Origin of the sequence: Streptomyces sp. SN-593 (assembly GCF_016756395.1) — a bacterium.
GTDB classification, from domain to species: domain Bacteria; phylum Actinomycetota; class Actinomycetes; order Streptomycetales; family Streptomycetaceae; genus Actinacidiphila; species Actinacidiphila reveromycinica.
In genome coordinates, this window is sequence record NZ_AP018365.1 from 2,016,318 (window position 1) to 2,247,003 (window position 230,686).

Annotated in this window: 145 protein-coding genes and 18 pseudogenes (2 of these 163 only partly in view); 84 read left to right on the forward strand and 79 right to left on the reverse strand. The window is 71.9% G+C overall.

Annotation, left to right across the window (positions count from 1 at the left end):
- The 4 pseudogenes from RVR_RS39080 to RVR_RS08480 form a co-directional block, all read left to right on the forward strand.
- Positions 1-147: pseudogene (locus RVR_RS39080) on the forward strand (helix-turn-helix domain-containing protein); its annotated part reaches 39 nt to the left of the window's first position; the annotation flags it as partial.
- Between the two features lie 286 nt (positions 148-433).
- Positions 434-826: pseudogene (locus RVR_RS08470) on the forward strand (AAA family ATPase); the annotation flags it as partial.
- Positions 823-2,625: pseudogene (locus tag RVR_RS08475) on the forward strand (vWA domain-containing protein). The pseudogenes RVR_RS08470 and RVR_RS08475, both read left to right, overlap by 4 nt.
- Before the next feature lie 536 nt (positions 2,626-3,161).
- Positions 3,162-3,479, forward strand: a pseudogene (locus tag RVR_RS08480) (transposase family protein); the annotation flags it as partial.
- A gap of 114 nt (positions 3,480-3,593) precedes the next feature.
- Here RVR_RS08480 and RVR_RS08485 read toward each other — a convergent pair.
- Genes RVR_RS08485 through RVR_RS08495 form a run of 3 tightly spaced genes read right to left on the reverse strand, consistent with a single transcriptional unit; the run spans position 3,594 to position 7,215 of the window.
- Positions 3,594-5,930: an ABC transporter permease gene (locus RVR_RS08485; RefSeq protein ID WP_202233262.1), complete on the reverse strand. Its 2,337-nt coding sequence runs from the start codon at positions 5,928-5,930 to the stop codon at positions 3,594-3,596.
- A 5-nt stretch (positions 5,931-5,935) separates the two neighbouring features.
- Positions 5,936-6,712: an ABC transporter ATP-binding protein gene (locus RVR_RS08490; protein ID WP_202233263.1), complete on the reverse strand. Its 777-nt coding sequence runs from the start codon at positions 6,710-6,712 to the stop codon at positions 5,936-5,938.
- Complete coding sequence (locus RVR_RS08495) at positions 6,709-7,215, reverse strand: PadR family transcriptional regulator (protein WP_202233264.1); 507 nt, start codon at positions 7,213-7,215, stop codon at positions 6,709-6,711. The genes RVR_RS08490 and RVR_RS08495 overlap by 4 nt, the downstream gene beginning before the upstream one ends.
- A gap of 173 nt (positions 7,216-7,388) precedes the next feature.
- On the opposite strand from RVR_RS08495, the gene RVR_RS08500 reads away from it, so the two are divergent.
- From RVR_RS08500 to RVR_RS08535, 10 genes and pseudogenes are all read left to right on the forward strand, one after another.
- The gene (locus RVR_RS08500) at positions 7,389-8,660 is read left to right on the forward strand and encodes an ABC transporter substrate-binding protein (RefSeq protein ID WP_202233265.1); all 1,272 of its coding nucleotides are present in this window, start codon (positions 7,389-7,391) and stop codon (positions 8,658-8,660) included.
- Positions 8,661-9,453: 793 nt separating this feature from the next.
- The gene (locus RVR_RS08505; RefSeq protein ID WP_237404640.1) at positions 9,454-11,052 is read left to right on the forward strand and encodes a glycoside hydrolase family 13 protein; all 1,599 of its coding nucleotides are present in this window, start codon (positions 9,454-9,456) and stop codon (positions 11,050-11,052) included.
- Positions 11,053-11,319: 267 nt separating this feature from the next.
- Complete coding sequence (locus RVR_RS08510) at positions 11,320-12,651, forward strand: ABC transporter substrate-binding protein (protein ID WP_430393224.1); 1,332 nt, start codon at positions 11,320-11,322, stop codon at positions 12,649-12,651.
- A 9-nt stretch (positions 12,652-12,660) separates the two neighbouring features.
- Entirely contained in the window at positions 12,661-14,022 is a 1,362-nt protein-coding gene (locus tag RVR_RS08515; RefSeq protein ID WP_202233267.1) for an ABC transporter permease, read from the forward strand.
- On the forward strand, positions 14,019-14,945 hold the full coding sequence (locus tag RVR_RS08520) for a carbohydrate ABC transporter permease (protein ID WP_202233268.1): 927 nt from the start codon (positions 14,019-14,021) through the stop codon (positions 14,943-14,945). Before RVR_RS08515 ends, RVR_RS08520 begins: the two co-directional genes overlap by 4 nt.
- A 792-nt stretch (positions 14,946-15,737) precedes the next feature.
- Positions 15,738-17,183, forward strand: a complete 1,446-nt coding sequence (locus tag RVR_RS08525; RefSeq protein ID WP_202233269.1) for an aldehyde dehydrogenase — start codon at positions 15,738-15,740, stop codon at positions 17,181-17,183.
- A gap of 174 nt (positions 17,184-17,357) precedes the next feature.
- Positions 17,358-17,568 (forward strand): annotated as a pseudogene (locus RVR_RS39085) (IS630 family transposase); the annotation flags it as partial.
- A 59-nt stretch (positions 17,569-17,627) separates the two neighbouring features.
- Positions 17,628-17,770 (forward strand): annotated as a pseudogene (locus RVR_RS39090) (IS701 family transposase); the annotation flags it as partial.
- A gap of 466 nt (positions 17,771-18,236) precedes the next feature.
- Positions 18,237-19,391, forward strand: a complete 1,155-nt coding sequence (locus RVR_RS08530) for an IS110 family RNA-guided transposase (protein WP_202233270.1) — start codon at positions 18,237-18,239, stop codon at positions 19,389-19,391.
- 107 nt (positions 19,392-19,498) lie between these two features.
- Positions 19,499-20,266 carry an IS5 family transposase gene (locus tag RVR_RS08535; protein WP_202233271.1) on the forward strand — a complete coding sequence of 256 codons (768 nt, stop codon included), beginning with the start codon at positions 19,499-19,501 and terminating at the stop codon, positions 20,264-20,266.
- A 61-nt stretch (positions 20,267-20,327) separates the two neighbouring features.
- Here the strand turns inward: RVR_RS08535 and RVR_RS08540 are convergent.
- Positions 20,328-20,801: pseudogene (locus RVR_RS08540) on the reverse strand (transposase); the annotation flags it as partial.
- A 7-nt stretch (positions 20,802-20,808) separates the two neighbouring features.
- Positions 20,809-21,958 (reverse strand): annotated as a pseudogene (locus tag RVR_RS08545) (ISAzo13-like element transposase-related protein); the annotation flags it as partial.
- A 2,469-nt stretch (positions 21,959-24,427) separates the two neighbouring features.
- On the opposite strand from RVR_RS08545, the gene RVR_RS08550 reads away from it, so the two are divergent.
- Both RVR_RS08550 and RVR_RS08555 read left to right on the forward strand, forming a co-directional pair.
- Positions 24,428-24,658 (forward strand): hypothetical protein, encoded by a 231-nt coding sequence (locus tag RVR_RS08550; RefSeq protein WP_202233272.1) that lies wholly within the window; start codon positions 24,428-24,430, stop codon positions 24,656-24,658.
- 325 nt (positions 24,659-24,983) lie between these two features.
- The gene (locus tag RVR_RS08555; protein ID WP_202233273.1) at positions 24,984-25,367 is read left to right on the forward strand and encodes a DUF6188 family protein; all 384 of its coding nucleotides are present in this window, start codon (positions 24,984-24,986) and stop codon (positions 25,365-25,367) included.
- 330 nt (positions 25,368-25,697) lie between these two features.
- Here RVR_RS08555 and RVR_RS39095 read toward each other — a convergent pair.
- Together RVR_RS39095 and RVR_RS39100 are read right to left on the reverse strand one after the other, a co-directional pair.
- Positions 25,698-25,967, reverse strand: a pseudogene (locus RVR_RS39095) (transposase); the annotation flags it as partial.
- Positions 25,912-26,250, reverse strand: coding sequence for a transposase (locus RVR_RS39100; RefSeq protein WP_430393111.1), 339 nt, complete (start codon positions 26,248-26,250; stop codon positions 25,912-25,914). The gene RVR_RS39100 and the pseudogene RVR_RS39095, both read right to left, overlap by 56 nt.
- On the opposite strand from RVR_RS39100, the gene RVR_RS08565 reads away from it, so the two are divergent.
- On the forward strand, positions 26,174-26,395 hold the full coding sequence (locus RVR_RS08565; RefSeq protein ID WP_202239693.1) for a hypothetical protein: 222 nt from the start codon (positions 26,174-26,176) through the stop codon (positions 26,393-26,395). The genes RVR_RS39100 and RVR_RS08565 overlap by 77 nt on opposite strands.
- A gap of 288 nt (positions 26,396-26,683) precedes the next feature.
- On the opposite strand, the gene RVR_RS08570 is transcribed toward RVR_RS08565, so the two are convergent.
- Both RVR_RS08570 and RVR_RS08575 read right to left on the reverse strand, forming a co-directional pair.
- Positions 26,684-26,950: a hypothetical protein gene (locus RVR_RS08570; protein WP_202233274.1), complete on the reverse strand. Its 267-nt coding sequence runs from the start codon at positions 26,948-26,950 to the stop codon at positions 26,684-26,686.
- Between the two features lie 238 nt (positions 26,951-27,188).
- On the reverse strand, positions 27,189-37,637 hold the full coding sequence (locus tag RVR_RS08575; protein WP_202233275.1) for a hypothetical protein: 10,449 nt from the start codon (positions 37,635-37,637) through the stop codon (positions 27,189-27,191).
- Positions 37,638-38,070: 433 nt separating this feature from the next.
- On the opposite strand from RVR_RS08575, the gene RVR_RS08580 reads away from it, so the two are divergent.
- Positions 38,071-38,220: a hypothetical protein gene (locus RVR_RS08580; RefSeq protein WP_202233276.1), complete on the forward strand. Its 150-nt coding sequence runs from the start codon at positions 38,071-38,073 to the stop codon at positions 38,218-38,220.
- An 8-nt stretch (positions 38,221-38,228) separates the two neighbouring features.
- Here RVR_RS08580 and RVR_RS39295 read toward each other — a convergent pair.
- The 7 genes and pseudogenes from RVR_RS39295 to RVR_RS08610 form a co-directional block, all read right to left on the reverse strand.
- Positions 38,229-38,765, reverse strand: a pseudogene (locus RVR_RS39295) (WXG100 family type VII secretion target); the annotation flags it as partial.
- A 260-nt stretch (positions 38,766-39,025) separates the two neighbouring features.
- Positions 39,026-40,168 carry a PLP-dependent cysteine synthase family protein gene (locus tag RVR_RS08585; protein WP_202233277.1) on the reverse strand — a complete coding sequence of 381 codons (1,143 nt, stop codon included), beginning with the start codon at positions 40,166-40,168 and terminating at the stop codon, positions 39,026-39,028.
- The gene (locus tag RVR_RS08590) at positions 40,161-40,913 is read right to left on the reverse strand and encodes a class II glutamine amidotransferase (RefSeq protein ID WP_202233278.1); all 753 of its coding nucleotides are present in this window, start codon (positions 40,911-40,913) and stop codon (positions 40,161-40,163) included. The genes RVR_RS08585 and RVR_RS08590 overlap by 8 nt, the downstream gene beginning before the upstream one ends.
- A 184-nt stretch (positions 40,914-41,097) precedes the next feature.
- Complete coding sequence (locus RVR_RS08595; protein WP_202233279.1) at positions 41,098-42,075, reverse strand: amino acid ABC transporter permease; 978 nt, start codon at positions 42,073-42,075, stop codon at positions 41,098-41,100.
- The gene (locus RVR_RS08600; protein WP_202233280.1) at positions 42,072-42,719 is read right to left on the reverse strand and encodes an amino acid ABC transporter permease; all 648 of its coding nucleotides are present in this window, start codon (positions 42,717-42,719) and stop codon (positions 42,072-42,074) included. Before RVR_RS08600 ends, RVR_RS08595 begins: the two co-directional genes overlap by 4 nt.
- Positions 42,720-42,725: 6 nt before the next feature.
- The gene (locus RVR_RS08605) at positions 42,726-43,685 is read right to left on the reverse strand and encodes a glutamate ABC transporter substrate-binding protein (protein ID WP_202233281.1); all 960 of its coding nucleotides are present in this window, start codon (positions 43,683-43,685) and stop codon (positions 42,726-42,728) included.
- 276 nt (positions 43,686-43,961) lie between these two features.
- Positions 43,962-44,720, reverse strand: a complete 759-nt coding sequence (locus RVR_RS08610; protein ID WP_272933139.1) for an amino acid ABC transporter ATP-binding protein — start codon at positions 44,718-44,720, stop codon at positions 43,962-43,964.
- A 155-nt stretch (positions 44,721-44,875) separates the two neighbouring features.
- Between RVR_RS08610 and RVR_RS08615 the strand changes: the two genes are divergently transcribed.
- The 12 genes from RVR_RS08615 to RVR_RS08670 all read left to right on the forward strand — a co-directional run bounded on the left by RVR_RS08615 (position 44,876) and on the right by RVR_RS08670 (position 66,603).
- Complete coding sequence (locus RVR_RS08615) at positions 44,876-45,811, forward strand: LysR family transcriptional regulator (RefSeq protein ID WP_202233282.1); 936 nt, start codon at positions 44,876-44,878, stop codon at positions 45,809-45,811.
- Positions 45,812-46,510: 699 nt separating this feature from the next.
- Positions 46,511-47,176: a response regulator transcription factor gene (locus RVR_RS08620; protein WP_237404642.1), complete on the forward strand. Its 666-nt coding sequence runs from the start codon at positions 46,511-46,513 to the stop codon at positions 47,174-47,176.
- A 157-nt stretch (positions 47,177-47,333) separates the two neighbouring features.
- Positions 47,334-51,257 (forward strand): type VII secretion protein EccCa, encoded by a 3,924-nt coding sequence (gene eccCa / locus RVR_RS08625; protein ID WP_202233284.1) that lies wholly within the window; start codon positions 47,334-47,336, stop codon positions 51,255-51,257.
- A 108-nt stretch (positions 51,258-51,365) separates the two neighbouring features.
- Positions 51,366-52,754, forward strand: coding sequence for a type VII secretion integral membrane protein EccD (gene eccD / locus RVR_RS08630; RefSeq protein ID WP_202233285.1), 1,389 nt, complete (start codon positions 51,366-51,368; stop codon positions 52,752-52,754).
- 11 nt (positions 52,755-52,765) lie between these two features.
- Positions 52,766-54,367, forward strand: coding sequence for a type VII secretion protein EccB (gene eccB, locus RVR_RS08635; protein ID WP_202233286.1), 1,602 nt, complete (start codon positions 52,766-52,768; stop codon positions 54,365-54,367).
- On the forward strand, positions 54,364-57,618 hold the full coding sequence (locus RVR_RS08640; protein WP_202233287.1) for a hypothetical protein: 3,255 nt from the start codon (positions 54,364-54,366) through the stop codon (positions 57,616-57,618). Before eccB ends, RVR_RS08640 begins: the two co-directional genes overlap by 4 nt.
- Entirely contained in the window at positions 57,615-60,926 is a 3,312-nt protein-coding gene (locus RVR_RS08645; protein ID WP_202233288.1) for a right-handed parallel beta-helix repeat-containing protein, read from the forward strand. The genes RVR_RS08640 and RVR_RS08645 overlap by 4 nt, the downstream gene beginning before the upstream one ends.
- A gap of 228 nt (positions 60,927-61,154) precedes the next feature.
- Positions 61,155-61,484, forward strand: a complete 330-nt coding sequence (locus RVR_RS08650) for a WXG100 family type VII secretion target (protein ID WP_272933065.1) — start codon at positions 61,155-61,157, stop codon at positions 61,482-61,484.
- A gap of 48 nt (positions 61,485-61,532) precedes the next feature.
- The gene (locus RVR_RS08655) at positions 61,533-61,823 is read left to right on the forward strand and encodes a WXG100 family type VII secretion target (protein WP_202233290.1); all 291 of its coding nucleotides are present in this window, start codon (positions 61,533-61,535) and stop codon (positions 61,821-61,823) included.
- A 7-nt stretch (positions 61,824-61,830) separates the two neighbouring features.
- Positions 61,831-62,418: a hypothetical protein gene (locus RVR_RS08660; RefSeq protein WP_202233291.1), complete on the forward strand. Its 588-nt coding sequence runs from the start codon at positions 61,831-61,833 to the stop codon at positions 62,416-62,418.
- A 152-nt stretch (positions 62,419-62,570) separates the two neighbouring features.
- Positions 62,571-65,885, forward strand: coding sequence for a hypothetical protein (locus RVR_RS08665; protein WP_202233292.1), 3,315 nt, complete (start codon positions 62,571-62,573; stop codon positions 65,883-65,885).
- A gap of 283 nt (positions 65,886-66,168) precedes the next feature.
- Positions 66,169-66,603 carry a YbaB/EbfC family nucleoid-associated protein gene (locus tag RVR_RS08670; protein ID WP_237404643.1) on the forward strand — a complete coding sequence of 145 codons (435 nt, stop codon included), beginning with the start codon at positions 66,169-66,171 and terminating at the stop codon, positions 66,601-66,603.
- A 105-nt stretch (positions 66,604-66,708) separates the two neighbouring features.
- Here the strand turns inward: RVR_RS08670 and RVR_RS08675 are convergent, their stop codons facing one another.
- Both RVR_RS08675 and RVR_RS08680 read right to left on the reverse strand, forming a co-directional pair.
- Entirely contained in the window at positions 66,709-68,523 is a 1,815-nt protein-coding gene (locus RVR_RS08675; protein WP_202233293.1) for a hypothetical protein, read from the reverse strand.
- A 97-nt stretch (positions 68,524-68,620) separates the two neighbouring features.
- Positions 68,621-70,780 carry a hypothetical protein gene (locus tag RVR_RS08680; protein WP_202233294.1) on the reverse strand — a complete coding sequence of 720 codons (2,160 nt, stop codon included), beginning with the start codon at positions 70,778-70,780 and terminating at the stop codon, positions 68,621-68,623.
- Between the two features lie 496 nt (positions 70,781-71,276).
- Here RVR_RS08680 and RVR_RS08685 point away from each other — a divergent pair, with 496 nt between their 5' ends.
- Positions 71,277-71,636, forward strand: coding sequence for a hypothetical protein (locus RVR_RS08685; protein ID WP_202233295.1), 360 nt, complete (start codon positions 71,277-71,279; stop codon positions 71,634-71,636).
- A 60-nt stretch (positions 71,637-71,696) separates the two neighbouring features.
- Here RVR_RS08685 and RVR_RS08690 read toward each other — a convergent pair.
- Positions 71,697-72,116 (reverse strand): annotated as a pseudogene (locus RVR_RS08690) (transposase family protein); the annotation flags it as partial.
- A 26-nt stretch (positions 72,117-72,142) separates the two neighbouring features.
- Between RVR_RS08690 and RVR_RS08695 the strand changes: the two are divergent.
- Entirely contained in the window at positions 72,143-72,460 is a 318-nt protein-coding gene (locus RVR_RS08695; RefSeq protein ID WP_237404644.1) for a hypothetical protein, read from the forward strand.
- A gap of 6 nt (positions 72,461-72,466) precedes the next feature.
- On the opposite strand, the pseudogene RVR_RS08700 reads toward RVR_RS08695, so the two are convergent.
- Positions 72,467-72,637, reverse strand: a pseudogene (locus RVR_RS08700) (IS5/IS1182 family transposase); the annotation flags it as partial.
- Between the two features lie 343 nt (positions 72,638-72,980).
- On the reverse strand, positions 72,981-73,154 hold the full coding sequence (locus tag RVR_RS39105; protein WP_430393225.1) for an IS3 family transposase: 174 nt from the start codon (positions 73,152-73,154) through the stop codon (positions 72,981-72,983).
- On the opposite strand from RVR_RS39105, the gene RVR_RS37435 reads away from it, so the two are divergent.
- The gene (locus RVR_RS37435) at positions 73,131-73,391 is read left to right on the forward strand and encodes a hypothetical protein (protein ID WP_237404645.1); all 261 of its coding nucleotides are present in this window, start codon (positions 73,131-73,133) and stop codon (positions 73,389-73,391) included. The genes RVR_RS39105 and RVR_RS37435 overlap by 24 nt on opposite strands.
- Here RVR_RS37435 and RVR_RS39110 read toward each other — a convergent pair.
- From RVR_RS39110 to RVR_RS08745, 8 genes are all read right to left on the reverse strand, one after another.
- Positions 73,385-73,558, reverse strand: coding sequence for a transposase (locus RVR_RS39110; protein ID WP_202233297.1), 174 nt, complete (start codon positions 73,556-73,558; stop codon positions 73,385-73,387). The two genes, RVR_RS37435 and RVR_RS39110, sit on opposite strands and share 7 nt — an antisense overlap.
- A 915-nt stretch (positions 73,559-74,473) precedes the next feature.
- Positions 74,474-75,490 carry a hypothetical protein gene (locus RVR_RS08715; protein WP_202233298.1) on the reverse strand — a complete coding sequence of 339 codons (1,017 nt, stop codon included), beginning with the start codon at positions 75,488-75,490 and terminating at the stop codon, positions 74,474-74,476.
- A 650-nt stretch (positions 75,491-76,140) separates the two neighbouring features.
- Positions 76,141-78,540 carry a hypothetical protein gene (locus tag RVR_RS08720; protein WP_202233299.1) on the reverse strand — a complete coding sequence of 800 codons (2,400 nt, stop codon included), beginning with the start codon at positions 78,538-78,540 and terminating at the stop codon, positions 76,141-76,143.
- Positions 78,541-79,200: 660 nt separating this feature from the next.
- Positions 79,201-83,274 carry a type VII secretion protein EccCa gene (eccCa, locus tag RVR_RS08725; RefSeq protein ID WP_202233300.1) on the reverse strand — a complete coding sequence of 1,358 codons (4,074 nt, stop codon included), beginning with the start codon at positions 83,272-83,274 and terminating at the stop codon, positions 79,201-79,203.
- Positions 83,275-83,421: 147 nt separating this feature from the next.
- Positions 83,422-83,919 (reverse strand): YbaB/EbfC family nucleoid-associated protein, encoded by a 498-nt coding sequence (locus tag RVR_RS08730; RefSeq protein ID WP_202233301.1) that lies wholly within the window; start codon positions 83,917-83,919, stop codon positions 83,422-83,424.
- 47 nt (positions 83,920-83,966) lie between these two features.
- A complete protein-coding gene (locus RVR_RS08735) occupies positions 83,967-112,952 on the reverse strand; it encodes a hypothetical protein (protein ID WP_202233302.1) in 28,986 nt (9,661 codons plus the stop codon).
- Between the two features lie 47 nt (positions 112,953-112,999).
- A complete protein-coding gene (locus RVR_RS08740) occupies positions 113,000-113,557 on the reverse strand; it encodes a WXG100 family type VII secretion target (RefSeq protein WP_202233303.1) in 558 nt (185 codons plus the stop codon).
- A gap of 12 nt (positions 113,558-113,569) precedes the next feature.
- Entirely contained in the window at positions 113,570-115,462 is a 1,893-nt protein-coding gene (locus RVR_RS08745; protein WP_202233304.1) for a WXG100 family type VII secretion target, read from the reverse strand.
- 224 nt (positions 115,463-115,686) lie between these two features.
- On the opposite strand from RVR_RS08745, the gene RVR_RS08750 reads away from it, so the two are divergent.
- Positions 115,687-116,352 carry a hypothetical protein gene (locus tag RVR_RS08750; protein WP_202233305.1) on the forward strand — a complete coding sequence of 222 codons (666 nt, stop codon included), beginning with the start codon at positions 115,687-115,689 and terminating at the stop codon, positions 116,350-116,352.
- A gap of 46 nt (positions 116,353-116,398) precedes the next feature.
- Here RVR_RS08750 and RVR_RS08755 read toward each other — a convergent pair whose 3' ends face one another.
- Both RVR_RS08755 and RVR_RS08760 read right to left on the reverse strand, forming a co-directional pair.
- Complete coding sequence (locus RVR_RS08755) at positions 116,399-119,125, reverse strand: right-handed parallel beta-helix repeat-containing protein (RefSeq protein ID WP_202233306.1); 2,727 nt, start codon at positions 119,123-119,125, stop codon at positions 116,399-116,401.
- An 82-nt stretch (positions 119,126-119,207) separates the two neighbouring features.
- Positions 119,208-119,996 (reverse strand): hypothetical protein, encoded by a 789-nt coding sequence (locus RVR_RS08760; RefSeq protein ID WP_202233307.1) that lies wholly within the window; start codon positions 119,994-119,996, stop codon positions 119,208-119,210.
- 355 nt (positions 119,997-120,351) lie between these two features.
- Between RVR_RS08760 and RVR_RS08765 the strand changes: the two genes are divergently transcribed.
- Positions 120,352-121,062, forward strand: coding sequence for a response regulator transcription factor (locus RVR_RS08765; RefSeq protein ID WP_237404646.1), 711 nt, complete (start codon positions 120,352-120,354; stop codon positions 121,060-121,062).
- A gap of 38 nt (positions 121,063-121,100) precedes the next feature.
- Here the strand turns inward: RVR_RS08765 and RVR_RS08770 are convergent, their stop codons facing one another.
- Both RVR_RS08770 and RVR_RS08775 read right to left on the reverse strand, forming a co-directional pair.
- Complete coding sequence (locus RVR_RS08770) at positions 121,101-122,504, reverse strand: EsaB/YukD family protein (RefSeq protein WP_202233309.1); 1,404 nt, start codon at positions 122,502-122,504, stop codon at positions 121,101-121,103.
- 153 nt (positions 122,505-122,657) lie between these two features.
- Positions 122,658-123,593, reverse strand: a complete 936-nt coding sequence (locus RVR_RS08775) for a LamG domain-containing protein (RefSeq protein WP_202233310.1) — start codon at positions 123,591-123,593, stop codon at positions 122,658-122,660.
- 611 nt (positions 123,594-124,204) lie between these two features.
- Between RVR_RS08775 and RVR_RS08780 the strand changes: the two genes are divergently transcribed.
- From RVR_RS08780 to RVR_RS38570, 9 genes and pseudogenes are all read left to right on the forward strand, one after another.
- Positions 124,205-124,579 carry a WXG100 family type VII secretion target gene (locus RVR_RS08780; RefSeq protein WP_202233311.1) on the forward strand — a complete coding sequence of 125 codons (375 nt, stop codon included), beginning with the start codon at positions 124,205-124,207 and terminating at the stop codon, positions 124,577-124,579.
- Positions 124,580-124,590: 11 nt separating this feature from the next.
- Positions 124,591-124,914 (forward strand): WXG100 family type VII secretion target, encoded by a 324-nt coding sequence (locus RVR_RS08785; RefSeq protein ID WP_202233312.1) that lies wholly within the window; start codon positions 124,591-124,593, stop codon positions 124,912-124,914.
- A gap of 175 nt (positions 124,915-125,089) precedes the next feature.
- Positions 125,090-125,801 (forward strand): annotated as a pseudogene (locus RVR_RS08790) (transposase); the annotation flags it as partial.
- 1,181 nt (positions 125,802-126,982) lie between these two features.
- Positions 126,983-127,993: a glutamate ABC transporter substrate-binding protein gene (locus RVR_RS08795; protein WP_202233313.1), complete on the forward strand. Its 1,011-nt coding sequence runs from the start codon at positions 126,983-126,985 to the stop codon at positions 127,991-127,993.
- A 115-nt stretch (positions 127,994-128,108) separates the two neighbouring features.
- The gene (locus tag RVR_RS08800; protein WP_346731505.1) at positions 128,109-128,840 is read left to right on the forward strand and encodes an ABC transporter permease subunit; all 732 of its coding nucleotides are present in this window, start codon (positions 128,109-128,111) and stop codon (positions 128,838-128,840) included.
- Positions 128,795-129,340 carry a class II glutamine amidotransferase gene (locus RVR_RS08805; protein WP_202233315.1) on the forward strand — a complete coding sequence of 182 codons (546 nt, stop codon included), beginning with the start codon at positions 128,795-128,797 and terminating at the stop codon, positions 129,338-129,340. Before RVR_RS08800 ends, RVR_RS08805 begins: the two co-directional genes overlap by 46 nt.
- Before the next feature lie 236 nt (positions 129,341-129,576).
- Positions 129,577-129,934: pseudogene (locus RVR_RS37440) on the forward strand (transposase family protein); the annotation flags it as partial.
- Between the two features lie 121 nt (positions 129,935-130,055).
- The gene (locus RVR_RS08810; protein WP_237404647.1) at positions 130,056-130,679 is read left to right on the forward strand and encodes a DUF6461 domain-containing protein; all 624 of its coding nucleotides are present in this window, start codon (positions 130,056-130,058) and stop codon (positions 130,677-130,679) included.
- Between the two features lie 121 nt (positions 130,680-130,800).
- Positions 130,801-130,923 (forward strand): hypothetical protein, encoded by a 123-nt coding sequence (locus tag RVR_RS38570; RefSeq protein ID WP_272933066.1) that lies wholly within the window; start codon positions 130,801-130,803, stop codon positions 130,921-130,923.
- Between the two features lie 5 nt (positions 130,924-130,928).
- Here RVR_RS38570 and RVR_RS08815 read toward each other — a convergent pair.
- Positions 130,929-131,096: pseudogene (locus RVR_RS08815) on the reverse strand (transposase); the annotation flags it as partial.
- Between the two features lie 116 nt (positions 131,097-131,212).
- On the opposite strand from RVR_RS08815, the pseudogene RVR_RS08820 reads away from it, so the two are divergent.
- From RVR_RS08820 to RVR_RS08830, 3 genes and pseudogenes are all read left to right on the forward strand, one after another.
- Positions 131,213-132,055: pseudogene (locus RVR_RS08820) on the forward strand (ISL3 family transposase); the annotation flags it as partial.
- Between the two features lie 6 nt (positions 132,056-132,061).
- The gene (locus RVR_RS08825) at positions 132,062-132,382 is read left to right on the forward strand and encodes a transposase (RefSeq protein ID WP_237405265.1); all 321 of its coding nucleotides are present in this window, start codon (positions 132,062-132,064) and stop codon (positions 132,380-132,382) included.
- 9 nt (positions 132,383-132,391) lie between these two features.
- Positions 132,392-132,541, forward strand: a complete 150-nt coding sequence (locus RVR_RS08830; RefSeq protein WP_202233316.1) for a transposase — start codon at positions 132,392-132,394, stop codon at positions 132,539-132,541.
- Here the strand turns inward: RVR_RS08830 and RVR_RS08835 are convergent.
- From RVR_RS08835 to RVR_RS08845, 3 genes are all read right to left on the reverse strand, one after another.
- Positions 132,498-133,031, reverse strand: coding sequence for a hypothetical protein (locus RVR_RS08835; protein ID WP_202233317.1), 534 nt, complete (start codon positions 133,029-133,031; stop codon positions 132,498-132,500). The two genes, RVR_RS08830 and RVR_RS08835, sit on opposite strands and share 44 nt — an antisense overlap.
- A 539-nt stretch (positions 133,032-133,570) precedes the next feature.
- On the reverse strand, positions 133,571-134,476 hold the full coding sequence (locus tag RVR_RS08840) for an NADP-dependent oxidoreductase (protein ID WP_202233318.1): 906 nt from the start codon (positions 134,474-134,476) through the stop codon (positions 133,571-133,573).
- Positions 134,477-134,928: 452 nt separating this feature from the next.
- Positions 134,929-136,398 (reverse strand): MFS transporter, encoded by a 1,470-nt coding sequence (locus RVR_RS08845; protein WP_202233319.1) that lies wholly within the window; start codon positions 136,396-136,398, stop codon positions 134,929-134,931.
- An 84-nt stretch (positions 136,399-136,482) separates the two neighbouring features.
- Between RVR_RS08845 and RVR_RS37445 the strand changes: the two genes are divergently transcribed.
- Together RVR_RS37445 and RVR_RS08855 are read left to right on the forward strand one after the other, a co-directional pair.
- Positions 136,483-137,121 (forward strand): TetR/AcrR family transcriptional regulator, encoded by a 639-nt coding sequence (locus RVR_RS37445; protein ID WP_237404648.1) that lies wholly within the window; start codon positions 136,483-136,485, stop codon positions 137,119-137,121.
- Between the two features lie 146 nt (positions 137,122-137,267).
- Entirely contained in the window at positions 137,268-138,134 is an 867-nt protein-coding gene (locus tag RVR_RS08855; protein WP_202233320.1) for an Fpg/Nei family DNA glycosylase, read from the forward strand.
- Between the two features lie 103 nt (positions 138,135-138,237).
- On the opposite strand, the gene RVR_RS08860 is transcribed toward RVR_RS08855, so the two are convergent.
- The 3 genes from RVR_RS08860 to rpmG form a co-directional block, all read right to left on the reverse strand.
- Positions 138,238-140,895: a hypothetical protein gene (locus RVR_RS08860; RefSeq protein WP_202233321.1), complete on the reverse strand. Its 2,658-nt coding sequence runs from the start codon at positions 140,893-140,895 to the stop codon at positions 138,238-138,240.
- A gap of 296 nt (positions 140,896-141,191) precedes the next feature.
- On the reverse strand, positions 141,192-141,452 hold the full coding sequence (locus tag RVR_RS08865; RefSeq protein ID WP_202233322.1) for a type B 50S ribosomal protein L31: 261 nt from the start codon (positions 141,450-141,452) through the stop codon (positions 141,192-141,194).
- A 5-nt stretch (positions 141,453-141,457) separates the two neighbouring features.
- Entirely contained in the window at positions 141,458-141,622 is a 165-nt protein-coding gene (gene rpmG / locus RVR_RS08870) for a 50S ribosomal protein L33 (RefSeq protein ID WP_202233323.1), read from the reverse strand.
- A 182-nt stretch (positions 141,623-141,804) separates the two neighbouring features.
- Here rpmG and RVR_RS08875 point away from each other — a divergent pair, with 182 nt between their 5' ends.
- Positions 141,805-143,769, forward strand: coding sequence for an ABC transporter transmembrane domain-containing protein (locus RVR_RS08875; RefSeq protein ID WP_202233324.1), 1,965 nt, complete (start codon positions 141,805-141,807; stop codon positions 143,767-143,769).
- A complete protein-coding gene (locus RVR_RS08880) occupies positions 143,766-145,712 on the forward strand; it encodes an ABC transporter ATP-binding protein (protein WP_202233325.1) in 1,947 nt (648 codons plus the stop codon). Before RVR_RS08875 ends, RVR_RS08880 begins: the two co-directional genes overlap by 4 nt.
- 192 nt (positions 145,713-145,904) lie before the next feature.
- Here the strand turns inward: RVR_RS08880 and RVR_RS08885 are convergent, their stop codons facing one another.
- The gene (locus tag RVR_RS08885; protein ID WP_202233326.1) at positions 145,905-146,603 is read right to left on the reverse strand and encodes an SDR family NAD(P)-dependent oxidoreductase; all 699 of its coding nucleotides are present in this window, start codon (positions 146,601-146,603) and stop codon (positions 145,905-145,907) included.
- Between the two features lie 315 nt (positions 146,604-146,918).
- Here RVR_RS08885 and RVR_RS08890 point away from each other — a divergent pair, with 315 nt between their 5' ends.
- Both RVR_RS08890 and RVR_RS08895 read left to right on the forward strand, forming a co-directional pair.
- Positions 146,919-147,749, forward strand: coding sequence for a helix-turn-helix transcriptional regulator (locus RVR_RS08890; protein ID WP_202238488.1), 831 nt, complete (start codon positions 146,919-146,921; stop codon positions 147,747-147,749).
- Positions 147,750-148,496: 747 nt separating this feature from the next.
- Complete coding sequence (locus tag RVR_RS08895; RefSeq protein ID WP_237404649.1) at positions 148,497-149,738, forward strand: serine hydrolase; 1,242 nt, start codon at positions 148,497-148,499, stop codon at positions 149,736-149,738.
- Positions 149,739-149,756: 18 nt separating this feature from the next.
- Here RVR_RS08895 and RVR_RS08900 read toward each other — a convergent pair whose 3' ends face one another.
- From RVR_RS08900 to RVR_RS08915, 4 genes are all read right to left on the reverse strand, one after another.
- Positions 149,757-150,764 (reverse strand): NADPH:quinone reductase, encoded by a 1,008-nt coding sequence (locus RVR_RS08900; RefSeq protein WP_202233327.1) that lies wholly within the window; start codon positions 150,762-150,764, stop codon positions 149,757-149,759.
- A 135-nt stretch (positions 150,765-150,899) separates the two neighbouring features.
- A complete protein-coding gene (locus tag RVR_RS08905) occupies positions 150,900-151,277 on the reverse strand; it encodes a hypothetical protein (protein WP_202233328.1) in 378 nt (125 codons plus the stop codon).
- 168 nt (positions 151,278-151,445) lie between these two features.
- A complete protein-coding gene (locus RVR_RS08910) occupies positions 151,446-152,315 on the reverse strand; it encodes a Gfo/Idh/MocA family protein (protein WP_202238490.1) in 870 nt (289 codons plus the stop codon).
- A 2-nt stretch (positions 152,316-152,317) separates the two neighbouring features.
- The gene (locus RVR_RS08915) at positions 152,318-152,695 is read right to left on the reverse strand and encodes a 5-carboxymethyl-2-hydroxymuconate Delta-isomerase (protein ID WP_202233329.1); all 378 of its coding nucleotides are present in this window, start codon (positions 152,693-152,695) and stop codon (positions 152,318-152,320) included.
- Between the two features lie 265 nt (positions 152,696-152,960).
- Between RVR_RS08915 and glnII the strand changes: the two genes are divergently transcribed.
- Together glnII and RVR_RS08925 are read left to right on the forward strand one after the other, a co-directional pair.
- A complete protein-coding gene (gene glnII / locus RVR_RS08920; protein WP_202233330.1) occupies positions 152,961-153,980 on the forward strand; it encodes a glutamine synthetase in 1,020 nt (339 codons plus the stop codon).
- A gap of 222 nt (positions 153,981-154,202) precedes the next feature.
- On the forward strand, positions 154,203-156,245 hold the full coding sequence (locus tag RVR_RS08925) for a hypothetical protein (RefSeq protein WP_237404650.1): 2,043 nt from the start codon (positions 154,203-154,205) through the stop codon (positions 156,243-156,245).
- Between the two features lie 79 nt (positions 156,246-156,324).
- Here the strand turns inward: RVR_RS08925 and RVR_RS08930 are convergent, their stop codons facing one another.
- Together RVR_RS08930 and RVR_RS08935 are read right to left on the reverse strand one after the other, a co-directional pair.
- Positions 156,325-157,677: an IS4 family transposase gene (locus RVR_RS08930; protein ID WP_237404605.1), complete on the reverse strand. Its 1,353-nt coding sequence runs from the start codon at positions 157,675-157,677 to the stop codon at positions 156,325-156,327.
- A gap of 117 nt (positions 157,678-157,794) precedes the next feature.
- Positions 157,795-158,331: a GNAT family N-acetyltransferase gene (locus tag RVR_RS08935; RefSeq protein ID WP_202233332.1), complete on the reverse strand. Its 537-nt coding sequence runs from the start codon at positions 158,329-158,331 to the stop codon at positions 157,795-157,797.
- Between the two features lie 387 nt (positions 158,332-158,718).
- On the opposite strand from RVR_RS08935, the gene RVR_RS08940 reads away from it, so the two are divergent.
- The 6 genes from RVR_RS08940 (at position 158,719) to RVR_RS08965 (ending at position 166,201) form a co-directional block, all read left to right on the forward strand.
- Entirely contained in the window at positions 158,719-160,008 is a 1,290-nt protein-coding gene (locus RVR_RS08940; RefSeq protein WP_202233333.1) for an extracellular solute-binding protein, read from the forward strand.
- A gap of 201 nt (positions 160,009-160,209) precedes the next feature.
- A complete protein-coding gene (locus RVR_RS08945) occupies positions 160,210-161,208 on the forward strand; it encodes a carbohydrate ABC transporter permease (RefSeq protein ID WP_202233334.1) in 999 nt (332 codons plus the stop codon).
- Between the two features lie 13 nt (positions 161,209-161,221).
- Positions 161,222-162,067, forward strand: coding sequence for a sugar ABC transporter permease (locus tag RVR_RS08950; protein ID WP_202233335.1), 846 nt, complete (start codon positions 161,222-161,224; stop codon positions 162,065-162,067).
- Positions 162,068-162,233: 166 nt separating this feature from the next.
- The gene (locus RVR_RS08955) at positions 162,234-164,114 is read left to right on the forward strand and encodes a glycoside hydrolase family 13 protein (RefSeq protein ID WP_202233336.1); all 1,881 of its coding nucleotides are present in this window, start codon (positions 162,234-162,236) and stop codon (positions 164,112-164,114) included.
- A 34-nt stretch (positions 164,115-164,148) separates the two neighbouring features.
- Positions 164,149-165,189: a LacI family DNA-binding transcriptional regulator gene (locus tag RVR_RS08960; RefSeq protein WP_272933067.1), complete on the forward strand. Its 1,041-nt coding sequence runs from the start codon at positions 164,149-164,151 to the stop codon at positions 165,187-165,189.
- 88 nt (positions 165,190-165,277) lie between these two features.
- Positions 165,278-166,201, forward strand: a complete 924-nt coding sequence (locus RVR_RS08965; protein WP_202233338.1) for a phosphatase PAP2 family protein — start codon at positions 165,278-165,280, stop codon at positions 166,199-166,201.
- Here RVR_RS08965 and RVR_RS08970 read toward each other — a convergent pair.
- Complete coding sequence (locus tag RVR_RS08970; RefSeq protein ID WP_202233339.1) at positions 166,189-169,203, reverse strand: bifunctional [glutamine synthetase] adenylyltransferase/[glutamine synthetase]-adenylyl-L-tyrosine phosphorylase; 3,015 nt, start codon at positions 169,201-169,203, stop codon at positions 166,189-166,191. The genes RVR_RS08965 and RVR_RS08970 overlap by 13 nt on opposite strands.
- A 310-nt stretch (positions 169,204-169,513) precedes the next feature.
- Positions 169,514-170,104 (reverse strand): annotated as a pseudogene (locus tag RVR_RS08975) (histone deacetylase); the annotation flags it as partial.
- Positions 170,105-170,227: 123 nt separating this feature from the next.
- On the opposite strand from RVR_RS08975, the gene RVR_RS08980 reads away from it, so the two are divergent.
- Positions 170,228-170,662, forward strand: a complete 435-nt coding sequence (locus RVR_RS08980; protein WP_202233340.1) for an Asp23/Gls24 family envelope stress response protein — start codon at positions 170,228-170,230, stop codon at positions 170,660-170,662.
- 67 nt (positions 170,663-170,729) lie between these two features.
- Here RVR_RS08980 and glnA read toward each other — a convergent pair whose 3' ends face one another.
- From glnA to RVR_RS09060, 16 genes and pseudogenes are all read right to left on the reverse strand, one after another.
- The gene (glnA, locus tag RVR_RS08985; RefSeq protein ID WP_202233341.1) at positions 170,730-172,091 is read right to left on the reverse strand and encodes a type I glutamate--ammonia ligase; all 1,362 of its coding nucleotides are present in this window, start codon (positions 172,089-172,091) and stop codon (positions 170,730-170,732) included.
- Positions 172,092-172,234: 143 nt separating this feature from the next.
- The gene (locus RVR_RS08990; RefSeq protein ID WP_202233342.1) at positions 172,235-173,086 is read right to left on the reverse strand and encodes a nuclear transport factor 2 family protein; all 852 of its coding nucleotides are present in this window, start codon (positions 173,084-173,086) and stop codon (positions 172,235-172,237) included.
- A gap of 149 nt (positions 173,087-173,235) precedes the next feature.
- Positions 173,236-173,727, reverse strand: a pseudogene (locus tag RVR_RS08995) (hypothetical protein); the annotation flags it as partial.
- 572 nt (positions 173,728-174,299) lie between these two features.
- Positions 174,300-174,995 carry a nuclear transport factor 2 family protein gene (locus RVR_RS09000; RefSeq protein WP_202233343.1) on the reverse strand — a complete coding sequence of 232 codons (696 nt, stop codon included), beginning with the start codon at positions 174,993-174,995 and terminating at the stop codon, positions 174,300-174,302.
- A 22-nt stretch (positions 174,996-175,017) separates the two neighbouring features.
- Complete coding sequence (locus tag RVR_RS39115) at positions 175,018-175,839, reverse strand: hypothetical protein (protein ID WP_430393112.1); 822 nt, start codon at positions 175,837-175,839, stop codon at positions 175,018-175,020.
- Positions 175,836-177,152 carry an MCE family protein gene (locus RVR_RS09010; RefSeq protein WP_202233344.1) on the reverse strand — a complete coding sequence of 439 codons (1,317 nt, stop codon included), beginning with the start codon at positions 177,150-177,152 and terminating at the stop codon, positions 175,836-175,838. The genes RVR_RS39115 and RVR_RS09010 overlap by 4 nt, the downstream gene beginning before the upstream one ends.
- Positions 177,152-178,384, reverse strand: a complete 1,233-nt coding sequence (locus tag RVR_RS09015; RefSeq protein WP_202233345.1) for an MCE family protein — start codon at positions 178,382-178,384, stop codon at positions 177,152-177,154. The genes RVR_RS09010 and RVR_RS09015 overlap by 1 nt, the downstream gene beginning before the upstream one ends.
- Positions 178,381-179,568, reverse strand: coding sequence for an MCE family protein (locus RVR_RS09020; RefSeq protein WP_237405268.1), 1,188 nt, complete (start codon positions 179,566-179,568; stop codon positions 178,381-178,383). The genes RVR_RS09015 and RVR_RS09020 overlap by 4 nt, the downstream gene beginning before the upstream one ends.
- A gap of 188 nt (positions 179,569-179,756) precedes the next feature.
- Complete coding sequence (locus tag RVR_RS09025; protein ID WP_202233346.1) at positions 179,757-180,830, reverse strand: MCE family protein; 1,074 nt, start codon at positions 180,828-180,830, stop codon at positions 179,757-179,759.
- Positions 180,827-181,858: an MCE family protein gene (locus RVR_RS09030; RefSeq protein WP_202233347.1), complete on the reverse strand. Its 1,032-nt coding sequence runs from the start codon at positions 181,856-181,858 to the stop codon at positions 180,827-180,829. Before RVR_RS09030 ends, RVR_RS09025 begins: the two co-directional genes overlap by 4 nt.
- Complete coding sequence (locus RVR_RS09035) at positions 181,855-183,075, reverse strand: MCE family protein (RefSeq protein ID WP_237405269.1); 1,221 nt, start codon at positions 183,073-183,075, stop codon at positions 181,855-181,857. The genes RVR_RS09030 and RVR_RS09035 overlap by 4 nt, the downstream gene beginning before the upstream one ends.
- 62 nt (positions 183,076-183,137) lie before the next feature.
- Positions 183,138-184,022, reverse strand: coding sequence for an MlaE family ABC transporter permease (locus RVR_RS09040; protein ID WP_202233349.1), 885 nt, complete (start codon positions 184,020-184,022; stop codon positions 183,138-183,140).
- A gap of 3 nt (positions 184,023-184,025) precedes the next feature.
- The gene (locus tag RVR_RS09045; protein WP_430393113.1) at positions 184,026-184,865 is read right to left on the reverse strand and encodes an MlaE family ABC transporter permease; all 840 of its coding nucleotides are present in this window, start codon (positions 184,863-184,865) and stop codon (positions 184,026-184,028) included.
- Between the two features lie 25 nt (positions 184,866-184,890).
- The gene (locus RVR_RS09050) at positions 184,891-185,877 is read right to left on the reverse strand and encodes an ABC transporter ATP-binding protein (protein ID WP_202233350.1); all 987 of its coding nucleotides are present in this window, start codon (positions 185,875-185,877) and stop codon (positions 184,891-184,893) included.
- A 124-nt stretch (positions 185,878-186,001) separates the two neighbouring features.
- Complete coding sequence (locus RVR_RS09055; protein WP_202233351.1) at positions 186,002-187,774, reverse strand: DUF6801 domain-containing protein; 1,773 nt, start codon at positions 187,772-187,774, stop codon at positions 186,002-186,004.
- Between the two features lie 299 nt (positions 187,775-188,073).
- On the reverse strand, positions 188,074-188,706 hold the full coding sequence (locus RVR_RS09060) for a hypothetical protein (protein WP_237404651.1): 633 nt from the start codon (positions 188,704-188,706) through the stop codon (positions 188,074-188,076).
- Between the two features lie 474 nt (positions 188,707-189,180).
- Between RVR_RS09060 and RVR_RS09065 the strand changes: the two genes are divergently transcribed.
- The 11 genes from RVR_RS09065 (at position 189,181) to RVR_RS09115 (ending at position 203,592) form a co-directional block, all read left to right on the forward strand.
- Positions 189,181-190,419 carry a PucR-like N-terminal domain-containing protein gene (locus RVR_RS09065; protein ID WP_202233352.1) on the forward strand — a complete coding sequence of 413 codons (1,239 nt, stop codon included), beginning with the start codon at positions 189,181-189,183 and terminating at the stop codon, positions 190,417-190,419.
- Between the two features lie 215 nt (positions 190,420-190,634).
- On the forward strand, positions 190,635-191,660 hold the full coding sequence (locus RVR_RS09070; protein WP_202233353.1) for a LacI family DNA-binding transcriptional regulator: 1,026 nt from the start codon (positions 190,635-190,637) through the stop codon (positions 191,658-191,660).
- A gap of 314 nt (positions 191,661-191,974) precedes the next feature.
- Entirely contained in the window at positions 191,975-193,375 is a 1,401-nt protein-coding gene (locus RVR_RS09075; protein ID WP_202233354.1) for an ABC transporter substrate-binding protein, read from the forward strand.
- A gap of 90 nt (positions 193,376-193,465) precedes the next feature.
- On the forward strand, positions 193,466-194,428 hold the full coding sequence (locus tag RVR_RS09080) for a carbohydrate ABC transporter permease (protein ID WP_202233355.1): 963 nt from the start codon (positions 193,466-193,468) through the stop codon (positions 194,426-194,428).
- A gap of 5 nt (positions 194,429-194,433) precedes the next feature.
- On the forward strand, positions 194,434-195,327 hold the full coding sequence (locus tag RVR_RS09085; RefSeq protein ID WP_202233356.1) for a carbohydrate ABC transporter permease: 894 nt from the start codon (positions 194,434-194,436) through the stop codon (positions 195,325-195,327).
- A 160-nt stretch (positions 195,328-195,487) separates the two neighbouring features.
- The gene (locus RVR_RS09090; RefSeq protein WP_202233357.1) at positions 195,488-197,149 is read left to right on the forward strand and encodes a glycoside hydrolase family 13 protein; all 1,662 of its coding nucleotides are present in this window, start codon (positions 195,488-195,490) and stop codon (positions 197,147-197,149) included.
- A gap of 146 nt (positions 197,150-197,295) precedes the next feature.
- Positions 197,296-199,050: an NAD+ synthase gene (locus RVR_RS09095; RefSeq protein ID WP_202233358.1), complete on the forward strand. Its 1,755-nt coding sequence runs from the start codon at positions 197,296-197,298 to the stop codon at positions 199,048-199,050.
- A gap of 121 nt (positions 199,051-199,171) precedes the next feature.
- The gene (locus RVR_RS09100) at positions 199,172-199,717 is read left to right on the forward strand and encodes a cysteine hydrolase family protein (protein ID WP_202233359.1); all 546 of its coding nucleotides are present in this window, start codon (positions 199,172-199,174) and stop codon (positions 199,715-199,717) included.
- Between the two features lie 98 nt (positions 199,718-199,815).
- Entirely contained in the window at positions 199,816-201,411 is a 1,596-nt protein-coding gene (locus tag RVR_RS09105) for an MFS transporter (RefSeq protein ID WP_202233360.1), read from the forward strand.
- Positions 201,408-202,172 (forward strand): TetR/AcrR family transcriptional regulator, encoded by a 765-nt coding sequence (locus RVR_RS09110; protein ID WP_237404652.1) that lies wholly within the window; start codon positions 201,408-201,410, stop codon positions 202,170-202,172. The genes RVR_RS09105 and RVR_RS09110 overlap by 4 nt, the downstream gene beginning before the upstream one ends.
- A gap of 499 nt (positions 202,173-202,671) precedes the next feature.
- A complete protein-coding gene (locus RVR_RS09115) occupies positions 202,672-203,592 on the forward strand; it encodes an endonuclease/exonuclease/phosphatase family protein (RefSeq protein WP_430393226.1) in 921 nt (306 codons plus the stop codon).
- Positions 203,593-203,627: 35 nt separating this feature from the next.
- On the opposite strand, the gene RVR_RS09120 is transcribed toward RVR_RS09115, so the two are convergent.
- A complete protein-coding gene (locus RVR_RS09120; RefSeq protein ID WP_202233362.1) occupies positions 203,628-204,677 on the reverse strand; it encodes a helix-turn-helix transcriptional regulator in 1,050 nt (349 codons plus the stop codon).
- Between the two features lie 63 nt (positions 204,678-204,740).
- Between RVR_RS09120 and RVR_RS09125 the strand changes: the two genes are divergently transcribed.
- From RVR_RS09125 to RVR_RS09155, 7 genes are all read left to right on the forward strand, one after another.
- On the forward strand, positions 204,741-205,127 hold the full coding sequence (locus RVR_RS09125; protein ID WP_202233363.1) for a VOC family protein: 387 nt from the start codon (positions 204,741-204,743) through the stop codon (positions 205,125-205,127).
- 23 nt (positions 205,128-205,150) lie between these two features.
- Positions 205,151-205,447 (forward strand): putative quinol monooxygenase, encoded by a 297-nt coding sequence (locus tag RVR_RS09130; RefSeq protein WP_237404653.1) that lies wholly within the window; start codon positions 205,151-205,153, stop codon positions 205,445-205,447.
- A gap of 167 nt (positions 205,448-205,614) precedes the next feature.
- Positions 205,615-206,481 carry a 3-methyl-2-oxobutanoate hydroxymethyltransferase gene (panB, locus tag RVR_RS09135; protein ID WP_202233364.1) on the forward strand — a complete coding sequence of 289 codons (867 nt, stop codon included), beginning with the start codon at positions 205,615-205,617 and terminating at the stop codon, positions 206,479-206,481.
- Positions 206,482-206,860: 379 nt separating this feature from the next.
- The gene (locus tag RVR_RS09140; RefSeq protein WP_430393114.1) at positions 206,861-207,475 is read left to right on the forward strand and encodes a sigma-70 family RNA polymerase sigma factor; all 615 of its coding nucleotides are present in this window, start codon (positions 206,861-206,863) and stop codon (positions 207,473-207,475) included.
- A 5-nt stretch (positions 207,476-207,480) separates the two neighbouring features.
- Positions 207,481-208,200 carry an anti-sigma factor family protein gene (locus RVR_RS09145; protein WP_202233366.1) on the forward strand — a complete coding sequence of 240 codons (720 nt, stop codon included), beginning with the start codon at positions 207,481-207,483 and terminating at the stop codon, positions 208,198-208,200.
- Between the two features lie 170 nt (positions 208,201-208,370).
- Positions 208,371-209,429, forward strand: coding sequence for an ATP-binding cassette domain-containing protein (locus RVR_RS09150; protein WP_202233367.1), 1,059 nt, complete (start codon positions 208,371-208,373; stop codon positions 209,427-209,429).
- Positions 209,426-210,256 (forward strand): ABC transporter permease, encoded by an 831-nt coding sequence (locus RVR_RS09155; RefSeq protein WP_202233368.1) that lies wholly within the window; start codon positions 209,426-209,428, stop codon positions 210,254-210,256. The genes RVR_RS09150 and RVR_RS09155 overlap by 4 nt, the downstream gene beginning before the upstream one ends.
- Before the next feature lie 54 nt (positions 210,257-210,310).
- On the opposite strand, the gene RVR_RS09160 is transcribed toward RVR_RS09155, so the two are convergent.
- Positions 210,311-213,970, reverse strand: coding sequence for an AfsR/SARP family transcriptional regulator (locus RVR_RS09160; RefSeq protein WP_202233369.1), 3,660 nt, complete (start codon positions 213,968-213,970; stop codon positions 210,311-210,313).
- Positions 213,971-214,235: 265 nt separating this feature from the next.
- Between RVR_RS09160 and RVR_RS09165 the strand changes: the two genes are divergently transcribed.
- Positions 214,236-215,021: a site-2 protease family protein gene (locus RVR_RS09165; protein WP_237404654.1), complete on the forward strand. Its 786-nt coding sequence runs from the start codon at positions 214,236-214,238 to the stop codon at positions 215,019-215,021.
- Between the two features lie 22 nt (positions 215,022-215,043).
- On the opposite strand, the gene RVR_RS09170 is transcribed toward RVR_RS09165, so the two are convergent.
- The 4 genes from RVR_RS09170 to RVR_RS09185 form a co-directional block, all read right to left on the reverse strand.
- Complete coding sequence (locus RVR_RS09170; protein WP_202233370.1) at positions 215,044-215,238, reverse strand: hypothetical protein; 195 nt, start codon at positions 215,236-215,238, stop codon at positions 215,044-215,046.
- Positions 215,239-215,417: 179 nt separating this feature from the next.
- Positions 215,418-216,137 (reverse strand): NADPH-dependent F420 reductase, encoded by a 720-nt coding sequence (gene npdG / locus RVR_RS09175; RefSeq protein ID WP_202233371.1) that lies wholly within the window; start codon positions 216,135-216,137, stop codon positions 215,418-215,420.
- A 150-nt stretch (positions 216,138-216,287) separates the two neighbouring features.
- On the reverse strand, positions 216,288-217,553 hold the full coding sequence (locus RVR_RS09180; RefSeq protein ID WP_272933142.1) for an MFS transporter: 1,266 nt from the start codon (positions 217,551-217,553) through the stop codon (positions 216,288-216,290).
- A gap of 148 nt (positions 217,554-217,701) precedes the next feature.
- The gene (locus RVR_RS09185; protein ID WP_202233373.1) at positions 217,702-217,896 is read right to left on the reverse strand and encodes a hypothetical protein; all 195 of its coding nucleotides are present in this window, start codon (positions 217,894-217,896) and stop codon (positions 217,702-217,704) included.
- 164 nt (positions 217,897-218,060) lie between these two features.
- Between RVR_RS09185 and map the strand changes: the two genes are divergently transcribed.
- Entirely contained in the window at positions 218,061-218,918 is an 858-nt protein-coding gene (map, locus tag RVR_RS09190) for a type I methionyl aminopeptidase (RefSeq protein ID WP_202233374.1), read from the forward strand.
- A 61-nt stretch (positions 218,919-218,979) separates the two neighbouring features.
- Positions 218,980-219,984: an SCO2278 family lipoprotein gene (locus RVR_RS09195; protein WP_202233375.1), complete on the forward strand. Its 1,005-nt coding sequence runs from the start codon at positions 218,980-218,982 to the stop codon at positions 219,982-219,984.
- A gap of 13 nt (positions 219,985-219,997) precedes the next feature.
- Here RVR_RS09195 and RVR_RS09200 read toward each other — a convergent pair whose 3' ends face one another.
- The gene (locus RVR_RS09200; RefSeq protein WP_202233376.1) at positions 219,998-220,768 is read right to left on the reverse strand and encodes a bifunctional DNA primase/polymerase; all 771 of its coding nucleotides are present in this window, start codon (positions 220,766-220,768) and stop codon (positions 219,998-220,000) included.
- Positions 220,769-220,982: 214 nt separating this feature from the next.
- On the opposite strand from RVR_RS09200, the gene RVR_RS09205 reads away from it, so the two are divergent.
- A complete protein-coding gene (locus RVR_RS09205; RefSeq protein WP_202233377.1) occupies positions 220,983-221,633 on the forward strand; it encodes a biliverdin-producing heme oxygenase in 651 nt (216 codons plus the stop codon).
- A 153-nt stretch (positions 221,634-221,786) separates the two neighbouring features.
- Here the strand turns inward: RVR_RS09205 and RVR_RS09210 are convergent, their stop codons facing one another.
- The 7 genes from RVR_RS09210 to RVR_RS09240 form a co-directional block, all read right to left on the reverse strand.
- Positions 221,787-222,947 (reverse strand): WxL protein peptidoglycan domain-containing protein, encoded by a 1,161-nt coding sequence (locus RVR_RS09210; RefSeq protein ID WP_202233378.1) that lies wholly within the window; start codon positions 222,945-222,947, stop codon positions 221,787-221,789.
- A gap of 294 nt (positions 222,948-223,241) precedes the next feature.
- A complete protein-coding gene (locus RVR_RS09215; RefSeq protein WP_202233379.1) occupies positions 223,242-225,086 on the reverse strand; it encodes a hypothetical protein in 1,845 nt (614 codons plus the stop codon).
- A 144-nt stretch (positions 225,087-225,230) separates the two neighbouring features.
- Positions 225,231-227,135 carry an HtaA domain-containing protein gene (locus tag RVR_RS09220; protein ID WP_202233380.1) on the reverse strand — a complete coding sequence of 635 codons (1,905 nt, stop codon included), beginning with the start codon at positions 227,133-227,135 and terminating at the stop codon, positions 225,231-225,233.
- A gap of 117 nt (positions 227,136-227,252) precedes the next feature.
- Positions 227,253-228,167: a hypothetical protein gene (locus RVR_RS09225; RefSeq protein ID WP_202233381.1), complete on the reverse strand. Its 915-nt coding sequence runs from the start codon at positions 228,165-228,167 to the stop codon at positions 227,253-227,255.
- Entirely contained in the window at positions 228,164-229,315 is a 1,152-nt protein-coding gene (locus RVR_RS09230) for a heme ABC transporter ATP-binding protein (RefSeq protein WP_430393115.1), read from the reverse strand. Before RVR_RS09230 ends, RVR_RS09225 begins: the two co-directional genes overlap by 4 nt.
- Positions 229,312-230,487, reverse strand: a complete 1,176-nt coding sequence (locus RVR_RS09235) for a FecCD family ABC transporter permease (RefSeq protein ID WP_430393116.1) — start codon at positions 230,485-230,487, stop codon at positions 229,312-229,314. The genes RVR_RS09230 and RVR_RS09235 overlap by 4 nt, the downstream gene beginning before the upstream one ends.
- A protein-coding gene (locus RVR_RS09240; protein WP_202233382.1) for a heme/hemin ABC transporter substrate-binding protein crosses the window boundary here: on the reverse strand, positions 230,484-230,686 show its 3' end. 1,066 nt of this gene lie beyond the right edge of the window; the window shows 203 of its 1,269 coding nt (coding positions 1,067-1,269); its start codon lies off the right edge, out of view; its stop codon occupies positions 230,484-230,486. Before RVR_RS09240 ends, RVR_RS09235 begins: the two co-directional genes overlap by 4 nt.

Sequence of the window (230,686 nt, forward strand, 5' to 3'; positions counted from 1 at the left end):
GACCGACTCAAAGCCGCCCGCCTCCGCCGCGGTCTCACCCAAGAAGCACTCGCCGAACGGGCCGGCCTGAGCCTGGGCGTCATCAAGAAGCTGGAACGTGGCGGAATCGGCCGCCTGGAGACTTACCACGCGCTCGCCCGAGCCCTCCACGTGCGCACCTCCGCGCTCTTCGACTCGCCCGGGCCGCACGAGTCGCGCCGCAACGACGGCGACAACATCGGGCTCATGGCCTTGCGTCAAGCCATCACGCCGCCGATCACCCTGACCGGACGTCTCCGACCACCTGCCAGTGGCGACACCGAGCCCGACGTCGACCAGCTCGCCGCGACAGCCCGCACCGTCGCCGCCGCCTACCACCGGGACGACTACCGAACCGTCGCAGAACTCCTCCCGCCTCTCGTGCTGTCCGCGCACGAGGTCGTCGACCACGTAGGCGCTCGCGAGCCGGTTCAGCGTGCAGATCCAGGTCGGCACGGACTACGACCTCGCCCTGGCTTTGAAGATCGATGCCCGGGTCGTCCGGATCGCCCGACACCTCGCCGCCCAAGTCGAACTCGGCGAGCTGGGCTGGGCCCCGCAGCTGCGGGAACTGCTCAGTTACCAGAAGGCCGAGGCCGTCCTCGGCACCAGGGCCGCGCTCGCGAACCTGATCGGAATCGCTCCTGTGGAGGACCGCGACGCCGTCGCCGCCGCCGCCGGCAAGATCGCCGGCGTCAGGCAGGTCGCGCCTCTCACCCTGGGCCGACAGCTCCCCGCTGCGAGCACGTCGGCCGCCCGGCAACCCCCGGGCAGCACCGGCCCTGCGCCCTGGGGCCGCTCGCGATGAGCGCCCATCACCACGTCCAGTCCTCCGCCACCGCGCCCGACGACGACGCCGACCTCGCACGTTGGGACGACGACGGCGCCCCGCCCGCACGGCCCCGTTCCTCCCCGGCCGCGTGGCTGCGTGTGGGAGCCGAACTCGGCGACCGGCTGGTCGCCCTGTCCGGCCGCCAGGACCTGCTTGTCACCTGCCGCCCCGGCACCCGCAGCGGCGCACCGGCCGCCTACTTCCCCCGCCTGGCGGAGATCGAGTTCGACGCCCGCCTGTTCGCACCTCTGCAACCCCACGAGGTCCGCCCGCGGATCGTGGGCGACGAGGAACGCTATCCCGCCGCCTGGGGAGTGCTCGTCCACGAAGCCGCCCACGCCGCCCACTCCGTGTGGGAGCAGCCAGCCGACGCGGACCCGCGCGTCGTCGAGGCCGCGCTCCTGCTGGAGGAGAGCCGCGTCGAGGGCGCCCATCTGATCAGGCGGCCCACCGACCGCACGTACCTGCGCACCAGCGCCCGGACCCTGGTCATGCCCGACATCGCCCACCCCGCCCTCCAGGGCGTCGAGCACGCCGCCGGCGTGGCGGCCCTGATACTCGGCCGCCGGGACGCCGGCATCCTGGACGCCGGCGAGACCAAAGCCGTCGCCGATCTGTGCGAAAAAGTCCTGGGCGCCGACCTGCTGGCCACCCTCACCGGCATCTGGACCAAAGCCCACCGGTGCGCCGACCACGACGCCACCACCATGCTCGCGCACGCCCGGGACTGGTGCGACGCCCTGGACACCGCCGGCCCCGCCCTGCCCGCCGCGCCGGAAGACCTCACCGATCTGCTGGCCGGCGCCGTGGCCGTCGTCATGGACACCATGGCCGCCAACGACACGGCCGACCTCGCGGCACAGGCTGCCTCGAACAACGCCCTGGCAGCGCAGTCCCGGGACAAGGCCCAGGACCGCGCCCAACAAGCCGGCCAACGGCGCAAGGCCGCCGCCACCGCCAAGTCGGTCTTCAACCCGCGCGGCACCACCGTCAGCCCCGACGGCGCACCGAGGCCCTCCAGCAACCCGATCACCGGTACCCGCCGACCCACCGCCGCCGAGCAGAGCGCCGCCGCGCGCCTGAGCCGCGCGCTTCGCGCAGCCGCCTACCGAGAACGGACCGAGGAACAGGCCACCAGCCCGACCCCGCCCGGCCGCCTCAACATGCGCCAAGCCCTCGCCCGCGACGCCCAGCGCGCCGCCGGCTCGATACCCACCGCGGAACCGTTCACCCACACCCGCCGCCGCAACTCCCCCACCCCGCCGCTGCGCGTGGGCATCGCCGTCGATGTCTCCGGCTCCATGTCGGCCGCCTGCGGCCCCGTCGCGTCCGCCGCCTGGATCGTGGCCCGCGCAGCGGCCCTGACCGACCCCGACTCCCGCACCGCCACCATCGCCTACGACATGCATCTGACCGCACTGACCCGACCCACCCACCGGGCACCAGACCGCGTGACGACGTTCAACGCCAAGGGCGGCAAACACAACCTCGGCGACGCCATCGACGCACTCGACCGCGGTCTCGACCTCAGCCGCCCCGGCACCGGCCGCCTCCTCGTGATCGTCACCGACGCCAAGTACACCAGCGACGAAACCGCTCAGGCCCTCACCCGCGTCAAACGCCTCACCACCGCCGGCTGCGCCGTACTTCAGCTCACCCTCACCGCATAATCCCTCCACCTGCCGGGCACCACCCTGCTCCACCTGCCCCAGCCCTCCAGCGCCCCCGCCGCCATCGCCAAGGCCGCCACCGACGCCATCCGCAGAACACGCTGAAGCGCCGTCACACGACCACCACACCCGTCCGCGCCACCCGCTGACCGCGTACCGCCGCCAGACGGGCCTGCGCCGCGCACGAGAGGCATCATCTGCACCATCTCACCCCTACTGGGGCCCGTATTCTTGCCGCACACGACAACGGCACGGTCACCGGACACCCCGCCGCCCTGGCCTGGCTCCACGCCGACCAGCTGATCACGGACCGCCAACCCGGCAGCGGCGCACGTCAGATAACGGACGCCGGCCGAGCGGCGTACGAACAGTGGAAGGCCGACTACGGACCGCCCGCGTCGCCGTCCTCATCCGGCGTGCCGCCCAGGCTCCCCGCCCGGCAGCACGACGCGGTCCTCGCCGCTGCCCGCCGCCCCGACCACCTGGTTCCGGGCATCGACGACCACGTACCCGGCTTCTTCAACCGGCGGACCCTGGCAGCCGTCCACGGAGTCGGCTACGCCGACATCCGGGTCTGTCAAACGAGCGGCCCTGTCTCACTTTCGGTGGTGACGGAGAGTCGTGAGGGTCGTTGACTAGGTGTGGAGGACGTCAACGAGCTTGTGCGGGTGGTGTTTTCGGGTCTGTTGCCGCTGGTGGTCGAGGATGTGGCCGACGAGGGTGAGCGGATCGTGATGAGGGCGCGGACTCCGCAGGAGGCTGTGGTCTGTCCGGTGTGCGGGGCGTTGACGGGGCGGGTGCACGGCTACTACTGGCGGACCGTCGCTGACGTGCCGGTCGACGGTCGCCGAGTGGTGGTCCGTGTGCGGGTGCGGCGTCTGGTGTGTCCCACGCTCGGCTGCCGGCAGACCTTCCGTGCTTTCTCACGCACCAGGCGGCATCGCTGCCGGACGGTCCGCGCGTGGCCGGTGGCGCGTCACGTGGCTGGTGTTCCCCTTCCTCTGACACATGATTCGAGCCCGGTGTAGCGGCCCTGGAGGTGATGCACGATCTCCGGGCGCGGCCTCCTGGTCTCACAACTCGGCGGGTCTGGTGGCCGCGTGGCGCACCGCCCGGATCGACGCTGGCACGCAGGCGAGCGCAGCCACCAAACTGGTGGCGCCCACAAGCAGGAGCAGTACCACGGGCGAGGCGGAGTGAGCGATACCAGCGCCGATACCGCTGCTAGCGCCTTCGAGGTCAACGAGTCGGTGTGAGGCGAGGACACCGAGCGCAGCCCCGGCGAACGCCGCCGCAAGGGCGGGAAGCGTCGTGCTGATGCTCATGGCCGCGACGATCTGCCGCGGGGTGAGCCCGGCGGCGCGGTAGGCCCGCAGGTCGACCGCGTGGTCGCGTACGACAGAGGCAGTGGTGGTGGAAAGCTCTGTCAAGACCACCAAGCCCAGTAGGAGGATCAAGCCGACGATCACCCGGCGCATCGGTGAGAACTCTGCCGTCAGGGGGTCGTTGACCCTGTCGATCTCAACGGCGCCCCGGCTCGCTGCGGCCAGCGCCACACGCTCGGCGTCCGGGTTGACCCCAGGACGCAGTTGCAGGTTGTAGGATGCCGGCCGCAGTGAGGGTGCCTGGTCCTGGAGGATGTCAAATCCTGTGGACACGACCAGGCCGCTGTTGGCCGTCTCGATGTTCCGTCCGACGAGGTGCAGGATGTAGGGGGTGCTGCCGACGGTCAGACGGATCCACTGCCCGACCGAGACGTCGAGTGCGGTGAACAGGCCTTGACCAGCAACGGCCTCGTCCAGTCCGGCGGGTGCCCGGCCCTGGACCACGGCGAACGGGTACGGGTGCGCCGCAGTGCCGATGCCGCGCAGCGCGACGGTCCCGGTCTGTCCTGGGGCGAGTGCGGCGAGTTCGATCTCAGGACGTGCCTGAACCACGCCGGGGGCGCCGATCAGCAACTTCTGCACTGCGCCGGGATCGGTACTCGCGCGAGCGCTGAGCTGTCCGGTCAGGCCGTAGTGCGACGGGTGGTGTTGAACGGCGTCCAGGGTCGCCCAGGTGCCCAGCACCGTACTGATAAGCAGCAGAGGGATGGTGATGCGCAGAACTGCCATCGCGGTGCGGCCCGGACGAATGGCGGTAGCGCGCCATCCGAGCACCAGGGGCGGTGGCACCCGCCACCGCAGGAGCGTGCGGGCACCCCAGGAAAGACGGCCACTGGGCGGAACCGCCCTGCGGGCCATGGGGATGGCCGGCAGTCGTGCCGCGCGCCACCCGGCCATAGCCGCGCCGGAGCAGATCACCAGCAGCGTAGCCGCGCAGATCAGCGACACCGACCAGCCTTGGGACGGGAGCTCCCGCCAAACCGTCATGGCCTGGCCGATAGAGCCGGGCATGCGAGTGCCCAGCGTCTCGATGGCCGTGACACCCGTGAGGACCCCGCCGCCCACGAGGACGAGGTGCTGGAGCAGGAAGGTGCCTGCCACCTGGCGGGGCGCCATGCCGATTGCCTTGAGGATGGAGACATCCCGTGCGTGGGCGCGTACCCGCACGCCTATGCCACCGGTCGCGGCGACCGCTGCGGCAAGCAGCGCGCCCAGCCCGAACAACCCGGTGAACACCCCCAACAGGTGACTGTCGTCCTCCGCGTCAGCCCGCGCATCGCGCCAGGTGGAAACTGAGATCACGGTGTCCGGGCCGACGGCGGCGACCGCCTGCTGCACAAGATAGCGGGTGTCGCCGGGGGCAGAGGTGACCAGGCCGACAGTCTGTGTGCCGCCACCCGTGCGCGAGGCCGTGGCGTCCACAAATGCCTTGGGCGCCCAGCCGATGCCCGGGTAGCTTCCCGGCGAGTAGTGCGGCTCGGCGGTGTCCGCGAGCGCGGCGACCGTCAACCTTACTGTTGTGCCGTCTACGCGGGCGGTGATGTCGTCGCCGGGCTCGGCCCACAGCGCGGCGGCGACCGACCGCTCTAGGACCACTGGCACACCGGAGCCGGCCGAGGCTCCGGTGGGAGCCGCCGTGCCGAAGTCGGCGGCCGGCCACCTGCCCGCGACGATCTCGGGCCGACCTACCGTCGGCGGCTTGGAGGTGGAAGCGCGCAGGCCCACCGTTGCCTTGTTCGCTCCGTGCTGCACGCTGACGGAGATGGTGCGGTAGGGGCCCGCGATGTCCGTGACGGTGTCCAGCCGTCGCAGCGCGGAGGTGTCTGCCCCGGGGTGCACGCGCATCCACACGTGGGCCCCGTGTGTGGCGGTGAACAAGCGCTGCCAGGGGTGGGCAGCGACGACCAGGAAGGCGACGGATATCAGGAGCGCCATCGTGACGCCGGCACCGGCCAGCACGATGGTGACCGCCTGGCCGAGGTGAGTGCGCAGGTCGGCCAGCGCCCAGCGCAGTACGGCACGCACGGCGGTCAGCCGGTGAGCCGCACGACCGCGCTGACAGCACCGGGACGCGTCGGCGGGTCGGGGAAGCGTACGTCGTCGGCCACACGGCCGTCGAAGAGGCTCACGACGCGGTCGGCGGCGCTGGCAACCCCGGCGTCGTGGGTGACCAGTACGATGGTCTGCCCTCGCTGGTGGCAGCGCGAAAGCAGGCCCAGCACCTCTCGGGTGCCTCTGCTGTCGAGGCTGCCGGTCGGCTCGTCAGCGAGCAGCAAGTTCGGACGGTTGATCAACGCGCGGGCGAGGGCGACACGCTGCTGTTGGCCGCCGGACAGGTCTGAGGGAGTGCTGTCCTCCTTGCCGGTGAGCCCCAGTTCGTCGAGCAACCCGGCCCGCTCTGAGCGGACGTCCCGCCCGGGACGGCCGGCGAGAAGGCCGGGCAATTCCACGTTGTCCGCCACGGTGAGGGTGGACACCAGATTGAAGAACTGGAAGACGATGCCGACGCGGCGACGGCGCAGGGCGGCCCACCGCGCTTCGCTCAACTGGTCGACGCGCCGTCCGCCCAACAGAATGCGGCCGCTGTCGGGACGCTGCAAGCCGCCCAAGAGGTGGAGCAGCGTGGACTTGCCGGCTCCGGACGGACCGGTCACGGCCACGAACTCACCGGTCTCGACGACCAGGTCGATGCCGCGGACAGCCTTGACCGCCGCCCCGTTGACCCGGTGGCTCTTGACAAGCTCCTCGGCAACAAGTAGATGTCCGCCTTGTGGGGCGTCCTGCCGCGACGCGCCGTTGCGTCTCACTCGAGTTCCTCCTGACACTTCTCCAGCCAGTCCAGGTCCGCCTGGAGATGCAGCACCGCGCCGTCGACGAGCAGGCGCGGGTAGGGGTTGCCGGGTTCGTCGACACCGGCCAGACGGGACATGGCCCGCATCAGGTTCAGGTAGTGCCTGCGCTGCTTGTTGATCAAACCGATAGGGTCCGCCATGCCAGTGTCCCTTGCAAGGGCAAGTTTCATGAAGAACTCGTCACGTACCCGTGGTTCCTCGGACGGCTCTTCCAGCCAGGCGGCCACGGCCTCATGGCCGGCGGGAGTCAGCTCGTAAGTCCGCTTGTTGGGACGTCCCGACTGCTCGACGTCTTGTCCGCGGATCAGCCCGGCCTTCTCCAGCCTGGTGAGGGTGACGTAGACCTGGCCGATGTTCAGTTGGGGATAGGCGGCGCCGAGACGGGCCTCGAACGCCTGCTTCAGCTCGTAGCCGTGCGCCGGGCCCTTGGCGAGGAGCGCGAGAAGCGCGAAGCGCACCTCGGATCGGCCTCCTCCCGACCTGCCGGTCCGTCCAGCACCAAGGGTGATCGGTTCTGCGGGACGGCCGCGGAGAATGTACGAATGGACCGTAGCATCGCAGGCCGCCCGCCGATATACATGACGCGTAGGTGGCGCCGTTCGGCGACTCGAACGGCAAGGGGAGGCACGGGATGGCGCAGTCAGGACTCGCCTGCCGGACCGGCCGGGCGATCGCAGCCGCCCTGCTGACACTTCTCGCCGGCTGCGCCGGCGGCCGGGGCGGCGGAGACTCCGGCCTCGGTCCGATCACCTTGGCCACCGGCCGGGACCTGACCGGATACCTCCAGCATGTGCTGGACGGTTGGAACCGGTTGCACCCCGGTCAGCGGGTGACGCTGATTCAGTTGCCGGAGGCGGCCGACGAGACTTACGTGCAGATGGCCGACAGTCTGCGGGCGGGAAGCTCCCGTTTCGATGTCCTGAACCTCGATGTCGCCTGGACTTCGGAGTTTGCCGCCGCGGGTTGGATCGAGCCGCTGGACCGTGGCAGGCTTCCGCTGTCCCACCTCCTTCCGTCGGTCACCAGCACCGCTACCTTTCACGGTCAGCTATACGCGATGCCCTACGTCACCAACGCAGGCCTGCTCTACTATCGCAAGGACATCCTCGCCAAGGCCGGTGTGTCTCCGCCGCGCACCTGGGCACAGCTGTCGGACGACGCGCGGACGATCGCACCGCGTTACGGACTGCAGGGTTACGCAGGGCAGTTGCTTCCCTACGAGGGACTGACGGTCAACGTCACCGAGGCAGTCCAGTCCGCAGGCGGCACCATCCTGGGCGACGAAGGCCGCACGGTCGACGTCGACTCCCCGGCCGCGCGGGCCGGCCTTGCCTTTCTGGTCGACGGCGTACGGCAGGGCTGGATTCCCAAGGCCGCGCTGAACTTCAAGGAGGAGGAGTCCCGGCGCGACTTCCAGGCCGGTCACCTGCTGTTCCTCCGTAACTGGCCCTATGTCTACGACGAGGCGAACGCGGCCGGTTCGGCGGTCGCGGGCAACGTCGGTGTGGTCCCGCTGCCTGGTGAGAACGGACCCGGCACCGGCGTGCTCGGCGGGTCCGACCTGGCGGTGAACGTGCACTCCCGACACCCGCAGACCGCCAGGGACCTTCTGGCGTACCTGTCCAGCGAGGGAGTGCAGCGGCAAGTGCTCACCGAGGGGTCGCTGGCGCCGGTATGGGCTTCCCTCTACAGCGACCCAGCCCTCGTGCGCCGTTACCCGTACCTGCCAGTGCTCAAGCAGAGTGTGGACTCGGCCGTTCCGCGGCCGAAGAGCGCGCACTACGACCAGGTGAGCCTTGCGGTGGCCGGGATCACCAGCGAGGCGCTGCGCGGGCATCTCACAGTTGACGAGGCATCGGCGCGGCTGGCGCGCGAGCTGACGGCCATCGTCCACTCCGGCTGACTGACGCGGGGGCGCGATGGCACCCAACGATCGCCAGGGTGCCGGGTCACGCGGAGTGCCTGCTGGGCCCCAAAATGCTCTAGTAGGGCCTATGTCGGGCGGATCCATCCCCGAGCGGGGTCCAGCGTGACGTGCACGCATGCATAGCGGGCTTCCGCACCCCGGGCCGCTGGCCGCGCAGGCGTCCGCATGCGGCCTCCGAAGAGTTCGGGCGCCGGCCCGCGCTTACTTCTTCTCCCTACCTCCGGGAGCGTTGCCCACCCCCGCCCCGCCCGTGGCCGCGATGGCGCCAGGCGCGGCGGCTGCGCGGACGTTGCCAACTTATCTGGGCGACAGCCGATAGCTGCATATGTGTTAGGTAGTGCGTGCAGTGGTTCCTTCGAGGCCGCCGGAAGTGCCCTTTCGTGCCATCAGAGGGCCAACTGCCGCAACATCGTTGACATGTGTTCGCCCTCGCTAGCTAACGTGTAACTATCACGAGCGACCGGTGAGCTTCCCTCCGGTGTCGCATCCCGCGACGTGCTCGTCATGTGTTCGTGAGCAGGCCCTCTGTCTTCGGGGGCCTGCTCACGCCCCGCCCCGCCTCGCGGTGTGGGCGGGCCGGCACTTTGGACGGTGTTGGGTGTTCGCAATACCAGGCGCGATCGAGCCGGGCGGTCCGGTCGCTTCGGAGGCCTCGTTTCCGTCCCCGGCGGCTCCGGCGTCATCGGCAGCAGTTGTCCCCACTGCCTCCGCGAAGCCGTCCACGGTCGCGGCCCCTGCACGCCAACAGCGGCCCTGGTGGCGCAGTGCCGTGGTCTACCAGGTCTACATTCGCAGCTTCCTGGACAGCACCGGCGACGGTATCGGCGATCTCGCCGGAGTCCGCGCCGGGCTGCCCTACCTGAGCAGGCTGGGTGTGGACGGGATCTGGCTGAGCCCCTTCTACCCCTCGCCGCAGCGCGACCACGGCTACGACGTCGCCGACTACCGCATGGTGGATCCGGTGTACGGGGACATGGCGGAGTTCGACGGACTGGTCGCCGACGCCCACCGGCTCGGCCTGCGGGTGGTGATCGACATCGTTCCCAACCACTGCTCGACCGAGCACCCCTGGTTTCGGAGCGCGCTGGCGGGTGGCCCGGACAGCCCGTACCGTCGGTTCTTCCACTTCCGCGAAGGGCGCGGCGACGATGGGGAACTGCCGCCGAACAACTGGCGGGCGATGTTCGGCGGCCCGGCGTGGAGCCGGGTCACCGAGCCTGACGGCAGCGCCGGGCAGTGGTACCTGCACCTGTTCACCCCAGACCAGGCGGACTTGAACTGGCGAGACCCGCGGGTGGGGGACGAGTTCGAGGACATCCTGCGCTTCTGGCTGGACCGGGACGTCGACGGCTTCCGGATCGACGTTGCCGCGGGGCTCTTCCGCCACCCCGATCTGCCGGACTCCCCGGATCCTGACGCCGATGAGCGGACTCGTGACTCGGTGAATCCGCTGGCGTGGAACCGGCCCGAAGTTCACGAGGTGTGGCGGCGATGGCGGGCGGTCTGCGAGGAGTACACGTCCCGGGACGGTCGCGAGCGACTGCTCGTCGGCGAGGTCTCGGTCCCGACGGCTGCCGATCAGGCCCGCTATGTGCGGCCGGACGAACTGCACCAGGCGTTTTTCTTCCACCTGCTGAGTGCGCCCTGGAACGCGAGGGCGTTTCGGACGGTGATCAGCGATGCGCTGGTCGACATCGCCGGCACCGGTTCGACGGTCACCTGGGTGCTGAACAACCATGATCAGGTCCGGACGGTGACGCGCTACGGCTCCGACGAGGCAACGCCGTTGGTCGGAACCGCGAGGGCGCGCGCGGCGGCGCTGCTGATGCTGGCCCTTCCCGGCGCGGCGTACATCTATCAGGGCGAGGAGTTGGGGTTGCCCGAAGTCATCGACCTGCCGGACGACGTGCTGACCGATCCGATCTTCCTGCGCACCGGCAGCCGCCGCTACGTCAGGGACGGATGCCGGGTGCCTCTGCCGTGGTCCGGGCACGCCTCGCCGTTCGGATTCACCGCGGCGGAGGGCTCGGCCCGGCCGTGGCTTCCGCAACCCGACTGGTTCGCCGGGTACACCACCGACAGGGCTCAGTTGGACACCACTTCGTCGTGGCACCTCTACCGCGAGGCCCTCGCGTTGCGGAACCGGCTGCCTCAGTTCCAGGACGAGGGGTTGCGCTGGCTGGACAGCGCGCCCCATGTGCTGGTCTTCGTCCGCGGGGAGGGTCTGGTCTGCGCGGTCAACTTCGGTGACGAGCCGGTCCCCGCGCCAGCCTCGGGTACTCCGCTGCTGGCCAGCGCGCCGTGCCCGGAGGGACGGCTGCCCGGCAACACCGCCGCCTGGTGGATCGACCCCACCGTACTGCGGTAATCCTCCCCCTGCCCCGCCCCGGTGCCCTTTCCCCGTGGGCTCGGGTAGCCCCTGATCGGCGCGGACCGCTGCCGTCCCTTGTCCCAGCCCAGGGGACAGGACTCCCCGCGGCCGTGGTCCGCGCCTTCCTCTCTTGCGCCTTCCTCCGGGCTTGTTCCGACGCGTCCCTGACGCGCAGTTCCCTTCGGCCCGGGCGAGTTCCCGGCTCCCGGAGCCGCCTTTCGAGTCGTGCCCGCACCTCGTGGGCACGCACGGACAACGGAGTTCATCATGAGAGTGCGACGTATCCTCCCCGCCGTGGCCGCGACGGCCGGCCTGGCCCTGACCGCGACCGCCTGCGGCGGTTCCTCGGGCGACGGCCCAGCGGCGGCCGGGAGCGGGCAGAGTCTCAAGGGCCACACGGTGACGGTGGCCGGTGTGTGGACCGGCGAGGAGCAGGCCAACTTCAAGAAGGTGCTGCAGGGCTTCACCGACTCCACCGGAGCCAAGACAGAGTTCGTCTCCACCGGAGACAACGTCTCCACCGTCATCGGCAGCAAGATCGCCGGCGGTGACGCCCCCGACGTGGTGATGGTCCCACAGGTCGGGGTGGTGCAGCAGTTCGCCGCCAGCGGCTGGCTGCAGCCCCTTTCCGCCGAGGTGGACTCGGCCGTGACGCGGAATTACGCACCCGTGTGGAAGAACTACGGGAGCGTCAAGGGCACCTTGTACGCGCTGTACTTCAAGGCCTCGGACAAGTCGACCGTCTGGTACAGCCCCACCGCGTTCACCAACGCCGGCGTCACGGTCCCGTCGACCTACGCGCAGATGATGACCGACGCCAAGACCATCTCCGACTCGGGCCTGGCGGCGTTCTCCATTGGCGGGCAGGACGGCTGGCCGCTGACCGACTGGTTCGAGAACATCTACCTCTCCCAGGCGGGGCCGGCGAACTATGACAAGCTCGCCCAGCACCAGATCAAGTGGACCGATCCCACCGTGGTCAAGGCGCTCACCACCCTTGGCTCGTTCTTCAAGCAGGACGACCTCATCGCCGGTGGCCGCAAGGGTGCCCTGGCCACGGACTTCCCCACCTCGGTGGAGCAGGTCTTCGGCGACTCGCCCAAGGCCGGCATGACATACGAGGGCGACTTCGTCAGCGGCAACGTCGAGTCGCTGCACAAGAAGGTCGGTACCGACGCCAAGTTCTTCCCCTTCCCTTCGGTCGACGGCGGCCAGGAACCGGTGGTCGGCGGCGGTGACGCGGCCGTGGTGCTGAACAAAGGCAAGGACAAGGCCGCCGGCATGGCGCTGGTGAAGTACCTGGCCAGTCCGCAGGCGGCTGCGATCTGGGCGAAGGCGGGCGGATACATCTCGCCCAACAAGGGTGTCCCGCTGAGCGACTACACCGACCCGACGCTGCGTGAGACGGCCAAGTCGATCGTGGACGCCGGCAACGGAGTCAGGTTCGACATGTCCGACCAGGCGCCGGCGGCGTTCGGCGGCACGGCGGGCACCGGCGAGTGGAAGATCCTCCAGGACTTCCTGCGCGACCCGTCCGACCCCAAGAAGACCGCGGCGACGCTGGAAACCGCCGCCGCCAAGGCCTACAAGGACTGAGGCAGAGTCGTGGCCACAGCCCAGACCGCTCCACCGCCCGTCGGATGCGCGGGCGGCGTCGTCCCTGGCGGCTCCCGCCGCCGGACCCGCCAGGCGAAGATCACCGCCGTGGTGTTCGCCATCCCCGCCCTCGTGCTGCTCGGCGCCCTCGTCGGCTACCCGATCATCTACTCGGTGGTTCGCAGTTTCTTCGATGCCAAAGGTCACCGGTTCGTCGGGTTCGACAACTACCAGACCCTGTTCACCGACCACGCCACGCTGCTGGCACTACGCAACACCATGCTGTGGGTGCTCGTCGTGCCGGCGCTGCTGACCGGGGTCGGTCTCGTCCTGGCGGTACTGACGGACCGGGTGCGCTGGAAGACCGCCTTCAAGCTGGTGGTCTTCATGCCGATGGCAGTCTCCTTCCTCGCAGCCGGCATCACTTTCCGCCTGGTCTACGACCAGGACCCGCACCGCGGCGTGCTGAACGCCGCCGCCGTGTCGATCCATGACGCCTTCCACGACTCGGCGAACTACCCCGGTGCCCGCGCCCGACAGGGCCAGGGAGCAACGCTCGCGGGAGACGGCCATGGTGGGTACACCACCGTGAAGAGCACCGCTCCCGGGCAGAGCGTGGACCTCGGACTGGTTGGCATTTTGCCGACCAAGCTTCCGTCCTCCTCCGTCCAGGCGGCTGTCCCGGCGGCCCGGCCCGGCACCGTCGGCGGGACAGTCTTCCTCGACTTCCGACTCGGCGGGGGAGGCCGGCCCGGACAGGTCGACCCGGGCGAACGAGGGCTGCCCAGTGTCCACGTGCAACTCCAGAAGGACGGGCACACCGTCGCCACAGCCACCACCGGACCGAACGGGGCGTTCCAGTTCGCGAAGGTGCCGGACGGCTCCTACCGAGTGGTCCTGCCGAAGTCGAACTTCGCCACCGCCTACACCGGGATCTCCTGGCTCGGCCCCGGCCTTGTGACCCCGGCGATCATGGCGGCCTACCTCTGGGTGTGGACCGGGTTCGCCCTCGTCCTGATCGGAGCCGGCCTCGCCGCGCTGCCCCGCGAGGTTCTTGAGGCGGCGCGCATGGATGGCGCCGGTGAGTGGCAGACCTTCCGCCGGGTCACGGTGCCGCTGCTCGCACCCGTCCTGAGTGTCGTGTTCGTGACGCTCATCATCAACGTGATGAAGGTCTTCGACCTCGTCTACATCATCGCCCCAGGACCGGTGCAGCAGAACGCGAACGTGCTGGCGCTGCAGATGTGGCTCGTCTCCTTCGGCGGCGGCAACAACCAGGGCCTTGGCAGCGCCATCGGAGTCGTCCTGCTGCTGCTGGTGGTGCCGGCGATGATCCTCAATATCCGACGCTTCCGCAGGAGCGGCTCATGACACTCGCCGGCAACGCCGCCTCCGCCGCGGCATCCGCACCAGAACGCCATACGGCCGTCCGTACCACACCGACTTCCGGATTCGGGCACAAGGTCGGCTCCCTCCTGCGCAACGGGATCGTCCAGGCGGTTCTCGTCGCGGTCGGGCTGGTCTGGCTCACCCCAACGGTCGGGCTCCTCGTCTCCTCCTTGCGGCCCGGAACCGAGGAAGACTCCTCCGGCTGGTGGACCGCCTTCATACACCCCTCCACGCTCACCTTTTCCAACTACTCACACCTGCTCGACAACGGCGACATCACCCAGGCGTTCTGGAACACCGTGCTCATCTCGGTGCCGGCCACCGCCGCGGTCGTGGTGATTGCTGCGCTCGCGGGGTACGCCTTCGCGTGGCTGCGGTTCCCCGGCCGGGACGCGGTCTTCCTCGTGGTGGTCGGGATGCTCGTCGTCCCCGTCCAGATCGGCCTGCTGCCGGTGGCGAAGCTGTTCGGCGCGGTGGGCATCTTCGGCTCGATCTACGGTGTGATCCTCTTCCATGTGGCGTATGGGCTTCCGTTCGCGATCTTCCTCCTGCGCAACTACTTCGCGGAGATCCCCAAGGAGATGCTCGAGGCCGCGCGGATGGACGGCGGCACAGAGTGGACGATCTTCACCCGGCTGATCCTTCCGGTGGGTAAGCCCGCACTGGCCAGCCTGACCATCTTCCAGTTCCTGTGGGTGTGGAACGACATGCTGGTCTCGCTGATCTTCGCCGACAGCCAGTCCCAGCCGCTGACGGTCGCCCTCCAGTCCCAGATGCGGCAGTTCGGCGCGAACATCGACGTGCTCGCGCCCGGCGCCTTCCTGTCCCTCATCGTGCCTCTGCTCGTTTTCTTTGCCTTCCAACGGCATTTCGTGGAAGGAGTGATGGCCGGCTCCGTCAAATAGGGGCGGTGTCGGAGCGGTTCCGGAACGCGACCGGTCGCTTGACCAGGACGCGTTGCCCGCGGAGATGCAACCTCGAGGGGATGCGGCGTGAAGAGAGATCGCACGGTGCCGTCTCATCCGAAGCGATGGCGCCGAGCGGTCTGATGGTCACCTGCCCTTACGCCGCCGAGCGTCGTACACAGTGCTTGTCTTGCCGAAAGGTTCCCTGCATGGCCGTGGTTGACGAGCGAGAAGCACGGCGGCAGGCCAGGCGTCTCAGCCGTACCGGGGCAGTCCGGAACAGAGGCCAGGCGCGGGACGTCGGGGGCGGTCTGCTGTGCTCCGCCCGCCCTGACGACCGTGTTCCGCACGACGTGGCGAGCGTTTTGGGCCTCACCCGCAGGAGGCATGCACCATCCGTCCGACTGGTGGAGCGTGAAACCCGTAATGGCGGGCCCGATCACGGAGGCGGCTTCGACCGCTGGGTGCACTGGAGATCCGTTCGCAGCCGAGCTCAGTGAGCTACCACCCAACGTGCTGCGATCGACAACATCAGGCCGTAGCGGCTGAAGGCGGTCCGGAGCGGAGGAAAAGGACGGCGGCTGATGAGGAGGTCGCCGTCCTTTTGTGTCCCTTTCCGGGACTGCGGCACCGTTGCAGGGGAATGGACGCGTGCCATGTCATAAGGCCGAACGACGCGGGAAGAGGGCCATTGGAAGGTTCCGAACCCTGCTGATTCGGTGATCGAGCAAAGAAGTATCGCCCGAGCGTCAGCGTGTCACCAAGGAGAATGAGAAAGAGGGAAATATAACGATGACATCCGATTTCGTCGAACATCAGAATCTTTTTATCGGCGGAAAGTGGCGGAGGCCGCACTCCACGAAGCGCATCAGGGTCGTGTCCGCCAACACGGAACGGATCATCGGTTCCGTGCCCCACGCTAATGGGACCGACGTCGATACTGCGGTGACAGCTGCGCGAGCGGCTTTCTGCGACCCCTCAGGCTGGGCTTCTCATAAGCCCGAAGACCGAGCACAGGTTCTGCGTCGTTTCGCCGACGCACTTGACAGAAGGGCAAGCCGAATCGCTCCGCTGGTCAGCGACCAGAGCGGCATGCCTATTCACCTGGCGCGGGAGAGCGAAGCGGTGTGGCCCGGCTATCTACTGCGCTACTACGCCGACCTGCTGGACGGAGAAGTCGGCGACCAGGACGAAGAACGTGCCGTTTCCTTGCTGCGACGCGTGCCAGTGGGGGTGGTGGCCGCGGTCGTGCCGTGGAACTCCCCCATCTTCATGGCCGTGCTCAAGCTGGCGCCGGCCCTTGCCGCAGGTTGCACTGTCGTGTTGAAGCCTGCGCCCGAGACGGTGCTCGATTCGGTCCTCCTGGTCGAAGCGGCGCTTGAGGCGGGTCTGCCCGACGGCGCTCTGAACGTCGTCTGGGGCGAGCGGGGAACTGGCGCCTACCTGATCAGTCATCCGGAGGTCGACAAAGTGTCGTTCACCGGCTCGACCGCAAGCGGGCGGTGGATCGGCGAAGTGTGCGGCCGGCTTCTGCGCCCTGTCTCAATGGAGTTGAGCGGCAAGTCTGCTGCTCTGGTCCTCGAGGACGCCGACCTCGACCTCGTCCGTCTGGGCGACGACCTTGCCGCGGCCTTCTACGGGAACAGTGGGCAGACGTGCTTCCTCACCGCCAGAGTGCTGGCCCCGCGGCGCCGCTACGACGAAGTCGTCGAGTTGGTGACGACCCTCGCCCGGTCCATTCCGGTCGGCAACTCCCTCGAACCTGGCATGATCGTGGGGCCGTTGGTCAGTGCACGGCAGCGCGACCGGGTTGAGGGCTACATCGCCAAGGGTCGAGAGGAAGGTGCGCGTCTGGTGACGGGCGGTGGCCGCCCCATGGGCCTGCAACAGGGCTGGTTCGTCGAGCCCACGGTGTTCGCCGACGTCGACAACGACTCGGTGATCGCCAGCGAGGAGATATTAGGACCCGTCGTGACCATTACCCCGCACGACGGCGACGAGGACGCTGTACGTCTGGCCAACGACTCCGCATACGGTCTCGCCGCAACAATCTGGACCGGCGATATCGGGCGGGGGCTGCAAGTCGCACGCAAACTGGAGACCGGAAGCGTCGGTATCAACGGTTACTATCCGGACTTCACCTCGCCGACCACGATGATCAAGGCCAGCGGTGTCGGACTAAGGTTCGGCCCGGAGGCGTTGCTCAGCTACTGGAGGTACCAGGCAGTATACTACTGACGGCACCCGGCCACCTGGTCGCAGGGTGGAGCCCCTTGGACGATGGCGCGGAGGATCCTCCGACCCGTTGTGACGGGGGACCGGTCTGCTGTGCTCGCTTGCTACCGAACATGATTGGGTGACGTCGGTGCCGTTCGCCTGACAGCTGGCCGTCGGCACCGATAGCCGTTGGGTGTGAGGTATGCGCAGGGCGGCGGGCTGACCGAGGCCGAGAGGACCATGCGGGAGCGGCTAGGGCTTCCAGGTCGTGGAGCGTTTCGAGGGCGGGCAGAAGAACGCGGAGATTGCCGCTGCCCTGCGGATCAGCTTGTGGTCGGTCGAGCGGTGGCCCTGGGCCTGGCATGAGGGGGGGTCCGTCAAACGAGCGGCTCCGTTCCGTAGTCGGTGGTGACGGCAGGTGACGGGTGTCGCTGACTTTGCATGCGAGATGTCAACTCCCTGGGGCGGGCCGCCGGGGCACGCTGGGCGATCGAGGAGTGCTTCCGGGCCGCGAAGAACGAGTGCGGCCTCGACCAGTACGATGTCGCCGCTATGTCGGCTGGTACCGGCATCTCACTCTGGCCATGCCCGCCCACGCCTTCCTGGCCGCCATGGCACACCAGCCCTGTGAAAAGGGGGCGGAACAGGTGAGACATCCGGGCCATCGGGCTCACAGTGGCGGAGGTTCGGCGACGGCGCGCCGCAAGCGCAAGACCTTCGTGGCGGCTCTGAACTACGCGGTGGACCGGGGGGGCTTCGCGGAGAACCCGGTGCACAGCGGTCATGTCCGCTGGAGTGGTGTATCGACGGCCACTCGGTGATCTTGTTCTGAGGTTATGCGGTCCTACCTTTTTCGTGGGTTGGACGGGCCATCGTAAGGTCCAGAGGCCCAGAGACACCGGGCATGGCTTCTATGCGGTTGCCCTCGATGGTTCCACTCACCTGGCCGCCCGGTGTCTCACGACGACTCGGCCGCTGATTAGGAGCTGCGAACGCCTCCGAGCGGATCGCTGAGTAGGACCGCGCCGGCGAGGTCGTCCGGGAGAACAGCACATCGAACGACCGGAGGAACGGGTGGCCCAGATTTGGGCAGGTACGGACATCGGAAAGACCCATCACCATTGCGTGGTTCTGAACGCGGAGGGCGAACGACTGCTGTCGCGGCGCGTCCTGAACGACGAGCCAGAGCTGCTGGCCCTGCTCACCGACGTACTTGCCCTTGATGAGGATGTGGTCTGGGCGGTCGACGTCGCTGATGGCATGGGCGCCCTGTGGATCAGCGTGCTGCTCAACCACGGCCAGCACCTCGTCTACATACCCGGCCTGGCCGTCAATCGGGCCTCGGCCGGCTACCGGGGCATGGGCAAGACCGACGCCAAGGACGCCACCGTCATCGCTGATCAGGCCCGGATGCGTCGCGACCTGACAGTTCTGCGGTCGGACGACGCACAAGCCGTCGAGCTGCGGGTCCTTACCAGCCGCCGGGCAGACCTGAACGCGGACCGCACCCGCAGGATCAACCGCCTGCGCGGTCAACTCACGAGCATCTTCCCTGCCTTGGAACGGGTCCTTGACCTGACCAATCTCGGACCACTGATCCTTCTGGCCGGCTACCAGACCCCCGCCGCCCTTCGCCGGACCGGCGCAAAGCGGCTGGTGACCTGGCTGCGCAACCGCAGCGTGCGCAGTCCCGAGGCCCTCGCCGAGGCCGCCTTGGAAGCAGCCGAACGCCAGCACACCGCCGTCCCCGGCCAGAAGATCATCGCCCAGGTGATCCACACCCTGGCCAAGGAGGTGATGAGCCTCAACGAGCAGATCAGCGAGATCGACAAGATCATTGCAGCCCGGTTTCGCGACCACGAACTTGCCGAAGTGATCTCCAGCATGCCTGGCATCGGCCCGCTGTTGGGCGCCGAGTTCCTCGCGGTCACCGCTGGCGACATGAGCCGCTACGGCACCGCCGACCGCCTGGCCAGCCTCGCCGGAGTCGCTCCGGTCCCCCGGGACTCGGGCAACATCAGCGGTAACCTGCACCGGCCCAGGCGCTACCACCGCGGCCTGCAACGTGTCTTCTACACCTCCGCGCTCATCAGCATCCGCAGCTGCGACGACTCGCGCCGTTTCTACGAACGCAAGCGGGCTGAAGGCAAGAGGCATACCCAGGCAGTTCTCGCTCTGGCCCGTCGGCGCGTAAATGTCCTGTGGGCTCTCATCCGTGACGGACAGTGAGCCTTTTCCAACCTGCCGGTGGGAGCGGGCAGTTGGGGTGACAACACGGCGAAGCCCCTGGTAGATGGGTTTTCGACCAAGAAATCCGTCTCCACCAGAGGCTTCGTGTGCTTGTCTACCCGTCGGGCGTCGACGTGTCCAGTTCTGCCCTGCGCTTCCTATCCGCCAAGCTCCGTCAGCGCCGCCGGGAGCACGGCACCCGCTGGCGCCGCCTGAGCGCTGGCCGCCAGGGCCTGCTCACTCTCGTCCACCTCCGCAACGGCCACCCGTACGCCCAGCTCGCCGCCGGGTTCGGCATCGGGACCACGACGGCATACCGCTACGTCACCGAGGCCGTGGACATCCTGGCAGCCCTCGCACCCACCCTGGCCGATGCCGTCCGCACCGCTTCGATGAAGGCGTTCGTCCTCCTTGACGGCACGCTGCTGCCCATCGACCGCATCGCCGCGGACCGGCCCTTCTACTCGGGGAAGCACAAGAGACACGGCATGAACGTGCAGGTCCTCACCGATCCGTTCGGCCGGCTGCTGTGGGCCTCACCGGCCCTGCCCGGCGCCTTCCACGACATCCGGGCGGCCCGCGAACACGGCATCATCGACGCCCTCGCCCAGGCGGACATCCCCTGCTGGGCCGACAAGGGCTACCGAGGCGCCGGCGGAACCGTCCGCATCCCCTGCTGGGGGCGATGGGAGTCCCTCTCCGCCGGTCAGCAGGCGGTGAACCGGTCCCACGCGAAGATCCGTGCCCTCGTCGAGCAGGCCATGGCGACCCTCAAGAACTGGCGCCTCCTGCGCAAACTCCGGTGCTCCACCACCCGCATCACAGCCCTCGTCCAAGCCGTCCTCACCCTGCATCTGGCCAGCTCAGACCGATGATGGAAAAGGCTCAGTGCTACCAAGCCAGCCTCCCCGTCACCGATACGGCTTGACAACATCATTAGGAGGTGAGTTGGGTGGGCAGGGTGGTCTCGTTGTCTTCTGACTCGATCGGGTGGCTGGTCTTGGCCAGTAGTTCGCGGCTCATGTAGCGGCGGGCTTCGGTCCATTCGTCGTTCTGCTCGGCCAGGACTGCGCCGATCAGGCGGATGACGGCGGTGCGGTCGGGGAAGATCCCGACGACGTCGGTGCGGCGGCGGATCTCCTTGTTCAGGCGTTCTTGGGGGTTGTTGGACCAGATCTGCCGCCAGATCAAACGCGGGAACGCAGTGAACGCCAGCAGATCGGCCTGGGCTGTGTCGAGGTGCTCGGCGGCCTTGGGGAACTTGGCTTCCAGGGCGTCCAGGACGTGCCGCATCTGGGCCTGGACCGCGTCGCTGTCGGGCTGCTCGAAGACCGTCCGCAGGAGGGTGGCCACCCGGGGCTGGGCGGATTTCGGGACCTGGGACAGCAGATTCCTCGCGTAGTGAAGCCGTCAAGAATCAACCTGTCGGTGTGTTGTCCTCGTTGTGGGCGGCGGCAAGGAGATCAGCGGCGCTTCGGTAGCGGGTGGTTGCCCGTGGCGGGAGGTGCCTACCTTCCATGAGCAGGGGCCGGATCTCGTGGACGACGTTGCCGATCGAGGATCGGCTGACGTCGCCCAGCGTGTCGGCGAGGACATCGAGGGTGCAGAGTTTGCGCAGGTAGAGCACGGCGAGGATGACGCGGTCCTTGTCGCCGATCTTCTGGGGGAAGACGCCGCCGCGGCTGCCCGGCTGCCGGTCGGCTCCCCGGCGCTGATAGGAGGTGTGTTCGGTCTGAGCGGCCTGGCGCGGGGCGAGTCGGCGGGCGAGTGAGTCGAGGTCCTCGTGGGACATGCCAGTCAGGCGTGGATGGGACAAGCTCTCCATGATCCGGGTGCGCGGCGGGATCGCTGCCGTGTCGAGAAAGGCCAGCAGATCGGGCGTCGTGGTGAATCGGGTGGGGGCGTATCCGGGCTGGTGGCCCTGGTTCTCCAGGACCCGGCGGGTCTCGGTGACGAGGTGACCGATGCACTCGGGAGTGACCTCCAGCATGTCGCTCAGCAGCTTCATCGAGCACACCTGCCGTTGGTAGAGGAGGGTGAGCATGACCCGGGCCGCGTCGTCGAACAGCGGCTTGCTTCCGCGAAGTTTGCCGGTGGCCCGCCGGGCGCGTCCGCCGCGCTGTTGGCTGTAGCGCTCTTGGGACCGGGCCGCCTGCAGCGGTGCCAACTCGATGCATGACTTGGCGAGTTGTGTGCTGGTAAGGCCGGTCAGGCGCGGGTCGGCCAGGCGGGCCAGGAGCACACGTCGGCGTTCGGCGATGCCGTGTGCCTCGCCGGTGGCCTGCGGGGTCCGCGCCGTGGCGGGCTCGTGCAACAGGGTGTAGTTCCACTGGCCGTGAACGTCGTGCTCGACCGGGGGCAGGGGCAGCAAAGCGGTCCTTGCTGATCGCGATGCCGGTGGGGTAGTCGCCGCGGTCCAGATGGCCCTCGACCCGCAGTCCAGCCCGGGTGCGGGTGGCAGCGATCGTCTCGATGACGACATCGTGGCTGGTCAGGGGGCGTCCACGCCAGTTATGGGTGATGTGGGAGAACAGCCGGTGCTCGATCTTGTTCCACTTCGAAGTGCCCGAAGATCAGCCGGTGCCCGTCTTTCTATGCAGGCACCAACCCGGACGCCGGGACAAACCCCCGGATCGGGCCCCACCCGCTACACCACCTCCAGGGACGCAACCGGCCTGGCTGGCGCGCACCACTCATACACAGGCTCGTTCTTCCTCGTCCCGCCAAGGCGATCTCGCATACATGTTCGATTCGACGCTCGAAGATGTGGCCCCCGCATCGCGCCGACTGCAACGCGCGGCCCGACCGGGGGCGCCGACGCGTCGTAGTGGTCCTGCCCGTTGACGGACAGGTCCACGGTCGGCGCGCCGCGCGATCCGACCACTGCTCGGGCGGCGGAACCGCCCGCCAGCGGCTGCACGATGCGGAATCGTACGCCCAGTGTGTGGGCGACCGGGCCCGGCAGCATCTCTCCCGTCCCCTGAGCCCAGGCCGCGTTTCCGGGCACCCAGTGGTCCACGACTTCGACCAGGCTCTCCAGTTCCGACTCCGTCAGCGGTGCGTGGGCGGCGGCTTGCGTCGCCGCGGCGCGCAGCCCGTCGTCCGGCAGCGACGCCAGGGAGAGTGGCCCGAGGCGCTTCTCCAGGTATGCGAACTGCGCACTCGGCGACAGCGCTCCGGCGCGAGCTGCGGCTCGCCGCCGGTCCGTTCGGTCCGGACCGGCACCTCGCTCTCCGCCGCCGCCACTGCGGTTGCCGGCTCCATGTCCTGCTCACGCGCCGACGCATCGACGCGTGCTTCGAGGTACATCCGCCGCAGATCCATCGGCCGTATCCAGTGGGGTGACAGCACCACCGCGATCCCACGGGCGTTCAGCGACTCGATCGGCGCACCGCGCTGGAGGTGGGCGTGTCCCGCTGCGATCTCGGCCTGCCGGCCTCGTGGAAAGGCACGACGACGTCCGCGGGCAGGTCTTCCCAGGGACCGGCCCGCGGTCCTTCCAGTACGAGGGACCGCAGGGCCTCCGCGCTCCTGTCGAGCGGTCGCCCCCGGGACGACGGGTCCGCCTGCCACCGCCTCGGCGACGAGGCTTCTGTGCACGGTGGTTGCGTCACCTGCTCCGGACGCCTCCGGCCGGGAGGTCAGCGTGCGCGGCCACAGGGCAGGGGGCGTACTGGCCAACGCCGAGTACAGCAGGCAGCGCCCGTCGCCCGCGACGGGCAGCCGCTCCGTGAATCCACCGGCCGCTCCCCGTACCGGCGTCTCGGGCGGGTGAACGGCGCGGGAGCGCCCGAAACGGCGCCGCTCACGCCGTTCATGGAGCCCGTACGGCGCACGCCGCCCCTCGCTCCCGGCCCCACGACGAGCGTCCTCGTCTCCGCCGCGTGCCTTGCCCCTCGTCGCGAGTCCCACCGCTTCCCGGCGGTGACACGGCCGAACTCACCGCCGGCACATACCCAACCGTCAAGTAGCGGTTGTGCTGTTCCTCGGGACGACGGTGGCCCCAGCGGCGCAGCGGTGGCTGGCCGCTCGGCCACCGCGGCCAGGTGGCTGTCGTACGCGCTGAGGTAGTGGCTCCAAGCGTCGTCACGCGTGGCGGGGAACCCCGGGCGGGAACGCCGAGGTGTCGGGGTCGAATGACGCGTCCTGTTCCAGAACCTCACCCCAGCCCCCGGGAGCAGGGTCCTGCGCGTCGGCCGGGACCGGGTGCACCTCGGCCAGCGATCAGGACCCGTCCGTGCACGGCGATCGGTGGCAGCACATGCGTACGCGTACCGTCGGAGGCCGTGAGCACGGTCTCCGCGTTCCCGCCGAAGAAGGCATAGGGGCGGGCGAATTTTTCCAGTGCGGGCTGATCATGCCGCGCAGACCGCCCTCGATGGCGCGCATCGGCTGTCGGGTGCGGGTCTGGGTCACCTCGTTGAGTACGTTCGTGCTGCCCCGTCGCGCTCGGTGACACGGTAGTCCAGTGAGCGGACCGCGGCCCGGCTTGTGGTGCTCAGGGCACCGAAGCGGAAGGGTTCCACCTCCTGGCCCCGTGTCATCTCCGGCAGTGACCGTGTCAACCGAGCCGGCGAGTCCCCGCACCCACATCGCTGTCTTCCCCACCTGATTGCTCGCCCTCACCACCCAACCGTCAACTCGGGCACCACCACAGCCACACAAGGACCTGCCGACATGCCACCACCAACGGGAACGAGAAGCTCGACTCGCTCCATCTTGACGACCTCTGACCTGCTACGTCACTGAACACCAAGATCCCCGACAGAGGCCCTAACTGTCCTTCGGTACTGGGGAAATTCAAAGCCCGCCCCATACCGTCAGCCGAGGGAACGGCACACCCGCCCTCAAAGGCCCGGCCAGGCACAATCACCCGCACGAACGGGCACGTTTCGCATCCAGGGGATGCTGCTGCGGTGTTCCTGCGCAAGGCTCACCACACGCACCGTGCCGGGCCTCCGGTCCCGGCCGATGTCTCATGGCTGCGGGTGGCTGCTCACACTGCCCCGGCCCGCACTTCGAACCGAAGGAACCACATGCGCATTCGCCGTTTGTCCAAGAGGCTGACCACAGCCGCAGTGACCGCCGCCGCGGCAGCCGCCATAGTGGCGGGCGCCGGGACCAGCGCGTCCGCCGCCACCATCGACGACTGGTACCCGACCTACTACGACTGCCTCTACGCGGGCAACGTCCTCGCGCAGCAGGGCATCCTCCACACCTTCAGCTGCACGGCGAGCAACGGCGGATACGTGCTCCACGGCTCATGACGTGCCCGACGACCTGACCCGCCACAGGGCGGCGTAGTCACGACCTCCGCCGTTCCGTAGCTGCGGGTCACCGCCGTCGACCGATCGGCACACGGTTGACCGGCCCCCATGGAAGGGGCCGGTCAACCCGCCAGATCCGAGTCCAGTGCAACCGCCGGATGATTCAGAGGCAGTTGTCGTTACGGCGATCAGGCGCGTGCTTGAACCCGAGTTGTCGATCCGGTGCTCACGACTGATCCGGGGTGCATAGAGCTCGTCACACGATCTTGCGCGGGCGTGGCGGCCAGGTCCGTAGTCTTGCGGCACGGAGAACGGGATCAACCGGGTGGAGGACGGCTGGGACATCCGCTCGATGCCTGGGATCGGCATCGGCGGGGTGATCATCGGCCGTGCCCTGCGACTGGACACCGGCTCGAACGGGATTGAGGTTCACAGCCCCGCCGAACTGACGACGGACAGCGAAGCCCTGCTCGTTCGCGCCTCCGCCCGGATCAACCTTGACCGGCTCCCTCAGTTGCTCGATCAGCCAGTTGCCGAGGTCCACGCAGCGGATTCGGGCAGTCTGCGCGTGCGCTTCGCCAACGGGTGGCGCTTGAACGTGCCCGTTTCTCCCAGCGCCTTCGGCTGGATCGGCAGTGCGCGGGGAAGCTACTTCACCAGTTCGCGCCCAGGTGGCGGAGTGAAGATGCGCGAACGACCACAGGCTTGAGCGCCGGCTCAGGCGGACAGCAAGCTCTTGAGGCTCCTCCAGCAGATGAGCGAGCGGGCGATCGAGACGAAGGCGTCGCGGAGGTCGAGCTGACGCTCCCACCGGATGGCGAGCGCTTGAACTGATGAAGCAGGGTGAAGGCCTGTTCCACGACGTAGCGCCGTCTGCCCAGTCCCTGGATCTCGGGCTGGCCCTTGCGGGAGATGACCGGCAAGATCCCGGGTCGGCGCAGCTCCTCGCGGTTGGGGTTTCTGTCGTAGCCCTTGTCGCCGAGCAGGGCGTCGGGGCGTTTGCGAGGGCGCCCGACCCAACCGGCGGCCGGGGGACACCGTCGGCCAAGGCAAGGGTCTGGGTGACGTCGTTGACGCTGGCCGCAGTGGTGATGACCCTGAGCGGGACACCACCGCCGTCGCTGACCAGGTGGTGCTTGCTGCCGGTCTTGCGGCGGTGGACCGGCGACGGGCCCTTCGCGGCACCCCCTTTTTTCGCGCGCCCGTGGCAAGCATCCACGCACGCGCGGCCAAGTCCACTGCACCGGCCGCGTTCAGCTCGGCGAGGAGTATCCGGTGCAGCCGGTCGAAGACACCGGCGTCCTGCCATCGCTCCAGGCGTCGCCAGCAGGTCTGACCAGAGCCAAAGCCCAGCTCCAACGGAGCTGCTGCCACGGGATCCCGGTGTAGAGCACGAACAAGATGCCCTGCAGACACAGCCGGTCCGGCACGGGTCTGGGTCCAGGGGCGCACGAGGGACAGGGCGGCAGGACCGACCCGATCATCGCCCACAAGTCGTCGTCCACGACCCACAGCTTGACGCTCACGCCCTCACGCATCTGGCCGACTCGGAGACTTCGCTCTGACGATCTGCCGCTGCTCGGTATCAACATCTATTTGTACGACGACGAGGACGTTAAACGTGAGGCACCGTTCCGCGTTCCGGCCATGCACGTGGCCAACGTCGAAATCACCCACGAATTGGGAAATCTTCCCTTCGCTGAATTCCGCGACATCGGCTGGTCGGGCCTGGAATAACACGCCACAGGGCCCGGGACGGTGATGTACGAGAAGTTCCGCCAGATGGATCAGGCGAAGGCGGACAGCATCTGACCATGCCCCGCGCCGGGTGACCTGGGGGTAGAGCCAGTCCCACGCGGCAGCAGTCGCAATGCCGTGGCTCGAAGCCGGGCAGTCCCACAGACAGCGGCCGTTCCCCTCACTTCGTTGGTCGACGCCTCGGAGCGCGGAGAACGACCGTCCCTGTTGCCTCGGAAGGAACCGCGGATCAGCGGTTCGGGTGGCTCGCCAGGCCGAACAAGAAACTCAGACGTACACCCACAACTCGGTCTGACCGGTCTCGATGGAGATTCCGTAGCTGCAGCTCACCCAGCGATGCTCGATGATGCCTTCCTCGCACGCCAACTGCGCTTCAGTCAACGACGGGTAGACGCCTCCGAACGCCTTCGTGAGATCGGGGGAAGCGGCGGAGGGGACTGCCGAGGGGGACGAAGAGGCGGCGGAGGCGAGCGGCGCTCCCACACCCACGAGAGCCCCAGCAAGGACGGCGCTGAGGACGATCTTGCGAAACATCACACCTCACATGAGTCCGACGGAATGAACAGTGAACCGATCGGCCCACCAGCCTGGCTGAGGATTAGGAGACAACAGCCGTATGCAAGATGATCGCCTGTCGGAATTACGATGGGAACCCTTTCCGTGAATGGCTGCCCGTCCCTACCCGGTGTGCCGTTCACATGTGCACCCACGGTCGATGGCTCCATTGGGCAGTTCGCCCTCACGGTGGGCCGGCTCTCCTATAGCGCTGCGGTCAGCCGCGCGCCGCGCCCACGCGTGCCGCGACGGTCGATTCCGACGCCTGGGCCGACTGTGCGGGTGCCACGTCGCCGACCGTCGATGCACCGAGCGGCTCTCCGTCGCGCTGGCCCCCAGGCGGGGCGCTGCCGACGGGTGCGCGGGGCCCGCCGAAGGCATCCGTGATCGCCTCGGCCATCCGGGCTTCCGCATCCCCGAGCGGGCCGGCTCCTCCCTGGGCACGCAGTTCCCAGATCGAGGGTGCGTCCGGCATCGGCTGTCCCGCGTGGAAGATCTCGTCCGCGTTGACCAGCAAGACGTTGTTCTCGCCGGCCCACTCCACGAGGTCGCGGACCGGGGCGGGCACACCCGCGGCGACCGGGTCCTCGCGAAACAGCGCCACGTCCACTGCCGCTCTCGGCACGTCCGTCCACACCACCACTGGGTTCCCGGTGGACCGCGCCAGATCCGCCAGTCGGTCGAGGCGGGGACCGGTGGGAACGGCACCGCTCGGCCCTCCCAGCACCACAGCGTGCGTCATCAGCGGGACGCGGCCCTGCGGCGTCTGCATGCTGCCCAGACCGGGCAGCGTCTCCAGCGTCCACGGGTCGACCGGCTCGGGCTCCCCCGGGGCCATCATGTCAGCGCGCCGCAGGAACTCGACTGACTGATCCGCATTCAACTGCTGGTATCGGCTAGATCCGTCTCCGGTGGCCCGCAAGTATCCGGGCGTCTGCGGTGGCCGGGACGGTTCGACCGCGGCCAGCTCGCCGTACCGCAAAGCCGGCGTCGCACCGGCCGCCGGGGCGGGGACACCCACGGTTCCCACGGCAAGCGATTGATCCGAAGGTGTCGACCGGGACACGACTGCCCTGTCCAGCGGGCCGGTCACCGTCGCCGACGCCTCGGACCCGGACGCTGAGGCCGCGTCCTCGCGGGAGGCGGACGTCACCGTCGGCACGGTCTCGGGCGTGGACGCCTCCTCCGGCGCCCCGGGCACCCCGTACGGAACGGCCGGCGCTGGGGAGCGCGTTGGCCGGTCCCCCGTCGGAACGGCCCCCTCCTCGGAGCTCTTGGCAGGCGGCACGCTCAGCTCCTGCCCCGCGGTCGACCCCGTCGCCTCCTGCAGGCCCTTCAGCGGCGGCGCGGACAGCTCCCGCTCCTCGGTGCCCCCCTCACCCGCGGCCCCTTCCCCCCGCTCGGAGCGGGCGGGAGCGGACGTGCCCGGCTTGACTGGGGAAGCCGGCGCCGCCTCGGAGGACCCGCTCTCACCGGGGAGAGCCGAGGCCGGCTTCGTGAAGCCCGACGCGGGCTTGCCCACGGTGAGTGCCTCGGGGATCGAGGCTGTCGACGAGGCCGCACCGGAGACTCCGATGGGTGAAGTGACGTTCTTCACCAGCGGCTTGACCTCGGCCGCCGGCGCCAGAGCGGGTACAACTGCTGGGGTGCGTACGGCAGCCGGAGCCGGAGCAGGTGCGGAGACAGGAGCAGGAGCGAATGGCAGTTCTCCCACCGTGCCGTCCGGGGCGATCCACCGCTCCTGAACGGCTTCCTCGCCGCCGGCGGCGGCGTGGGGGACGTAGCGGACGTACGCGTCGAGATGGTGCGCCATGTCCCGCGCCAGCGCCAGCGGGTGGATGTCGACGAAGGACACGGAGGGCGGAGGGGCGACCGGCTCGCGCAAGGGGTTGTCCGGGCGCTCCATGTGGTAGGCGCCGACGGTGGCCACGATGTCGTGGATGGCCTGCCGCCGTAGGGCGAAACTGCCGTTCGCCGCGACGCGCGGCAGGTTGGTCCTGTAGCGCTGGAAGCGATTCAGCGCCTCGGGCGGCGGCGCTGCCGCGTCGGTGGTGCGCACTGCGGCGTGGCCCGCCTCCAAGGTCTGCTCCGCCCATGTCAACGTCAACCGATGCGCTTCCAAGGCGAGTTGGTCGGTGTTGACGGTCAGGGACAGGCCATGGGCGCCAGCCGGGGTGCGGTCCTGGAGCGTGTTTCCCACCGCCAGGTCGGCTCGGGAGGCATCGGCGCCCCTGAGTCCGGCGGCCTGGGCGAGCAGCGGGGCGAGATCCGTCGGCTGCGAGGCGCGCGCCTGCCGCCAGGCCGCGAGCTCCCGGCTTCCGTCGGGCAGCGCGGCGGTGAGCCGGGCGCGTACCTGGGCCACCTCGTCCCGGGACAGTTCCGCGTACATCTCACCGTTGATCGGTTCACTGACGTAGTCGCTAACGTGTTCCGGTTCCCGGAAGGTGTGCATCCGGTAGCCTTCGGCCTCGACCCGCAGCCGGACCCGCATACGCACCAACTGGGTGTCGCCCTGCTGCTTGGCGTGCTGCTCGCGGCGGTAGTTGTTGGTGCCGGCGTCGGCCAGCGACTCCGAGGTGGATCGGTTGGCACTGGAGGAGGCCGATGCGGAGTCGGCAGGATGGTGGGCGAACGGACCGCTTCCGCTACCGCTCGCCGCCAAGTTGGGCTGCCAGCGGTCGTAGCTCGCCGACGCGGTCGTACCGCTCTGGTGCTTGTTGTAGCGGCCGGTTCCGGTACCGGGCAGGTCGTTGAGGACGCGCATGTCATAGGCGCTTGAGCGCACGTACAGTTTCAAACCCAGCGGGGAGCTGCCCGGCTGGAAGAGGTGGTGGGAGATCTGGACGCGGTCCTCGGGGCCCATCCGGCCGATCAGGTTGGACAGGTGGGTACGGGAGAACAGCACGGACAGCGAAGGACTATCGCGGTAGCGCGAGGGGTCCGCGCTGGGCCCGAACGCCTGTACGAGCATACGGCGGGTCGCGGGCAGCACCCGGTCGGCAGTGACGCCCACCACGTAGGCGTCACCGGGGAGTCTCGGCAGCAGCCGCAGGTCACGCAGCGGGTCGGCCGGCACCGGCTCGGTGTGCGGGCGGGCCTCCACCAAGCCACGCGGCAGTTGCAGCCTGGTGACGCCGTTCACGGTCACCTGCTGGAGGGCTCCCAGGTTGGCCAGCTTGCGGAAGATGTTCACGCCGAGTTCGTTGAGCGGGCGATGGGGCATGTCCAGGCGGACGGCCTCCACGACGAAGCGGTGGCTGACGTTCACCCCGTACAGACCGTCCCAGGAGTAGACGGTCTGCTCCTGCACCCCCGCCTCGCTATGGGAGGTTCCGCGGTGGCTGCCAGAGGACAGTGGCGCCGAGCCGCCCCCGCCGCCGTGCCCGTGGGAGGCGCTGGCCTTGGCCGGTGTGAACGTCTGGCCGTCGTCCCGGGAGGTGCCCTTGGACGTGTTGGTGTAGTGGTGGCTGTAGTTCTCCAGACCTGCGTCGGGACGTTCCCCTACGACGGTTGCGTCGTCGTGCAGCTCCGCCCTGATGGTCACCCGTACGCCGTCGCTGAGGAACCAGCCGACCTGGTTGGTCAGGTAGAACTCCAGGCCGTTCGCGGAGAGCATGTCCTCATACGCCGCGTCCTCGCGTCCGCGGCCGAAGAGCCCGACGATCGTGTCGAGGGAGCCCTGGAGCCGTCCGATGTGGCGGCCGCTCTCGGTCCACAGTTCCGGCTTGTGGGTCAGTAGGCCGGGGGCCGCCCGCTCGACCGCCTCGCGGAACAGGTCCGCTGTGGACCTGCCGTTCTCGTGGTCGATGCTGAGGACGTTGCTGTGGCCGAGGATGGCACCGCCGGGGTCCTGTCGGGTGAGGTACTCCGGAAGCCTCAGCGAGGCTAGCGGGTTTCGGCGCTCGTCGAGGTGGAGATCCTCATCGCCGAACACCTCGTGGAAGTGGTCGCGGACCGCCGGGTCCCACACCACGTCCTCGCCGTCGTCGTGCCGGTTCTGCAACTCCCTGGCGGCCTCCAGCGCCGGTGCCGCGCCGCCGGGAGTCTGGCGCCAGCGGGCGAGGACGCCGGCCATGGTGTTCGGGTGGAGCTTGAGCTCGGGCTCGGGCTCGGCTCCCGTCTTGCTCCACCGCCGCATCACACTGGTGAGCTGCTGGTCCGAGACCGGCAGGACGCCGTCGGCGTAGTGCAACAGCGCCTCGGGCTCAGGAAGCAGGTAGTGGACCTCACGGTTGGCGATCTGTCCGGAGGTTGCCAGGCGTGAGCGGATTGCGAACTTGCCGTGCTTCTCGCGCAGTACGTTGATCGCGAAGTCCGCGCGCGTGCGGTAGAGGTACACCCGGGAGAAGCTGAGGGCGATCAGCTCCTTCGCCCCGGCCACACCCAGGCTCTCAGACCGGTTGAACTGCCAGTGGCGGCTGGCGTCCGCTCCGCCGGACACGTTGACGGCACCGGATGCGCTCGGGCCGCCCGCCGTGACGTCGGCCTGTGTCCAGCTCAGTCCGCGCGAGTTGGTGGTGGTCGTGGTGGACTGGGCCAGCCACAGCTTGATGATGCCCTGTACGAAGGGGTTGTCGGTGGCTCCCATGAAGTCCGAACTGCCCAAATTCGCCTCGACGTTCACTGCCAGGTGAGTATCCCGCCACAGCCCGTGGTCGAAGACCTGGTCGGTGATGAGAGCGCCGAACGCGGATTCCTTCAGGTGGGCGCGCAGCGAGGCGGCCATGGAGTCCAGGGTCCGGGCGGCCGGACCCTGCGGCCCGTCCATGCCCTGGCCCATCAGTTGGGACAAGGTACTGCGGAACCCCGTGCCGTCCAGGTGGAAGATCACCGCGTGGTCCAGCACCCTGGGCGGCGTCGGGCCGCGGCCCGCCGCGAAACCCTGCGAGCCGTCCCCGAGTGGCAGGACCCGCGCGATCACCGGCTCGTTGGGGAACACCAGCGGCACCGGATCCCGCCGGCCCCGCAGGACACGGCCGGACAGGCCGCTGTGCTGGAACTGGATCTTCGCGGTGTAGTCGCTGGTCACCTTCACTTGGAGGAAGTCACCACTGCCGTATTCCAGCAGTTCCGGACGATTGTTCATATAGAAGACGGAGTCCGAGGCGCCGCGCCCGTAGTTCACCCCGAATCCCTCGGCACCGCCGAGCAGCTGCTGCGCGACGGCCTTGGCCCGGACCGACGCCGACAGATTCCGTGAACCGCCGACGCCCATAGAAGCGCTGTCCATGCCCATCGCGAGGTTGACCAGGTGGTGGTCACTGGCCGTGTGCATGTACTCGGTCGGCACCGCGCGCTTGGCGCTGATGGTGATCCGCGCCGCGTCCACGTCGAAAGTCACGCCGCCGAATCCGCGGGAGCGGTGCAGCACCAGCGGCAACCCGTCCTGGTGGATGCGGTCGTGGTGGGACGCCAGGCCGTCCTCCAGGAACTTGCGGAGCTGGTCCTCGTTGTCGATGCGGCTGTCCATACTCGCACCGTGCTCCCACCACGTCACACTGATCGGGTTGTCCTTGTCCGGCAGCAGGAAGCCGTGCTCGTTGAGCTGAGCCGCGATCCCGTCGTAGAGCCGCTGCGCGGTGCCCTCGTGGACCTCCACCAGGCCCATGCCGATTCCGGAGTAGTCGGTGGGGTGCGCCAGGTGGCCCGGCAGCGGGCGTGGCGCCCGTTGCTCGGCGGTGGGAGCGTCCTTCAGCGCGTCCGGAGAGTACGCGACGGCTTCAGGGGCCGGGGGTTCGTCGCGCTTCACGCCGGCCCCGTCGTGGCCGACGTTCGCGGTGTCTGCGGTGTGGAGGGCAGGCGGCATGGCGGTGTGCGACCCGGTCGGCGCCTCCTCGCCGCGAGCCGCGGAGGAGCCGCGTCCTGGATCGTGCTCCTCGACCGCTCCCTTGTCCGGGCCCTTGGTGGCATCGCCGGTCCTCGTCGCCCCGACGGTTTTCGTCTCCCCGACGGCTTCCTCGGCCGACGTGTGCGGAGGGTCGTTGAGGGCGTCCCTGTCCACCGGGTAACCGTGGCGGAACGCCTCCTGGCGAGGCATCCGCACCAGTGCCGCGCCATCCACATCGTGGGTGGTCCGGATTTCGTCCTCGCCACCGTGGCGCAGTGTGATGTTCGCGTGGTGCGTGAACTCACTGACGTAGGCGGAGGTGACACCGGAGAACCGCGGCACCATCACCCACAGACCGGTCCGGGTGGCACCGATCGACTCCGAAGTGTTCCAGGAGGCGGACAAGCTCGCGTTGAACCCGAGCCCCATGTCGGGGTGCCCCGTCGGGTTGGGCAGCAGATCGATCTCCGCGATGACCGGGGTCAGCGTCGAACTCTGGGAGAGGGTGTGCCCACCGCTGATGCCGTCGATGGCTGTGCGGACGTTCTCCAGGTGGGCGGTGTCGCTGTCGGCGCCGACCGGCTGTTCGAAGCCCTGATTGCGCCGCGCGCTGTGGACGTTCACCGTCGCCACCACCCGCCCGTACCGGTCGTGCAGCCGGAAGGTGTAGCCATGGGGATGGTTGACCGCGTTGTCGAGGAACGTCTGGAGGTTCCATAGTCGGTGTACCAGTTCACTGCGCGTGCGCGGATCATCGGAGAGATGCAGACCGTTGTCCCCCAGCACACGGTCGATCTCGTCTAGGAGGCGAGGCAGACCTGTCATGCCCGAGGCGAAGTAGTGGCTCGGCAGACCGTCCCGACGCACCTCGGGCCCGGTGGCCACCACCAGATGGTCGGCAGCCGGGTCCAGATAGGGCCGTGCGACGTACAGCAGCAGGGACTGCTCGGCCGACTCGTCCACAGGACGGGCCGCAGGCCACTTCGGGTCCCGGCCCACCGGGCGCATGCGGACGTGCCAGTTGGCCTTGTATGACAGCAGAAGCGGGCCGCGTGGATCGCGGTTGTCCTCCACGTGTCCGCGCTCGGAGTCCGCCAGGTGCGTCTGGGAGCGGCTGGAGGCATTCGCCGTACCGGACACGCTCGCGCCGACGGACACCAGGTGTGCGACGCCCGGAACTCCGATGCCGTACGTCATCGCCGCTCCCGTCCGGGTCGCCGATGTGCCGCTGGACCTGGCCTGTGTGTGGCCGCCGGTGGCGAACGAGGAGTTGACGGAGGCGGTGGCGTGAAAGGGGTCGGCCTTCACGAGAGCGCCGTCGTCCTCCTCGGTGACGGTGTCGTCCCCGATGTCCTTTCCGCCCTTCAGCCCCCTGCTTGCTCCGGCTGCCGAACTCTCGGCAAGCGGAATGTCCTCTTCCTCGGGCTTCTCCTTGATGGTCGGCAAGCGCCCGCCATCTGCCGGATCACTGCCGTGGGCCAACGTGGGGTCGCTCGGGTCCAGGCCGATCAGGGCCTCGGCCGGCCCCAACGGTACGAGCAGGCCCTCGGGGCGGTCGCCTCGCTCGGCCACGAGAAAGGAGTAGTTGGACAACAGCCGCTGCGGCAGCCGGTCCCAGTCGCCCTCCGGAACTGTGAGTCCCAGTTCACCCGCCCAGGTACGCAGCGCTTCGACCACGGCGGGGATGTGTGGGAGTCCGGCTCGCGGGACACCGATCGGCCGAGCCCATGGCCGCGACCGCGCGGCCTCCGCGGCCTCCTCGTCGCTCGGCGGCTCCTTGGCGGGTTCCTCGGCCGTGAGGCCGCCGTCGTGAGACGGCTCCACTCTCCCGGACGTTCCGGCGGCGGAGCCCTTGTCCGGCTCTTCGGACAGCGGCTTGCCCGACTCGGCCTCCTCGACAGCCCGATCCTTGCCTCTCGACGTCTTCAGAGGAGCGGCGGGATCGGGATCTCGGCCTCCTGACGGCTCCGGCTTCGTTACGGGGTGCGAGGCGGTGGCCGTCTCGACGTGTGCGGACAGGTCAGGTTTCGCATTGGGTCCGGATTCGGAGGAGCGTCCAGGTTCGGCCGTCTTCACTGGCGGGTGGTCCGCATTGCGCGCCGGCGCCATGCCGACCGGGGCGCCATCCGTCCGCATACCAGCCGTACCGCCCCCACGCCCGCCGTCCTCCGGCTCACCCGTCGCAGTCTCCGGCACGGGCCTCCCGGCGGCCGGAGCTTCGGCGGCGAGCGTCTCGGGGCCGGTCCGTCGCTCCGGCACGGGTGTCTCCGGCGCGTGCGTGTGTGGGTTCGGGTTGAGGATGCCCATCAGAGAAGCCGTGCGGGGGCCTGGCGGCCGTGGTTCCCCTAGCTGGATCGCCGCGGGGCTGTCCGTGTCCTGGGGGACGGGCGACGGGTCGTGCTCTCCGCCGAAGTAGTGAGTGCCCGGCGGGCGGGGGAAGGGGGACGGCGCGTCGCTGATCGGGCGGGGGGAGGGTGTGGTCAGGGCGCTCTGCTCCCCGTGCCGGTCCTGCGCACTGTCAGCGGCGCCCCTGCCGCCGGTGGCATCCGTGCTGGTGGTGGCGACGCGGGTTGCGAGGGCGGGGGCGCTTCGGCCGGCGCCGGTGCTCTCGCCCCGGGTCGGGTAGGGCTCGGCGCCGGTGTCCTCGCGGGGCCGGGGGGCGCCACCGGGCAGACCCAGCGGACGCCCGTCGTTGACCACGGTGCCCGCGATCCACTCCCCGACCGCCCGCTGCTGAAGCCGGGCGATGTGCGACGGCAGCCCCTCCAGCCGCCCGCGCACCTCACCGTCCGATAACCGATGCGGCGCACCCAGACCCCGCAACGCACGGTTCACCTCATGCGTGACCGAGCCGACCACCTCACGCGAAGCCCCCGGGTACCCACCCGCACCCACGCCCCCCGTCTCCGTACGCACCACCCCCGCGGAACCGTTGTCGCCACCGCTCAGTTGGGCGCTCAGGGCGGCGCGCTCGCCGATCCATGTCCCGGTGGCGCGGTCGAGCGACTCCGTCATGTTCCCGGTCTGCCTTGACGCGAGGTCGTGGTCGGCCGCAGGCCGGCTGGGGAGGACGACACCGGTCTCGGTGTCCGGCCGCTGAGTTGGGAAGACCCGGTCGAAGAGTGCGCTGACCCGTTGGGTGTGGGTCTCAACCGCCTGGCGGACGCTCTCTGGCGAGCTGTGGGGCTGCTGCTGGGCGAATGAACGGGCTTCCCGCGCGGCGTCGTCGAGCGCGCCGGCACGCGCCACGGCCAAGGCGGTGTGTCTGCCGACCGCATGGGGGGTGATCACGGCGGCGGCCACATCACGGGGCTGCGGAACCGCGTCGCCCGGCGGGTACGGACCGCGCGACACCAAGCCGTCGATGTGCGAGTTGGCGGTGCGCGCCACAGACAGGGCCGCTGCCTGCTGCGCCTCGACAGTGACACCACGTCTGTCCAGGTCGAACGTGTCGCGGAACCGCGTGCCCAGGTCGGGAAGAGCGCTCCTCCACGAGCCTGCTGCCGCTTCACGGACGCCGTCCACCGCTTGGCGGGCCGCGGCTTCCCTGGCCAGGCTCACATGCACTTGGTGCGGCAGCGACTCGGTCCGTGTGGCCAGGAGATCCTGCCACCGGCGCTCAGGGGCGCGGGGGCCGATGGCGTCGGAGTTGCGCGGCGTGCCCGGCCCTCCGCCGGTAGGTGCCGAACTGTCGAGGTGTCCCGTGGCGGTGCCTACCGCGCTTCCGCCGGTCGCCATCAGCGGGGGGGTGTCCGCGCCGTGCCCGCCCGGAACCGGGCTCCCTTCAGTCGCTGTAGGGCCGTCAGTACCGATCGGCGTGGTCGCGGTGATCACGGCGCTAGGCGCGACCGGCGCCGGCGCGCCGGTCGTACCCACGGCGTCTGCGCCAGTCCGTCCAGCGTCCACCGTGCCGGCGGTGTCGGTGGCGGCTGCCCGCGACCCGTCGGCGGTGGCACCGGTGCTCACCGTGGGCACCGTCTCCGCGGTGGGGTGCGGAGCGCCAGCCGCCGCCACGGTGTCGACCCCGGTGGTGCGTCCGGTGGCGGTGAGGTCGCCGAACACGGTGCGGTGGTCGGCGGTGGTCTGGCGTACCCAGTCCTGGCGGAGCTGTTCGCGGCCGGTCGCGGACAGCCGACCGTCCGAGCCGAGCGGTTGGGTACCGGGCGCTGCCTTGGGCACGGTCTGCTCGAAGGTACGGACGGCGTCGACCTGGCGGGCGTCCTCGACGGCGGCGCGGTCCAGCAGGAGGTGGACGGCTGGTTCGCTGGCACCGAAGAAGCGGTCGGCCCGCGCGAGGACCTGCTCGGTGGGAGCGTCCAGGGCACTCACCGGCAGGCGGTCGGCGCTCGCGCGCACGCTGCTCTCCACCGCCTGCCACACCGCCCGGTGCACCCGCACCGCCGCACCGGGGACCGTCGCGACGTGGGCGGGGCCGTCGGTCCCCTCGGCCTCGGTGGTGTGCGCCGTCCCTGGAGAACGGGTGCCGGTGGCCCAGGCGGTGTAGGCGACGTCGAAGCGCTGCTGGGCATATAGGACGACCTGCTCCACAACAGCCTGCCGGTCCAGGTCCCGCCTCAGCGCCTCGGCACGACCACCCCCCTCAACATCCCTGGCCCCCGCACCACTGACCTCATGGACCGCCGCGTTCCGCGCGGCCACCACCGCGACCGCACGCGCACGCACCCCCGACGACAGATCACCAGACCCATCCGCCCACCCACGAAACACCTCCGCGTCCGGTCCCGACACCACCTCCCCCAAACCCGACACCAGCCCGTCCCCATCCCCGTCCCACTGACCGCGCACCCACTGCCCATCCACCGCCTCGAAGGGATCCACCCGCACATCCGACCCGAACGACCCATCACCCACCCCCCCGAAACCCCCACCGAAATCCACCCCCTCCGGCAGATCGAACACCGGCACATCCACCTTCGCCCCCGTCTCCCCCCCACCCCTACGCCCCCCATGCAACCCACCCAACGCCCCCGAACCCACCGCAAGCCCATCCGACAGCGCATCCCCATGCACCCCATTGATGCCGTCCAACGCCAACGTTGTCCCCAACCCCGTCAACGCACCCACCCCCATCTGCCCCACCAGCCCCCCCACGAACTTCGGAGCAACCAACCGCCCCACCTCCGTCAACGCCCCCGCCAACGCACCACCGATCACGCCCCCCTCCAACGCCTGCACCGTATTACCCCAACTCCACGACGTCCGATCCCCCTTCAAGAACTGCACCACCTGCACCGCCACATCCGTCCCCACCATGAACCCCGCACCCATCGCCACATTCCGCACCAGCCCCGCCAGAACCCGACGACACACCACCTGCACCCCCGCCACCACCGCCGACTCCAACTCCGGCAACCCCACCGCGAACAACTCCACCAACGTAGACGCCAACCACACCAACTGAATCAGCAACGACAACTTCGCATACTCCAACTGCACCGCCGTCTGCCGAGTCAACTCACCCAAACCCGCTGCCGACTCCGCGATATTCGGCACCACCACCGACAACTGACGCCGAAACTCCTCAAACTCCTGTGCCACCGCACCCCCCACCGCACCCAACACACCCGCCGTCGCCGGATCAATCTCCCCCACGAGACCCCGCAACTCCGACGCAGCCAACCGCCACGCCCCACCCAACTCCTCAAGCCTGTCCTCATCACCCTTCGGAAACCCCTGCCCCACCGCCAGCCGAGCCACCCAATCCAACTCAGGCGGCAACCTGATCGTCATGAGCGGGGGCGGCGAGCAGCCGCGGTCTCGGGGAGAGAGGATCGCGTTGGGGGGCGGACGGGCGTCACGCGCCCGTATCCGACACCGCCGCGCGCATGACGGAGGCGAATCCCGCGGCCGAACAACACCATCGTTGCTTCCCCTTTCCGGCCGCGCGCACGGCCGGCTTCTCCGGCACAGCGAGTCCCAGCAATGTGAACGAGGCACCAACGCCATGTAACACCGCCGTTAACATCTCTGTCACCAAGCCCTGCTGCGCAATGGCCGTTCGCGCCTCCGCTCTGCCTGTTCGGACCATGGGGAATGGTCGGACACGTGACATCAGCGGTGTTCCCTCACCGAGCCAGCCGGAAAAGCCGCGACCGCGACCGCCGCAACTGGCGGCGGACGCGGTCGGGGGCCCTGCTGTCTCATGTCGTCGCGGCGGCACGGACGCCGGCCCGGAACAACTCGGGGCTGATGGGCTGCGGCGTGGGCTACGCTGGAACGGCGCCGGTAGTCATGAGGCGCTCGAGTGCTTCGGAGTAGGGCGTGATGTCCAGGCCCTCCTCGACGAGCCAGGAGTCGTTGTAGTAGGTGTCCAGGTAGCGATCGCCCGGATCGCACAGCAGAGCGGCGATGCTGCCCTCCTGTCCCACACTGCGCATCTCAGCGGCGATGCGCAGCGCCGCCCACAGGCCGGTGCCGGTGGAGCCGCCGGCCCGGCGGCCGGTGTGGCGGTGCAGCAGGCGCACGGCAGCCAAGGCGGCGGCGTCGGGAACGCGCATCATCCGGTCCACGATCCCGGGCAGGAAGCTGGCTTCCATGCGAGGGCGGCCGATGCCCTCGATACGCGAGCGGCCCGCGCGCACGGTACCTGGGTCGCCGCTGAGCCAGCCGTCGAAGAAGGCCGAGTTCTCCGGGTCTGCCACGCACACACGGGTGCTGCGCATGGTGTACCGGACGTAGCGAGCCAGTGTGGAGGAGGTGCCGCCGGTACCGGCGGTGGCGACGATCCAGTCGGGGTCGGGGTGGCGCTCGTGGCCGAGTTGGTTGAAGAGGGACTCCGCGATGTTGTTGTTGCCACGCCAGTCGGTGGCGCGTTCGGCGTAGGTGAACTGGTCCATGTAGTGGCCGCCGCTGGCGGCGGCCAGCCGGGCCGCGGCGTCGTAGACCTCTGCGGCGGAGTCCACGAGGTGGCAGCGGCCCCCTTGGTCCTCGATGAGGCGTTGCTTGACACGGCTGGTGGAGCGCGGGACGACTGCGATGAACGGCACACCGATGAGAGCGGCGAAGTACGCCTCAGAGACGGCGGTGGACCCGCTTGACGCCTCGATCACCGGGCGGTCGGCGGTGATCCACCCGTTGCACAGGGCGTACAGGAACAGCGAGCGGGCCAGCCGGTGCTTGAGCGAACCGGTTGGGTGGGTGGACTCGTCCTTCAGGTAGAGGTCGACGCACCACTCCTCGGGCAGGGGGAAGCGCAGCAGGTGGGTGTCGGCGGATCGGCAGGCGTCGGCGTGGATGCGACGCACCGCCTCCCTCGTCCAGGTCCGGGCCGCGGTGTCCGAGCGGTCGACGTCGAGTGTGGTGGCGGCGAGCCCTGCCGTCTGGCGGACGCCGGCGGTCAGGTCAGGCATCGTAGAACTCGGGGTCACGGCTGCCTGCGGTGACCTTGAGGACGTACCGGGGGGGGAGCCTGCGCCACCCCGGGGCAGGCTGTGGCCAGCCGACGGAAGCAACGAGGGTGACACCGCCGGCCTCCCGGTAGCGCAGGTCGAAGTAGTCCGCGCCGCGCCGCTCGACGACCTCGGAGCCGGGATCGTTCTCCTGGTAGGCGTACAGGGCATCCGGAGTGAGCAGCAGGCAGTTCAGGGCGACGCAACTGGTCGCGAGCATGCGCACGTCGGCGGCCGTCTGACTGATCGCCTTGGCGGGCTGCACCCCGGCGTCCATCCGGGTGCGGACAGCCAGGTAGTAGCGCTCGCTGTCGGTCTGTCCCTCGGCTGCGGCCAGCAGGCTGGGATCGGTGGCGCCGATCAGGCAGTCAAGGGGCCGGTAGTCGCCGTTGTGGACGAACGCGGATCGTGCGTCGCCGAAGGGGTGGGTGTTGCCCGGGACGGCGGGCAGGCCCGGGCTGGCCAGACGCAGGTGCACGATGGCCATGTCAGTCACGCAGGTGCCCAGCCAGCGGCTTAGCCGGGGGCTCGTGTCCCCGCGTTCGGGAGCCTTCACGATGCCGACCGATCCGTCCGGGTCGCGGTGGGCTACGCCCCAACCGTGGCCGTGCTCGCAGGCCAGGTCGAGGAACGGTGCGAGGTCGTCGCCGATCAACTCATCGATGGGTGCGGGTTCGTCGGCAACAACGCCGATGAAACGACACATACGCAGATCACTTTCTGTACAGGCCGCCGTAACGGACCGCGGTTTGGCGCCCCTATGGGCGCGCCGGTTGTGCGGTTTCGGGCGCTCCTCCCCTGGCTCGGACCCGGCATGCCGGCCTCCGGAAGCAGGGTTCGGAGGCCGGCATGGGTGTCGGCCGGCGTCGGAGGCGGGCGGTGGCGGCGCGTCAGGCCGTCGGCCGGCGGCGGGTCGGCGACGGGCCATCGCCCATGCACCGCTCCAGCCATCCGGCGGCTGCGGCCAGCGCGGTGTTGACCGCGACGTACACCAGCGCCACGACCAGGTACGCCTGCACGACCGTGTGGTCGAACTCGCCCAGCACCTTGGCCGCGTTGAGCAGTTCGAGGAAGCTCACCACGTAACCCAGTGTGCTGTCCTTCAGCAGCCGGACGAGCTGGCTGACCAGGGCGGGCGCGGTCTGCCGGACCGCCTGTGGCAAGACCACCAGCCGCATGGCCGTCCAGTGGTTGAGCCCGAGCGCGTAGGCGGCCTCGCTCTGCCCACGCGGCAGGGCGCGTACGCCGGACCGGAAGATCTCCGCGAAAACCGCCGCGTTTGTCAGCACGATCGGCCATACCAGCTGCCAGAACAACCCCAGGTGCACCCCGGCGCCGGGCAGGCCGAACAGGCAGGCGTAGATGAGCAGCAGCAGCGGTACCGCGCGCAGCACCTCGACGTAGACGGTGGCGGGCAGGCGCAGCAGCGGGGTGCGTGCGAGCCTCCCCAGGGCCAGCAGGGCGCCCAAGGGCAGAGCAATGACCCCGCTGACCAGGGTGACGCGTACGGTCGCCCACAGCGCGGTGAGCAGGTAGTGGATGATCGGCCACTGGCCGAAGATCCGCCACTGCGCGGCCTGGAGTTGCCCGTGCGCGGCGAATCGGTCGACAACCGCCCATGCCAGACCGGCCAGGGCCAGCAGGGAGAGCGCGCTCGCCACCGCGATACGGCGGCGGCCCACCGGTCCAGGCGGATCGAACAGCCCGTCGTCCTCGCCGCCGAGGCGTTCCAGCACGGTCGTGATTCGGCTGGGCGGCGGCGGTGCGGAGGCAGAGCCGGGGGTGGTCGGCCCGGCGGTAGCCGACGACGCACCACGGTGGGGGTTGGTGTGGCTGCGGGAGTCGCCCTTGTGCAGGACCGGGCTCATCGGGCCACCGCCATCCTCCGGTCCAAGAACCCGGCCAGTCGGCCCACGGACAGCGCGATGGCGACGTAGAGGACCGCGGCGGCCCCGAAGGTCAGCAGCGGCTGAGCATAGCGCTGGTCGAGGAGTTCGGTCTGCCCGGTCAGCTCCTGGGTGACGCCGACGGCCGCGGCCAGTGAGGAGTTGAGTGTCACCGCGATGAGTAGGGAAGCAACGGGCTGGATGACGGTCCGGACGGCCTGCGGAAGGACCACCAGCCGCAGCACCTGCCCGAAGCCCAACCCCAGGGCCCGGGCGGCCTCGATCTGGCCGCGGGGCACGGCCCGCACACCCGCCCGCAGCACCTCGCAGAAGAAAGCCGCCCAGTACAGGCTCATCGCCGTCACAGCGGTCCACTGCAGCGAGTAGACGACGCCCACCTCCGGCAGGCCGAAGACGAAGAGGGTGAGCAGCACCAACAGCGGGATGCTGCGCAGTACGGCGACGTACAACCGCCCGAAGACCCGCAACGGCAGCACGGGACTGATCCGACACACCGCCAGGAGGGCGCCTAGCAGGGTGGCCAGCAGGAAGGTGCAGGCGCTGATCTCCGCAGACACCCGCAGTCCGCTCCCGAAGACCCCGATGTGGTCGGCGATGAATCCCACCGCCGATCAGTCCACGGCCGGCGGGGTCGGGACCGGGCCGGGTACCTCGGTGCCCACGGTGGCCTTCCACACCTTCGCCCAGGTGCCGTCCGCCTCAACCTTAGTCAGCCAGGCGTCCACGAACGCCTTGAAGTCCGGCTGGTCCAGCGGGACGCCGATGCCGTACGGCTCCTTGGTGAACGTGCCCGGCAGGACCTGGACGTCCTTGTTGGTGACCGCGTTTCCGGCGAGGATGCCCTGATCCAGAACGTAGGCGTCGGCGCGATGCTGGCTGAGCGCCTGGAGGCACTCGGTGTTCGTGTCGAACAGCTGGATCCTCGTCTTCGGCGCGGCCGCCTTGACCGCCGTGGGCACCGTGGACCCGGATTCCGTCACCACGGTCTTGCCGTTCAGATCGGCGAACGAGGAGATGCCGGTGGTGCCCTTGCGGACCTCGATGGCCAGGCCGTCCTCGTAGTACGGACCGGCGAAAGCGACCTGCTTTGCCCGCTCGGGCGTGATCGTGTACGTGGCGAACACAGCGTCGACCTGATGCGCCTTCAACAGCGCCTCACGGGTCTGCGAGGTGACGTTCGTCAGATGGGTCGACGGCTTGCCGATGATGTACTTGGCCAGCAGCTGCGACATCGCCGCGTCGAAGCCCTCCGTCTTACCCGTCGTGGGGTCGAGCAGGGAAAACAGGGCAGCGGTCTGGGTACCGCCCACCCGCAGTGTGCCGCTCGCCTTGATCTTCGCAGCGGTGGAACCGGGCTTGATGCCGGTGGCCGGCTGCTCGTCGGCGATGAGGTTCGCGACCGTGTCGGAGTCGCTCTTGACCGCGGCCTTGGCTCCGCCACCGCCTGGCACCGACGAACTGGAGGAACCGTTGGAGGAGCAGCCGGTGGCCAGCAGGGCCGCGGTTGCGAGGGCACCGGCGGCCAGCGCTCTGCGGCGGAAGGGGAACGAAGGGGACGAGAGGGCGTGCATACGCGGATTCCTTGTCTGATGTGCTGCGTCGGCCCCTCGCAGGACAGCTCCGCGCCCTCCGGAGGCGCGGTGCTGGGATGCGGGGCCGTCGCGCGAGCGTGACGGCGTACGGCGGGTGTGGGTGCGGGTCCTGTCGGCCCCGTTCCGGGGGCGAAGGGCGTTGGCGCCTGCGTTTCTCTCCGTGTGCGGGGTCCAGTGAGGGCTCGGGTCCGGCTCGAATGGGTGGGAGCCGAAGTGCGGGTCAACGCGGCGCGACTGACCGGGCATTCCAGCGCCTCAGTGCTGGAGCACCTTGGCCAGGAAGTCGCCGGCGCGCTCGTGGCCGGGGTCGGCGAAGAAGTCGATCGGTGGAGCAGAGGTGAGGATGCGGCCGCCGTCCATGAAGACCACGCGGTCGGCGACCTTGCGGGCGAAGCCCATCTCGTGGGTTACCACGATCATGGTCATGCCCTCGGCGGCGAGTTCGGCAAGGACGTCCAGCACTTCCTGGATCATCTCCGGGTCGAGCGCGGACGTCGGCTCGTCACACAGCAGCACCGACGGCTCCATGGCCAGCGCGCGGGCGATCGCCACACGCTGCTGCTGGCCGCCGGACAGCATGGCCGGGTGGGAGTCGGCCTTGTCGGCGAGGCCGACCCGGGCCAGCAGCCGCAGGCCGCGCTCCCGGGCCTCAGCCTTGGACACGCCGCGCACCTTGACCGGTGCGAGCGCGATGTTCTGCAGGGCGGTCAGGTGAGCGAACAGGTTGAAGGACTGGAAGACCATGCCGGCCTCGGCACGGAGGTTCGACAGGCCCCGGCCCTCGGCGGGAACGGGGACGCCGCCGACCTCGATGGTCCCGGAGGTGATGGTCTCCAGGCGGTTGACGCAGCGGCACAGCGTGGACTTGCCGGACCCGGAGGGTCCGATGACAGCGACAACCTCGCCACGGCGCACGTCCAAGTCGACATCGTGCAGGACCTGGGTGGTGCCGAAGTGCTTGTTGACGCCTCGTATGCGTACCAGAGGCCCGGTGTCCCGGTCCTCGGAGGCGATGGGTTGCGTTCGGGTGGGGCTTTCCGATGGTGTCACTCGGAACTCCTGCGGCGTCGCACGGTGGAATTGGCCACGCCCCCATTCCAGCGGACTGCGGTCGCGTTCGTCCAGCGAGGGTTTTTTCGCATCTCCATCAACGTCGTTTATCGTTCACCATGGACATACAGCAGTTGAAGGTCCTGACCGAGGTCGCACGAACTGGTTCGTACACCGGGGCAGCCCAGGCACTCGGCTACACCCAATCCGCGGTCAGCTACCACATGCGTCGGCTCCAGCAGGCGGTCGGCTCCGCTCCGGTGGTCCGGATCGGCCGCAGACTCCAACTGACCGAGGTGGGTCACGTGCTGCTTCGCCACGCGGACGCGATCTTCTCCGCACTGCGCGCCGCGGATCAGGAGGTGGCCTCGGTAGTGGCACACGGCGGCGGCCTGGTGCGACTGGTCGCCTTCCAGAGCAGCTGCGTGACGCTGCTTCCGCAGGTGGTCGAACGACTCCGCGTCTCCCAACCGGAGGTGCGGATCACCGTGGTGCAGGCAGAGCCGGTCGAGGCACGCCGCCTGATCCGAGCCGGCGAAGCGGACCTCGGATTGCTGTGCAACTGGGAGAACGAGGAGCTCCCGGAGGGCGAGGAGACGATGCTGAGGATGGAGTTGATGACGGATCGGCGCTTCGTGGTGATGCGCGAGGATCATCCGTTCGCCGGGCTTCGCACGGTGGATCTAGCCGAACTCGCTGATAGCAGCTGGGTGATGGAGAGCTTCCGGGACCGCTTCACCGCCGCGTGCACCAACCTGGGCTTCTCGCCACGCGTGGTGGCCACAGTGGACGATGCCCTGGCCATCCAGGCGCTGGTGGCCTCGGGCCTGGGCATCACCTTGATGAGCGAGTTCGCCCTGCGCTGCCCCTCCCTGCCCGGCCTGGTCCGCCGACCGCTGAGGAACTGGCCTCTGCGCCGCACCTACCTGCTGTTGTGGCCCGACATGGTGCGAGTGGCGGCTGTGGCTGCCGTGGTGCGTGTAGTGCGTGCGACCGCCGGGGAGTTCGCCGCGGAGGATCCCGGGACCGCCCCCGGGTGCCCCACCGGGGGTTGACAAGCAGTCACTCTCGGCGTTTCCTTACGGAGCGTGTTCTACCGGCCCTGATGGGCGCCCCTCCGACGGGCGCCCGCCAGCCAGGGTCCAGGACGACCACGCGTCGTGCTCTCCACGGCCTCGGTCGGCGACGCACAGCGGATGAACTCCGGCGTCCACTGCGAGCCCCGACCCAGAATGTGTGCTGGTATCCGCCATGCCCCATCGCGTGGACCGCTGCCGCCCTGACCCCTTCGGCGGCTTCTGAGACAGCCGCCGAGCACGTGAACATCTCACATCAGAGCGCCTTTGAGTTTTCCGCTTACCATCCCGCACCGGGATGCTCGTGCATTCTTTCGATCACCATTTTGTTCGGGACTCAACTACCTACTCTGCGAGCGATTCCCCGCCGCAACCGCAGTAGGTCGCTCGAGCGCCTTCCTGGACGCCGGAGAGGAGAAACGGATGGTCGCCGTCAATCCGGGTGGTGCCACCCCCGCTGCGCCCACCGTCACATACCCGCCCCGCCCCACACGGCTCGGAGGCCCGTCCGCCACGCGCCACCGCCCCCCGGTCTCTACCAGCGGCACCGCCCCCAGGTCCGCTTATCTGCCCGCGCCCGCCGAGGCGGGACACGAGCGCCCCTCCGATCCGACACAGCGAGAACGTTCCGCCGGTGAACACGAGGGCCGCAGCAGTGGCGACCGGTTCGCCGCTCCCGTGCTCCGGTCGGACCGTGTCGCGCCCAACAACGCCCCCGAAACCGGAAATCCGGGCAGCATCCGTCTGGCTGTCCATGCCGACGACCCGATCACCCACCTGGCGCTGGTGAGTTACGTCAGGCGGTACCCGCAACTGGCGCTGACCCGCTGGGGCGCCCCCGCCGACATCGCTGTAGCCGCGCTGCAGGACCCGGACACCGAGTCCCTCGGCGCGTTGTGCGAGCAGTTGTCCAGCCATCCCCAACTGCTGCTCATCGTAGACGGCCACTGGTCGGCCGACCTGTACGCGGCGTTGGCCGCGGGCGTGCGCGCTGTGCTGTTCCGGCAGGACTTCACCTGGGAACGGTTCGGCGAGACGCTGAAGCAGGCGCAGGCCGGTCACGGTGACCTGCCCACCGAGCTCCAGGGCCAGTTGCTCGACAAGGTGCGACAGACCCACCAGGAGGTGCTCGCCCCTCGCGGCCTGACCCCAGGCGGGCTGACCCTTCGGGAAGTGGACGTCTTGCGACTGGTCTCAGAGGGAGACGAGCTCCAGGATATCGGGGTCAAACTCGGCTATTCCGAACGCACCATCAAGAACGTGCTGTACGGAGTGATCAAGCGGTATCAGTTGCGCAACCGTGTGCACGCGGTCGCGTACGCGATCCGGTGCGGCCTGATATGACCGGAGTCGTCGGATGCGGCCGGTTCCCGCGTGCGGCTCCCGCCATCGGGCGGGTTCTCGGAGGTACTCGGCAGTCTGGCGAGCCCGGCGAGCGGAAGGGGAGACGTCGTTGAGTACCACCGTGGTTCGACGGGCTCCGCGTGGCGAGGGACTACCGATGCCCGAGGGCCAGGTCGAGTTGGCCGAACCGCCGTCCTTGGGCGAGTCGGCGCAGGCCGACCTCAGCTCCGCGCTGATGTACATCCCGATGGGGCTGAGCACTGGCGCGATGATGCTGATGTTCTCGCAGGGTCGCTCCGGGCCGCCGACGTACATGATGTCCGGCCTCATGGGCACGTCGATGGCGAGTATGGCCCTCACCCAACTCGGCCGCACCGGCGGCGAGCGCCGCCGCCGGATGCGTGCCGAACGGCGTGACTACCTGCGCTATCTGGCACAGAAGCGCGCCCAGGCCAGGACAGCGGCGGAACAGCAGCGCGCGGCACTGCTGTGGGACAATCCGCCGCCCGAGCAGTTGTGGGCCTTGGCCTCAAGCAGCCGGCTGTGGGAGCGGCGGCCGGGTCACGACGACTTCGCCCGCGTCAGGATCGGCACCGGCAACCGGCGAGCAGCTTTGGAGTTCCTGCCGCCGCAAACCCGACCGGTAGAGGATCTGGAACCGCTGTCAGCGGTGTCGCTGCGCCGCTTCACCCGCGCCCACCAGCAGGTGCCGCACCTGCCGGTGCCGGTGTCGCTGCGCCGCTTCACCAGCGTGGAGTACGCCGGGTCCGGTATCTCGTCGCTCGCACTGATGCGCGCCATGGTCGGGCAGATGGCCGTACTGCACTCCCCGGACGACCTTCGCATAGCTCTCCTGGGCGGAGAGCTGGCAGCTGAGGAATGGGACTGGCTGAAGTGGCTGCCCCACAACGGGCATCCCTCGGAGTCCGACGCGGCCGGACCGCTGCGGCTGGCCTCCGGCGACCACGACGAACTGATGGACCTCCTCGGCACCGAAGTCCGCGACCGTCCGGACCACGACCCGGACGTCTCACCGAGCAGTGCTGAGCCGTTCGTGGTGGTCTTGGCCCAGGACATCCAGCTTCCGGAGGATTCCCGCCTGCTGGGGAACGGTCTGCGCAACGTGGTGCTGCTTGATGCCACCGGTGCGATGCCCGGCGGTGAGCGGGTACTGCGGTTGACGGTCCGTGAAGGTCAAGCCGAATACCCGGCCGGTAATGGCACCGCCACGGTGAGGGCCGACACACTCAGCCGTAGCGGTGCCGAAGTGCTGGCCCGCTCGCTCGCCCCGCTGCGTACCAGTGGAGCCATCGACCTGGTGGACCGCTCTCTCGACTCCGACTTCGAACTCACCACGCTCCTCGGGCTGCGTGACCCGCACAGTTTCGATGTGCTCGCCACCTGGCGCCCGCGGCAGGTGCAGTCCGCACGGCTGAAGGTGCCGTTGGGGGTCACCGAGGACGGCGAGGTGGTGGAGCTCGACCTCAAGGAATCCGCGCAGGGCGGGATGGGCCCGCACGGCCTGCTCATCGGCGCCACGGGTTCCGGCAAGAGCGAGTTGCTGCGCACCCTGGTCACCGGACTGGCAGCCACCCATTCCTCCGAGGTGCTCAACCTGGTACTGGTGGACTTCAAGGGAGGTGCCACCTTTCTCAACATGGACCGCCTGCCGCACACCTCGGCGGTCATCACCAACCTCGCCGACGAGATCCACCTGGTGGACCGCATGCGCGACTCCATCAACGGCGAGATGGTCCGCCGCCAAGAACTGCTGCGCGCGGCCGGCTACTCGTCGCAGTACGACTACGAGAAGGCACGCCTCTCGGGCGCCAGCGGTATCGCGCCGCTGCCCTCCCTACTGATCATCGTCGATGAGTTCTCCGAACTCCTCGCGTCGAAGCCGGAGTTCGTCGAGCTGTTCGTCTCCATCGGTCGACTGGGGCGAAGCCTCGGGGTACACCTACTGCTCGCCTCACAGCGACTGGACGAGGGGCGCATCCACAAGGTGGAGGGTCACCTCTCCTACCGTGTGGCGCTGCGCACCTTCTCGGCGATGGAGTCGCGCAGCGTCATCGGCGTCACCTCAGCGTACGAGCTGCCGTCCGCGCCGGGCAACGGCTACCTCAAAGTCGACACCACGAACCTCGTCCGCTTCAAAGCGGCCTATGTCTCCGGTCCGGCGCCGGCACCGCCCGCACCGGGCGAGGCCATAGTGGAGAACGGCCCTGTCAGCGAGATCGCGCTGTTCGGCCTGGGTCGACTCGGCGCCGCTCCCCAGCCGGCCGCAGGGCCCGAGCCCCTTGGCGCGCCCGAGCGTGAGACGACCGACGCGGTCGACGACCGAGAGAGCCTTCTCGAACTGCTGACGCGGCGGCTGGAGGCGGCCGGCGGCCCGCCGGCCCGCCAGGTGTGGCTGCCACCGCTGACCGAGTCCTCCAGCCTGGACGAACTCCTGCCGGGCATCGTGCCGGACCCGGCACGCGGCATGTCCGCATCCGGCCACCGCGGCGTGCCGCTGTCCCGGGTGCCTCTGGGCATGGTGGACCGTCCCTACGAGCAGGCCCGTGAACTGCTATTGGCCGACCTGTCGGGCCCCGACGGACACCTCGGCCTGGTCGGGGCCCCGCAGACCGGCAAGTCCACGGCGCTGCGCACCCTGATGCTGTCGCTTGCGCTGACCTGCACACCCGCGGAGGTGCAGTTCTACTGTCTGGACTTCGGCGGCGGCCTGGTGTCCACGGTCGGCCTGCCGCACATCGGCTCGATCGCGGGCCGCTTGGATCGCGACCGGGTTCAGCGCACCGTCGCCGAGCTGAGCCAGTTGCTGGAGCGCCGGGAACTTAACTTCGCCGAGCACGGCCTGGAGTCGATGGCGGCCTATCGCGCCGAGCGAGCCGCCGGGCGGATCGACGATCCCTACGGCGATGTCTTCCTCGTGGTGGACGGTTGGGCGACGTTCCGCTCCGAGTACGAGGACCTGGAGCAGACCGTCATCGAACTCGCCGCGCGGGGCCTGTCCTTCGGCGTGCACGTGGTGGCCTCCGCCATGCGCTGGTCGGAGATCCGGCCCCGGCTGCGCGACCTGCTCGGCACCAAGCTGGAGCTGCGGCTCGGAGACTTCATGGAGTCCGAGGTCAGCTCCCGCACCGCGGCGACCGTGCCGCACCAGCCGGGCCGCGGCCTGGTCTCCTCCGGTCACCACTTCCTGTCCGCGCTTCCCCGGCTGGACGGCCTGTCAGGCACCGACGACCTGACCGCCGCCACCAAGTCGGCCGTCTCCGAGATAGACACCTTCTGGGAGGGCCCGCGTGCCCCGAAGGTGCGGCTGCTGCCCGCCCGGCTCCCGGCCCAGCAGTTGCCACCACCCCCCACCGACGGCAGAGAGCTGCGCGTGTGCCTGGGTCTTGACGAGCAGCGACTCGCGCCGACCTGGCACGACTTCGGGGCCCATCCTCATCTGACGGTGCTCGGCGACGGCGAGACCGGTAAGTCCAACGTTCTCCGCCTGCTCATCCGCGGCGTCTGCGCCCGGTACACGCCGGAGGAGGCCCGTATTCTGGCCGCCGACCCCGGCCGCGGGCTCCTCCGCGAGATCCCGGCGGAGTACCGGGTGGGCTACGTGGTCGACAGTGACGGCCTCGGCGGACTGGCCGAGTCCGCAGCGGTTTCGGTGGGAAAGCGCCTGCCCGGGCCCGACATCAGCCCGGAGCAGCTCGCCAGACGCGACTGGTGGCACGGCCCGCAACTCTTCGTGGTCATCGATGACTACGACCTGTTCGGCGGAATGCCGGGTGCGCCCTCCCCGATGGCGCGCCTGGTCCCGCTGCTCGCTCAGAGCCTGCACATCGGCCTGCATCTCATCGTCGCTCGCAGTGCCTCGGGCGCCGGCCGGGCGATGATGGACCCGGTGCTGCGCCGGCTGTGGGAACTGGGCAATCCCGCGCTGCTGTTCTCGTACCCGCGTGAGGAGGGCAAGTTCCTCGGCGAGGCCAAACCGCGCACCCTGCCCCCTGGGCGCGCCCAACTCGTCACCCGCCGCTCGGTGGGACTGGTCCACACCGGACTGGTCCAACCCCGCTGACCCGCCGCGCCCAGTCGTCCGGCCCCCTCCCCCGCATCCGCTCTCCTCCCCTCCGGCAGCGCCGAGGCCGGTCCCCGGGCCAAGAGCCCCTTCATCCGCTGGAGCACCATGACGACCTCCGCTCCCCCCTCGGCGGCACCCCCCGCCGACGTCTGCCGCATCACCGTGGAGGGCCCTACCGGCCGCGCCGACCTGGCGGTGCCGGTCACCCTTCCGGTCGCCGCGTTGCTGCCTGTGCTGCTCCGGCACGCCGGTATGCCGGACGGTGACGGCCGCACCTGGGTACTCCAGAGACTCGGCGACCAGCCCCTCGACGCAGAAGGCACACCGCAGACGCTGGGCCTGCGCCACGGCGACGTGCTCTACATGCGGACCGCCGAAGAAGCTCTGCCCTCACTCCACTTCGACGACATCGCCGACGGTGTCGCGCACGTCGTCAGCGCGCGGGGCGGACGGTGGAGCCCCACGGCGACCCGCGTGCTCGCCCTGGTCGGCTCGGGACTGGCGCTGGTGACGCTGGGCGCCGGCCTGCTGATGGCTGGCCCCAGCGCGGTCGTGGCCACCGCGGCGGGCGCAGACGCCCTACTGCTGGCCAGCGGCTGTGTGGCGGCAGCCCGTCTGGCCGTCCATCGGTCGGTGGTCCTGACCGCGGGCGGCGGCGCGCTCGCCTTCGGCGCGCTGGCCGGACTGGCGGTCCCGGCGGTCGGAGGCGGCGGCTTCTCACCGGACCGCCCGGGTCTTCTGCTCGCCGCGGCCTGGACCGCTGTGATCGCCGGGTCGCTGCTCGCGTTGCGCGCGGTGCCGGCCGCCCTGCCCGGCTCGATCCTGCTGGCGGCCGCGGCTGGGGCGACTGCCTGCGGGCTGGAGGCAGGCGGCTGCTCAGCCGGGCAGGCCGCCGCGCTCACCGCCGGGACCCTCTTCGTCCTCGGCCACCTCGGTCCACGCGCCGCGTTGCGGCTCGCTCGGCTCCGTGTACCACAACTACCCTATGACGCCGACGAGTTGCAGCAGGACATCGAGCCGCAGCCGGAGGAGGTCCTGCGGTCCCGGGCCACAGTGGCCAGCGTCCTGCTGGACAGCCTCGCCGTTGCCTCCGCAGTCTTCTACCTGCCGACGTGGTGGCTGATCACCCAGCGGGGCGGATGGACATGCTGGGTGGTACCGCTGGTCTTCGGCGCCTCGGTGTTGCTGCGGGCGCGCGAACTGACCGGCGTGGTCCAGAGGGTGGCCACGGTGATCGGCGGTGCCGCCGGCCCGGTCGCGGTGGCAATGTTCGTCGTCGCGCCGCACGGCACCGGGACGCGGCTGGTGGTACTCGTGGCCATGCTGGCCGTCGCCTGCGGACTGCTGCTGGCGGCCGAGCGGCTGCCCGGCAGGCGGCTGCTGCCGATCTGGGGCCATCTCGGCGACATCGCCGAGTGGATCACCACGATCGCGCTGGTCCCACTCCTGCTGCAAGTGGTCCACATCTACGCGCATGTGCGCGCTCTGGCCTGAGGGAGCAAGAAGTGCAGACCAGACGCGACCATCTCCAGGGCTACCAGTTCGCCGTCGGCCGGCTGGCAACCGCCCTGGTCACCGGCGACACCGGCCGCGGAACCGGGCCCACCCGGCGGGGCACCCTCGGCACCTACTTCGGGATACTGCTGGTCGTCCTGCTGTGCGCCGGCTTCGGCGTCTTCGGGCTCATCAAACCAGTGCAGAAGGACACCTGGCGCCAGCCGGGGACGATCATCCTGGAGAAGGAGACGGGCAACCGCTACCTGCTGGTGAACAGCACCCTGCGCCCGGTGCTCAACTACGCTTCAGCGCTGCTGCTCACCGGCTCGTCCGGCACGGTCCGCACCGTGCCGCGGGAGGCGTTGGCGTCGATCCCGCGCGGCCCGGCGATCGGAATCCCGGGAGCCCCCGACTCGCTGCCCTCCGGTGCCGAGGTACTGTCCGCTGGCTGGTCGCTGTGCCTGCGGCCGGGCGTTCGCGGCGAGATCCTGGACCTGGCACCGTCGCGCGTCTCGGCGCTGCCCTCCAGTGCACAGGCGGTGCTGGCCGCCCCCGACGGAACCCGCTACGTGCTGTGGCGGGGCATGAAGTACCCGGTACCTGGCACGGCGGTGCTCATCGCGCTCGGCCTGGACGGCGAGCAGCTGGCCGCCCCCCAGAACTGGCTGGCACGGGTGCCGACCGGAACGGAGCTGAGCGCACCCACGGTGCCGCACTCCGGATCACCGGCCGGCGAAGTGGCGGGAAAGGCGGTCCGGGTCGGTCAGCTCTTCCGTACCCCAGCCGAAGCCGGCGGCCACACCTACGTCATGCTCAAGGACGGTGTCGCCCCCGTATCGGCGACTCAGGCCGCGCTCATGGCTGCTCGGCCCGGAACGGCCGCCGTCAGGACCGTCGATGCCTCCGCGGTCGCGGCCTCTCCGGTGTCACGCACCGGTCTGGGCGGCACCCCGCCGCCGGACCTGCTGAACGCCCCGCAAGCCCGCACTCAGGGCACCGCCCTCTGCTTGCGACAAGTCCCCCAGGGCACGCAGCTCACCAGCACGATCGTACGGGAAGCCAACGCCGCCGCCACCGGCGACCGGGCGGTGGTGGTACCGCCCGGACACGGGGTGCTCGTCCTCGATCAGGACGAGATGCGGGCCGGTGACAACAGCCCGCAGCAGTATCTGGTGGACGACCAGGGCGTGTACTACCCCCTCGGTGACTCCCAGGCCGCGTCATCGCTGCGACTGAGCGGGACCGCGACGCCCATGCCTTCGGACGTTCTGGCGCTGATGACCCGCGGGCCCGTACTGGACGCCGCGGCAGCGGCTGCCGGCAGTGACGCGTCCGGCGGCTCCGGCACGGGAACGCCTTCCCAGGGGACCTCCGGCGAGAGTTCGGCGCCCTCTGGCGACGGCACCTCCGCCCAGGCCTCACTTCGCCATGGGGCGGAGGGCATCCGGCTTGCCGGAGGGGCGGACACGACCCGGATGCGCGGCGACGCGGTTCCCGGACCGGTCCCGGCAGTCCACACCGGCGCCATGGCGGCCGGCGACGGCGTCGTCGGTGGGGGCGCCTTGCCCGCGAAGCCCGCGAGCATCGAGACGCAAAGGCGCGCACGATGAGGTTTCGCCTGAACACCGCTGTCTCCGGAGCCCGCTCCGGCCCACGGGTGCGCTCTGTCGGGCACGCCCTGCTCGTGTACTGCAAGGGCGAACCGGACCCGCAGGTGATGACCTTCACCAGGGGTCTCGCACACGATCCGCAGCACCAAGTGGTGGTGGTGGACCTCCCTCCCGGTGCCGATCGCCGCGAGTGGGAGGCGGTGCCGAAGGCGCTGCCCGACCGACCGGGCGGAGTACGGCTGGTCTTCAGCCGCGGAATGCCGCGTCAGGCGCGCGTCCTCGGCCAGGCGGTCGCCGACCGGCTGGGCAGCGTGGCGCTGGTGCCCGACGGCGTGGTGCGCAGCATCCCCCAGGGCGGGCTGTTCGTCCCGCACGGCAACGGCGTCGGATGGCTGAGGTACCGCCCCCAGCGCGCGGCCGCCTATGACTCGCGCAGGTTCCCCAAGCCCACCTGGGAGTACGCCGTCGCCGACCGGCCGTGGAGCGCCGCGCCCCACGCCGTGGTCGAGCCCACCTCCAGCGGGATCTGGTTGCGCAGCCATTCGCCGGACACCGACGGCGGCGGACACTGGCTGGTCGACAGGATCGCCAGCAGCACAGAGGTGCTGACCGTGGTCGTCGGCAGTCCCGGTGGCCCGCCGGTGGAATTGGCCGATGCTCTGCGGGTGTGGCACAGCGTGCTGCCCTCCGCCCGGCGCCGGCTGCGTTTCGTGCAGCTCGGGCCGGTGACCCTGCCGAACGGCGTCGACTCTCTCGGGCAGGGCCTGGCCGACGGCATCGGCGAGCAGGCCGTCTTCTACACCGGGTTGCCCGCACCGTCGCACGCGGGCGCCAACTCGCCGCGCATCGAGGTCCCCAGTCGCGACGGCAGCGCCGCCTGGCGGCCGTTCGCCGGCGAAATCGTGTACTCCCCCGCAACGGGAGCCGCCGCCCCGCCACCCGAGTTGCTCGGTATCCGCTCACCGGTCACTCATCTTCCCGATCCCGCGGGCCGGGTCTTCCCGTACGGGCACGGCACCGTTCTGGAGATCGTGCAGAGCGGGCTGTGGCTGCGGCCCCCAGCCGAACCCACCGAGGGGGACCGTGTTCGCCGGATAACCGCCGCGCCAGGCCGCGCGGTGATCCTCTACGACCGCGGCGCTGCCGAGGGCTCCGAGACGCTTCGCGGCCTCGCCGAGGACATGCTGCGCCAACTCGACCCGGCCCTTCGGGACGCCTTCCGGGTCGCCCCCGCGGACGCGCCCGGCGCGGCTCTCGGTTGGGGGGAGCACGCATGGTGGGCCTCGCAGCCGAGCACCCGAGGGGAGGGCTCGTACTCCCTTGGCGTCGCGCGCGACCTGCTCGACGACCCGGACACCAGAGACTGCCCGGGCATCCGCAGCCCGATCGCCACAGGGGGGCCGGCAGGGCGACAACACGACAGCACGGCGGACGGCGGTGTTTCGACGCACATGCAGACGTCCGCAGACGTCGCAGGCTCGACGATCACCAGGACAGGGGGCGCGTTCGCCGCGGCCCCGACTCCACAGCCGTACGATCCCCCGCCGGCCTCCGCAGCTGGCACTCCGGCCGACTCGGCGGAGGTCCGCCCAGCCGCAGCCGGGGCTGGCAACGGCGCTCCCGTGCCACGCCGGCAGGAAATCCCCGGAGGGGCGCCGGACAGGGACAGCAGCGTGGAACCCCCGGTCCGGCAGCCGCCGTCCGCGCCCCCTGGGCAAGGCGGGCCGCCCACCCCCGTACCGGCCGGTCGTCCACCGACCCCATCGCCGGGTACTGGCGGGGTCCGGCCGGGTGAGGCCGGTCACACCGGCGACGGTCAGCCGGGCGTGAGCCGGGCCGGACAGCCTGGACCGTTCGGCTCCGCCGGCATCTCGCTCCTGTCCGCACCGGCGCCCTCGGCGCCGGACGGCAGCCGCGCGGCACCCCCGCCGGAGAGGGCGCAAACGGTCCCGCACGGCAGGAGCGAACCGGCTGAGTCCTCATCTCGGGAGGGCCGGTTCGCACCACCGCCGCCGTCCGACCCCGCCGGTCCCCCGCGGCAGATCCAGCCCACCGCGCCGTCTGCCCCGCCAGCCCCCGCTTCGCCGCACCGTACGACGGAGGGCGCGCCGCCCGTCGCCGCGCCCGCCCCGCCACCGGCCACTACTGCCGCGGGAACGGATTCGGTTTCCGCACCCCAGTCGCGCGCCCCGTCCGCGCCTGCCCCACTGCCCATCGGCATCCGACTGGTTTCGTCGGACGACCGGTCCGGGGTGCCCTCTGCTGCCACACCGGACGCCGGCGGCGGAACTGCGCCGCCGTCGGCACCGTCCGCTGCGGCACCTTCCGGCGGGAGCGGCGCGTCGGGGAGCATGGCACCGGGGTCGGCTGCCGCGCGGCAGCCGACGCCGGGTGTGCGGGTCGAACCGGTCCCGGCGCCGGGCGCCACCGCGGTTCCGACCGCCGCGGGGGCCGAGAAGGAACGCGCCTGGCTGCGCAAGACCTTCAACGCGCAGTTCAGCGCGCTGTCCGGCTCCGTCTCGCGGGTGCTGTCGGAGTCTCCCGGGCTGCGGTCGGTCTCCCGCGAGGCGACCGCCGACTCGATGACCGACTTCGTGGCTGTACGGCTCTACCTCGGCGGCGATCGGCGGCAAGTCGACGCCGCGGTGCGCGGCGCCACCGTGGGCCCGCACGTGCCGCTGGCCCGCTGTGTGACGTCTGGTCTGCGGCGACTGCCCTCGTACCGGGGGCCGGCACTTCTGCACGCCCGGGCGCGGGCAGAAGAACTGGCGTGGTTCAAGGAGGGGAGGGTCCTCACGGAATGGTCGTTCTGCACCGCTTCGACCGAGCCCTACCAGGTACCGGAGGGGTACGCGATCTTCCTGATTTGGTCGATGACGGCGCGCCGCACCCGCCTACTGGACCCCGCGCACGCCCACCGCGTGGTGTTCGAACCGGGAACCCGCTTCAAGGTGCTGCCTCCCGAGCCGGACGAGCCCACCCTCGTACTGCTGCGGGAGGCGTCCGCGGCGGAGGGGGCCGAGCCGGGCTCGGCGCCGGGCGGGAGGTCCGCGCCGCTCGACGGCCTGGCTCGGTCGGGGCTCCTCAAGACCCTCCGACAGCTGCGTGACGCTCGAACCGCGGCCTCCTCGGAGACCGAGGAGACCGCCGGTCCTCCTGCCGAAGCCCCTCCGGGCCTGCTGCCGCCGCACGCGGTGCACGGCCGTCACTCCACGTCACCGGCATCACCGAGCAAGGGAGCACACGAGTGATACGGCAGGTGCTGTACGTCACGCCGGACAGGCAGGGCACATACCGGTCGATCGGGGCCGCGCTCGCCGACGCCAGGGAGGGGGCGCTGATCACGGTGGCGGCAGGCCTGTACGCCGAAACCCTCCACATCACTGCTCCCGTGACAGTGACAGCGCAGGACAGCGCGAACCCGCCCGAGATCCATGCCGAGTCGGGCAGCACCGTCGTACTGGATGCCGAGGCAGTCCAGCTTGCCCATCTGGTGCTGAGTGGTGCGGATCGGGAAGCACCAGTGCTCGATGTCCGCAAGGGGCAGGCCGCGTTGGACAGCTGCCGGCTGACGGGCGAGGCGTGGGCGGCAGTGCTGTCCTGGCATGAGGGTGTGGTGGCGCTACGGGACTGCGAGGTGACCAACGGGCGCGGTGCCGGCATCGTGGTGACCTCCAACCGCTCCAACGTCGTGGAACGCACCCAGGTGGTGGGCGTCGGCTCCTCAGCCGTGGTGGTGGCCGAGAACGGGCGCCTCACGGTGAGCGGCTGCACCCTGAGCCGTGCCCAGGGCAACGGTGTCTGCGCCAACGGTCACAGCTCGGTGGCTGTGGACGACACCCAGATATACGGGTGCGGCAAGCCCTCGCTCGCCGTCGAACAGCACGCGTCGGCCACCCTTCACAATGTACGGGTATCCGGCAGCACCAGCCTGGACGCGTATCTGACCGGCGACGGCGAGACTGTGTTGTCGAACTGCCGGTTCATCGGGGCCGGCCAGCAGGCCGTGCACGTGGGCAAGGGAACGGAGGCGGTCCTGCGGGACTGCGCCGTGGAGGACGCGGGCGAGGTCGCCGTGCAGATCGCCTCCGGCGGACGGGTCCGGCTTCAGGAGTGCACCCTGTCGAAGGTGCCCGTCGGTGTGGCGGTGGACGCCGACGCCGACGCCGAGTGCACCGGCCTGGTGGTACGCGAGGCCGGTGTCGCGGCGGTGCGGGTGACCGGTACCGGGCGACTGCACGCCGAGCGGCTGACGGTGGACGGTGGGCGCGGCGCGGGCGGGGTGGTCAGCGACGGCGGCCATCTGGAACTGCGGGACGCCGAAGTCACCGCGTTCACCGGCCTGGAGCTGGCCGGAGCGGCGCAGGCCGTTCTCACCGGGGTGCGACTGCGCTCGTCCCACGGCCCGGGGCTGGCCCTGGCGCACGAGGCGCGGGCGGAGTTGACGGGCTCCTCGGTGAGCGGTTTCGTGACGGTTCAGTCGGACTCCCATCTGGCCGCATGGGACAGCGGGTTCACCGACTCCGACAGCGATGGGGTGAGGCTGCTCTCGGGTAGCGGGTTCACCGCGACCGGCTGCCGCGTCTCCGGCGCGCGGGGCCACGGAGTGCACGTCACCGCGGGCTGCCGAGCCGAACTCGTGGGCTGCACGGTACGGGAGAACGCCGGGGACGGGGTGCACGCGCGCGGCGACGAGCCGACGGTCCTCACCGACTGCGATATCCGCGACAACGGCGGGGAGGCGGTGGGAGATCGGGACACTCCGGCACCCGCTGCCGCGCGCCCACCGGGCTCCTCCGGCGGCACGTCCTTGCCCGGCGGGCCGGCGGAAGGCGGGCCCCGGGACAGAGACGGGGGAGGGGACGGACGGGTCGGCCATGCTCATGTCGTGGGGCCGCTGGCGGAGCTGGACGCGCTGGTCGGCCTGGGGAGCGTGAAGCGCGAGGTCAACGGACTGATCAACCTCAACAAGATGGCGCAGCGCCGGCTGGAGATGGGGCTGCCGATGCCGCCGATGAGCAGGCACCTGGTCTTCGCCGGGCCACCTGGCACCGGCAAGACCACTGTGGCTAGGCTTTACGGCGCGGTGCTGGCGGAACTCGGCATCCTCAGCCAGGGGCACATCGTCGAGGTGGCCCGCGCGGACCTCGTCGCCCAGATCATCGGCGGAACCGCCATCAAGACCACCGAGGTCTTCAACAAGGCGGTCGGTGGTGTGCTGTTCATCGACGAGGCGTACACGCTCACCAACCAGTCGCGGGGCTCCGGACCGGACTTCGGCCAGGAGGCCGTCGAGACGCTGATGAAGCTCATGGAGGACCATCGCGACGAGATCGTGGTGATCGTGGCCGGCTACTCCGCGCAGATGGACCAGTTCCTCGCCTCCAACCCGGGCATGGCCTCCCGTTTCACCCGCACGGTGGAGTTCCCCAACTACAGCGCCGACGAGCTGGTGACCATCGTTCGGGGCCTGTGCGGCAAGCATTACTACGAGCTGTCGCCCGACGCACTCAAAGCGCTGGTGCGCTACTTCGAGGACGTGCCCAAGAGCGACACGTTCGGCAACGGCCGAGTGGCGCGGCAGATCTTCGAGGAGATGATCAGCCGTCAAGCCTCCCGGCTTGCGGCTGGCCCCCCCAGGCACGACGACGAGTTGAGCGTCCTCCAAGGAGACGACGTTCCCGTCGTCCCCGGCCCGCGCGCTGACGGCGCCAGCGGCACCGTGGGCGCGGGAGGGCACGATAGCGGATCGGCACTGCACCGGCTCGGTGACTTCACCGGTCAGCAGAACGCCCGGAACGCCGTGTTGACGCGATTGAGGCGGCTGGCGGCGGCCCGAGGCAAGGACCGCCCGCCGATGCCTAGGGCTGCCAGCGTGGCACTGGAGGGGCTTCCGGGCTCCGGCCGTGCCGCACTCGCCGCGCTGTACGCACGGGGCCTGGCCGAGGCCGGAATAGTGCGGCACGGCGCCGTACTGCGGGTACCGCTGTCGCAGGTGCCCGCCCGCTGGCCCGAGCAGTCCGCAATCCGGTTGCTGTCGGCGGTGGCGGATGCCGCCGGGGGCGTACTGCTCGCGGAGTTCGACCCGGCGTTCGACCACCGCCCGCAGGAGGAGCGGGACACGGTGCTGGACTCCCTGACAGGCGCGCTCACCGCGCCGGGCGCTCCGGTGGTGGTGCTCAGTGGCGGGCCGCCGATGCTGCCTGTGCTGCGCCGCCGCAAAGCGCTGACCGCCACGCTCGCGGAATACGTGCGGCTGGTGCCGTACCCGCCGGCTGAGCTGGCGGAGCTGGCGGACCGAAGGCTGCGTACGCAGGGCTTCTCTCTGGCACCGGATGGGCGCAGGACGCTGGAGGCGGAGTTCGCCGTGCGGCCGCCGTCCGGCGCGGTCTTCGGCGCGCACCGGCTGGCGGATCTGCTGGCCGCGCGATGTGAGAACCGTGAGGTCGGCACCGATGAGCTGTACGCCACGGGCGTCGCTGCGGCGCCGGCGGCGACGGTGCCGTCGTCGGCAGGCCCCGCGCCCGGCTCGGCCGAACCCGTGCCGACCGGCCCGTGAGCCCTGCCGTGGCTGGGACCCGACACGTACCTCGCGGCGCTCACAGGCCGGGGCAGCTGCGTACGTTCGCGCGCACCAACGGCACGGACAGGCAGACTTCGCGGACGGTGGGGCACCGACGACTGTACGGACCTCCGCCGCTCCCGGTCGCGGCCCACCATGGACGCTGACTGCACGAGTAGCCACGTTCGCACCCCACGGACGCGAACAACGGACGAAAGGAGTGGCATGGCAACCCAAGTCGACATTCAGGGAATGACCGCAGCCCAGGGGACGTTCCAGACGGCCTTGGACGAGACCACCGGCTCGTACTCGCAGATGGACGGCCAGATCATGGGCCTCCAGGCGAGCTGGCAGGGTGACGCCGCGAACATCTACAGCCAGGCCATGCAGGAGTGGCTCTCCGACTTCTCCAGGGTCAACAACGCCCTCCAGCGCATGCTGGAGACCCTCTCGGCCAACACCCACGTGTACGCCAACGTGCACAGCGACACCAACAGCACCGCTCTCCAGGTAGCCAGCAGCATGCAGAGCGGTGTGACCCTCCCCGGCTTCTAAGCCGTCGGCCGGAACTCCCCCACCCGCACCCCGAGAAGGAGTCATTCCGTGGCCACCTACAACGTCGACATGTCCCAGGTCGACTTCATCGTCGGCGAGATGAACACCATCACCCAGCGCATCAACTCCACACTCACCGACCTCGACAACCAGGCCCGCATCAACCTCAGCGAGTGGACCTCCGACGCTCAGACCGTCTACGCCGAGGTGAAGGCGCAGTGGGACGCCGCCGCGTCGGACATGACCCAGAAGGCGGCTCTGGCCACCCGCATGCTCGGCACCATCAACGAATCCTACGGTGACGGAGAGCGCCAGGGCGTGCGCCTCTGGGGGAAGTGAGTAGGCGGTGACCGTAACCATCCCGGAGTTCTACACGTGGACCTCCAAGAACCCCGACGGCGACACGGTGGACTCCGGACCGGGGACATACAACTCGGCAGCGGGGAAGTTCGACCCTCCCGCTGTTCCACCCAAGAGCGACACGGCCGGTACCACGAAGGTCGACACCGACGCCCTGGACCTGTTCGCGGGCAACATGGACAAGCTCGTGAAGCCGGTGCAGGACGCCCTGGCCTACGTGCGGGACAACGTGGACGTCCGGGCCGGAGCCTTCTACCACGGCAACAAGATCCGGGCCGACGCCAACGGGCCCAACGGTGACGACGGACTCAAGAAGTCGGTGCTCCTGACCCTCGGAGACCTTGCCTCGGGTCTTTCCGACATCGCTGTGGGGGTCCGGGAGCTGTCCGCGAAGTACAAGTCGATCCACGATGGCAGTGTGCTCTCCGCGACGGACGTGCAGAACGCCATGGTGGCCTCGCAGAGTGACTTCGACAGCCTCATGAAGGATGGCGGCGGGAGCAGCGCGAGTGCCAGCGGCAGCGGCAGCGGCAGCGGCAGCGGCAGCGGCAGCGGCAGCGGCAGCGGCAGCTGATCGTCGCTCACGGCGGGCGTCGGCGATCCCACTGGGCCATCGGCGCCTGTCGGCGCATCTGGCCTGCCGACGTGGTGGGGGTGAGCGGCCACGGCGCTCCCCCCATCCCCCGCCGGACGATCGGGTGGCGGCCAAGATACGACGGGAGCGGCATGGCCGACAGCGACGACAACAAGTACGACGGCGACGGGTTCGTCACCGGTGACGGTGGGGCAGTCTACGGCGATCCCGGCAGCGATGCCGGTTCCGTCTCGGATTACGACACGTGGGACTGGAAGCAGATCAAGGCCGCGGTCAACGGCATGTCCGCAGGACAGGACGATGACGCCAACGAGGCGCATGCCACAGCAGTCTCCTCGTCCACTTCGCTCTACAACGCCGCGGACGCGTTCGCCTACGCGCAGAACATCTTCGCGGAAGTGGCCGACGCCCTCAAGCAGCAGGTCACGGCGTTGGCGGGCGATGACGGGCCCTGGCGCGGCGCAGCCGCCGACTCGTTCCTGGGGATGATGACGACCTTCTCCAACCAGGTCGCGGCCAACTCCGACGTGCTCTCAGGCGGTGTGACCGGTACCGACTCGGTACCGCAGCAACTCGCCAACAACGGCGCCAGTCTGGCGCGAGCTCAGGACCTGCTGAACCAGATCGACGCGTGGTACGCGCAGCAGGCGAAGAACGACGGCGCGCCTGTAGACAGTAATACCGGCCTCGTCATGGTCCACACGAAGCCGAAGATCGTCGACGCGATGAACGAGGACATGCGCAAGGTACTCAAGAGCCTTGCGAGCCAATACCAGGTGACGATCGACAACATCAAGTCGCCCACCCCGATCACCGGTCCGGACTCCACACCGCCGGACACGACGCCTCCCCCGGACACCGACGCTCCGCCGAACCCCCTCGACACACCTGACGGGCTCGCGACGCCAGCGCTTGACACCGTCCCGCCCGTCGACTCGGTGGACCCGAATCCCGATGGATTCCCGGGAGACCTCGACAGCTCGGACTACGCCGACACCGGCGCGGGCGACTCCGGCGCAACCGCAGCGCCGTTCCCCACGTCGCTCGATTCCCCGACCGGCTCCCTGGACGGAGACCCGTCAGCCTTCCCGGACACGGACACGGGAGGCGCGGGCGACGACCTGCCGGTGACACCTTTCGACTCGAAGGCGCTGGACGACGCCCTCAACCCCGACGCGGGGGCTGGCGACCCGGACGCATTCCCGGGCGGCACCGACGCGTCGGGGGACCCTGCGGGCGGCATCGGTGTGCCAGGCTCGGATGTGGGAGACCTGACGCCGTTCAGCAAGTCGACGGACCCCGGCACGGACGGATCGGGCATCCCCGGCCTCACCCCCGCCGGGTTCCCCGGCTCCACGGATACCGGAGCGGGCTCCGACGGTCTTCCGTCCGAGGCGCTGGCGAAGGAGTCCCCCTTCGACGAGGACGGTCTACCGGAGGACTTCCCTGGCGACGCCGGTGCCGGCGCCACCGGAGACTTGGCCGACGGCGTGCCGGGACTGGGGGGAGCCGACACCGGGGCAGGTGGCGGCGCCCCGGCGTCGTTCCCCGGCGATCTGGGCCTTGAATCCAAGGCTCCCGGCTCCAGCGGAGTGCCGACGGAATCCGACGGAATCCCCGAGTCGTTCCCCGGCACCGAAAACCTCGCCGCCGGGAACAGCACCACCCCAAGCAGCATGCCCTACATGCCCGGCATGGGCGGCATGGGCGCCGGCACCAACAACCCCACCAACACCGACCCCACCGACTCCAGCGGCCTCCTCGACCCCACCACCAACCCCTGGGAAGGCCCCACCGACACCGACGAACCCACCGCCGCAACCCTCCCCGGCGAAACCGGCCTCGACCTCCCCACCACCCCGGAAACCACCCCCACCACCTTCCCCGGCACCGAAAACCTCGCCGCCGAAAACAGCACCACCCCAAGCAGCATGCCCTACATGCCCGGCATGGGCGGCATGGGCGCCGGCACCAACAACCCCACCAACACCGACCCCACCGACTCCAGCGGCCTCCTCGACCCCACCACCAACCCCTGGGAAGGCCCCACCGACACCGACGAACCCACCGCCGCAACCCTCCCCGGCGAAACCGGCCTCGACCTCCCCACCACCCCGGAAACCACCCCCACCACCTTCCCCGGCACCGAAAACCTCGCCGCCGAAAACAGCACCACCCCAAGCAGCATGCCCTACATGCCCGGCATGGGCGGCATGGGCGCCGGCACCAACAACCCCACCAACACCGACCCCACCGACTCCAGCGGCCTCCTCGACCCCACCACCAACCCCTGGGAAGGCCCCACCGACACCGACGAACCCACCGCCGCAACCCTCCCCGGCGAAACCGGCCTCGACCTCCCCACCACCCCGGAAACCACCCCCACCACCTTCCCCGGCACCGAAAACCTCGCCGCCGAAAACAGCACCACCCCAAGCAGCATGCCCTACATGCCCGGCATGGGCGGCATGGGCGCCGGCACCAACAACCCCACCAACACCGACCCCACCGACTCCAGCGGCCTCCTCGACCCCACCACCAACCCCTGGGAAGACGATCGGGAAGTCGCACACGAGGTCGGGCAGGGCTCGGGACCCGTCACCGCGGGAGGCGCACATCTCACGATGCTCCACGCCCCGTCGACCGAGGGAAGCGGCAACGACTGGTCTCCCATGCCGGTCCTGCCCGGCACTGCGGGTGTCGCGGCCGGTGGGCGGCAGGACGTCGAGTCCACCAGCTCCGCGTACCTGCTCGGCGAGCACGGCGCCTGGGGCGACGCCCAGGACAGCGACCCACTGCCCGCGGAAGGCGAGGTTCCGACGGCCGGCACCGCCGAAGGACCGGCGGGCTCCGCCGAGGGCAGCCACGGCGGCCGTGTCCAGGAGGCAACGCTCGCGGCGGAGGCGGCGTTGCTGGCAGGCGGAGCACTCATCGCCCGCGGTGACGACCAGGGACACGCCCAGCAGCACGGCGGGGGCACGCCGGACGATGTCGGGCCGACAGGAGAATCCGCTGGCGACGATTACGCCGCTTGGGACGACGAGAGCTCGCTCATACCCCTGCTGCTGGCGAACGGCCTGCCCGACGAGGACGAGCGGGACGGTCCGCTCTCCCGCTATTCCCACGAGGGCGAGGAGACTTGGACAGGCGGCTCGGACATCCCAGAAGTCTCGGAGCCGCCCCGATTGGCCACCTGGCAGCCCACGCGCACGCCCGCCGCCTCTTCTCCGCCGACCGGGGGCCTCTCCCTCTCCAGCGACGTCGTGATGTGCAGCACCGCCTCGTTCGAGGAGGTCGAGGCGTCCGAGGAGGCCCAAGGGGAGCACCAGGACGGAGAGGCCGACGAAGCCGCGGAGGGGGGCACCAGCCGCGCCAGTGCCGACCTGCTCGTCCAGGACAGTGGGACCTGGGCGTCCCCGAACGACCCGGACGACATCCTGTCCTGAATCCGCAGAGCACGACACCCCCGTCACGCCCCGGCCGCCACATCACGCGGCCGGGGCGCCGCTCGTTCCGGCAGTCACAGATCGTGGCACCTCCCCATTTCCATCGTTGTAACGCCCAAGGTGTCCAAACGGGTAGAGCCCACATCCGCACGGGATGAAATCCCGGTCCCCGCTGGAGAACACGCGCGCCCGCGTGCTATCCACGATCATCGGAGCGGCTGTTCCACGACGAACAGCGGTCCCCGGCGCGGGGTGAACCAGCGGCAGGTGACGGAGGGTAGCGTTGTCCGGCTACGATCAGGAAATCGAACAACTCATGGCGGAGTACCGTACGCGGAGAAACGAGGCCGACACCTACCGGCGCCGCATCAACTCCTTGACGGGTACGGCGACGGCGCCGCGGCGTGTGGTCAAAGTGACGGTCAGCGCGCGAGGCGAGGTAGCGGAGATCGAGTTCCCCACCGGGGCCTTCCGCCGACTGTCTCCCAAGGAACTCGGCGACGTACTGAAGGCCACGATCGCGGAAGCTCGGGCGAAGGCGCTTGAGGAGGTGGACGAGATCGCTTTCGGCAACCTGCCCCTCGGGCTGAGACCCTCGGCAGCGCTGAACGGCACCGCCGACCTCAGCAGCTTGCTGCCCGAAGAACCCGAGCCGCAGGAACGCGTCCGCGACTACATGGAGCGCGGGGTACGGGAAGCCGGGAACGGAGAGTCCTGACACGGCTGGGGCGCACCCCATCGGGTGTGCCCCAGCCGCTGCAAAGGGTGTGTGCCGGACCGGCCGCACGACCGCCCCCGCACCGCCAGACGCGGCAGGACAGCGTCAGTGAACGGTTCCAGCCGCCCAGATCGCCGCTCCTGACGCCGACGTCACCACCACGTTGCCGTCGCTCTGAAGCACCAGGTGCGCGCCGGAATGGCCGACGGTTCCGGATGCCCACAGCGCGTGGTGGGCCGAGTTGTAGACGACGAGGTTGCCGTCAGACTGGAACACCGCTTGGTTCCCGCTGCCCGACGTGTGCGCGGACCACAGAATGGCGCCATTCACGTCGCTGACGACCAGGTCCCCGTCCAGTGTCAGTCCCAGCCGTACGTGGTCGGTGGAGACTGACGCGCCGGGCTCGATCACCGTGGTCGCGTTCACCACACGTGTCCCGTGAGCCGGCTTGGCGGGAGCGGCCGGCGTGCCAGGAACAAGCGGCTTGCTCGGTACGGCGGGAGCGGCCGGCATGCCAGGAACAAGCGGCTTGCTCGGTACGGCGGGAGCAGTCGGCTTCGAGGAGCTGAAGTGCGGCTGGGAGGCCGTGCTGTCCTGGCTGCCCGCCTTCGTCTGCTCGTCCTGCCCGCTCGCCTTGGCGTCCGGGTCGCTGGCGGCCCTGTCCGTGGTCTTGTCATCGGCCTTGGCACCTGCCGCCGTGTCCGTCGTGGCCGGCCGCGTGTCGTGCGGCTTCCCGTCCTGCGACGCGCCCGCCTCGTTGCCGGGACCGGTCCCGTCGGTGACCGCGGGCTTCTCCGCCGACAGCGTGACACCTCCGTCCAGTGGCTTCGCGGCAGGCTTGGCTGCCGGCTCCTTCGCGGATTCGGCCTTGGACGTGGAGAGCGCCGCGGCCTTCGGTTCGGCCTTGGTCTCCGACGTGGGTTCTGACTTCGCGGCGGACTCAGGCGCGGAAGCGGCTGTCGCCTTGGGCAGAAGTTTCAGGAAAGTCCTCGGCGCGGCCTTGGGTTTGGCAGCCTGCCTCTCGTCAGTGGGCACAGGCACCTGCGTGCTCTTCGCCGCTGGCGAGTCGGAACCGGAGGCTCCGTCGGTCGTGGTCCGAGCCTTCGACGAATTCGGCCCGTCGGTCTCGGGAAACGTCGAGAGGGTGGGCGCCCTGTAGTGGGGTGCCATCTCCCGGCTGAACGGTGTGGCACCGTCCGACACGCCCTTGTCAGGCGCGCTCAGTGAGCCGGTCGGACTGGTGTCCTCGAATTGCGGGTCCACACCGGCCTTTTGCAAGCCGGTACCAGTGGGCGCGGCTTCCCCGGCTCTCGGCGAGGCACCGGACTCCAGACCCTTGCCGCCGTTCGTCAGGGCCGACCTTGAGTCGCTCGAACCGTCCGGGGCGATGTCTGAAGTGCCACCGTCCGCGGGCGAACCGAGGGTTGCCACTGGGGTCGCACGGTCCAGGCCCTCGACATCGAGCGAGTCCCCGTCGTGGGACTGACGCAGCAGCGGCGCGGAGACGAGGACCGCGCCGGCCACCGCCGCGGCGGCGACCAGCGGCCACGGGCCGGTCCTGGACCGGCCCGCCTTGGCCAGCGCGCCCATTCGATCGGTGCCGGTCCGCCCGGAGTCGGGGCGGAAACGACGAGCGGCCGTGTCCGGGAGTTCACGACCGGGAGCGGCGGACGTGCCCTGCGGCGCTCCCGTGTGCTCCACGCCCGGCTCGCCGATCGCCTGGGCTGCGACGCGCGCGAGCGCGCCGGAGGCGACGGCCCGTTCCTGGGCAAGCGCGGTTGAGGCTGCGGCACCTTCGAGGTCGCCGTCGTGCAGGGGCAGGGGCAGGGCCCGGCGTATACGCCGGGCGCGGAGCGAACCACCTGGGTCCGCCCTGTCGGTACCGAGCGCGGGCCCGCCCGGCGGTTGCTTCGGGGTCATCCGTTCTCCTCATCGTCCTTCGTCGGGCCGTGGTCCCACCGACGGCTGAGCGGCCGGGGTCCACCGCTTAGCGACGTAACGCGGGCCACGGCGGCCCTCAACCCGTCTCCCCGGGTGGCTCTCGGTCCCGGACACTTTCCCGCCCACCTCCCTCTGCCTCCGCGCCGGACGCGAATACCGGTACGGCCACCCGTGTGTCGAGCGCGGGGACGGCGTCGGGAGGCGTGAACGTGGGGGCACTCGCTTTCGGCAGGTCCAGTACCAGCGCCCCCATCACGCCGACAGCGGCTACCCGCAACGGTGCCGCTACGGGGGCGACCTGGTCCGACGCGGGCTCCGCAGGCACGTCGGATTCAGCGGGCCGCTCGCCCGGCACACGTCGTCCGACCGCAGTCGGTACCGAGTCAGATGTCGGCGTGGCCGGCAGCGGTGCCGCAACGCCTCCAGAGGTTCCGCCACGGGCCGGGCCCGGAGCCTGCTCCGGTACCTGGGCAGGTTCGGACGCGGCCGTGGTGGGCGGCCTGAAGACGTGCTCCACGGCCTGCGGCAGCTCGGGGTCGGGGTCGATCCTCACGCCCAGGTTCCCGGCCTCGGCGCTCTCGTGGACCAGCCGTGGGGCTGCTCCCGTAATCGGCCCGGAAAGGGGCCCGGCCATGCCCACGGCAGCTCCAGACGCCGCGGTCGGCTCGAACGCCCCTGCTTCCCCGGCGGCCTCCGAGGCTCGTCTGGCGACTACGATGCCCTCCGCGCGGGAGGACATCGGGAGGAGCACAGCCGGCGCCTCCTCGTCCCCGGCCCGCTCCGTCCGGTCGCCGCCGTCCGCGGTGTCGGCAGGTGCGGGACCCACCGCGGTGAGGCCGGCGGCGGACCGGCCCGCCAGCCGGTCCCGGGGAGCCACGGCGAGGTCGTGCCGCATCGCCAGACGGCGCAGGTCCCTCAGGTCCTCGGTGGAACAGTCACCGTGGAGCCGCACGAAGGTCCGCTCCCTCACGTCATCCTGCAAGGCGGTGAACAGGCGGTCCAGTGCCTCCCAGACAGACGGTTGAAAGGTCTGTTCGGGGATGCCGACGTCGAGGGCCATCAGGTCGGGCGCGACCGGACGCGCGGCGATCTCCTCCGGCACCCGGCTGCCCACCGGGCCCACCCAGAGTCCGGCGCGAGTGACGACGACCTCCCATTTCCGGTCGAGCATCATCGCTCCCGGCTCCAGTCCGGGCTTCAGTCCTCCTATGGGAGGCCGCCAGGTGCCCAGGCGTGGCGCCGACGGACGGCCTCCGCTTGCCGGCTCACAGGTCACCACCTCGACGTAGGGGCGCCAGGACGGCTCGCCGTCGGCATCGGTGAGGAAGGTCCGCGGCGAGCCGGTAGGTCCGGAAGGCGCGTCCAGGAGCAGTGGCATGCCGGTTGACACCCGCACAGGGATACCGAGGAGATCGGCCACCCCCTGCCCGGCGGCCAGCAGATCGGTACCGCCACCGGGCACCAGGCGAACCGTACTGCGGATCGGGCCGGGCAGCGCGGCGATCACCTCGGCAAGGACATCCGGAGGTACCGCCGCGGTCCGCGACGAGCCGACGAGCAGCAGCGGGCCGTCCGGGTCGACGGGCACCGCGTAGCACAACGCGCCGGCATCCTCGGGGGGCGCGCCGACGGGCAACACCAGCAGCCCGGCCGGTATCTGCTCCACCACGCAGCCGTCAGCTGTGGGAGGTGCTGCCCGCTCCACGGCGTTCTGCCACGCCGGTGCGGGCAGCCGGGTTCCGGTGCGCCGAGGTGTGAGCCCGGGCGAGAAACGCCACCAACCGCCGGGAACACCGGGCAGGTCCGGGGCGAAGAGGGTGCCCCCGGGCGCGACGACGACAAGTCCGGCCGGGGCGACGACATCGCACGGCAGCGCATCGGCGAGGGTGTGGGCGAGGGCAGGCTGCCCGTCGGCCTCGGTCCCGGCCCGAGCCATGGCCAGCCGCACGGTGCGGGGCCCTCCGTCCCCGCCGGCATTGGCGAGTGCCGGGACCAGGGCCGCCAACAGGGCGTCGTGGTCGTCGAAGCCGGCGCCGGTGAGCACCGTCACCCGGTCCGCGGGGTGCGAACGGCGGCGCAGTTCCGCGGCAGCGCGGTCGAGATGATCAGGGACCGCACCGGCCTCGTGCACGATCAGCACCCGGTCCGTGCCGCTGACCTCCAACCGCGGCCCGAAGGTCCCCCGGGCCGCCCAAAGCCGGCCGGGAACGCGCCTCGTCGTGCGCCCGGTCACCACGGACGCACTCGAAAAGCAGGTGCGGCACTGCGCCGCGGAGGGTATCCGGGCTGCCGGAAGAGGACGCGCGGGGCGTGGACCATTGCAACTCGATCCGTCGGCGGGCCCAGCGCTTCCTGACCGCTCATAGCGTGCACCGCAGTCGTCCGCCTCACCGTCATGTTCTGCACAGTAACGAAGCAGGTCACAGGCGGCATCAGGCGCGGTGGGGCCCGGGTGAGGGCCGCACACGCCTGGCGGCGTCGGAACAGCGTCTCCGAACAGCGCCGTTGGGCTCACGGCGTCCTACAGGGCACCACTCAGCGCCCTCGCAAGTCTGGCCGTACGGGCAGGATTGCGAGTACGGACAGGCGCGGTTGTCCCGATCGCTCACCCGCGAACTCACTTTGGGTATGACCTGGGGAGAGACGACGCGACGCTTCGTCGGAAGCGCGCGGCGGTCGGCGGGCACTCAGGCCCGGCAGACCGCGCCACACCCGACGGGAGGGCCCAACCCATGGCCGAGGAGTTCTACGCGGACACGGACGCCATCGCGAAGTACGAGCCGTACATGCGCGAACTCGGTTCCCGGCTGAAAGGGATCGGCACCAGGCTAACGGCCGCCGAGGACAGCTTGTGGGACTGCTGGGGCGATGACAACACCGGCCATCAGTTCTACTCGCAGTACCAACCCGGCTCCAAGCGGATCAAGGAGGCCGTGCTCGGCAGTGCCGGACTCTTCGAGAGCACATCCGACGGCATCAAAACCATGGCCAAGGGCCTGGACGCCATGGAGAGCGACAACGTCTTCGCGGCCAGGAGCCTCGCCGAACCCACCACCCCGACGGCGCGCAGCAACGGCGGTGCGCACGAGTGACGATCAGGTTGCCGCCTGCCGAAGGGTGATGAGGACGACAGGCTGAAGAGGTCGGGTGGGGCGTTGGCGGTTTGCCCGCTGATCCTTCGGTTCGGGGATCGTATGCTTGGTGTGGCGTCTTCGCAGGTAGCGACGGTTGCGACGGGAACTGTACGCTTTGTCGCCGCCGACGTGCTCCGGACGGGTCCGTGGCGTGCCGCCCAGCGGCCTGGGCACCCGGATCCGGCCCAGAACCTCGACCAGTTGGGGAGCATCGCCCCACTGGCCCGGGGTGAGCAGCAAGGACTTTGGGCGGCAACCGCCCTCGCCTGCAATGTGGGTCTTGCAGGTCAGGCCACCCCGGGACCGTCCGAGTCCCTCGTCGGGGCGATGGTGCCGGGGCGTCGTTCTTTTTTCGGAACGCGAGGCAGGTCGGTACAGCGGCACCGGGGTTGGTCTTCGCGATCGAGAATGACCACAGGGGCGCATATGCGCTCCGCAATCTTTCGCAAGGGGGCGCCCGTGCGTTGTCCATCTTCACGCACGTCGACTGCGCAGACATCATCAGCTACGCAGTCGATGGCAGACTAGTCATCCATGAGGAACCCTGGGGCCCGCTCACTCCGCTCTCCGACCCAGATCCCGACCCCGCATGGGACCCGGCCTGGTGCGCGGACCTGACCGACCCGGAGCACGACGAGTGGCTGCGCGGAGCGCGGCAACTGGTGCTGGCCGAGCGCGTCATGGGTCTGCACATCGACCCTCGTTGGTTCGAGATACCGCTGCGCACCATCCTGCTACCGAACCCCCACTCCAACCCGGTCGTCGACCCGCGGATCTGCTGAGCGTTTTCAGCGTTGCCTTTCCAGGGTGAGGACAGCGGTGGCGATGACGGACATGCGGTTCGTGCTGATGCGGGATCGCCGGTTGATCTGCCGCGATTTCAGTTGTGCCATGCCGCGTTCAACCGGTGCCCGGGCTGCGGCCAGGGCCGGGTTGACGGTGCGCTGGGTGAGAGTGAGTCCCGAGTTTCGTAGCTGCCGGATTGCACGGTTTCGGGCGGCGTTCGTTGCTGACTGGGATCGGTTGTGCCGGGTCTCAAATTCCACGGGCGGGAGGTGGTTAAGGACGGAGTGCAGGCGCTCGTCGTACCAGCCGACCCACTGGACGATGGCCCGTTCGACCTGGTCCACGTCCCGCCAGGGTTCTTGCTACTCGATCAGCTCGGCCCTGAACGAAGTGCCCCGGCCATGGCGTTGTCGTGGCTGTCCGCAACGGACCCGACGGTCGCGGTCGCGCCAGCCTCCAACAACCGCTCCCCGTGGCGAATCGGCACGTATTGCGAGCCTCGATCGCGGTGATGAATCAGACCCGAGCCCTTCGTGATTCCCCGCCGCCAGAGCACCATCTCCAGCGCGTCCAGTGGGAGATCGGTGCGCAGCGGGCTGTGATGATGCCCTCGCGTCGCAGCCGGCGGTGGATGCGCCGGGCTCCGTAGGTCTCGCCGGACGCGTCATGGATGCGGTGGATGTGCTCCATGAGCTGTTCGTCGCGCTGTCGCCGGGCGGACTTCAGGCGCTGGCGGCGAGCGTTGTACGCCGAGACCGGCAGGTCCAGTTCCGGGCATACGGGCTCGACCCCGAAGTCGTCGCGGAGGTGGTTGATCACCGCGTCGGCCTCGTGCGGGGCTGGTCGAGCTCCTTCGTTGGCCCGACGCAACTCGGCAATTTCCCTGCGGAGTTGGCCCAGTTCGGCCCGCTCGACAGTGGTCAGTAGGTCCGGACGGTCACCATTGTCGGCCGCAACCTGCGGACCCATCCGCGCAGGGCCTCCTTGTGGATGCCCAAGTCCTTCGCGACATGGGCCACCGGACGACCGGAGGTCTGGACTTCGCGGACGGCTCGCTCACGCAGCTCGTCGGGGTACCTCCGTGGTGCAGGCATCGGACCTGTGTTCTCCCATCTGCCGAGGCGATCACGCCTGGCTTCAGGGCCGCTACAAAATCCGCTTCAGCTCAGGAGGAACGGGCCTACGCCAGCCGCGGCGACGGCCATCGTCACGCCGCCTGGACGCTGGGCGATCGCCGACCACGCACCGACCTGGTCACCGAAGCCCTGGCCGCGGCCGAAGCCACGCGCCGCAGCCTCACTGGCGCGATTCTGCACACCGACCACGCAGCCAGCACACCAGCAAGGAATTCGCCGATGCCTGCCGCAGGGCCGATGTCCGACGGTCCAAGAGCACCGTCGGCGTCGGCAACTCGGCGGACAACGCTCTCGCAGAGTCCTTCAACGCCGTGGTCACACGCGAGACACTCCAGCGCCGCAACGACTGATCCAGCAGCGCGAGGCCCGCCTCGACGCGTTCGGCCGGCTACACCGCTACAACACCCGGCACCGCCACTCCCGCCTCGGACATCGCAGCCCGATTGCCTGCGAGACGGCAATGAGAACCATCAACTACGCTCGCACCAACCGCATAACCCATGTCCGGAATCCGGGGTCAAGGCCACGCTTCGCAGCGCCCAGCCTTGAGTGCGAAGCCAACGACCGCCGGTTCTCCTTGGCAGGTGATCAGGCCCGGTCGGGCCGGCGGCGGGCCAAACAGCCTTGCCGGGCATCCGATCGAGGGCCCACAGCAGGGCAGACGCCTTCCGCAGGGGGACATCGGCCCCAGCCCCCGTGTTTCCCTCCGGTCGCCGCGCCGAACGCGCCGACCCCACCCCGGTCCTCCGGCCAAGCGTGCGTCACCGACCCGCCGCGCAGGGGACCGGCGACGGAAGCCCTACGGCGCCGAAATGTCCCGGCGGACTTGACATCTCCCAGCGGGCACGCGCGTGGCGGCGGGCTCACCGCGGTTCAGACAGTGAACTCGACTGCTTCGATCCAGAGCGAGCGGTTCTTCGTCCCGCCGAAGATCCAGCTGCCCGGGTCGCTGCAGTGCTTGCCCATCCAGCCCGCCTGGTGCAGATAGGAGGTCTGGCAGATGCTGCCCGAGGAGACGCCGATCGTGAAGCCCGACATGACGTCGCTGCCAGCGGTGGTTCCCATGTTCAGATCGGCGCCGTCCTTGACCGAAGGCCACGTCCCCGTCTGCCAGCCGCCGTCCTTCATCAGCGCCGTGCCACCGCCGCCGTCGGCTCCGCTCCATGCGAAGTCGAGGGCTTTGATCGGCTGGTCTTTCCCGGTCGAACCCGCCACGGCTCCGTCGCACACGGGGGCCTGCCAGCCGGTCGCGTCCAGGTAGGCGCGGTAGCAGACATGCCGGCCGGAATGGGCAGCGGCTGCCTTCTCCACGGCCGCCACCACCGGGCTGGCCGCCGAAGTCTTCGCCTTCGCGGGAGTCGTCGCCTGGGCCTTCGTCAACGGCTCGCCCGTCGTCATGGGCTTGCCCTTCGCCATGGGCACACGCGTCGCCGACGCGGCCGACTCGCCGGGCACGGCCACCGCCTTCGTGGCGGTGTGCGCCGGCGTGGCCTTCTTCGGCGGGTGCTGAGCAGCCGAGGTCGGCGAGGAGCCGGGTCCTCCGCTCGCCAGCGGGCTTGCCGAAGTCGACTGCACGGTGGCAAGCGCGTCCAACTGGCTCCGCTGCGAGGCGTTCACGGCTGTGTTGTGGGACGTGCCGTTCTCGACAGTCAGGAACACCGCACCGACCAGGAGCACGCCCACGACTCCCGCCGCGAGCAGCATCATCCGGGTGGACGGGCCGCCGCGCGGACCCTCCGGATCGTCGTCGCCGGTGACGGTCGTGCCGCCGTCACCAGCGGCGGCAAGCGTCTCAGCAGCGACCGGGCCCTTCGGCCCAGGGCTGACCGCAGAGGGCTCCGTAGCCGCAGGATCAGGCGTCACCGAATCAGGCGTCGCGGAGTCGGGCACGATGCTCGGCTCCGCTGGATCGGTCGCCCCGGACGTGCCGGCTCCAGCGCGCGCCCCGACAGCGGTCACGGAGTCGGCGCTGCTGGCGACCGCGGACGCGGACGTGGACGTGGACGTGCTCGCCGGAGAACCGGCGTCGGCGTCCCGTCCGCCCGGCTGGCCGATGACGGACGCCGACGGTCGGCCGGAGCCCTGGGCCCGGCCCGGTTGCGGCCGCAGCGAGTTGGGCGTGCCGGCCGTGCCGGACAGCGGGACGGACCGGCGTACGGCAGGTCGGGCGGATATCCCGCGGCCTGAGGCCCCGGCAGATCCGCTGGACTCAGGCAATTCCTGACGTGCCATCATGTCTCCATCTCTTGGTTCAGGCCCTGCGGGCGGCGCCCCGGGCTCTGGCGGAGCTGGTGTTCTGGTTGCCGACCGGATGCTCTGGACCGGAGTTAACGCGGCCGCGGGCACCTGCCAGGGAGTCTCTTTCGCGTCCACATACCACGTTCGCATTGAGCGTCGGCGGCCCGACCCGCACACCTCGGCGGACGTGCTGGCGCGGCCACGTCGCCCGGGCCGGGACACCTGACCTGCGCTGACGCTCGCGCCGTCGTCCGTCCGGCGCGTTCCCAGTCCAGGTGTCCCGGTCCTGGCGACGGTGCCCGTCACGGCCCCTCGCCGACCGGACCGGCGCAGCGTGGCGGCCAACCCGCCGTCGGCGCGGGCCGGCCCTCCCGTGACACGCTCGTCAAGGCCGCGTCCAGCCGGACGAGGACCGCGTCGTCCGTGTCGTCCGGCTCACCGGCCTCCTCTCGATGCTCCGGCGGCCGGATGCCGGCCGCCGGGCCGGGCCCGGGAGACTCGCGCAGCAGGAACAACGGAAAGTCGCCGTCCGTCCTGACGTCGAGCACCCGAAAGGATGTCCCGGCCGGGAACACCACCTCGTCGGGTCCGTCGGCGCCGTCCGCGAACGGCCGCACGCGCCGCCCGGTGACCGACCAGAGGGCGTATCGGGCGCCTTGTACGTCCGGTGCGGCGGCGTCGGCCAGCACGGCGCTGACCGGCGCGAGGTCACGCAGCACCGCACCCGGGCGCAGGCTGCCTGGGCGGACGTACCGCTCCCCCGTACCGCGGAGCACGGTCCCGCGGCACGGCGGTATCCGCCCGAGCGCCGACGCCAGGCAGGCCGCGTACGGAAGCAGCCGGCTGTCCCGCTTCCGCAGGGTTGCGGTCAACTCACTGTGCCCCAGCACATCGTCAGCCTGGTCGAGGTAGGCGTGCAGCGCGATGAGGTCGACCCGGGCGGCCTCCCGTTCCTCGTCCCCCAGCCCCGGCAGGGCCGCGAGCAGCCGCTCCACGAAGTCGCTGTGTCGCTCCCACGTGGACCCGGCCAACTGCTTGAGGGCGCGCCGGTCCGCGGAGGTACTGGTGCTGTGCCTGACCAGGAGGAGTCCCGGCCCGCCCTGGGAACGGCGGGCCGGGCCCGCGGCCCGGGTCGGCGCGGGTCCCTGGAGTGACGGCCCCGGCACAGGCTCCTCGGCCCCCGGGACCGCGGCGGTGTCGGCCTTCGCCTCGCCCACGAGTGCGGGTCCTCGGCCGAGCCCAGCCACTGACCGCGACACCGATGGGTTCTCGGGCGCCTGGACCGCACCGCCCGAGCGCCCGACCGGGCCTCTGACCGACCGCGGCAGGGAGCTGGTGTTTGGCTGGGGACGGACGTCGGTGTCCGGGCGGGCAAGAAGTGCGGCGCCCGGGCTAGCCAGCGGACCCGCAGCCGAGTAGCGAATGGTACGCAGGCCGTAGTGGGCCGCCAGCCGACGCAACTCGCGGCCGCCGTCCACGGGAACGCCGTGGACGTACAGGGTGGCGCGCGACCGGAGATCGGGCGTGAGGGCCGCGAACAGCCGGGACAGCGCGGGCCACAGCGAAGCGTCCAGAGGCGCGCCCGGGGCGCCGACCTCCATGGACGGTCCCTCGGTCGACACCGGGCGGGCCGGGGGACGGGCGCGGGGGCCGCCCTGACGGTCCACCCACAGCCCGGCCCTGGTCACCATGACCTGCCAGCGTTCGGACAGGCGGACCGTGCCCTCCGCCGGACGGCCGGGCCCTGGGAGGGGCGGGGACCAGCGCAGCAGTCGGGGCGCGGGGCCGGGCCCGGAGCCGCGCGTTGGACGGCAGACCACGGAGTCCACGAAGGGAAGCCAGCCGGGGGTGCCGTCGGCGGCGACGAGCACCGACCGGGCTGCGTAGAAGTCCATCGGCCGGTCGGCGGCGAACAGCGGCAGACCGGTGGTGACCTCGATCTCGGTGTCCAGCAGGTCGCTGACGCGTTGTGCGAGCGGCAACACGTCCTCAAGGCCCCCCGGGACGAGCCGTACGGACTTCGCGAACCCTGGTGCGGTGGATAGGAGGTCGGCTACTTCTTCGGCCGACACGTCCTCTCCGTACGGCACGCCGACCACGACGGTGGCCTGACGGGGGTGGACCGGGATGGCGTGGTAGAGGTCGCCGGGAGCGATCGGCGCGGACTCGGCGGGCCGGATCAGCAGGCCGGCCGGGATGTCGTGGACCGCGCAGCCGCCGGACGTCACGGCCGGGAGCCCGCCGAGGGACGCCTGCCATACGGGCGGAGCGCAACGCGGGCCCAGCCGCACGGGCTCGGCGTCCGGGGCGAAGCGCCACCAGGACCCTTGGGCACCGGCCGTCGACGGGACGAACAGCGACCCGCCGGGCACGGCGAGCACCATCCCGTCCGGTGCCTCCACCGCCATCTCCCAGTCTTCGGCGATGCTCCGGGCGACCGCGGGCCGGTCGGGCCGGTCGTCGCCCGTGCCGACCAGGGCGAGTCGCACCGCCGTGACGCCCGCGGCCTTGAAGGAGTCCATCAACTCGCCGACGCGCGGCCAGAATTCAGCTGAGGTCACCGCGTGCGCACCCGCGACCACGGTCACGTTGCCCCTGTCCGGTCCCAGCCCCTTGATGAGATCCGCGACATCAGCGGCCCCCAACGAGTCGTCCGACGGCGAGCGCAGCAGTACTAGGACCCCGTGGTCCTCGACCAGCACCACCGCGTCCTCGGAAGATGCGCCGTCAGCCTTCCCCTTTGGCCGCGCCGCACGCGACTTAGCGCGCCCCCAACGCATGGCCAGAGCCCCCCTCGTGACTCGTGGACAGCTGCCTATACCCCGCTATCACAAGAATATGCTCCCATTAGTTCACGCATCAATCAATCCGCGATTCGGCCCACCAGGCAATCAGCCACCACCCCGGGCCCTGGTATCCGGTGCGTCTCTCCTGGATGACGGATCTGATGGCCCACGAGGCATCCGGCGAGCGAACCCTTCACCGTGAGCCGCCCCCGCTTCCCTACCGGCCCGTTGCAGGGCGGCAGAAGAGGGTGGAGGTACGCCTGGGGAAGACGGTCCCCGTTCTCCGGCGCCGGGCGGGAGACCCGGTGGCCCGTGCTTCCCCCGGTTCCGCCGTACTCCGTGGCCCAGGGCCGAGCGCGGTACGCGGGCCGCCGTCGGCCGGCTCCCGCCGCTCCGGCGCTTTCGGGCCGCAAGGGGAATTTCGGCCGGGCCGCACCGGATACACGTTCCTGCCCGCACGATCGAACAGGACCGCACGCGGACCGCTTTCCGGTGGCCTTGGTCCCTGCGCCTGGAATACCGCCGGAACACTCTCCAGCGCCGCCGTGCCGGGTTCCCGGGAACACCACACGCCGCTCATTCCCACGCAGCAGCGACGACTGGGGCCTGGCCGGCTCCTGTCGAGTGCTCGGGACTTTCGGGTGTGAGTGCGAGCTGGAGCAGGGCCTTCGGTGCCGAGCGGCGGATGAGCCTGCCACGCCCTGGGGGCAGCGGTTGGGCACGCTGGTCACCCAGGATCGGCCCCTCCCGGGGATCGCCGGACATGACCAGACCATCCGTACCCAGCTCCTGGAGCCTGCTGAGGACCGGTTCGGAGATCTGGCGGCGCGTCGTGCCACCGACCCGCCGGGCGATGATCATGTGGAAGCCCAGTTCGCGAGCCTGCGGCAAATAGTCGAGCAGTGGCGCGAGCGGTGACTGGCGGCCGGCCGACACCAGGTCGAAGTCATCGACGACGACATAGAGTTCGGGCCCCTGCCACCAGCTGCGGTCCCGCAGCTGCTGCACCGTCACGTCGGGCGGAGGCAGCCGCTCGGCGAGCTTGTCGGCGACGGCTTGGGCGAACGAGGCCGCGGTGCCCGCGTCGCCCGCGTACGCGCCCAGGTACTCCGGCGGGACGAGGCCGAGCAGGCCGCGCCGGAAGTCGAACAGGACGAAGCGCGCCTCGTACGGTGTGCGGCGGACCATCGCCCCGGAGATCCAGGTGCGCAGGAACTCGGTCTTGCCCGAGCCGGAGTCGCCGAAGACCAGGAAGTGCGGGTTGGCGGAGGTCAGGTCGAGATAGATCGGCCTGAGGTCGTGTTCGGCGATGCCGACGGGTACGCCTGCGGGTTCCTTCGCGGGCAGGTCGAGTTCGCTGACGGTCAGCCGTTCGGGCAGCATCCGCACCGCCGGAGCCACGGCGCCCTCCCAGCCCGCGGTGAGCTTGGCGAGCGCTTTCGCCTGGGCGTCGGCGAGTTCTTCGATGTCGGCGCGACCGTCCAGCCGCGGAAGCGCGACCTGGAACTGCGTGGCGGGCGGGGCCAGACCCCGACCAGGCGGTACCGCGCCGAACGACCGGGCGGCCCGCCGGTCCACCTCCGACTCGCCGGGGTCGTTCAGCCTCAGTTCCAATCGGCCGGGCACGGCGTCCCGCAGCGTGGTGCGGACGTCGCCCCACCGGTTGGCGGTGACCACCAGGTGGACGCAGACGCCGAGGCCCCGGTTGGCGATGTCCAGCACCTCGGCCTCGACGTCCTCCAACTCGTTCCGGGTCGCGGCCCAGTTGTCGATGACGAGGAACAGGTCGGCGGTGCGCATCCGTGGAGGAAGACCGCGCGCGTCGCGGCGGCGGCGGAACTCGGCGGGCGAGTCGATGTCCATCCCCCGGAACTGCAGTTCCCGTTCGGCGATCACCTGGCGGACCTCGGCCAGAATACGGCGGGCCTGCGCCAGGTCGTGCCGGCCGGCGACCCCGCTGACGTGCGGGGCCTGCGCGAAGGGCAGCAGCGAGCCGCCGCCGAAGTCCAGGCAGGTGAACTGCGCCTCGTCGGGGGTGTGCGTGAGCATCGCCGACAGCATCAGGCTGCGCAGCAGTGTGCTCTTGCCGGACTGGGGCGCGCCGATCACCATCAGGTTGCCGGTCCGCGCGAAGTCGGTCACCAGCGGCTCCTGGAGCTGCTGGGAGGGGATGTCGGACACGCCTACCGGGAAGCTCAGCCGGCCGCGTTCCGGCCACCACTCCCCGGCCAGTCCGACACCGGGACGGACGGCGCCCGGGCCGGTGAGGTCGTCCAGCGGCAGCGCGAGCGGCAGGGGGGGCAGCCAGACCTGGTGCACGGTCTGGCCGACGGTCTGCAACCGCTCGACGATGACCTGCATCTCGGTGGGCCCGCCGACGACCGGCTGCACGATCTCCGGCTCTTCGTGGCGGGCGCTGCCGGCACCCGGACCGGGTGGCACCCGCAGGCCGAAGAGGGCCGGGGGGGCGGCCTCGGGGCTGCCGAACGCCTTGCCCGCCGACCGGTGCGGGCCGGAGACATGCGCGACGCGGAATCGCTCGTACACCGCGTCGGTGACCTTGAGGTAGGCGGAACCGGGGACCGGCGGCAGGCGGTAGGCGTCCGGCGTGCCGATGACCACGCGGGACTCGGCGGCCGAGAACGTGCGCAGGCAGATGCGGTACGAGAGGTTCGCGTCCAGTCCGCGCAGCCGGCCCTCCTCCAGGCGTTGGGTGGCCAGCAGGAGGTGCATGCCCAGCGACCGGCCGACCCGGCCGATCTGAACGAACAGCTCGATGAAGTCCGGTCGGCTGGACAGGAGTTCGCCGAACTCGTCGACGATGACCAACAGGTAGGGCAGCGGCGGCAGCGGACTGCCGTCGGGCCCGGTCCGGCCGGCCGCGCGGTGCATCTGGTAGTCACGGATGTTGTCGACGTTGCCGGCGTCACGCAGGATGCGCTGCCGCCGCTGCTGCTCGCCCACGAGGGCGTCGCGGACCCGCTCGACCAGCGCCAGGTCGTCGACGAGGTTGGTGATCATGCCCGCGGCGTGCGGCAGGTCTGCCAACCCGGCGAAGGTGGCACCGCCCTTGAAGTCGACCAGCACGAAGCTGAGCAGTTCCGGTGAGTGGGTGGCGGCCAGGCCGGTAACCAGTGTACGCAGCAGCTCGCTCTTGCCGGAGCCGGTGGCGCCCACGACGAGGCCGTGCGGACCCATACCGCCCTGTGCGGCCTCCTTGAGGTCGAGCAGCAGCGGCTGTCCATCGGCGTCGAAGCCGAGGGGCATGCGCAGCACGCCCTCGTCGCCCTCGCCGACCCACAGCGACCGCGGGTCGAACTCGTCGATGTCGCCGATGCCCAGCATCCGCGGCAGGGAGGTCACCTGGTTCAGGACCTCCTTGCCCTCCACCGACAGCCGCAGCGGCGACAGTTCGCGGGCGATCGCCTCGCACAGCGCGACCTCGGGCCACTCGGCGAGCACATCGCTGACCTCCGGACGCGACGGTGCGCCCCGCTCCACGGGACGGACGTCCAGCGAGAGTGCGCCCTCGCCGTCGACGCGCACCCTGACGTCGGCGCGGCTCGGCTCGTCCCGCTCCCGGTCGACGACACACAGGACGGTGATGCCGCTCTGCGGGCCCGCCGCGGCGAGCAGTTCCGCCACGGTCTGAGAACGGGCCCAGCCCGCGCGCGGGTCATAGCCGTCAAGAACCACGACCAACCGGCGTCTGGTGTCCGGCGCGTCGCGATCCATGATGCCGCGCCGTACGGCCGGCTGCTCGGCGAACCGGTCCAGCCAGATCCGGAGGTGGTCGGCGACTCCGTCGAACTCCTCGGTGACCAGGGGGACGACGCCCGCCTCCCCCGAGGCGTCCGGTTCGTGGGCGTGCGGCAGCCACTTGGCCCATCCCCACGACGTGGCGTCGCCGACGACCGCCAGGCCCACGTCATCGGGTGCGTGCAGCACCGCGACCTGGCACACCACGGCCCTCGCGACGCCGCGGGCCACGTCGGACGGGCCGAGCACACTGACGACACCACCGCGCGACAGGTCCACGGTCGCGGGCTGGCTGCCGACGGTCGACGCGGACTCCACCAGCCGGTCGGCCGCGGCCTTGGCCCGTGCGTCGTACTCCACCGTCGGATCGTTGCGGGTGGCCATCCGGATCGGAGTGGCCAGGGGGGCGGTGCCGACGCCGACGCAGACGACGAGGAAGTCCGCATCGGTGGCGCGCCGCTCCCACACCCGGCGGCGGCGGGTGGCGATCGCCCACAACCGGTACGGCGACGGGTAGGCCCAGGCCGCCACGACCCGCTGGCTCTCGGCCACCTGACGGGCGGCACGGCGCACTTCCACCAGGTGCGCGAGGTAGCGGTCGCGGGCCCTCAGCTTGTCCCGGCGAGCGGTGCGGCGCAGCTGCATCCGGATGCCGACGGTCGTGCCGACGGAGACGACGACGAAGCAGATGCCGAGCAGGATCAGCATCTTTCGGCCGCCGGCCATCAGATAGGCGGCCATGCTCAAGCTGGTCATCAGCGGCATCAGCAGCATCAGCCAGTTGTTCGCGTCCCGTCCGACGGGCTGCGGTGGTGCCGCCAGGACCACGGGTTCCATGGGCAGTTGGGGCGGCAGGACCCGGGCGGGCCGGTGGAAAACGATACGGGACATCAGCGATTTTCGTCCGTCACGGTGGCCGCAGAGGAGCGGTTACCGGCCTCTGCCGACCATGGAGTTCCCTCACCGTAGGAGTCGGTGTCCCGCGGTGAACAGCCCCCGTTCCTGCACCGGGGGACGTTCCCTATCGGGGACATCCGCTCAGCGCGCGCTGTCCGCACCCGTGCCGCCCCGCCCGCTCGGCCTGCCGTGTCCGTTCGGGCCTGGCACACCCGGCGGCAGCGGAAGACCGTCGAGGGGCGACGGCCGGCTGCCGGGGCGGCGGGCGGGCGTGATCGGCGCGACCCGTCCGGTGGGCAGCCGGGCGCCGTGCAACTGGTCGACGATCTCGGCGAGACCGCCGGTCAGCTCGTTCATCCGCTCGGCGCGCTGGGCCGCCATGGCCTCGTTGGCGGCGTCTACTGCTTCGATGACCAGCTCCGACAGCGTCTGCGGCGCCTGCGGGTCGATCACCGAGGGGTCGATGTCCAGTGCGACGATCCGGCCCCGGCCGGACACGGTGGCGCGCACCAGTCCGCCGCCGCCGTGGCCGGTGGCCTCCGTGGTGGCCAACTCCGACTGGGCACCCGTGACGCTGTCACGTATGCGCTGGGCGCGGCGGGCCAGGACGGCGAAGTCGTCTGACGGGTTGTCGGACACGATGGCCTCTCCTCGTTCGTGTGGTGCGTCGCGGTGGTTCGTTCCGATCACCGGGGGCCGCCCACAGGGGGGCAGATCTCGATCGGTCGCATGTCGGCCACGATGACGTTGACTCGGTGCCTCAGCGTCTCCGCCACTGTACGGGCGACGATCACCGCCACCGTGAGCTGCGCCGGGTCCGCGACGCCGATGTCCAGGGCGACCCTAGAGGGGTGCAGGCCCTCGGCCTGCCAGCGGGCCTCGATCTCCGTGGCCACGCGTGCTCCGTACCGGGCGGCGCCCGCCTCGACCTCGGCCGTATCGCCCCGTTCGAGCCCGCTGCGCAGCCCGTCCAGTTCCGCCGCCGACGGACCGCCCGACAGCCCGCCCAGATCGAAGCGGAACGGGACGAGGCGCGGCGAGACCAGCAGTGACCGTACGCCCTCGGGCACGACGGGCACGGTCGGCGACGGTTCGGCCACGGGCGCCGTACCGGCACGGACCGGTCCGGGGTCCGCCACCCCGGGCCGGGCCTGGACGGCCGGCCCGGCAGGCGCCGTCCGTTCGGTCCGTGCGGCCTCCGCCGGGGCCTTGACTGACGCCACGTCGGACGCCACCGCGGTGACGGCTCCCACCGGCACCACGTCGAGGTTCAGACCACCCAGCACCGGACGGGCGGGCGGTGTCCTCGGCACGGGCGCCGGTGCCGGTACCTGTACGGGTGCGGGCTCGGCGCGGCGCGCCGGTACGGCGAGGGGCACGGCCCGGGGCGCGGCTTCGGCTTCGGCTTCGGCTTCGGGCGCGGGTACGGCTTCGGCCTCGGGCTGCCCCGCGACTGCGGGCACCGGCAGATCACCGTCAACCGGCACGGGCACGGCCTCGGCTACGGGCGCGGGCACCGGCTCCACCACAGGAGCGGGCGCCGCCAGGCGCGCAGCCGCAGGCTCAGCCAGCTGCTCACCCACCACGTCAGCCGCAGCCTGGGCTACCTGAGGTCCGTCTGCGACCACTTCCGCAGCAGCGACATTGGGGACCGGTGGCGCCGGAGCCACCACAGCGGCGGCGTCCGGCGCCGCGGCCCCAGGCACCGGCATCGGCACCGGCACCGGCACTGCGGGCACCGCAGCCGCTCGAAAGAGTGCCCGGTTCCGTCCGACCAGGTCGGCGACGGGTTCGCCGTCGGGCCCGAGCGGGAGCATGGCGACGAGTCCGTCCGGCACGTCGACGGTGAGCTGGCGCGCGGGCCGGTGCGCCGGCGAGATGACGACCCGCACGTCGAAGCGGTAGTAACGGAATCCGCGGTTGCTCTCCTTGTTGTTCTCCTCCGTCTGCCCGAGGGCCGCCGAGTCCTTCTCCGCGTTGGCGGAGAACCGGTCGATCGGTATGCGGCCGAGCATGGCGTTGTCACCCACGCCGCCGCCGCCCTCCGGACCGATGCCCAGGAACCAGCCGCGCTCGCGCGTTACCTGTCCCTCCGTCTTCTCATCCACCTGCTGGTAGTGCCGAGCCTTGTGGCGTACGTCGGCGGCCGAAGGGGCGTACTCGACGCCGCCGGACAGTTCGAAGCCGACGGTGACCTCGCGATCGCCCGCCTTGACCGTGTAGCGGTGGCCGAGGAGCTCGGCGATGCGCGGCCGAATCATCGAGTGGCTGGTGCGGTGCAGGTAGCCGAGGCCCCCGGTGGTGGAGAAGTCGAGGCCCGGGACGTCCCAGGGGGCACCCACGTCGAGCCTGGTCTCCCGAACGGCGCCCACCGCTGCGACCTTCGCCCACCGCTGGACGGCTGCAGCGGCGGACACGTCCCACGGATGGAGGTTTTCCAGCAGGTCATCGCTGAGCGCCGGCGGCGGGACAGCGTCACGCCACTGCGACGACCGCCCGTACTGCCGGGAGAACACCGGAACAGCGGGGTCGGCTGCGGCTTGCGGTGCGTCGACGGTGAGGTAGCGCGGCGCAAGCAGCCGGATGCGCCCGGGAACCTCCTGACCGGCTCCGTCGTCGTGCCACACCCAGGGCCGCAAGGTGTGCCAGAAGGCGGTGAGTTCGTCCTCGCGGCCGAAGGCCCCGGCAATGGCTCCCGCTGCCAGTTCGACGACGCGAGCCGGGAAACCCACGACCTTGGCGTAGGAGGGCAGTTCCCTGGTCTCACCGATCTCGACCCGGAAACGGACGTTGTGCTCGAACTCGACCGCCCCGCCCCTGGTGTTGGCCCGGTGGATGACGACCGTCTCCCGCGCGTTCTCCGATCCCCGGCTAAAGGACGCGGACCAGCCGGCGGACGCGTCCAGACCGCCGTGCGCCTGTTGGTCGCTCTCTTCGGTGTGCTCGCCGCCCCGGCTCGTGACGACCGATCCGAAGCCCGCTTGGTGCTTAGCCTCCCGGCCCTCCTTCTGCTCGTCGGCGGACTCACCCCGCAAGGTCAGATCGACATCGTCACGGAAGCGTTGGCTGTCAGCGGCGTCGACCTCCTCGATCCTGACGTTGACATACAGGTAACGCGTTCCGCCGGCGAAGAAGCTGACCGGAATCCACGTCCACACACCGGTGTCAAACAGCGCGCCACTGTGGGACTTCAACGCGTCGGGCCGGAATAGGGCGCGCAGTGCCCGCGAGACGGGCTCGAACGTGTCGGCCGCACCGCCGTCGGCCGCGGTGCGGGGAAGCAGACCACGTGCGCGCAGCCGCTGCCGCACGGCGTCGAGTACATCCGCCTGGAGCCGTTCGACGAAGACGGAAGTGACAGGGATACGGCCGGCCGCGTAACCGCGGGCCTGCGCGGCAGCGGGCGCAGCGGGCGCAGCGGCAACATCCGCAGGCAGCACGACAGAAGGCACCCCGGCAACATCCGCGGGGTCGGCCCGACCGACAGCGGGTGCGGGGCCGCCCGGCACGGCGGCGGCAACAGGTGCGGCCGCCGCATTCGGGGTGATGTCCTCCAGCAGGCGCTCGGGGACGAGAACGTCCAGCGCCCCGCTCACCCGCACGTACTTGGTCAGCGACTCCGTCTTGCGGCCCTTGCGCCGGACCATGGTGACGGTGAAGACGGGATCCGTCCCGTGGAGGGAAGGCGCACCGCCGTAAGTGGCTCGACTGATGTCGATGGCGCCCTCGGAGACGTCGTGGGAGGAGGACCGTTCGTACTCGTACTGGCTGTTGAGGAAGAACGCGACCCGCCCGCCCGGTACCTGTGCGCCATCGGTGGCGTGGGTGGGGACCTCGCCGTCGGGGCCCGCCTGCGGGTCGACGATCTCCGCGTCGCCGCCCTGGTCGGAGCCGAGCCGGAACTGCGGGCCGGCTTCGGCCCGCATACCGCCGGTGATGGCAGTGTGGCGCTTGCGGACGTGCCGTTTCACGGACTGGGCGTACTGCTCGATCTCGACCTCGCCGGGCTCCTCCGCAAGACGCCGGGGTTCGAGGGCGTGGACACGCAGCACCATGACGTTCTTCCAGCCGTCGTGCTCCGGCAACTCCACGTCCCGGCCCCAGCCGTCCGTCATGTGGCCGAAGAACGCCGCGAGTTCGTCCGGGCCGGTGGCGTTGAGGATCTGTCGGGGCAGCCACGCGATGCCCTCATCCATCGTGCCCTCGATGCCGTTCAGCTCGGCGTACACGTCCGCCGCGGCCCTGGTCAGCCCCGGCATGGCCTGGAAGGCCGGATAGAGCCCGGACACACCGCCGCTGAGATCGAACCGGCGGTCCCCGGGAAGGGCGCCGACCACAGTCGTCTCACCGGTGTGGGCGATCTCCTCCGCGGTGGGCGGCGTCCCGGGTACGTGTTCGTCCGGTATGACGACCTGGGCGACCAGGCTGCCGTCCTGATGCACGTACCACGTCTCGGCGGGGCCACCGGCCAGCGGCTGCAGGGTCAACTCGTAGACGACGTTGTACACGTGCTCGTGCACGGTGCCGTCGGTCTCGGTGCGGCGGTACGCCTTCGCGACGGTTTCGAAGGAGTCGCCCGTGCCGCGCCCGTACCTGCCGAAGAGCCGGAAGCCGCCGACTTGCAGGCGCGCGAGGAAACCGAGGTCCAGGCGTACGCCGCCGCCACCGCCCAAGGTCACCGACCACTTGCTGCTCCGGCTCCCTGTCACCACCTCGGCGAAGGCGGCACGGGCGTTGACCTTCGCTGAGTGGAAGCGGTAGTCGAGGTGCTCGGTCAAGTGGGCGCGCACGCCCAGTTCGTAGCGGCGCCCGGCGTATTTCACCTCCTGCTTGACGCCCGACAGAACGGCGGGGAAGTTGCCCTCCAGGGCGGGCCTGCCGAAGGCGGTGCTGAGCTTGCTGTCGGCGCCGGCCCGGCCGCGGGCGGGTCGGTGCAGTCGGGTGATCTGGTTGAACGCCCGGTACAGCATGTTGCCGGGGGGCCTGGACAGCTCCTCCAGCCGGGCACGGAAGTGGTCCTCGACGAGTTCCGCTCCTGGCAGCGCCGTCCCTACCGCGAAGCCGACGCCGTTGCGCGCGGCCAGCCATACCGTTTCCTTCGCGTGCGGTACATAGCGGTGGCGGGGGTCCAGGACAGCCGGGCGCACGGGGTCACGCCTCTTGGGTAGACCGGAAGCGGAGAGCAGGGCCCGCACATACGGCTGGGCCGCCACCGGGACCGGCCACGCCACCGGCCCGGCCGCGTCGTGTCCCTGCGCCGCAGCAGCACCTGCCAGAACGTCGCGCACGTAGGGGGAGGCGACATGCCCGAGCACGCTCGTTTCGAAGTCCTCGGCCCCCCTTCCGTCGCGCCACGGAATCGCGAGCTCCGCCTCGGTGCTCGACGTCACAGTGCCGAGTGTGGGATGGGTCCGCGAGGGCCACTCCACCTCGACCCGCAACCGCGTGCGGTAACGCGCTTGGTCCTCAGTGGTGTTGATGATCGCGTGGCCGAACGCCTGCGAGGACAGCGCGTGGCCCCATCCGCGTGCTGCCGCCCACGTGACACCGGCCAGCGGGGCGATGCCCTTCGCCTGGGGATCCGCGCCCAAGCTCGGCGCTACGACACCTGCGGCGTTGACTCCGGCGACCACGGACAAGCCGCTTTCGCCACCGCGACCGGACGTCGCGGCCAACCCGGCCCCCAGGTCCTCTCGCACGGCGACGTCCGGCGCCACCTGGAGGAACTGGGCGCTGTCCACGGTCACCCGTACCCGGATGGGACCGAAGAACGCCTTGAGGAACGGACCTCGGCTCCGGATACCGGCGCTGGTGTCGCCGCTCGTCAACTGCCAGTGTGCACGGTTGCGTGAGGTCTTCTCGTTGAGTGTCCTCTGCGTCTGCTCGACGACCTTCCGTGCCTGCTCGGCCTCGACGCGGCCATGAACGCGCAGTTCGCGTTGGAGGTCGGCCACGATCGGGGTCATGTCGATGGCGTGCAGGACCTCACCCGCACGGCGGAACCGCTGGTGCGTGCGCCCCTGATCGCCCGGCTCGCGGTTCCGCAGCGGCGCCGGGGCCGGCCCCGGCGCCGGCTCGGTGCTCCCGGACAGCTCGGCGGGGAAGCGCAAGGTCAGCCCCCGCGCCACGACCGGCGCCCCGGCCACGGGCGCGAGTTCGTCGCCGTCGACGAACACCCGCATCCGCAGGCCGACGGTGAAGTCGTTGGTCTCGCCGACGAACAGCTTGCGGCCGCTGACGACGTTGCGCCGGGCGCCGGCGGTCTTGACCCGGCCGAACGAACCCATGACCTGCGGAAGGCCGAGCACCGCCACGCTCGCCGCGGACGACGCGACATTGATGGCGGTAAAGAGCACCAGGTCTGCCGCGTTCTCGCGGGCAGAAGCCCGCACGTGTCCGGCGGACGTGGAGTTGAACGACACGTTGTACGCGCGGACCGGTCCGTCGTCCGCCGTGCGCGCCGGGACCGCCGACGCCCCGTCCAGCACCGGACGCAGCCACACCAGTCTGCCGTCGGCCACGAAGAGCCGGCCGCGCAGCAGGATGTCGTGCCATGCCTTGGTCGGATCGTTCGCTCCGCCCGGACGGGTGCCTCGCTCGGTGAGCAGGTCCAGAAGGTTGCGGCGTACGGCCTCCCGGACAGCGGGGGACGCGTCGGCGAAGTCGAGCCCGGTCACCACGCCGTCCGCCGCGACCGCGGCCTGCACATCGGTCCAAGCAGGCACGTCGACGACCTCGGTCTCGCCGAGCATACCGTGCCGCGTGTACCAGGGAACGCGGACCCCGCCGAGGTCGTCCGCGTCGGCCCCCACCACGACCACGGCCACCGGATCATCCACCACGGGCACCACCACACCCGCGCCCACCGGACCGTCCACCACGGGGGCGGCCGGCTGAGCCGGCCCGGCCACCGGCCCGATCTCCCTGCCCTCCCCGGCAGCGGCGGCCTGCTGGGCCGCTACGGCGCGCGGCGCACCACCCCGCACCCTGAGCGGGAGACCGAGCCTCTGCCTGGCCCGGTCCGCCGCCAGCCGCCCCGCCGGCGCCCCATCGGCAGCCAAGCGCTCAGCGACCTCGCGCACCGCCTCCCGGAAGGGGCGTGCGGCATAGCGGATATCAGCGAACACCCGATGCAGCTCGAGCGGCAGTACGAGGTCCGCCGCGTGCTGCCACGTGTCCTCCCCGAACCCGGCCGACGCTTCACCCCACAACCGCCACGCGACCCGCGCCGCGACGGCCCTGATCTCCGATGACGGCTCCCCCGGCGCCGTCAGTACCTGTCGCACCCTGTCCAGCGAGAAACCGGCCGGGCTGTCCCGCAGGTCTTCGGCCGTCAACTCCGCCGCCACAGCGGCCCGCTCCGCATCGCTGCCGCGCACGTGCGACACCGCCTCCACCGGAGCCGGCCCGGACAGCGGCCACTCCTCCTCGACCGCAAGGGAGTCCGCCTCGACGGCTTGCTTCCCGGCCGCTCGCGAACCCGGTGCCGCACGGCCACGGCGCTCGGCGGCACCGCTGCCGCCCGCACCGCCGGCTGTCCGGGCTTGAAGCTCCTGCTCCGTGCGCAGGCTGTCTGCGAGCCCCTGGTGCGCCGACTCGCCCACGTCGGTGTTCGCCCCCGAGCCCGGCTCCGGCTCCGCCCGGGAAGACTCCACGGTGGACTCCGGCACCGAACTCATGACGGGTTCGGCCTCCCCGACAGCGGCCGGCGCCGGCTCGGCGCCGGCCCCACGCGCGTACCAGGACGGGGCTCGGCCCCCGCCCGGCTCCAGGGGAGCGGTTGGCGTGTGTTCCCCGCGAGAGACGGAACCACGCGGAGGGCCGTCCACCACGGCCAGGGCCGGGGCCAGCCTGGCGATCGTCCCAGCCGACAGGTGGGCCACCAGCCTGCGCGTGAACGGCTCGTCGGCCCCATGGCGACGGACCAACTCGCCAAGCCACTCCCGGACGTCCTGGTCCGCCGCCTCGGCGAGCTCAGCGGGCTCCGCCACGGACCCGACGGGCTCCACGGACGCGACGGGCGCGGCTTCGGCACCGCCGGCTTCCACAGGAGCGGAGAGCCCCTGGTAGTGGTCATGGCCGTTGTAGAAGATGTGAACCGTCGGCCCTGCGGCGTCCGGATCGAGTCGCTGGGTGAGTGTTCCGCCCGCCCCGTCCGGGCGCACGATCACCAGATCGAGGTCGAGCGCGCGCGCCAGCACCTGGGGGACCTCGTCGTAGAACGGCGTCACCCACATCGCCCGGTCGCGCAGCGCGTCCTGCACCATGCCGTCGTGCCCTGCCCTGGCGACGGCAGCACGGGACGAGAAGGACTCGCTCGGCAACTGCCCGTAGTCGCCTCTCAGTTGTTCCCACAGCTCGTCCGTCGCGCGGCTTTCCGCCGGGTCGTTCAGCCGACTGAGCAGAATGCTCCGCAGCATGGCGGCCTGGGCCAGCGAAGTCTGCCGGCCCACCTCTTCCGCGGCGGCGGCCGGGTCAGGCCGGAACCCGGGCAGCAGCGACGGCAGCGCGGTGCCCGGCAGACCACTCAGCAGTTCACGGTCGAGCGACGTGCCGGCCAGCTCCGCGAGTCTCGCGCGGTACTGCCGGAGCTCGGCCCGCGCCCTGATGCGAGCGGCCGTCGTGTCGTCGAGCGCGGGCGAACGAGGCAGCCGCAGCAGTCGCAACAGGGTGCCCTGGTCGGACCCGATGTCGTGCGCCAGCGTTTCGAACGGGTTCCGGTCGCGGTGCTCCGCGCGAAGTCCGGCGGCCGCCGCCGAGCCGTACCAGGCTGCGGCACGCGCCCGCAGGCCGGCGGCGTCGAGGTCCGCGGCCAAGACGCCCGGGGCCTGACGCGCCACGCTCGCCAGTACCGCGGCGAAGAGGCAGTCGCCGCCTCCGGGGACATCCAGCAAGGAGGGCTCGGGAGCCTTCCGTGCGGTCGTCACGGCAGTGTCGTCGTTCCCTCGGCCGACCGGTTCGCTGACGGCCACGGCAGTCGCTTCCGCTGTGGAGGTCGACTCCGCAGTCCGCGCAGTTTCAGCCGTTTTGCCGGGTTCCCAGTCGTCCGCGGTGTTCGCGGCCTCCGCGTCTACGCCGGGTGAGGTCGCGGGGGCCGGTGCGGCGGAAGGCTCGGCCACCGGTTCCGCGGCAACCGCGGCCTGCGCCGGTGGCGGTGCCTGCGCTGGTGCCAGTGCCGGGGGAAGAGGAGGCGGCGTCTCGGTCGTGCGGAGGAGGACGTCTCCCACCACCCAGCGGACGCCATCCGGCCCACGCACTTCGACGACCCCGACCGCGCGAACCCGGTGACCGCGCAGGCCGGAGCCGTCCTTGCCCTCCTTCGGCGTTCCGAACCGGAGCAGGTCACGGCGCTGGCTGGACTCGGTGGCCGACCCTCCCCGATCCTCACTGCCACCGAGCACAGGCATGGTGGGGCCAAAGTAGTTGTTGGCGTCGCCGCCGCCCCCTCCCAAGGCCAGCGACGACGTGGTCGTCTTGTCCGCTTGGATGCTCGCGCCGTCCGAGGATATTTCGATGCGGTCGATCGCCACGTCCCTGCTTGCGGTCTCCGGCCGCGCGGCGTACAGGCTGACCCTGATCGAGGTGCCCTCGCCGCCGGGGCCACCGAGGAAGGGCGCGACGTGCGCGGGCTCCAGCCGGGTCAGACGGTTGTTGGCGACGAGTTTGGTGAGCCGCAGGAGCTTTCCCTCGTCGGACTGGTTGGTCGGCGCGGAGAGCTTGCCGTTCACCGTGTGATCGACCGCGCGCAGCGCTCGAGCCAACTGGTCCATGCCGCCGAAGCGGTAGAGCTGGAACGGGCGGGAGGGCGCCCACCTCGGTCCGGCGAGCATGTCGCCGAGGTCCGGCGGAACCGCGGCGATCGCGGTCGTCGGGTCCTCGGTGTGGAGCGCGGGAACGACGACGAGGGACGCCTGCTCCGGCGCCTCCGCCGCGACGGGCGCCTCGTCGGCCTGGAATCGCAGGCTCACGTCGGCCGTTTCACGTCCCGAGTCCGCGTACAGCGGCTTGACGAGCAGGTTCGGGTCCATCCCGGACGGCCCGATGCCCGTGGCCGCGCGGCCGCGCGGCTGGAGCAGGCCGAGCAGCCCGGCCAGTGATACTTCCCTCAACGGCCTTGTGACGACCTGCCACCCGATCTCGTACCGGACACCGTTGAACTCCACACTGTTGGCCGTGCGCATCCAGGTGCGGTCTTCGCGGGAGCTCGTCCGGGACTCGCTGACCTCGCGACTGGCGTCCACCCGGACGGCGGGGGTGATGCCACCGGTGCCGATCTGCCCTGCCGGTACGAAGTCCAGCTGGATGTCTCTGGTCTTTGTGGTGCTGACCTTTGTCGCTCCGGGCTTCCGCAGTCCGGCTCCGTGACCGCTGGACCGGCCGAAGACGTTGTCCAAGCCGGAAGCGGCGTCGGCCCGGCGGCCGCGCACGGCGTCCAGGTCGACGTCGGGCGCCGGCCGGGCCACGAACGACACCTCGACCTCGCGTGGTCCGAACGTTGAGGCGTACACGAAGTGGAATGCGATGTGGCCTTTCGGCCCGGCGTTGGCAAGGGTACGCAGACCGAGCGTCGTGGTGTGCTCGCTCAAGCGGGTCAGCACGTACGGCGCGTACGTGTTGTGCCCTGGGATGGTCGCGCCGGGGGCCTGCCTCTCGACAGCGGCCCTCACGACGTTCAGCAGCGCGTCGCGGCCACCCGTGAGGTGGACCTCGGTGACAGCGCCGGCGGACATATTTCCCCCGCCGTCGCGGTACCACAGCGGCAGCGCCCGGTCGAGGGGCTCGGCGGGGGCGGGATCGGGCAGACCCGCGATGTCGCGCAGGTCGGGGTGGTTGCGCAGGTCGTTGTCGACGAGCAGGAACTCGGCCCCGTCCGGTACTTCCACCACGCGGGTCCGTTCCAGGCCGGGTCCCGTGCGCAGGAGCCGCCAGAGGAAGTTGGCCACGCCGCGCCGGACGGTGACGACATAGACGACCGTGGCCACGAACCGGTGCACCTTTGTGGTGTCCTCCGTGGTCACCCGGAACGCGCCCGTGTTGTCGTTGACCGTGCTGCTCTCGGCCTTCGCCCCGGCCAGCTTGGCGCCGCCGGAGGGGCGGAACGAGCCGTGCTCCCCTCCGTACTGGCCGGCCACCTCGATGTTCCCGGCGACGCCGCCCGCGGTGGATCGGGAGTTCATGGCCATGTCGGCGGACTGGAGCCACCGTTCGGTGTCGAGCGCGGGCGGCTGCTCCAACGCCCGGACCTTGGTGAGGTAGCCGCGCACCTCCACGACGACGTCGGTGCCCACAGCAGCCCCGGCCGTACCACCGCCCTCCACGACGTACGTGTCACGGAAGATGCGCCCCGCGTAACCCAGCAGGTGATGCGGGGAGAGCGCGCTCCTGTGCACCTGCTCGGTGGCCGACTCCACGTGGGAGGACGGCTCGCCCGCGACGGCCTGCCGGACGAAGCTCCACGTCCCGGCGACGCCTGACCATTTGGCGAGGAACCTTGCGACCTTCCCGGTCACCGCCCAGCCCTGGCCCGTCTCCGGGCGCCGGGTAGCCGCCCCGTGCGCGTCACCGGTGCCGTCCTGCTGCCGGGGTACGCCCGCGGCAGCGCCGTCGTCCGCGCCGGCCGTGGCCGCACGACCCTGTCCCGGCGCCGGGGCCAGCGCTATCGCGTCGTCGCCCGCCTGCGCCTCCAGGTCCGCCGCGTCCTCGTCATCGGCGGGGAAGGCGCCGGGAATCCGTGGCAGCGGCGCCGCTGCCGCCGCGGCGGCAGCGGCAGCGGCTTCCCGCTCCATACCGTCGAGGAGGGAGCTCACCGCCGCCCTGATCTCCTTGCTTCCCTCCACCCGGTCCAGCCAGACCGTTTCGGGGAGCCTGAGCACTCCGCGGTCATAGGTGCGACCGGCGCCCGGCAGTTGGAGCGCGGCGGTGTCCTCGGGGGTCACGGCGCGCGTCACCACCGGCGCGAGCCGGTCGTTCGCAGCCGGCGCCTCCTTGGTGGTGCGAAAGGTGGGGACCGCCACCCGCATCCACCCGTCGGCGACCGCGGCAGGGGGGGCGGCGCCATCGGTGTCGGTGAAGTCCATCCGGTACGCGACGGGGATACGGAAGAGCTGGAGGCCGTCGGCGGTGGGGCTGAGGGCGTAGGACTCGTGCCCCGTGCCGGAACTGGCTCCGGTGGTATCCGTTTCCGCCCGGTTGTACACGACGCCACCGACGATGCTGCGCAGCGGCTGTGTGACGTGCTCGGAGTCCAGTGGATTGGTGACACCGCCGGAGACTCCCGCGGATACCGCCCACGGCGTCGTGGACGCCTGCCCGTCGCCGCTCGACGTGGCGCCGGCGTAGTTGAGCGTCTGGAAGTCCGGCACGGTGCGCTGGTGCTCGACGCCTCCCTGTGCACCAGCGGTCCAGCGGCGTTCGGCGCTCAGCGTCGCGGAGATCTGCCGCACCCCCGAGGAGGTGGGCTGATGGAAGACGAACTGCACGCCGCCTTCGATCATCTCGTCGGCCTGCGACCTCCGGCTCAGCGTCGCGCGCACCTTGTCGAGTGTGCTCTGGTTGGCCAGGAGGCTGGTGTCGGTGGTGTTCCCCTGGAGGCCGAGGCGGTGCGCCACGCCGAAACTGTGGGACGGCAGGAATCCCGCACGTTCGAGATACGCCTCGAGGCTGCCGAAGAGCGTCTCCGTCCCGTCGACCGCGAGGGGGGTGGTGGACACTCCCAGCGACCGCAACTCAGAGAGGTGTGCGGGCAGGTAGCGGGTCTCGGTGGGCGCGTGGCCCAGTGCGTCCAGTGACGGGACTCTCAACACGAACGGATAGCGACGCGCGGCGTCGGCCAGCGGGGTGTTCGGAGCCGGCAGTACCACGGGGCCGTGTGGCCGCACCAAGGCGACCTGGAGCGTTGCCCGCGCCTCCACCTGGAACTGGCGCGTCGCGGTTCGTAGCGACCGTCCGATCCTCGCGCTACCGCCGCCGGTCAGGGTCCGTGCGGAGTGACGGCCGACGCCGACCTGAAGGGTCACGATGCCGCCGATCCCCGCCACGTCAGTCACGGGGTGGGGTGCGCCGGCCAGGTCCAAGGGCACCCGCACATCGATGCCCAGCGCGTTCTTCACCGTCGAACTGCCCTGCATCTTCACCGACCGCAGGACGTATGACTCCATGGCGCCGTTCTGCGTCGTCGGTCCCACGATCGTGGTGTCGGGGTCGAAGTCGACGCTGATCCGCAGGTGGCCGATCACCCGTCCGGACTTCGTGAACAGGGTCGGTGAGGGCACGCTGCCCCCCCACGCCTGGGGAACGGCGGCACGGAAGTTGCCCTCGTCGAGGAAGTTCAGCAGCGCGTCCCGCGACGTGTCCGACAGGTCCGTCAGGTGTTCGGCGAAGGAGGCGGCGACGTCGGCGAGCAGCCTGTCCTGGTGCGGGATGTCGAGCACACCGTAGAGCGGGATGTCGTCGCGCAGCCGCGCGATCGGTGCGGGCACCGTCTTGGGATCCTGAGCGTCGGGGACGGGCAGCGTCTTCTCGTCGACCAGGTACTTGGGGAACCACACCACGAGGTCGTCCGGTGCCTGGCCGACCGCAGCGGTCCAGTCGGCGTCGGGCGGTACGCGCCCGTCGAGCAGTTCCTCCGCCGTGTCCCCCGGCCGCAGCTCCCACAACGGCTGGTAGGAGAAGGGGAAGGTGCGCTCCCGGTTGCGCATGATCATCATGGACTGGACGGTTCGTCCCAACGTCACCGCGCTGCTGGCCTGGTTGTGGACGAAGTTGGGCTGGAGGGAAACGCCGACGTCACGGAGGGGGCCGCCGACATCGAAGTTGTGGGAGTACGTGAGCGACCCGGGCCGGAGGCCCCCCTTGCCCACGATGTCGTCCACTTCAGCGATACTGAAGGTCCAGCGCTGGTTCGTGACCGGCGGCCCGCCGTCGGGCATCACGTCCATTCCGGGGTCGGCCGGGCCTGTCAACCGCGCTGACAGCCGCAAGGAGACCGCGTGTACGCGCTTCTTGTAGGTCACCCGCAGGACGAGCCCCGACCGGCTGAGCAGCCGCGTCCGTTCGGCCGACAGCAGACGTCCGGTCAGTACCTTTGCGAGCGCCGCGTGGAGGCCCGGGTCCGGCGCGGCGTCGCCGTCCAGCACGCGCCCCACCTGCTGTCGCAGCCAGTCGACGGTGCTCTCCGGCGCGGGCGCGACGAACGTCAGGCCCAGGGCGCCGTCGCGGCGGGTCCCGAAAAGGGCGACAGCGGAGCTGGACGGCGCATCGGCCGACACCTCTGTCGCCGCTGTCGCCGCCGTCTGAACAGGACCGGTCGCCACCGGTGCCTGCTCCTCCTGGACCGTTACGGCCGGAGTTCCGGCATCGGTCCGGGGTACGGATACGGGTACGGCCACCGGGAGCTCCCCGATGCTCCGTTCCAACCGCTGGATGTGCCGGTCCCGCAGGCCGGCGGGCGCCAGACCGTCACCCGTCAGGGCCGTGGGCCGCGCGCCGGTGTCCGCCGCTTCGGCCGCATGGGTGGCGGCCGCCTCCGGATCGACCGGGCGGCCGAACCGGCCCATGATGCTGCCGGGAACATCCAGGCCCTGCGTCGCAGCGGCGCCCCCCTGCTGGTACTCGTCGGGCAGACCGAGCTGGTGGCCGAACTCGTGCGCGCCCAGACCGCTGCCAGGGACCAGCGCGACCGGAAGCCGGTGGTGCGAGGCGCGGGCGCCCGACGCCGGGTCGTACACCTCCAGCGACCAGTCCCCGGCGCCCCGGCCGGAGGACACCCGCACGGGCGTGACGTGCAGGGAGTCCCCGTTGGAGAGCCGGTGCCCCGGCGCGTTGAAGACGCTCTCGATGTCAGCGGACAACCGCTCCCAGAAGCTGGCGAGCTGACTGTCGGTCAGTTCACCGGCCGGGGTGAGCGCGGCGCGCACCTCGACGTCGGTGTACGTGGTGCCGTCGTGCTCGAACCGGCGGACCCGGAAGGCTCCCGACACGACGGTCGACTCGATCTTCCCGTCCAGGTTCGGGGTGCGCCGGTTGATGTCCGGCCACACGGGCGTCCTGCGCACGGCGTCGCCGGCCGCCTCGCGGGCCCGCCACCAGTCGTCGCCGGCGGTCCGCCGTACTCCCGCCGCCACCGCTCGGGCGACGCCGTCCGGCGTCCTTCCGATGGGCGGCTCCCCGCTGTCCGCCGGACCGGCCGGGTCCGCCTCGTCGGTGTGGGACGCCGCCGTCGGTTCGGCGGTCTCGGGACGGATGTCCCGCACGGCGGTTCCGCCGTCCTCGGCCGCCATCGGTTCACCGCCCGGCAGGGCCTGGCCCACGGCGTTCGGCGCGGAACCGGGTTCGCTGCCGCGGCGCGGAGTCCGGGCGTCGGAGTTGCCGGCGGCGGGGGGCAGGGCGGCCCGGGCCGCCGACTCCGTGTCGGCTGCGGTCCCTCCGCCCTCGCCTGCGGCCGGTCCGCCGGTGGAATGCAGCTGTGCCGAGGGGCCTTGCTGGGAGTCCTCTCCGAGGGAGGTGGACCCGGAACGTGGAGGGAGGGCCACGGTGGACGACCGTGCGCGGTCGTACGGGGTGCGGCCAGCCACGGCGGTCGCGAGGGCGTCGCCGCCGGCGCCGCGGGCGACGGCCAGGGCGCCCCAGTCACGCGCGGACCAGGATGCCGTGTGGCCGGGGTCGTGAAGAGGTGCCGGCACCAAGGCCTCGACGGCGGTGCGCTCGTCGTCCGTGAGGGAGTCCCAGACGTGGCCGAAGGCGTCGGCACCCTCCTCGTACAGCGCCTGCCCGGCGTCGAGCAGAAGCAGTGCGGCGGTTTCTGGCGGCAGGGCGCGGGTCCTGTCCAGGGCGGCGTGGTAGGCGCGGACCGCAGTAGCGAGGCTCGAGGCCTGCCGCACGACGTCGCGTTCGGCCGCGTCGGTGGCGGTGGGGCGCGGCCGGAGCGGGGCCTTGCCCTTGTCCGCGGCCCGGCCGCCGGCAGCGCTCCCGTCCGTGCCTGCCGGTCGCGGCTCGCCCGACGCCGTACGGATCTGTTCCACGCGTGTGCGCGATCCGGCTAGTGCGGGGTGGTTGGCGACGGCCTCGGCCGAGGGCGGACCCGAGACGTAGCGGCTGCCGCCGGTCCACCGGTACTGGTTGCCGGAGCGGGCCGTGCTGCGGGCGTAGACGACCAGGTCCACCCGGCCGTCGGCGGCCAGGACGTGGAAGAAGGCCGCACCACCGCTGCCGCCGTCGAGGTGAGCGTGCAGCGGCAGGTGGACGCGGCGCTGCGCGGGAGCCTCACGGACCCCCTCGCCGTGGGCGGCGACCCGGTCCAGCACAGCGCGCTGGAGCGGGGTGAAGTCCTCGGCGCGGACGCCGCCGGCGAAGTGCATCCGGCCCGACAGCCTCCAGGTGGCGGAGGACTCGGGGCGGAACGTGGCGAAGCGCTCTTCGTGTTCGGCGCGGAGTTCGGCCGCGCGCTCCTGACGAACGCCGGCGACCTGGCGCCAGGCGTGGTCGGCGGCCGTGCGCAGGGCCGCGTAGTGGTCGCCAGGGGCGGCGTCCACGGACCCCAGGAAGGCGGCGAAGTTCCGCTCGAAGGCGCCGGTGCCGAACGCCGCGTCCGCGGCACCCGCCCCGTCCGCTGGGTCGATCGCCTCGGGGTCGGGCATGTGCTGCTCGAAGAAGCCGCGGGCGGTGTACGCGTCCAGCCGGTCAGGGTGTTCGGCGACGTCCTCGGCCAGCGAGGGGTGCGCCGCCAGCAGCGGCAGCAGCTCCGGGTTGCCGGCGATCCGTCTCGCGACGTTGCCGCCGTGTGGCCCGGTCAGCAAGTCCACCATCTCCGGCGGCAGTTGGGGCCGCACCTCGGAGGGCACGGGCAGACCGGCCGACTGGTGCACACCTGCGGCCGCTCGTCCGGGTGCCGACCAGGCAGGCTGTTCCTGGGCGGCAGGTTCGGGCCCACGGGTCATAGCGGGTGTCGCGGAGTCCTGCTGGCCGGCCTGCTCGGTCTGGGTGGCGGCCCCGCCGTCCCAGTGCTTGCTTGCTTGCGACGGCGAAGTGGTGCCGGGCGCGGCGACGTCACGGCCGACGGCCTGGTCCCAGAGCACGTCGTCGGCGCCGCCGTCGAGGAGGTCGGTCAGCCGGTCGGCCCCGCTGGCGGCGGCGTGTTCCAGAAGGGTGGTGAACTCGCTTTCCCGCAAGGCGCGGTGCTGGAGTTCCGGCCGGGACACGAAGGCCGCAGCCACATCGGGGCGGGCGGAGAGCAGGGCCAGTACGCCGGGGCGGCGCAGGGCGCGTGGCAGCACCTCGGGGTCCAGGAGGCCCTGGTGGCCGGCGATCGCGCGAGCGGCTTCCGGGTGGCGTTCGAGCGTCTTGCGCAGGCGGGAGTTGAGGTGGGTGGCCAGCTCGGGATGGTGTTCGGCGACGGTCCACACCGCGGTCCGTTCCGCGGCCTCGTCGACCAGCGATCGGTTGGCACGCAGGGCCGCCACGACCTCGGGGCGGGCTCGCAGGGTGGTCAGCAGGCGCGGATCGGCGGCGAGCACGTCGGGCAGGCCGCGCAGGCCCACCAGGGCGGCCCGCAGGCCGTCGCCCCGCTCCAGGTCGGCCAGGTCGTCGGCGAGGCCCGGGTGTTCGGCGACCAGCCGCAGAACCGTGGGCGCGATGAGCTGCCCGTGCGCCTCGGGCGGTGTGTGAGCGATCACGGTGACAAAGGCGGGTGCGGCCATCGCGACCGGCAGCACCTGTGGCGTCAAGACACTGACCATTGCCTCCGGGTGGGCGCTGAGGCGCTGCAACAGCGGGGTGTTGCCTGTCAGTTCGCGCCACTGCCAGGGACTCGCGGCGAGATCGGGCCGGTCGGCGAGGGCGTCAGCCAGTCCCGGCACCGAGGCCAGCGCGGCCAGGGTGGCCAGATCCCGGGCCGCTCCCGCCAGACGTCCGGGGGACACGCTGACGGCCCTGATCACCGGCTCACCCGCGTGAGCCAGCGCGTCCGCCAGACCAGGGGCGAACGCGAAATCGGCCAGTATCCCGGGGTCGGCGACGACCGCCCGGGACAGGGCGGGGCTGCGCATCGCCAGGTGGTAGGCGCCTTCGTACTGGTCCTGCGTGAATTGGAAGGACACGACCTCAAAGGCGCGGAGGAAGTCGGGGTTGTGCAGGATCGCCTCGACGTGCGGTGGACGAAAGTTGATTCGATATCTGTCGTTGAGGGAGAAAAGGCGGAAGGCGTGGTCGTCCTGGGCCAGCAACCTGGGCAGGTCGGAAACGTGTACCAGTTGGCGCAGCACCTCGGGGGAACGCAGGACCGTGTCGAGCAGTGAGGGCCGGACGCGCAGCAAGTCCAGCACACCGGGCACGAACAGCAGGTATTCGGCCAGGTGCGGGCCGTTGATCGCGGCTTGCCGAAGGGCGTCGGTGTCCACCAGCAGGCGGTAGCGGTCCAGAACCTCGGACTCCAGTGGGCGGTCGGCGTCAGCCGCCACCTGTACCACCTCATCGGCCGGTGTGCCCTGCTGGAGGTGCAGCAGCAAGGCGGCGGTAGCGGCGGCGAACCGCGGGTCGAGGACATAGCCCGTCGACGAGACGAACGCGTCGCCGGTGGCGGTCACGGCCCGGACGAAGGCGTCGGAGGCCGCGCGCTTCTGCGCACCGCCCGGCCGGCCCGCCCGTCCAACGAGGGCGGCAGCGGCCAACACGTCGAACTCTTGCTGCCGCTCTTGCCAAGCCGTGGCGAAGCCCGGCCGGGCGACCGCCGCCCGTAGCGTGCCCGGAGTTTGGAGCAGTGCCTTCCCGGTGGGCGTGTCGATCCACTCGTCCAGCAGCGCGAACATCCGGTCGTCAGTCAGAAGTCGGGTCCAGTGCGCCACGGTGACCGACCCGAAGAGATGGCTGAGCCTCGGCAGCAGCTGGGGGTGGGCCAGCACGTTCTGCGCGGCCTGCGCCCACTGCTCGCGTGTCATTTCCCGGCCCAACACCGGCTGCCGGTGCAGCAGCGTGCTCAACGCCCCGGCACCAGCGTGCACGGCTCGTGCGACCGGGGACGCCGAATCCGCTATGTGCCCCCACAGGTCGGACTGGTAGACCATGGCGGCGGCCATCGACGGGTTGTTTGCCCATGCCGCCAGTGGGATGTCGGTGGCGAGCAGGCGCACGTCGTGGTAAGCGAGGAAGCCGATGCTCGGAAGGCGCACCAACAGCTCACCGAGTTGCGGTCGCTGGGCGACCAGGGTGTTCAGTTGCGGCCGGAAGCTGGCCCGGCCGCCGGTGCTGGTGTAAAGGGCGAAGACGTGCCAGTGGCGGCCGGCGGCTGTCGCGATCGCCACGGCAGCGGTCTCGTCGTCGGGCAATACGAACTGCTGCGGCAAGGCGACCAGCCTCCGCAGGACGTGCGGCAGCGGCACGGTTCGGGGTGCTCGGGCCAGCAGTTCCAGAATGCGCCTGTTGCCCAGCAGCACCCGGGCCTGCTCCACCGGGAGCCCGGTCACGGCGGCCTTGAGCGCCGGCATCGCCTGCGTCAGGCGCCGCAGGAGCGCCGGCACCGGCAGGGTGGTGATGTCCTCGGCGGTCAGACCGTGCGGGGACGGTTGGAGTCTCGTCTCCGCCGGGCCGGCCTCCTCTCTCATCGCCTGGGCCAGCTGCTCGTCCGGCACCGAGTCGTACCGGTCCGGGTGGTACGACAGAGCGAGAAAGACGCGCCCCCTGTTGGCGATAGCCGCAGCCATCGCCGCCGGGTCGCGCAACAGCCGCTCGGCGATGGCCTCCGCGCTCTCCAGGACGAACGTCAGCCCCGATGCCGGCCGCAGGGCACGCACGGCGTCCGGGGTGGTGGTCGCCGCGGCGAGGGTGCGCTCATTGAGCAGGATCAGCTGGTTCTGCTCGGGCAGTGACCGCAGCAGGGCGCGCAGGTTCTGATCGGTGAGCACACGGTGGTAGAAGCCCCTGGACACGGCGGGGCGGAAGAACTCGCGGGACAGCAGCGCCGCGGTGAGTGTGGCTTCCGAGCCGAGTGACCAGAGCGCCTCGGGCGCCGAACCGCCCAACGATGCCACCGCGTCGACGAACGGCGGTGTCCGGTCCGCGAGGACAAGAAGGTCATCGCCGACGGCGGCCACGGCCCGCAGCAGATCCGCACGGCCCCCGAAGCCCCCCAACAGGGTGGACGACCTCCGAAAGGCCGTCACCCGCAGCTCCTCGCTGCCCTCCAGGTCGTCCAGTACCCCTGGACGCAACAGAATCCCGCCGAGGTCCGCCCGCTGCATTTGGAACCAGCGACTCGGTGCGGCAGCCAGTTCCTCCAGCACCAGCGGGTGGACGTTCAACGCTTCGCCCAGGGCAGGGGCGAACTCCAGGAGCGGGCCCAGCTCGGGCTGCCTCGCGGCGGCATAGATCACGTCGGGGTACCGCAGCAGATCGGGCAGCGCCGTCGTCGCCCGGTCGACGACCACGAGCAGATTCTCCGGCAGCAGACCGTCTGGCGCGGGCGCCCGCTCCATCAGTTTCAGCACGGAGTTGACGACCGCCCGGCGCGCGCCGCGCGGGCGGGAGGCGAGAACGGTCGGAGCAAGCTGCCGCAGCGCACGGGACACCGCGGCAGGAACGGTGTACGCAGACGCGTAGGCATCCGACGGGGGCAGGGGAGCGGCCTCACGCACTGGCCGGGCGCCCTGGGCGGCCCCCGGTGTTCCGGCGGCCGGGCGGGCCGACTCCCCCTGCCGCGCATGGCCCGGCCCGGCATCGCTCGCGGCCGTGGTTGCTTGGTCGGACCGTTGCCGGTCCTCCTCCGCGCCGGTGCCGGTACCCCCGGGCTCGTGCACGGCCGGGACCGCACCAGGAATCGTCTCCGCAGCCCGCGCCGCGACCTCGCGGGCGGCCTGCTCACCACGGGTGGCAAGGGCGAGACCGATCTCAGCGAGGGCGTTGGTGTAGGGAGCGATGAGAGCGTCGCCCGCCGGACTGTCGTCGACGGCAGGAATTTGCACGTACTGCATGAGCAGGTCGGACACCATCACCACTTGCTCGTCCGACAGTTCGCGGGTCGGCCCGATGCCGGGCTCGGGAGAGTGCTCCGTCACGGTCACGTCGGCGAACCGCTCCGCGATCTCGTCCAGCGGCCGCACGGGGGGCTCCATACCCCGGGACTCGGACGGCGATTCCGTGGAGGCGGAGTCCCGGGAGTCGAGTACGACGGGCGCCTCGGGGCTGGCCGCCTCCCCGCGGGTGGTGTCGGATGCGGACTGGGGCTGCGTGTCGGTCGGCTCGTCGGGGCCGGTGGAGACGGGGGGGAGGGGGAATACCAGGGACGCGTTCTCGTCGTTCGGTGTGAAGCGCAGGAGCGGTTCGCCATCCGGATACTGATGGGAGCTGATGATCTTGGAGTAGACACCTTCGCTGTACGGGCTGCGTGGTGCAGGCCAGTACTTGTGCGCGCCGTGCATGACCGCCATGTTCGAGCGCTTCATCTCCTGCCAGACGGCCTCGTAGGTGGCGGGGTCCAGCTGTGAGCCTCCGGGAGTAGTGATGTCGAAGATGTCGTGGTCACCGGTGATGCCCTTCCACTCGCCGGTGTCGTCCCGGCCTTCGATCAGGCCGTCGTTGACGCGGAAGCGGCCTTGGGCAGCCAGGTCGGCCATGGTCGGAGCGAGGGCCTCGAACTCGTGGGAGCGCTGGTTGAACCGGGACTGGACCTTGTTCCAGCCGTCCTCGTCCATCCCGCCGCGTTCTGGCAGCACAGGCCTGAAGTAGCCGACCAGACCAATGTGTTGGGGCTTGGCGCCCAAGAGCACGTCGATCTCGCCCACTGTCTTCGCCTTGATGTCTTTCGGCTTCGGCAGCATCCCCTTCTCGAGCCAGTCCGGCGCAGAGGGGTTAGTCGGACGCACGTCGATGACCAACCCGAGCTTGGCAGCCTTCTCCTGAAACATTTTGAAGTTCTTCTTCGGCATCCCGTACACCGACCGCGCTGGCCCGGAGTCCACGCTGTTCTCGGACAGCACACTCACCCTGGAGATCTTGCGGCTGATGCGGGGTCTGCCCGCCAGTGCCGACAGAGCGGACTCGGTCAGCGCTCGGAGCGGGCCGTCCCCCGTATCGCTGGACGACATCGCAGATGGCAGGTCCCCCTCCTCCTGCCGGGAGCTCTCCGCGACCGTATTGCTGGGTCCGGCCCCGTCGTCGGACCCGGTGGCCCCGCCGACCTGGTCCTCCCCTTGCGAGCCGCCGCCGCGCATGCGGAAGCGGTCCCCACTGACGAGGGTCTCGGCGATGGCCTCAGCGCGTTGCCTGGAGTTCTCGTGTGGTCCGGCGGTGAGGCTGCGGTGGAGGAGCACTGCCTCGTACAGTGAGACGTGTCTGGTCGAGCCCAGTTCACGCAGTCGACGGTTGATGTCGGCCTGCACGAAGCGGAAGTCCGGTTCCGCGGGGTCGTGCCGGGTGGAGGGTCCTGCCTGGGCCTGGGCCCGGTCGTGGAGGGTGCGGGCATGGGTGTAGAGGTCGCGGGCCTGGTCGACCAGCGTCATGTGATGTGCGTAGGCAGTGTCGGGGTCGGCGTGGCGCTGGCCGTAGGAGCGGACCTCCAGCACCATCCGCGGAAGCGTGCCCTCCCCGTCGGTGTCGAACCCGTCCAGGAGGGTCATCATGCCGACGACGTCCTCCAGCCCGACCGTGTGCGGGGGCCGGGGGAGCAGCGCGGTGTCCAGCAGGTCCATGACCGTGTATTCGTCGTTTCCGAGCGACCACTGCCCCGGGGCCGTTCCGGCCAGGTCGGGCATGCGGCGGACGAGTCGCGCGACGAACGCCTCGCGCACATCGTTGGCGTGGCGTTCGAGGAAGTCCTGCGCCTCGTCGGGCAGCGACTTCAGCACCCGGTGTGGTTCGACGCGGGGCAGCACGGCAGCGTGCGCCTTCACCAGCCCACTGGATTCGGCCCCGTTGGTGATGGCAGCGGTCACCACATAGAGCAGTGCGAGGTGTCCGCGCATCTCCTGTACGGCCAGGTCGCCGTGCTGGTCGAGCCACTGGCGCGAGTACCCCCCCTTGGGGGAGGCGGCTTCACGGCCTGCCAGTTGCCGCACGAATTCGGCCGCGACGCGATCGGCCACGTCAAGGGCGTCCTCCAAGTGCACGCGGGTGAGGTAGGGCATGTCGGGGTGATTCTGGTCCCGCCAAGTGTGCTGGGCCACGTGCACCAGGAAGGGGTGGACCGCGGCCATCGGCACACCCACGTTGTGGTGGATGTGCGCACCCGCGAAGTCGCCCACCGGGTGGGGGCCTACCAGCGTTCCTTCACCCAGATCGCTCGGGTACCAGCCCCGCTCCGGTCCCAGCAACTCCCCCAGCGGGACCTGTGGCCGACTGCCGGGCTCACCCGCGACGGATTCCAACGCCGCTGCCGCCTCCTCGTAGACGTGGAACGCGCGGACGAGGTCGAACCGCTCCTCTCCCCCGTGCTGGACGGATGCCTCCTCGCCAGGCAGGTTGGCCATCACACCGAGGATGACCTCAGGAATCGGGACCGCCACCCTGCCGCCGTCGCCGCCGGCGCCGACGGCCTGCGCCTCCGTACGGAACAGGCGACCCTGCGGACCCGCGTACATGTCCTTGTACTCCACGACGATCCGCACCCCTTCAGGCCCCCAGACCAGAGTGCGCCTTTCCACGGTGCCGAAGTCGAGGCTGTCCCTCTCGGGAAGGGTCATGACGAGCGTGAGTTCGCTCTCCATTCCGGAGCCGCCGCCGCGCATGCGGAAGCGGTCCCCGCCGACCATGATCTCCGCGATGGCCGACCCGCGCTCCCTGGAGTTCCGCAAGTAGCCGGGGAGCTGGTCGTAGCGCTCAAGTACCTCCGCCATGGACGCGTCGCCATGAGGCCACCCCAGCTCACGCAGCCGACGATTGACCTCGGCGCGTACGAACTGCATGTCTTGCCCGGGAACGCTGCCGTCGGAGGCCGCGGCACCGGAATCGTCGTGGTCGAACGAGCCCGGGACGGATGCGCCCGCGAGGCGGCCGATGCCGCCCGTGGTGAGGATGTCCGGTACCGAGACCGGTTCGGTGCCGTGCCCGGCACCCTCCCCGTACGTCGTGCCGTCGGCCGGTACGACCCGGATCTCGTGGTGCCGGTCGTGCACGGTCGCGCCGGCGCCAGGGCGCTCAGGGATGATCGGCTCGTCCTCCACGGCAGAGCCGCGCCCAGCGATGATCGGCTCGTCCTCCACGGCAGAGCGGTCTCCGGTCTCCCGTAGCGGCACCGGTCGGCCATCGCCCTGTGCAGGGGCGGGTGTGACGACGCGGTCGGCCACGGCGGAGGCCGCCTGCCCCGGTTCGCCCTCCCCCCGCGAGACGTCGCGGGTCCGTCCAGCGCTCTCCACGCGCTCCGCCGGCTGGGCCGGCGTCCGCCGGGCCCGGGTCCCTCTGTCGGCGTCCTCGGCGATCGGGCCGCTGGAGCGGGCGCCGGTCTGCTCCTCGGGACCGGTCACCACGAGATCGCCGGTCCGCGTCTGCGGCGGGCCGGCGGTAGGGACCGGCGGCCCGTCCGTCGTCCCGGCGCGTGCCACGTCCGCGGCCCGGCCCCCGAGAACGTCTCCCGTCCGAGCGCCCGCTGCCTGCCGTTCGGCGGGCACGGACGCCACGGTCCCGTCGGCGTCCAGCGCGGCGAACCGTTCCCGCACCCGGTCCGGGACGACACCGAGGTCGTGGAGGGCCGTCTCGGCGTTCCTCCGCTCCAGGGCGGTGGACCAGCCATCCATCCGCGCGCGCATGGTCATCCAGCCGGGGACGTCCCCTTCACCGGCGTGCTCGTCGATGTAGCGCTCGTACGCCGTGACCGTGTGGTCGAGGGCGGTGTACCTCTGCCAGGCGGCGACCCGTTCGGCCGCGGTGCCGGACGTTCCCATGTCCTCCAGCTCCCGCACCTGACGATCGGTCAGCCGCGGGATATCGCCTGGCCTCGGCGGCTGGTACTCCCGGACCGTCCTCGGCGCCGGGCGCTCGTCCGCGAGCTGTTCCAGCCTGGTGCCGAAGGCGTTCTCGTGCTCCTTCTCGTGCCGCAGCCACGTGCTGATGTCATGGTCGTGGGGTGCGAACAGCCGGTCGAAGACCTCGGCGTTCTCCCTGCGGAAGTCGCCGGCGATCTCCGTCATCAGGCTGTGGTCCGTGGCCTCGGGGGCCGCCCGTCCCGGCACGTCCTGGCGGACGAGTCGTTCGAACGCGTCAGCCCCGTACTGAAGGGCGTCCACGGCGAGGTTGGCCTCGTGCTCGATACGGGCGTCCACCGTCGCCTTGAGCGCGTCGACACCCTCCTCGTAGTCGCGGGCCGGGCGACCGGTGTCGCCGTCCCAGCGCTCCAGCGAGCGGGCCCGGAAGTCGGGCATCTCCGGACGGACGTAGCCGCCTTCCTCCTTCGCCCTCGTGTAGGGGGACAGGTCGAAGTCGTCGACGCGGTGGAAGAAGCCCTCGTCCACCACCTGTTCGTGCAGCCTGCGCAACTCGATCCGCAGCCGGTTCCGCGCCGCGTCACCGAGGTGCGGGGTGACGAGGGATGCGTCGCTCCGGTCCATGGCCGCGTCGAGGAAGCGGTCGAACTCGTCATTCGTCCGCGCCCGGAAGTCGGCGTGCGCCATCCGCAGGTCGATGAGGTCGAACGTCAGACCGACGTGGTCGGTCCAGCGGTCCCCGAGCACCCGCTCGACGGCGGCGGCGTCCCGGCCGCCCTCGGCCCGCACCTCGTCGTACATCCGCCGGTAGGTGAGGTGCAGATCCTGCTCGAACTCCCCACGCACCCGGGCGAAGGTGTCGTCGGCGCGACCGCCGTACATCGCGTCGAAGGAGTCCATCGGGGAACGCACGACACGGGTGACCTCCACGAGGTCCGCGACCTCGCCCTGGAGCCGCTGACGCAGTTCCGCGAGCCCCTGGTCGACGACCCGCTGGACCGTGACGGGGTCGTCCGCGAAGTCCCGGTGCGCCTGGTCGACGATCTCCCGGGTACGTACCAGGTGGTCGGCACGCAGATCCGCGAGCGTGACGGGGACGTGGCCCTCCGCGCCGGGCCGCGGGCCGCGGGCGGGGTCCAGGCTCCACTCCGCCGGTCCGGTGTCGCGGTCCGCTCCGAAACTCCCTGGGTCGCCGAGATCCACGTCCCTCTCGACCAGAGTCGTCCGGGGAGCGGCCTCCCGCCAGTTCTCCCCCTCGTAGTGGGTGATGTCGGCGGCCGGCGGGTCCTCTTCACGCAGCGCCGCACCGTACTGGTGGTCGTTCACCGCCCGCTCGACGGCCTCTTGCGTACGGCGCAGCTCGTGAGCCCGCACAGCCGCGTTGGCGAAGTGCACGGAGGCGTGGTCCATCCGCTGCTCGTGCGCGAGGTTCCAATCCACGCTGTCGAACCCCTCGGGCCGCTCCCAGTGGCTCTTGAAGTCCTCCACCGTCTTGAGGTGGAACTCGCGCACGGCCTCGGCGTAACCGGCGCTGTCCTCGGTCAGCACCTCGACCGGTCCTCTGCTGTCCGACGAACGTGACGAGAGGTACTGGGCGTACGCCGCGTCCGTCTCCTCCTTCCGCGCGCTGCCCGACCGCTCACCCGCGAAGTCGAGGAAGGCGCCAGTCCGTTCGTCCCGCAACGCCTGGTAGCGCCGCCATTCCTCGCGCGGGTCCCCGGACCCGCGCGAGGGGCCGTCACCGCCGTCACCTCCGTCGCGGGGCGGCGCGGCCCCGTCCGCGGGCGTCCGCGCGGGCGGTTCGGCGGCTGGGGACCGCCGGCCGCCGCTGCCGTGCGCGGCGCTCCCGGCGGGCGACGGCACCGGGTCCGGTGTCGTCGTCCGCGTGGCGTCCGAGGTGGCCGCGGACAGATCTGTGCCGCGGGAGGCCGGCTCGGCCCCCGCGCCATTCCCGCGTGCCGCGCCTCCCGGAGCGGAGGTGGCGGCGCGGCCTGTGGCGGCGCCAGTGCCCTGCCTGGCGGCCGGCGAGAGCGCGGAGTCGGAGGTACGGCCGACCGGTTCCGGGACGACCGTCCGCCCTCCGTCTCCTGCCGTCGCCGAAGACCTGGCAGGCTGCGCGCCGGGGGCCGCGGACGTCCCGCGGGCGGGCGCCTGCGCCGCGCGCGGTACGGCGGTCGGTTCGGCGCTCCGGCCGGGAAGCTGACCGGTACCCGTTCCGGTCCGCTCCTGGGGAACCGCCGTTCCTGGCTCCGCCTCACCGTGGGGGGCACGGGCCGGTGGCACGCCTTGCGCACGTGCGGCAGAGCCCGCGGTCTCCGTCGGTGCGGAGTCCGCCTGCCGCGAGGACGTGACGGCATCCCCGGACCGCGCATCCGACGGCCGCGACGACGTACCCACGTCCCCGGACCGCACATCCGACGGCCGCGACGGCACCTGCGCCGGGGTCTCGGCCGAGCGCGGGGACGCTCCGGCCGAACGGGACGCCTCGCCGACCGGCCGCGCGCCACCAGCACCCGCCGAAGCCACGACATCGCCGGACTGCCGAGACGCACTGACGGACGAGCCCCCACTCGACCGGTCACCCCCCGGCACGGCCGACGCCCCGGTAGAACGACCAGCGACAGGCTCGACCGGCGCACTCGCCGAACGCGACGGCACGACGGCCGACCGCGACTCGGTCTCCGGGTGGCGTGCCGAGGCCTCCCCGGTCCGCGCCGCCTCGCCGGGCACCCCGGCCCGGCGCGTCGGGGGTGCCGCCACGGTGTCGACGTCACGGCCGGCGATCCGGCCTCCGCCGGGGACGGAAGAGGTCCGCCCGGGTTCAGCGGCGGCAGGAGTCGCCGACGCGGGAGCCTCCGCCTGGCGGGAGGGGGCCGTGGGCTCCCCCGGCCGGACCGCGTGCGCGCCGCCGGGTGATGCCGCCGCACCTTCTCCCACCCCGGCAGAGGATATCCGGGCCGGGGCCTGCGGCCTTGACGTGGCGGCTGCCGTCGAGCTCTCGGCGCGGGCGCCGCCCGGCGCCGTGGTCTCAGCGGGTGTCCTCGTACCGCCACCCGCCGCGCCGCCCTGGTCCACCGGTGCCGTGACGCGCTCACCAGGACCGGCGGAGTGCGATCCGGTCGGGTCCGCGGCCGGTCCCCCGGTCTGTGTCCGTGCCGGCGGCTCCGCGACGGTGCCGGTCGTGCCTCCGCCCGTCCGTGTCACCGGATCGGGCGACGTACGCACCGGGGGAGTTCCCGCCGCCTGCCCGGGCCCGTGTACCGCGCCGGGCTCCTGCCCCACTGTCGACGGGCTGTCGCTTCCCACGCCGCGAGACGCACCGCTCCCCGGCGCAGCAACACCATCAGACGACCGCACCACACCAGACGGACCCTCACCACCAGACACCCTCGACGCACCGCCCCCCGGCACCGTGACCCCGTCCCGCGGCACGGCGATACGGGGCTGCGGCGTGGCGCTGGGCTCGGTGACGCGGGTCCGCGGGGCGGCCGCGTCGATGGCGCGCGCGGAGTCGGTGGTACGGCCGACCGGGCCGCCGCTGGTGGCGGCACGCGCGCCGTTCGGGACGGCGTTGGCCTGGCTGATGCTGATCGGCTCCCGGACGCCGCCGACGCCGGCGCCGACACGGGAGTTGGTCACCGGACGGCCGCCGCCGTTGAGCGTTGTCGACGGGTTGGCGACGGTACGGTCGGCGGCGGGCGACACGATGTCGCTCCCGCCGACGCCGGACCCGGACCTTCCGCCGCTGCCGGGGTTGCCGATGGTGATCGAGGCCGGGTCCACCTTGGGATTGACGACGTTGGGTGTGTCGACGTCACCGTTCCTGGCCCCGTTGCCGACCCAACTCTTGATCTTTCCGGTGGCGGTGCCGAAGGCCGCGGACCCGCCGACCATGAAGGGCAGCAGCAGCAAGCCGTCGCCGATGAAGTTGAGCCACCCCTCCGCGGTCGTCGGGACCGGGGACCAGTGTTTCCAGTCCGTGGGCAGGCCCGCCGCCGCGTTGGCCGCGGCTGTGGTCGCGGCACTGACACCGACGAAGTCGCCCCCGTACACGATGGTCTTGGCGGGCACCGTGATCCAGGCAGACTGCCGCCCGGCGGTTGCGACCACGCCGCTTCCGTCGCTGCCGATGCCAGCGACCCTGCCGACCGTGCTGACGACGGTGGTGGTGATGTCGCCGAGGCCCGACGTGACGCGGGCGATGGCCGCGGTGATCTGGCCGATCATGGCGCTCAGATCCGGGAGCAGGGCGAGTAGTTCGCTGATCATCCCGGCGAGCCGGCTCGCCACGGAGGCAAGCATGGAGACCATGGCGGCCAGCAGTTCACCCGCGAGGGCGGCGATCTCGCCGAGGAACATGCCGGTGAAGAGCCCGAAGATCGCACCGAAGATCATGGCCAGCAACTCCGCGAGCGAGATCTTCTGCTCGGCGATGGCCTGCTCCTCGCGGAGCATCGCGTAGTAGTTGATCTGCTCGCCCATGTCCCAGCAGGTGAAGGCGCACTGCTCGACCGTGTAGCGCAGCCCCCCGTTCCCGTCGGGGTTCCCGTCGTAGGGCACCGCCGAGTTGTCCTGGAACGCCGTCGACATCGACTCCGCCGCCTCGCCCAGCCACCCGCCGTTCGTCGCGTTGAACGTCGCCGCCGCCATGTTCGCGATCTGTTCGTCGAGGAGGTCGCCGAAGGTGATCCAGGCGTTGCCCAGCGTGTAGATGGGGTTCGGGTCGAACGGGGTGTCCTGGAACTGGTTGTCCTGGTTGTCGGTTGTCGACATCTGCTGCGAGCCTCAAGGTGCGCCGGGGGAGAGAGCTACGGGGGTTGTCAGAAGGTCTGGTTCACGGAGGTGTGGTGGATGTTGTCCTTCTGCTCCTCCTCCGACGGGTCGTCGGTCACCACGTTCTCAGCAGGAGGGTTGTCCAGCAGCGGGTCCCGGTCGGGGGCGTCCGGGGCCGGTGTGTGGTAGGTCGCGACGATGTCGCTGAGGTCCGCGTCGCCCTTGCCCGTCAGGTCGGCGGGATCCATCCCCGCCATGAGGCCCTGGAACATGGCGAACGAGTCGGAGACAGCCCGCTCGCCCCTGCTGTAGCCGACCGCTGCGGCCTCCAGTCCGGCGCAGAACCGGTTGAGGATGCCGTTCTCGGGATGGTCCTCCGTGCCGAAGAGCTGCGTGACCATGGCGTTCCACTCCTGGTTGAACTTGTCCGCCTGGTCCTGGGAGTCGCCGGTCCAGGACAGCCGCAGTTCGTTCAGACGGGTGGTGACCGCACTCAGAACCGTGTTGATGTTCTTGACGGCGTCAATGGAGTTCTGCGCCGCCGAATGCAGGACCCAGGGGTCCACGGCGAGGGTGGTCGCGTTCCAGGTGGCGGGAAGGGCCATGGCGTCTCCAGGTCATTGGGACAGGTTCTTGACCGCAGCCTGCTCGCTCTGCAGGTAGTTGTCATAGGTCTGCTGCAGTTGGTCGATCGTGCTGCCGACCAGCGTGTGGAGATCCCTCAAGGCCGACTTGACGTCGGCTGCGACATCCGCGAACGAGTCGGCCGCGGGCGAGGTCCATGCGGCGTCGACGTTGCTCATCTCGCTGGTGATCTTGTCGTTGTAGTCGCTGAGGAGGCCCTGCTGCGTGGTGATATACGCAATGGCGTCCTTCATCTGGCCGAGGTCCACCTGCCAGGACTTGGGGGTCATGACGGTTTCCCCGGCGTCGAGGACGAAAGCGCCGTCGGCGGCCCGGAACGTGCCGTGGGTGACTCCGTTCTCACCGACGTAGTAGGAGTCGCCGGACTCCGTGGTGAAGATGCCGGTGGACCAGTCCATGGTGCCGTGCAGGACTGTCCCGTTGCCCAGGACGATGGTGGTGCCGTCCGCGGTGTAGAAGCTGTCGCCCGCCATCACGCCGTAGGCCGTGGAGCCGTCGGGCATGGTGTACGCGATGCCATTCGGGACGAAAGAGCCGGTCACCGGGTCGGTGATGCCGTGCTCCACCGTCCCGTCCGGCGCGACGTAGACCGTCCCGTCCTGCGACAGGAACCCGCCGTCCGCGGTGTCGCTGCCCCACACTTCCTGCCCGTCGACGGTCCGCTCCGTCAGGAAGCGGCCGTCCACCAACTTCCCGTGCTCCACCGTCCCGTCCGCGGTGACATAGACCGTCCCGTCCTCCGACAGGAACGAACCATCCGCCCCGAGGACGCCCCACACCGTCTGGCCGTCGATGACACGGGATGTGCCGTTCTCCAGGAACCGGCCGTCCGGAGCCGTCAGACCGCGCTCCACCTCGCCGTCCGCGGTGACGTAGAGAGTCCCGTCCTGCGACAGGAATCCGCCGTCCGCGGTCGGGACCCCCCAGACGACCTGTCCGTCGACGGTCCGCTCCGTCAGGAAGCGGCCGTCCACCAACTCCCCGTGCTCCACCGTCCCGTCCGCGGTGACATAGACCGTCCCGTCCTCCGACAGGAACGAACCATCCGCCGCAGCGCTCCCCCACACCGTCACACCGTCGACGAGCCGCGACGTGCCGTTCACCAGGAAACGACCGTCCGGAGCCGTCAGACCGTGCTCCACCGTCCCGTCCGCCGCGACGTACGTCCGCCCGTCCTGCGACAGGAACCCGCCGTCCGCGGTGTCGCTGCCCCGCACTTCCTGCCCGTCGACGGTCCGCTCCGTCAGGAAGCGGCCGTCCACCAACTCCCCGTGCTCCACCGTCCCGTCCGCGGTGACATAGACCGTCCCGTCCTCCGACAGGAACGAACCATCCGCCGCAGCGCTCCCCCACACCGTCACACCGTCGACGAGCCGCGACGTGCCGTTCACCAGGAAACGACCGTCCGGAGCCGTCAGACCGTGCTCCACCGTCCCGTCCGCCGCGACGTACGTCCGCCCGTCCTGCGACAGGAACCCGCCGTCCGCGGTGTCGCTGCCCCGCACTTCCTGCCCGTCGACGGTCCGCTCCGTCAGGAAGCGGCCGTCCACCAACTCCCCGTGCTCCACCGTCCCGTCCGCGGTGACATAGACCGTCCCGTCCTCCGACAGGAACGAACCATCCGCCGCAGCGCTCCCCCACACCGTCACACCGTCGACGAGCCGCGACGTGCCGTTCACCAGGAAACGACCGTCCGGAGCCGTCAGACCGTGCTCCACCGTCCCGTCCGGCGCGACGTACGTCCGCCCGTCGTCGGAGAAGAACGACCCGTCGGGCTGGAGCGTCCCGGACACCGGGTGACCGTCGATGGTCCGTTGCTCCTCGTGGGCGACCGCGGACGAAGCAGGACCCGTCGGTGTCGTCACGGCGCGCGCTCCACTCTCCTTTGCCGACCTTGCCGTTCACCGTACGAAGCGCCGTACTCCTGCGGGAAGGCCCACATAGAGGCGCGCGGGGAGTCCTGGAAAAGGGACGTCGATGCCCGCACGGCGGTCCGGGAAGATGATGAGCGCTTACACTCCGGCCGTCGGACCGCCCGACCGTGGACGGCGATCGGCCTGTCGTGCGCAGAGAGCGGGTGCCCCAGCCGATGTCCTCGGACTCCGTCGAACCGATCAAGTCCCAGCACGAGAAGTTCCCGTGGGAACCGACAATCGACACGTCGGACGGCCCGCAGAAGAAGGCCGGCGAAGACTACACCAGGGTGTACGGCGGCACCGTCCAGAACGGAAAGTCCTCCGGGGACGACAACGACGAAGTCGAGAAGAGCGGCCGTGAGCCGATCCTCACGATGACGTACACGACAGCCCCTGACTTCATCCCGTCCGCGGACAGCGGCTCCGGCGGCACCGACGGGCCGAGCGCCCTGGAGAGCGGCCGCTTCACCGTTCAGCTGGCCACTCTGCACTCGACCGAGCAGGACTGCCTCACCGCCACCTCCGCCATGGTCGACGGCTTCGACACGGTCAAGGGCGAGGTCGACAAGGCTGCCGCCGACGACAACTTCTTCGGACAGCACGTCGGCAAGTGGCAAAGAACAGAGTCGGGCAAGAACGGCATACAGACCCAGTGGCAGGACGACAAGTACGACGAAGAGGCCCAGCACTTCGCCGACGCGATCATCCCCCAGATGAAGAACCTGCTGAACAGCATCGGCAGCGCGATCGAGGCCTGCGGCCAGTTCAACGCCCTGCTCAACAACGCCGGCCAGATCTACGCCACCATCGACCACAACGCCGAGTTCAAGGACGCCTGAGCGCGGCGGCGGCCAGCCGCCACCCGGCGCATCCCCGGAGGACCGCTCACTGCACCGGCTGTGCCCCCGGCAGGTCCTCCGGCAGGAGCGTGCTCAGATCCTCCGTCGTCGGCGCGGTCATCTCGACCACCCGTCGGGCGTGGTTCTCCGTCATCCGCTGGAAGAGCTGCCTGGCGGTGCGGCCGTTGCCGAACCGGTCGTCCCGGACGATCGTGCCGAAGTGCGCCAGCAGCGCCTCCCTCGTGTACTCGGGCAACTCGTACTGGTGCCGGGCGGCCTGCCAGTCCACGATCCGCACGAGTTCCGCGTCCTCGTAGTCCTCGAACACCAGGGTGCGGGTGAACCGCGAGGCGAGGCCGGGGTTGACGCCGACGAAGCGCTCCATCTCGTCCGGGTACCCGGCCACGATCACCACGATGTTGTCCCGGTGGTCCTCCATCAGCTTCACCAGCGTGGCGATGGCCTCCCGGCCGTAGTCCGCGCCCTGACCGCTCGGGGTGAGCGCGTACGCCTCGTCGATGAACAGCACACCGCCGAGAGCCTGCCGAAACACCGCCGTGGTCTTCGGCGCGGTATGGCCGACGTACTCGCCGACCAGCGAGCCGCGGTCCGCCTCGACCAGGTGCCCTCGCGAGAGCAGTCCGACGGCGGCGAGGATACGGCCGTAGAGGCGGGCCACGGTGGTCTTGCCCGTGCCGCTGTTCCCGGCGAAGACCAGGTGGCGGCTGAGCGGCGGAGCGACGAGGCCCGCCTCGGTGCGCTGCCGGACGAGCTGCATCACCTTGACCATGGTGCTGACGTCGTGTTTCACCCCGGCCAGGCCGACCAGGCCATCGAGTTCGTCCAGCACCTGGGCCAAGTCCTCGCCCGTGGGTTCCCTCACCTCCGCGCCATCGGTGCTGACGGTGTCCGGCGTTCCGACGTCGGCGCCGGCCGCGCCCACGATGGCCGGCAGCCGGGAGCCGACGCCGGTGGTGGTGCCGGCCGCCGGGTCCTTTGCGCTGTCGGGGAGTTCACCCGTCGTGACGTTCTTGGCCCGGCATCCCACGAACCGGGCCTCGGAGCCCTCCTCGCATTTGACTCCCTCCTCCGTGTCGTGGATGAGGCAGGCGCGCAGGACCGGAGCGGCGCCACCGCCGACGTAGACGGCGGGAAAGGCGGCGTCGCTGATGTCGCAGAAGTCGAAGCGGCCGCAGCCGCCGTCCGCGATGTAGAGGCCATTCTTCGCCGTTCGCGTGAGGGACAGCCCGTGCACCCGGGGCGCCGCGTCCTGCCGCACCACCATTCCCGTTCCGCCGGTGTCGGTCACCGAGCAGTCGACGATCCAGGGGGTGGCGCGCTCGCGGACGTAGACGCCGGCTCCGGCGGTGTTGAGGACCCGGCAACCCACGACGAGCGCCGAGGTCTCGGCGGCCACGTCGATCCCGACGCCGCCGCAGCCGTCGATGTGGCAGCCGTCCAGCAGCGGCCGGTGCTCGGTGGTCAGGCTGACTCCGGTGGCCACTTTGGTGATCTTGCAGCGACGGGCCGTCAGATCCGCCCCCTCGACGCAGAGTCCCGCCAGGCCGACATCCTCGATGGCCGTGTCCTCGACCGTGACGAGCGCGTCGCCCGCACCTCGCACTCCGTGCTCCGGGGTGCCGCGCAGTTCGCATCCGCCCAGTTCCAGTCGGCTGGCGCCGTCGGCGTGCACGGCGGTGTACGCCGATTCGTCGACGACGGTGTCACGCAGGCGGAGGCGGGCAGTGTCCGCCGCGTACACTCCGTTGGCGCCGGCCCGGTGAACGGCGCCACGCCGGACCTCGACCCGTGAAGCGCCGCCGACCGCCAGTCCGGTGTCACCGGTGTCGCTCACTGCCGTGCCCTCCAGCCGGAGCCGGGCGTCGGCGGCCGTGACGACACCGGCCGCCCCCGTCTGGCTGATCCGGCAGTTCAACAGCGAGACCACGGCCTGGCCGGTCACGTGCACACCGTCGCCGGCCGTGGCCGATATTCGGCAGTCGCGCAGCACCACGCCGGCGGCGCCACCGCCCGCGTCCTCCTCGCCCCGCGCCGGGCGGGAGCCGTCGCCGCCGTCCTGGCCGCGTCCGGGCGCGCCGGCCCGGCCGGTGACGACGACTCCCGCGGCGGCGCTGTCGGTGACATGGCAACCGGTCAGCCTCGGCACGGCGGTGGCGTCCACGGCGACGGCCGCGGCCCCGGTGTCCCGCACCTCGCACTCCTGGACAGTGGCACGCGACGAACCGGTGAAACGCAGACCGTGCCCGCCTGTTCCGGAGACGGTGACCCGCCGCAGGACCGGGGCGGCGCCGTGGTCGACGAAGACGCCGGCCGACGTGATGTCGGCGATCTCGCACCCCTCGATCACCGCGGTGCTGTCGCCGACCAGGTACAGGCCGACCTCGCCGGTGTGGTGGACCCGGCAGTTCCGCACCACCGGGTTGGCGGTACCGGAGACCTGCAACGGCCCGCCGGTGATCTCGCAGCCCTCGATCAGGACCTCGCCCGCGGTGACGGACACCGCGGGTTCCCCGTTCGGGTGCTCGATCAGCAGATCGCGTACGGTGCCGCCGCCGTGCACGGCGAGCGCGGGCCCGTGCGCGCCGACCAGGCGGACGGTGCCCGCGCCCTTCTCCGCGACCAGGCTGATGCCGCGGTCGAGAACCACGTTCTCGGTGTAGGTACCGGGCTGGACGGAGACGGTCGCGCCCGGTTCGGCGGCCCGTACGGCCGCCATGACGCTGCGGTGGCCGCCCCAACCGCGCGGCCCCACGCGGAGAACGCTCTTCACCGGTCCCCCGAACAGCGTTGACCGCGTCGGGCTGCGGGGCCCCCTTCGGAGGGGACGGCGGTGGTCATACGGCGTGGCAGGTGATCCGCACCTGAGCGGCGGCGACATGGGCGTCCTTGGCGGCGCTGTCGTCGCGGGCACCCGCGTCGACCAGTTTGACCGTCACCACTCCGGTCCTGACTTTGAAGGAGCCGCCCGTCACCCACCGGCCGCGGTGCGTCACCTGGTCCACCCGGTAGCCGCCGAGCGAGGAGCCGTCCGAACTGTGGTCCTCGTCCGTTTGGTAGTAGTAGTAGTACGCCGGATCACCGCTGGCCGCCGTGCGCGCTCCTTCCGGCACGTAGGTGGCCAACGTGCAGGAGGCGCTGGTGTAGGTCGCGCTGAAGTCGAATCGCCACAGCGCGAACCGGTCCTGGTCGTAGGAGACCTTCTGCCCGGAGACCGGCAGGGACAGGTAGCTCCCGGTGCAACTACCGCCGCTGTAGCCGCCCTTGGCCGAGGTGGTCCATCCGGTCGTCTGGTCGCTGTTGGTGCCGGTGTAGTAGCCGTACGCGGCGAAGCCGCTCGTGGCGTCGGAGGCGCAGCCGGGGCCGGCCACCGCCGTCCACTCGCTGCCGGTCTGAGCCACACCGCCGCGGGCCGGGGCCGAGGTGGTGACGGGTTTGATGTCCGCGGGCGCCGCCACGACCCGTGCGCCTCCCAGCGCACCCTTCAGCAGCGCGGCGAGCCCCACGGCCACCACGACGGCGAAGCCGACGGCCAGCACGCGGGTGCCCGAGTGGCCGGGCCGGGCTGCCGGCCTGACCGCGCGGTCGAACGCGGCGGAGAATCCGCGCCACTCCTCGTCATTCATCGCAGCCCGATCTCCTCACAAAATGGTGCATTCTTCACCCAATGGCGGCAGCTTATTCGTTCTCCGGCCCTCATGTCGCCGCATCCACCAGAGCCGTCAGGCCCGCCCCGGCACGCCACTCCACACAAACCAGTAAAGATCGAGCAAGAGGGGACTTCCGTCCCTTCCGAATCGGATAACCCATGGGACCCGATCTTCGCCGTCGATTCCAAGTGTTCCCCGGGCGTACACCGAATCGCCTCAACACCGGCTCGCCTGCCGGTAGCATCGACCACGGGGGCCGCAGCGAATTTCGCAGTTCGCTCGACAGATCAAGAACGACAGGAGCACAATGCCCCGGATATGGCGCGTCACAGTGGTCGAGCAGCACACCTTGATACGACGCGGGCTGGCGAGCCTGCTGTCCGCCGGTCCACATACCTGTCTGCTGAGCGCCGTCGCCGAGCCGCACGAACTGTCCGACGTGCTCGCCGGGCTTCCGCCGCTCGGACGGGCCAGTGCCGTGGCGGGTCCGGACGTCATCGTGCTGGGAATGTCCGCCGGATTCGGCGCGTCCCAGGGGGAGACGGTCGAGCTGGTGTGCGGTCTGGGTGCCGTCCTCGTCGTCGCCGATTTCGCCGATGGTGGAGAGGTCACGATGGCGCTTCGCTCCGGCGCCCACGGCTGCGTCAGCCGGATGGCCGAGGAAAGCGAACTGCTCAACGCCGTCGGCGTCGTGGGACGCGGCGGCATCTACATTGACCCCCTGCTCGCAGAGCACTTCCACAACGCGTTGAGACTGCCCCCGGGCGCGGTGTCTCCCACGCTCGCCCGTCGCGAGGTGGAGACGCTGCGCTGGCTCGCCACCGGATTGACGCATCGTCAGATCGGCCGTCGGATGGACCTGACCGAGGCCACCGTCAGCACGTACGTCAAGCGGATCAGGAACAAGCTGGGCGTCGGCAACAAAGCGGAGCTGACCCGCAAAGCCTTCGAGCTCGGCCTGTTGTCCGCCTCTGACGTGCGGCACTCTCCGGTGGAGTCCCATGCGTCCGCGGACCGGGAGGTACGTACGTCGGTGGCCTGAGCGACGACGCGGCGATCCTCCGACGTGGGCGCGCCCGGTCACAGGCGCTGGCCGAATTCAAGCACCCACCCGAAGACGCCGAACGTGGCGACGGCCAAGGCGATCCCGGCCCCGCCGAGCACCGAGGCTAGGCTGGTCACCCAACCGGCCCGGGTCCGCTCCAGGACACCGGAGCCACGCATCAGGTTCCGGAACCCGTAGCCGAGCAGTCCGACGGCCACCAGACACGCGGCGCCCGGCGCGGTCCATCCGGTCCAACCCAGGTGCCCGGCGCCGAGCAGCAGCACCGTGCACAGTCCGGCCGCGCCCGCGACTCCCACCGGCACCACCTCCGCGGTCAACCGACCGCCTCCCGCACGCAGGACCAGCGCGACTCCCAGACAGGCAGCGAGCATCACCCCGTACCGCGAACCCGACACGGCCAGTGCCACGAGCGCCGTGGCCTCCACCGCGCTGAGGAACACCGTCCACGCCACCAGCAGCGTCCTGGCCGAGGCGACCGCCAACGCCACCCGGTCCTCGTCGGTGCCCTCGCTTTCGGGCAGCCGTACCGAGTCCCGCCGGAACACATAGCCCACCAGCCCGCCGGCGGCCTGCACCGTCCAGGTGAGCAGGACGAACACACAGGCGGCGGTCACAGCGGCGAGTTCGGTTCCACCGCCACCGGTCAGCGCGACGAGGGTGCCGACGCTCGCGGCGACCGCGGCCGCACCGAGAACGGTGCAGGTCAGAATCCCGAACGCGGCCACGTAAGCGAGCAGGGCGCCGAGCAGGGCGCCCACCGCGAGGGCATCCAGGGTGAATCCGGCACGGCTCAGCGCACCGCCCGGTCCGTCCCCCTTGGCCGGCCACGCGGCCACCGCCATCGCCCGGACAGCGAACGCGAGCAGCGGCACCGCGGAGAGCGCGAGCGTCTCCCGCAACCGCCACGGCAGCGGCCACCGACGCTCACCCGCCACCCAGGCCAGTGCGGGCAGGACCAGTCCCGCCGACACCGCCACGTCCGCCACGACTCCGTAGGCCATCCGCCCGCAGAACAGGGAGACCGTGACCGTCGCAAGCAGCCAGAGCACACCCACGACAGCCACGGTCAGCACCCGGGCCCGGGCGCTCCAGCCGTGCTCCAGGACCCCTGTGGCGACTTCGGCGACCCGTTCGGCGACGTCGTGCACCACGGGTTCGTCGAACTCGTGGGCTGTGACGTCGCACAGGTACAGCACCTGGCCGTCCACGACACCCGATTCCGCGAGGGAGCGTTCGGGAGCGAACGGCTCATGCGCCGTGAGGGCCAGCGACCACGCGGAGGGCATCACATCGGTCTGCGGCTGACCGCACATCCCTGCCAGAGAGTTGACGTAGGTGGTGATCGGCGCGCCGGCGGGTACGGCCAAGTCGACCTGGCGCCGTTCGCCGACAACGGTGATCCGGCAGTGCTCGTCCACGAGGTGATGTCCTTGGAGTGCGCGGTGGGGCTTGGACAATTGTCGGGGCGTGGGGAGTGCGCTTCCTAGTACCCCGTTCTGGTGTCACCGTCCCCCCGGACGATGTCCAGGCGAGGAGAGGCAAGGTGCAGGGCCCGGCCGGACCCTACGCGGTCACTCGACCGCTCGGACCTGGACGTCCGTCAGCGCCTGTCCGAAGACCTGGACGTCGCTTATCTGGCCCAGGAACCACTGGCTGCCCTGGTCCCCGCGCCAACGGGCGCGCCCGATGACGAAGCTCAGGTTCGTCTCGAACGGATAAATGTCCCGTGCCGTGCTCTGCCGCACACCGTTGACGTAGAGCGTCATCTCGCCGTCGGTCGCGTCGTACACCCCGACGAGATGGGTCCAGGTGTTCACGGGCGGCGGATCGATGGAGACCGCACGGTAGCGCGTCACGTCGGACGGGGCACCGTCCGTCTGCACCCGGGAGAACGACCAGCGGTTGGTCGGCCCGGAGTACTGGAGGAAGAAGCCGCTGTCCTGGGTGCCGTCCTGGCTCACCACCGTGAGATCCCCGCGGTGGGTGCTGCCCAGGTAGGCCCACGCCGACACAGTGAAACTGTGGCCAGGGCCGGTGTCGACTACGGCTTTCGTCAGAACCTGGCTGTTCTGGCCATTGAAGACGCCGGCGCCGCCGTGCTCCGTGCTCGTACCGACGTTGAACGACTGGGCCGGGTGCCGACCGGTCTCATCCTTCCCGAGCCCGCCAGCGCCGAGCCTCCAGTGCCCCAATGGCTGGGGAAGCGTCACCGCGGGTGCGACGGTGGCGGACGCTCCTTGTGAGGGCAGGACACCGGAGGCGGCGGACGGGGACGGGGACGTCTTCTTCGCTCCACCGGCCCCCTGCTTCGACGTACCCGTCCCGGACGCGCTCGGGATCGCCACCGGCAGCGACGGCTGCACCTCGCCCTGCGATGCGACGGGACTGCTGGCGGCGGCGTCACGGGCTCCGTCCGACGTCCCGTGGCCGCGTGTCTGGACCGCCACGGCCACACCGAGTCCGAGCAGGAGCACCCCGACACCCGCCAGGACGGCGGTCGTCAGCACGGCCCGCCGGGGGCGACGCGCTTCCGGCGGACCCGGAGGTTCCTTCTCCCCGCCCTGTGGGTCGGCCCCCGACGGCGCCGCCCACTGGCCACGCCGCAGCGAACCCCGGACCGGGCCGTCAGCCGAGGGCCGCGGCACCGCCCCGGGCCCCGGGTCCGCGCCCGTGGCCCGGCTCCCACTGGCGACGGGCACCGCCGGATCACGCAGCGCCGGCTCAGCCGGCTCCGCTCCCGACGGCCGTTCCGGCGTCGTCCCACTCATGTGGCAATCCTCCTCGGACGTGACACGCCTACGTGTGATGTCTGCACGAAGGCCACCGCCCTACCGAAGCGCGCTCTCCCCGGGGCATGCGCGTCCTTCACGGTGACCGAGAGGCAACTTATACAGCGAACAAGCCGCGCGTGGGGAAGGGGAAGACTTCCCGCTGACATAATTCAGATGTCATCTCCGCGCAACCTGCGCCCGCATACCTGCCGAAATTCGGAATTACGCCACAAGATGACGGATCGGGTTTACTTGACGCCCCCGACGTTGGCAGACTGGCCCGGCGCTGGCGCGAAGCCCCCGAGAAGTCAGTGCATCATGTCATCGACAGACCCTGGTGGTGAAGTATGACAGTTCCACCCCAAACCGGCGCCACGACGGTCGGCGGCGTCAACTACCGTGTCACTCCCGAGTACCTGGCCCAGGCGCGCACCGACACAATCAACACCGCACAGCTCGTCCAGGACCAGCTCGCTCAGCTCAAGTCCTACGTCCAGCAGCTCGAAGCCGTCTGGGGCGGCATGGCGCGGGACACCTTCCTCACCCTGATGCAGGACTACGACGTCTACGCGCGCATGCTGCACGACTCGCTGACGGACATCGCCTCGGGCCTTGAGGGCACGTACATCAACTACACCCAGTCCGAGGCACAGAACATCAACAACCTGCGTGCCATGGGCGAAGACCTGCCTGCGCCGGCCACGGGCACCAACTTCGACTAGAGGAGCTCCAGATGCCAGATCCGTCTTCCATCGACAGCGTCAGGATCAAGGTCGACGACACCCTGGGCGCGGCGGGCACCACCATCAACGGCATGGCGGCGACCATCGCCGAGGAGTTGAGCGCCCTGAAGGGCCGCCTCGCGCCGCTCCAGGAGGAGTGGCTCCAGAGCACCGCCGCCACGTACTACCAGGACATGATGAACGAGTGGGACCTCGCCGCCAACGGCCTCTTCGGCCCGGAAGGCGTACTCGGCCGCATCGCTCACGCGATGGACGTCAACTGGGGCAACTACTCCGACGCCGAGTGGTCCAACGTCACCACCTGGAAGCACTGAACCGGTCCTGCCTCGATCGCAGGGACGTGGACGCTCCCGGCATGCCCGTCTCCTGGCCGGGACCGCCCGCCGCGCCTGCGGTCCCCACGACCGCGGCGGTTCCGTGCTGCGGCCGTGGGGCGCACCGACCCCCAACCACCGGGTCGTCCGTACCGAATCGCACGCCGCCGACGGCGTGTGGCCGGGGCCACGACGGGCCGGCAACGGCTCCGGTCGAGCCCTGCACTTCCTCGCCGTTCGCTTGCGGGAACACGGCCGTCGGATCAAGAGCCGCCGACACCGCCCGCGCCGACTCCCCGTCGGCCGTCACGCGCAACTGGTGTCAGCACATCCGCGCAATGCAACCACCTACGCCCAACTGGCAGTCGGCTTCGGGGGCCTGTGGCACCGGCCCTTGCGGAGACCACGCGAACAGCCTCGTCGAAGGCGTTCGTGGTGCTGGACGGCGCCCTGCCGCCGATCGACCGGATCGCCGCTGACCGGCCCTCCTCCTCGGGGAGCACAGAGACACGGCTTGAACGTGAAGGTCCTCGCGGGCCCCTTCGACCGGCCGCCGCGGGCCACACCGGCTCCGCCCGGCGCCGTCCACGACGTCCGCGCGCCCCGAGGACACGGCGTCGCCGATGCTTTCGCCCAGGCCGACATCCCGCGCTGGGCCCGCAAGGTAACCGCGACGCCTCGGTCTGCACCCCGTGCCGCGGGCAGTAGGCGGCCTTCTTCGACCAGCCAGCGAGCGGTGAACCGGTCCCACGCGAAGAACCACACCCTCGTGGCACAGGGCCATGGCGACCCTCGAATCCTGACGCCCCCTTCGCGAACTCCGGTGCTCCACCACCCGGCTCGCCCGCCTCCTCCAAGCCGTCCCCACGCCGCATTTGGCCAGATCAGGCCGGTCATGGAACAAGCTCACCGCGCGTCGAGAAGACGGCGTCGGCACGGCGGACAAGGGCCAGTCCGGCGCATGCAGGCACAGTCCGCGTCCAGTCCTGGTCACCAGTTGTGCACCCACGGACCACTGCGGCCACCGCCTCTGGAAGCCCACGACCGATTGGGGCCAGCCCAGTGAGCCGGTACTGCCGGCTTCCGCGAGTACGTCGGACCCGCGTATCTCCAGCATTCAGTAACTATAAAGACCTCTGATGCATCGGTGAAAATTCTCTCGTTGGACACGCCCGGGGGACGTACGGTCCAATAGGGCGGTACCCAGGATTGTCCTCTCCGCAGCCGGCAGGGGTTCCCGTGAACGCAATTCCCAGCCGCGCCGTAAAACGGCGTGGCGTTTTTTCTGATTCCGGAGCGGCCCCGGAGGGGGTCCTGTCCGCGGTGCGGGGCGGTTCCTCGGAACAGCCAGTCCGGATCAGTGATGTGTGCAAGCACTTCGGTGAGACGCAGGTGCCGCACGGTGTCAGTCTGGATGCCACCACGGGCGAGGTCGCCGTGATCATCAGGCCGTCCGGTTCCGGCGAGTCTGCACTGTGCCGGGGTATGAACCGATTGGACACGGTCGCTTCCGGGACCGTGCTCATCGAGGCGTCCCGCTACCGGCCGAGGGCCGGGAGTTGACCGGACTGCGGGCAGAGGCCGTCACGACCTTCCGGTCCTTCAACCTCTTCGCCCACCTGACGGCCCTTCAGAATCTGGCGCCAGCGCCGGTGAAGGTACGCGGCCCCGCCCGGTCCGTGCCGCATGTGCGCGCCCGTGAGCTAGGCCGCCGACCGCGTCTTCGTGAACTCCGGACGGATTCTGGAGACAGCCACGCCGGCGGATCTCTTCGCGGGACCGCCCAACGAACGGTCCGCGGACTTCTCTCCAAAGTATTGCAGCATTGAAAGAATTTTCCGCGCGCCGAGATCGGCAAACCGCGCGCACCTGAATCACCGGTGACGTATCGGCCATTCGCGTTCCACCGCACGAAGGTGACCTGTTCACGGTCTCGGTCCGCTCCGGAGGCTCCCTGCGTGCGCACGACCCCCACCGGACGTCCGTATCTTCCGTCCCCGCCGGGCCCCCGGCTTCGCCTCCCGGCGTCCGCTGTCCCTCGGGCGTTCGCCCTCGTTCAGGAGAGATCATGAGCAGCATCCCCGTCTCGAACAGAGCAGGCACGTCCGCGGTCTTCGACCAGAGTGACCTGTTCGCCACGAGGATCCGTCGTGTCCGGGTCCGGCGTGCCGCCGTGGCGGCGGTGCTCGCCGTCTCGGCGTTCGCCGTAACGGCCTGCTCCGGCAGTTCGTCCGGATCGCCGAAGACGGGCAACGTGGACAAGGCTGTCGCCACGGATGCCTCCGTGGATGATCTGGTCACCTCCGAGCAGCCTGCGGCCGCCTCGCTTCTGCCGGACGGCTCGACCGCGGCCAAGATCAAGGCCAAGGGCGTGCTGCGGGTCGGCGGCACCCAGACCACCGCGATGTTCTCGCTGCTGAACCCGACCACCGGTAAGATCGAAGGATTCGACTCGGCCCTATCCCGGCTGCTGGCGAAGTACATCATCGGCAAGGACTCCACCAAACTGACGACCGTCACCTCCGCCACCCGCGAGGCCCTGCTGAAGAACGGGTCGGTCGACACGGTGTTCGCCACCTACGTCATCACACCGGAACGGGAGAAGGTCGTCGCCTTCGCCGGCCCGTACTACGAGGACGGCCTCGGTCTCCAGGTCAGGAAGAACGAGAACGGCATCACCAACCTCAAGGACCTCGCGGGCAAGACCGTGGTGACCGGGTCGGGCTCGACCGCGACCACCGCCGTCAAGAAGGCCGCGCCGTCGGCGAAGATCCAACTCTGCGACATCAACGCCGAGTGCCTCCAGGCCCTTCAGCAGGGCCGCGCCGACGCCTACGTCATGGACCAGGGCCTGCTGGCGGGCAACGCCTTGACCAACACGGACGTCAAGGTGCTCAGCGGCACCTTCAGCGCCGAGCCGTACGGCATCGGACTCCCTCTGGACGAGCCCGACTTCAAGGTGTTCGTCAACGACTGGCTCAAGAAGATCACGGCCGACGGCACGTGGGCCAAGGTCTGGAAAGCCACCGTGGGCACCGCGGTGCCCGGCGCGGCACCGACGCCTCCCACCGTCGGCTGACCGGCCATGGGGCTCCTATTCTCCCATCTCGGCGTGTTCGGCTACGAGCTACTGGTGTCTCTGGAGATCAACGGCAGCACCTTCGTCCCGGCCGGACTGCCGGATCTGCTACCTGATCAGCTTGGTCGTCCCCTTGCTCGTGTTGGCCTGGGCCTACGTCGCAACACTGCGCAGTGTTCGGCTGCTGGTGCTGTTGACGCTCTTCGTGTTCGGACTGCCCGAAGTCGGCCTGGTCCACTCGCTGCTGTGGACGGCGGGGACCGCGATGAGCCTGTACTGGGCCGTGTCCTTCTACGAGGCCATAAGGTCCGGGGACCGGGCGGTGCCGGCCGGACAAATCGAGGTCGGCCGCGCCCTCGGACTGACCTACACCCAGATCCAGCGGCTGATCGCGCTCCCGCTGGAGTTCCGTTCCGCGGTCCAGCCGCTCGCGCCGCTGCTCATCGCGACCACCCTCAACTCGTCCCTGGCCGCGACCGTCGGAGCGACCCAGGAACCCACCGGCCGGACCCAGTTCCTCGACCTCCAGTACGCCCAGCCGCTGACCACCTTCGGCGCGGCAGCAGTCTGCTACGTCGCCCTGACGCTGGGCATAAGACAGACGGCGGCCGCACTGGACTGCTCGAATGGCGGCCGAGCCGGACCCGCAACCGCATTCGGCACAGCTGACCCACCACAGTCCGGGCACACCGGTAAAGGGTATGACAGCTCCCATCTCGACGCCGGATCGGCCGCGGCCCGCGGTTTCGCACACGACGACGCAGTCGGCTTTCCCGGCCCCCCGACAGGAACGAGACCGCCATGTGCCGTATGCTCGGCGTCGTCGCCGCCGCCCGCGCACCCCTGAGCACCCTGATCGCCGATGACCTCGACCCCTACCTCGGCCTGGCCTGCGAACACAACAACGGCTGGGGCATAGCCACCGTCAGCGAGACACACACCGTCACCACCGCCAAGGAACACGAGCGCGCCGACCTCAGCCCCGAATTCGCCCGCGTCGTACGCAAGACAGTCACCGACGCCGCGGTCCTGCACCTGCGCCTGGCCAGCCCGCACATCCCGGTCACACACGGCAATACCCACCTCTTCGGCGACGAGCGGATCGCTTTCGCGCACTACGGGGGCTTCAGACCGCCCACCTGTCTCGACTCCTTCCTCGGCCCCGAAGCACTGGCCACCACCCAGGGCGACACCGACAGCGAGCGCTTCTACCTCGCGGTCCGCCGCCGCATCGATGACGGCATGCGTCCGGAGAAGGCCATCGCCGCCACCGCCGCCGACATCCACGCGGTCGCCGACCAGTACGCAAGCCTCAACTGCCTGCTGCTCACACCCGACGCCTTGTAGGCCTACACCGGCCACGACCCCCACTACGACGTCATCAGCCGCCCCCGTGCCGACTTCTTCTCCCTCAGCTACCGCGTCCGATACAACCAGATCGTCATCGCCTCCAGCGGCCGGACGCAGACAGTACCGCAAGGGACCACGCTGCCCGAGGACCACGTACTGGAGATCCGCCGCGCCACCCTGGCCCTGCACATCCACCCCGGCTGATTAGAGGAGACAGGTGTCGTTGAACCCGTGTGCGGGATGTCAACTCCCTTATGGTAAAGGTGATTTCAGTGCCTTCGGGGCTGGTCGTCGAGAATGTGTTGGACGACGGTGAGGTGATCCGGGAGCCGCTCGGACCCCGGAGGTTCCCTTCCCCTGCCCGATGTGGGGGCCCGACGGACAGAGTGCACGGCTACCACGGCCGCACGGTTGCAGACGTGCCGGTCGACGACCGGCAGGTCTTCGGAGGTGGCACGGAGTTACGCGGCCGGGCGGCCTTGCGCCTGGCGCGGCTCCTGGCAATGCCCGTCTCATCGGCACCGCTCCGCCATGATCATCATCGACACCGTGACCGGTGAACGCATCAATGTCCTGCCCGACCCCAGGGCCGTTGAACATTCCGTCGGGGACCAGGACGGCGTAGACGGTCAGAAACGCAGTGCTGTGGAAGCGATGTCGGCCACGGCAGAGAGAGCCCGTGCTGTCGGCGGTCTCTGCTATGGATGTGGTCATGGACAACGAGACCGCTGCATGCATCGCACGACACGACTGGTTCGAAACCTATGACTCGGACTGTTTCGCCTTGATCGAAGGTGCCGACGAGAGCGAGGTGATCCGCAGATTCGGTGGAGAACCGAGCAGTACAGAGATGCACGGTCCCGAGTTCTTCGGAGAGGTGAATCAGGGCCGCGAGTTCGGCGATGTGCAGTTGGTGCTGCGGGTCGGTACCGCGGCACCGGGGCAGGTCTTCGCAATCGAGAACGGCTACACGGGCGCCTATGCGCTCCGCAGTCTTTCGCAAGGGGGCGCCCGTGCGTTGTCCATCTTCACGCACGTCAACGGCGCCGACCTCATCGGCTACGCAGTCAATGGCAGGCTGGTCATCCATGAGGAACCCTGGGGCCCGCTCACTCCGCTCTCCGACCCAGATCCCGACCCCGCATGGGACCCGGCCTGGTGCGCGGACCTGACCGACCCGGAGCACGACGAGTGGCTGCGCGGAGCGCGGCAACTGGTGCTGGCCGAGCGCGTCATGGGTCTGCGCATCGACCCTCGTTGGTTCGAGATACCGCTGCGCACCATCCTGCTACCGAACCCCCACTCCAACCCGGTCGTCGACCCGCGGATCTACTAGGCTTCTTCGACGTGGCCACCTGTCGGATGATAGCGGTGAGTCGCAACGGGCGAGGCTACCGAGCTGTTGATCGAGATGTCTGACGTCTCAATCACATTGTCCGGGGACATCGTTGGTCGTCTTGATCAGCCACCGCCTCGGTGCCACCCACACCACGGCTCACATCCTCGTCCTCGACGGCGGCCGGATCATCGAGGAGGACACCCACGAATCGCTGCTCAATCCGACGACGGCACTTAACTGATCGTTTCAGAATGAGGTCCGAAGGCGGCGAAGGCATATGAGGCTGCAGGCCAGGTCAAGTAGCCCCTGGTGGAGGTCGGCGCGGCGTTCGTAGCGGGTGCGGAGCCGTTTGAACTGGCGCAGCCAGGCGAATGTGCGCTCGGCTACCCAGCGAGCCTTGCCCAGCCCGGAGCCGCGGCCGGGCCCGACGGCGGGTCCGTCCAGCCGACGGCTCTGTTCCGTAGTCGGTGGTGACGCCAGGTGACGGGTGTTGCTGACGTGGTACGCAAGATGTCAACTCCCTTGCAGCCATGGTGTTTTCAGGGCTCTCTGTTCTGGTCATCGAGGATGTGGCGGATGACGGTGAGGTGATCCGGGTCGTCGCACGGACCCGGGGTGGTCTGATCCCCTGCCCGGTGTGCGGAGTGCTGACGGGGAAGGTGCACGGATATCACGTCCGGACGGTGGCGGACGTACCGGTGGACGGCCGGAAGGTCCTGGCCCGTGTCCGGGTGCGGCGCCTGGCCTGTCCGGTCCCGGGCTGCCCACGGCAGACCTACCGTGAGCAGGTTCCTGCGCTGATCCAGCGCCTTCAGCGCCGCACCACGCGTCCGACCCCGCAGGTCTCGGAGATCGTCAAGAAGTCATGCGGCCGGGCGGCTTGCCGCCTCACCCGGCTCCCGGCCACGCCCCTGTCCTATGCGACCTCCCTGCACCTGCTGCGGCGCATACCCACCCCGACGCTCCGCGTCCCACAGGTGATCGGGGTCGACGACTTTGCCCTGCCCCGCCGCCACCGCTACGCCACGATCATCATCGACACCGAGACCGGGGAACACATCGATGCCCTGCCCGACCGCGAGGCCGCCACATGGGAGGCACGGCTCCGTGGGAAGAATGAAGTCGAGGCCGTGTGCCGGGACGGCTCGGCCACCCACGCCGAGGCGATCCGCCGGGCCCTGCCCGACGCGGTGCAGGCCAGCGACCGCTGACACCTGTGGAAGAACCTGTGCGACCAGGCCCTGGCCGAAGTCCGTGCGCACGCCCCTTGCTGGGGCACCGTCAACCCGCCCCGACCCGGCGGCGTCCGTGAGCAGACCACCCGCAAGCGCTCGCGCAAAGCCCATGACCTCCACGGCCAGGGCATCGGCCTGCAGTCGGTGAAAGCCGACGCCGTCGTCGGCGTCGACAGCCGCGGCTTCGACGGTGGGAAACTGATCAACGGGCGGAAGCGGCACCTGGTGGTCGACACGCTCGGCCTGTTGCTGGGCGTGATGGTCACCGCCGCGGACTTCGGGGACCGCACCGCCGCGGCGGTCCTGCTCCAGCGCGTGGCCGACGCCCACAACGGGCTGGAGCTGGTCTGGGCCGACGGTGGCTACACCGGCAGCCTCGTCGGACACTGCCTGGCCGCACTCTCGCTGGTCCTGCAGGTCGTCAAACGCAGCGACGACCAGAAGGGGTTCGTGGTGCTGCCCTAGCGGTGGATCGTGGAGCGCACGAACGCGTGGCTGATGCGCACCCGCCGGCTGGCGCGCGACTACGAACGCCGCACCACCAGTGCGGAGGCGATGGCCTACTGGTCGATGACCCTGCTCATGACCCGCCGCCTGGCGAGGCCACACCCGCAGCCGGCGTGAACCGGCCCGCCCCGGGCTCGGCCAGCCAGCCCCGCGCGACCAGGCGTTTCGCCTTCGACCGCAAGGCTTCCACTCGGGCCGGCACCACGTCCATGCCGAACGCCGCGGCCGTCTCCTGGCAGGTCAGCGGTCCTTGACCGAGCCCGTGCCGGTCCGCGAGCGTCTGCACGATGCGCTGGTAGTCCACTGACAGCACCGACCGGTCAAGGCCCTCACGCCACACCGGCACCTGCGACCTCGGCTTGACCGCATGCCCGGGCACCGACGGCACACCCGCGTCCAACGGATCCGAGGCAACCTCCGTAGCGGCGGTGCCGGCGCCCGGCGCCAGGACTACATCGACCCGCCTGCGGGCGACCGTCCACTCCCGCCATTCCTCCTCGGCCGCAACCAACTCGGCCTGGATCCGGTCGGCCTCCTCCCGCAACCGATCGACTTCACGGCGAGCAGCGAGCTCGTGCTGCTCCAGCAGCCCGACAACCGACGGCATCCAAGCCTCCCCGGCGAACGACAACCCGACAGGCCACTACTCCCACACGATCCCCGGCCCCATGCCTGACCAGAGAAAACGCCGCCATCAAGTTCGGAACGACAACAGCCACTTAACTACACCGCTCCGGCCGCCGGCAGCACTGGAACACTGGCGCGGACACCATCCAGGCCCGTCCCTTTACCTGCCATCGGCCAACAAGGGCCCCGCCCCAACGGAGCCGGAAAGAGCGATCCAAGCCTGTTGGCGACTCCCTGGGACTTCTCTGGGACTTCCGGCCACATCAAGGGGCATGTCCGTGAAATAGCGGAAAGACCTTCCATGCAGGTCAGTGCCCCAAAGCCAACCATCGGGGCAGGTCAGAGAGGCGCCTGGTCTCTACTTCGACATCTAAGAGGCGAATGCCGTCGCTCCCTGCCTGACCTGCTCCATAGCGGGTCGGACAGGGAGCGACGGCGTCTCCGGGATCTCTCTGTGGGGTGTCCGGGCATGGCACAGGGCACCGCAGGTGCGGCACACGCCGCGAGGACGTTCCGAGATCAGACGGTCACGACGATCTTTCCCCGGACGTGCCCCTGCTCGGAGGCAGCGTGCGCTTTCGCGATCTCCTCCAGTGGATAGGACCGCTCGATGCGCGGCACGTAACGGCCCTCTCCGCCGAGACGGGCGGCTTCGGCCAGGAGCGTGGAGTCGTTGACGGCGTTGGCCACCCGGACTCCCAGCGGCTCGGCGTTCATGTGATCGGCGACCGTCACCACGCGGTCCGGACCGCCGGCGATCTCGACCAGATCGGACAGGGAGCCGGAGCCGGCAACGTCGAGGACCAGGTCGATCCCCGTCGGGGCCAGGTCGGCGAGTCGCTCGGACAGGCCCGCGCCGTAGGTGACCGGAACGGCGCCGAGGGAGGTGAGGTAGGCGTGGTTGCGTTCACTGGCCGTCCCGATCACGGTGGCGCCCAGCGCGCGGGCGATCTCGACCGCCGCGCCTCCGACGCCGCCGGCAGCCCCTTCGATCAGCAGAGTGCGGCCCTCCAGGTGCCCGAGCGCCTTCAGCCCGCCCAGCGCCGTCACGGACGCCAGGCCCGCGGCGGCGGCCTCGTTGTCGCTCCAGTCGGCGGGTGCGGGAGCCCAGGCCGACAGGACCGCGAACTCGGCCGAAGCACCCGTCACTCCGCCGAGGCCGAAGACCCGGTCACCGATGCCGACCGAGTCGACGCTCCCACCGATCCTGTCCACCACGCCCACGGCGTCGCGTCCCGGGATCGCGGGCAGATCGACCGGCAGGAAGTCGCGCACCGATCCGTTGCGTACCTTCCAGTCGACGGGATTGACGCTGGCCGCCGTGACCCGGACGCGGATCTCACCGGGGCCGGGCGTCGGGTCCGGAGCCTGCTCGACGACAAGGGTGTCCGTACCGCCGTACTCGTGGTAGCGGGCTGCGCGCATGATGACCTGCTCTTTTCGGTGCGAATGGCTACGGATGTCCTGGCGTCCCATACTCTAGAACCTGACATTGACGTGAGGTGCAACTCCGGACGTCAGCCGGGAGGAAGAAGAGAGAGTCATACGGATAGGTGAGGCAACCCGCCAGTGGGCGGTGAGCGTGCGTGCGCTGCGCTCTCACGAGGAGCGGAACCTGCTGCGGACCGACGGCGGTGCCGGAGGTCAGTGCCATGACCCGGAATCCGCGGGCGAGCAGGTCCATATGATCCAGCAGATGTTCGCCGCCGGACCGCCGGGTACCGCCCCGACGTCCTCAACGGCCGCCCATCCGGCACTGGCCTTGCCCCCGCCCCACCATGCCGACACCGCCCTTTGAAGGTCAGCAGACCGGCCCGGACGGGATCAGGGACCCGTCGCCTCTCGGGGGCGGCGGGTCCCCGCGGTTCTCCGTCGCCTCAGGGGGCACCGCGCACCGCGCCCGGCTCCGGCTGCGGCTGCGGCTCCAGCAGGGGCTCCGGCAGGGGCGCCCCGCCCGCGGGTTCGCTCCGGGCGGCGGCCACCCGGGCCCGGCCGGCCCGCGGCACCGCGACCGCGGCGGCGAGGGCGACGAGCGAGGCCACGACCATGGCCAGGAAGGCATGGTCGAACCCGGCGCCCGTCGGCGCCGACCCGGCACCGCCGGATGTCACCAGGGTCGCCGCGACCTGCCCGCCGAAGGCACCGCCGAGCGTGCGCGCGACGGTGTTGACCCCCGTCGCGACACCCGTCTCCTCGGGGCGCACCGCCTGCACCACGAGGTTCGCCATGGCCGCGAAGGCCAGGCCGATGCCCAGGCCCAGCAGGGCGCTGGCCGCAAGGATGGGCAGCCGGGAGCCGTGCGCGGCCGCGAGCAGGACGAACCCGGCGAGCACCGCGCCCGCCCCGCACACCGCGGGCGGCTTCGCGCCGTAGCGGGCCTCCAGGCGGCCGGAGAAGGGGCCGACCAGGAGCATCACCGCGGACAGCGGCAGCACCATGAGGCTCGCGGTGGTGACGGAGTCGCCGAAGCCGACCTGCGACTCGGCGTACTGCGGGACCAGCAGCAGGGCCGAGAAGAGGCCGAAGCCGAGACCGATCGCGAGCAGGTTGACCGGCCACACCGCGCGCTTCCGCATCATGGCCATGTCGACCAGCGGGGACGCCGAGCGGTTCTCGACCGCCACCCACAGCGCCAGGACGACGGCGCCCGCCGCGGCCAGTCCGAGCGTCCGGGCGTCGACCCACCCCCAGGCGGCGGTCCGGCTGACCGCCAGCAGGATCGCGGACAGGCCGGCGGACATCAGGGCCGCGGCACCCCAGTTGACGGACGCGGAGGCCCGCAGACGCGAGGCGGGGAGCACCCGGGCGGACACCGCGAGCCCGAGCGCGGTGCAGATCAGCGGTATCCAGAACAGCCAGTGGACCGACAGGTGGTCGGCGATGATGCCGGCGAGCAGGACCCCCAGACCACTTCCCAGGCCCAGCAGCGCGGAGATGAGACCGATGGCGGCGGGCACCTTCTCGCGCGGGAGCTCCTCGCGCACGATGGCGAAGCTGAGCGCGAACAGGCCGCCGGCCACGCCCTGGACGACCCGGCCGAGGAGGAGCAGCCACAGCGTGTCGGCGAGGGCGGCCAGGAGCGTGCCGGCCATGACGACGCCGAGCGTGACCAGGAAGACCGGGCGCTTGCCGTGGATGTCGCCGAGGCGCCCGACGACCGGGGTGCAGATGCCCAGGCTCAGCAGGAAGACGGTGAGGGCCCACGCGGCGCTGTCCGGCGTGGTGTGCACGGAGAGGGCGATCTTGCCGATCGCCGGCGAGACGAGCGACTGCAGCAGCGCGACGGCCAGGCAGACGAAGGCGAGGGACCCGACGATCAGGCCGGGGCGGGTGCGTTGGGTGGACATGGCCGCCACCGTAGATCTAAGTGGGCACGGGTGTCCACTTAAAATGGTCACGAGTGCCCACTTGTCCCGTCTAGGGTGGGGCCGGTGAGACCAGAACCCCTGCGGGGCCCCGCCCAGCGCGCCGACGCCCGCGCGAACCGCGAGGCGATCCTCGCCGCCGCCGCCAGGCTGTACGCCGACCGGGACCCCGCCATCCCGAGCATCGACATCGCCAAGGCGGCGGGCGTCGGCCGCGCCACGCTGGCCCGCCACTTCCCGACACCGCAGTCGCTGCGCCTGGCGGTCTTCGAGCAGTTGATCGAGCAGATCGAGCGGATCGCCTCGTCCCTTCCGGACGGCCCCGGCGTGCTGCCGCTGTTCATCGGCCGGGTGATCGACCTGTTCGACGACAACGCCCCGCTCGTCGACCTGATCCGCTCGGCCAGGGACCCGCGCGCCGGCACCGACGACCTGGTGGAACGGCTGCGCGCCGCGGTCACGCCGGTACTGTGGCGCGCGCGCGAGGCCGGGGTCATCGACACCGAGGTGGACGCCGAGGACTTCCGCCTGCTCATCTTCATGGCCAGCAGCGCGACGCGCACCCACCCCGGCCCCGACGCGCGCGCCCGGATCGCCCGGCTCGTCTGGAACGCGCTGCGCCGCTCCTTTGAGCAGCCGCCGCCCGCACCGCCGGCCGAGGCCCCGCCGGCCGAGGCCGCATCGACCGAGCAGGGTTCCGGCTGACACCGGGCCGCGCCGCCGCGTCACCCGGGGTCGGTGCGATGCGGGCGCCGGCCCGCTCGGGCGGGGCGGGCGCGCTCGGGCAGGGGCGGGGGAGGCGGGGCGGGCACGCTCGGGCAGGGGCGGGGGAGGCGGGGCAGAATGGGAGTATGCCTGAATTGCCCGAGGTCGAGGCGTTGCGCTGGTTTCTCGACGAGCACCTGGTGGGGAGGGAGATCGAGCGGGTCCACCCGCTGGCTGTCAGTGCGCTGAAGACCTACCGCCCGGGGGTCGCGGACCTGGAGGGGCGGACGTTCGACGCCGTGGCGCGTTACGGGAAGTTCCTGGACCTGGGAGCCGGGGACCTGCACCTGGTGATGCACCTGGCGCGGGCGGGCTGGGTGCGGTGGAACGACAGGATGCCCGAGGCGCCGCCCCGCCCGGGCAAGAGCCCGCTCGCGCTGCGGGTTCGGCTGGCGGACCCCGCCGGGGTCGGGTTCGACGTGACGGAGGCGGGCACGCAGAAGCGGCTGGCCGTCTACGTGGTGCACGACCCGGCGGAGGTGCCGGGCGTCGCGCGGCTGGGGCCCGACCCGCTGGCGCCGGACTTCACGCCCGAGGTCTTCTCGGGGCTGCTGGCGGGCGAACGGCGGCAGGTCAAGGGGATGCTGCGGGACCAGAGCGTGATCGCGGGGATCGGCAACGCGTACTCCGACGAGATCCTGCACGCGGCGAAGATGTCGCCGTACAAGCTCGCGGCGAAGCTGTCGGGGCAGGAGGCGGCGCTGCTGTACGACATGATCGGCAGCACGCTGCGCGACGCGGTCGAGCGCTCACGCGGGCTGCCGCTGCGTGATCTGAAGGCGGAGAAGAAGAGCGGGCTTCGGGTGCACGGGCGCAAGGGCGAGCCGTGCCCGGTGTGCGGGGACACCATCCGCGAGGTGTCCTTCAGCGATTCGGCGCTCGACTACTGCCCCACCTGCCAGACCGGCGGGAAGCCCCTCGCGGACCGCCGCCTGTCGCGGTTGCTGAAGTAGGGGGCGGTGGGACGCGCGGGGCGGTGGGCGTACGGGCTCCGGCTCGCCCCGTCCCGCCACGCCGGCGCCATCCCGAGGCCCCTGGTCCCGCGCGGCGCCCGGGTCACGAGGCGTCCTGCGTGAACGTGATGGTGGTCGTGATGTCGCCGCCCGGGGTGGGGGCGCACTCCTGCGCCGCGCCCGCGCACGGGCCGGTCCAGGTGCCCGGCAGGTAGAGCGGGCTCATGGTGGCGCTCGACCCGGCGGAGGTGCCGGCCCCGTCCGACGTGCTCGACCCGCCGGTGGGGTCCGCGCCGGCCGTGCTCCCCGTGGTGCTCGAACCGCCGGCGCCGCCCGCGCCCGTGGTGCCGCCGTCCCCGGCGCCGCCGGAACCGCCCGGGTCGGTGCCGCCCCCGTGGGCGTCGAGCAGGAGCGGGGCCTTCGCGTCGAAGTAGCGGACGGTGCAGGGTTCGGCCGGGTCGCAGGTGGTGACGGTGCCGTCGGAGGTGATGTCGACGTACCCGTGCCGGCTGCCGGTGGCGTCGGGGGACACGGTCACCTTGACGGTGGCGAAGGCCCTGCCGGTCAACCGGGCGCTGCTCCTGCCGTCCTTGCCGTAGCTGACCGTGAGGGTGTCCGCGCGCCGGCCGAGCGCAGTCGGCGCGAACCGGACCAGAACGCTGCAACTGGTGCCCGCGGCGAGCTTCTTGGCCTGCGCCGGCGCCCCGCCGCCGTCGAGGAACCCGGGCGCCACGGCCTCCCCGGTCCGGCACGAGCCCTGGGTGATGGCGAAGTCGGAGCGGGTGGACAGGGTGATCGCCTCCAGGGCGACCGGTGTGCCGTTGGGGTTGGTGATGGTGAGTGTGGCGACGGGGGCGCTGCCGGCCGGGCCCGCGTGGACGTCACCGTAGTCGGCGGTGCCCTCGATCGTGAGGGGGCGCAGGGCGGTGCCGGGTCCGGTCGGGGAGGTGGCCTCGGTGGGGGCGGTGCCGCTCGGGGCGTCCTGGTCCGCGATGCCGCTGCTGCGCCGGACGCCGGGCAGGCCGCCGGAGGTGGCGGGGCCGCCCTTGGCCCCGGCCGCCGAGGTGCTGTGGTGCCGGCCGGTGACACCCACCCCGCCCAGCCCGTCGCCCCCCACGGTGCCGACCGCGACCGCGACGCCGGTCGCCAGGGCCGCGGTCGCGGCAGCCATGCCGACGAGCGCTCTGTGACTGCGGCGGCGTGCCCGGGCCCTCCTCCGGCGCCCCGTCGAACGCCCTATGCCGGACAGCCGCCTGCCCAGCAGGGCCCGCGAGGCGCCCGCGGCGCCCCCGCCGCGCGCGTCGCCGCTGCCGCCGGCCAGCACCAGGTTCGCCCGGGTGTCCTCCACCGCGGGGTCGTGGACGGCGCGGAAGTGCCGCGTGCGCAGCTCCAACGCGTGGGACAGCGCGTCGCGGGCCTCCTCCCGGCGGCCCTCCAGGAGGTGGAGCGTGCCCTCCTGGTGGGCGAAGTGCGCCTCCGCCGCCGCGTCCGGCAGCCGGCCGGCCGCGAGGCGCCCGATCTCAAGAGTCCGCTGCCAGGACCTCCAGTGGCCCTGGACGCACAGCACCGGCTCCACGGTCGTGGCGAGCGCGACCACCGACTCCCAGTCCCCGCGGCCCGCCGCCGCGTCCAGCAGCGGCACCGCCGCGTCGGCGGCCTGTCCCGCCTCCTCCCCGGCCGGGTCGCGCGCCTCGATCCAGGCGCCGAGGGTCCGCAGGGACGCGCGCAGGTCGAGCTGACGGTGGAGCAGCCGCAGGTACGGCTCGGGCAGGCCGGCCGGCAGGCCGAAGCGGTCGCCGTGCTTCTCGGCCAGTCCCCGGGCGCACAGCCGCTCGAACCGCTCGGCGCCGGGTTCGACCTCGGCCATCGCGGCGACCAGCCGGGCCGGCAGCCGGGCACCGCCGAGCAGGGCCAGCGCGGCCAGGGCCCGTCGGGACTGCGGGTCGAGCGCGGCGACGGCCAACGCGTCGAGCGTGGCGGGGCCCGGCTCGACCTGGCGCACCAGGTCGGCGAGGTCGCGGTCGTCGTACCGCACCAGCGCGGCGGCCTGGCGCAGGGCGAGCGGGCGGCCGTCGAGCGCGGCGACCAGCCGGTGCGCCTGCGGCAGTTCGGCGCCGGCGATGATCCGGTCGAGGAGGCGGGAGAGCAGGGTCACCGCGTCCTCGGCGGCGAGCCCGGGCAGCGGGTGGGAGATACCGAGCGGCCCGACGGCCGGCCGGACCGCGCCGATCAGCACCGCGCACCCGCGTAACGCCTCCCGCAGGTCGGCGATCTGCGGCGGGTCGTACCCCACGTCGTCCAACGCGACGACGGCGTTCACCTGCCGGAGGGCGCGCCGGCACTCCTCGGCGCTCAGCCGGGGAGCGCCGGGCGGGTACACGTAGAACTCGCGGACCAGGTCCTGGAGGAAGTCCTCGAAGTCGGCGGCGCCGACTCGGACGTAGGCGTCCGGGGCGACGGCGCGCAGCAGGGAGGTCTTCCCCGATCCGCGTTCCGCGGTGAACTCGACCATGCGGCGCGACCGCACCACGCTGCGCAGCAGGCCCAGTTGCTCTTCCCGCCCCACGAGCGTGCCCACCGCGCCCGTGTGCGGATGGCTCACCCGGCGGCGCGGCAGGCGCGCGGGCGGGCCGTCCTCCTCCCCGCACCGGTCGCCGTCCCGCCCATCCGTTCCGGGCGCGGCACGCTCCAGCCGCACGCCGCGGCCGCGTCCTTTGACCACCACGCGGAACTCTCCGAAGTCGAAGCCTTCCATCGCCACCCCCGGCACCCCTGGTTCCCCCGGTCATCCCCGGCTTCCCGGACGGGAATGAACGCGGCGCTCCCTGCACCACGCGAGAACCACGTTACGGGCTGCGTCCGCCTCCCTGCGCAAAGTTATCCACAGCCTGCGCGAGAAGTCCGATATTCAAGCCCGGGGGTACGGGGCGGTGGCCGGCGGGGGCGACCCGCGGATGCGACGAGGCCCGGCACGCATGGCGTGCCGGGCCTCGTCATCGGTCCGTGCGGGGGCGGCCCGCCGGGGGGCCGCATCCCGCCGGCGGGCGGGCCGGGGCCTCACCTCTCTTCGGACGCCTCGCGGCCGTAGCGGCGGTTGAACCGCTCGACCCGGCCGGCGGAGTCCATGACGCGCTGGGTGCCCGTGTAGAAGGGGTGGCTCGCCGACGAGACCTCCACGTCGAACACCGGGTAGGTCCGGCCGTCGGTCCACTCGACGGTGCGGTCGCCGGTGAGCGTGGAACGGGTCAGGAAGGCGTCACCCGAGGCGCGGTCGCGGAAGACGACGGGGCCGTAGGCGGGGTGGATGGAGGGCTTCATGTCGGTCAGCGCTCCTCTCGGAAGTCGACGTGGCGACCCGCGACGGGGTCGAACTTGCGCAGGGTCATGCGGTCGGGGTCGTTCCGCCGGTTCTTGCGGGTGACGTACGTGTAGCCGGTGCCCGCGGTGGACCGGAGCTTGACGACGGGACGCAGTTCGTTTCTGGCCATGCCGACAGTATACGACTTTGGTTTTCATTTTCAAGTCCCCGCGGCCGCCCGTGTGGCGATCACGATGCGTCGTCGATTCGCGACTTTCCGCGAGGACATCCGCGGGTTTCTGGCCGGTGGGCGACACCATCTGACTCCATAACGCGTGTTCGCCACTGGACAGTCCCTTTAGGGTCGGTCTGGTGACAGCCGACGCTCCGCCGCTACCGCCGCAGCCAGCCGCCGCCTCCCCCGGAGCACCCCCGCCGGCCGGGACGGCCGGTACGGACGCCGCGTGGCCGTCGGCGCGCGCGCTGCTGTGGGGGGCGCTGCGGGCGCGACGCCGGGACCTGGTGGCCGCGTCGGTGCTCTACAGCTCGCACCAGCTCGGCGAGTCGATGGTGCCGGTGGTGGTCGGGGCGACGGTGGGCGAGGCCGTCGCGGGCGGCAGCCGGTGGGCGATCGCGCTCTGGCTGGGCGTGCTCGCCGCGGACTTCGTCCTGCTGTCGCTGTCCTTCCGGTTCGGCGCCCGCGCGAGCATGCGGGCGAAGCAGCACACGGGGCACGTGGTGCGCATGTGGGTGACCGAGCGGGTCCTGCGCCCGACCGGCGGCGTACGGCTGGCCCCCGGCGACCTGCTCACCCGCGCGGCGAGCGACGCCGGCCGGGTCGGCGCCTTCGCCGGGATCGTCGCGCAGACGGTGGCGGCGGTGGCGGTGCTCGCGGTGTCCACCGCGCTGCTGCTGTACTTCTCCCTGCCGCTCGGGGCGGTGATCCTGCTCGGTACGGCGCTGCTGCTGGTCGTACAGGACCGGGTGGCGGGGCGGTTGCGGCGGCACAGCGGGACCGAGCAGCAGGAGGCCGGGCGGGCCGCGGTGCTCGCGGAGGATCTGGTGCGCGGCATGCGGGTGTTGAAGGGGATCGGTGCGGAGCGGACCGCGGCGGCGCAGTACGGGCGCGCCAGCCAGGTGGCGCTGGGGGCGTCGCTGCGGGCGGTGTCGTCGCAGTCGCTGCTGTCGGCGGTGGGAACGGCCTTCACCGGCGCGTACCTGGCGGTGATCGCCGGAGTGGGCGGGTGGCTCACGCTTTCGGGTCGCATGGGTCTGGGCGAGTTCGTGGCGGCTTTGGGGTTGGCGAGATTCGTGGTGGGACCGATGCAGGTGGTGTCGGGGGCGAGCGCGGCGTATGCGCGGGCGGTGGCGTCGGCGGGGCGGGTGCTCGACGTCGTGGGTGCGCGGGACGAGGTACGGGACGGCTCTCACCCGGGTGGGTGGGAGGAAGGACGGGGGGCGCGGGTCGTGGTGGCGGAGGTCGGGGTCGGTGGGTTCTCGGGGGTGTCGTTCGTGGCGGAGTGCGGGGAGTTGACGGGCCTGGTGGTCGACGTGCCCGGGGTGGCCGGGCGGATTCCGGGGTTGCTGGTGCGGGAGGGCGAGCCCGAGGGCGGGCGGATCGAGGTCGGCGGGAAGGAGGTGGGTGAGGTGCCGTTGGAGGACCTGCGCGCGCGGGTGCTGGTGTCGCCGCACGACGCCGTGCTGTTCCCGGGCACCATCGCGGAGAACATCGCGCTGCTCGCGCCCGACCCGCGGGCCGCGGAGCGCGGTACCTGGGCGGCGTTCGCGGACCAGGTGATCGACACGGTTGCCGGGGGCGCGCAGGCGCCGGTGGGCGACCGCGGCGAGAGCCTGTCCGGCGGGCAGCGGCAGCGCGTCGCCCTGGCCCGCGCCCTGGCCGCCGAGCCCCCGGTGCTGGTGCTGCACGACCCGACGACGGCGGTGGACGCGGCCACCGAGGACCGTATCGCCGGCCGGCTGCGCGAGGTGCGCGCCCGTGACGGGCTGACCTCGCTACTGGTCACCACCAGCCCCGCGCTGCTCTCCCGCTGCGACCGGGTGTTCTTCCTGCGCGCCGCCGGGGCCGGCGCGCCCGCGGGTGGTCGTGGCGCGGATGGTCGTGGCGCGGATGGTCGTGGCGCGGGTGATCGTGATGCGGGCGGCCGAGGTCCGGACGGCGAGGCGGCGGAGGGCCGGGGCGCGGAGACTCCCCGCCCCGCCGGAGCAGGGGGGTCGGCGGGTGAGCGGCCGGGCGGTGTCCCGCTCACGGCGGCCAGCGGCAGCCACACCGAGCTGATGCGCGACAACGCCGCGTACCGGGAGCTGTTGACCCGATGAACGCCACCGGCTCCTCGGCCGCCGCCTCAGCCACCGCCGCCACCACCGACGTGACGGACGGCGCCCGCCCGCTGCTGCCCGTCGCCGACGGCCGCCGCACCCGCGGGTACCTGCGTGCCGCCCTGCGCAGGCGTCGCGCCCTGCTCGTCGCGACCACGGCCGTGATGATCGCCCAGAGCGCGATCGGCCTCGTCGGGCCGATCGCCATCGGATGGGTGACGCAGGCGATCGTCGACGGCCGCGGCACCTCCGCGGTGATCGGGCCGGTCGTCCTGCTCGCCGCCGCGGCGGTGCTGGGCGCCCCGGCCACCTGGGCGTCGAACGTCCTGCTCGCCCGCGTCGTCCTGCCCGAAGTGGCCGGACTGCGGGAGGACGTCGTCGCCACCGCGCTCGCCCTCCCGGTGGACAGGGTGGAGGAGACCGGCAGCGGCGACCTCGTCTCGCGCGTCTCCGGCGATGTCGAGCGCGTCACCGAGGCGGCGCAGGGCGGCTTCGGGAGTTTCGTCTCGGCGGCGCTGGCCATCCTGGCCACGCTGGTCGGACTGGCCTCCCTGGACTGGCGGTTCGCGCTCGCCGGCCTGCTCGCGGTGCCGATCCAGGTCTTCTCCCTGCGCTGGTACCTGCGCACCTCCCGCCCGATCTACGCGGCCGGCCGCACCGCCGAGGGCCACCGCACCTCCACCCTGCTCGGCGCCTTCGCCGCCTTGCCGACCGTGCGGTCCCTGCGCGTCGGCGGCCGCCAGTACGCCCGGGTCGAGGACGCGTCACTCGCCGCGGCGGAGTACGAGTTCACGGCGATCCGCAACGCCACCCGCTTCTTCGGACGGCTCAACGTGGCGGAGTTCGTCGGGCTCGGCGCGATCCTGCTCGCCGCGTCGGTGCTGGTGCGGTCCGGTTCGGCGAGTGTGGGCGCGGCGACCACGGCCGCCCTGTTCTTCGCCGGGCTCTTCGACCCGATCAACGCGGTGCTCGGCTCGTTCGACAGCGTGCAGCAGGCCGCGGCCGGCCTGGCCCGACTCGTCGGAGTCCTCGACGCGGCTCCCGCGCGGCCCGCGGGGGCGCCCGCCCAACCGGCGGGGGTGCCCGCGCAGCCGGCGGGGGTGCCCGCGCAGGCCGCGAAGTCCACCACGGCGCCGGTGCGTTCCGCGGGGGCCGGCGGGAGCAGCGCCGACGGCGGGCCCTCCCGGCCCGCGCCCCCGCCGTCCCGTCGGCTGCCCGTCCTCGCGCTCCATGCCGCGGACTTCGGGTACGGCGACCGGGCCGACGTCGTCCACGGGGTGACCCTACGGATCGAGCCGGGACGGCACGTCGCGCTGGTGGGCACCACCGGTTCCGGCAAGTCCACGGTGGCCACGCTGCTCGCCGGCCTGCGCACCCCCCGCCGCGGCACCGCGACGCTGGACGGGACGCCCCTCGCCGGCCTCTCCCCCACCGAACTGCACCGCAGGGTCGCCCTCGTCACCCAGGAGACCCACCTCTTCGCCGGCACCGTGGCCGACAACATACGGATGGGGCGGCCGGAGGCGAGCGACGCGGAGGTGGCCCTGGCACTGGAGGCGGTCGGCGCGACCGGCTGGGTCGACGCGCTCCCGGACGGCGCCGCCACCGTGATCGGCGCCGGCGGCCACCACCTCGGACCCAGTCAGGCCCAGCACCTGGCCCTGGCACGGCTGTTCCTGCTCGACCCGGAGGTGGTCGTGCTCGACGAGGCCACCGCCGAGGGCGGGAGCGACTCCGCGCGGCTGCTCGACACCGCGGCGGCCCGGGTCCTGCGCGGGCGCAGCGCGCTGCTCGTCGCGCACCGGCTCTCGCAGACCGCGACCGCCGACACGATCCTCGTCATGGAGGAGGGCCGGGTGACCGAGCAGGGGTCCCACGAGGAGTTGCGGGCGGCCGGCGGGACGTACGCGGCGCTGTGGGACGCCTGGTCGCGCCCGAGCTGACCGGCGGCGCGTCCTGACCGAGGCCCGACCCGCGCGGGGGCCGGACCCGGGAGAGGCCGGACCTGGAGAGGCCGACCGGGGAGAAGCCGGACCTGGGCGGGGGCCCTGGGCAGGTCAAGGCCCTGGGCGGGTCGGGCGCCGCGTGCGTCCCACCGGTCACCCCTCCCCCGGGCCCGCCTCCGCCCGACCGCCTCAGGACCAGGCGATCTCGCCGTCGCGCGCGACGAAGCGCCCGCTGCCGGCCCCCGGCCCCTCGGTGGCGAGCGCGACGACGGCGTCGGTGCCCTCCGTGACGGTCTGCGGACCGCTGTGGCCGTTCAGGTCGGTGGCGGTGTAGCCGGGATCCACGGCGTTGACACGGATGCCGGGCAGCCCCTTGGCGTACTGCGTGGTCAGCATGGTCAGCGCCGCCTTGGACGCGGTGTACAGCGGCGCGACCACGCCCGACTCGGGCCGGGACGGGTCGTGGGTGAGGGCGAGGGAGCCCATGCCGCTGCTGACGTTGATGATCGCCGGGTCGTGCGAGCGGCGCAGCAGCGGCAGGAACGCGGTGGTGGTGCGGACGACGCCGACGACGTTGACGTCGAGGACGGCGAGCGCGTCGGTGGCGGTGAGGCCGCCGGGGTCGCCGAAGGGGCCGTGCACGCCGGCGTTGTTGACCAGGACGTCGATCCGGCCCTCGCGGGAGGCGACGTCGGAGGCAGCGGCCGCCACGGACGCGTCGTCGGTCACGTCGATGGGAACGTGGCGGGCGCCCAGCGCGGCGGCCGCCTCCTCGCCCCGCTCGCGGTCGCGCGCGCCGAGGAGCACGGTGTGTCCGAGCGCGACCAGGCGGCGGGCGGCCTCGCGCCCGAGCCCCTTGTTGGCTCCGGTGATGAAGATGATCGTCATGCCTTCCATGCTGGTCCGGGCGGACGGAACCGGCCAGGGCCGCTTCGACGGTAGGACCGGCCGTACCACCCTCGTGGCCGCCGGCACGGCGACGGGTGCGGGACCATGGACGGTATGGAGGGCATGGAGGTCACGCCGACCGCACCGGCGACCCGGGGCGGCGGGCGGCCCGCGCCCGGCCGGGAGCCCGTCCACCGCCGGGAGTCCATCGACCGCCGGGAGCCCGTCGACCGCCCGGGAACCACCAGCGGAACCACCCCCGGGGCCGGTTCCGGGAGCGCCCCCGGAGCCGCGCCCGGCACCGGGCTCGGCGCCATGATCCGCACCTGGCGGGACCGCCTCTCCCCTTCCGCCGTCGGACTGCCGGCGGGGCACGGCCGGCGGGCCGCCGGACTGCGGCGCGAGGAACTGGCCGAACTCGCCGGGGTGTCGGTCGACTACGTCGTCCGCCTCGAACAGGGGCGTGCCACGACCCCCTCGGTCGGGGTGACCGCGTCCCTGGCGCGTGCCCTGCGCCTTTCCACCGCCGAGACCGACCACCTGTACCGGCTGGCCGGACTGGTGCCGCCCGACGGCGGCGCGATCTCCGACCACCTCCCGCCCGGCCTGCGCCGCGTGCTCACCCGGCTCCAGAGCGCCCCGGCCGCGGTCTTCGCGGCGGACTGGCAACTGCTGTGGTGGAACCGCGAGTGGGCCGCGCTGCTCGGCGACCCCGCCGGCGCCCCGCCGCGGCTGCGCAACTTCGCCCGCGACCGCTTCCCGGTGGACGGCGGCCCCGCCCGCCTCGCACGGTGGCCCGTGGCCGAGGCGGACCGCGACGCCACCGACGCCGCCGTCGTCTCCGACCTGCGCCGCGCCACCGGCCGCTTCCCGCAGGACCGGCGCCTGGCCGCGCTGATCCGCGAACTCTCCGCGGGCAACGCGCGGTTCGCCGAACTGTGGGCGACCGGCGCGGTCGCCGCGCACCGCGAGGACCGCAAGACGATCGACCACCCGGAGGCGGGCCCGGTGACGGTGGACTGCGACGTCCTGTCCGACGGCGACTTCGAGCGGAAGATCGTCATCATGACCGCCGCGGCCGGCAGCGAGGACGAGGCCCGGCTCCGGCGCATCGCCGCGACCGGCCCGCGGTCCACCGTGCCGTAGCCGCCCCACCGGCCGCGCCGGTCCCCCCGGTGCCCCTTCGCCGCCGCCCGGCACGCCCCGCGGGCCGCCCGGCGCCTGCCGGCCCGCGAGCCCCGCGGCACGCCCCTCCCGCCCAGGTGCCCTCCGCCCGTTCCGCGGTCCGGACGGGCGCGTTCCGCGACCAGGACGGGCCGGGGTCCGCGGTCCGGACGGGCCCGGGTCCGCCGTCCGGACGGGCGCGCGCCGCGTACAGCCGATGCGCCGATCGTCACCCGGCGGTCACACGGCGACAACACCTCGACCGTAGCGTCGGCCGCGCGCCGGTCGGCATCGGCCGACGCCCGCGGGCACCGCGCGCGGGCGTGTCTCAGACGATTGCCACCCGGCTCTCAGGGGAACCCCAGAAACCTTTTCTACGGTCGGGGCATGGAACAGCGCAGACCGTTGGCGGACCGCGAAGGCGGGGGGTGGGCGGCGATGGCCGGCACACACGACGACAACGGTACGGACGCGGCCTCGGGCGCACCCGCGGCACCGGCCCGACCTGCGGCACCGGCCCCACCGGCCGTGCCCGGCCCACGCAGCGCGCCGGGCACGGCCACCGCGCCGGGAGCGACGGGAGCGACGGGAGCGACGGCTGCCCCGGACGCCCACGAGGCCCAGGAGACCCCGGAGGCCCCGGAGCCTCTGCCCGGCGCATCCGACGCACGACCGGCCACCCCGGAAGCGTCTCCCGCCGCTCCCCACGCGGTGCGCTCACCCGGCACGGTGCCACCGCCCCACGTCGAGGAACCGCACCCCGCCGAGCAGGCGTCCGACGCCGACCAAGCGTCCGACGCGCTACCGGCACCGCACGCGGAGGACCACGCGGAACCCACGGGAGAGGGCGCCGGCGCCCCCGAGCCCGCTCTGCGGCTCGTCGCCCCCGGCGCGATACCCGTGGCGGGGGCGGGTCCCGAGCCCGCCCCCGCCTCCGCACGCCCCTGGACCCGCCCGCTGCTGATCTCCGTCACCGCCCTCGCCGCGATGGCCGTGCTCACCCTGGCCACGATCGTGCAGTCCCCGTCGGCGAAGGCGGGCTCCGACACCGGGTCGACCGCCGACGCGTCCACCCCGAAGGCCACCGCGACCCGGACCACCACTCCGTCGGCAGCCGCGGCCACCACCACGCCGAGCACCGCCCCCACCGCCACCTCGGACCCGGCCGCCGCGGCCGCGACCCGGACCACCGCCGGTGCCGACGCCGCCGTGACCGCGGCGGTCCGCGCCCTCGGCGTCAGCGGCAACGTGTCGGTCGCGGTCACCGAAGCCGGCGCGGGTACGACCGCCGGTGTGGACGCGGACACCGGCACGGCCACCGGAACCGTCACTCCCGTCACCGGCGCCTACGCGACCGGGGCGACCTCCTACGACACCGCGAGCATCGTCAAGGTGGACATCCTCGCCACACTGCTGCTCCAGGACCAGAAGGCCGGCACCCACCTGACGGCCACCCAGAAGACCCTGGCCACCGCGATGATCGAGCAGAGCGACAACGACGCGGCGCTCGACCTGTGGCACGACATCGGCCGCGGCGCCGGCCTGGCCACCGCCAACGCGTCGTTCGGGCTGGACCACACCGTCGGCGGCGACGGCGACCTGTGGGGGCTGACCCAGACCACCGCGAGCGACCAGATCGCCCTGCTGCACGCGGTGTTCGACAGCGACTCGCCCCTGTCCTCGTCCTCCCGCGCCTACATCTCCGGCCTGATGGGGTCGGTGGTCGACGGCGAGCGGTGGGGCGTGTCGGCCGCCGACTCCGACAGCTCCGGCTACGCCCTGAAGAACGGCTGGCTCCAGCGCAGCGCCACCGGACTGTGGGACATCAACAGCATCGGCGAGGTGAGCTACGACGGGAACTCCCTGCTGGTGAGCGTGCTGTCGTCCGGGCAGCAGAGCGAGCAGGGCGGCATCGACCAGGTCGAGCGGGTCGCGGCGGCGGCGGCCCGGGCCTACGTCGCCGCCGCCTGACCCGGACCGCCCCGCGGCCTACGACGCCACGTCGATCAGCACCTTCCCGACCGCTCCTCCCCGCACCGCCTCGTGGGCGTCCGCGGTCCGCTCCAGCGGGAAGCGGTGGAACGGCAGCCCCGCCTCGGGGCCGGCCCGCAGCGCGCCGTCGGCCAGTGCGGCGGAGACCGCGGCCACCCCTTCCTTCTTCGCCTCGGCCGGCACCGTGTAGAGCAACAGCCCCTGCCAGCGCAGGTTCTGGGCCATGGAGCCGCGCACGGGCGCGGTGAAGTCGACCGCGTCGTCCGCGTAGAACGCGATCACCGCGTTGTTGGCTGCGACGGCGACGTCCAGTGCGGCGTTGTGCGCGGGGGCGACCTCGACCACGACGTGCACGCCGTCCGGCGCGATCCGCCGGATCTCGGCCGCGGCGTCCTGCTCGCGGTAGTTGACGACGTGGTGCGCGCCGGCCGCGGTGGCCAGCGCGGCCTTCTCCGGCCCGCTGACCGTGGTCACGACGGTGGCGCCGGCCCAGCGGGCGAGCTGGATCGCGGCGTTGCCGACCGCGCCCGCGCCGCCGGCGACCAGGACGGTGCGGCCGTCGAGGGCGCCGGGGGCCAGCCGGGCGGGGCCGAACTCCGCGACGGTCAGGGCGCGGTGGGCGGTGAGCGCGGGCACCCCGACGCTGGCGCCGAGGTCGAACGACGCACTGTCCGGCAGCGGCACGGCCCGGTCGGCCGGGATCGTGGTGAACTCCTGCGCGGTGCCGTCGGGGCGCTGGTGCGCCGACTCCCACAGCCACACGCGTTCGCCGACCCGCGAGGCGGGCACGCCCTCGCCGACCGCGTCGACCACGCCGGAGCCGTCCTGGTTGGGCACCTGGGCCTCGGCCGGGTCCGCGCGCTCGCGGGACTTCCAGTCGGTCGGGTTGACGCCGGAGACGTGGACCTTCACCCGCACCTCGCCCGGCCCGGGTTCGGGCACCTGCCGGTCGGTGAGGGTGAGCACGTCGGGGCCGCCGCTGCTGGTGTAAACGATCGCCTTCATGTCCAGTGCGAACCGCGCCGCACCCGCGTCTCTTCCCGCTCCGGCGCGCCTTCCCCCGTACGGCGCAGTCCGCGCGCCGCGCCGACGCCCGGGCAGCACGGGTCCGCACCGCGCCCGACGCCCGTCCGCCGCCCGCTACACCGACGGCTCGGGCAGTTCCACCCGGTCCGCCGCGGGGGCGATCCGCGGGCCCCGCGGCACGTAGCTGCCGGACGCCCCGCCGTGGCCCCGGTGCACCAGCAACCCGGCGAGCGGGTCCGGCACCGCGTCGAGCGCGGCGCACGTGCCCGGCAGCGAGCGCCACCGCCACCACGACTCCTCGGCCGGGAAGGCGACTTCGAGCACCACGCCCCAACTGTGCGGGTACCACTCCCAGCGCGTCGCGCCGTTGGTCACCAACGACTCGGCGAGCACCTGACCGTACGCGTCACGCCACGCCGCGGCGGAGACCTCCGCGTGCTCGGCGTTCTCGGCGTCCATGACCTCGATCGACCACCAGTCCGCAGCGTCCATCCTCCGACGATAGGCAGCGGCCGCGGTGTCCGGTAGGGGCGCAACCGGCCCTTCCCGTGATCCTTTCCGCCCGGGTGCGGCCTTCGTCCGCACCCGGGCGGAAAAGCCCGTCCCGACACGCCCTCGCGCGGGACCTGGCGCGCACACCGCGCAAGACCCGTACCGGGCCTACGCGTCGAGCGCCCGCTCGGCCGCGGCCAGGATCTCGGTGACGCGCAGCCCGAACCGGGCGTCGCACGCGTGCGGTTCACCGCCGGCCAGCGCGTCGATCGCGCGCGCCAACGCGTCGGTCGCCGGGCCGCTGACGCCGTCGGGGAACGTGGCGATCCCCGGAGCGCCGCGGAACTCGATCGCCACGCCGGCGCCGGGCGGCGGCGAGGTCAGTGTCAGGACGGAGGTGCTCGACGCGCCGGAGGCGTGCCGCAGCGTCAGGTGGACCAGGTCCCCGCCGCCGCGGGCGGCGTGCACCTCGGTGGCGTCGCCGAGCACCGGCAGCAGCACCGACAGGGCGTGCGGGCCGACGTCCCACAGCCCGCCCTTCTCCCGCCGCCACGGCGAGTCGGCGTAGGGGCCGGTGTCGCCGCCGAAGACCGCGCCGTACCAGTCGGCGCGGCCGGTGAACCACTGCCCGGCCGCCGCCTGCCGTTCGATCCACGCGGACGTGCCCGCGTCGAAGCGCATCGTGAAGAACACCACCGAGCGCACCCCGGCGCCCTCCACCGCCGCGACCACCTCGCGCGCGTCCTCGACGGTCGCCGCCAGCGGCTTGTCCAGCAGCAGGTGCCGGCCGGCGCGCGCCGCCTTCGCGGCCAGCGGGGCCTGGAGGTCGGGCGGCAGGGCGATCGCCACCGCGTCCACGTCGCCGATCAGCGCGTCCGCGTCGCCGTACGCGCGCCCGCCGAACTCGCGGGCGAGCTGCTCGGCGGCCTCCGGCCTGCGGCCCCACACCCCGGCGAGCTCGACGCCCGGGTGGGCGGCCAGCGCCGGGGCGTGCGCCCTGGTCGCCCACGGTCCGGTGCCGAACAGCCCCACCCGCAGCGTCATGACCGCTCCTGCGCCGGCGTGTCGTGGCGGGCGTACGTGTCGCCGTCCAGTTCGCGCACGTCGACGGACACTTGCAGTTCCGCCTCCGGCAGCGGCCGGACAGTGTCGCGCAGCACCGCGAGCACGGCCTCGGCCAGTTCGCGGCGCACCTGCGTGCTGCGCCCGGACAGGATGCTGACCTGGGCGTGCACCATCGAGTAGTGCGGCGAGCCGTCGGCGATGTACGTCTCGTCGAGCCGGACGAAGCGGGTCTTGCAGCCGCCGGCGCGGCCGCCGGCGATCCGCACGAGGGCCTCGTGCAGGCCCTTGGCGAACAGCGGGCGGTCGAAGGTGTCGGCGAGGTTGGCGGAGTACTCCACGATGCTGTGCGGCATGCCTGAGACCCTACCCGCGCCGGGCGCCCGGCCGGGGTGCGCGGGCGCCTGCCGGGACGGGCGGGGCGGATGGGCCGGTGCGCGCCGGACGGGGCGCCCGGCACGCCGCCCGCGGCGGGGTTCCCGCTGGTCACGGCGGGCAGTTCACACGTGGTTAACAGCCGGGCAACGGTGGGGAAAAGCGCTGTTGGCACGCTGCGTACCGGCCCGATCAGTGCGGCTCGGTGCCGCACCCGCGCTCACGTTCGTTAAGGATGGCGTCACCGTGACCTACAAGGCTGAGTACATCTGGATAGACGGCACCACGCCGACGGCCAAGCTCCGCTCGAAGACGAGGATCCTCGCGGACGGCGCCGAGCTGCCGATCTGGGGCTTCGACGGCTCCAGCACCAACCAGGCCGAGGGCCACGCCTCGGACCGCGTACTCAAGCCGGTCGCCACCTTCGCCGACCCGATCCGCGGCGGCGAGGACAAGCTCGTGCTGTGCGAGGTCTTCAACATCGACGGCACCCCGCACGAGTCGAACACGCGCGCCGCCCTGCGCGAGGTCGCCGAGAAGTTCGCCGACCAGGAGTCGCTGTTCGGCATCGAGCAGGAGTACACGTTCTTCCAGGGCTCGCGCCCCCTCGGCTTCCCGGAGAACGGCTTCCCGGCGCCCCAGGGCGGCTACTACTGCGGCGTCGGCGCCGACGAGATCTTCGGCCGCCCGGTGGTCGAGAAGCACCTGGAGAACTGCCTGGCCGCGGGCCTGGGCATCTCCGGCATCAACGCCGAGGTGATGCCGGGCCAGTGGGAGTTCCAGGTCGGCCCGCTCAGCCCGCTGGACGTCTCCGACCACCTCTGGGTCGCGCGCTGGCTGCTCTACCGCACCGCCGAGGACTTCGGCGTCTCCGCCACCCTCGACCCCAAGCCCGCCAAGGGCGACTGGAACGGCGCGGGCGCGCACACCAACTTCTCCACCAAGAAGATGCGCGAGAGCTACGACGCGATCATCGAGGCGGCGGAGTCGCTGGGCCGCGACGACAAGCCGCTGGAGCACATCAAGAACTACGGCTCCGGCGTCGAGCACCGCCTCACCGGCGCCCACGAGACCGCCCCGTGGAACGAGTACAGCTACGGCGTCTCCAACCGCGGCGCGTCCGTGCGCATCCCGTGGCAGGTCGAGGTGGACCAGAAGGGCTACATCGAGGACCGCCGCCCGAACGCGAACATCGACCCGTACGTGGTGACGCGGCTGATCGTGGACACCTGCGGCAGCGCGCTGGAGAAGGCCGGCCTGGTCTGAGCCCGCCGGTCCGGAGCCGCCCGGCCCAGGACCCCGGCCCAGGACCCCGGCCCAGGACCCGCCACGTGAAGGGCGCCCCACCGAGTCGGTGGGGCGCCCTTCACACGTTCGTGTGACACCCCCGGGTGACCATCGCATCAACGGCTCGTTCGACACTGCGTGAAGACGCAAGCGCCATCCGAGACCTCCGCACCCTCCCGCGGCTCGTCCGCCACCGTGTCGGTGGCACAGGCCGAGGCGGCCCTCGTCGAGCACTACCCGCGGCTGGTCCGGCTGGCGTACGTCACGCTGCCGGCCGACCTCGGCAAGCACCACCGGGCGATGGCCGCGCACCGGCTGGTGCAGTCCTCGCTCCCGACCTCGCCGGTGCCCTCCCGGCAGGGCGGCGCGTTCGGGGTGCTGCGGGTACGGGTGCTGCGGGCGGCGCTGGAGTTCGCCGACCGGGGCCGGCTGCGCGCGGCGCTCGACGGCGTGCGGTCGCCGCGGGTCACGGGGCTGCGCACGCATCCGCAGGCGGGCGGCGAGGCGGAGGCGGCGCTGTACCGCGCGCTGTCGTCGCTGCCGGCCCCGGCCCGGGCCGCGTACGCCCTGATGTCGGCGGAGGCGCTGGGCGAGCCGGACGCCCGCGGCGTCCTGGACGCGGCGGGCGTGGCCGACCCGCGAGAGGCGGTCCGGGCGGCGGCGGGGGTCCGCGTCCCCGCGCAGGCCGGCACGGGCACCGCGGCCGGGGCCGTGCCGGGCGTGGTGACCGGGCTGGTCACGGGTGCCGGCGTCGACGCGGGCGCGGGCCTCGGCCTCGGGGCGGGCCGCGGCGCGGCGGGCCGGGCGCAGGCCGAGGCGGCGGGGCCCGTCGCGGGCCGACGGCTGCTGGCCTCGGGCGAGTTCGACGCCTGCACGCTGCAACTGCGCCCCACCGACCTGCTGCGGCGCCGCCGCCGGGGACGGATCGCCGGCGTGGCGGCGGCAGTGGCCGCCGCGGGCGCGCTGCTGTTCGCGGTCGCCGGCAGCGGGTCCTCGAACGAGCACTACGCGGCCTCCGGAACGCCCGGCGCCGACCCGCGCGCGCTGGACCCGGCCGCGCTGGTGAGGGTGCCGGCGAACGGGTGGAAGTCCACCGCGCGGCTGGACTTCTCCGCCTGGCCCGCACGCGGGGACCGGACGAAGGACACCGCGCTGCTCGGCCGGGCGCTGTCGGTGTGGGCGAACCCCGGGGCGTCGGTGGACGTCAGCTCCACCCCGGGCACCCCGCGGACCGGGCCCACGCAGCCGCCGCAACTGCTCTTCGCCGGGGACGAGGACGCCGCGACCGTGGTGATCTTCTACGACGGGCTGCGCGTGGTGCGCTACGCCCAGCCGAAGAGCGGTTCCGGCCGGGCCGCGCTGGACTTCGCGCAGGCGCAGGACGCGGACCCGACGACCTCCGCCGCGCTGCTGGTGGACCGGGTGGACGGCAACGCCCGCTTCCTGACGGCTCCCTGGGTGGCGGGGGCGCGGACGCGGGACCTGTTCGAGCCGGGCCAGGCCACCGCCGACCTGCACCGCTCCTCGGACGGCGTGACCGACCCGGTGCCGATGCCGGGGGTCTCCGCGGCCGCGGACGCGACGGGTTCCGCGGCGTGCGGGACGACCTGGCCGGTGATGGAGCTGCGCTCCTCGGCGGCGATCGGGACGCAGCAGTCGTTCCTGCTCACCGACCTCGGCGACCTCGCGCCGGTGCACCTCACGTACAGCCCGCCCTCGGCGGTGGGCGGCGCGGTGGCACCGCGGGAGGCGACCGGGTCGCAGGCGCTGGCGAGTTGGGCGCACAGCGCGTGCCGGCTGGTCGAGCTGCGCGGGCAGGGCGTGAAGGCCGTCGACGACTGGGAGTTCGCGGACACCGCGCTGCCCGAGGGCGCGGGCGAGGCGTCGTGGACCTGCGACCGGGCGGACACCTGGCGGGGGCCGGGCATCGCGCTGGTGCAGTTCGTGCCGCCGGCCGCGAAGGCCGCGGAACCCGGCACGCTGGCCGGGCAGCAGGCGGACGGGAACGCGTGCAGCCGCTACGACCAGCACGTGATGGCCGGGGTGATGTGGAAGTCGCCCGCCGACCGCTGGTACCTGCTGGCCGCCGGCAGCCGCGACACCGCGTCCATCACGGCGACGAACGGCGTCCAGGCCACGTCCGAGGGGCAGTTCCTGTCCGCCCCGGCCCCGCGCGGCACCCGGGCGACGCTCGACGGCCGCCTGGCGGACGGCACACCGCTGTCCCCGCTCGGCGACGGCTAGACCCGGGTACGGCTAGATCCGGGTACGGCCGGACAGGCCCTAGGGCCAACGCCGTTCAGTTAGGGCGGGTTGGGTGGTGTCAAGGGCTGGTTGTGAGCATGTGGATGCTGATGGTGGCTTGGTGGGTGGTCCGGTCGATGGCGGGTCCTCGTGCGTTGTATTTGGAGATCGCTCGTTTGACGATGCGGTCTTTGGTGCGGACCCGCCGGGTGGGTAGGAGGTGGGCCAGGATGTGGCGGCCGATGGTGCCGACGAGGTCGATGTCGGTGGCGGTGGTGACGCCGGCGGCCAGGACGAGCTGGTCCCGGGCGGCGGAGAGGGCGGTGGTGAAGCCGGCCCGGTCCGGGTCGGTGCCCGGGATGCTGTCGGTGGCATCGGTCATCGCGGTCCGTAGTGCCTGGTAGGCGGTCAGCAGGGCCCAGACTTCCTGCTCGACGCCCGCCGGGGTGCGGGCCCGCAGGACGCGTCCGCCCAGCATCGTGGACTTCAGCTCCGCGTAGGCGGTCTCGATCTCCCAGCGCTCGTGGTAGAGCCGGACGAGTTCGGCGGCCGGGTGGGTTGCGGGGTCGGTGAGGGTGGTCAGCAGCCGGTAGTGGCCGGTGCGGGTGCCGTCGGCGGTGCGGACGGTGATCTCGGCGTCGATGACGCGGACGGTCAGCGCACCGATCCGGGCCAGCGTCGAGCCGTCGCGGCAGCGGGCCACCGGTGGCAGTTTCCGGTTCGTTTTGCAGCGCACCAGCAGGTCGGCACCAGTGGCGGCCCACTGGTTCAGCAGCGCGGCCGAGGCGAACATGCGGTCGCCCAGGAGCAGCATCCCCGTGCGCAGGTCCCCCGCCAGGCGGCGGGCGTACTCCAGCTCGCCGATCGAGGCCGGGCCGAAGGCGGCCCCGATCACCGAGCGGGTCCCGCAGGCGACCAGCAGGGCCAGCCGCAGCTGCGGATAGCCCGAGATCCCGTTGCCCAGCCGCTGCCGGGTGAACGCCGCGAGGTTGGCCGCAGCGTCCGGGACGGGCAGCAGGGTGCCGTCGACCGCGACCACCCTCAGCCCCCGCCACATCCCGGCGGCTGCGGTCGTGGCAGCAGGCCCCCGCACCAGGTCGAACAGTGCTTTCAGCGGTGCCGGCCCCAGCCGCTGACGGGCCTGGCGCAGCGCACTGCCGCTGGGGCGGACCGGCGCCGGGCCCGGTAGCCCGGCACACAACCGCTCGAAGACCTGCCCGTAGCCCAACCCGGCGAACAACGCCCCGGCCAGCAGCAGGTAGACCGTGACCCGAGCCGGCACCAGCCGCACCCTGCGCTGCACCGCGCCCGTGGCCGCCAGTACCTCATCGACCATTTCGAACGGCACGATCCCGGTCAGCTCGCCGATGTGCCCCGGCGCGAACACACCAGTCGCTACCCCGACCGTCCCTGATATGGCAGCCTGTTCCAACAGCGGAGCTCCTGTAGTGAGGATGTCTTGGAGGACAAACCTCTTCTACAGCAGCTCCGCTGCCTCGTTCACCAGCCTTGACTAACAGCCCCAGCACCTAACTGAACGGCGTTGGCCCTAGGGCCTGGAGGAGGGCGCCGGGGTCGCGGCCGCGGTCAGGTCCGGGGCCGGGCGGCGGGGGATGCGCAACCGCATGGTGACGTGGTCGTCCTCGCGGCCGTCCTCCTCCCAGCCCTGCTTGGCGTAGAAGGCGCGGGCGCGGGCGTTCGGCGCGAAGACCTCCAGGCGGGCCAGGGCGACCCCGGCGGCCCGCCACTCGGCGACGCACGCCTGGTGCAGCGCGGTGCCGGTGCCGGTGCGCCACACCTCCGGGTCGATGTGGAAGTGGAAGAGCGTGTCCCCGTCGAACCGGGCGCCCAGCACCGCGAACCCGACGATGTGGTCCTGGCGCATCGCGCACAGCACGACCCGCTCCCGCGAGGTGATCGCGCGCGCGGTACCCGCCCGTTGCCGCTCCAACTCGGCCGGGCCGCTGTACGACTCGCTCGGCAGGTGCCCCTCGTAGTACGTGGCCCTGGCGCGGGCGTGGACGCCGCAGATCGCGTCCAGGTCCTCGATCAAGGCGTGCCGGATCGTGGCGTGCGGGGTGCTCATGGGTACATGGACGCGCAAGATGCCCCAAAGGTTCCCCCGCCGGGGCCAAGCGTGACCCGTCTCACCTTACGGGGGTTCCGTGAAGGCTTTGGTCACAACTTGTCCTTGCTGTGCGGAAGTTGTGCACGAAGGAGGCCGGCGCGGACCGGGAGCCGCCCCGCGCCGCCCCGCGCCGGCCCGCGCCCCCGCGCTCACGCCGGCGCACCGGGCGCCCGGGGCGCCGGAGCGGCGCCGCAGGATCTTGCAGAAAGTTTCTTGCAGAGTCTTTCGCAAGACGTTGCACCGCTGTTACGGTCCTGCCCAGCCCGAGCGGACACCGGCCTGTGGATGGGGCCGTCGAGCCGTCGGATCGGGTGCACGGGCACTTCCCTCATCAAGGAGTCAGGTATGCGACGCGGCATATCCGTCGTGGCGATGGCCGCGGCCATCGTCCTCGGTGCCACCGCCTGCGGTGGCAGCAGCGGCAGTGGCCAGGACAGCGGCAAGGCGAAGGACCCCGCCCAGGTGTCGGGCACGGTCACCTACTGGGACACCTCCGACGCGAAGGTCGAGGCACCGACCTACAAGGCGCTGATCGCCGACTTCGAGAAGAAGTACCCGAAGATCAAGGTGAACTACCAGAACGTCGACTTCACCACCGTCGAGCAGAAGTTCAAGACCTCGGCGCAGAGCGGCAAGGGCGCGCCCGACGTGATCAGGACCGACGTCGGGCTGATCCCGGAGTACGCCTCGCTGCACTACATCGCCCCGCTCGACGGCACCGCCGCCCTCACCGGCACCGGCGACTTCGTGGCCGGCCCGCTCAACACCACCAAGTACGAGGGCAGGTCGTACGCGGTGCCGTCCGTCACCGACACGCTCGGCCTGCTCTACAACAAGAAGCTGTTCACCCAGGCCGGGATCACCGCGCCGCCGACCACCTGGGACGAGATGATCGCGGACTCCGCGAAGATCAAGGCGAAGACCGGCGTCACCGGCACCTACATGAACCCGGACTCCTACTTCCTGCTGCCGTTCCTCTTCGGCGAGGGCGCCGACCTGGCCGACCCGACCGCGAAGAAGGTCACCGTCAACTCCCCCGAGGCGGTCAAGGCGGTCACCGAGGCGAAGAAGATCTACGACACGTCGTCGCTGAAGATCGACTTCGCCAACGCCTACGACAACATGCAGACGTCGTTCAAGACCGGCAAGGTCGCCATGCTGATCCAGGGGCCCTGGTCGGTGGGCGACGACCTGACCGGCTCGGCCTTCAAGGACACCGCCAACCTCGGCTACGCCCCGGTGCCGGCCGGCTCCACCGGCAAGCCGCTCGCCCCGACCGGCGGCCAGGACCTGGCGGTCTACCAGGGCTCGAAGAACCTGCCCGCGGCCTACCTGTTCACCCAGTTCATGACCTCCACGGCCAGCCAGGCGGAGATCGCCGTGAAGAACGGCACGCTGCCCACCCGCACCTCGGCGTACACCGCCGAGGTGCTGAAGAGCCCGCAGATCGCCGGGTTCAAGCCGATCCTGGACACCGCCCGCCCGCGCGTGGCGCTCCCCCAGGTCGGCAGCCTCTTCACCCCGCTCCAGCAGGAGTACATCAAGATCCTCCAGGGCAAGGCGAGCGTTCAGGGCGGACTGGACTCCGCGGCCAAGCAGTTCGGCAAGCTGCTGCCGGACTACGCGGTGCAGTAGCACCCCACCGGCTCCGGGCCGGCCGGCGGAGGTCTCGCCCCGCCGCACCCGCGGCGGGCGGGCCCACGCGCCCGACCGGCCGGCCCGGTCCCACCGAAGCGCCCGGACGGGCATCCGACCCCGCCCCGCGAGGCGCCGCGAAGCCGCACACACCGAACGCACCGCACGCACCGCCCCAGGCACCGACAGAGCCGAGGAGAGATGACCACCGCCACCGTAGAACGGGCCGAGCGCCCCGGCCGCCCCGCGCGGTCCAAGGAACCCGGGCCCGGCCTGCTGAAGTCGATCGCGCGCGCCTGGGACCGGCACTGGTACGCCTGGGCGATGGTCGCCCCGGTCGTCATCGTGCTGGGCGTCCTGGTGCTGTACCCCCTCGGCTACGGCGTCTACCTGTCCTTCACCAACGCCACCGCGCAGAACGTCGCCACCGACATCGGCCCCGTGCACGTGCCGGCCAGCTACCACTTCGTCGGGCTGCACAACTACTGGCAGATCCTCTCCGGCCAGGACGGCGACTTCTACCCGCGACTGGAGTGGACGGTGATCTGGACCGTCGCCTGCGTCGGGATCACCTACTCCATCGGCCTGGGCATGGCGGTGCTGCTCAACCGGCCGATGCGGTTCCGGCTGGCCTACCGGCTCGCGCTGATCCTGCCCTGGGCGGTGCCCGCCTTCGTCGGCGTCTTCGCCTGGCGGCTGATGTTCAACTCGCAGTACGGCGTCTTCAACGACGTCATCAACGTCGTCGGGCTGCCCTCCCAGGACTGGCTGGGCACCCCCTTCGCGCAGAAGGTCGCCGTCATCATCGTCAACGTCTGGTGCGGCGTGCCGTTCATGATGGTGGCGATCCTCGGCGGCCTCCAGTCCATCCCGAACGAGCTGTACGAGGCCGCGGAGATGGATGGCGCCTCGCCGCTCCAGCGCTTCACGAACGTGACGGTGCCCGGACTGCGCCCGGTGACCAGCACGGTGGTCCTGCTGAGCACCGTGTGGACGTTCAACATGTTCCCGATCATCTACCTGCTGCTGGGCAGCAACACCAGCGGCGACACCGACATCCTGGTGACCTTCGCCTACGAGAAGGCGTTCGTCGGCATCTCCGACTACGCGGGCGCCGCCTCCTACGGCATCGTCATCCTGCTGATCCTGGTGGCCTTCTCCACCTTCTACCGCAGCCGCATCAAGACCGAGCAGAGCTGAGGAGCCGCCACCCATGAGTGCCACCACCCAGCGCGGCCGCGGCCAGCGCGGTACGGGCGCCTCGCTCGCCCTGCACGCCACCCTGCTCGCCGCCAGCGCCGTCGCGGTCTTCCCGGTGCTGTGGATCGTCTTCATCTCGCTCGGCCCCGACAGCGCCTGGCAGCAGCCCGGCCAGGTGATCCACCACCTGGGCCTGTCCAACTACCGGTTCGTGCTGCTGCACAGCGGGTTCCCGCACTGGATGCTCAACTCGGTGATCGTCGCCGGCGCCACCATGGTGCTCGGCGTGTTCATCGCGGCCAGCGCCGGCTACGCGATCTCCAGGATGAGGTTCCCCGGCCACCGCCAGTTGATGTGGGTCTTCCTGGTCACCCAGATGTTCCCGGTCGCGGTGCTGATCGTGCCGCTGTACAACCTGATGGCCCGGCTCGACCTGCTCGACAGCTACCTCGGGCTGGTGCTGGTGTACTGCACCATCGCGGTGCCGTTCTGCGCGTGGATGCTCAAGGGGTACTTCGACACCATCCCCCGGGAGATCGACGAGGCGGGCCGGATGGACGGCCTCAGCCCGTTCGGCACCTTCTGGCGGCTGATCCTGCCGCTGGCCCGTCCCGGCCTGGCGGTCACCGCGTTCTACAGCTTCCTCACCGCGTGGGGCGAGGTCGCCTACTCCAGCCAGTTCATGAAGACCCACTACACCCTGGCCGCCGGGCTGCCCACGTACGCGTCCAGTATCCGCGCCAACTGGGGCGCGATGACCGCCGGTTCGGTGCTCATCGCGATACCCGCGGCGGTGGTCTTCCTGCTCGTCCAGCGCCACCTGGTCACCGGCCTGACCGCCGGCGGCACCAAGGGCTGACCGGCCCCGCGCGCACCGGCCGGCCGCGTCCGACGGACGCACGGCCCGCACGGCCGACACGGCCCGCACGGCCCGCACGCGCGTGTCCGCACGCCCGCACGGGCACCCGCACCCGCACCCGCACCCGCACGCCACCCAGTCGTTCCCCCGAACCCAAAGGGAATCAATGAGCCAGCACCTCACCGACGCGCCCAGCACCGCCGCCGCGACCGACGCCGACGCCGGGCGCAGAGACTGGTGGCGCGACGCGGTGATCTACCAGGTCTACCCGCGCAGCTTCGCCGACGGCGACGGCGACGGCATGGGCGACCTGCCGGGCGTCACCGCCCGGCTGCCCTACCTGCGGGAACTCGGCGTCGACGCGGTGTGGCTGTCGCCGTTCTACGCCTCCCCGCAGGCCGACGCCGGCTACGACGTCGCCGACTACCGGGCCGTCGACCCGATGTTCGGCACCCTCACCGACGCCGACGACCTGGTGCGCGCCGCGCACGCGCTGGACCTGCGGGTCATCGTGGACCTGGTGCCCAACCACTGCTCCGACCAGCACGAGTGGTTCCGGCAGGCGCTGCGCGACGGCCCCGGATCGGCGGCCCGTGACCGCTTCCACTTCCGCCCCGGCAAGGGCGCGCACGGCGAACTGCCCCCCAACGACTGGGAGTCGATCTTCGGCGGCCCCGCCTGGACCCGCGTCACCGAGCCGGACGGCACCCCCGGCGAGTGGTACCTGCACCTGTTCGCCCCCGAGCAGCCGGACTTCAACTGGAACCACCGCGCGGTGCACGACGAGTTCCGCTCGGTGCTGCGGTTCTGGCTCGACCTGGGCATCGACGGCTTCCGGATCGACGTCGCCCACGGCCTGGTCAAGGCCGAGGGACTGCCCGACATCGGCCACGCCGGACAGGTCGCGCTGCTGGGCACCGCCGTGATGCCGTACTTCGACCAGGACGGCGTGCACGAGATCTACCGCGACTGGCGGCGCATCCTCGACGAGTACGGCCCGGTGGGCCGGGCCGGCGGCCGGGAGCGGATCGCGGTCGCCGAGGCGTGGACGCCGACGATCGAGCGCGCCGCGCGCTACCTGCGCCCCGACGAGCTGCACCAGGCGTTCAACTTCGAGTACCTGACCGCCGGTTGGAGCGCGGAGACGCTGCGCGAGGTGATCGACCGCTCGCTCGACGCGATGGGCGCGGTCGGCGCGCCCGCGACCTGGGTGCTGTCCAACCACGACGTGACCCGGCACACCACCCGGCTCGGCAACCTCCCGCCGGTCGAGGCGGGGCAGACCCCGCAGGCGCCCCCGACCCAGTTGCGCACCCCCGGTGACCGCGCGCTCGGCCTGCGCCGGGCCCGCGCGGCGACCCTGCTGATGCTGGCGCTGCCCGGCTCCGCCTACCTCTACCAGGGCGAGGAGCTGGGCCTGCCCGACGTCACGGACCTGCCCGACGAGGCGCGCCAGGACCCGTCGTTCTTCCGCGCGGCCGGGCAGGACGGCTTCCGCGACGGCTGCCGGGTGCCCATCCCGTGGTCCGGGGACGCGGCGCCGTACGGCTTCGGCCCGGTGCGGGGCGGGCCGAGCTGGCTGCCGCAGCCCGCGGAGTGGGCCTCGCTGAGCGTCGAGGCGCAGACCGGCGACCCGGACTCCACGCTGGAGCTGTACCGGGCGGCGCTGGCGGTGCGCCGCGAGCACCCCGCGCTCGGCGCCGGCACGAAGGTGACCTGGCTCGACGCGCCCGACGGGGTACTGGCCTTCCGGCGGGACGCGCCGGAGGGCGCCTTCGTCTGCACGGTCAACCCGACCTCGTCGCCGGTGCGGCTGCCCCGGCCGGGCCGGCTGCTGCTGTCCAGCCGCGGCCCGGCCGTGGAACCGGACCCGGCGATCCCGGCGACCCCGGCGGGTCCGGAGGCGGGGGTGCCGGAGGCGGTGGTGCCGGCGACGCCGCAGGCCAGCGGGCGGCTCACGGGCGGCACACAGGTTACCGACGGGTCGGACGGACCCGGCGCCTCCGTGACCCTCCCGGCCGACACGGCAATTTGGTGGGCGATCTGACATGGCGGTGTTCCGCCCCGTAGCATCCGGTGCTGTGACCGCGCGGCTCGCAGACATCGCAGCCCAGGCGGGGGTCAGTGAGGCGACGGTCAGCCGGGTGCTCAACGGCAAGCCAGGTGTTTCCGCGGCCACCCGCGAATCCGTGCTGGCCGCACTGGACCTGCTCGGGTACGAACGCCCGGTCCGGTTGCGGCAGCGCAGTGCCGGCCTGGTCGGCCTGATCACCCCGGAGTTGGGGAACCCGATCTTCCCGGCGATGGCGCAGGTCATCGGGCAGGCGCTGACCCGGCAGGGCTACACCCCGGTGCTGGCCACCCAGACGCCGGGCGGCTCCACCGAGGACGAGCTGGTGGAGATGCTGGTCGAGCGCGGGGTGGCGGGCATCATCTTCGCCTCGGGCCTGCACGCCGACTCCACCGCCGACACCGAGCGGTACGCCCGGCTCCAGGGCCAGGGCGTGCCGTTCGTGCTGATCAACGGCTACTCCGACAAGATCGACGCGCCCTCGGTGTCGGTGGACGACCGGGCCGCGGTGGGGCTGGCCGTCACGCACCTCGCCGCACTCGGGCACCGCCGGATCGGCCTGGCCGTGGGCCAGAAGCGGTTCGTGCCGGTGCAGCGCAAGATCGAGGGCTTCGTCACGTCCATGGGCGAGGTGCTGGGCCTGCCGACCGCCGACGCCGAGGCGCTGGTGCAGCACTCGCTGTACACGCTGGAGGGCGGCCAGGCCGCGGCCGGCGCGCTGATAGCCGCCGGCTGCACGGCGGTCGTCTGCGCCTCGGACATGATGGCGCTCGGCGCGATCCGCGCCGCGCGCCAGCTCGGGCGCTCGGTGCCCGGCGACATCTCGGTGGTCGGTTTCGACGACTCCCCGCTGATCGCCTTCACCGACCCGCCGCTGACGACGATCAGGCAACCGGTTCCCGCCATGTGCCAGGCGGCGGTGAACGCGCTGCTGGAGGAGGTCGGGGACAACCCGCCCCCGCACAGCGAGTTCGTCTTCATGCCCGAGCTGGTGGTCCGCGGCTCCACGGCCGCCGGCCCGGCCGATCGCGGGGCGCCGCCGGCCTCTTGACCGTCTGGCGGGGACCCGACACGCGGGATGTCCGGTTCAACGGGCCTGGAACCCCTTTGACCGGCCCGGTCTGGCAGACTGGTGTCCCATGGGGGAACCGACCGCCGACACCGCCAAGTCGCCGAAGGACCGCCGTGCCGACCTCTTCGACACCGCCGGTCCAGGCGCCGCCGGCGGCCCCGCCGCGCGGGGTCCGGGCGGCGCCTCCCGGGCCCCCGGGCCCGGCTGGTCGCCCGGCGCGCTGCTGAACCGGCTGCGCACCCCGCGCAGGCCCCGGCTGTGGTTCGAGCTGCTGCTGATCGGCGTCAGCTACTGGGTCTACTCGCTCATCCGCAACGCGGTCCCCGCCCAGCGCACCACCGCGCTGCGCCACGCGCACCACGTGTGGGACTTCGAGCGCAGCCTGGGCCTGGCCGTCGAGCACGGCGTCAACCACACGCTGAACTCGGTGACATGGCTGATCGTGGGGATGAACTACTACTACGCCTCACTGCACTTCGTCATCACCATCGGCGTCCTGGTGTGGCTGTACGTCGCCCATCCCGACCGCTACGCACCGCCCCGGCTGGTGCTGTTCGCGACCACCTGGCTGGCGCTGATCGGCTTCTGGGCCTACCCGCTGGCCCCGCCGCGGCTGCTGTCGGGGGCCGGCTTCATCGACACCGTCGCCGTGCACCACACCTGGGGCTCGCTCTCCCAGGGCAGCCTGTCCCACGTCTCGAACCAGTACGCCGCGATGCCGTCGATGCACATCGGCTGGTCGCTGTGGTGCGGCCTGACCGTCTTCAACCTGGCGCGGCGGACCTGGGTGCGGGTGGCCGCCCTGCTCTACCCGCTGTTCACCCTCACCGTCATCATCGCCACCGGCAACCACTTCTGGCTCGACGCGGTCGGCGGCGTGGTCTGCCTGGCCGCCGGCTACGGCGTGGTGTGCCTGCTCTACGGGCGCTGGGCCTACCACCTGCCGCGGTCCTGGCGGCGCCCGGCCGAGGAGGGGGCTCACGCCTCGTAGAACAGCCGCTCCATGACCGCGCGGGCGCGGCGGGTGCGGCGGCGGTACTGCTCCAGCATGTCGCCGACGTGCCCGGCCGGGTACCCGAGGTAGCGGCCGACCGCCGCCAGCTCCCTGCCGTCGCCGGGGAAGGTGTCCCCGGGGCGGCCGCGGACCAGCATCACCGCGTTGCGCACCCGGGTGGCGAGCACCCACGCCTCGTCCAGGATGCGCAGGTCGTCCGCGCCGATCAGGTCCTCGGCCCGGGCCGCGGCCAGCGCGGCCCGGGTGCCGGTGGTGCGCAGCGACGGCAGCCGGGCGGCGTGCCGGAGCTGGAGCAGCTGCACCGTCCACTCCACGTCGGACAGCCCGCCGCGGCCGAGCTTGGCGTGGGTCGTGCGGTCGGCGCCGCGCGGCATCCGCTCGCCCTCCATCCGCGCCTTGAGCCGGCGGATCTCGCGCACCGCCTCGTCGTCGAGGCCGTCCTCGGGGTAGCGCAGCGGGTCGATCAGCGCGACGAACCGCTGGCCCAGCTCCAGGTCGCCGGCCACCGGCAGGGCCCGTAGCAGCGCCTGGCTCTCCCACCCCAGCGACCAGCGCCGGTAGTACGCCTCGTAGGACGCGAGGCTGCGGGCCAGCGGGCCGGACTTGCCCTCCGGGCGCAGGTCGGCGTCGATCAGCAGCGGCGGGTCGGCGGTGGGGATCTGGAGCAGCCGGCGCAGCTCGTTGGCGACGGCCAGCGCGGCGCGGCCGGCGTCGCCGCTGTCGGCGCCCTCGCGCGCCTCGTACACGAACATGACGTCCGCGTCGGAGCCGTAGCCGAGTTCGCGGCCGCCGAAGCGGCCCATGCCGATCACCGCGAGGCGGGCGGGCAGCGGATGGGCGTCGCCGCCGGTGACCGCGTTGACCGCGGCGCGCAGCGCGCCGGCGACGGTGGCCGAGGTCAGCCCGTACACGGCGGTGCCGACCCGGTCGACGAGGACGGCCGGGTCGAGCGGGCCGTCGGACTCCTCGTCGTCGCCGTAGGTGTCGATCAGGTCGCCGGCCGCGGTGCGGAACAGTTCGCGGCGGCGCACCCCGCGGACGGCCGCGATGGCCTGCTCGGGGGTGTCGGCGCGGCCGACGGCGGCCAGCACCTCCTGCTCCAGCGCCTGGTGGTCGCGCGGGACCAGACCGTCCCTGGAGCCGAGCAGCGCGACCGCCTCGGGGGCGCGCATCAGCAGGTCGGGGGCGAGCCGCCCGGAGGACAGCACCCGGGCCAGCCGCTGGGCGGCGGCGCCCTCGTCGCGCAGCAGCCGCAGGTACCACGGGGTCTTGCCGAGCGCGTCGGAGACCTTGCGGAAGCCGAGCAGGCCGGCGTCGGGGTCCGCGGAGTCCGCGAACCAGCCGAGCAGCACCGGCAGCAGGGTGCGCTGGATGGCGGCCTTGCGGCTGACCCCGCTGGCCAGGGCCTCCAGGTGGCGCATGGCCGCGACCGGGTCGGCGTAGCCGAGCGCCTGCAACCGGGTCCGGGCCGCTTCGGTGCTCAGCCGCGTCTCGTCCCGGTCGAGCTGGGCGACGGCGTCCAGCAGCGGGCGGTAGAAGAGCTTCTCGTGCAGCCGCCGTACCTCCCGGGCGTGCCGCTTCCACTCCCGGTCGAGGGTCTGCACGGGTTCGGAGCGGAAGCCCAGGCCGCGGCCGAGCCGGCGCAGCCCGGCCTCGTCGTCGGGCACCAGGTGGGTGCGGCGCATCTTCTGGAGCTGGATGCGGTGCTCCATCAGCCGCAGGAAGCGGTAGGCGGCGTCCAGGGAGGCGGCGTCGGCGCGGCCGACGTAGCCGCCCGCCGCCAGTTCGGCGAGCGCGGTGAGGGTGGTGGGGCTGCGCAGGCTCGTGTCGGTGCGGCCGTGCACGAGTTGCAGCAGTTGCACCGCGAACTCCACGTCGCGCAGGCCGCCGGGGCCGAGCTTCAGCTCCCGGGCGAGCTGCGCGGCCGGGATGGTGTCGACCACCCGGCGGCGCATCTCCTGCACGTCGATGACGAAGTTCTCCCGCTCGGCGGCCTGCCACACCATCGGGCGGATCGCCTCGACGTAGTCGGCGCCCAGAGCCATGTCCCCGGCGACCGGGCGGGCCTTCAGCAGCGCCTGGAACTCCCAGGTCTTCGCCCACCGCCGGTAGTAGGCGAGGTGGCTGCTGAGGGTGCGCACCAGCGGGCCGTTCTTGCCCTCGGGGCGCAGGTTGGGGTCCACCGGCCAGATCGTGCCCTCGGCGGTGGTCTCGGAGCAGACGCCCATCATCCGCACCGCCAGCCGGGTCGCGGCCCGCAGTGCCGCGGTGTCGTCGGAGGCGGTGCCCTCACCGTCGTCGGCCTCGGCGGGCTCCGCGACGAAGATGACGTCCACGTCGGAGACGTAGTTCAGCTCGTGGCCGCCGCACTTGCCCATGCCGATCACCGCGAGCCGGCAGGCGGCCGCGTCCTGCGGCAGCTCGGTGGAGGCGATCGCCAGGGCGGCGCGCAGCGTGGCGGTGGCGAGGTCGGCCAGCTCGGCGGCCGTGCGGACCAGGTCGTTGGTGCCGCACACGTCCCTGGCCGCTATCCCGAGCAGGCACCGGCGGTAGGCGGCGCGCAACGCGTCCGGGGTGCGGACCGAGGCCAGCCGCTCCTCGAACTCCTCGACGCCCGGGTGCAGGTCGCGTGCCTCGTAGGTCACCAGGGCGTGCCAGTCCGCGGGGTGCCGGGACAGGTGGTCGCACAGCGCCTCGGAGGCGCCCATCACGCCCAGCAGGCGGTCCCGCAGCGGCTTGGCGCTGGTCACGGTGTCCAGCAGGGTGCGGCGCTCGCCCGGGTCCATCGCCTCGGCGAGCCGGACCAGGCCGAGCAGCGCCTGGTCGGGGTCGGCGGTGGCGCCGAGCGCTTCGAGGAGCACCGGGTCGCCGCGTACGCCCGCCAGCGCGTCGTCCTGCAACAGCCGCTCGGCGGCGGCGGCATCGGTGAAGCCGTGCCGCAGCAGCCGGGAGAACGTACTGCTGCGTCGCCCCTGCATCGGCCCTCCCGGGGTCACCGCGCCCAACGCGCTTGCCGCACCCGCGGCGCATGACGAGCGGCGCACCTGCTCCGGCCGCGCTACGAGCCTAGCCGTCCGGTGGGTCGGCGGCGCCCGGCGGGGCCCGCGGTGTCGTCGTGGCGGCCGGGCGGGAAGGGGGCCGCGGCGGGTGGGGAGGGTCCCCCGGAAGGGGTGCGGGGTCCGCCGGAAGGGGTGGCCGCTCCGCCCGCCGGGGCGCCGGGTCGGCCGGAAGGGGTGCGCTGTCGGCAGGAGGAGGCGCCGGGTCCGTCGGCACGAGGGCGCCGTCCCGTACGGTCCAGTGCCCGGCGGCGCCCGGGCGCCCCGCGAGGTAGCGCGCGATGTCCGCGTCCCGCCAGCCGCCGGCCTCGCGCAGTCCGGCGGCCAGGTGGTCGAGGTAGGCGGCCGACGGCACCGTCCAGGGCACCTCGGCCATGCCCCACGGCGCGGTGAACGTCAGCAACGGCACGCCGTCCAGCGACCCGACCCGCACCAGCGTCTCGTAGCGGCCCGGGCCCAGCCGGCTGCGCCCGGTGGCCAGCACCTCCGTGAGGTCGAGATCGCGGCCGGGTTCGGCGTACATCTCCTGCGCGGCGATGTCCGAGAACTGAGCGGCGGTGAGCAGGTGCGCGCGGGCCAGCGCGCGGCCGGGCGCGTCCGGGTCGTAGAAGGCGCGCCCTCCGCCCCACACCGGGGAGTGCGTGGCGAAGTACACGGTGCCGGGCAGCTCCCACGGCACGGATCTGGCCGGCGGCGTGGCGTCCCGGCAGCCCGGGTAGTCCCGCGCCCCGCCCGCCGGGCGGCCGCCGTCCAGGTACCGGGCCAGCCGGGCCAGGTGCGTGTTCGAGCCGTAGGAGACGTACCAGACCGTGCGCGCGCCCATCCCCCCAGTGTGGCGCGGACCGGGCACTGCTGCATCGGAGTGGCACGGGTGCCGATGCGGGTTCACAGTGATAAGGAGCCCGCATTTCGCCAGCGAGCAGTCGAGAGAGAAGGGGCCTGCCCCATGACAACCGCGGAGAACTCTGTCAAGACCGGTCCCGGCCGCCACAAGGACACCGCCGGGAAGACGACGATCGCCGACTCGGTGGTGGCCACCATCGCCGGGATCGCCACCCGGGAGGTCGAAGGGGTCCACGCGATGGGTGGCGGCGCCACCCGCGCGGTGGGAGCGGTCCGCGACCGGGTGTCGCGCTCCGACGACCACACCAGGGGCGTCAAGGTCGAGGTCGGCGAGGAGCAGGCCGCGATCGACCTCGACGTGGTCGTCGGCTACGGCACGCACATCGCCGAGACCGCCTCGGACATCCGGGGCAGCGTCACCAGCGCGGTCGAGCTGATGACCGGGCTGGAGGTCGTCGAGATCAACGTCAACGTCCGCGACGTCCACGTGCCGGGCGAGGAGTCCGACGAGGACGAGGACTCCGGCCGCGTCCGCTGACGCGCCCGCCCACGGAGACCCCAGGGTGCCCACCGACCGGTGAGCACCCTCTCCCGTCCCCGCCGGCCTACAGGTTCGGCAGGTTCTTGCGCAGCTCGAACGCGGTGACCTCGGAGCGGTACTCCTCCCACTCCTGCTTCTTGTTGCGCAGGAAGAAGTCGAACACGTGCTCCCCGAGGGTCTCGGCGACCAGTTCGCTGCGCTCCATCAGCTCGATCGCCTCGCCGAGGTTCTGCGGGAGGGGCTCGATGCCGAGGGCGCGGCGCTCGGAGTCGCGGAGCGCCCACACGTCGTCGTCGGCGCCGGCGGGGAGTTCGTAGCCCTCCTGGATGCCCTTCATGCCGGCGGCGAGGAGGACCGCGTAGGAGAGGTAGGGGTTGGCGCCGGCGTCGAGGGAGCGGACCTCGACCCGGGTGGAGCCGGTCTTCCCGGGCTTGTACATCGGCACGCGGATGAGCGCCGAGCGGTTGTTGTGGCCCCAGCAGATGTACGAGGGGGCCTCGCCGCCGGCGCCCGCGGTGCGCTGCGAGCCGCCCCAGATCCGCTTGTAGGAGTTCACCCACTGGTTGGTGACCGCCGCGGTCTCGGCGGCGTGCCGCAGCAGGCCCGCGATGAAGGACCGGCCGACCTTGGAGAGCTGGAACTCCGCGCCCGACTCGTAGAACGCGTTGCGGTCGCCCTCGAAGAGCGAGAGGTGGGTGTGCATGCCGGAGCCGGGGTACTCCGAGAACGGCTTGGGCATGAAGGTGGCGTGCACGCCCTGCTCCAGGGCCACCTGCTTCATCACCAGCCGGAACGTCATCACGTTGTCGGCGGTGGACAGCGCGTCGGCGTAGCGCAGGTCGATCTCCTGCTGGCCGGGCGCGCCCTCGTGGTGGGAGAACTCGACGGAGATGCCCATCGACTCCAGCATGGTGATCGCCTGGCGGCGGAAGTCCATGCCGACGTTCTGCGGGGTGTGGTCGAAGTAGCCGGAGTTGTCCGCGGGGGTCGGCCGGGTGCCGTCCAGCGGGCGCTCCTTGAGCAGGAAGAACTCGATCTCGGGGTGGGTGTAGAAGGTGAACCCGAGGTCGGAGGTCTTGGCCAGCGCGCGCTTGAGGACGTAGCGCGGGTCGGCGTACGACGGGGAGCCGTCGGGCATCAGGATGTCGCAGAACATCCGGGCGGTGCCGGGTGCCTCCGCGCGCCAGGGCAGGATCTGGAAGGTGCCCGGGTCCGGCTTCGCGATCATGTCGGACTCGTACACCCGGGCGAAGCCCTCGATCGCGGAGCCGTCGAAGCCCATGCCCTCGTCGAACGCCTGCTCCAGCTCGGCGGGGGCGACGGCGACCGACTTCAGGTAGCCGAGCACGTCGGTGAACCACAGCCGCACGAAACGGATGTCCCGCTCCTCCAGGGTGCGGAGAACGAACTCCTGCTGCTTGTCCATATGCATCCATCCTCGCCGGTCGGGCACCGCTCCCCCGCCGTCGGCATACCGGGGGATCAGGAGCATTGCACCACACCGTTTCGCACGCGTTGCGCGCGCCGCTCCTCCCCATGGTGCACGCCGGAGAGCAGGAGTCGAAGTCCTCAGCCGAAGGTGTCGATGGAGGCGATCTTCCAGCCGCCCCCCTGGCGGACCGCGTCGACCGCGAACATGGCCGCGGAGTAGGCGCTGCCGGCGTTCGCGCCCTTGGCGGTGGAGGTGTTGGCCTGGTCCGCGTAGACCAGCACCCGGGCCCGGTCGCCGTCGATCATCTCCACGCCGGTGTCGGTGACCGTGGTGGTCAGCACCAGTTTCTGCTTCGGGGCCGCGGCCTTCACCTGGGCGATCATCGTGGCGTACTGCTGGACCGCCTTGCCGGTGAGCACCTTCTTCGCGGCGGTGTCGGTGCGGGCGGTGTCGCTGTAGTCGTAGGAGAAGACGGAGTTCACGTCCTGGGCGATCTGGCCCTTGATCTCGGCGGTGCGGGCGTTGTCGGTGAGCGCGGTGTTGGAGGTGGCCGAGCCGTCGTGCAGCGCGGACGCCTTCCCGGCCGCCCACGCCGCGAATCCGCCGAGCAGCACCGTCAGCAGGGCGAGCAGCGCGACGGTGAGGGGGAAGCGGGCGGGCAGGCGCGAGGCGAGGGTGCGGCGCGGGGTGGCCGCGTCCTCGCCGCCGCCCGCTGCCTCGGCGGCGGGCAGGGCGCGGTCGGCCGCGGAGGCGGGGGCGTCGGCGGACGCGGCGCGGCGCGGCCGGACCGCGGTCGCCGCCCGGCCGGCCGCGCCCCCGGCCGTGTCCACGCCCGTACGGCCGCCCATACGGCCGCCGGCGGGGGCGTCGGTACGGTCGTCCGCCTCGGTGGCGTCGTCACGGTCGCGGACCGGTCGTCCCGCGGTGCGCGCGCCCGCCGCGGCGAGTCTGCGCTGCCGGTTGATGAGGTGGCGGGTGGTGGTCGACATGGGCTGCGGTCCTCTCGCGTACGACGTGCGGCGGTACGGCGGTGCGGCGTCGGTGGCCGGGTGCGGCGTCAGCCGCCGGCGGCGGTCGTGGGTGCGGACGAGGGCGCGGTCGTCGCGGGGGCGGTGGCCGTCGGGTCGGTGGCCGCGGCGGCGCTGTCGCCCATGGGCGCGTCGCCGAGCGCGCTCAGCTTCCACCCGGCCGCCGTGCGCGTCATCTCGCCGAGCAGCCGGCTCTCCTTCACCGCGGGCTGCGCCTTGGGCGCCTGCACGGTGATCCGGAGCGCGACCATGACGTCCGCCTTCCCCGTGCGGTCGTCGAGGTCGGTCACCGCGCCGCTGAGCACCTTCGCCGTGCTGACCGTCTGCGCCTGCTGCACCTGCTTCTCGAAGTCGGCGCGGCCCTGGACGAGTTGGTCGTGCAGGTCGCCGGTGGTGCTCTGCTCCCACACGGCGAGGCCCGCCGCGAGGTGGGCGTGGTCGAGCGTGTTCATGTTCTGCACCGCCTGTTCGCCCGCGGCCAGCACGGTGTCCCGGGTACGGGCGAACGCCGCGTCGTCGTCATGGGCGGCGGAGTACCAGGACCAGCCGGTCCACGCCGCGGCGACGGCCGCGGCCGCCACGAGGGCGATCGCCGCGCCCAGCAGGGGCCGCCGCCCGGTCGGCGCGGGACGGCCCCGGCGCGGCCCGCTCCCGCCGTCGCCGGCGGCCGGACGCGGTCGGCCCCCGCGCCCGCCCCGCCCGGACGCGCCCGCCCGGACGCCCCCTCCGCGCCCGGCCCGGACGGTCCCGGCGGACGCCGGCCGGACGGAGCCCCCGGACTTCGCCTCGTCCGCCGCCGCGGGCTCCGGGCCCGACCCGTCGGCGGCCGGTCCGTCGGCGGCCGGTCCGTCGGTGACGTGCCCGTCGGTGGTCTGCCCGTCGGTGACCTGCTCGTCGGCGGCGTCCGCCGTGGCCGGGGTACCGGTGTCCTGCGCGCCGGCGCGGGCGGGCTCGCCGCCCGGTGCCGACCCGTCCTCAGCTCCCTCGGCGCTCTCCGTGTGCTCCGTCTTCTCCGTGCTTTTCACGTTCTCGGCGCTCTCCGTGTTCTCCAAGCTCTCGGTGCTCTCGGTGCTCTCGGTGCTCTCCGTGTCAGCCGGGGCCGCGGGGCTCGCGGGGTGGTCGTCCTTGCGCGGTGGGCGCGAGCCGAAACGCATACGTGGCATCTGCCTCTCCCCTAGCGGGCCTTGAGTGCGGTGATCCGCCAGCGGCCGTTCATCTGCTCGGCGGTGACCGAGAGTTGGGCGGCCGCGCTGGTGGCGGTGGAACCCGCGCGCTGCGCGGTCTGGTCGAGGAAGACCAGCAGGCGGGCGCGGTCGCCGGTGAGGGTGACCACGCCGGCGCGTACGACCCTTGTGGTGAGGGTGAGTTGCTGGGCGGCGACGTTCTGCTTGATCTGCGCGAACAGCGCCTGGTACTGGGTGGCCGCGCCGCCCGCGAGGACGCTGCGCGCGGCCTGCTCGGTGGCGTCGGTGCCGTCGGGCGTGTACGCGAAGATCTCGCTGAGCGCGCTGCTGACGTCACCGATCACCTGATCGGTGGTGGCGCTGTCGGTGAGCGCGCGGTTGCGGGTGGCCGCCGGGTCCTTGAGGTCCTGCGCCGCGTACAGCAGCCCGCCGGACCCCAGCAGCAGCACGGCGACCGCGGCGATCCCGGCCGGCCGCCGCCAGCCGTACGACCGGAACCGCCCCGCCAGCCGCCGGGCCCATCCGTCCCGGCCGCCCGTCCCCGCCTCCGCGTCCGCTTCCGCCTGCTCCGAACCGCCGCCGGGCGCGGCCGCCGCCGCGGGATCGGCGTCCCCTGCGGTCGCCCCGGCTGCCGCGCGGGGCTCCCCGATGTCGTCCGTCGTCGTCATGCCATCCGTCGCCGTCATGTCGGTCGTCACTTCCTGCCCCTCAACTCGCGCCGATCGGGACCGCGGTGAGGGCTGCGAGTTTCCATGTGCCGGCGGTACGCGCCAGGTCGGCCTCGAAGCGCTTGCGATCGGTGGTGGCCGCACCGGACTTGGGGGTGAGGCGGACCTGAACGGTGACGATGAGCTTGGCGGTGCCGGCGCGCGTGTCGAGTTCGGTGACGGCCGCGTCCGTGACGGTGCCGGCGGTGGTGGTACCGGCCGCCTTCATCGTGGCGGTGTCGGACGCGTGGGTCCGGGTGAGCTGTTCGTGCAGCGGTCCGGTGGTCACGCCGAGCCAGCCGTCGAGGTCGCGGTCGACGTGCGCGGCGTCCACGGTGTTGAGCCGCGCGACGCCCCGCTCCCCCGCGCCGAGCGCGGCGTCGCGGGCCTTGCCGTACGACAGGGCGTCGTCGCCCCGGGTGTCGGCGTAGGACCAGGCGGAGTAGCCGGCCAGCAGCAGCGCGACGGCCAGCGCCGCGGCCCAGGCGACCGCGGTGCGCCGGGCCCGCAGCACCCGGACCAGGCCCGCGCCCCGCCGGCCCGGCGCGCGGCCGTCCGACGTGGCGGCGTCGTCGGCAAATGCACCGGCACCGGCACCGGTGTCCAGGTCGGCGTCGGCACCGGGCACGCCGGCCTTCCGCCCGGCCGCCGCGGCCGTGTCCTCCGCTTCCGTGTCCTCCGGTTCCGGCTCCGCGCCCGCGGCCGAGGGCCGCTTCGCCGCCGCCGTCTCCAGGTCGGTCCCCGGGTCCGTCCCCAGGTCCGTCCCCGTCCCTGTATCCGTCTTCGTCCCCGTCTTCGTCCCCGTCTCCGCCGTCCCGCTCATCGTTGGTCCTCCAGTCCGAGCAGGCCCGCCATGGTGGTGGGTCCGGCGGCGGGCAGCGCCGGCAGCGCGAGGGCGCCGGGCAGCGCCGGACCCGCGGCGGTCGTGCCCGCCGTGGCGGAGGTCCCCGCGGGCGAGCCGGCCGTGGCCGCCTGCGTGGTCGTCGGCAGGACCGAACCGGGCTGCGCCGGCGCCGGCACTCCCCCGCCGCCCGGAGCGTGCGCGGAGCCGCGGACGTCGGTCCCGGAGGAGGCGGGCGCGGTGCAGCGGGCCGCGGTGTTGAAGGCGGTGGCCGGCGGACTGGTGTCCAGGCCGTTGCGGTAGGTGGTGCCGCCGTACCCCGAGGTGCACGGCAGCGGCGAGAAGAAGGTGACCGCCATGCCGAAGTCCAGCTTGCCGTCCTTCACCGCCGAGGCGCCCGCGGCGGCCACGGCCGGCATCTTCACCAGGAACTCCTGGATGCCGTTCTGCCGGGTGACGGCGATGTCGGAGGTCGTCAGCAGGTTGGCGAGCACCACGCTGAGGTTGGGGCCGACGTCCCGCAGCAGCGCCGAGACCTGGGTGGCGGCGCCGGGCGCGGCCGCGATCAGCCGGCGCAGGTCGGTGTCGGAGTCGTCGAGCTGCGCGGCGAGCTGGTTCGCGCTGGTGGCGAAGTTCCTGATCGCGTCGGACTCGTCGGCCTGGGTGTGCAGCACCGTGCGGCCGTCGTCGATCAGCGTGGTGTCGGTGGGCAGGTTCTCGTCGGCGGCGGTGAGGAACTCGCTGCTGGTGTCGAGCAGCGACTGGAGGTTGTCGCCCTGGCCGCTGAACGCGAGGCCGAGTTCGTCCACGTCGGTGCGCAGGGCGTCCAGCGGCACGGACTTGGTGAGGTCGTTGACGCTCGTGAGCAGGTTGGTGACCGGCGCGGGGATCTTGGTGCTGGCCTGCGCGATGGTCGAACCGCCGTGCAGGTAGGGCCCGTCGGCGGTGGTCGGCTGGAGGTCGATGTACTGCTCGCCGACCGCGGACAGGCTCGCCACGACCGCGGTGAGCCGGGTGGGGATGTGCGGGGCGGAGTTGTCGATCCGCAGTTCCGCCTCGACGCCGTCGCCGGTGAGCCGGATCGCGCCGACCCGGCCGACCGACACGCCCCGGTAGGTGACGTCCGCGTGCTCGAACAGGCCGCCGGTCTCCGGGAGTTGGACGTCCACGGTGTAGTAGCCGCGCAGCCCGACGTACCGGCCGAGGTCGGCGTAGCGGACTCCGACGAAGCCGATCACGAGGACGGCGACGATCAGGAAGGCGATGTTCTTGGCGACGGTGGCGCGGGTCAGCATCAGTGGCCCCCCGGGGTGGTGGCCGACGAGGAGGTGGACGGCGAGGAGGTGGACGGCGTCGTCGTGGGCGCCGCTGAACCGGAGGACGCGGAGCCTGAGGACGCGGAGGCGGAGGAGGTCGGGGTGGTGACCGAGGGCAGCGGGAGCGGCAGGTCCGTCGCGGACCGGCCGGACTTCCTCGCCGACGGCGTGACCGCCAGGCCCGGGTAGTCGCTGTCGCCCGCCTGGAGTTCGGGGATGAGCTGGGTGCCGGAGGCGGCGGTGAGGTCGAGGTAGACGTTGAGGTAGTCGCCCTTGACCCCGTTGAGCACCTCGTCGGTGAACGGGTAGGTGAGCAGCACCTGGAGGGAGTCGGGCAGGTCGTCGCCGGCGTCGGCGAGCCGCTGGAGGGTGGGGGCCAGCGACTTCAGGTCCGCCACGATGTCGTCCTTGCTCCGGTCGACGGTGTCGGTGGCCACGCCGGAGAGGGTGTCGAGCGAGCGGAGCATGGTGACCAGCGAGCCGCGCTGCTGCTCCAGCACCTTCAGACCCGGGCTGAGGCCGGTGAGCACCGTGCCGATCTTCTGGTCGCGGGTGGCGAGGGTCGCGGAGAGCTTGTTGACGCCGTCGAGGGCGTCGGTGATGTCCTTCTTGTGGGCGTCCAGGTCCGAGACGAGGGTGTTGACCTGGGTGAGCATGTCGCGCACCGCCGGTTTGTTGCCGCTGAGCGCCTTGTTGAGCTGGGTGCTGATGGTGTGGATCTGCTGGATGCCGCCGCCGTTGAGCACCAGGGAGAGCGCCCCGAAGACCTCCTCGACCTCGGGGTTGCGGTTGGTGTGCGAGGTGGGGATGGTGTCGCCGGCCTCCAGTCGCCCGGTGGCGGGTTCGGTGCTGGGCGGGTCGGCGAGCTGGACGTACTTCTCGCCGAGGAGGCTGGACTGCTCCAGGTGGGCGTAGGCGTTCGCCGGGAGCTTCACCTTGCCGTTGAGCTTCATCGTGACGACCGCCGACCAGCCGCCGCGCGCCAGCGCGATCTTGGTGACGCGGCCCACGGCCACGTCGTTGACCCGCACGGACGCCTGCGGCACCAGGTCGAGCACGTCGGCGAACTCGGCCCTGACGGTGTAGGGGTGGCTGCCGAGGTCGGCGCCGCCGGGCAGCGGCACGTTCTGCACGTTGGTGAAGGAGCAGCCGGTGAGGGTCAGGGCGGTCGTGGCGAGCAGGGCCGCGGCGGCCGCGTGGCGTGCGTTCACTGGGCCGCCCCCTTACCGGTGGTGGTGCCGGTGGTGCCGCCGTAGACCGTGCCGACCGGTGGCAGCGGGAGCGGCGGCGTGTCGCCGGCCCCGGAGGCGGCACCGGAGCCGTCCTTGGAGGCGGTCGTGCCGGTGGCCTTGGCCGTGGTCCCCGCGGTCCCCTTCGTGACCGCGGCCGGGCCGGCCGTGTCGGTCGGGTCCACGCTGCCGCCCAGGCTCAGCTCGTTGATGTCGGCGCGGCCGTCGAGGGTGCCGGTCTTCGGGTCGTACGTGTTGAGCAGGTTGTCGGCGGCCAGCGGCGCGTCGTCGAGGAGTTCGGCGAGCGAGGCGCGCTGGTCCACCAGGGTCTGGGTGATCGGCGTGAGCTTGGCGATGCTGGCCTTGAGCCGGCTGCGGTTGTCCTGGATGAAGGTCTTCACCGAGCCGAGCGCGGTGGACAACTGCTGGAGCGCGCCGCCCAGGTCCTCCTTGTCGTCGGCGAGGAAGCCGCTGACCGTGGAGAGCTGGTCGGTGGCGGCCTTCACCTTGCCGTCGTTGTCCTTGAGCATCGTGGTGAAGGACTGGAGGTAGGCGAGGGTGGAGAACAGGTCGTCGCTGTGGCCGTCGAGGGTCTTGGTCGCCTGGCCGAGCTGGTCGATGCTGTCGCCGATGTCCTTGCCGTTGCCCTTGAGGTTCTGCGCGCCGACGTCGAGCAGGTTCGACAGGGCGCCGTTGGTGTTCGCGCCGTCGGGGCCGAGGGCCTTGCTGAGCTGGGTGACGGAGGCGTAGAGCTGGTCGATCTCGACCGGCGTCGCGGTGCGGCTGGCCGGGATGACGCCGTGGTCGGCCAGTTGGGCGCCGCCGGTGTACGCCGGGGTGAGCTGGACGTAGCGGTCGGCGACCACGCTGGGCGCGACCACCACGGCGCCGGCCTTCGCCGGGACCTTGATGCCGTGGTCCAGCCGCAGCGACACCTTGACCTGCTTGCCCTGCGGCTTCACCGACTCCACGGTGCCGACCTTCACCCCGAGGATGCGCAGGTCGGAGCCGGCGTACACGCCGACCGTACGGTCGAAGTACGCGGTGACGTGCTTGCCGGACGGCCCGCCGAAGGCGACGAACCCGGCGGTGACGGCCGCGGCCGCGACGAGCGCGAGCACGACCGCCACAGAGACCGCCCGGCGCGGCACCCGGCGTAGCGGCACCCGGTGCAGCGGCACCCGGCCGAACCGCCGCCGGTGTGCCCGCCGGCCGCCGCGCCCGGCGCCGTCGGGGCCGCCCGCGCCGGTCCCGGGCCCTCCGCCGTCCTCGCCGTCCGCGCCGTCCTCGTCTTCCCAGTGCAGGTCCGGCAGGGTCAGTCGGGTGGTGCGGCGCAGCCGCCGCGGGAAGAGGGTCACGACGCTCCTCCGGTCGCCTTGGGCGGCATGCAGCCGGTGGCCGGCGGGGTGCCGCTGGGCAGGTAGCTCTTGGGCACCAGCCCGCACAGGTAGCTGTCGAACCAGCGGCCGTTGCCGAGGGTGTTGCCGACCACCTGGTAGTAGGGGCCGGCCAGCGCCAGCACCTTGTCCAGGCTGGTCTGGTTGGCCTGGAGCACGCCGGTCACCCGGTCGAGGGCGTCCAGGGTGGGGGCGAGCTGCTTGTCGTTGTCGGCGACCAGGCCGTTGAGCTGGGTGCCCAGGTTCTGGGTGCCGGTGAGCAGGGAGTGGATGGCGGTCCGCCGTTTCTCGACCTCCCCGAGCAGCAGGTTGCCGTCGGAGATGAGCTGCTGGAAGCGGCTGTTCTGGTCGGAGAGGGTCTTGGTGAGCTGCTTGCTGCCGCTGAGCAGCGACGCGAGCTGGGCGTCGCGGCTGGAGATGGTCTTCGACAGCGAGGACAGTCCGGTGGCGGCGGTCCGCACCGAGGCCGGGGTGTCCTTGAAGGTGTCGGAGATCGCCTGGAAGCTCGCGGCGAGCTGGTCGGTGTCGATCACGCCGAAGGTCTGCCCGAGGCCGTTGAACGCCTGCGTGACGTCATAGGGCGACGTGGTGCGGGACTTGGGGATGGTGCGGCCGGGGTCCTGCTCGGCGGCGCCGAGCGGGTCCAGCGCGAGGTACTTCTCCCCGAGCAGCGTCTTGATGCCGATGGCGGCGGTGCTGGCGTCGCCGATCCAGGTGTGCCGGACCCGGAAGGTCACCTTCACCTGCGCGCCGTCCAGCCCGACGTGGGTGACCTTGCCGACCTTCACGCCGGCGACCCGCACCTCGTTGCCGCTCTTCAGGCCGGCCGCCTCGGTGAAGTCGGCCGAGTACGTGGTGCCGCCGCCGATCAGCGGCAGCGCGTCCGCGTTGTACGCGACCAGGCTGAGCAGCACCAGCACCACCAGGCCGACGACGCCGACGGCGACCTGGTTGCGCTCGCGCAGCGGCCGGAAGAGCGGGCCGCGCCGGGCGGGGTCGCGCAGGCGCAGCGCGGGGACCGCCAGCCTCATGACCGGCACCTCGATTCGGTGATCGCTATGCCGGTGGACGGTGCGCTGCCGTCGGAGGTGGTGACGCCGCTCACCGTGGCCTGGCACAGGTAGAGGTTGAGCCAGGAGCCGTAGGAGGCGAGCCGGCCGATGGTCTGGAGCTTGCCCGGCGTGGTGGTGAGGAACTTCTCCAACTGGGGCGTGTTGTCGCCGAGGTTGGTGGAGACCCGGTTGAGCTGGGCGATGGAGTTCTTCAGCGGCTGCCGGCCGTCCTGGAGCAGCCCGGCGGTGCTGGTGGTGAGCTGGGAGATGGCGGTGATGGACCGGCCGATCGGCTCGCGGTCCGCGGAGAAGCCGGTGACGAGTTGCTGGAGCGAGGTGATCAGGTCGTTGAAGCCGGCCTCGCGGGTGTTGACGGTGGTCAGCACCGAGTTGAGGTTGTCGATCACCTGGCCGATCACCTGGTCCTTGGCGGCGAGTGTGGTGGTGAGCGAGCCGACGTTGGTGATCAGGCTGTCCACGGTGCCGCCCTCGCCCTGGAGCACCTGCACGATCTCCCCGGACAACTGGTTGACGTCCTTCGGGGACAGGCCCTCGAAGAGCGGCTGGAAGCCGTTGAAGAGTTCGGTGAGGTCCAGCGCGGGCGTGGTCCGGCCGAGGGGGATGGTGCCGCCCGGGTGCAGGCTGCCGCCGACCGGGCCGCTGCCCTGCTCCAGGTCGATGTAGCGCTGGCCGACGAGGTTGAGGTACTTGATGGTGGCGGTGGCCGAGGCGGGCAGGGTGCGGCCCTTGCGCACCGAGAAGTGCACCTCGGCGATCCGGTGCCGGACCACCTTGATCGACTGGACCTCGCCGACCTTGACGCCGGCGATCCGGACGCTGTCGCCCTTGTTGAGCCCGGTGGTGTCGGTGAACTCGGCGTTGTAGCCGGAGGTGTCGCCGACCCCGGCGCCCGCGATGCTCACCGCGAGCACCGTGGTGGCGAAGGCGGTGACCAGGATGAAGATCAGCGACTTGATGATCGGCCCGGTCAGGCTGCGGCGGTTCACTTCACCGTCACCTCCGCCCCGCGGTAGACCGGTCCGGTCAGCAGGCTGCTCCAGTCCGGCAGGTCCTGCGGCGCGGTGTCCATGCTCGGCGCGAGCAGCTCGTTGACCAGCTCGTTCTCCTGCGGCGAGTTGGCGATCGGAGCGGTGCCGCGGCCGGTGTACGGGACCGGGTAGCACTGCGGGCCGCCGCTCGCGTCGTAGACCGGGGTGTCCTTGCCGGCGACGTACTTCCCGCGGGAGGCGACGGCGGTGACGTTCACGTGCAGCCCGGGCTCGTCGGTGCCCTTGCCGAGCGCCTTGTCCATGGCCGGCACGAAGTCGGCGAGGGTGCGCAGCGTGCAGGGGAAGGACGGGGCGTACTCGGCGAGCAGTTGCAGGGTGCCGCGGCTGTCGGCGGCGAGGTGGATCAGGTTCTGCTGGTTCTGGCGCAGGTAGGTGGTGAGGTCCTGCGCGGTGGCGGTCGCCGAGCCGTACAGCGTGCTGAGGTTGGCCTGCTGCTCGGCGATGGTGCCGCTGGTCTCGGTGAAGTCGGTGAGCGCCTGCACGATGTCGGGCGCGGCCTCGGCGTAGGTGGTGCTGACCGTCACGAGCTGTTTGATGTCGTCGGTGAGCGCGGGCAGTTGGGGGTTCAGCCGGGTGAGGTACTGGTCGAGCCGGACCAGGGTGCTGCCGAGTTCCCCGCCGCGGCCGTCCAGGGCGGTGGAGACCGCGTTGAGGGTGGCGGCGAGCTTCTGCGGCTGCACCGCCGTCAGCAGCGGCATCACGTTGTCCAGGACCTGTTCGAGTTCGACGGCGTCGGCCGAGCGGTCCTGCGGGATGGTGGTGTGCGCGGCGAGCGACGGGCCGCCCGAGGACGTGCCGACCGGCGGCACGAGCGCGACGAACCGCTCGCCGAAGAGCGTGGTCGGCAGCATCTGCGCGGTGACCCCGGCCGGGATCTGGTGCAGCTTGCCCGGGTCGATGGCCAGCGTCAGCCGGGCGCCGGTGCCGTTGGCGTGGATGGCGGTGACCCGGCCGACCACGACCCCGCGCAGCTTCACGTCGGCGCCCTGGTTCATCTCGTTGCCGGCGCTGCCGGTGTCCACCGTGACCGTCGCGGAGTCGGTGAACGACTTGTCGTAGACCGCGACCGCGAGCCAGGCGAGCAGCGCGGGCACCAGCAGGAAGATGATGCCGGCGGTGCGGCGGCGGGCGGCGCCGCTCCCGCGGCCGCGCAGCGGGCGGACCGGCGGGGCGGGCGGGGTCGGCGCCGGGCCGGGGGTACGGGTGTCGGTGGTCGTCATCCCGCCACCCGCACGGTGGTGGTGGCGCCCCACAGCGCCAGCGACAGGAAGAAGTCGGTGAGCGAGATGATCACGATCGCGTTGCGCACCGACCGGCCGACCGCGATGCCGACACCGGCCGGGCCGCCCTTGGCGGTGAAGCCGTAGTAGCAGTGCGCGAGGATCACCACGACGCTGAAGATCAGCACCTTCAGTATGGACAGCAGTACGTCCTCCGGTGCGAGGAAGAGGTTGAAGTAGTGGTCGTAGGTGCCCGACGACTGGCCGTTGAACCACACGGTCACCAGCCGGGAGGCCGCGTAACTGCTGAGCAGGCCGATGCCGTAGAGCGGGATGATGGCGACCACGCCGGCGATGATCCGGGTGGTGACGAGGTACGGCATCGAGCGCACGCCCATGCTCTCCAGCGCGTCGACCTCCTCGTTGATCCGCATCGCGCCGAGCTGGGCGGTGAACCCGGCGCCGACGGTCGCGGACAGCGCGAGTCCGGCGATCAGCGGCGCGATCTCGCGGGTGTTGAAGTAGGCGGAGATGAAGCCGGTGAACGCGGCGGTGCCCAGTTCGTTCATCGCCGCGTAGCCCTGGAGGCCCACGACGGTGCCGGTGGCGAGCGTCATGCCGATCATCACGCCGACGGTGCCGCCGATCACGCTCAGGCCGCCGCTGCCGAAGGCCACCTCGGCGAGCAGCCGCTGCACCTCCCTGAGGTAGCGGCGCAGGGTGCGCGGCACCCACAGCACGGCCCGGATGTGGAAGAGCAGGTGGTCGCCGGTCTCGTCCAGCCAGCGCAGCCAGCGGTCCGGGCGCACGCGGCGGCGGCGCGGCGGCGCGGCGGGCTCGGGCGGCTCGGGCCGCGGGGCGTCCTTGTCGAGCAGGGCCATCGCTCAGGCTCCCTTCTGCGGCACGAGTTGCAGGTAGATCGCGGTGAGGACCACGTTGACCACGAACAGCAGCAGGAAGGTGATGACCACGGACTGGTTCACCGCGTCGCCGACGCCCTTCGGGCCGCCCTTGGGATGCAGCCCGCGGTAGGCGGCGACGATGCCGGCGATGAACCCGAAGATGACCGCCTTGATCTCCGAGATGTACAGGTCCGGCAGTTGGGCGAGCGCGGAGAAGCTGGACAGGTAGGCGCCCGGGGTGCCGTGCTGCACGATCACGTTGAAGAAGTAGCCGCCGGCGGTGCCGACCACCGAGACCAGGCCGTTGAGCAGGAGCGCGACGAGCATGGTGGCCAGCACCCGCGGCACGATCAGCCGCTGCACCGGCGAGACGCCCATCACCTCCATCGCGTCCAGTTCCTCGCGGATCTTGCGCGAGCCGAGGTCCGCGCAGATGGCGCTGCCGCCGGCGCCGGCGATCAGCAGCGCCACGATCAGCGGGCTGGCCTGCTGGATCACCGCGAGCACGCTCGCCCCGCCGGTGAACGACTGCGCGCCCAACTGCTGGGCCAGCGAGCCGACCTGGAGGGCGATCACCGCGCCGAACGGGATGGACACCAGCGCCGCGGGCAGGATCGTCACGCTCGCCACGAACCAGAACTGCTCGATCAGCTCGCGGACCTGGAACGGCCGGCGGAAGGTGTCCCGGACGGTGGTGGCCGCGAGCGTCACCAGTTGCCCGGTCTCGCGCAGCGCGCCGGTGCCGGGGAAGGGTCGGCGGGGCACCGTCGCGGCGCGCGGTGTCGTCTCCGGGGCGGACTCCGGTACCGGCGGCGCGCTCACGCGGCCACCGCCGCGGCGGAGGCGGTCATGCGTGCTCCTCCTGTACGGGGGCGGCCACCGGGGCGAGCCCGGCCTTCATGGCCGTGCGCGCGGCCGCGGGCAGGTCGTCCCACATCGCCAGCACCCGCGCCCGGCGGCGCTGCACCGCGGCGCGCGGCGGCAGACCGGGGCTGGGTTCGAGCTGGGGGGCGATCCGGAGCGGCCGCTCGTCGCTGAGGGTGAGCTGCTCGCGGGCGAGGGTCGCCTCGTCCTTCTCCTCGGCCATCCCGATCGGGCCCTCCTTGCGGCCGCCCAGGAACTGCCGCACCACCGGTTCGTCGCTGGTGAGCAGCAGTTCGCGGGGCCCGAAGGTGACCAGCCGGCGGCGGAAGAGCATGCCCATGTTGTCCGGCACGGTCGCGGCGATGTCGAGGTTGTGGGTGACGATCAGCATGGTGGCGTCGATCTGCGCGTTGAGGTCGATCAACTGCTGCGAGATGTAGGAGGTGCGCACCGGGTCGAGCCCGGAGTCCGGCTCGTCGCACAGGATGATCTGCGGGTCGAGCACCAGCGCGCGGGCCAGCCCGGCGCGTTTGCGCATGCCGCCGGAGATCTCGCCGGGCAGTTTCCGCTCGGAGCCGAGCAGGCCGACCATGTCCATCCGCTCCATGACGATGCGGCGGATCTCCGACTCCTTCTTGCGGGTGTGCTCGCGCAGCGGGAAGGCGATGTTGTCGAAGAGGTTCATCGAGCCGAACAGCGCGCCGTCCTGGAACATCAGGCCGAAGAGCTTGCGGGTCTCGTAGATGTCCCGTTCCTTGCCGCCGACCATGTCGACGCCGTTCACCATCACCCGCCCCCGCTCCGGTTTGAGCAGGCCGATCACGGACTTCAGGAAGACGGTCTTGCCGGTGCCGGAGGGACCGAGCATCACGCTGACCTCGCCGGGGGGCAGCGTGAGCGTCACGTCCTCCCAGACGGTCTGTTTGCCGAAGGACTTCGTCAGGCCCTCGACGATCACTTCGATTCCCATGGCACCTCCCGGGGGTGGGTGGGGTGGACGGACGGGTGGGGGGCGGTCGTGCGGTGGACGGGACGGCGCGGTACGCGGCTGCGGGGTGCGGGGAGGCGGGGTACGGCACCGCGGGGTGCGGCCGTCACCTGGTGGACCCGGCGCGGACCGGAAGCTGCGGGATCGGGATGTCGGGCTCCTCGCAGTTCTCCGGGGTGGTGCCGTCGTCCGGCGAACACAGGGGCGCCTGGACGAAGTTGAGCGTGTTCTTCGATCCGGACAGGGACGCCGTGAAGAGCGGGTCCAGGTCGTCGCCGTCGGGCGTGACGCAGCCGGTGAACGGTGGGATGACCAGGTTGTCGTCCATGAGCGGGCCCCCGGTCCGGATGTCGTAGTCCGGCCTTCCGTCGTCGTCGGGCAGGCCCTCGTCCTGGCGTCCGGTGAGGACGACGTCCAGCGGCTTGGAGGTGTGGCAGCCCGACCCGACGTTCATGGCGACGCCGTTGACCTTCACGTTGCTGATCCGCAGGTCCTGGTAGCCGCCGACCGTGGTGATCTGGGGGATTCCCAGCGCGGGGTAGCCGGTGCTGACGATGGTCATGGGGCCGTCCGTGACGAAGTCCACGTCCGCGGTGATGGGCACGAACCCGAAGGAGAGGAAGGTCGAGTGCGACGCGGGCAGTTGGATCCCCAGGAGGGAGTCCTGCTCGTAGTAGTTGATGCTGGGGACGACGGCCAGCCGGCGGTCGGAGTTGATGGTGGCCAGGCCCGGTGTGCCATGGGGGTCGTTGACGATCATCGCGCCGTTGAGCTTGTTGACGTTGGAGAAGCCGGTGAAGTACCCGCACAGGCGGGCGTCCGGATAGACCACGCCGGCCGGGGGCAGGATGATGGCGCCGTCCGGTGGGGTGGGCAGCCGTTTCGGGTCCAGGTCGCCCTTCGGCACGGGGTCGCAGTCGGTCCGTCCCGAGTGCGGTGGGGAGTCGTCGAGCGGGACGATGGTGCTGCGGGTGCCGTCGGACGAGCCGCCCGCCGACGCGGAGGATGACGCGGAGCCGGACGGTGTCCCGCCCGATCCCGTGGGGCCGCTCGGGGCGCCCGTGCCGGTCGTCGGATCGCCGCCGGGCACGGCGACCGTCGCGAGCGTGATGTCCTGCCCGGCCTTGGCCGCGCACAGCCCGGTGATGTCGGCGAGTGCCTGCGCGGTGCCGCCGTCGGCGGAGGCGCCGACGCCGGTGGGCTTGCCGCCGGCCGCGTCGGCCGGGCTGTCGGCGGCACCGCCCGTCGAACCGCCCGTGTCCGCGGCAGAGTCGGCCGGGGCGGAGGGCGCGCCGGGTGTGCCGGGGTCGCTCGGCGTGCCGGGGTCGGTGGGTGTACCGGGGTCGGTGGGTGTGCCGGCCGCGGCCTGCGGACGTAGCGTCAGGTCCAGGTCGCCGGCCGCGAAGACCAGGTCTCCCCCGGCGGTCACCGACACCCCGGGCACCTTGCCGGTGAAGACCAGGTCCAGGTCCCCGCTGCCGGCCACCGCGGCGGGCTCGGCGGTCAGGTCCGGCCAGACCACCACGGTGCGCGAGGTGCCCTGGGTGACGTTCGTCTTCATGTCGGCGCCGCCGGCGAGGGTGTCGGCCTCGGCCGGGACCAGCGCGGTGACCGCGGCCCGCGGGATGCCGACGGTCAGCGTCAGGTCGCCCGGCTGGATCGGCTTGCCGACGGTTCCGTCGGCGGGGTACGCCTGCTTGATGCCGACGCTGATGTCCTGCGGGTCCTGGCCGGCGCCGAACTGGCAGGTGTAGGCCAGCGACACTCCGTCGGCCCCGCCGCTCGCCGCGGAGTCCGTGCCCGGCAGCAGCCCCGCCAGGAGGGCGGCGGCCCCGACGCCCGCGAGCTGCACCACCCGACGCGGACGCGGTCGGCTCACGCGCACGGCACCCCTCATTTCCGAACTCCTCTTCCAGCCCTGGCGGCAGGACATTACGTGTGGGTAATAAGGGCGGACAAGTGATCGAACAGCCGAAGATCCGGCGAATTTCCGGAGCCGGGAATTCTTGTCATCCGGTGACAAACACCAACCGGAATCTTGTCCTCCAGTGAGTCCCCGGGCGCCCCTCCCGCCTGGCACAGGGACCCCGGCCTCAGACCGCGGGCCGGGGTCCCTGCTGGTGCGGTGGTACAGCGGTGCGGCGGTGCAGCGATCCGACCGCTAGGAGCCGTACTCGGTCACGGCGAGGTGATCGCGAGGGTGGCGGGGCTGAGGCCGTAGTCACCGCTGTACGTGGTCGCGTCACCGGTGTTGATCAGGCCGAGGCAGGTGCCCGACACGTTGTACGCGTGCAGGTTGCCGGTGCCCAGCACCTTCAGGTCGTGGGTGGAGTTGGTGTAGCTCACGTTCAGCGTGGCCGCCGTGGTGGAGGTGGCGCCGGCGAAGGTGGCGGTGCAGCCGAGGCCGCTGATGTGCGCCTTGACGCCGGTGAGGGTGCCGGTGGTGACGCCGCCGCTGTAGCTGACCGCGTTCAGGGCCCACGGCAGGCCGTCGGCCGTGACGGTGAAGGTGATGCCCAGCGGCCCGGAGCAGCTGCTCCACGACACGGTGGCGATCGACCCGATGCCGGTGCCGCTGGCGCCGGTCGTGTTCGCCGCGCTGCCGGTCGCGGTGGACGTCTTGCAGGTGAGGGTGGTGCCGGTGACGGTGTCCTTCAGCACGGTGTTGGTCGAGGTGCCGGTGAACGAGCCGCCACCGGTGACCGTCCACGTGCCGGCCGCGGAGGCGGGGCTGATGGCGAGGCCGATGGCCGCGGCGAACGCGGCGCCGGTGACGACACCGCCCTTGACGAGAGGCGAGATCTTACGCACGGGCTGTTCCTTCCTGGGAGTTGGCGTGCCTGATAAAACCGATGTCTGCGCTGCTCGGGCGCAATTCGGTTGCGACTCACTACCTGGAACGTGGGGTACCGATTCCAGTCGGTTGCCCTTGCGGGGGAGGACGTTACGCACGGGTAACAGGACGGCGCAACAATCGGAACGAAGAATCTCCACCGGCCGCTACCGGCCGGTATTTTTCTGTCACCGGGGCAACATCGCCACCCGCCGCTTTGTAAGAGAGTGAGCACTTGCAGACGCCCGGGCCGCCCCGCGCCCCGCATCACGGCCCGACGCGCGGCACGGCACGGCGCCCCTGCGGTACGGTCTCCCCGCCGCGTCCGCGAGGGAGCCGCGCAGCCTGGGCCGACAACGTTTCCGTGTCCGCGGGGCTGCGCTCCGTAGACGTTTGGTCTATCTTGCAGCGAGGTCACCGACGCGCGATGGGGCGCACGGGAGGGGGCGGGTATGACCGTAATGCGGCAGACCCCGGATCATGCGGAGTCGCCGGGACCGATTCCGCGGGAGTTCGCCGCCATCATGCGCCCTGAACTACCCAGCTTATTAAAAGAGATGGCCGCTGAAATCGTCACCGCGATCCCCGAATACGGGCACCTCCTGGAGGGCCCCAACAGCCGGGTGATCAAAATCGGGATCGAGCAGAGCATCGCCACGTTCGTGGACCGGGTCGCCGCCCCCACCGCCACCACCTCGCTGCGCGACGACCTGTGCCGCCGGTTCGGCCGGTTCGAGGCGTACGAGGGCCGCAGCCTGGACAACCTCCAGGCCGCGTACCGGATCGGCTGCCAGGTGGCCCTGCGCCGGGTGCGCACGGTGGGGCGCCGCTACAACCTGTCGGCGTCCTTCATGCTGACCTTCGCCGACGCGCTCTTCGCCTACATGGGCGACCTGGCCGAACTCTCCCGCGAGGGATACGTGCAGGCGCTCGCCGAGTTGGGCGAGGAGCCGGACAACCGGCGGCGCCGGCTGCTGCGGCGCATCCTGGGCGGCACCGCGGTGGCGCGCAGCGCGCTGGCCGAACTCGCCGAGCACGCGGCGTGGCCGCTGCCGGAGGAGATCACGATGGTGGCCGTCGCCCCCGGCACCCGGCCGGCCCGCAGCGCGCTCGACCGCGACGTGCTCCAGGACTTCGCCGATCCCGAGCCGCATCTGCTGGTGCCGGGGCCGTTCACCGAGGAGCGGCGCGCCTCGCTGTCCGGCGCGCTCGGCGGCTGCCGGGCCGCGGTCGGACTGACCACGAAGCTCGGCGAGGCGGCGGACTCCCTGCGATGGGCCCGGCACACGCTGGCGCTCGCCGGTTCCGGGGTGGTCGGCTCGGGCGGGCCCGACGACGACTCCCTGATCCTCAGCGAGGACCACCTGCTGCCGCTGTGGCTGCTGGGCGACCCGGCGCTGGCTGACCAGATGGCCCGCAAGTACCTGGCGCCGCTCGTCGGGTTGACCCCGGCGCAGCGCGCCCGGCTGATCGACACCCTGCGGATCTGGCTGACCACCCGCGGCACCGCGGGCCAGGTCGCCGACCAGTTGGGGGTCCACCCGCAGACGGTCCGCTACCGCCTGCGCATTCTCGACCGCGCCTTCGGCGACCAGCTCGCCCATCCCGACGACCGCTTCGCCACGGAGATCGCCCTGCGCGCGCTGCACCTGCGCCGGCACGGTGAGGGCGGCGGCACGTCGCTCTCCTGAGCGCGCGGACATCGGAGCCCCGGCGGGGGACGGGGAGTTCCCGTCCCCCGCCGGGGCGTTTGTGCGCCCGGGGTCACCGACGGAACACCGGGGCCCCGGGATGGCCGACAGGACGCGGAAAGATGTCGATCAGATGACGCAAGAATTGGATGACTTGCAGAGATTCCGCAAATAGACTGCAAGAAACTTGCGATAGCTGTACTAGAATCGACGCCATGACACGACGACTTGCCGAGGTGGCAAAGAAGGTCGGGGTGAGCGAGGCCACCGTCAGCCGCGTGCTGAACGGAAAGCCGGGCGTCTCCGACGCGACCCGGGCCGCGGTCCTCACCGCCCTTGACGTGCTCGGATACGAACGGCCCACCCAGCTGCGCGGGGAACGCGCCCGGCTGGTCGGCATGGTCATGCCCGAGCTGCAGAACCCCATCTTCCCCGCTTTCGCGGAGGTCGTCGGCGGCGCGCTGGCGCAGCAGGGATTCACCCCCGTGCTGTGCACGCAGACCGCCGGCGGCGTATCGGAGGCCGACTACGTGGAGTTGCTGCTCCAGCAGCACGTCTCCGGTGTGGTCTTCTTCGGCGGGCTCTACGCCCAGGCCGAGTCACCCCACGACCACTACGCCCGCCTCGCCGAACGCAACCTGCCCACCGTGCTGATGAACGCGGCGATCGACCACCTCGACTTCCCCCGCGTCTCGTGCGACGACGCGGTCGCGGTCGAGCAGGCGATGAACCACCTCATCTCCCTCGGCCACCAGCGGATCGCGCTGGTGCTCGGCCCGCCGGACCACGTGCCCTCCCGCCGCAAGCTCGCCGCCGCCCGCCGGGTCGACCCGTCGGTCACCGTGGAGCACGCGCTGTTCACGCTGGAGGGCGGGCAGGCCGCGGCCAGCCGGCTGCTGGCCCGCGGGATCACGGCGTTCATCTGCGCGTCCGACCTGCTGGCCCTCGGCACGATCAGGGCCGCCCGCCGCCGCCGGCTGTCCGTGCCCGAGGACGTCTCGGTGATCGGCTACGACGACTCCTCGCTGATGAACTGCACCGAGCCGCCGCTGACCACCGTCCGGCAGCCGATCGAGGCGATGGGGCGGGCCGCGGTGGACCTGCTCGCCGGAGAGATCAGCGGGGCCTCGGTCGACCACGACGAGCTGTTCTTCGAGCCGGAGCTGGTGGTCCGCGGTTCCACGGGGCCGGCCCGCGACACGGCCCGCATCCCCCACCCGGACTCGCGCGCCAACGCGTAGACCTCCGGCGGTGGTGCCGCTCCCCCGGGCCTCCCGGTGGCTCCCGCGGCGACGTTCACCTCTCAGGGGCGCTGGGACACCTCCCAGCGCCCCTGCCTGCTCTCCTCGCCCGTCGGGGCGTCCACCCTCCGTCGTGACCGAGTCGTGTCTTTGCGAAATTCGCGCGACATCTTGCGGACATCTATCGGGTTAAGTACGTTGAGCCAACCCGGGACGGCGGCGCACTCTCGCGCCGGACAGCATGTGCCTCACGTGCCACGGGGGTCCCAGATCGCAGTCCAACGACGCGCAGTGGTTCAGGGGAAGGGCAGAACATGAGCAGAATCGGCTACCGCAGACTGGTGGCAGTCGCGCTGGTCGCGGGGATCGGGTTGACCGGTGCCGCGTGTTCCAGCAGCAAGAACGACGACTCCGGGAGCAAGACCAGCAGCGCCAGCGCCGGAACCCCCTTGGACCCGAAGACCAAGGTGACCATCAGCGTCGACTGCGAGCCGCCGACCACGAAGAAGGCCGAGCGCAAGGAGTGGATCGACGACGTAGCCGCGTTCAACAAGATCTACCCGAACGTCACGGTCAAGAGCAAGGACGCGTTCCCCTGCGAGGACCCGGCCAAGTTCACCGCCCAACTGCAGGCCGGCACCCAGACGGACACGTTCTACACGTACTACACCGACCTCGAGCAGGTGCTCGACGCCGGCCAGGCCGCCGACATCTCGGACTACGTCAACGCCAAGACGATCCCGAACCTGGCGGGCATCGACCCGAGCGTGCTCGACGTCCTCAAGGACGGCGGGAAGCTGTACGGCCTGCCCACCGCGAACTACAAGATGGGCCTGATCTACAACCGCAAGATCTTCCAGGAGGCGGGGCTCGACCCGAACAGCCCGCCCACCACCTGGGACGAGGTCCGCCAGGACGCCAAGGTGATCTCCGACAAGCTCGGCAGCAAGGGCATCACCGGCTACATGGACAACTCCGGCGGCAACCAGGGCGGCTGGCACCTGGTCTCGGAGATGAACGGCGTGGGCGTCCACGCGGTGAGCGACGACGGCACCAAGGCCACCTTCGACACCCCCGAGACCAAGCAGGTCCTCCAGACCCTGCACGACATGCGCTGGACCGACAAGTCCATGCCGGCCAACCCCGGCGTGCAGTGGGGCGACGTCCAGAAGGCGATGGGCACCGGCAAGATCGGCATGTACGTCGGCGCGCCCGACGACGTGACGCTGGAGGTCCAGCAGTACCACGCCGACTACAAGGACCTGGGCATGGGCCCGATCCCGGGCGGCAAGATCGCGCTCATGGGCGGCAACGACTACATGTTCAAGAAGTCGGACAGCCCCGACCAGATCAAGGCCGGCATCGCCTGGATCAACTTCAAGTACCTGACGCTCGGCAAGGGCCAGTTCAACTACCCGCGCACCAAGGCGGACGGCCTGCCGGTCGGCCTGCCCGAGCCGTTCTTCTTCACCGGCGCGGCCAAGGACCAGGACAACACGCTCAAGGCCGCCAGCGCGACCATCCCGGTGGACAACTTCAAGGCCTACACCGGGGTCGACACCCCCGTGCTCGCCGAGCCGCCGAACGCCCAGAAGGTCTACACCGTGCTCGACACCGTGATGTCAGGCGTGCTCACCAACAAGGGCGCCGACATCGACAAGCTGCTGAAAACCGCGACCGACCAGGTGAACCAGCTCCTGGCCGCCAGTAGCTGACCGCACAGCCCCGCGGGGGCCGGTCCGGCGACCGGCCCCCGCTTCGCGGGCACCTGACATCACCGCACCACCTTCAGCCGAGGAGCCCTCATGGCGGCGACGACCGTCCCCGAGAACACGACCAAGCGCCACGCCGGGCGCCCGGCCGGACCAGACCGGCGCGGCGAGAGACGCGGGCTGAGCCGCAAGGTATCGGCGAACCTCCAGGCATACGGTTTCCTCGTCGGCGCGGTCATCTGCTTCCTGGCCTTCTCGTGGTACCCGATGGTCCGCGAGTTCATCATGAGCTTCCAGGACAAGAAGCGGGGCGTGACCTCCTGGGTCGGGATGAAGAACCTCGACCGCGTCTACCACGACCCGTTCTTCTGGACCGCGTGGAAGAACACGGCCGAGTACACCGGCTACGCGCTGGTCATCGGGTTCGCGCTGCCGTTCTTCGTGGCGATCATCCTCAACGAGCTGCGGCACGCACAGGCGTACCTGCGCATCCTCGTCTACCTGCCGGTGATGCTCCCGCCGGTGGCCGGCGGCCTGCTCTTCAAGTACTTCTACGACCCGGACTACGGGCTCTTCGACCACATCCTGAAGACGCTCCACCTGCCGACGTCGCAGTGGCTCGACTCGTCCCACACCGCGATGATCTCGGTGGTGATCGCGGCCACCTGGATGAGCATGGGCAGCGCCACCCTGATCTACCTGGCCGCGCTCCAGAACATCCCCGGCGAGCTGTACGAGGCCGCCGACCTGGACGGCGCCGGCCTGTGGAGCAAGATCTGGCACGTCACGATCCCGCAGACCCGCATGGTGCTGTCGCTGATGCTGCTGATGCAGATCGTGGCCACCATGCAGGAGTTCACCAACGTCTTCGTGCTGGCCGGCGGCAACGGCCCGGAGAACTCCACCATGACGGTCGTCTACATGATCTACCAGTACGGATTCCGCTACAACAACCTCGGAAGCGCCGCCGCGCTGGGCCTGTTCCTGCTGCTGGTGCTGGTCGTCTTCTCGGGCGTCTACACGCGGCTCAGCCGGACCAGCGAGCAGGACGGATAACGGACATGGCAGCCCTCTCCTCACCGCAGAACCGCACCCTGATCTCGTCGGCGACGCTCAGCCGCCGCAAGGGCAGGATCGTCTACCGGATCGTGCTGACCGTGGTGCTCGTGGTGTTCACCCTGGTCTTCATCGGCCCGCTGTACTGGATGGTCACCGGCGGCCTGAAGTCCGCGAGCGAGGTCGTCGCGAACCCGCCGTCGTACTTCCCCAAGCACCCGAAGCCCGGCACCTACCACACCGCCTGGACCCAGCTCAAGCTCGCCCGGCTTCTGTTCAACACGCTGTACTACGCCTTCGGCGCGCTGCTCTTCCAACTGGTCTTCGACGTCGCCGCCGCGTACGCGGTCTCCAAACTGCGGCCGGTGTTCGGCAACGTCATCCTGGCCGGCATGCTGGCCACCCTGATGATCCCGTCGGCGGTGCTGATCGTCCCGCAGTACGTCACGGTGCTCGACCTGCCGCTGCTGCACTTCAACCTGATCGGCACGCCGTGGGCGATCTGGCTGCCGACGGTGGCCAACGGCTTCAACATCTTCCTGCTGAAGCGGTTCTTCGACTCGATCCCGAACGACCTGATGCACGCCGCCTCGATCGACGGCGCCGGCCCGCTGCGCACCCTGTGGTCGATCATCCTGCCGATGTCCCGGCCGATCCTGGGCGTGGTGTCGATCTTCGCGGTGGTCAACGTCTGGAAGGACTTCCTCTGGCCGATGCTGGTGGAGCCCGACCCGGACAAGCAGCCGATCAACCTCGGCATCAACTCGCTCTCGCAGGGCGTCCCGGAGAACGTCATCATCGCCGCGCTGGCCATCTCCGCGGTGCCGACGCTGCTGATCTTCCTGCTCTTCCAGCGCAACATCATGTCCGGTCTGACCGCGGGCAGCCTCAAGGGCTGACGTCCCGCGACCGCCCCACCCGGGCCCCGCGGGCCGCACGACCCACGCGCCCGCGGACCCCATCCGCAGCACCCCTCAGCACTCCGCCGCCGGCCCTCCTGCCAGCATCCCCGCGACCGGGGCCGGCGGCGGGGTCCCACCTGCCCGAAAGGACGTTGACGTGGCAGACACCCCTCAGCCCGAGGCCGACGAGAACTGGTGGCGCGGCGCGGTCATCTACCAGGTCTACCCGCGGAGCTTCGCCGACAGCAACGGTGACGGGACCGGTGATCTCGCCGGTGTGCGCTCCCGGCTGCCGTACCTGGCCGAGCTGGGCGTCAACGCTCTGTGGTTCAGCCCCTGGTACCCCTCGCCGATGGCCGACGGCGGCTACGACGTCGCCGACTACCGGGACGTCGAGCCGGTCTTCGGCTCGCTCGCCGAGGCCGAGAAGCTGATCTCCGAGGCCCTCGCGCTGGGCATCAGGACCATCATCGACATCGTGCCGAACCACGTCTCCGCGGCGCACCCGTGGTTCCGGGAGGCGCTGGCGGCCGGCCCCGGCTCGCCGGCCCGCGAGCGCTTCTGGTTCCGCCCCGGCCGCGGCGAACACGGCGAGCTGCCCCCGAACAACTGGCCCTCGCAGTTCGGCGGCCCGGCCTGGACCCGGACCACCGACCCGGACGGCACGCCCGGCGACTGGTTCCTGAACCTCTTCGACTCCGAGCAGCCGGACCTGAACTGGAACCACCCGGACGTGCTCGCCGAGCACGAGGACATCCTGCGGTTCTGGTTCGACCGCGGCGCCGGCGGGGTGCGCATCGACTCCGCGGCGATGGTCTCCAAGGACCCCGCCCTGCCCGACCTGCCCGACCCGTCCGCGGGCGCCGACGCGGTGCTGCCCGCGCACCCGTACGTCGACCGGGACGACCTGCACGACATCTACCGCGGCTGGCGGCGGATCGCCGACTCCTACCCCGGCGCCCGCATCCTGGTCGGCGAGGTGTGGCTGCCGGACGCCGAGCGGTTCGCCCGCTACCTGCGCCCGGACGAGATGCACACCGCGTTCAACTTCGACTTCCTGGCCTGCCCGTGGGAGCCCGCCCGGCTGCGCACGTCGATCGCGACCACGCTGGCCGCGCACGCGCCGGTCAGCGCCGTCGCCACCTGGGTGCTGTGCAACCACGACGTGACCCGCACGGTGACCCGCTACGGCCGCGCGGACACCGGGTTCGACTTCGCCACCAAGGCGTTCGGCATACCCACCGACCTGGAGCTGGGCACCCGCCGGGCCCGGGCGGCCGCGCTGCTGACCCTGGCGCTGCCGGGCTCGGTCTACCTCTACCAGGGCGAGGAGCTGGGGCTGCCGGAGGTCGAGGACATCCCGACCGGCAAGTTGCAGGACCCGATGTACCTGCGCTCGGCCGGCACCAACCCCGGCCGCGACGGCTGCCGGGTGCCGCTGCCGTGGTCCGGCGACGTCCCGCCGTTCGGCTTCGGCCCGGCCGGCTCGGCCGAGTCGTGGCTGCCGCAGCCGGACCAGTGGGCGGCCCGCACCGCCGAGATCCAGTCGGCCGACCCGGCCTCGATGCTCTCGCTGTACCGCGCCGCGATCCGGCTGCGCGCGGACACGCCCGAACTGGTGGGCGACGGCGCCTTCGCGTGGCTGGACAGCCGTCCCGACGTGCTCGCCTTCCGCCGCTCCGACCGGTTCGTCTGCCTGGTGAACCTCGGCCCGGCCGCCGCCGAACTGCCCGCGCACCAGGAGCTGCTGCTCACCTCCGGGCCGCTCGCCGAGGACGGCCGGGTGCCGCAGGACACCGCGGTGTGGCTGCGCGCCTGACCGCGCGGGCGCACCACGGTCACGCGGGGGCCGGCTCGCCCTGACCGGGCCGGCCCCCGCGTACGCCTGCCCGGCACAGGGTTCGGGGCCGGGTGTGGGCAGGGCGACAGCGACATCGCGTCGGGTTGACGATTAGACTGGGCGGCGTGCCTCAACTACGTCTCGCACTGAACCAGATCGACTCCCGCGTCGGCGACATCGCCGGGAACCGCGCGGAGGTGCTGCGCCGGACCCGGTACGCGGCCGAGCAGGGCGCCCACCTGGTCGCCTTCCCCGAGATGATGCTGACCGGCTATCCCGTCGAGGACCTCGCCCTGCGGTCGTCGTTCGTGGAGGCCAGTCGGGCCGCGCTGGAGGAGCTGGCGCGGGACCTGGCCGCGGAGGGGCTGGGCGGGCTGCCGGTGGTCGTCGGCTACCTCGGCCGCAGCGAGAACGCCCAGCCGAAGTACGGCCAGCCCGCCGGCGCCCCGCAGAACTGCGCGGCGGTGCTGCACGACGGCCGGGTCGCGCTGCGCTTCGCCAAGCACCACCTCCCCAACTACGGGGTGTTCGACGAGTTCCGCTACTTCGTGCCCGGCGACACCATGCCGGTGATCCGGGTCGGCGGCGTCGACGTGGCGCTGGCGATCTGCGAGGACCTGTGGCAGGACGGCGGCCGGGTGCCGGGCGCCCGCCAGGCCGGCGCGGGCCTGCTGCTGTCGGTCAACGCCTCGCCCTACGAGCGGGACAAGGACGACACCCGGCTGGAGCTGGTCCGCCGGCGCGCCCGGGAGGCCGGCTGCACCCTGGCGTACCTGGCGATGGTCGGCGGGCAGGACGAGCTGGTCTTCGACGGCGACTCGATCGTGGTCGGCCCGGACGGCGAGGTGGTCGCCCGGGCGCCGCAGTTCACCGAGGAGTGCGTGCTGCTCGACCTGGAACTGCCGGCGGCGGCCGCCGAGGTGCCCGCCGGGCGGGTCGCGGACGGCCTGGAGCTGCGGCACGTGGTGCTCTCCGCCGAGCCGGTCGCCGCGTACCCGCCGGAGTTCCCCGGCACCGAGGCCGAGCCGCTCGGCGACGAGGCGGAGATCTACGGCGCGCTGGTCACCGGCCTGCGCGCGTACGTCGAGAAGAACGGCTTCCGCTCGGTGCTGATCGGCCTGTCCGGCGGCATCGACTCCGCGCTGGTCGCCGCGCTGGCCTGCGACGCGATCGGAGCGGCGAACGTGTACGGCGTCTCGATGCCGTCGGCGTACTCCTCGGACCACTCCCGGGGCGACGCGGCCGAGCTGGCCCGCCGCACCGGGCTCAACTTCCGTACGGTGCCGATCGCCCCGATGTTCGACGCGTACATGGGGTCGCTGAAGTTGACCGGGCTCGCCGAGGAGAACCTCCAGTCGCGGCTGCGCGGGGTGACGCTGATGGCGATCTCCAACCAGGAGGGCCAGATCGTGCTGGCCCCGGGCAACAAGAGCGAGCTGGCCGTGGGGTACTCCACGCTCTACGGCGACTCGGTGGGGGCGTACGGCCCGATCAAGGACGTGTACAAGACCACCGTCTTCCGCCTCGCCCGCTGGCGCAACGCCGACGCGCAGGCCCGCGGCGAGACCCCGCCGATCCCGGAGAACTCGATCAGCAAGCCGCCGAGCGCCGAGCTGCGGCCCGGCCAGGTGGACACGGACTCGCTGCCGGACTACGACGTGCTGGACCGGGTGCTGGAGCTGTACGTCGACCGGGACCGGGGCCGCGAGGAGATCGTCGCCGCCGGGTACGACGAGGAGCTGGTCACGCGGGTGCTGAAGCTCACCGACACCGCCGAGTACAAGCGGCGCCAGTACCCGCCGGGTACCAAGATCTCGGCGAAGGGCTTCGGCAAGGACCGCCGGCTGCCGATCACCAACCGCTGGCGCGAGGGCGGCTGAGCGCCCCCGCCCCACCCTGGGCCCACCCCCGGCCCACCCCCGGCCCGCCCCCGCCGCCACGGCGCGCCGCGGGGGCGGCTACGGTGTCGGCGATCACTCGCCGACCCTCGGAGGAACAGCGATGCCCCAACAGGCCCTGCTGGTCATGGACGTGCAGCGGACCATCGTCGAACGGTACGCCGACGCGTCCTACGTCACCGCGCTCGCCGACACCGTACGGGCGGCCCGGGCCGCCGGGGTCCCCGTCGTCTACGTGGTCGTGGACTTCCGCCCCGGGTACCCGGAGATCAGCCCGCGCAACAAGATGTTCGGCGGCCTGCCCGCGCGGTCGGCCGGAGCCCGGCCCGACAACGGCGTCCACCCCGGCGTCGCGCCCCAGGAGGGCGACCCCGTCGTGGTCAAGCGCCGGGTCAGCGCGTTCGCCGGCAGCGACCTCGAACTGCTGCTGCGCGCGATGGAGGTGGACCACCTGGTGCTGTCCGGCATCGCGACCTCCGGCGTGGTGCTCTCCACGCTGCGCCAGGCCGCCGACCTCGACTACCGCGTCACCGTCCTGTCGGACCGCTGCGTGGACGCCGACCCCCTGGTCCACGACGTGCTGCTCACCCGCGTGTTCCCCACCCAGGCCGAGGTGACCCCCGCCGATTCCTGGCAGCGAACCCTCTGACCGGCCGCGCCCGTCGGCACGGGTGGAGCGGGGTGGGGCTTTGCCGGGGCTTTGCGATACGAGACGGGGTCGTATCGTAAAAGAGGTACCCTCGGGGAATGGCCGCTGACGCGATACCCACCCACGTGCCCGAGGCGATCCATCGCCGCCGCTGGGCGATCCTCACCGTTCTGCTGTTCAGCCTGCTCGTCGTGGTGCTGGACAACTCGATCCTGAACGTGGCGATGAAGACCATCGCCCAGCCCTCCCCGACCGGCCTGGGCGCCAGCCAGAGCCAGCTCGAATGGGCGATCAACTCCTACACCCTGGTCTTCGCCGGGCTGCTGTTCACCGCGGGCCTGCTCGGTGACCGGCTGGGCCGCAAGAAGGTGCTGCTCTTCGGCATGGTCGTGTTCGGCGGCGGCTCCGCGCTGTCCGCGTTCGCCGGCTCCGCCGACCAACTGATCGCGTGGCGCGGGGTGATGGGCCTGGGCGGCGCACTCATCATGCCCGCCACCCTCGCCATCATCATGAACGTCTTCGAGCGCGAGGAGCAGCCGCGCGCCATCGGCATCTGGGCCGGTGTGGTGGGCCTGGCCATCGCGGTCGGCCCGATCACCGGCGGCCTGCTGCTCCAGCACTTCTGGTGGGGCTCGGTCTTCCTGGTCAACGTGCCCATCGTGGTGGCCGCGCTGATCGCGATGTTCCTGATCGTGCCCGACTCCAGGGACCCGCGGCCCGGCCGGCTCGACCCGGTCGGCGTGCTGCTGTCCATCGCCGGCCTGGTGCTGCTCATCTACGGCATCATCAAGGGCGGCCAGTACGGCGACTTCACCCGCACCGAGGTGTGGGCCACCTCCCTGGCCGGCCTGGTGATCCTCGGCGCCTTCGTCGGGTACGAGGCGCGCAGCGACCACCCCGCGCTCGACGTGAGCTACTTCAGGAAGCGCCAGTTCTCCGCCTCCGTCACCGCGATCGGCCTGGTCTTCTTCGCGCTGATGGGCGTGACCTTCTTCATCGTCTTCTACAACCAGTCGGTGCGCGGCTACAGCGCCCTGCGGTCCGGCCTGCTGCTGATCCCGCTCGCCGCCTCGCAGATGATCTTCGCGCCGCGGGCCCGCCTGCTGGTCGACCGGCTCGGCGCCCGGGTGGTGTGCGCCGGCGGGATGGTGCTGGTCGGGCTGGCCTTCCTCGGCTTCCTGCTGCTCGGCAGGTCCACCCCGATCTGGGAGTTGGAGGTGCTGTTCTTCGTGATGGGGACGGCGATGGCGCACATCATGCCGCCGGCCACCGTGATGATCATGTCGTCGCTGCCGCGCGAGAAGGCCGGTTCGGGCTCCGCGGTCAACAACACCTTCCGCCAGGTCGGCGGCGCGCTCGGGGTCGCCGTGCTCGGCTCGGTGATGTCCACCGTCTACCGCAACGGCGTCAGCTCCCACCTCGGCAGCCTGCCCGCGGGGCAGCGGCACGCGGCCGGCGAGTCGATCGAGGCGACCCTCGGCGTCGCGGAGAAGCTCGGCCCGCGCGGCGCGGTGCTGGTGCGGCCCGCCGACGACGCGTTCATCCACGCCATGCACGTCACCGCGGCCGCCTCCGCGGGCGTCGCCATCCTCGGCGGCGTGATCGCCTTCCTCTTCCTGCCGCCGAAGTCCGCGCCCTCGCCCGCGCCCGGCGGCGGCTCGGAGGACCGGGAGATGGTGGGTGCGGAGCAGTGACGGACGGAAACACGGCGAGCGGCGCAAGGGCCGGCGGCGCGACGACCGGCGGCGCGACGGCCGGCGGCGCGACGTCGGACGGCGGGGCCCCGGGCGTGCCCGGCGGCCGGGGCAGCGCCCCCGCGGTGGGCACCGCCCCGCGCGGACGCCCGCGCAGCGCCGCCGTGGACCGCAGCGTCATCGACGCCGTGATGCGGCTGATCTCCGAGGGCACGTCGATCGGCGACCTCACCATGGAGGGCATCGCCCGCCGGGCGGGCGTCGGCAAGGCGACGCTCTACCGGCGCTGGCCCGGCAAGGAACCCCTGCTGCTCGACGTGCTCGCCACCCTCGACGGACCGCCGCCGGCCGGCACCGAGACCGGCGACCTGCGCGCGGACCTGGTCCGCGCGGTCGAGTTCATCCGCCGGCGCAGCCTCGCCAAGCGCGAGTCGGCGCTGCTGCGCACCATGGTGACGCAGATGCAGAGCAACCCGGAACTGTGGAGGCGCTACCACGACACCGTCATCGCCGGCCGCCGCCGGATGCTCGTCGGGCTGCTCGAACGCGGCATCGCCAGCGGTGAGATCCGGCCCGAGCTCGGCGCGGACCTCGAACTGCTCTGCGACATGGTGGCCGGCCCGGTCCTCGCCCGCGCCACGCTCCACCCGGACGCGCCGCTGCCCCCGGACCTCGCCGACCGGGTGGTGGACACCCTGCTCGACGGCATGCGTCCGCGGCGCCGGAGCGGTGACCGGGAGGGTCCGCCGGACCGGCCTTAGGACCGGCCCTGACCGCGCACGGCCGGCGGCCCGCCGGGGCGGGACACCCGGCTGGCTGCCGGCCGCCTTTGTGCGCGTCTTGTCACAGTCCCCGCGATCCGCGCCGGAGCGGGAACCCCCCACCCCCACCCGCCCGTCGATTCACATGCGAATCCCGTAGAGTCGGTCGCTCGGAGTCGGCGACCGGTGACGGTCCGCCCGGTGCGTGCCGGCGGCGGTACGACGGACGTGCGTGCCGGCGGCGGTCCGGCCGGTGCTCGCGCCGACGGCGGTACGACGGACGTGCGTGCCGGCGGCGCGACGTCGCGGCGATCACGGCGGCAGGCCCTAGGGTTCGAAAGCAGCGGCAAGTGGCAGGCAGGCAAGGACTTCTATGACCCAGGCGCAGAACGGTACGGACACCAGCACGGACGGCGGGGACCCGGTGGGTCCGGGGACCGTGCCGGGGGCCCGGGACCGGCTGCGCGCCCGCTTCCTGCGATGGTGGCGGCCGGCGGGGATGTGGCGGCGGGGCATCGCCACGGCGGCGGTCGCCGTGGTGCTGACCGGCCTGCTGGTCTTCCACGCCAGGGTGCCGAACCGGGTGGGCAACCTCGGCAGCCTGCTGGAGACGTTCCTGCCCTGGCTCGGACTGGCCGTGCCGGTGCTGCTGGTGGTCGCGGTGCTGCGCCGCTCGGTCACCGCGCTGATCGCGGTACTGCTGCCGGCCGCGGTGTGGTTCAACCTCTTCGGCGGGCTGCTCACGGACAAGGCCGGGTCCGGCGGCGACCTGACGGTGCTCACGCACAACGTCAACGCCGAGAACCCCGACCCCGACGGCACCGCCAAGGACGTGATCGCCGCGCACGCGGACCTGGTCGCCCTGGAGGAGCTGGCGACCGACCAGGTGGCGCGCTACAGCCGCGACCTGGCCGCCGCCTACCCGTACCACTCGGTGCAGGGCACGGTCGGCCTGTGGAGCAAGTACCCGCTCAGCGCGGTCCGTCCGGTGGACATCCGGCTGGGCTGGACCCGGGCGATGCGCGCCACCGCCACCACCCCGCACGGCGAGGTCGCGGTGTACGTCGCCCATCTGCCGTCCGTGCGGGTCAAGTTCGACGCCGGGTTCACGGCCGGGCAGCGGGACCGGGCCGCCGACGCGCTCGGCGAGGCGATCGCCGCGGAGAGCGTGCCGGACGTGGTGCTGCTCGGCGACCTCAACGGCACCATGAACGACCGCGCGCTCGCCTCCGTCACCTCCCAGATGCGCTCCACCCAGGGCGCCGCCGGCGACGGCATGGGCTTCAGCTGGCCGGCGTCCTTCCCGATGGCGCGGATCGACCAGATCATGGTCAAGGGCATCGAGCCGGTCTCGTCCTGGACCCTGCCGAAGACGGGCAGCGACCACCTCCCGGTGGCGGCCAGGCTCGAACTGCCCTGACGGGTCCGGCCGGTACGTCCGGCCGACCGGCCCGGTCACGGCCCCGGGCCGTCCGCCCTGTCCTCGCGGCTCTCCTCGTACGGCTCGCGGCTCTCGCCCTCCTCGTACGGTTCGCTCTCCTCGTACAGCTCGCGGTCCTCGTTCTCCTCGTACAGCTCGCGGGTACGGCGCAGCAGCGCCTCCCGCACGTCGTCCGGCGCCAGCACCCGCAGCGGGGTGGCGAGGCCCAGCAGGTACCGCGCCAGCCCGTCCGCGTCGGGACCGCCGACGTCCACGACGGTGGCCCCGGCGCCCTCCGCGCGGTGGGCGCCGACCGTCGGCGGGATCAGCCGGAGCGCCTGCTCCAGGGGCAGCGGCAGGCGGACCGTCACGTACACCGGGTAGGCGCCGGCCGCGATGGAGCGGGAGACCAGCAGCGCGGGGTCGGGCGGGTCGACGAGTTCGACCGGGTGCCCGGTGGGCCGTATCCGCTCGACCCGGTCCGCCCGGAAGGTGCGCCACGCGTCCCGCGCCACGTCCCGCGCGACGAAGTACCAGCGGCGTCCGGTGTGCACCAGGCGGTAGGGGTCGACCTCCCGGACGGTGGCCCTGCCCTCCCGGTCCCGGTACGACAGGCGGCTGCGCTCGGCCCGCAGGCACGCGACGGCCAGTTCGCGCAGCGTGCCGGGCGCGACCTGCGGCGCGTCCGGCCGGGTGGTGTGGACGAAGGCGGTGTCCATCGCGCCCAGCCGGTCCGCGATCCGGCCCGGCAGCACCTGACGCAGCTTCAGCAGGGCGGACAGCGCGGCCTGGTCGCCGCCGAGGACGCCGCTGAGCGCGGCCTCGCGCAGCCCGACGGCCACCGCGAGCGCCTCCTCGTCGTCGAGGACCAGCGGCGGGACGCGGGCCCCGGGGCGCAGCCGGTAGCCGCCCCACGGCCCGGGTTCGGACTCGACCTGGTAGCCCAGTTCGCGGAGCCTGGCGATGTCCCGCCGCACCGTGCGGGCGGTCACCGCCATCCGCTCGGCCAGCTCGCCACAGGTCCACGACGGCCGCGCGGTCAGCAGCGAGACGAGGCGCAGCAGGCGGGCCGAGGTGCTGATCACGTCCTGAAGTGTGCCGCACGACCAGGACCGGGACTGTCCGGGTCCCGTCGTAGCGTCGTCCCCATGAGCACCTCAGCCGCGACCGCGCCCGCCATCCGCTACGCCGCCGTCACGTTCGACTGCGCCGACCCCGCCGAACTGGCCCGCTTCTACGCCGACGCCCTCGGCCTGCCCGTCGCCTACGCCGGGGACGACTTCGTCCTGCTCGGCGAGGAGGGCGCGGCCGGGCTGGGGTTCAACCGGCTGGCCGACTACCGGCGGCCCACCTGGCCGGACCCGTCCCGGGAGAAGCAGGCCCACCTGGAACTGGGCGTGGACGACCTGGACGCCGCCCAGGCCCACCTGCTGGAGCTGGGCGCCACCGAGCCCCCGACGCAGCCCCGGCCCGACCGGTGGCGGGTGCTGCTCGACCCCGCCGGCCACCCCTTCTGCATCACCACGCTGGTCTGAGCGTGATCGGCAGGCTGATGACCATGACCGCGCACCCGGGCAGGGGCGGTGAGCTGGCCGGGCTGCTGCTGCGGGTGGCGGAGGGCCTGCGCGGCTTCCCGGGCTGCGAGGTCTACCTGGTCGGCCGGGAGGCCGGCGCTCCGGACGTGGTGCACGTCACGGAGGTCTGGCGGGACGAGGGCGCCGCGCAGGCGGCCCTGTCCGCGCCACCGACCGCGGACGGCCCGCGGCCCGCGGACGTCCTCGCGCTGCTGTCGGCTCCGCCGCGGCGCACGGACCTGGCCGTCCTGGGCGGGGTGGGCCTTCCCGCGGCCGGCTGACGGACCCGGACCTCGGGCCGTGCCCGGGCCCGCCCCGGACTCCAGGGCTTTTCCGGGTCGGGCCCGGACCTCGGGGCTTTCCGGACGGGGCGCGGCGTGCCAGCATGGGAGGTGGTCCGGGGACGCCGTCAGGGCGCCTCGAGATGACAGAAGAAGGAGCCGTCACCATGACGCAGCTTCCGGCTGCCCAGACGTCCGCAGCCGACCACCCGAAGGCCCTCTACGGCGGGTCCGGCACCCGCCGGGTGACCGTACGGGACCTCGGCGCCGCCAAGGAGCGCGGCGAGAAGTGGCCCATGCTCACCGCCTACGACGCGATGACCGCGTCCGTCTTCGACGAGGCCGGCATCCCGGTGCTGCTCGTCGGGGACTCGATGGGCAACTGCCACCTCGGCTACGACACCACCGTGCCGGTCACGCTCGACCACATGGCGATGCTCTCCGCCGCCGTGGTGCGCGGCACCCGGCGGGCGCTGATCGTCGCCGACCTGACCTTCGGGTCGTACCAGGAGGGTCCGGTGCAGGCCCTGCGCAGCGCGACCCGGCTGGTGAAGGAGGCCGGCGTCGGCGCGGTCAAGCTGGAGGGCGGCAAGCGCTCGCTCGCGCAGACCGAGGCGCTGGTCGAGGCCGGCATCCCGGTCATGGCGCACATGGGCCTGACCCCGCAGTCCGTGCACACCCTGGGCTACCGCGTCCAGGGCCGGGGCGACGAGGCGGCGCACCGCCTGGTCCAGGACGCCAAGGCCGCGCAGGACGCGGGCGCCTTCGCGCTGGTGCTCGAACTGGTGCCCTCGGAGGTCGCCGCCGAGATCACCCGGGCGCTGGAGATCCCGGTGATCGGGATCGGTGCCGGCCCCGACACCGACGCGCAGGTGCTGGTGTGGACCGACATGGCCGGCATGACCGGCGGGAAGGTGCCGCGCTTCACCAAGCAGTACGCCGACCTGCGCCGCACCCTGGGCGACGCGGCGAAGGCGTACGCGCAGGACGTGGTGGGCGGGGAGTTCCCGGCGGAGGAGCACACCTTCCACTGAGCCCGCCGGGTCCCCCGGCCCACCCCGGCCCGCCCGATGTGACGAGGTCCACCGGACCCCGCGCTCGGGTGCGGGCCGGTGGGAACGGAGCGGCCGCCGGGACGGGAGCGGCCGGTGGGACCCGGGTGGGCCGGTGCGGCCGGTGCGGCCGGTGAGTGCGATGTCACAGGAGGGGCGGGTCCGGCACGCCGGGCCCGCCCCTCCCGCGCGTTCTCCGGCCTTTTCCGCGCGTGACCTGAGACGTTCCGGCCGCGGCTGCGTACAGGAGGGGTGAGCGCCGCGGCCGCGGCGACCCGCCGCCGTCAGGGGTGCCCCGCTGATGTCTCGATCCGCGATACGCGAACTCGACCGGGAGCCGCCGGTGCGGCAGGATGCGCCCGTGGACGGACCCCCTCCGGAGATCCCGGAACAGGCGGGCGCGGCGCGGCCGCCCGGCCTCGACCGCGCGGCCCGGTCCGGGCCCGCGCCCGGGACCGACGGCCCGGTGCCGGAGGAAGACCTCATGCGGGCGCTGTACCACGAGCACGCGGGCGCCCTGTTCGCCTACGTGCTCAAGCTCGTCGCGGGCGACCGCCACCTCGCCGAGGACGTGGTGCAGGAGACGCTGCTGCGGGCCTGGAAGAACGCCTCGCGGCTGGACCCGGCGGCCAGGTCCCTGCGGCCCTGGCTGGTCACCGTGGCCCGGCGGATCGTGATCGACGGCCACCGCAGCCGCCTGTCCCGCCCGCCGGAGACCTCGCCCGCCGTCCTCGACCAGTTGCCCGCGCGCGACGAGTTGGAGCGCTCGCTGCGCCTGATGACGATCTCGGACGCCCTCCAGGACCTGTCCGCCGCCCACCGCGAGGCACTCGTCGAGACGTACTTCAGGGGCCGGACCGTCAACGAGGCCGCCGAGGAGCTGGGGCTGCCGCCCGGGACCGTGCGGTCGCGGGTCTTCTACGCGCTGCGCGCCGCGCGGAACGCACTGGAGGAGAGAGGGGTGACCACCTCGTGACCCCCATGCCGCCCCATGCGGACGTGGGCGCCTACCTGCTCGGGGCACTCGACGACGCGGAGATGTCCGCGTTCGAGGAGCACCTCGCCGGGTGCGACGCCTGCGGGCGGGAACTGGACGAGCTGAGCGGGGTGGTGCCGGTCCTCGCCGAGCTGCGCGAGGACGGTGTCGGCCTGCCCGAGCCGCCCGGTGACGCGCTGCTCGACCGGCTGCTGCGGCGGGTCGCCGACGAGCGGCGGGCGCGCCGCAGGCGCCGGCTGACGGCGGTCGCGGTGGCCGCGGTGCTGGTCGTCGGCGGTCCCACGATCGCGGTCGTGGCCACCCACGGCGACGGCGGCGGCTCCTCGACCGCCGACGCCCGGCCCGGCGCGCGCGACACGGCGAGGAACCCGGCGACCGGGGTGTCCGCGGTGGTGGCGCTGACCGACAAGGCGTGGGGCACCGCCGTGAACCTGCGGCTGACCGGGGTGTACGGCCCGGACCACTGCCACCTGGACGCCGTGGGCCGCGACGACTCCCGGGAGACCGTCGCGACCTGGGCGGTGCCGCGGTCCGGCTACGGCACGGGCCGGCACCCCAAGCCGCTGAGCGTCAGCGGCGCCACCGGGATGCACCCGGCGTCGATCAGCCGGTTCGAGGTGCGGGCCTCCGACGGCACCCTGCTGCTGAGCATCCCGCAGTCCGGCGCGCAGCCCACGGACCGCCCGCGCGGCGCCGCCGGCTGACCACCGCGCACCCGCGCCGGCCGGCCGCACCGCGGCCGCCTCCGCCGGTCGCCCGCCCCGCGCCGCCGTCACCGCGCCGGCCTGGGAGGTTCGCCGCCGATACCGCACCGACATATCGCTGTCGGTGGGATATCGGCGCCGTGTCGGTGGACCGGTGCATCGTGGTGGCCATGACGACGCGACGGACAGACAACGGTGGGACCGCCGCCGTCGAGGTGCGCGGTCTGGTCAAGCACTACGGACCGACCAAGGCGCTCGACGGGGTGGATCTGGAAGTGCGCCAGGGCACGGTGCTCGGCGTCCTCGGCCCGAACGGGGCCGGCAAGACCACGCTGGTGCGGGTGCTGTCCACCCTGGTGCAGCCGGACGCCGGCACCGCGCGGGTGGCGGGCTACGACGTGCTCAAGCAGCCCCGGCAGCTTCGCCGGGTGATCGGGCTGACCGGGCAGTACGCCTCGGTCGACGAGAAGCTCTCCGGCCGGGAGAACCTGTACATGATCGGGCGGCTGCTCGACCTGCCCCGCAAGGACGCCAGGGCCCGCGCCGACGAGCTGCTGGAGCGCTTCTCGCTCACGGAGGCCGCCAGGCGGCCGGCGATGCAGTACTCCGGCGGGATGCGCCGCCGCCTGGACCTGGCGGCCAGCATGATCGGCCGCCCGGCGGTGCTCTACCTGGACGAGCCGACCACGGGCCTGGACCCGCGCACCCGCAACGAGGTGTGGGACGAGGTGCAGCGGATGGTCGCCGACGGCGCGACGGTGCTGCTCACCACCCAGTACATGGAGGAGGCCGAGCAGCTCGCGAACGAGCTGACGGTCATCGACCGCGGCCGGATCATCGCCGGCGGCAGGGTGGCCGAGCTGAAGGCGAAGGTCGGCGGCCGGACCCTGCGGATACGGCCGAGCCGGCCCGACGCGGCCGCCGGGATGGCCGCGGCGATCGTCGAGGCCGGGCTCGACGGCGTGGCCGGCGCCCGTACCGACGAGGACGGCCTGGTCAGCGTGCCGATCCTCAGCGACGACCAGCTCACCGCCGTGGTCGGCCTGCTGGGCGCGCGCGGCTACGGCATCGCGCACATCGACACCCATCTGCCCAGCCTGGACGAGGTGTTCCTCGCCATCACCGGCCAGAAGTCGTCGGCGGACCCGGACGAGCGGGACCCGGCGGACCCCGAAGGCGCCGCGGACGGCGCACCGCACCCGAAGAAGAACGTGGAGGTCTCGGTATGAGCGCCGTGACGGCGACGGCGCCCGCCCCGACGCGGGTCGCCTCGGACGAGGGCAGGATCGGCCTGCGGGCCAACCTGCGGCACATCGGCGCGCTCGCGCGCCGCAACATGCTCCAGATCAAGCAGGACCCCGAGTCGATGTTCGACGCGGTGCTGATGCCGGTGATCTTCACGCTGCTGTTCGTGTACGTCTTCGGCGGCGCGATCTCCGGCAAGGGGCACCAGCACGAGTACGTGAACTACGTGGTGCCCGGCCTGATGGCCATGATGGGGATGAACCTGTCCATGGCGGTCGGCAGCGGCATCAACGACGACTTCCGGAAGGGGGTCATGGACCGGTTCCGCACCATGCCGATCGCCCGGTCCACCGTGCTGATCGCGAAGATCGTGGTCGAGGTCGGCCGGCTGCTGATCGCCATCGCGATCCTGCTGGGCATGGGCTTCGCGCTCGGCATGTCCATCGAGACGAACGTGCTGCACCTGGCGGCGGCGATCGTGCTGTCCGTCGTCTTCGGTGCCTCGCTGATGTGGATCTTCATCCTGCTGGGCCTGACCATGAAGACGGCCCAGGCGGTCCAGGGGGTGGGCATGCTGGTGCTGATGCCGTTGCAGTTCGGCAGTTCGATCTTCGCCAGCCCGACCACGATGCCCGGCTGGCTGCACAACTTCACCAAGGTCAACCCGCTCTCCAACCTCGCGGACGCCTCACGGGCGCTCATCAACGGCGGCGCGGTGGCGCACTCGGTGTGGATGACGCTCGGGTGGGCCGTCGGCATCACCGTGGTGACCGCGCCGCTGGCGGTCGCGCGGTTCCGGAAGAAGACCTGAGCGGCTGTCCCCGCCCTCCCGCCGGCACCGCGCGGGTGCCCGGAGCCGGAGCCGTCAGTCCACGTCGCGCATCAGGGCGACGGTCTCGCCGACACCGAGGCCGTCGCCTCCGGCGTACGCGGCGGCGTAGCCGTCCTCGCCGAGCAGCGCGCGCAGCCGGTCCCGGGTCCGCTCGATGTCCCGGGCCTCCAGCGGCGGGACCGCCACCGGCCGCAGCCGGTCGTGCGCCGACAGCAGCACGGCCGCCCGCTCCAGCCGTTCCGGCTTCACCCCGGGCTCGGCCTCGGCGAGCAGCACCAGCAGTTCGGCGACACCGGGCGCCATCACGATCGCCACCCGGGGGGCGATCACCCGGGCCAGCGGGTGGCCGTTCATCTCGCCGACGCCCTCGGCGAGCCGGGTGAGGCCGCCGGCCGGGTCACCGGACCGGCCCAGCAGGTAGCCCTTCATGCCGCCGAGCATCCCGCTGACGAAGCCGGGCACCGGGGAGTCGTGCTCCTTGCTCTCCTCCACGGTCCTCTCGATCAGTTCCAGCGCCTCGGGCAGCCGCCCGGTGCGGGAGAGCAGGCCCGCGAGCTGCACCCTGCCGTAGAAGGCGGCGCCGTAGCTGGCCGAGCCGAACCGCTCGGCGTCCGTGATGCCCTCGCGCATCACCCGCTCGCCCTCGACCGGGTCGCCGGTGCTCGTCAGCGCCTCGCCGAGCCGCACCGCCAGCACCGGCACGTGCTGGTGGGCGCCCACCTTGCGGGCCAGCGCGATGCCCTCGCGGCAGCAGAGCACAGCCCGGTGCCAGTCGCCCATGTTGCCCGCGGCCTCGGCCTCCCCCGACAGCGTCTCGGCGGTCCCCCACTCGTCGCCGATCTGCTCGAACAGCCGCCGGCTCTCGCCGATGTCGGCCAGCGAGGCGTCGAGCCGCTCGCTGATGTCGTTGTTCACCTTCGCCCGCAGTTGCAGGACGTAGGCCAGCTCCCAGGTGCGGCCGAAGCGGCGGCAGCACGCGACGGTCTCGTCCAGCAACTCGTGCACCCGGTCGAAGTCGCCGGAGAAGAACGCCCCGAAGGCGCGGGCGATGCCGGGTTGCCGCGCGGACTGCGGCAGGTGCGGCGGGTAGGTGTCGATCAGGGCCAGGCCGACCCGTACGGTGCGCTCGTCGGACCACCAGTCGTGCTCGTCGTCACGGGCGGACATCTCGATCACGTGGACCTGCCGACGGGCCTCGATCAGCCGCTCGCCCTCCAGCGGCGGCGGGTCGTCCAGGGTGCCGCGCTCGACCGGCACCAGGGCCGGCGGCTCGGTGAACGGGTCGGGGCCGAGCGCGGCGACCGCCGCCGGCCAGTGGGTGCGCTCCGAGACGTAGTTGCGCACCTCCCAGAACCAGGCGCAGCCGATCACGAGCAGCAGGGCCTCCTGCTCGTCGCCGCCGTCCACCGCCCGGCGCAGCGCCGCCCGCAGGTTGTCGTGCTCGCGCTCCAGCCGGTCGAACCAGACCAGTTGGCCGCGCTCGCGCAGCTTCGGGTCGGCGGCGCGGACGTACTCGCGGAAGTAGACGACGTGGTGGCGCTCGATCCGGGCGCGCTCGCCGGACGCGTCGAGCCGCTCGCCGGCGTACTCGGAGATGGTCTCCAGCATCCGGTAGCGGGTGCCGTCGTCGCCCTGGTCGGCCAGGACCAGGGACTTGTCGACGAGGGAGGCGAGCAGGGCGGCCGCGTCCGGCGGCGCTATCCGGTCGTCGGGTGCCGCGGCCGCCTCCCGGTCGGCGGGGCCGGGGTGGGCGGGAGCGGCGTGCGCGGTCACCGAGGGGGCGGGGCCGGCGTGCGCGGTCACCGGGTGGGCGGGGCCGGCCGCCGCGGAAGTCGCGGGGTCCGGGTCCGCGCAGACCGCCTCGACGGCGTCGAGCGTCCAGCCGCCGCGGAAGACGGCGAGCCGGCGCAGCAGGACCCGCTCGGCCGGGTCGAGCAGGTCCCAGGACCAGTCGACGACGGCGCGCAGCGTCTGCTGGCGCGGCAGCAGGGTACGGCTGCCGCCGGTCAGCAGCCGGAAGCGGTCGTCGAGCCGGTCGGCGAGCTGGCGCGGCGAGAGGCTCCGCAACCGGGCCGCGGCCAGCTCGATCGCCAGCGGCAGGCCGTCCAGCCGCCGGCACAGCTCCGCGCACGCCACCGGGTCGTCCTCGACGGAGAAGCCCGGGCGGGCCGCGGCGCCGCGGTCGGCGAGCAGGCGCAGCGCGGTCGGGTCCGGCAGCGGGTCCAGTGGCCGCACCAACTCGCCCGGCACACCCAGCGGTTCGCGGCTGGTGGCCAGGACCGACAGGCGCGGGCAGGACGCGAGCAGCGACTCCGCGAGGGTGGCGGCCGCGTCGACGACGTGCTCGCAGTTGTCCAGCACGATCAGCAGTTCGCGGCCGGTGCAGTAGTCGATGAGCTGCCGGGCCGCGTCGCGCGGGCCGGCCTCCGCCGCGAGCGCGGCGCCGGCGGCGCTGCCGTGGTGCAGCAGCGTCTCGCGCAGGCCGAGCGAGCTGATCACCGCCTCCGGCAGGGTGCGCGGGTCGCTGACCGGGGCCAGTTCGGCGTACCAGACGCCGTCCGCCCAGCGGCCGGAGACCAGGTCCCCGGCTTCCTGCGAGAGCCGGGTCTTGCCGGTGCCGCCCGGCCCGGTGATCGTCACCAGCCGGCCCTGCGCGAGGTCCTGCCGCACCGCCGCGAGGTCGCGCTCCCGGCCGACGAAGCTGGTCAGCCGGGCCCGGGCGTTGCCGAGCCCGGCCTTCGGCGGCAGGCCGCCGGCCCCGGCGGCGGCGTGCTGCGGGTCGGCGGCGGGCGCGGCGCCGGCGCGGGTGCGGTCGTACGTCCAGCCCTGCGGCACCTCCGCGGTCCGGTCCGGGTACGGGCCGGCGGGGCCCCGTACGGCGGCGGCTTCGGGAACGGGCGCGGGCCCCGCGCCGGACGGGGCCGCGGCGGAGGAGGTCCCGGAGGCGGGCGGGGAGGCGGAGGGCGCGGGCTGCGCCGGTCGCAGCAGTTCCGCGTGCAGGCGGCGCAGCTCGTCGCCGGGGTCGGCGCCGAGCCGGTCGGCGAGGTCGCGGCGGACCGCCTCGTAGGCGGTGAGCGCCTCCGCGGTCCGGCCGGCCGCGCGCAGGGCGCGGATGTGCAGGGCGCGCAGCGGCTCGTCCAGCGGGTGCGCGGCGGCCAGCTCGGCGAGTTCCGGCAGCACCTGCCCGGCCCGGCCGAGCGCGAGTTCGGCGGTGAGCCGCTGCCGCCGGGTGTCCAGCCGCAGGGCCTCGCTGCGTACGGCGGCGGTGCCGCGGTCGGGCAGGTCCGCCAGCGCCGGGCCGCGCCACAGGGCGAGCGCGTCGCCGAGCAGTCCGGCCGCCTTCACCGGGTCGCCGTCGGCCAGGGCCCGGGCGCCCTCCTCGGCGAGCCGCTCGAAGCGGTACAGGTCCACGTCGTCGCGAGCGGCCTGGAGCCGGTAGCCGCCGCCGACGGAGGCGACCGCCTCGTGGCCCAGCACCCGCCGCAGCCGGCCGACCAGGGCCTGGAGCGCCCCGACCGCCCCGGCGGGCGGCTCCCCGTCCCACACCTCGTCGATCAGCGCGTCCGCGCCGACCACCCGGCCGGGCCGCAGCGCCAGCGCGGTGAGCAGCGCGCGCAGGCGCCCGCCCGCGAGGGCGACGGGGTCGCCGTCGTCCCGCAGGGCCTGGGTCGGGCCGAGGATCGTGTATCGCACGGCCCCATTCTTGCGGAGTCGGCCCGGCCGGTGTCACGAAGTGCGCGGCCCGGGGTCCCGGCGCCTTTAGGAACCGGGGTCCGCCGCCGACCGTTCTGCGGACGTGGCACGTGTCCGGGGCCGCCCGGGATGGCATGATCGGGCGGCACCGCACCTCACAGCACCGCACACCGCACCTCACAGCACCGCGCCACCCGCACCGCCACAGCACCCGCACCACGCCGCACCGCCCGCACAGCACCGCCGCCCCGCGAGGAGCCCGTAGATGACCGTCACCCCGCTGCGTATGACCAGGCGAGGCGAGAACCGCCGGATCAGCCCGGTGTTCCTCGGCATCACCGCGGTGATGGTGGTCTCCGGCTGGGCCGTGTGGTCGCACTACGCGTCCGACTCCGGCTTCGCGGTGTTCCTGTTCGTGCTGTCCGGCTGGCTGTTCTCCCTGTGCCTGCACGAGTACGCGCACGCCCGCACCGCCCTGCACAGCGGCGACAGCAGCGTCGAGGCCAAGGGCTACCTGACCCTCAACCCGCTGAAGTACGCGAACGCGGCGCTGTCGATCCTGCTGCCGGTGATCTTCGTCATCCTCGGCGGCATCGGCCTGCCCGGCGGCGCGGTGCTCATCGAGCGCGCCCGCATCCGCGGTCGGCTGCGGCACAGCCTGGTCTCCGCGGCGGGCCCGCTGGTCAACGTGGCCTTCGCGGTGCTGCTGATGCTGCCCTTCACCCTGGGCCTGGCCGACTCCTGGCCGCAGGACTTCCGGGCCGCCCTCGGGTTCCTCGCGCTGCTCCAGGTGACCGCGGCGATCATGAACTTCCTGCCGGTCCCCGGCCTGGACGGGTACGGCGTGATCGAGCCGTGGCTGTCGTACGAGGTACGCCGCCAGGTGCAGCCGTTCGCGCCGTTCGGGATGCTCGCCGTCTTCGGGGTGCTCTACATCCACTCGGTGAACGTGAGGTTCTTCGACGCGATGTACCGGGTGATGACCTGGTTCGGCGTGCCGGACTGGATGGCGTCCTACGGCTACTACCTCTTCCAGTTCTGGAAGAGGTGAGCCGGGCGGGCTACGCGCGGGGTCACCCGGCGGCGCGCTGCCGGCCCGCGGCGGCCGCCAGCTTGGCGCGGCGGTGGTAGTACCAGCACATGTTGCTGGTCACCCCCGCGAGCAGCACCCAGATCACCCCGATCCACTGGCCGTGGACGAAGGAGACCACCGCTGCCGCCACGGCCAGCAGGCACACGATCAGGGAGTAGAGGGCGAGGCGGGGCATGGTGGTCGGGCTCCTGTGCGGTGCGGCCGGTGTCGGCGGGCTCGGTCGGGGGGTGCCGGTCCTCCCGGCGGTGTGGGGTAGGCCGGCGGTGTCGGACAGGCAACCAGCGGTGTCGGGTGGGCCGGTCCTGCCGACGGTGCCGGTCCTGCTCACACCGTCGGCGGGACCGGTCGACCCGGTCACACGTCGGTGACGCGCAGGCCGGCGTGGGCCTTGTAGCGGCGGTTGACGGAGATCAGGTTGGCCACCAGGGACTCGACCTGGTGGGCGTTGCGCAGCCGGCCGGCGAAGACGCCGCGCATGCCGGGGATGCGGCCGGCGAGCGCCTGCACCAGGTCGGTGTCCGCGCGGGAGTCGCCGAGCACCATCACGTCGGTGTCGATCGTCTCGACCGCGGGGTCCTGGAGGAGCACCGCGGACAGGTGGTGGAAGGCGGCGGTGACCCGGGAGTCCGGCAGCAGCGCGGCGGCCTGCTGGGCGGCGCTCCCCTCGTCGGGGACGAGCGCGTAGGCGCCCTGCTTGTCGAAGCCGAGCGGGTTGACGCAGTCGACCACGAGCTTGCCGGCGAGCGGTTCGCGCAGCGCTTCGAGGGTCTTCGCGTGACCCTCCCAGGGGACGGCGACGATCACGATGTCGCTGCGGCGGGCGCACTCCGCGTTCTCCGCGCCCTGCACGCCGGTGACGCCCCGCTCGCCCGCGGCCAGCCCGTCCGCGGCCGCCTGCGCGCGGGCGGCGTCCCGCGAGCCGATCACCACGGACTGACCGGCCCGCGCCAGGCGGTAGGCCAGGCCCCGGCCCTGGTCCCCGGTCCCGCCCAGCACCCCCACGGTCAGGGCGGACACGTCCGGCAGCGCCCAGGGGTCCTTCGCGGCGGGCTTCTTCACGTCGTCAGCGGTCATGGGCCCATCCTCCCACCGACCGCCCCGCGCCCCGCTCCCGGGCGGCCCGGGAGCGCGCCGCACGCCCCCGCCCGCACGCCCCCGCCAGCGCGCCGCCCGTCGACCGCGCCGTTCCGTGCCGGGCCCCGGCGCGATCCGCCGGACCGGGCCCTACGCCATGGCCGGCTCGTCGGCGCCGGCCGCGGGCTCCACCGGGGCCGCGTCGCGCGAGTCGTAGGCCATCAGGGCGGGCAGGAACAGCGCCAGCAGGCCCACCGAGGCGACGCAGGCCACCCCGCCGGACCAGACCGAGGTCCGCGCGGTGCTGAGCGCGGCGACCCCGCCGGAGCGGACCTGGCCGAGCTGCGGCCCGGTGGAGTACGACAGCAGCTCGATCCCGGCCAGCCGGCCGCGCAGGGTGTCCGGGATGGTCTCGTTCCACATGGTGGAGCGGCCGATGCCGCTGATCATGTCGCAGGCGCCGGCCGCCGCGAGGAAGGCCAGCACCACCCAGATCCGCCCCGACCAGCCCGCGCAGGCCATCGCCAGCCCCCAGCCCGCGGCCGCCGCGACCACCATCCGGCCGTGCCGGCGCACCCGCGAGGACCAGCCGCTGGTGAGGCTGACCAGCAGCGAGCCGACCGACCCGGCGGCGTACATCAGGCCGAGCGACCAGCGGGCGTGCAGGTCGTCCGCGAGGAAGGGGAAGATCGCCGCCGGGTAGGCGAAGAACATCGCGGCCATGTCGATCAGGTAGGTGCCCAGCAGTTCCTTGCGGCTCCAGGCGTAGCGGGCGCCCTCGGCGATGCCGCGCAGCGACGGCGGCCGGGCGTCGTGGGCGGCCGGCGAGCGGCGCAGGCCGAGGCAGAGCAGCACGGAGACCGCGAAGGTCGCCGCGTCGATGCCGTAGGACCAGCCGACACCCGCGTAGGCGATCACCACGCCGGCGGCGGAGGGGCCGGCGATCGCGCCGATCTGCCAGCGCAGGGCGTTCAGGGACGCGGCCGCCGCGAGCTGGTCGCGGGCCACGATGCGCGGGACGATCGCGTCCAGCGCGGGCCGTTGCAGGCCGGTGAGCGCGCTGGACAGGGCCGCGCCGGCGTACAGCGGCCAGACCGCGGGGTGCGGGGTCACGGTGTTGAGCAGCAGGCCGAGCACCAGCAGTCCCTGGGCCGCCTCGGCGGCGAGGATCAGCGTCTTGCGGTCCACGGCGTCGGCCAGCGCGCCGCCGTAGAGGCCGAAGACGATCAGCGGCACCAGCTCCACCGCGCCCACGGCGCCGACCGCGACCGCCGAGCCGGTGAGGTCCTTGATCTGCACGGGCAGCGCGACCATGGTCAGGAAGCTGCCGAAGACCGTCACCACCCCCGAGGACCACATCAGGCGGAAGTCGCGGGAACTGCGCCAGGGCGCGAGGTCGGGCAGGAGACGCTTCAGTTTCACCCATGGGAATCTGCCCGGCGCCGGCGGTCCGGGCAACGTGTTTTCCCGCACGTGCGCCGCGGGACCGGCAGGTCGGGCCGCCGGTCGGGCCCGGGGGCGAGCCCGGCGGAACCCGCCGGAGGGGGCCCGGGGCCGGTGCCGGTCAGTCCCGGGCGTCCCAGTCGTCGTTGCGCTCGGCCACCCGCTCCATCGCATGCTCGGCCTCGGAGCGCGTGGCGTAGGGCCCGAAGCGGTTCTTCGCGGGGCAGTCCGGCCCCTCCTCCACCCGCTGGTGCTTGAGGCAGTAGAACCACTCACCTGGCTTGCCCGCGGGCTTGTTCGCCTTGTGGAACGCCATGTCGCTCTCCCTCGCTCGCGGCCGGACCGGGCGCCGGCGCCGCCGAGGCCGCCGCGCCCGCTTCTGTGCCTGGTCCGTGCCTGTCCACGTGCCGGTTGCCGTGCCGCTCCGACCCGGCCCGGACCTCCTGATCGTGCCCGGTCTCCCGCGGATACACTCCTCGCATGTCTGGTCAGTCGCCGCTCGTGCCCGGCACCCTCTCCCCCACCCGCCAGGTGCCCGCATCGATCCCGCGCCCCGAGTACGTCGGCAAGCCGGGCCCCTCCCCGTACACCGGCCCCGAGGTGCAGGACGAGGAGACCGTCGAGCGGATGCGGATCGCCTCGCGGATCGCCGCGCAGGCGATGGAGGCGGCCGCCAAGGCGGTGGCGCCGGGGGTGACCACGGACGAGCTGGACCGGATCGCCCACACCTACATGGTCGACCACCGGGCCTACCCGTCGGACCTCGGCTACCGCGGCTTCCCCAAGTCGCTGTGCACGTCCGTCAACGAGGTGATCTGCCACGGCATCCCGGACTCGACGGTGCTGCGGGACGGCGACATCGTCAACCTGGACGTCACGGCGTTCATCCACGGCGTGCACGGCGACTGCAACGCGACCTACCTCGTGGGCGAGGTGGACGAGGAGTCGCGGCTGCTGGTGGAGCGGACCGAGGAGGCGCTCAGCCGCGCGATCAAGGCGGTCCGCCCGGGCCGGCGGATCAACGTGATCGGCCGGGTGATCGAGTCGTACGCCAAGCGCTTCGGCTACGGCGTGGTGCGCGACTTCACCGGCCACGGCATCCACACCGCCTTCCACTCCGGCCTGATCATCCCGCACTACGACGACCCGCGCGCGACCACGGTGATGCAGCCCGGGATGACCTTCACCATCGAGCCGATGCTGACGCTGGGCACGCACACGTACGACGTGTGGGAGGACGGCTGGACGGTCGTCACCAAGGACCGCCGGCGGACCGCCCAGTTCGAGCACACGCTGGTCGTGACGGCCGACGGCGCCGAGGTCCTCACGCTCCCGTGACGGGCGGCGCCCGGTAGGGTTTGCGGCGATCCCACCGGGTACGAAGGAGAGCCGACGCGCCATGATCCGCCGCAGGTTGTGCCTCGGGGCCGCCGCCATCGCGCTGACCGTGCCGCTGGCCGGCTGCGTGACCGTGCACGGCGAGCGCGCACTCATCCCGTCGATACGGCCCGCCGAGGCGGCCAAGGTGCTGGCGGACTTCGCCGCGCAGAACAACAAGGCGACCAGGTCCTACGACCAGCAGGCGATCGACGCCGTGGAGGCCGGTCCGCTGGGCGCGATCGACCAGGCCGGGGTGCGCGCCAAGCACGCCAACAACCCGGACGGGAACAAGGGATACTCGGCGCTGGAGTTCTCCGACGCGAGGTACTTCGTCCCCGAGCAGCGCGGCTGGCCGAAGTTCTTCGTGGCCGAGGCGAGGACCAACCGCAACGGCGACGCGCGCTGGCTGCTGGCGTTCCGCCGCAGCGGGCCCGGCCGGCCGTGGATGGCGGACTTCCTCGGGGTGGCGGCGTCCGACGCGCTGCCGGACTTCGCGCTGGACAAGGACGGCCACGCCGAGGCGGTGCCGCTGGCCGGCACCGATCTGCTGGTCCAGCCGGGGCAGTTGAGCGCGCAGTACGCCTCCTACCTGGACGGCGGCACCGGCGGCGGCAAGGACGACGGGAAGAACGGGGCCGCCGCGGCCGGGGTGTTCGCGGACGGGCCGGCCACCTCCGGCCTCAAAGACAGCCGCGCGAAGTCCGCCCGGACCGCCAGCACCGTCACGCAGTACGCCGACCAGCCCGACGTCTCGGGCGACTTCGCACCGGTCGCGCTGCGCACCACCGACGGTGGCGCGGTCGTCTTCTTCGGCTCGCGCCACCAGTCCCGCGCGACCTTCCGCGCGGACCACCCGCTCACCCTGGACGCCGACACCAAGGCGCTCACCACCGGCACGCCCAGGACGTCGATCACCCTCTCCCGCGTGGCCCAGTCCATGGTCGAGGTGCCCCCGAGGAAGGCGGGCACGAAGGTGGTCTTCGTGAGCTACCTGACCGGCCTGGTCTCCGCGAAGGGCGAGTGACGCCGAGGAGGGGTCAGCGACCCCAGCCGACGGGGGCGGGCTCGAACTCGTAGCCGAACTGGGCGCAGGCGTCGGTGAGGATGGCGAGCACCGGCAGCGGGTCGGGCAGCGGCAGGTCGGGGCCGTGGCCGTCGAGCCACTGGACGAAGTGGCCGGAGGGCAACTGCGCGGGCGGCAGGAGCACGTAGCTGCCGCGGCAGTGCCAGCGGATTCCCGGGTGCTCGTCGGCGGTCTCGGGGTGGCTGTCCAGCGCGCAGGGCCACCACTCGTCCTCGTCGGCGGGCGTGCCGCGGGTCGCGGTGAAGAACAGCAGCCGGTCCTCGCCGAGTGCGGCGACCGGCCCGAGCGTCGCGGCGTCCACCGTCAGCCGCTCCAGGGCGAGCCGTCCGGCGTCCGCGGGGACGTCGAGCACGTCGTGGCCGATGCCGGTCGCGGTGACGAAGTTCGCCAGCGGGTGGGCGCGCAGCCAGTCCTCGACGCGCTGCGGCTCGGTGGACGCCTGGGTCTGCCAGGCGAGCGAGACCGGGTGCAGGCCGGGGAGGGGACAGCCGATCCGTTCGCAGGAACAGCCGAAGCCCTCGGGGTGGGCGGCGGGGGCCAGCCGGAAGCCGGCGGTGGCGGCGGCCCGGGTCAGCTCGTCGCGCCGGGGGTCGGGGCCGGGCGGACCGGTGCGGGAGCCGCGCGCGTTGCGCGGTGCCCGGGCGGGGCGGGGGGCGGTCGAGGAGGACGACCCGTTGTCCGCGCCTCGGCGCAACCAGCCGGACAACCTGTTCCTGCCTGCCATCGAGCTCCTTCCCTCGCCCCGGGCCCGTGTCGGGTACCGACACGGTACGCCGACGGTGGAGGCAATCCTGCCTCCTGGCCGGATTGAACAGCCACTCGGGGTGGAAGTGTTCCCGTACGGCCTTTGCCGACGAGATGTCGGCAAGAGCTTGACTAATCGAGTTAGGCAAGCCTTACTTAGGTAAACCTCACTTGTTGACGCCCGGGAGACCACCTTGTCGCCGCTGCCTGTCGCCACCCCCTTCTCCACCGTCATCCGCACCGCCAGCCAGGACCTGCACACCGAGGTCAACAACACGTCGTTCATGAGCGACATGCTCGGCGGCCGGCTCGGCATCGAGGCGTACGCGCGCTACACCGAGCAACTGTGGTTCGTGTACCGGGCGCTGGAGGACGGCGCGGCGGCGCTCGCCGGCGACCCCGTGGCCGGCCCCTTCCTCTTCCCGGAACTCTCGCGGGTGCCGTCGCTGGAGCGGGACCTGGAGCATCTGCGCGGGCCCGGGTGGCAAAAGCGGGCACGCCCCGCGCGGGCGACCGCCGCGTACACCGCGCGCATCTCGGAGGTGGCGGCCTCCTGGCCGGCCGGATACGTCGCGCACCACTACACCCGCTACCTCGGCGACCTGTCCGGCGGGCAGGTGGTCCGCGACACCGCGCAGAAGACCTGGGGGTTCGACCACAAGGGCGACGGGGTCCGCTTCTACGTCTTCGAGGGCATCCCCAACCCGGCGGCCTTCAAGCGGGAGTACCGCGCGCTGCTGGACGCCCTCCCGGTCGACGGGCCCGAGCGGGACCGCGTGATCGGCGAGTCCCGCCAGGCGTTCGCCTTCAACGGGGCCCTGCTCGCGGAACTCGCCCGCGACTGACCCGGGAGGGCCGCCGGGCCCGCGGGACCGCCTCCGCCAGGGGGCGGTCCCGCGGTGCGTGCGGGGGCGGCCGGTGCGGGCGGGGGACGGCCGACGCGAGCGGGGCACGACGGACCGGCGGCGTGAGCGGGGGCGGGCGCGAAGGGCCGGCGTTCAGGCACCGCTCAGGGCGTCGCCCAGCGCCTTCTCCACGGCCTCGGCCACCTTGCGCCGACCGCGCCGCCGCAGCAGGACGCCCGCGTACACCAGCAGGGCGAGCACGGCGGCGGCGAGCAGCGCCGCCCACGGCCAGGCCCACAGCGTGTCCGAGGCGGACGCCGCCACGGGCGCCGTCGCCGGCTGCTGCCCGGCCGCGCCGTCGGCGCCCACGGGCTTCGGATCGAGGGAGACGGTCACGCGCAGCGGGCCGGCCGGCGGCACGCCGTGGACGACGGCGGTGCGGGTCAGCGAGTCGCCCGGCAGGAGTTCGGGCAGCGCGGGCAGCGCCGTGGTTCCGGTGAGCGCGCCGAACAGCGCCCGCACCCGGACCTTCTGACCGGCGGTCACGCGGACGTTGCCCGAGTTGGTGACGGTGTAGGTGATCCGCGCGGAGCCGGAGCCGACCGGGTTCGCGGTCCCGTCGTAGCCGGTGTGCAGCGCGGAGACCTTCAGGGCCGGGGTGAGGACCCCGGGCACCCTCAGGTAGATGCGGGCGCCGAGCCGCCGGTCGAGACCGACCTTGCCCGCGCCGTCCTTCGTGACCAGCGAGGTGACGAGGCCGCCGGTGTGGTCGCCGGGGGCCGCGTCGGAGGGCACGGTGACGGTGAAGGGCACCGTGCGCTGCTGCTGCGGGGCCAGCGTGACGGTGCCGGCCCGGGGCACCGTCCAGGCGCCGACGTCGGTCGGCTCCTCACCGGCCGGCAGCAGGTCGAGGGCGCCGGAGGCCGTGGTGAAGGCGTCGCTGGCGTAGATCCGCAAGGTGATCGGGGCGTCGCCGCGGTTGGCGACCGTGATCGCGTCGGTGACCCGCGTGCCCTGCGGCAGGGTGTAGGTGAAGTGGGGGCGGCCGACGCCGATCCTGTTGTCGGCGGGCGCCACGCTCCAGGTCGCCGCGGTGTCCGCGGCGGCGGGCGCGACCGCGGGCGCCGCCGCGCCGTTGCCCGCCGCCGGGCCCGTACGGACCGGCGCGGACACGGTGGTCGTCGAGCCCTGGACGGGGGCGGGGACGGCGGCGGTCGCCGGGGACGCGCCGGTCGCGGACGCCGCGAGCGCCAGGGCGGCGACGGCCAGCGCCGCGGCACCCCGGCCGGGCGCGGGCAGGGGGAGGACGTGCATGGCCGGGACCTGTTCCTTCGGTGTCGGTGGGCTTACGTGGTGTTCCGTGGTGTTCCGTGGTGTTCCGTGGGGCGCCGCGCGGGCCGTCCCGGTGGACCGGGCGGGCGCGAGGGAGCGGGGGAACGCGAACGGGCCGGGCGGGAGGCGCGGACGCGGTGGCCGGGACCGGTACGGGACCGGTCCCGGCCACCGCCTTGGGGCCGCGAGCGGGGTGACATCGAGATATCCGCTCGGCCCGGTCGGTGCGGCCGCGCCAGGGCCGGTCCGGCAGATCCGCCGGACCGGCGACAGGCGCTAGCTCAGCGCGGTGAGCGTGAGCGTGGCCGTGTAGGTGCCGCCCGGCGTTCCGGCCGGGACCTGGATGTCCAGACCCGCGCCGACCGTCGCGCTGCCCGCGGCGTGGCCGCCGTCCGCCGAGGCGAGCGTGGCGGCGGCGGTCAGCCCGTCGCCCGCGGTCAGGCCGGGGGCGACGGACGCCCCGGGCACGGCGCCGGCGCCGGCCGCGGCCACCCCAGGCGTCCAGCCCAGGTACCTGCCGGACAGGCCGCCGGTGAAGTCGCCGATCTGGCCGGAGACGGACCACGCGGGCCCGCCGGTACGGGTGTCGGTGACGACGACCGGCAGGAGGTCACCGGTGGACTCCAGGTAGGCGCCCTTGTCCGCCGCGTCGCCGAGGGTCACGGCGTGGTCGGTGGCGTCGATGGTCCAGCTGAACGACCCGCTGTCGGCGGGCAGCGAGGCGGTCACGGTCTCCTGGTCGTCGCCGGGGGCCGTGGCGGCGCCGTCGTCGAGGGTGATCGGCGCGGCCGCCTCGACACCGGCGTTGACGGTGCCGCCCGCGCCGACGGTGAAGACCGCAAGGGTGCCGCCGTCGAGCTTCTTGGCGTCGAGGGCGGCCTTGTCGACGGTCAGGTCCACCTGGAAGCTGCCGTCGTCGCCGAGTTGTGCCTCGTTCGCGGCGCCGGCGGTCGGTGTGCTGTGCACCCAGACCGCCGAGACGTTGGAGCGGGTGCTCGACGGGTAGCCCTGGGACGGCTGCCAGCCGGAGTCCTGGATCCAGCCCAGTTCCACGTAGGCGCCCGCGTTGCCGGTGCCGTGCGGGTTCGCGGTGGCGGTGTCGTAGCCGGTACCGGAGACGGTGAGGGTGTCACCGTCCTTGGCGCCGGTGGCCGGGGACACGCTCAGGTGCGGGTCCGGGGCCGGTGTGGTGGCCGGTGTCGACCAGTCGACGGTGAGGGGTGCGGCGACCTTGTCCGCGTCCGCCAGGTTCGAGCTGTACCAGTACGAACTCTCCCCCGTCAGCTGCTGGAAGTCCACGAACGACTGCGGCCACGACCCCCAGTCCGCACCCGACCGGTACTGCCCCGCACCACCACCCGGAACCGACACCTCCACACCCCGGTACGACGGCGCCACCGTGAACCCGCTATCCGTCACCTCCGCACCCGACAACTCCGCCAACGTCACCACCGTCGCCGGCAACGCCGCCCACTTCGACGCATCATTCATATCCGCGCCATAACCACCCAGCGTGGCCGTCACCTCACCCGAACCATCCGCATTAACCGTCAACTTCGGGTCCGTCGCCGTCCAATACACCATCCCCCCGTAGAACGCCGACGTGAACGAACCCTCCCACTGGATACTCGCCGTGTTCGCCGACGGATCCACCGTCCCCGAACCCCCCACGATCCGCACCCGCGAACCCGTGTTCGTCGACGTCGACACCGCACCCCCGTCCGGCCCCTGACACCTCGTCGCCCACGTCGGCTCCGCATACGTCCCCGCCGTGTCCGGCTTCTCCACCGACACGTTCCCCACCCGCGCCGCATACCCCGGCGACGGACTCGACTGCGTCCACACCACACTCGAACCCGTATCCCCCGCCGCACCCGCCGACAGGAAATTGCACCCCCCGAAATACGCCCCCGCACTCGCCGTAGCATCCAGACCCCACACGAACGACGCATCCGACACCGCCACGGCGTCGGAGGAGTCGGCCGCGGCGGTCCGGGCCAGTCCGAGGCCGGAGCCGGCCGCCAGGGCGGCGACGGTCAGGCCGGCCAGCGCCCGCCGTACGGCGCCGCGGGGTCTGGCCTCCCCGCTGTCCCGCCTGCGGCGGGTGGTGATTCCATACATCTGTGGTTCTTTCCTTCCGAGGGAACCCTGCGGTGGCGCCGGCGGCGCCACCGGGGTGGGGGCCGGGCAGGCAGGCCCGGCCCCCACCGTCTTCCGGTGGCGGCCCCTGTCGGGGAGCCGCACACCGGTCCGTGGCGGCGGCGGTCAGCCGCGCCGCCGACGGACGCGTAGCCGGACGGACCCGACGAGCGCGGCGCCGACCGCGAGTGCGGCCAGCGAGGCCGCCAGCGGCAGCCCGATCGCGGCGCCGGTCGAGGCGAGCGCGCCCGGGCGGTACTGCACGGTCGGGATCACGCCGCCGTCGGTGTCGGACCCGGTGGGCGAACCGCCGGACGCCGAGCCGCCGGACGCACCGCCGGCGGAGGCGCCGCCGGTCCGCGTGCCGGTGCAGCCGGACAGCAGCACGGTGGCGTCGTCGAGCGCCTGGCCCTTCTGGTAGAAGGCGGAGCCGTCGAAGGTGAAGGCGTCGGTGTCCTGGATCGCGGTGTGGGCGACCAGCGTGATGCCGTCCGCGCTCTCGGCCGGGCCGCTGTCGCCCAGGTCGAGCGAGGCCAGCGCCACGTGGTCGCGGGCGTCGGTGTCGGCCTTGCCGTTCTCCGTCACCGTCAGCGAGACGTCCGCGTAGAGCGTGCCGGAGGTGCCCTTCACCACCACCTCGGGGTCCTCGATCACGATGTCGAAGAGGTGCGCCGGGTAGCTGAACTCGACCTTCCCGCCGTACTGCACGGTGAAGCCGGCCGGACCGGTGTACGACGAACTCGACGCGTACGGCCACAGGAAGGTCCCGCTGGCCGCCTTGCCCGCCACCGCGAGGTCCTGGTCGAGGACGCGGGCCCCGTCGCCGGCGGTGATCGAGTTGGCGCTGCCGCCGGAGACGACGTACGACCGGAAGCTCTCCTTGAAGCCCCAGACCAGGCTGCCGCCCTTGACGCCGTCGGAGAGCGTGCAGCCCTGGGCCGAGGGGGAGCCGCCCGCCGGGGTGCCGCTCGGGCCGCCCGACGCCGGGGCGGTCGGGGAACCGCTCGCCGTCGGTGTGCCGCCGGCCGTCGGTGTGCCGCTCGCGGTCGGCGGACCCGCGTCGGTGGGCGTGCCCGGGGAGGCGGGGGTCCCGGTGGGGTCGCCCGGGGACCCGGACGGCAGGGCCGGCCAGCCGACGGTGAGGGGTGCGGCGACCTTGTCCGCGTCCGCCAGGTTCGAGCTGTACCAGTACGAACTCTCCCCCGTCAGCTGCTGGAAGTCCACGAACGACTGCGGCCACGACCCCCAGTCCGCACCCGACCGGTACTGCCCCGCACCACCACCCGGAACCGACACCTCCACACCCCGGTACGACGGCGCCACCGTGAACCCGCTATCCGTCACCTCCACACCCGACAACTCCGCCAACGTCACCACCGTCGCCGGCAACGCCGCCCACTTCGACGCATCATTCATATCCGCGCCATAACCACCCAGCGTGGCCGTCACCTCACCCGAACCATCCGCATTAACCGTCAACTTCGGGTCCGTCGCCGTCCAATACACCATCCCCCCGTAGAACGCCGACGTGAACGAACCCTCCCACTGCACACTCGCCGTGTTCGCCGACGGATCCACCGTCCCCGAACCCCCCACGATCCGCACCCGCGAACCCGTGTTCGTCGACGTCGACACCGCACCACCGTCCGGCCCCTGACACCTCGTCGCCCACGACGCCAACCCATACGTCCCCGCCGTGTCCGGCTTCTCCACCGACACGTTCCCCACCCGCGCCGCATACCCCGGCGACGGACTCGACTGCGTCCACACCACGCTCGAACCCGTATCCCCCGCCGCACCCGCCGACAGGAAATTGCACCCCCCGAAATACGCCCCCGCACTCGCCGTCGCGTCCAGACCCCACACGAACGACGCATCCGACACCGCGACGGTGGAGGCGAAGGCGCTCTGGGCGCGCACGAGGAAGGCGGCCGCGAGGGCCAGGACGAGGGCGAGGACGGACACCGCGGCGGTGACCGGTCTGGGCAGCGACGGCCGATGGGCCGCGGTGGTCGCCGGACGTGCCGACATGGTGGGCTCCTTAGGGCTTCCTGGGGGTGCGTGCTGGGGTTGACGGGGTCGCGGCGCGTGCGGCGGCGCACGTGCCGGGGACCCGCGGCGGGTGCGCTGACCCGCCGGACCGGCGGGTCAGCGGGCGGCCCCGCCGCGCCCGCGCAGCCGCCGGGCGGCCAGGACCCCGCCGACCACGAGCGCGGCGGCGGCCAGGGCGATCGCGCCGATCTTCACGCCGCTCGCCGACGAGGTGGTCAGCGAGGCGGCGACCGGCGTGGTCGGGGGCGCCGTGGCCGGTGCGGCCGGCGCGCTCGGCGCGGCGCCCGCGGTGGACGGGGACGCCGCCGTGGCCGGGGGCGTCGTGGCGGTGGCGGTCGGCCGGGCCGACGGGGTGGCGGAGGTGCCGCCGCCCGAGGCCGGGGTCTTCCCCGCGCTCCCGTCCGCCGTCGCCCCCGCCGCCTTCCCCGCGGTCCCCGGCGCCGCGAACGCGACCGGTGTGAAGGTCTCGTTCTGCGGGTTCACCACGCCGTGGGCGCCGATGGTGATCACGCCGCACCGCTCGACGGTGCAGTCCACCGCGCGCGAGGTGCCGCCGGTGCCGCCCGCGGTGAACTTCGCGCCGGGCACCACGAGGGTGGTGTGCCAACTGCCGTCAGCGGCGATCACTCCGCCGTTGGCCTCCGACAGCGTGCTGCCGCCGGGGAAGGACACGAACCTCTCGAAGCCGTGGTTGTCCTTCGTCTGGGAGTCCGGGACATAGGCGTAGTCGGTCCCGCTGGTGCCGCCCTGGCTGGGCCGCCACGTGCCGCCGACGGTCCCGAAGAGCACGTAGATGCCGCCGAAGCCGCCCTTGACCGACTGGAATCCGGTGCCGGAGACGGTGAGGGTGGTGGCGTAGTCGGGGTCGGCGGTGGCCGGTCCGACCACCACCCGGGCGGAGGCCGCGGCGGCGGGGTCCGCCGCCGCGAGGCCGCCGGCGCAGGCCGCCGCCGCCAGCGCGCCGACGACGGCCGCGAGCCGGGTCCGGTTGCGGTGCGGGGTGCGGTTCATGGGGCTTCCTCACTTCTGGTGGCGCCGGTGGCGGACTGGGTGCCCGGTGCCGGGCGGCTCCCGGAGGCGGTCCGGGGCGCGCCGGCCGGGCCGGCCGCCTCGGCGGTGGACGGGTCTGCGGGCGGGGCCGTGTCCGCCTCGGGGACCGGTGCGCCCGGGGCGGCGCCCGGGGCGCCGGACGCCCGGCCGGCGCGGCGCGGGACGACGAGCAGGGCGCCGTGGCCGGGGTGCCGGAGCACCTCCACGGGCAGGCCGTAGACGTCTTCCAGCAGGGCTTCGGTGAGCACGGCCCCGGGGCTGCCGCGGGCGACCAGCCGGCCGCCGGCCAGCACCGCGATCTCGTCGGCGTAGGCCGCGGCCAGTTGGATGTCGTGCAGCACGACCAGGACCGCCTGCCCGGCGGCGGCGCACTCCGCCGCCAGCCGCATCAACTGCTCCTGGTGGCGCAGGTCGAGGGCCGCGGTGGGCTCGTCGAGCAGCAGCACTCCCGCGCGCTGGGCGAGCACCCGCGCGAACGAGGTGGCCGCCTGCTCCCCGCCGGACAGGCCGGGATACGCGCGGTCGGCCAGCGGTCGGAGCCCGGTGGCCGACACCGCCGCCTCGACGGCGGCCTCGTCGTCGTCCTCCCGCTCGGTGCCCGCCCACGGGGCACGGCCCATGGCCACCACCTCGACGGCGGTGAACGGGAAGGAGAGCAGCGGCTGTTGGGGCAGGACCGCCCGGCGCCTGGCGAGTTCGGCCGGGTGCGCCCGGCGCGCGTCGAGGCCGCCGACGCGCACCGCGCCAGCGCTGGGCGGGGTGTCTCCGGCCAGCAGGGACAGCAGGGTCGACTTGCCGGCTCCGTTGGGGCCGATGACGGCGAGCACCCGGCCGGCCACCAGTTCCAGGTCGACGTCGCGCACCAGCCACCGCGGGCCGGCCCGGTAGCCGAGACCGGACGCCGTGAGCGCCACCTCGCCGGGCGCGAGGCCGGGAGGCGTCCCGGTGCGGCGGCGCAGCAGCCGCGCCAGCGGCCCGCCGGCGGGCCCGCGGCCGGGTCCTGCGCCGGCCTCCGTGCCGTTCCCGCCGGCGGCCGGGTCCGCCCGGCCGGGCACCGGGTCCGTCGCGCCCGCCGTCGTACCGGTCCCGGCCGGTGCGGTGCCGCTCATGCCCAGCCTCCCGCACGGGTCCGGGTGCGGCGCAGCAGCCAGAAGAAGAAGGGGCCGCCGACGGCCGCGGTGAGCATGCCGATCGGCAGGTCCGCGTAGCGGACCGCGGTCCGGGCCACCAGGTCGGCCGCGGCCAGCAGCACCGCTCCGCCCAGCACGCAGGCGGGGACGAGCACCCGGTGCGCGGGGCCGACCGCCATCCGCACCAGGTGCGGCACCACGAGACCGACGAAGCCGATCACCCCGCTGAAGGCGACTCCGGCCGCGACCATCACCGCGACCAGCACGATGGCGGTCAGCCGCAGGCGTTCCACGTCCACGCCGACGTGGCGGGCCGCCCGGTCGCCGAGGGCGAGCAGGTCGAGCCGCCGGGCGAGCCACAGCGCGCCGGCCGTGCCCACGGCGACGAACGGCGCCACGGTGCCGACGTAGACCCAGCGGCTGCCGTTGAGGCTGCCCAACTGCCAGAAGACGATCTGGTCGCGGGCGGTCTGGTCGCCGAAGTAGGTGCAGAACGCCAGCCCCGCGCCGGTGACGGCGTTGACCGCGATCCCGGTGAGCACCAGCGTGACGACCTCGGTGCGTCCGCCGGAACGGGACAGCGCGTACACCAGCAGGGTGGCCGCGAGGCCGGTGCAGAAGGCGGCCGCCGGCACGGTGAACGCGCCGAACGCGGAGAACCCGGTGACGATGACCACCGCCGCGCCGATCGCGGCCCCTGACGACACCCCGATGACGCCGGGATCGGCGAGCGGGTTGCCGAAGACGCCCTGCATCAGCGCCCCCGCGCACGCCAGTCCGGCGCCGACCAGCAGGGACATCACCACCCTGGGCATCCGCACCTGCCACAGCGTCTCCTCGGCGAAGTGGTCGGGCACCGGGTGCCCGAGGTGCAGCGGGCCCGAGGCACGGTGCAGCACGGACGCGGCCACGTCACCGAAGCCGATGCCGTACTGCCCGAGGGCGGCGGAGGCCAGCGAGACCGCCACCAGCGCGAGCGCCAGGCCCGCGAAGAGCACGGTGACGCGGGTGCGGCGGTGTCCGGTCACGGGCAGGGGGGCGGGGGCGCGGCCGGTGCCGCCGGTCCCGGCGGGGTGGACGGTGCCGCCGCGGTCGCCCTCCCACCGCCCGGCGTCCTCGGCGGGCCGCACCTGCCGGGTGGTCCCGCTCACCGCGCGCCGCCCGTGGCGGTTGCGGGGGCGGGGGCGGAGGCCGTGGCGGTGGCGGTGGGGGTGGGGGTGGCCGACGCCGCTCCGGTGGCCGTCTTCGCGGCGTCGTCCTGGCCGGGCGCGTACAACGCGCGGGCCAGGCCGTCGAGCACGGGCGCGGTGAGCGGCCCGAACGACAGCACCTGGTAGTCGCTCATGTCCA

Coding starts and splice junctions, on each gene's coding strand:
- RVR_RS09215 (WP_202233379.1), bottom strand. CDS start 225,086: ATGTATGGAATCACCACCCGCCGCAGGCGGGACAGCGGGGAGGCCAGA.
- RVR_RS08955 (WP_202233336.1), top strand. CDS start 162,234: ATGAGCCAGCACCTCACCGACGCGCCCAGCACCGCCGCCGCGACCGAC.
- RVR_RS08990 (WP_202233342.1), bottom strand. CDS start 173,086: ATGTCGACCACCACCCGCCACCTCATCAACCGGCAGCGCAGACTCGCC.
- RVR_RS09130 (WP_237404653.1), top strand. CDS start 205,151: ATGACCGCGCACCCGGGCAGGGGCGGTGAGCTGGCCGGGCTGCTGCTG.
- RVR_RS08970 (WP_202233339.1), bottom strand. CDS start 169,203: ATGCAGGGGCGACGCAGCAGTACGTTCTCCCGGCTGCTGCGGCACGGC.
- RVR_RS09145 (WP_202233366.1), top strand. CDS start 207,481: ATGCCGCCCCATGCGGACGTGGGCGCCTACCTGCTCGGGGCACTCGAC.
- RVR_RS08810 (WP_237404647.1), top strand. CDS start 130,056: ATGGACAACGAGACCGCTGCATGCATCGCACGACACGACTGGTTCGAA.
- RVR_RS08750 (WP_202233305.1), top strand. CDS start 115,687: ATGTCCTCGGACTCCGTCGAACCGATCAAGTCCCAGCACGAGAAGTTC.
- eccCa (WP_202233300.1), bottom strand. CDS start 83,274: ATGTCCCGTATCGTTTTCCACCGGCCCGCCCGGGTCCTGCCGCCCCAA.
- RVR_RS08585 (WP_202233277.1), bottom strand. CDS start 40,168: ATGCCTGACCTGACCGCCGGCGTCCGCCAGACGGCAGGGCTCGCCGCC.
- RVR_RS08945 (WP_202233334.1), top strand. CDS start 160,210: ATGACCACCGCCACCGTAGAACGGGCCGAGCGCCCCGGCCGCCCCGCG.
- RVR_RS08525 (WP_202233269.1), top strand. CDS start 15,738: ATGACATCCGATTTCGTCGAACATCAGAATCTTTTTATCGGCGGAAAG.
- RVR_RS08735 (WP_202233302.1), bottom strand. CDS start 112,952: ATGTCGACAACCGACAACCAGGACAACCAGTTCCAGGACACCCCGTTC.
- RVR_RS09195 (WP_202233375.1), top strand. CDS start 218,980: ATGATCCGCCGCAGGTTGTGCCTCGGGGCCGCCGCCATCGCGCTGACC.
- RVR_RS09070 (WP_202233353.1), top strand. CDS start 190,635: ATGACACGACGACTTGCCGAGGTGGCAAAGAAGGTCGGGGTGAGCGAG.
- RVR_RS39110 (WP_202233297.1), bottom strand. CDS start 73,558: ATGCCTGCACCACGGAGGTACCCCGACGAGCTGCGTGAGCGAGCCGTC.
- RVR_RS08915 (WP_202233329.1), bottom strand. CDS start 152,695: ATGCCGCACAGCATCGTGGAGTACTCCGCCAACCTCGCCGACACCTTC.
- RVR_RS08570 (WP_202233274.1), bottom strand. CDS start 26,950: ATGTTTCGCAAGATCGTCCTCAGCGCCGTCCTTGCTGGGGCTCTCGTG.
- RVR_RS39105 (WP_430393225.1), bottom strand. CDS start 73,154: ATGGAGCACATCCACCGCATCCATGACGCGTCCGGCGAGACCTACGGA.
- RVR_RS08905 (WP_202233328.1), bottom strand. CDS start 151,277: ATGGACGCTGCGGACTGGTGGTCGATCGAGGTCATGGACGCCGAGAAC.
- RVR_RS09230 (WP_430393115.1), bottom strand. CDS start 229,315: ATGAGCGGCACCGCACCGGCCGGGACCGGTACGACGGCGGGCGCGACG.
- RVR_RS08520 (WP_202233268.1), top strand. CDS start 14,019: ATGACACTCGCCGGCAACGCCGCCTCCGCCGCGGCATCCGCACCAGAA.
- RVR_RS08550 (WP_202233272.1), top strand. CDS start 24,428: ATGCGCATTCGCCGTTTGTCCAAGAGGCTGACCACAGCCGCAGTGACC.
- RVR_RS08740 (WP_202233303.1), bottom strand. CDS start 113,557: ATGGCCCTTCCCGCCACCTGGAACGCGACCACCCTCGCCGTGGACCCC.
- glnA (WP_202233341.1), bottom strand. CDS start 172,091: ATGGACAAGCAGCAGGAGTTCGTTCTCCGCACCCTGGAGGAGCGGGAC.
- RVR_RS09025 (WP_202233346.1), bottom strand. CDS start 180,830: ATGAGGCTGGCGGTCCCCGCGCTGCGCCTGCGCGACCCCGCCCGGCGC.
- eccCa (WP_202233284.1), top strand. CDS start 47,334: ATGCCCGAGGGCCAGGTCGAGTTGGCCGAACCGCCGTCCTTGGGCGAG.
- RVR_RS08780 (WP_202233311.1), top strand. CDS start 124,205: ATGACAGTTCCACCCCAAACCGGCGCCACGACGGTCGGCGGCGTCAAC.
- RVR_RS08685 (WP_202233295.1), top strand. CDS start 71,277: ATGGCCGAGGAGTTCTACGCGGACACGGACGCCATCGCGAAGTACGAG.
- RVR_RS09065 (WP_202233352.1), top strand. CDS start 189,181: ATGACCGTAATGCGGCAGACCCCGGATCATGCGGAGTCGCCGGGACCG.
- RVR_RS09170 (WP_202233370.1), bottom strand. CDS start 215,238: ATGCCCCGCCTCGCCCTCTACTCCCTGATCGTGTGCCTGCTGGCCGTG.
- RVR_RS08950 (WP_202233335.1), top strand. CDS start 161,222: ATGAGTGCCACCACCCAGCGCGGCCGCGGCCAGCGCGGTACGGGCGCC.
- RVR_RS08605 (WP_202233281.1), bottom strand. CDS start 43,685: ATGCACGCCCTCTCGTCCCCTTCGTTCCCCTTCCGCCGCAGAGCGCTG.
- RVR_RS08795 (WP_202233313.1), top strand. CDS start 126,983: ATGAGCAGCATCCCCGTCTCGAACAGAGCAGGCACGTCCGCGGTCTTC.
- RVR_RS09105 (WP_202233360.1), top strand. CDS start 199,816: ATGGCCGCTGACGCGATACCCACCCACGTGCCCGAGGCGATCCATCGC.
- RVR_RS08940 (WP_202233333.1), top strand. CDS start 158,719: ATGCGACGCGGCATATCCGTCGTGGCGATGGCCGCGGCCATCGTCCTC.
- RVR_RS09115 (WP_430393226.1), top strand. CDS start 202,672: ATGTGGCGGCGGGGCATCGCCACGGCGGCGGTCGCCGTGGTGCTGACC.
- RVR_RS09225 (WP_202233381.1), bottom strand. CDS start 228,167: ATGAACCGCACCCCGCACCGCAACCGGACCCGGCTCGCGGCCGTCGTC.
- RVR_RS08500 (WP_202233265.1), top strand. CDS start 7,389: ATGGCGCAGTCAGGACTCGCCTGCCGGACCGGCCGGGCGATCGCAGCC.
- RVR_RS08865 (WP_202233322.1), bottom strand. CDS start 141,452: ATGAAGCCCTCCATCCACCCCGCCTACGGCCCCGTCGTCTTCCGCGAC.
- RVR_RS08855 (WP_202233320.1), top strand. CDS start 137,268: ATGCCTGAATTGCCCGAGGTCGAGGCGTTGCGCTGGTTTCTCGACGAG.
- eccD (WP_202233285.1), top strand. CDS start 51,366: ATGACGACCTCCGCTCCCCCCTCGGCGGCACCCCCCGCCGACGTCTGC.
- RVR_RS08845 (WP_202233319.1), bottom strand. CDS start 136,398: ATGTCCACCCAACGCACCCGCCCCGGCCTGATCGTCGGGTCCCTCGCC.
- RVR_RS37435 (WP_237404645.1), top strand. CDS start 73,131: ATGGATGCGGTGGATGTGCTCCATGAGCTGTTCGTCGCGCTGTCGCCG.
- RVR_RS09220 (WP_202233380.1), bottom strand. CDS start 227,135: ATGTCGGCACGTCCGGCGACCACCGCGGCCCATCGGCCGTCGCTGCCC.
- RVR_RS39100 (WP_430393111.1), bottom strand. CDS start 26,250: ATGTTGATACCGAGCAGCGGCAGATCGTCAGAGCGAAGTCTCCGAGTC.
- RVR_RS09050 (WP_202233350.1), bottom strand. CDS start 185,877: ATGGGAATCGAAGTGATCGTCGAGGGCCTGACGAAGTCCTTCGGCAAA.
- RVR_RS09155 (WP_202233368.1), top strand. CDS start 209,426: ATGAGCGCCGTGACGGCGACGGCGCCCGCCCCGACGCGGGTCGCCTCG.
- map (WP_202233374.1), top strand. CDS start 218,061: ATGTCTGGTCAGTCGCCGCTCGTGCCCGGCACCCTCTCCCCCACCCGC.
- rpmG (WP_202233323.1), bottom strand. CDS start 141,622: ATGGCCAGAAACGAACTGCGTCCCGTCGTCAAGCTCCGGTCCACCGCG.
- RVR_RS09075 (WP_202233354.1), top strand. CDS start 191,975: ATGAGCAGAATCGGCTACCGCAGACTGGTGGCAGTCGCGCTGGTCGCG.
- RVR_RS09085 (WP_202233356.1), top strand. CDS start 194,434: ATGGCAGCCCTCTCCTCACCGCAGAACCGCACCCTGATCTCGTCGGCG.
- RVR_RS08665 (WP_202233292.1), top strand. CDS start 62,571: ATGGCCGACAGCGACGACAACAAGTACGACGGCGACGGGTTCGTCACC.
- RVR_RS08580 (WP_202233276.1), top strand. CDS start 38,071: ATGAACCCCGCACCCATCGCCACATTCCGCACCAGCCCCGCCAGAACC.
- RVR_RS08935 (WP_202233332.1), bottom strand. CDS start 158,331: ATGAGCACCCCGCACGCCACGATCCGGCACGCCTTGATCGAGGACCTG.
- RVR_RS08640 (WP_202233287.1), top strand. CDS start 54,364: ATGAGGTTTCGCCTGAACACCGCTGTCTCCGGAGCCCGCTCCGGCCCA.
- RVR_RS08785 (WP_202233312.1), top strand. CDS start 124,591: ATGCCAGATCCGTCTTCCATCGACAGCGTCAGGATCAAGGTCGACGAC.
- RVR_RS09200 (WP_202233376.1), bottom strand. CDS start 220,768: ATGGCAGGCAGGAACAGGTTGTCCGGCTGGTTGCGCCGAGGCGCGGAC.
- RVR_RS08595 (WP_202233279.1), bottom strand. CDS start 42,075: ATGAGCCCGGTCCTGCACAAGGGCGACTCCCGCAGCCACACCAACCCC.
- RVR_RS09010 (WP_202233344.1), bottom strand. CDS start 177,152: ATGCTGACCCGCGCCACCGTCGCCAAGAACATCGCCTTCCTGATCGTC.
- RVR_RS09100 (WP_202233359.1), top strand. CDS start 199,172: ATGCCCCAACAGGCCCTGCTGGTCATGGACGTGCAGCGGACCATCGTC.
- RVR_RS08835 (WP_202233317.1), bottom strand. CDS start 133,031: ATGCCGTCGGTTGTCGGGCTGCTGGAGCAGCACGAGCTCGCTGCTCGC.
- RVR_RS08805 (WP_202233315.1), top strand. CDS start 128,795: ATGTGCCGTATGCTCGGCGTCGTCGCCGCCGCCCGCGCACCCCTGAGC.
- RVR_RS08840 (WP_202233318.1), bottom strand. CDS start 134,476: ATGCGCGCAGCCCGCTACCACGAGTACGGCGGTACGGACACCCTTGTC.
- RVR_RS09040 (WP_202233349.1), bottom strand. CDS start 184,022: ATGGCCCTGCTCGACAAGGACGCCCCGCGGCCCGAGCCGCCCGAGCCC.
- RVR_RS09080 (WP_202233355.1), top strand. CDS start 193,466: ATGGCGGCGACGACCGTCCCCGAGAACACGACCAAGCGCCACGCCGGG.
- npdG (WP_202233371.1), bottom strand. CDS start 216,137: ATGACCGCTGACGACGTGAAGAAGCCCGCCGCGAAGGACCCCTGGGCG.
- RVR_RS08650 (WP_272933065.1), top strand. CDS start 61,155: ATGGCAACCCAAGTCGACATTCAGGGAATGACCGCAGCCCAGGGGACG.
- RVR_RS08890 (WP_202238488.1), top strand. CDS start 146,919: ATGATCCGCACCTGGCGGGACCGCCTCTCCCCTTCCGCCGTCGGACTG.
- RVR_RS09210 (WP_202233378.1), bottom strand. CDS start 222,947: ATGCACGTCCTCCCCCTGCCCGCGCCCGGCCGGGGTGCCGCGGCGCTG.
- RVR_RS09125 (WP_202233363.1), top strand. CDS start 204,741: ATGAGCACCTCAGCCGCGACCGCGCCCGCCATCCGCTACGCCGCCGTC.
- RVR_RS08885 (WP_202233326.1), bottom strand. CDS start 146,603: ATGACGATCATCTTCATCACCGGAGCCAACAAGGGGCTCGGGCGCGAG.
- RVR_RS09000 (WP_202233343.1), bottom strand. CDS start 174,995: ATGACGGCGACGGATGGCATGACGACGACGGACGACATCGGGGAGCCC.
- RVR_RS08675 (WP_202233293.1), bottom strand. CDS start 68,523: ATGACCCCGAAGCAACCGCCGGGCGGGCCCGCGCTCGGTACCGACAGG.
- RVR_RS08760 (WP_202233307.1), bottom strand. CDS start 119,996: ATGAATGACGAGGAGTGGCGCGGATTCTCCGCCGCGTTCGACCGCGCG.
- RVR_RS08615 (WP_202233282.1), top strand. CDS start 44,876: ATGGACATACAGCAGTTGAAGGTCCTGACCGAGGTCGCACGAACTGGT.
- RVR_RS09165 (WP_237404654.1), top strand. CDS start 214,236: ATGACCGTCACCCCGCTGCGTATGACCAGGCGAGGCGAGAACCGCCGG.
- panB (WP_202233364.1), top strand. CDS start 205,615: ATGACGCAGCTTCCGGCTGCCCAGACGTCCGCAGCCGACCACCCGAAG.
- RVR_RS08590 (WP_202233278.1), bottom strand. CDS start 40,913: ATGTGTCGTTTCATCGGCGTTGTTGCCGACGAACCCGCACCCATCGAT.
- RVR_RS09185 (WP_202233373.1), bottom strand. CDS start 217,896: ATGGCGTTCCACAAGGCGAACAAGCCCGCGGGCAAGCCAGGTGAGTGG.
- RVR_RS08980 (WP_202233340.1), top strand. CDS start 170,228: ATGACAACCGCGGAGAACTCTGTCAAGACCGGTCCCGGCCGCCACAAG.
- RVR_RS08880 (WP_202233325.1), top strand. CDS start 143,766: ATGAACGCCACCGGCTCCTCGGCCGCCGCCTCAGCCACCGCCGCCACC.
- RVR_RS08900 (WP_202233327.1), bottom strand. CDS start 150,764: ATGAAGGCGATCGTTTACACCAGCAGCGGCGGCCCCGACGTGCTCACC.
- RVR_RS39115 (WP_430393112.1), bottom strand. CDS start 175,839: ATGAGCGGGACGGCGGAGACGGGGACGAAGACGGGGACGAAGACGGAT.
- RVR_RS08965 (WP_202233338.1), top strand. CDS start 165,278: ATGGGGGAACCGACCGCCGACACCGCCAAGTCGCCGAAGGACCGCCGT.
- RVR_RS09150 (WP_202233367.1), top strand. CDS start 208,371: ATGACGACGCGACGGACAGACAACGGTGGGACCGCCGCCGTCGAGGTG.